Origin of the sequence: Pseudarthrobacter sulfonivorans (assembly GCF_031454915.1) — a bacterium.
Taxonomy (GTDB): Bacteria; Actinomycetota; Actinomycetes; order Actinomycetales; family Micrococcaceae; genus Arthrobacter; species Arthrobacter sulfonivorans_C.
Genome location: NZ_JAVDRS010000005.1, coordinates 114,191 through 344,876, shown reverse-complemented (window position 1 = coordinate 344,876; position 230,686 = coordinate 114,191). Strand labels below are relative to the sequence as shown.

Annotated in this window: 205 protein-coding genes and 1 tRNA gene (2 of these 206 cut by a window edge); 115 read left to right on the top strand and 91 right to left on the bottom strand. The window is 64.8% G+C overall.

Going from position 1 to position 230,686, the window contains the following annotated elements; genetic code table 11:
- A protein-coding gene (locus tag J2808_RS13965; RefSeq protein WP_309817595.1) for an APC family permease crosses the window boundary here: on the bottom strand, positions 1-1,907 show its 5' portion. 70 nt of this gene lie to the left of the window's left edge; only the first 1,907 of its 1,977 coding nucleotides appear in the window; it begins with the start codon at positions 1,905-1,907; its stop codon lies beyond the left edge, outside the window.
- A gap of 178 nt (positions 1,908-2,085) precedes the next feature.
- Between J2808_RS13965 and J2808_RS13960 the strand changes: the two genes are divergently transcribed.
- From J2808_RS13960 to J2808_RS13950, 3 genes are all read left to right on the top strand, one after another.
- Positions 2,086-4,041, top strand: coding sequence for a DUF4118 domain-containing protein (locus J2808_RS13960; RefSeq protein ID WP_309817592.1), 1,956 nt, complete (start codon positions 2,086-2,088; stop codon positions 4,039-4,041).
- Positions 4,038-4,739, top strand: a complete 702-nt coding sequence (locus J2808_RS13955) for a response regulator (RefSeq protein WP_309817590.1) — start codon at positions 4,038-4,040, stop codon at positions 4,737-4,739. Before J2808_RS13960 ends, J2808_RS13955 begins: the two co-directional genes overlap by 4 nt.
- A gap of 106 nt (positions 4,740-4,845) precedes the next feature.
- Positions 4,846-5,289: a VOC family protein gene (locus tag J2808_RS13950; RefSeq protein ID WP_309817587.1), complete on the top strand. Its 444-nt coding sequence runs from the start codon at positions 4,846-4,848 to the stop codon at positions 5,287-5,289.
- 1 nt (position 5,290) lies between these two features.
- Here J2808_RS13950 and J2808_RS13945 read toward each other — a convergent pair whose 3' ends face one another.
- From J2808_RS13945 to J2808_RS13920, 6 genes are all read right to left on the bottom strand, one after another.
- Positions 5,291-6,382 carry a class I SAM-dependent methyltransferase gene (locus J2808_RS13945; protein ID WP_309817586.1) on the bottom strand — a complete coding sequence of 364 codons (1,092 nt, stop codon included), beginning with the start codon at positions 6,380-6,382 and terminating at the stop codon, positions 5,291-5,293.
- Positions 6,383-6,598: 216 nt separating this feature from the next.
- Entirely contained in the window at positions 6,599-8,212 is a 1,614-nt protein-coding gene (locus J2808_RS13940; protein ID WP_309817583.1) for a LuxR C-terminal-related transcriptional regulator, read from the bottom strand.
- Between the two features lie 145 nt (positions 8,213-8,357).
- The gene (locus J2808_RS13935) at positions 8,358-9,122 is read right to left on the bottom strand and encodes a maleylpyruvate isomerase family mycothiol-dependent enzyme (protein ID WP_309817579.1); all 765 of its coding nucleotides are present in this window, start codon (positions 9,120-9,122) and stop codon (positions 8,358-8,360) included.
- On the bottom strand, positions 9,122-9,955 hold the full coding sequence (locus tag J2808_RS13930) for a fumarylacetoacetate hydrolase family protein (RefSeq protein WP_309817577.1): 834 nt from the start codon (positions 9,953-9,955) through the stop codon (positions 9,122-9,124). The genes J2808_RS13935 and J2808_RS13930 overlap by 1 nt, the downstream gene beginning before the upstream one ends.
- Positions 9,952-11,085 carry a cupin domain-containing protein gene (locus tag J2808_RS13925; RefSeq protein ID WP_309817574.1) on the bottom strand — a complete coding sequence of 378 codons (1,134 nt, stop codon included), beginning with the start codon at positions 11,083-11,085 and terminating at the stop codon, positions 9,952-9,954. The genes J2808_RS13930 and J2808_RS13925 overlap by 4 nt, the downstream gene beginning before the upstream one ends.
- 114 nt (positions 11,086-11,199) lie before the next feature.
- Positions 11,200-12,045 (bottom strand): IclR family transcriptional regulator, encoded by an 846-nt coding sequence (locus J2808_RS13920; protein ID WP_309817570.1) that lies wholly within the window; start codon positions 12,043-12,045, stop codon positions 11,200-11,202.
- Between the two features lie 48 nt (positions 12,046-12,093).
- On the opposite strand from J2808_RS13920, the gene J2808_RS13915 reads away from it, so the two are divergent.
- From J2808_RS13915 to J2808_RS13890, 6 genes are all read left to right on the top strand, one after another.
- Complete coding sequence (locus J2808_RS13915) at positions 12,094-13,431, top strand: MFS transporter (protein WP_309817568.1); 1,338 nt, start codon at positions 12,094-12,096, stop codon at positions 13,429-13,431.
- The gene (locus J2808_RS13910) at positions 13,424-14,674 is read left to right on the top strand and encodes an FAD-dependent oxidoreductase (protein WP_309817563.1); all 1,251 of its coding nucleotides are present in this window, start codon (positions 13,424-13,426) and stop codon (positions 14,672-14,674) included. Before J2808_RS13915 ends, J2808_RS13910 begins: the two co-directional genes overlap by 8 nt.
- Before the next feature lie 183 nt (positions 14,675-14,857).
- A complete protein-coding gene (locus tag J2808_RS13905; protein WP_309817560.1) occupies positions 14,858-15,367 on the top strand; it encodes an HAD domain-containing protein in 510 nt (169 codons plus the stop codon).
- A gap of 153 nt (positions 15,368-15,520) precedes the next feature.
- Complete coding sequence (locus J2808_RS13900) at positions 15,521-16,786, top strand: inorganic phosphate transporter (protein WP_309817557.1); 1,266 nt, start codon at positions 15,521-15,523, stop codon at positions 16,784-16,786.
- Complete coding sequence (locus tag J2808_RS13895; protein ID WP_309817555.1) at positions 16,783-17,004, top strand: hypothetical protein; 222 nt, start codon at positions 16,783-16,785, stop codon at positions 17,002-17,004. Before J2808_RS13900 ends, J2808_RS13895 begins: the two co-directional genes overlap by 4 nt.
- A 42-nt stretch (positions 17,005-17,046) precedes the next feature.
- On the top strand, positions 17,047-17,604 hold the full coding sequence (locus J2808_RS13890; RefSeq protein WP_309817553.1) for a dihydrofolate reductase family protein: 558 nt from the start codon (positions 17,047-17,049) through the stop codon (positions 17,602-17,604).
- 14 nt (positions 17,605-17,618) lie between these two features.
- Here the strand turns inward: J2808_RS13890 and J2808_RS13885 are convergent, their stop codons facing one another.
- Positions 17,619-18,098: a hotdog fold thioesterase gene (locus J2808_RS13885; RefSeq protein ID WP_309817550.1), complete on the bottom strand. Its 480-nt coding sequence runs from the start codon at positions 18,096-18,098 to the stop codon at positions 17,619-17,621.
- 196 nt (positions 18,099-18,294) lie between these two features.
- On the opposite strand from J2808_RS13885, the gene polA reads away from it, so the two are divergent.
- The 3 genes from polA (at position 18,295) to rpsA (ending at position 24,349) form a co-directional block, all read left to right on the top strand.
- On the top strand, positions 18,295-20,937 hold the full coding sequence (gene polA, locus J2808_RS13880) for a DNA polymerase I (RefSeq protein WP_397428058.1): 2,643 nt from the start codon (positions 18,295-18,297) through the stop codon (positions 20,935-20,937).
- Between the two features lie 302 nt (positions 20,938-21,239).
- A complete protein-coding gene (locus tag J2808_RS13875; RefSeq protein ID WP_309817658.1) occupies positions 21,240-22,529 on the top strand; it encodes a GNAT family N-acetyltransferase in 1,290 nt (429 codons plus the stop codon).
- A 344-nt stretch (positions 22,530-22,873) separates the two neighbouring features.
- Positions 22,874-24,349 carry a 30S ribosomal protein S1 gene (gene rpsA / locus J2808_RS13870; protein WP_305940977.1) on the top strand — a complete coding sequence of 492 codons (1,476 nt, stop codon included), beginning with the start codon at positions 22,874-22,876 and terminating at the stop codon, positions 24,347-24,349.
- A gap of 122 nt (positions 24,350-24,471) precedes the next feature.
- On the opposite strand, the gene J2808_RS13865 is transcribed toward rpsA, so the two are convergent.
- Both J2808_RS13865 and J2808_RS13860 read right to left on the bottom strand, forming a co-directional pair.
- Complete coding sequence (locus J2808_RS13865; RefSeq protein WP_309817546.1) at positions 24,472-24,984, bottom strand: GNAT family N-acetyltransferase; 513 nt, start codon at positions 24,982-24,984, stop codon at positions 24,472-24,474.
- Positions 24,968-25,657, bottom strand: coding sequence for an IMPACT family protein (locus J2808_RS13860; protein ID WP_309817544.1), 690 nt, complete (start codon positions 25,655-25,657; stop codon positions 24,968-24,970). Before J2808_RS13860 ends, J2808_RS13865 begins: the two co-directional genes overlap by 17 nt.
- Before the next feature lie 81 nt (positions 25,658-25,738).
- Here J2808_RS13860 and coaE point away from each other — a divergent pair, with 81 nt between their 5' ends.
- From coaE to J2808_RS13835, 5 genes are all read left to right on the top strand, one after another.
- Positions 25,739-26,974: a dephospho-CoA kinase gene (gene coaE / locus J2808_RS13855; RefSeq protein ID WP_309817542.1), complete on the top strand. Its 1,236-nt coding sequence runs from the start codon at positions 25,739-25,741 to the stop codon at positions 26,972-26,974.
- Positions 26,975-27,121: 147 nt separating this feature from the next.
- Complete coding sequence (locus J2808_RS13850; protein WP_309817540.1) at positions 27,122-27,934, top strand: hypothetical protein; 813 nt, start codon at positions 27,122-27,124, stop codon at positions 27,932-27,934.
- 44 nt (positions 27,935-27,978) lie between these two features.
- Positions 27,979-30,078, top strand: coding sequence for an excinuclease ABC subunit UvrB (gene uvrB, locus J2808_RS13845; RefSeq protein ID WP_309817538.1), 2,100 nt, complete (start codon positions 27,979-27,981; stop codon positions 30,076-30,078).
- Positions 30,079-30,298: 220 nt separating this feature from the next.
- A complete protein-coding gene (locus J2808_RS13840; RefSeq protein ID WP_309817536.1) occupies positions 30,299-31,327 on the top strand; it encodes a TerC family protein in 1,029 nt (342 codons plus the stop codon).
- Positions 31,328-31,434: 107 nt separating this feature from the next.
- Complete coding sequence (locus J2808_RS13835; protein ID WP_309817534.1) at positions 31,435-32,874, top strand: MFS transporter; 1,440 nt, start codon at positions 31,435-31,437, stop codon at positions 32,872-32,874.
- Here the strand turns inward: J2808_RS13835 and J2808_RS13830 are convergent.
- Genes J2808_RS13830 through J2808_RS13820 form a run of 3 tightly spaced genes read right to left on the bottom strand, consistent with a single transcriptional unit; the run spans position 32,848 to position 37,306 of the window.
- Positions 32,848-34,209, bottom strand: coding sequence for an alpha/beta fold hydrolase (locus tag J2808_RS13830; protein ID WP_309817532.1), 1,362 nt, complete (start codon positions 34,207-34,209; stop codon positions 32,848-32,850). The two genes, J2808_RS13835 and J2808_RS13830, sit on opposite strands and share 27 nt — an antisense overlap.
- Before the next feature lie 28 nt (positions 34,210-34,237).
- Entirely contained in the window at positions 34,238-34,738 is a 501-nt protein-coding gene (locus J2808_RS13825) for a GNAT family N-acetyltransferase (protein WP_309817530.1), read from the bottom strand.
- 21 nt (positions 34,739-34,759) lie between these two features.
- Positions 34,760-37,306, bottom strand: a complete 2,547-nt coding sequence (locus tag J2808_RS13820) for a DEAD/DEAH box helicase (RefSeq protein WP_309817528.1) — start codon at positions 37,304-37,306, stop codon at positions 34,760-34,762.
- A 97-nt stretch (positions 37,307-37,403) separates the two neighbouring features.
- On the opposite strand from J2808_RS13820, the gene J2808_RS13815 reads away from it, so the two are divergent.
- From J2808_RS13815 to J2808_RS13735, 17 genes are all read left to right on the top strand, one after another.
- Positions 37,404-38,189, top strand: a complete 786-nt coding sequence (locus tag J2808_RS13815) for a trans-aconitate 2-methyltransferase (protein WP_309817527.1) — start codon at positions 37,404-37,406, stop codon at positions 38,187-38,189.
- A 147-nt stretch (positions 38,190-38,336) separates the two neighbouring features.
- A complete protein-coding gene (locus tag J2808_RS13810; protein WP_309817525.1) occupies positions 38,337-40,082 on the top strand; it encodes an ABC transporter ATP-binding protein in 1,746 nt (581 codons plus the stop codon).
- On the top strand, positions 40,079-41,890 hold the full coding sequence (locus tag J2808_RS13805) for an ABC transporter ATP-binding protein (protein WP_309817524.1): 1,812 nt from the start codon (positions 40,079-40,081) through the stop codon (positions 41,888-41,890). The genes J2808_RS13810 and J2808_RS13805 overlap by 4 nt, the downstream gene beginning before the upstream one ends.
- Positions 41,887-42,267 carry a GntR family transcriptional regulator gene (locus tag J2808_RS13800; RefSeq protein WP_309817522.1) on the top strand — a complete coding sequence of 127 codons (381 nt, stop codon included), beginning with the start codon at positions 41,887-41,889 and terminating at the stop codon, positions 42,265-42,267. The genes J2808_RS13805 and J2808_RS13800 overlap by 4 nt, the downstream gene beginning before the upstream one ends.
- A gap of 46 nt (positions 42,268-42,313) precedes the next feature.
- A complete protein-coding gene (uvrA, locus tag J2808_RS13795) occupies positions 42,314-45,241 on the top strand; it encodes an excinuclease ABC subunit UvrA (protein ID WP_309817520.1) in 2,928 nt (975 codons plus the stop codon).
- 77 nt (positions 45,242-45,318) lie between these two features.
- Positions 45,319-46,032: an HAD hydrolase-like protein gene (locus J2808_RS13790; RefSeq protein ID WP_309817518.1), complete on the top strand. Its 714-nt coding sequence runs from the start codon at positions 45,319-45,321 to the stop codon at positions 46,030-46,032.
- Positions 46,019-46,687 carry a lysophospholipid acyltransferase family protein gene (locus J2808_RS13785; protein WP_309817516.1) on the top strand — a complete coding sequence of 223 codons (669 nt, stop codon included), beginning with the start codon at positions 46,019-46,021 and terminating at the stop codon, positions 46,685-46,687. Before J2808_RS13790 ends, J2808_RS13785 begins: the two co-directional genes overlap by 14 nt.
- Positions 46,688-46,706: 19 nt before the next feature.
- On the top strand, positions 46,707-48,713 hold the full coding sequence (uvrC, locus tag J2808_RS13780) for an excinuclease ABC subunit UvrC (protein WP_309817514.1): 2,007 nt from the start codon (positions 46,707-46,709) through the stop codon (positions 48,711-48,713).
- Positions 48,714-48,784: 71 nt separating this feature from the next.
- Positions 48,785-49,708 carry an RNase adapter RapZ gene (rapZ, locus tag J2808_RS13775; RefSeq protein WP_309817513.1) on the top strand — a complete coding sequence of 308 codons (924 nt, stop codon included), beginning with the start codon at positions 48,785-48,787 and terminating at the stop codon, positions 49,706-49,708.
- Positions 49,708-50,727: a gluconeogenesis factor YvcK family protein gene (locus J2808_RS13770; RefSeq protein WP_309817511.1), complete on the top strand. Its 1,020-nt coding sequence runs from the start codon at positions 49,708-49,710 to the stop codon at positions 50,725-50,727. Before rapZ ends, J2808_RS13770 begins: the two co-directional genes overlap by 1 nt.
- A gap of 9 nt (positions 50,728-50,736) precedes the next feature.
- Positions 50,737-51,717, top strand: a complete 981-nt coding sequence (gene whiA, locus J2808_RS13765) for a DNA-binding protein WhiA (protein ID WP_164199892.1) — start codon at positions 50,737-50,739, stop codon at positions 51,715-51,717.
- A 110-nt stretch (positions 51,718-51,827) separates the two neighbouring features.
- Positions 51,828-52,454 carry a superoxide dismutase gene (locus J2808_RS13760; RefSeq protein ID WP_309817505.1) on the top strand — a complete coding sequence of 209 codons (627 nt, stop codon included), beginning with the start codon at positions 51,828-51,830 and terminating at the stop codon, positions 52,452-52,454.
- Between the two features lie 263 nt (positions 52,455-52,717).
- On the top strand, positions 52,718-53,728 hold the full coding sequence (gene gap, locus J2808_RS13755) for a type I glyceraldehyde-3-phosphate dehydrogenase (RefSeq protein ID WP_309817502.1): 1,011 nt from the start codon (positions 52,718-52,720) through the stop codon (positions 53,726-53,728).
- Positions 53,729-53,738: 10 nt separating this feature from the next.
- Positions 53,739-54,965 carry a phosphoglycerate kinase gene (locus tag J2808_RS13750; protein ID WP_309817501.1) on the top strand — a complete coding sequence of 409 codons (1,227 nt, stop codon included), beginning with the start codon at positions 53,739-53,741 and terminating at the stop codon, positions 54,963-54,965.
- Between the two features lie 86 nt (positions 54,966-55,051).
- Positions 55,052-55,867, top strand: coding sequence for a triose-phosphate isomerase (gene tpiA / locus J2808_RS13745; RefSeq protein ID WP_309817497.1), 816 nt, complete (start codon positions 55,052-55,054; stop codon positions 55,865-55,867).
- A gap of 50 nt (positions 55,868-55,917) precedes the next feature.
- Positions 55,918-56,175 carry a preprotein translocase subunit SecG gene (gene secG, locus J2808_RS13740; protein WP_164199881.1) on the top strand — a complete coding sequence of 86 codons (258 nt, stop codon included), beginning with the start codon at positions 55,918-55,920 and terminating at the stop codon, positions 56,173-56,175.
- A 124-nt stretch (positions 56,176-56,299) separates the two neighbouring features.
- Positions 56,300-56,692 carry an RNA polymerase-binding protein RbpA gene (locus J2808_RS13735; RefSeq protein WP_309817493.1) on the top strand — a complete coding sequence of 131 codons (393 nt, stop codon included), beginning with the start codon at positions 56,300-56,302 and terminating at the stop codon, positions 56,690-56,692.
- Here J2808_RS13735 and pgl read toward each other — a convergent pair.
- The 6 genes from pgl to tkt are packed head-to-tail and all read right to left on the bottom strand — an operon-like array spanning position 56,645 to position 64,875.
- Positions 56,645-57,463 (bottom strand): 6-phosphogluconolactonase, encoded by an 819-nt coding sequence (pgl, locus tag J2808_RS13730; RefSeq protein WP_309817490.1) that lies wholly within the window; start codon positions 57,461-57,463, stop codon positions 56,645-56,647. The two genes, J2808_RS13735 and pgl, sit on opposite strands and share 48 nt — an antisense overlap.
- On the bottom strand, positions 57,453-58,394 hold the full coding sequence (locus J2808_RS13725; RefSeq protein WP_309817489.1) for a glucose-6-phosphate dehydrogenase assembly protein OpcA: 942 nt from the start codon (positions 58,392-58,394) through the stop codon (positions 57,453-57,455). Before J2808_RS13725 ends, pgl begins: the two co-directional genes overlap by 11 nt.
- Complete coding sequence (gene zwf, locus J2808_RS13720; RefSeq protein WP_309817486.1) at positions 58,391-59,962, bottom strand: glucose-6-phosphate dehydrogenase; 1,572 nt, start codon at positions 59,960-59,962, stop codon at positions 58,391-58,393. Before zwf ends, J2808_RS13725 begins: the two co-directional genes overlap by 4 nt.
- Before the next feature lie 15 nt (positions 59,963-59,977).
- Positions 59,978-61,612, bottom strand: coding sequence for a glucose-6-phosphate isomerase (locus J2808_RS13715; protein WP_309817483.1), 1,635 nt, complete (start codon positions 61,610-61,612; stop codon positions 59,978-59,980).
- Positions 61,613-61,618: 6 nt separating this feature from the next.
- Positions 61,619-62,734, bottom strand: coding sequence for a transaldolase (gene tal, locus J2808_RS13710; protein WP_309817481.1), 1,116 nt, complete (start codon positions 62,732-62,734; stop codon positions 61,619-61,621).
- A 23-nt stretch (positions 62,735-62,757) separates the two neighbouring features.
- Positions 62,758-64,875 (bottom strand): transketolase, encoded by a 2,118-nt coding sequence (gene tkt, locus J2808_RS13705; protein WP_309817655.1) that lies wholly within the window; start codon positions 64,873-64,875, stop codon positions 62,758-62,760.
- 515 nt (positions 64,876-65,390) lie between these two features.
- Between tkt and J2808_RS13700 the strand changes: the two genes are divergently transcribed.
- Together J2808_RS13700 and J2808_RS13695 are read left to right on the top strand one after the other, a co-directional pair.
- Complete coding sequence (locus J2808_RS13700) at positions 65,391-66,350, top strand: heme o synthase (RefSeq protein WP_309817479.1); 960 nt, start codon at positions 65,391-65,393, stop codon at positions 66,348-66,350.
- Between the two features lie 481 nt (positions 66,351-66,831).
- Positions 66,832-69,180, top strand: coding sequence for a bifunctional SulP family inorganic anion transporter/carbonic anhydrase (locus tag J2808_RS13695; protein ID WP_309817477.1), 2,349 nt, complete (start codon positions 66,832-66,834; stop codon positions 69,178-69,180).
- A gap of 55 nt (positions 69,181-69,235) precedes the next feature.
- On the opposite strand, the gene J2808_RS13690 is transcribed toward J2808_RS13695, so the two are convergent.
- The 3 genes from J2808_RS13690 to J2808_RS13680 are packed head-to-tail and all read right to left on the bottom strand — an operon-like array spanning position 69,236 to position 71,926.
- A complete protein-coding gene (locus tag J2808_RS13690) occupies positions 69,236-70,186 on the bottom strand; it encodes a COX15/CtaA family protein (protein WP_309817474.1) in 951 nt (316 codons plus the stop codon).
- A 7-nt stretch (positions 70,187-70,193) separates the two neighbouring features.
- A complete protein-coding gene (locus J2808_RS13685; RefSeq protein ID WP_309817472.1) occupies positions 70,194-70,964 on the bottom strand; it encodes an ABC transporter permease in 771 nt (256 codons plus the stop codon).
- The gene (locus tag J2808_RS13680; protein ID WP_309817469.1) at positions 70,961-71,926 is read right to left on the bottom strand and encodes an ABC transporter ATP-binding protein; all 966 of its coding nucleotides are present in this window, start codon (positions 71,924-71,926) and stop codon (positions 70,961-70,963) included. The genes J2808_RS13685 and J2808_RS13680 overlap by 4 nt, the downstream gene beginning before the upstream one ends.
- A gap of 118 nt (positions 71,927-72,044) precedes the next feature.
- Between J2808_RS13680 and J2808_RS13675 the strand changes: the two genes are divergently transcribed.
- The 6 genes from J2808_RS13675 to J2808_RS13650 all read left to right on the top strand — a co-directional run bounded on the left by J2808_RS13675 (position 72,045) and on the right by J2808_RS13650 (position 77,261).
- Positions 72,045-72,887 carry a helix-turn-helix transcriptional regulator gene (locus J2808_RS13675; RefSeq protein WP_309817465.1) on the top strand — a complete coding sequence of 281 codons (843 nt, stop codon included), beginning with the start codon at positions 72,045-72,047 and terminating at the stop codon, positions 72,885-72,887.
- The gene (sufB, locus tag J2808_RS13670; RefSeq protein ID WP_309817464.1) at positions 72,887-74,350 is read left to right on the top strand and encodes a Fe-S cluster assembly protein SufB; all 1,464 of its coding nucleotides are present in this window, start codon (positions 72,887-72,889) and stop codon (positions 74,348-74,350) included. The genes J2808_RS13675 and sufB overlap by 1 nt, the downstream gene beginning before the upstream one ends.
- Positions 74,351-74,352: 2 nt before the next feature.
- Positions 74,353-75,639, top strand: coding sequence for a Fe-S cluster assembly protein SufD (gene sufD / locus J2808_RS13665; protein WP_309817461.1), 1,287 nt, complete (start codon positions 74,353-74,355; stop codon positions 75,637-75,639).
- A 15-nt stretch (positions 75,640-75,654) separates the two neighbouring features.
- The gene (locus J2808_RS13660) at positions 75,655-76,014 is read left to right on the top strand and encodes a non-heme iron oxygenase ferredoxin subunit (protein WP_309817456.1); all 360 of its coding nucleotides are present in this window, start codon (positions 75,655-75,657) and stop codon (positions 76,012-76,014) included.
- A 113-nt stretch (positions 76,015-76,127) separates the two neighbouring features.
- Positions 76,128-76,916 (top strand): Fe-S cluster assembly ATPase SufC, encoded by a 789-nt coding sequence (gene sufC / locus J2808_RS13655; protein WP_309817454.1) that lies wholly within the window; start codon positions 76,128-76,130, stop codon positions 76,914-76,916.
- 12 nt (positions 76,917-76,928) lie between these two features.
- The gene (locus J2808_RS13650; RefSeq protein WP_309817448.1) at positions 76,929-77,261 is read left to right on the top strand and encodes a metal-sulfur cluster assembly factor; all 333 of its coding nucleotides are present in this window, start codon (positions 76,929-76,931) and stop codon (positions 77,259-77,261) included.
- 177 nt (positions 77,262-77,438) lie between these two features.
- Here J2808_RS13650 and ypfJ read toward each other — a convergent pair whose 3' ends face one another.
- A complete protein-coding gene (gene ypfJ, locus J2808_RS13645; protein ID WP_309817445.1) occupies positions 77,439-78,320 on the bottom strand; it encodes a KPN_02809 family neutral zinc metallopeptidase in 882 nt (293 codons plus the stop codon).
- 61 nt (positions 78,321-78,381) lie between these two features.
- Between ypfJ and J2808_RS13640 the strand changes: the two genes are divergently transcribed.
- Positions 78,382-79,785, top strand: a complete 1,404-nt coding sequence (locus J2808_RS13640; protein ID WP_309817443.1) for a class I adenylate-forming enzyme family protein — start codon at positions 78,382-78,384, stop codon at positions 79,783-79,785.
- The gene (locus J2808_RS13635; RefSeq protein WP_309817440.1) at positions 79,754-81,004 is read left to right on the top strand and encodes a thiolase family protein; all 1,251 of its coding nucleotides are present in this window, start codon (positions 79,754-79,756) and stop codon (positions 81,002-81,004) included. Before J2808_RS13640 ends, J2808_RS13635 begins: the two co-directional genes overlap by 32 nt.
- Before the next feature lie 28 nt (positions 81,005-81,032).
- Here the strand turns inward: J2808_RS13635 and J2808_RS13630 are convergent, their stop codons facing one another.
- The 3 genes from J2808_RS13630 to J2808_RS13620 are packed head-to-tail and all read right to left on the bottom strand — an operon-like array spanning position 81,033 to position 83,008.
- Complete coding sequence (locus J2808_RS13630) at positions 81,033-81,656, bottom strand: energy-coupling factor transporter transmembrane component T family protein (RefSeq protein WP_309817437.1); 624 nt, start codon at positions 81,654-81,656, stop codon at positions 81,033-81,035.
- The gene (locus J2808_RS13625; protein ID WP_309817434.1) at positions 81,653-82,369 is read right to left on the bottom strand and encodes an energy-coupling factor ABC transporter ATP-binding protein; all 717 of its coding nucleotides are present in this window, start codon (positions 82,367-82,369) and stop codon (positions 81,653-81,655) included. Before J2808_RS13625 ends, J2808_RS13630 begins: the two co-directional genes overlap by 4 nt.
- Positions 82,370-82,375: 6 nt before the next feature.
- A complete protein-coding gene (locus J2808_RS13620; RefSeq protein WP_309817431.1) occupies positions 82,376-83,008 on the bottom strand; it encodes a biotin transporter BioY in 633 nt (210 codons plus the stop codon).
- 271 nt (positions 83,009-83,279) lie between these two features.
- On the opposite strand from J2808_RS13620, the gene J2808_RS13615 reads away from it, so the two are divergent.
- Positions 83,280-84,878, top strand: coding sequence for an ABC-F family ATP-binding cassette domain-containing protein (locus tag J2808_RS13615; protein ID WP_309817428.1), 1,599 nt, complete (start codon positions 83,280-83,282; stop codon positions 84,876-84,878).
- On the opposite strand, the gene map is transcribed toward J2808_RS13615, so the two are convergent.
- Positions 84,875-85,654 carry a type I methionyl aminopeptidase gene (gene map / locus J2808_RS13610; protein WP_309817424.1) on the bottom strand — a complete coding sequence of 260 codons (780 nt, stop codon included), beginning with the start codon at positions 85,652-85,654 and terminating at the stop codon, positions 84,875-84,877. The genes J2808_RS13615 and map overlap by 4 nt on opposite strands.
- Positions 85,655-85,721: 67 nt before the next feature.
- On the opposite strand from map, the gene J2808_RS13605 reads away from it, so the two are divergent.
- Positions 85,722-86,024 (top strand): helix-turn-helix domain-containing protein, encoded by a 303-nt coding sequence (locus tag J2808_RS13605; protein WP_309817421.1) that lies wholly within the window; start codon positions 85,722-85,724, stop codon positions 86,022-86,024.
- 118 nt (positions 86,025-86,142) lie between these two features.
- Here J2808_RS13605 and J2808_RS13600 read toward each other — a convergent pair whose 3' ends face one another.
- Genes J2808_RS13600 through J2808_RS13590 form a run of 3 tightly spaced genes read right to left on the bottom strand, consistent with a single transcriptional unit; the run spans position 86,143 to position 87,743 of the window.
- On the bottom strand, positions 86,143-87,036 hold the full coding sequence (locus J2808_RS13600) for an SURF1 family cytochrome oxidase biogenesis protein (RefSeq protein ID WP_309817418.1): 894 nt from the start codon (positions 87,034-87,036) through the stop codon (positions 86,143-86,145).
- Positions 87,037-87,312: a hypothetical protein gene (locus J2808_RS13595; protein WP_309817415.1), complete on the bottom strand. Its 276-nt coding sequence runs from the start codon at positions 87,310-87,312 to the stop codon at positions 87,037-87,039. It lies immediately after the preceding gene.
- Positions 87,309-87,743, bottom strand: a complete 435-nt coding sequence (locus tag J2808_RS13590; protein ID WP_309817412.1) for a DUF3099 domain-containing protein — start codon at positions 87,741-87,743, stop codon at positions 87,309-87,311. Before J2808_RS13590 ends, J2808_RS13595 begins: the two co-directional genes overlap by 4 nt.
- 143 nt (positions 87,744-87,886) lie before the next feature.
- Between J2808_RS13590 and J2808_RS13585 the strand changes: the two genes are divergently transcribed.
- Positions 87,887-88,612 (top strand): beta-ketoacyl-ACP reductase, encoded by a 726-nt coding sequence (locus J2808_RS13585; RefSeq protein ID WP_309817409.1) that lies wholly within the window; start codon positions 87,887-87,889, stop codon positions 88,610-88,612.
- Positions 88,613-88,645: 33 nt separating this feature from the next.
- Here J2808_RS13585 and J2808_RS13580 read toward each other — a convergent pair whose 3' ends face one another.
- Entirely contained in the window at positions 88,646-89,017 is a 372-nt protein-coding gene (locus J2808_RS13580; RefSeq protein ID WP_309817405.1) for a DUF5655 domain-containing protein, read from the bottom strand.
- A gap of 148 nt (positions 89,018-89,165) precedes the next feature.
- Between J2808_RS13580 and J2808_RS13575 the strand changes: the two genes are divergently transcribed.
- Positions 89,166-89,918, top strand: coding sequence for an SDR family oxidoreductase (locus J2808_RS13575; protein ID WP_309817403.1), 753 nt, complete (start codon positions 89,166-89,168; stop codon positions 89,916-89,918).
- 78 nt (positions 89,919-89,996) lie between these two features.
- Here the strand turns inward: J2808_RS13575 and serB are convergent, their stop codons facing one another.
- Positions 89,997-90,890, bottom strand: a complete 894-nt coding sequence (gene serB, locus J2808_RS13570) for a phosphoserine phosphatase SerB (RefSeq protein WP_309817400.1) — start codon at positions 90,888-90,890, stop codon at positions 89,997-89,999.
- Between the two features lie 132 nt (positions 90,891-91,022).
- Between serB and J2808_RS13565 the strand changes: the two genes are divergently transcribed.
- The 5 genes from J2808_RS13565 to J2808_RS13545 all read left to right on the top strand — a co-directional run bounded on the left by J2808_RS13565 (position 91,023) and on the right by J2808_RS13545 (position 95,004).
- Entirely contained in the window at positions 91,023-91,808 is a 786-nt protein-coding gene (locus tag J2808_RS13565; protein ID WP_309817397.1) for an ABC transporter ATP-binding protein, read from the top strand.
- A 14-nt stretch (positions 91,809-91,822) separates the two neighbouring features.
- Positions 91,823-92,608, top strand: coding sequence for a sulfite exporter TauE/SafE family protein (locus J2808_RS13560; RefSeq protein ID WP_309817393.1), 786 nt, complete (start codon positions 91,823-91,825; stop codon positions 92,606-92,608).
- 7 nt (positions 92,609-92,615) lie between these two features.
- Positions 92,616-93,440 (top strand): TrmH family RNA methyltransferase, encoded by an 825-nt coding sequence (locus tag J2808_RS13555; protein ID WP_309817390.1) that lies wholly within the window; start codon positions 92,616-92,618, stop codon positions 93,438-93,440.
- Positions 93,441-93,561: 121 nt separating this feature from the next.
- The gene (locus J2808_RS13550; RefSeq protein WP_028267311.1) at positions 93,562-93,819 is read left to right on the top strand and encodes a type B 50S ribosomal protein L31; all 258 of its coding nucleotides are present in this window, start codon (positions 93,562-93,564) and stop codon (positions 93,817-93,819) included.
- Positions 93,820-93,912: 93 nt separating this feature from the next.
- On the top strand, positions 93,913-95,004 hold the full coding sequence (locus J2808_RS13545; protein WP_309817379.1) for a lipoate--protein ligase family protein: 1,092 nt from the start codon (positions 93,913-93,915) through the stop codon (positions 95,002-95,004).
- 100 nt (positions 95,005-95,104) lie between these two features.
- Here the strand turns inward: J2808_RS13545 and pepN are convergent, their stop codons facing one another.
- Together pepN and J2808_RS13535 are read right to left on the bottom strand one after the other, a co-directional pair.
- Positions 95,105-97,735, bottom strand: coding sequence for an aminopeptidase N (gene pepN, locus J2808_RS13540; protein ID WP_309817376.1), 2,631 nt, complete (start codon positions 97,733-97,735; stop codon positions 95,105-95,107).
- A 55-nt stretch (positions 97,736-97,790) separates the two neighbouring features.
- The gene (locus tag J2808_RS13535; RefSeq protein WP_309817373.1) at positions 97,791-98,759 is read right to left on the bottom strand and encodes a YeiH family protein; all 969 of its coding nucleotides are present in this window, start codon (positions 98,757-98,759) and stop codon (positions 97,791-97,793) included.
- A gap of 224 nt (positions 98,760-98,983) precedes the next feature.
- Between J2808_RS13535 and J2808_RS13530 the strand changes: the two genes are divergently transcribed.
- The 3 genes from J2808_RS13530 to J2808_RS13520 all read left to right on the top strand — a co-directional run bounded on the left by J2808_RS13530 (position 98,984) and on the right by J2808_RS13520 (position 102,390).
- Positions 98,984-100,540 (top strand): circularly permuted type 2 ATP-grasp protein, encoded by a 1,557-nt coding sequence (locus J2808_RS13530; protein WP_309817371.1) that lies wholly within the window; start codon positions 98,984-98,986, stop codon positions 100,538-100,540.
- A 75-nt stretch (positions 100,541-100,615) separates the two neighbouring features.
- Positions 100,616-101,542, top strand: a complete 927-nt coding sequence (locus J2808_RS13525; RefSeq protein WP_111909491.1) for an alpha-E domain-containing protein — start codon at positions 100,616-100,618, stop codon at positions 101,540-101,542.
- Complete coding sequence (locus J2808_RS13520) at positions 101,539-102,390, top strand: transglutaminase family protein (protein ID WP_309817370.1); 852 nt, start codon at positions 101,539-101,541, stop codon at positions 102,388-102,390. The genes J2808_RS13525 and J2808_RS13520 overlap by 4 nt, the downstream gene beginning before the upstream one ends.
- A gap of 18 nt (positions 102,391-102,408) precedes the next feature.
- Here J2808_RS13520 and J2808_RS13515 read toward each other — a convergent pair whose 3' ends face one another.
- The 3 genes from J2808_RS13515 to glgC are packed head-to-tail and all read right to left on the bottom strand — an operon-like array spanning position 102,409 to position 105,849.
- Positions 102,409-102,876 (bottom strand): pyridoxamine 5'-phosphate oxidase family protein, encoded by a 468-nt coding sequence (locus tag J2808_RS13515; RefSeq protein WP_309817368.1) that lies wholly within the window; start codon positions 102,874-102,876, stop codon positions 102,409-102,411.
- A 48-nt stretch (positions 102,877-102,924) separates the two neighbouring features.
- Positions 102,925-104,376, bottom strand: coding sequence for an SDR family NAD(P)-dependent oxidoreductase (locus J2808_RS13510; RefSeq protein WP_309817366.1), 1,452 nt, complete (start codon positions 104,374-104,376; stop codon positions 102,925-102,927).
- A gap of 60 nt (positions 104,377-104,436) precedes the next feature.
- The gene (gene glgC, locus J2808_RS13505) at positions 104,437-105,849 is read right to left on the bottom strand and encodes a glucose-1-phosphate adenylyltransferase (protein ID WP_309817363.1); all 1,413 of its coding nucleotides are present in this window, start codon (positions 105,847-105,849) and stop codon (positions 104,437-104,439) included.
- 102 nt (positions 105,850-105,951) lie between these two features.
- Here glgC and glgA point away from each other — a divergent pair, with 102 nt between their 5' ends.
- A complete protein-coding gene (gene glgA, locus J2808_RS13500) occupies positions 105,952-107,148 on the top strand; it encodes a glycogen synthase (protein WP_309817358.1) in 1,197 nt (398 codons plus the stop codon).
- A 179-nt stretch (positions 107,149-107,327) separates the two neighbouring features.
- Here glgA and J2808_RS13495 read toward each other — a convergent pair whose 3' ends face one another.
- Positions 107,328-109,475: an acyl-CoA dehydrogenase family protein gene (locus J2808_RS13495; protein ID WP_309817355.1), complete on the bottom strand. Its 2,148-nt coding sequence runs from the start codon at positions 109,473-109,475 to the stop codon at positions 107,328-107,330.
- 1 nt (position 109,476) lies between these two features.
- On the bottom strand, positions 109,477-110,247 hold the full coding sequence (locus tag J2808_RS13490) for a TetR/AcrR family transcriptional regulator (protein WP_309817352.1): 771 nt from the start codon (positions 110,245-110,247) through the stop codon (positions 109,477-109,479).
- Between J2808_RS13490 and J2808_RS13485 the strand changes: the two genes are divergently transcribed.
- The 3 genes from J2808_RS13485 to J2808_RS13475 are packed head-to-tail and all read left to right on the top strand — an operon-like array spanning position 110,246 to position 113,874.
- Entirely contained in the window at positions 110,246-111,613 is a 1,368-nt protein-coding gene (locus tag J2808_RS13485; protein ID WP_309817349.1) for an acetyl-CoA C-acetyltransferase, read from the top strand. The two genes, J2808_RS13490 and J2808_RS13485, sit on opposite strands and share 2 nt — an antisense overlap.
- 9 nt (positions 111,614-111,622) lie before the next feature.
- Entirely contained in the window at positions 111,623-112,963 is a 1,341-nt protein-coding gene (locus J2808_RS13480) for a 3-oxoacyl-ACP reductase (RefSeq protein ID WP_309817346.1), read from the top strand.
- Positions 112,960-113,874: a MaoC family dehydratase gene (locus J2808_RS13475; RefSeq protein ID WP_309817343.1), complete on the top strand. Its 915-nt coding sequence runs from the start codon at positions 112,960-112,962 to the stop codon at positions 113,872-113,874. The genes J2808_RS13480 and J2808_RS13475 overlap by 4 nt, the downstream gene beginning before the upstream one ends.
- Here the strand turns inward: J2808_RS13475 and J2808_RS13470 are convergent.
- The 4 genes from J2808_RS13470 to J2808_RS13455 form a co-directional block, all read right to left on the bottom strand.
- Positions 113,871-114,923, bottom strand: coding sequence for an FUSC family protein (locus tag J2808_RS13470; protein ID WP_309817652.1), 1,053 nt, complete (start codon positions 114,921-114,923; stop codon positions 113,871-113,873). The two genes, J2808_RS13475 and J2808_RS13470, sit on opposite strands and share 4 nt — an antisense overlap.
- A gap of 93 nt (positions 114,924-115,016) precedes the next feature.
- Positions 115,017-116,126 carry a serine hydrolase domain-containing protein gene (locus tag J2808_RS13465; RefSeq protein WP_309817340.1) on the bottom strand — a complete coding sequence of 370 codons (1,110 nt, stop codon included), beginning with the start codon at positions 116,124-116,126 and terminating at the stop codon, positions 115,017-115,019.
- A 17-nt stretch (positions 116,127-116,143) separates the two neighbouring features.
- Positions 116,144-117,238 (bottom strand): glutathione S-transferase family protein, encoded by a 1,095-nt coding sequence (locus J2808_RS13460; protein WP_309817649.1) that lies wholly within the window; start codon positions 117,236-117,238, stop codon positions 116,144-116,146.
- A gap of 55 nt (positions 117,239-117,293) precedes the next feature.
- Complete coding sequence (locus J2808_RS13455; RefSeq protein ID WP_309817338.1) at positions 117,294-118,037, bottom strand: M50 family metallopeptidase; 744 nt, start codon at positions 118,035-118,037, stop codon at positions 117,294-117,296.
- A gap of 112 nt (positions 118,038-118,149) precedes the next feature.
- Here J2808_RS13455 and J2808_RS13450 point away from each other — a divergent pair, with 112 nt between their 5' ends.
- Positions 118,150-118,614, top strand: coding sequence for a GatB/YqeY domain-containing protein (locus tag J2808_RS13450; protein WP_309817335.1), 465 nt, complete (start codon positions 118,150-118,152; stop codon positions 118,612-118,614).
- Positions 118,615-118,729: 115 nt separating this feature from the next.
- Here the strand turns inward: J2808_RS13450 and J2808_RS13445 are convergent, their stop codons facing one another.
- A complete protein-coding gene (locus J2808_RS13445; protein ID WP_056339942.1) occupies positions 118,730-119,032 on the bottom strand; it encodes a DUF4193 domain-containing protein in 303 nt (100 codons plus the stop codon).
- A gap of 714 nt (positions 119,033-119,746) precedes the next feature.
- Between J2808_RS13445 and J2808_RS13440 the strand changes: the two genes are divergently transcribed.
- Genes J2808_RS13440 through J2808_RS13420 form a run of 5 tightly spaced genes read left to right on the top strand, consistent with a single transcriptional unit; the run spans position 119,747 to position 125,611 of the window.
- Positions 119,747-121,348, top strand: coding sequence for a sugar ABC transporter ATP-binding protein (locus J2808_RS13440; protein WP_309817328.1), 1,602 nt, complete (start codon positions 119,747-119,749; stop codon positions 121,346-121,348).
- Complete coding sequence (locus J2808_RS13435; protein WP_309817325.1) at positions 121,345-122,382, top strand: ABC transporter permease; 1,038 nt, start codon at positions 121,345-121,347, stop codon at positions 122,380-122,382. Before J2808_RS13440 ends, J2808_RS13435 begins: the two co-directional genes overlap by 4 nt.
- Positions 122,379-123,491 carry an ABC transporter permease gene (locus J2808_RS13430; protein ID WP_309817322.1) on the top strand — a complete coding sequence of 371 codons (1,113 nt, stop codon included), beginning with the start codon at positions 122,379-122,381 and terminating at the stop codon, positions 123,489-123,491. Before J2808_RS13435 ends, J2808_RS13430 begins: the two co-directional genes overlap by 4 nt.
- The gene (locus tag J2808_RS13425) at positions 123,491-124,714 is read left to right on the top strand and encodes a substrate-binding domain-containing protein (RefSeq protein WP_309817319.1); all 1,224 of its coding nucleotides are present in this window, start codon (positions 123,491-123,493) and stop codon (positions 124,712-124,714) included. The genes J2808_RS13430 and J2808_RS13425 overlap by 1 nt, the downstream gene beginning before the upstream one ends.
- 48 nt (positions 124,715-124,762) lie before the next feature.
- Positions 124,763-125,611: a sugar phosphate isomerase/epimerase family protein gene (locus J2808_RS13420; RefSeq protein WP_309817316.1), complete on the top strand. Its 849-nt coding sequence runs from the start codon at positions 124,763-124,765 to the stop codon at positions 125,609-125,611.
- Positions 125,612-125,923: 312 nt separating this feature from the next.
- Here the strand turns inward: J2808_RS13420 and J2808_RS13415 are convergent.
- Positions 125,924-126,006 (bottom strand) — tRNA-Leu (locus tag J2808_RS13415).
- A gap of 172 nt (positions 126,007-126,178) precedes the next feature.
- Here J2808_RS13415 and J2808_RS13410 point away from each other — a divergent pair.
- Positions 126,179-127,483 carry a M20/M25/M40 family metallo-hydrolase gene (locus J2808_RS13410; protein WP_309817312.1) on the top strand — a complete coding sequence of 435 codons (1,305 nt, stop codon included), beginning with the start codon at positions 126,179-126,181 and terminating at the stop codon, positions 127,481-127,483.
- 12 nt (positions 127,484-127,495) lie between these two features.
- Complete coding sequence (locus J2808_RS13405) at positions 127,496-128,656, top strand: acyl-CoA dehydrogenase family protein (RefSeq protein WP_309817309.1); 1,161 nt, start codon at positions 127,496-127,498, stop codon at positions 128,654-128,656.
- A gap of 26 nt (positions 128,657-128,682) precedes the next feature.
- On the opposite strand, the gene J2808_RS13400 is transcribed toward J2808_RS13405, so the two are convergent.
- Positions 128,683-128,916 (bottom strand): DUF5703 family protein, encoded by a 234-nt coding sequence (locus J2808_RS13400; protein ID WP_309817306.1) that lies wholly within the window; start codon positions 128,914-128,916, stop codon positions 128,683-128,685.
- A 39-nt stretch (positions 128,917-128,955) separates the two neighbouring features.
- Here J2808_RS13400 and J2808_RS13395 point away from each other — a divergent pair, with 39 nt between their 5' ends.
- Entirely contained in the window at positions 128,956-129,222 is a 267-nt protein-coding gene (locus tag J2808_RS13395; protein ID WP_309817303.1) for a hypothetical protein, read from the top strand.
- Positions 129,223-129,251: 29 nt separating this feature from the next.
- On the opposite strand, the gene J2808_RS13390 is transcribed toward J2808_RS13395, so the two are convergent.
- Positions 129,252-130,187, bottom strand: coding sequence for an aldo/keto reductase (locus J2808_RS13390; protein WP_309817300.1), 936 nt, complete (start codon positions 130,185-130,187; stop codon positions 129,252-129,254).
- Between the two features lie 50 nt (positions 130,188-130,237).
- Here J2808_RS13390 and J2808_RS13385 point away from each other — a divergent pair, with 50 nt between their 5' ends.
- Both J2808_RS13385 and mshC read left to right on the top strand, forming a co-directional pair.
- Positions 130,238-131,071 (top strand): undecaprenyl-diphosphate phosphatase, encoded by an 834-nt coding sequence (locus J2808_RS13385; protein ID WP_309817298.1) that lies wholly within the window; start codon positions 130,238-130,240, stop codon positions 131,069-131,071.
- A gap of 15 nt (positions 131,072-131,086) precedes the next feature.
- A complete protein-coding gene (mshC, locus tag J2808_RS13380; protein ID WP_309817296.1) occupies positions 131,087-132,364 on the top strand; it encodes a cysteine--1-D-myo-inosityl 2-amino-2-deoxy-alpha-D-glucopyranoside ligase in 1,278 nt (425 codons plus the stop codon).
- A gap of 53 nt (positions 132,365-132,417) precedes the next feature.
- Here mshC and J2808_RS13375 read toward each other — a convergent pair whose 3' ends face one another.
- Positions 132,418-133,323: a PAC2 family protein gene (locus tag J2808_RS13375; RefSeq protein ID WP_309817294.1), complete on the bottom strand. Its 906-nt coding sequence runs from the start codon at positions 133,321-133,323 to the stop codon at positions 132,418-132,420.
- A 150-nt stretch (positions 133,324-133,473) separates the two neighbouring features.
- On the opposite strand from J2808_RS13375, the gene J2808_RS13370 reads away from it, so the two are divergent.
- From J2808_RS13370 to J2808_RS13285, 18 genes are all read left to right on the top strand, one after another.
- Positions 133,474-134,208 (top strand): HAD family hydrolase, encoded by a 735-nt coding sequence (locus J2808_RS13370; protein ID WP_397428052.1) that lies wholly within the window; start codon positions 133,474-133,476, stop codon positions 134,206-134,208.
- Positions 134,205-135,371 (top strand): site-2 protease family protein, encoded by a 1,167-nt coding sequence (locus J2808_RS13365; protein ID WP_309817292.1) that lies wholly within the window; start codon positions 134,205-134,207, stop codon positions 135,369-135,371. The genes J2808_RS13370 and J2808_RS13365 overlap by 4 nt, the downstream gene beginning before the upstream one ends.
- Positions 135,372-135,480: 109 nt before the next feature.
- A complete protein-coding gene (locus tag J2808_RS13360) occupies positions 135,481-136,542 on the top strand; it encodes a tRNA (adenine-N1)-methyltransferase (protein ID WP_309817288.1) in 1,062 nt (353 codons plus the stop codon).
- 83 nt (positions 136,543-136,625) lie between these two features.
- On the top strand, positions 136,626-138,377 hold the full coding sequence (gene arc / locus J2808_RS13355) for a proteasome ATPase (protein WP_309817286.1): 1,752 nt from the start codon (positions 136,626-136,628) through the stop codon (positions 138,375-138,377).
- Positions 138,374-140,050, top strand: coding sequence for a depupylase/deamidase Dop (dop, locus tag J2808_RS13350; protein WP_309817284.1), 1,677 nt, complete (start codon positions 138,374-138,376; stop codon positions 140,048-140,050). The genes arc and dop overlap by 4 nt, the downstream gene beginning before the upstream one ends.
- Before the next feature lie 85 nt (positions 140,051-140,135).
- A complete protein-coding gene (locus J2808_RS13345; RefSeq protein ID WP_309817643.1) occupies positions 140,136-140,339 on the top strand; it encodes a ubiquitin-like protein Pup in 204 nt (67 codons plus the stop codon).
- 80 nt (positions 140,340-140,419) lie between these two features.
- Entirely contained in the window at positions 140,420-141,241 is an 822-nt protein-coding gene (gene prcB / locus J2808_RS13340; protein WP_309817281.1) for a proteasome subunit beta, read from the top strand.
- Position 141,242: 1 nt separating this feature from the next.
- Complete coding sequence (gene prcA, locus J2808_RS13335; RefSeq protein WP_309817278.1) at positions 141,243-141,962, top strand: proteasome subunit alpha; 720 nt, start codon at positions 141,243-141,245, stop codon at positions 141,960-141,962.
- A 1-nt stretch (position 141,963) separates the two neighbouring features.
- Positions 141,964-143,328 carry a Pup--protein ligase gene (gene pafA / locus J2808_RS13330; RefSeq protein ID WP_309817275.1) on the top strand — a complete coding sequence of 455 codons (1,365 nt, stop codon included), beginning with the start codon at positions 141,964-141,966 and terminating at the stop codon, positions 143,326-143,328.
- Positions 143,329-143,438: 110 nt separating this feature from the next.
- Entirely contained in the window at positions 143,439-144,350 is a 912-nt protein-coding gene (locus J2808_RS13325; RefSeq protein WP_309817272.1) for an FKBP-type peptidyl-prolyl cis-trans isomerase, read from the top strand.
- A gap of 60 nt (positions 144,351-144,410) precedes the next feature.
- Positions 144,411-144,806, top strand: coding sequence for an FKBP-type peptidyl-prolyl cis-trans isomerase (locus J2808_RS13320; RefSeq protein WP_056340002.1), 396 nt, complete (start codon positions 144,411-144,413; stop codon positions 144,804-144,806).
- Positions 144,807-144,910: 104 nt separating this feature from the next.
- The gene (locus J2808_RS13315; RefSeq protein WP_309817270.1) at positions 144,911-146,911 is read left to right on the top strand and encodes a helix-turn-helix transcriptional regulator; all 2,001 of its coding nucleotides are present in this window, start codon (positions 144,911-144,913) and stop codon (positions 146,909-146,911) included.
- Between the two features lie 10 nt (positions 146,912-146,921).
- Positions 146,922-147,266, top strand: a complete 345-nt coding sequence (locus J2808_RS13310) for a hypothetical protein (RefSeq protein ID WP_309817267.1) — start codon at positions 146,922-146,924, stop codon at positions 147,264-147,266.
- Between the two features lie 32 nt (positions 147,267-147,298).
- Positions 147,299-147,589 (top strand): Sec-independent protein translocase subunit TatA, encoded by a 291-nt coding sequence (gene tatA, locus J2808_RS13305; protein ID WP_309817264.1) that lies wholly within the window; start codon positions 147,299-147,301, stop codon positions 147,587-147,589.
- Positions 147,590-147,637: 48 nt separating this feature from the next.
- Positions 147,638-148,432 carry a twin-arginine translocase subunit TatC gene (gene tatC / locus J2808_RS13300; protein ID WP_309817260.1) on the top strand — a complete coding sequence of 265 codons (795 nt, stop codon included), beginning with the start codon at positions 147,638-147,640 and terminating at the stop codon, positions 148,430-148,432.
- Positions 148,433-148,456: 24 nt separating this feature from the next.
- A complete protein-coding gene (locus J2808_RS13295) occupies positions 148,457-151,381 on the top strand; it encodes a DEAD/DEAH box helicase (protein WP_309817258.1) in 2,925 nt (974 codons plus the stop codon).
- 113 nt (positions 151,382-151,494) lie between these two features.
- Positions 151,495-153,153 carry an amidohydrolase gene (locus J2808_RS13290; RefSeq protein ID WP_309817255.1) on the top strand — a complete coding sequence of 553 codons (1,659 nt, stop codon included), beginning with the start codon at positions 151,495-151,497 and terminating at the stop codon, positions 153,151-153,153.
- 105 nt (positions 153,154-153,258) lie between these two features.
- Complete coding sequence (locus J2808_RS13285; RefSeq protein ID WP_309817252.1) at positions 153,259-154,002, top strand: polyprenol monophosphomannose synthase; 744 nt, start codon at positions 153,259-153,261, stop codon at positions 154,000-154,002.
- A gap of 130 nt (positions 154,003-154,132) precedes the next feature.
- On the opposite strand, the gene J2808_RS13280 is transcribed toward J2808_RS13285, so the two are convergent.
- The 4 genes from J2808_RS13280 to J2808_RS13265 all read right to left on the bottom strand — a co-directional run bounded on the left by J2808_RS13280 (position 154,133) and on the right by J2808_RS13265 (position 157,214).
- Positions 154,133-154,480: an RNA polymerase-binding protein RbpA gene (locus J2808_RS13280; RefSeq protein ID WP_003802221.1), complete on the bottom strand. Its 348-nt coding sequence runs from the start codon at positions 154,478-154,480 to the stop codon at positions 154,133-154,135.
- 283 nt (positions 154,481-154,763) lie between these two features.
- Positions 154,764-155,705 (bottom strand): SPFH domain-containing protein, encoded by a 942-nt coding sequence (locus J2808_RS13275; RefSeq protein ID WP_164199714.1) that lies wholly within the window; start codon positions 155,703-155,705, stop codon positions 154,764-154,766.
- A 54-nt stretch (positions 155,706-155,759) separates the two neighbouring features.
- Positions 155,760-156,224 (bottom strand): NfeD family protein, encoded by a 465-nt coding sequence (locus J2808_RS13270; RefSeq protein ID WP_309817228.1) that lies wholly within the window; start codon positions 156,222-156,224, stop codon positions 155,760-155,762.
- A 102-nt stretch (positions 156,225-156,326) separates the two neighbouring features.
- Positions 156,327-157,214, bottom strand: coding sequence for a putative RNA methyltransferase (locus J2808_RS13265; protein WP_309817225.1), 888 nt, complete (start codon positions 157,212-157,214; stop codon positions 156,327-156,329).
- A gap of 95 nt (positions 157,215-157,309) precedes the next feature.
- On the opposite strand from J2808_RS13265, the gene J2808_RS13260 reads away from it, so the two are divergent.
- Positions 157,310-159,292 (top strand): S9 family peptidase, encoded by a 1,983-nt coding sequence (locus J2808_RS13260; RefSeq protein ID WP_309817222.1) that lies wholly within the window; start codon positions 157,310-157,312, stop codon positions 159,290-159,292.
- Between the two features lie 12 nt (positions 159,293-159,304).
- Here J2808_RS13260 and J2808_RS13255 read toward each other — a convergent pair whose 3' ends face one another.
- Positions 159,305-159,970, bottom strand: a complete 666-nt coding sequence (locus J2808_RS13255) for a peptide deformylase (RefSeq protein WP_309817219.1) — start codon at positions 159,968-159,970, stop codon at positions 159,305-159,307.
- A 59-nt stretch (positions 159,971-160,029) separates the two neighbouring features.
- Between J2808_RS13255 and J2808_RS13250 the strand changes: the two genes are divergently transcribed.
- Entirely contained in the window at positions 160,030-160,449 is a 420-nt protein-coding gene (locus J2808_RS13250; RefSeq protein ID WP_309817216.1) for a nuclear transport factor 2 family protein, read from the top strand.
- A gap of 35 nt (positions 160,450-160,484) precedes the next feature.
- Here the strand turns inward: J2808_RS13250 and J2808_RS13245 are convergent, their stop codons facing one another.
- The 4 genes from J2808_RS13245 to J2808_RS13230 all read right to left on the bottom strand — a co-directional run bounded on the left by J2808_RS13245 (position 160,485) and on the right by J2808_RS13230 (position 164,452).
- Positions 160,485-161,627 carry an FAD-dependent oxidoreductase gene (locus tag J2808_RS13245; protein ID WP_309817214.1) on the bottom strand — a complete coding sequence of 381 codons (1,143 nt, stop codon included), beginning with the start codon at positions 161,625-161,627 and terminating at the stop codon, positions 160,485-160,487.
- A complete protein-coding gene (locus tag J2808_RS13240) occupies positions 161,620-162,312 on the bottom strand; it encodes a class I SAM-dependent methyltransferase (RefSeq protein ID WP_309817642.1) in 693 nt (230 codons plus the stop codon). Before J2808_RS13240 ends, J2808_RS13245 begins: the two co-directional genes overlap by 8 nt.
- Positions 162,313-162,325: 13 nt before the next feature.
- The gene (locus J2808_RS13235; protein ID WP_309817212.1) at positions 162,326-163,543 is read right to left on the bottom strand and encodes a type III polyketide synthase; all 1,218 of its coding nucleotides are present in this window, start codon (positions 163,541-163,543) and stop codon (positions 162,326-162,328) included.
- 213 nt (positions 163,544-163,756) lie between these two features.
- Positions 163,757-164,452, bottom strand: a complete 696-nt coding sequence (locus tag J2808_RS13230; protein WP_309817209.1) for a hypothetical protein — start codon at positions 164,450-164,452, stop codon at positions 163,757-163,759.
- 654 nt (positions 164,453-165,106) lie between these two features.
- On the opposite strand from J2808_RS13230, the gene J2808_RS13225 reads away from it, so the two are divergent.
- The 3 genes from J2808_RS13225 (at position 165,107) to J2808_RS13215 (ending at position 168,440) form a co-directional block, all read left to right on the top strand.
- On the top strand, positions 165,107-166,303 hold the full coding sequence (locus J2808_RS13225) for an acyltransferase family protein (RefSeq protein WP_309817207.1): 1,197 nt from the start codon (positions 165,107-165,109) through the stop codon (positions 166,301-166,303).
- 425 nt (positions 166,304-166,728) lie between these two features.
- Complete coding sequence (locus tag J2808_RS13220; RefSeq protein WP_309817203.1) at positions 166,729-167,826, top strand: ATP-binding protein; 1,098 nt, start codon at positions 166,729-166,731, stop codon at positions 167,824-167,826.
- Positions 167,827-168,200: 374 nt separating this feature from the next.
- Positions 168,201-168,440: a hypothetical protein gene (locus J2808_RS13215; protein WP_309817200.1), complete on the top strand. Its 240-nt coding sequence runs from the start codon at positions 168,201-168,203 to the stop codon at positions 168,438-168,440.
- 11 nt (positions 168,441-168,451) lie between these two features.
- Here J2808_RS13215 and J2808_RS13210 read toward each other — a convergent pair whose 3' ends face one another.
- The gene (locus J2808_RS13210) at positions 168,452-168,922 is read right to left on the bottom strand and encodes a VOC family protein (protein WP_309817198.1); all 471 of its coding nucleotides are present in this window, start codon (positions 168,920-168,922) and stop codon (positions 168,452-168,454) included.
- A gap of 129 nt (positions 168,923-169,051) precedes the next feature.
- Between J2808_RS13210 and J2808_RS13205 the strand changes: the two genes are divergently transcribed.
- Together J2808_RS13205 and J2808_RS13200 are read left to right on the top strand one after the other, a co-directional pair.
- Positions 169,052-169,450: a DUF3054 domain-containing protein gene (locus J2808_RS13205; protein ID WP_309817194.1), complete on the top strand. Its 399-nt coding sequence runs from the start codon at positions 169,052-169,054 to the stop codon at positions 169,448-169,450.
- 119 nt (positions 169,451-169,569) lie between these two features.
- The gene (locus tag J2808_RS13200) at positions 169,570-169,851 is read left to right on the top strand and encodes an Lrp/AsnC family transcriptional regulator (protein WP_056340053.1); all 282 of its coding nucleotides are present in this window, start codon (positions 169,570-169,572) and stop codon (positions 169,849-169,851) included.
- 73 nt (positions 169,852-169,924) lie between these two features.
- Here J2808_RS13200 and trpD read toward each other — a convergent pair whose 3' ends face one another.
- Positions 169,925-170,983, bottom strand: a complete 1,059-nt coding sequence (gene trpD / locus J2808_RS13195; RefSeq protein ID WP_309817182.1) for an anthranilate phosphoribosyltransferase — start codon at positions 170,981-170,983, stop codon at positions 169,925-169,927.
- Between the two features lie 147 nt (positions 170,984-171,130).
- On the opposite strand from trpD, the gene ctaE reads away from it, so the two are divergent.
- The 4 genes from ctaE to qcrB all read left to right on the top strand — a co-directional run bounded on the left by ctaE (position 171,131) and on the right by qcrB (position 175,471).
- Positions 171,131-171,769, top strand: a complete 639-nt coding sequence (ctaE, locus tag J2808_RS13190; protein WP_309817179.1) for an aa3-type cytochrome oxidase subunit III — start codon at positions 171,131-171,133, stop codon at positions 171,767-171,769.
- Between the two features lie 87 nt (positions 171,770-171,856).
- Complete coding sequence (qcrC, locus tag J2808_RS13185; RefSeq protein WP_309817176.1) at positions 171,857-172,645, top strand: cytochrome bc1 complex diheme cytochrome c subunit; 789 nt, start codon at positions 171,857-171,859, stop codon at positions 172,643-172,645.
- A 98-nt stretch (positions 172,646-172,743) separates the two neighbouring features.
- Positions 172,744-173,820 carry a cytochrome bc1 complex Rieske iron-sulfur subunit gene (gene qcrA, locus J2808_RS13180; RefSeq protein WP_309817173.1) on the top strand — a complete coding sequence of 359 codons (1,077 nt, stop codon included), beginning with the start codon at positions 172,744-172,746 and terminating at the stop codon, positions 173,818-173,820.
- Positions 173,798-175,471 carry a cytochrome bc1 complex cytochrome b subunit gene (gene qcrB, locus J2808_RS13175; protein WP_309817170.1) on the top strand — a complete coding sequence of 558 codons (1,674 nt, stop codon included), beginning with the start codon at positions 173,798-173,800 and terminating at the stop codon, positions 175,469-175,471. Before qcrA ends, qcrB begins: the two co-directional genes overlap by 23 nt.
- Positions 175,472-175,532: 61 nt before the next feature.
- Here qcrB and J2808_RS13170 read toward each other — a convergent pair whose 3' ends face one another.
- Positions 175,533-176,324, bottom strand: a complete 792-nt coding sequence (locus J2808_RS13170) for a GntR family transcriptional regulator (RefSeq protein WP_309817167.1) — start codon at positions 176,322-176,324, stop codon at positions 175,533-175,535.
- A 171-nt stretch (positions 176,325-176,495) separates the two neighbouring features.
- On the opposite strand from J2808_RS13170, the gene J2808_RS13165 reads away from it, so the two are divergent.
- Positions 176,496-176,789, top strand: a complete 294-nt coding sequence (locus J2808_RS13165; protein ID WP_309817165.1) for an HPr family phosphocarrier protein — start codon at positions 176,496-176,498, stop codon at positions 176,787-176,789.
- Between the two features lie 156 nt (positions 176,790-176,945).
- Here the strand turns inward: J2808_RS13165 and J2808_RS13160 are convergent, their stop codons facing one another.
- The 5 genes from J2808_RS13160 to J2808_RS13140 all read right to left on the bottom strand — a co-directional run bounded on the left by J2808_RS13160 (position 176,946) and on the right by J2808_RS13140 (position 182,166).
- Positions 176,946-177,347 carry a cytochrome c oxidase subunit 4 gene (locus J2808_RS13160; protein ID WP_309817163.1) on the bottom strand — a complete coding sequence of 134 codons (402 nt, stop codon included), beginning with the start codon at positions 177,345-177,347 and terminating at the stop codon, positions 176,946-176,948.
- A complete protein-coding gene (gene ctaD, locus J2808_RS13155) occupies positions 177,344-179,071 on the bottom strand; it encodes an aa3-type cytochrome oxidase subunit I (protein WP_309817160.1) in 1,728 nt (575 codons plus the stop codon). Before ctaD ends, J2808_RS13160 begins: the two co-directional genes overlap by 4 nt.
- Before the next feature lie 10 nt (positions 179,072-179,081).
- Entirely contained in the window at positions 179,082-179,954 is an 873-nt protein-coding gene (gene ctaC, locus J2808_RS13150; protein ID WP_309817158.1) for an aa3-type cytochrome oxidase subunit II, read from the bottom strand.
- 190 nt (positions 179,955-180,144) lie between these two features.
- Complete coding sequence (locus J2808_RS13145; protein WP_190988351.1) at positions 180,145-180,534, bottom strand: HesB/IscA family protein; 390 nt, start codon at positions 180,532-180,534, stop codon at positions 180,145-180,147.
- A gap of 186 nt (positions 180,535-180,720) precedes the next feature.
- Positions 180,721-182,166 (bottom strand): dipeptidase, encoded by a 1,446-nt coding sequence (locus J2808_RS13140; RefSeq protein ID WP_309817155.1) that lies wholly within the window; start codon positions 182,164-182,166, stop codon positions 180,721-180,723.
- 53 nt (positions 182,167-182,219) lie between these two features.
- Here J2808_RS13140 and J2808_RS13135 point away from each other — a divergent pair, with 53 nt between their 5' ends.
- Complete coding sequence (locus tag J2808_RS13135; protein WP_309817152.1) at positions 182,220-182,822, top strand: DUF3043 domain-containing protein; 603 nt, start codon at positions 182,220-182,222, stop codon at positions 182,820-182,822.
- Positions 182,823-182,940: 118 nt separating this feature from the next.
- On the opposite strand, the gene J2808_RS13130 is transcribed toward J2808_RS13135, so the two are convergent.
- Positions 182,941-184,011: a quinone-dependent dihydroorotate dehydrogenase gene (locus tag J2808_RS13130; protein ID WP_309817149.1), complete on the bottom strand. Its 1,071-nt coding sequence runs from the start codon at positions 184,009-184,011 to the stop codon at positions 182,941-182,943.
- 75 nt (positions 184,012-184,086) lie between these two features.
- Here J2808_RS13130 and J2808_RS13125 point away from each other — a divergent pair, with 75 nt between their 5' ends.
- Complete coding sequence (locus J2808_RS13125) at positions 184,087-185,130, top strand: alpha/beta hydrolase (RefSeq protein ID WP_309817147.1); 1,044 nt, start codon at positions 184,087-184,089, stop codon at positions 185,128-185,130.
- Here J2808_RS13125 and J2808_RS13120 read toward each other — a convergent pair.
- From J2808_RS13120 to leuA, 3 genes are all read right to left on the bottom strand, one after another.
- Positions 185,085-185,915 (bottom strand): isoprenyl transferase, encoded by an 831-nt coding sequence (locus J2808_RS13120; protein WP_309817144.1) that lies wholly within the window; start codon positions 185,913-185,915, stop codon positions 185,085-185,087. The two genes, J2808_RS13125 and J2808_RS13120, sit on opposite strands and share 46 nt — an antisense overlap.
- Positions 185,916-185,917: 2 nt before the next feature.
- A complete protein-coding gene (gene recO / locus J2808_RS13115; RefSeq protein WP_309817142.1) occupies positions 185,918-186,670 on the bottom strand; it encodes a DNA repair protein RecO in 753 nt (250 codons plus the stop codon).
- A gap of 85 nt (positions 186,671-186,755) precedes the next feature.
- The gene (leuA, locus tag J2808_RS13110) at positions 186,756-188,498 is read right to left on the bottom strand and encodes a 2-isopropylmalate synthase (RefSeq protein ID WP_309817139.1); all 1,743 of its coding nucleotides are present in this window, start codon (positions 188,496-188,498) and stop codon (positions 186,756-186,758) included.
- Positions 188,499-188,753: 255 nt separating this feature from the next.
- On the opposite strand from leuA, the gene J2808_RS13105 reads away from it, so the two are divergent.
- Positions 188,754-190,706: a M13 family metallopeptidase gene (locus tag J2808_RS13105; RefSeq protein WP_309817138.1), complete on the top strand. Its 1,953-nt coding sequence runs from the start codon at positions 188,754-188,756 to the stop codon at positions 190,704-190,706.
- Positions 190,707-190,769: 63 nt separating this feature from the next.
- Here the strand turns inward: J2808_RS13105 and J2808_RS13100 are convergent, their stop codons facing one another.
- The 5 genes from J2808_RS13100 to J2808_RS13080 form a co-directional block, all read right to left on the bottom strand.
- Entirely contained in the window at positions 190,770-192,344 is a 1,575-nt protein-coding gene (locus J2808_RS13100) for an LCP family protein (protein WP_309817135.1), read from the bottom strand.
- A gap of 96 nt (positions 192,345-192,440) precedes the next feature.
- Positions 192,441-193,415 carry a GTPase Era gene (gene era, locus J2808_RS13095; RefSeq protein WP_309817130.1) on the bottom strand — a complete coding sequence of 325 codons (975 nt, stop codon included), beginning with the start codon at positions 193,413-193,415 and terminating at the stop codon, positions 192,441-192,443.
- On the bottom strand, positions 193,399-194,730 hold the full coding sequence (locus J2808_RS13090) for a hemolysin family protein (RefSeq protein WP_309817128.1): 1,332 nt from the start codon (positions 194,728-194,730) through the stop codon (positions 193,399-193,401). Before J2808_RS13090 ends, era begins: the two co-directional genes overlap by 17 nt.
- The gene (ybeY, locus tag J2808_RS13085; RefSeq protein WP_309817126.1) at positions 194,727-195,200 is read right to left on the bottom strand and encodes an rRNA maturation RNase YbeY; all 474 of its coding nucleotides are present in this window, start codon (positions 195,198-195,200) and stop codon (positions 194,727-194,729) included. The genes J2808_RS13090 and ybeY overlap by 4 nt, the downstream gene beginning before the upstream one ends.
- Positions 195,197-196,282: a PhoH family protein gene (locus J2808_RS13080; protein WP_309817124.1), complete on the bottom strand. Its 1,086-nt coding sequence runs from the start codon at positions 196,280-196,282 to the stop codon at positions 195,197-195,199. The genes ybeY and J2808_RS13080 overlap by 4 nt, the downstream gene beginning before the upstream one ends.
- A 380-nt stretch (positions 196,283-196,662) precedes the next feature.
- On the opposite strand from J2808_RS13080, the gene J2808_RS13075 reads away from it, so the two are divergent.
- The gene (locus J2808_RS13075; RefSeq protein ID WP_309817639.1) at positions 196,663-197,616 is read left to right on the top strand and encodes a GerMN domain-containing protein; all 954 of its coding nucleotides are present in this window, start codon (positions 196,663-196,665) and stop codon (positions 197,614-197,616) included.
- A 3-nt stretch (positions 197,617-197,619) separates the two neighbouring features.
- On the opposite strand, the gene J2808_RS13070 is transcribed toward J2808_RS13075, so the two are convergent.
- The 3 genes from J2808_RS13070 to hrcA form a co-directional block, all read right to left on the bottom strand.
- A complete protein-coding gene (locus J2808_RS13070; protein WP_309817121.1) occupies positions 197,620-198,402 on the bottom strand; it encodes a 16S rRNA (uracil(1498)-N(3))-methyltransferase in 783 nt (260 codons plus the stop codon).
- 2 nt (positions 198,403-198,404) lie between these two features.
- On the bottom strand, positions 198,405-199,532 hold the full coding sequence (dnaJ, locus tag J2808_RS13065) for a molecular chaperone DnaJ (protein ID WP_309817118.1): 1,128 nt from the start codon (positions 199,530-199,532) through the stop codon (positions 198,405-198,407).
- A 73-nt stretch (positions 199,533-199,605) separates the two neighbouring features.
- On the bottom strand, positions 199,606-200,619 hold the full coding sequence (gene hrcA / locus J2808_RS13060) for a heat-inducible transcriptional repressor HrcA (RefSeq protein WP_309817116.1): 1,014 nt from the start codon (positions 200,617-200,619) through the stop codon (positions 199,606-199,608).
- A gap of 171 nt (positions 200,620-200,790) precedes the next feature.
- Between hrcA and J2808_RS13055 the strand changes: the two genes are divergently transcribed.
- Positions 200,791-201,639: a DUF3097 domain-containing protein gene (locus J2808_RS13055; protein ID WP_309817114.1), complete on the top strand. Its 849-nt coding sequence runs from the start codon at positions 200,791-200,793 to the stop codon at positions 201,637-201,639.
- A gap of 146 nt (positions 201,640-201,785) precedes the next feature.
- Positions 201,786-202,196: a DUF4870 domain-containing protein gene (locus J2808_RS13050; protein ID WP_309817113.1), complete on the top strand. Its 411-nt coding sequence runs from the start codon at positions 201,786-201,788 to the stop codon at positions 202,194-202,196.
- Positions 202,197-202,342: 146 nt separating this feature from the next.
- Here the strand turns inward: J2808_RS13050 and hemW are convergent, their stop codons facing one another.
- On the bottom strand, positions 202,343-203,572 hold the full coding sequence (hemW, locus tag J2808_RS13045; protein ID WP_309817110.1) for a radical SAM family heme chaperone HemW: 1,230 nt from the start codon (positions 203,570-203,572) through the stop codon (positions 202,343-202,345).
- Between the two features lie 36 nt (positions 203,573-203,608).
- Positions 203,609-205,462, bottom strand: a complete 1,854-nt coding sequence (lepA, locus tag J2808_RS13040) for a translation elongation factor 4 (protein ID WP_309817106.1) — start codon at positions 205,460-205,462, stop codon at positions 203,609-203,611.
- A 163-nt stretch (positions 205,463-205,625) separates the two neighbouring features.
- On the opposite strand from lepA, the gene J2808_RS13035 reads away from it, so the two are divergent.
- Together J2808_RS13035 and rpsT are read left to right on the top strand one after the other, a co-directional pair.
- A complete protein-coding gene (locus J2808_RS13035; RefSeq protein ID WP_309817103.1) occupies positions 205,626-206,171 on the top strand; it encodes a type II toxin-antitoxin system PemK/MazF family toxin in 546 nt (181 codons plus the stop codon).
- A gap of 169 nt (positions 206,172-206,340) precedes the next feature.
- Complete coding sequence (gene rpsT / locus J2808_RS13030) at positions 206,341-206,601, top strand: 30S ribosomal protein S20 (RefSeq protein ID WP_066437767.1); 261 nt, start codon at positions 206,341-206,343, stop codon at positions 206,599-206,601.
- A gap of 89 nt (positions 206,602-206,690) precedes the next feature.
- On the opposite strand, the gene holA is transcribed toward rpsT, so the two are convergent.
- The 3 genes from holA to J2808_RS13015 all read right to left on the bottom strand — a co-directional run bounded on the left by holA (position 206,691) and on the right by J2808_RS13015 (position 210,518).
- Positions 206,691-207,707: a DNA polymerase III subunit delta gene (holA, locus tag J2808_RS13025; RefSeq protein WP_309817097.1), complete on the bottom strand. Its 1,017-nt coding sequence runs from the start codon at positions 207,705-207,707 to the stop codon at positions 206,691-206,693.
- Positions 207,641-209,482, bottom strand: coding sequence for a ComEC/Rec2 family competence protein (locus tag J2808_RS13020; protein ID WP_309817095.1), 1,842 nt, complete (start codon positions 209,480-209,482; stop codon positions 207,641-207,643). Before J2808_RS13020 ends, holA begins: the two co-directional genes overlap by 67 nt.
- A 148-nt stretch (positions 209,483-209,630) precedes the next feature.
- A complete protein-coding gene (locus J2808_RS13015) occupies positions 209,631-210,518 on the bottom strand; it encodes a ComEA family DNA-binding protein (RefSeq protein ID WP_309817092.1) in 888 nt (295 codons plus the stop codon).
- A gap of 155 nt (positions 210,519-210,673) precedes the next feature.
- Here J2808_RS13015 and J2808_RS13010 point away from each other — a divergent pair, with 155 nt between their 5' ends.
- A complete protein-coding gene (locus J2808_RS13010) occupies positions 210,674-211,096 on the top strand; it encodes a YybH family protein (protein ID WP_309817089.1) in 423 nt (140 codons plus the stop codon).
- An 81-nt stretch (positions 211,097-211,177) separates the two neighbouring features.
- On the opposite strand, the gene J2808_RS13005 is transcribed toward J2808_RS13010, so the two are convergent.
- Together J2808_RS13005 and leuS are read right to left on the bottom strand one after the other, a co-directional pair.
- Positions 211,178-212,188, bottom strand: coding sequence for a DegV family protein (locus J2808_RS13005; RefSeq protein ID WP_309817086.1), 1,011 nt, complete (start codon positions 212,186-212,188; stop codon positions 211,178-211,180).
- 67 nt (positions 212,189-212,255) lie between these two features.
- Positions 212,256-214,787: a leucine--tRNA ligase gene (gene leuS / locus J2808_RS13000; protein ID WP_309817083.1), complete on the bottom strand. Its 2,532-nt coding sequence runs from the start codon at positions 214,785-214,787 to the stop codon at positions 212,256-212,258.
- Between the two features lie 328 nt (positions 214,788-215,115).
- On the opposite strand from leuS, the gene J2808_RS12995 reads away from it, so the two are divergent.
- Positions 215,116-217,401, top strand: a complete 2,286-nt coding sequence (locus tag J2808_RS12995; protein WP_309817080.1) for a PEP/pyruvate-binding domain-containing protein — start codon at positions 215,116-215,118, stop codon at positions 217,399-217,401.
- A 279-nt stretch (positions 217,402-217,680) separates the two neighbouring features.
- Here the strand turns inward: J2808_RS12995 and glpK are convergent, their stop codons facing one another.
- The 3 genes from glpK to J2808_RS12980 form a co-directional block, all read right to left on the bottom strand.
- Positions 217,681-219,195, bottom strand: a complete 1,515-nt coding sequence (gene glpK, locus J2808_RS12990) for a glycerol kinase GlpK (protein WP_309817077.1) — start codon at positions 219,193-219,195, stop codon at positions 217,681-217,683.
- Positions 219,196-219,237: 42 nt separating this feature from the next.
- Positions 219,238-219,987, bottom strand: coding sequence for an MIP/aquaporin family protein (locus J2808_RS12985; RefSeq protein WP_309817073.1), 750 nt, complete (start codon positions 219,985-219,987; stop codon positions 219,238-219,240).
- A gap of 94 nt (positions 219,988-220,081) precedes the next feature.
- Complete coding sequence (locus tag J2808_RS12980) at positions 220,082-221,857, bottom strand: glycerol-3-phosphate dehydrogenase/oxidase (RefSeq protein WP_309817637.1); 1,776 nt, start codon at positions 221,855-221,857, stop codon at positions 220,082-220,084.
- A gap of 161 nt (positions 221,858-222,018) precedes the next feature.
- Here J2808_RS12980 and J2808_RS12975 point away from each other — a divergent pair, with 161 nt between their 5' ends.
- The 4 genes from J2808_RS12975 to J2808_RS12960 are packed head-to-tail and all read left to right on the top strand — an operon-like array spanning position 222,019 to position 225,902.
- Positions 222,019-222,981, top strand: coding sequence for a sugar-binding transcriptional regulator (locus tag J2808_RS12975; RefSeq protein ID WP_309817071.1), 963 nt, complete (start codon positions 222,019-222,021; stop codon positions 222,979-222,981).
- Positions 222,982-223,003: 22 nt separating this feature from the next.
- Positions 223,004-223,873: an aldo/keto reductase gene (locus tag J2808_RS12970; protein ID WP_309817068.1), complete on the top strand. Its 870-nt coding sequence runs from the start codon at positions 223,004-223,006 to the stop codon at positions 223,871-223,873.
- A gap of 11 nt (positions 223,874-223,884) precedes the next feature.
- Positions 223,885-224,814 carry an alpha/beta fold hydrolase gene (locus J2808_RS12965; RefSeq protein ID WP_309817067.1) on the top strand — a complete coding sequence of 310 codons (930 nt, stop codon included), beginning with the start codon at positions 223,885-223,887 and terminating at the stop codon, positions 224,812-224,814.
- Positions 224,811-225,902 (top strand): glycosyltransferase family 4 protein, encoded by a 1,092-nt coding sequence (locus J2808_RS12960; protein WP_309817064.1) that lies wholly within the window; start codon positions 224,811-224,813, stop codon positions 225,900-225,902. Before J2808_RS12965 ends, J2808_RS12960 begins: the two co-directional genes overlap by 4 nt.
- On the opposite strand, the gene J2808_RS12955 is transcribed toward J2808_RS12960, so the two are convergent.
- From J2808_RS12955 to rpoZ, 4 genes are all read right to left on the bottom strand, one after another.
- Positions 225,899-228,043: a primosomal protein N' gene (locus J2808_RS12955; RefSeq protein ID WP_309817060.1), complete on the bottom strand. Its 2,145-nt coding sequence runs from the start codon at positions 228,041-228,043 to the stop codon at positions 225,899-225,901. The genes J2808_RS12960 and J2808_RS12955 overlap by 4 nt on opposite strands.
- An 11-nt stretch (positions 228,044-228,054) precedes the next feature.
- A complete protein-coding gene (gene metK / locus J2808_RS12950) occupies positions 228,055-229,290 on the bottom strand; it encodes a methionine adenosyltransferase (RefSeq protein ID WP_309817057.1) in 1,236 nt (411 codons plus the stop codon).
- Positions 229,291-229,368: 78 nt separating this feature from the next.
- Positions 229,369-230,616 (bottom strand): bifunctional phosphopantothenoylcysteine decarboxylase/phosphopantothenate--cysteine ligase CoaBC, encoded by a 1,248-nt coding sequence (gene coaBC, locus J2808_RS12945; protein ID WP_309817054.1) that lies wholly within the window; start codon positions 230,614-230,616, stop codon positions 229,369-229,371.
- Between the two features lie 31 nt (positions 230,617-230,647).
- A protein-coding gene (gene rpoZ, locus J2808_RS12940; protein ID WP_111907679.1) for a DNA-directed RNA polymerase subunit omega crosses the window boundary here: on the bottom strand, positions 230,648-230,686 show its end. Its footprint extends 222 nt past the window's final position; 39 of the gene's 261 nt are visible here — the last part of the coding sequence; its start codon lies beyond the right edge, outside the window — the gene reads right to left on this strand; the stop codon is at positions 230,648-230,650.

The window sequence follows — 230,686 nt, the reverse complement described above, 5'->3', positions numbered from 1 at the left end:
GGGGCAATCTCACCCTCGCCCAGCACCAGGAACCTCAGGAGGTTCACCGCGGGATTGCCCTCAGTCCACCGGAAGTAGACGTGCGGCATCAGTCCGGTCACGTCGCGGATGTGCAGGAGCACTGACGCGATGGTGTTGGGCACCACCGGGCCGTGCACTTCCAGCACGGCAAACCCGTGCCGCACCACGCCCCGGACTTCCAGTTCGGTCTCGAAGTTGGAGGAATCGTCCACCGTGACTTCCAGGAACAGCGTCTGGCAGTCGGCGGGGAAGTGGCTCGCCTCGGTGGCGGACGCCAGCTTCTGCCGGTAGGCCTCGGCTGACTGGCGCAGCGGTTCATGGGCAATGATGCCGATGGGCCCGGTCAGGTTCTCCGCCAAGAACTCCAGCGCCTGGGTATCGAGCCGCACGTGGGTGGCGTGGAGCTCGAAGGAACGCAGCACCCTCGAAAGCAGCGAGATGCTGACGATGCCCAGGATGAAGAAACCTGCAATCCGGATCCCTTCGGGACGCTCAATGATGTTGGTGACCGTGGTGTAGACAAAGAGCACGGAGATCACTCCGAAACCGAACGTCCGCTTCCGCTGCTGCAGCCGGCGGGCCGAGAGCGTCACGGCCACTGCCGCCGAGGTCATCAGCACCAGGACGCCGGTGGCGTACGCGCCGCCCTGGGCGTCGACGTCGGCCTCGAACAGCCAGGTGATCACGAAGCCTGTCAGCGTGAAGACCAGAACCAGGGGACGGACGGCCTTGGCCCACTCCGGTGCCATGCCGTAGCGCGGCAGGTACCGGGGAACAAGGTTCAGCAGGCCAGCCATCGCCGACGCCCCGGCGAACCACAGGATGGCGATGGTGCTCAGGTCATACACCGTTCCGAAGCCGGCACCCAGGTATTCATGGGCAAGGAACGCCAGTGCCCGCCCGTTCGCTTCCCCGCCCGGCAGGAACTCGTCCGCGGGGATCAGAACCACAGTGACAAAACTGCTCGTCACCAGGAACGAACTCATGATCACAGCAGCGGTGGTCAGCATCCGCCGCGTGCCCTGGATCCGCCCGGCCGGATTCTCCTCCGTGTCACCGGCACCGCCGCGGACCTGCGGCATGACCGCTACCCCGGTTTCAAAGCCGGAAAGTCCCAGCGCCAGCTTGGGGAAGACCAGCAGTGCGATGGCCACCGCCATCAGTGGATTCCCGTGTGAAGTGTTGAGCGTCTGCCACCAGTCACCCACAGCGACGGGGTGGGTGGCAGCCTCTCCGAGCGCCCTGGTGATGACCACTACATTGAGGGCCAAGTACAACACCACCAGCACCACGGCGACGCCGATGGCCTCCCTGAACCCGCGCAGGAAGACCGCGGCAAACAGTGCCAGGAGGACCAGGGTTACGGCCACCTCGTTGCCGTGCAGGACGTTCGGGGCAAACGGGTTCTCGATCAGGTGGGCTGTGGCGTCGGCGGCGGACAGCGTCATGGTGATCATGAAATCGGTGGCCGCGAAACCCAGCAGCACGAGCACCAGGATTTTTCCCCGCCAGCGGGGGAGCAGCCGTTCCAGCATGGCGATGGATCCCTCGCCGCGGTGGCTCTCGCCGGCAACCCGGCGATAGACCGGGAGGGCACCCAGCAGGGTCACCGCCACCAGTACCAGCGTGGCAAGGGGTGAGATGGCGCCGGCGGCGAGCGCCGCGATGGCGGGCTGGTAGCCGAGCGTGGAGAAGTAATCCACGCCCGTCAGGCACATCACCTGCCACCAGTGGTGCTTCTTCTCCCCGGCGGGAGCAGCGCCACCAGGACCCTGATGGGTGCCCTTGGCGTCCTCCAAGCCAAACATCAGCCAGCTAGCGAGGGCAGCCTTCCGCGTCGGACGAAGGGCCGAGGGATCGGCCGGCGGTCTGCTCATGGTGGTCATGAAAGCCTTTCAGTCCGCAGCACAGCACCGCGGGCACAGCCGAATCTAGTACCGGCCACCTGGTTTTGAGCCGCAGTCAGGCCGATCTTGACGCATCCTTAACGCCGGTATGGCAAGGAACACAGCGCCGTCTGCCGGACGGCGTAAAAGCGCCGGATCCGGGTGGGAGAATGGCCGCATGGCACGGGAACGGATAGTCATTGGCCTCGACGGCAGCCACGACGCAGAACTGCTCATCCGCCGCGCCACCCGCCTCCTGGAAAGGAACGGCGGCGGCGAGCTGATGGCTGTCCACATCCGCACCGCAGAGGGCGCTTCGGACGAGTCCCCCCAGGTCCTCGAAACCCAGCGGCGGCTGGTCCTCGAACTGGGCGGGACCTACCACACCGTCTCCGCGCCGGACCCCGCCCTGGCCCTCCTCGACTTCGCCCGCAAGTCCGGCGCAGCGCACCTTGTTGTGGGCCAGTCCCGCCGCAAGCCCCTTGCAGGACTCGTGTCCGGGCTGCTCGCCGGCGGCACGGTGGAGGCGCGCGTGGTCCGCGATGCCGGGGAGATTGATGTCCACGTGGTTCCCCGCCCCGATTCCGGGCGGACGCCAGCCCGCAGGCGGCCGGACCTTGGCCGGGCACGGGTGGGCATTGGCTTCGCGCTCGCCGCCGCCCTCCCGGTCCTGCTGCAGGTGCTGCTCGCCGCCTTCGACCACAGCGTTGCCACGGCCGTCCTCATCCAGCTCGCGGGCGCCGTGGCGGTGGCCCTGATGGGCGGGCTGTGGCCTGGCGTGGTGGGTGCGCTGTGGAGCAGCCTGCTGGTGAACTACTTCTCCACGCCGCCGCTGGGGGACTTGGCGATCCACGACCCGCAGGACCTCCTGTCCTTGGGCATCTTCGTGGGTGTGTCCGTGGCAGTCGCCGGGGTGGTGGACCGGTCCGCCCGCCGGTCCAAGGAAGCCGCCCGGTCCCACGCGGAGGCCGCGACCCTGGGGGATCTCGCTTTGGGTGCCTCCCGTTCCGAGGACACGCTTGAAGGAATCCTGGCGGAGGCGCTGGACGTGTTTGGTGCAACGGGCGCCGGTGTCTTCAGCAGCCGGGACAGTCAGGCGGCCGGTGACGCACCGTCGTCGGACTCTTCCACGGCACCCGGTCCGGCTGCCGACGGGCGGGTCTGGCGCTTGGTGGCCGGGGCCGGGGACACCACCGCGTGGTGGCCCGGCGCCACCGGCGCCCCCGGGACTGCGGAGCCGGTGGACGACGACACCCGCCTTGTGCTGTTCGGCCGGGAGGTGCCGGCCACGGAAAGCAGGCTGCTGGGTGCGTTCGCGGTCCACGTCAAGGCCCAGCTGGAACGCCGCCAGCTGGCCGTGAGCCGCCGGGAGATACTGCGGCTGGCGGAAGGGAACACCATGCGCACAGCCATCCTGCGGGCTGTCTCCCATGATCTGCGAACGCCGCTGGCCGGGATCAAGCTCGCGGCCGGTGGCTTGCTGCAGCGGACCGTGACGTATACAGCCGAGGAGGAGAGGGAGCTGTTGGAGACCATCGATGAGTGCACGGACCGCCTGGACCAGCTGGTGGGCAACCTGCTGGATATGTCGAGGATCACCGCCGATTCGGTGCGGCCGCTGCTCGGCCCCGTACGGTGGGGCGATGTTGTGGCTCCGGCCCTCCGCGGGCTCCCGGACGGTTCTGCCCGGGTGGAACTGCCCGCCAACATGCCCACCGTGGAGGCAGACCCTGTCCTGCTGGAGCGGGTCATCGCCAACATCGTCGAAAATGCCGTCAAATACGCTCCTGATTCCGGCATTACCATCACCGGCGCTTCCGACGGCATGGGCACAGCCACCCTGGACGGCTATCCTTCCGGTGAGCTGCGGATCATCGACCACGGCGCCGGCGTGCCCGCCCGGAAGGTGCTCGACATCTTCCAACCGTTCCAGCGGCTTCACGACAGGCCCCAGGCCACGGGGGTGGGACTGGGCCTGGCCGTCGCCGACGGCTTTGTCAAAGCCATGGGCGGCACGCTGGCTGCAGAGGAGACCCCCGGCGGCGGACTGACCATGGTGATCAGGCTGGCCCTTTCCACCGGCTCGCGGGGCGCGCGCCACGCCGCCGGCCAGTCACGGCGGGAGGCCGGGTGAGCGCGGATGCTCCGGCCGGCGCCCGCACACGTGTCCTCGTGGTTGACGACGACCCCCACCTGCTGAAGGCCCTCCGGATCACGCTCCAGGCCCACGGCTACGCCGTGGACACAGCGGCCGACGGCGGCACTGCCCTGCGTGCCGCATCCCACCGTCCGCCCGACGTGATGATCCTGGACCTCGGCCTGCCTGACCGGGACGGAGCAGACGTCCTGTGCGAACTCCGCCGGTGGAGCACCCTGCCGGTGCTGGTTCTGTCCGCGCGCCACGGCTCGTCGGACAAAGTCGATGCCCTCGACGCCGGCGCAGACGACTACATCACCAAGCCGTTCGGACTGGACGAGCTCCTGGCCCGGCTGCGGGCGCTCCTCCGCCGTGTGCCGGAGCCCGACTCCGCCCCCACCGTGGCCGCATCCTCCTTCACTGTCGACCTTGTACAGCGGCGTGTCACAAGGGATGGGGCGGTGGTCCGCCTGACGCCGACGGAGTGGAACATCCTGGAGCTGCTCGTTCGGAACCCCGGCCGGTTGGTCACCCAGCAGCAGCTGCTCCTCGACGTCTGGGGACCGGCCTACCAAACGGAGGCCAACTATCTGCGGGTGTACATGGCACAGTTGCGGCGGAAGCTCGAGGACCACCCTGGCAACCCCCGCCATCTCCTCACCGAACCCGGGATGGGGTACCGCTTCGTGCCGTGAACTGGGGGGAACCCGGGGCCGGCGACCCTATGAACCGGGCCTGAAGTGCGGCAGGATGTTGACTGTTCCATTCCGAAGCTGTTCCGTCCTGCAAGGAGAATCGGCCATGCCAACGACGCTCAACCCCTACCTTGGCTTCCGCGACAACGCCCGGGAGGCGATGACCTTCTACCATTCCGTCTTCGGCGGCGAACTGGCCCTCAGCACCTTCGGGGAGTTCCACGCCAGTGAAGATCCTTCCGAGGCGGACAAGATCATGCACGGCATGCTGACCACCACCAACGGCTTGGTCCTGATGGGGGCTGACACTCCCAACACCATGGACTACTCACCCGGCAGCACCATTTCGATCTCGCTCAGCGGCGATGACGAAGCCGAATTGCGCGGCTACTGGGACAAGCTTTCAGGCGACGGCGGCACAGTGGCCGTTCCGCTGGAGCCGGCGCCGTGGGGTGACGTCTTCGGCATGTGCACGGACCGGTTCGGGACGGCCTGGCTCGTGAACGTCAACGGCGCCGGCGAGGCTGCTGCGCCCGATTCCGCTACCTGAGTCAGGCGGTGTGCTTCCTGGCCACGAAGTAGGCGTTGAACGGATCCTCGGCCAGGTCCACCACCTGCACGTCGCCGAAGCCGGCTTCCCGGAGCATGGCCTCCGCCAACTGGACACCCCAGACGGTGCCCAGCGCGTCCCCTCCCTGGGCGAGTGAAACCGACATGCAGTGCGTCGTGGAGATCGCGTACAGGAAGGCCGCCCACGGCAGGTCGATGTTCTCCTCCAACCGGCTGGAGGCTTTCATGTCCACCATCAGGAACGTGCCTCCCGGCCGGAGGGCCTGCCAAATGTTGCGGAGGACAGCGGCGGGGTGGGCCTGGTCATGCACGGCATCGAAAACCGTCACCAGGTCAAAGCATTCGCCCTGGTCAAGGGTGGCCGCGTCACGCTGTTCGAAGCGCACGTTGGACAAGCCCAGCCGGTGCGCCTCCGCGCGCCCCACGGCCAGGGCTGCTTCGACAAAGTCGTAGCCAACGAAGCTGCTCCGCGGGAAGGCCTGCGCCATCAGGTTCACGGCGTGCCCGGCTCCGCACCCAATGTCGGCGACGTCAATGCCCGCCCGCAGGGCATCTATCCGGTCCGTCAGGGGAAGAATGAGCTCCACCAGTGAAGCGTCGTGAACGGAGCCGCTGTCCGCCGCCTGGATCTGGATGAAGTCCGGGTACTCGGCATAGTCCAGTCCGCCGCCGGTCCTGAACTTGCCCGCTATTTTGCCGGCCACTTCGCCCATCAGGGTGATGTATGTCAGCGTCCGCGCGATATTCTCCGCGCCCGGACCGCTGACGCTGGGGACGTACTCCCGGCGCAGGAAGTACGTCCGTGCGCCGGGAGCGTAGTCGATGAACTTGGCCGTAACCATGCCGCCGAGCCACTCACGGACATACCGCTCGTCCAGCCCGGCGGCGTCGGCGATCTGCTCGCTGCTCGCCGGGGGCAGCTGGGCCAGCGTGTCAAAGAGCCCGGTCTGATGGCCGATGCTGGCCAGGACGGCCGTGGAACCGTCGTTGAGGACGCCCAGCAGCCGTTGCGCCGCGGCCTCCACCGCTGCGCTGTCCGTGCTGACGTCAGCCTCTGCCTCGTATGTGGTCATGATTCTGCCTTTCCCCTCAATCCGCGCCGGTCCTTCCGGCTACCCTGACGTTATTCCCGGGGCCACGGCCGCCGCGTCGGGCAGGTGATGCATCTTGCACTGCCGGGATGGGGCGAATGATGTAGGCATACGGCCCTTCCGGTGCTGCGGGGGAGGCGAAAAAGTACGACGACGGCGGGCCAGCGGCGTGCCTTCGGTGCAGGACGGCGTCGTGCGCTATGCGAGTCCGTGGGCTCGTGCCCAGCCGGCGGCGGCGGTTCGTGACGTGACGCCGATCTTCATGAAAATGTTCGCGAGGTGGCGGCCCACGGTCTTTTCGCTGATGACCAGCGATTGGGCGATCTGGCGGTTGCTGGTCCCGCCGCAGACCAGTGCCAGGACTTCGGCTTCGCGTGCCGTAAGGCCGCCCGGCGCCTCGGCGTCGAGCCGCCTCACGTCGGGGACTGCCCCCAGCTGCCGGTAGATGGCCAACGCCGTGGCCCGGTCCGCTGTGGCCGCTTCCGCCTCTCCAAGTTGCATCCGGCACGACGCCGCCAGTTCGTGGAGCCGGGCCGTCCCGTACCGAGCCCGCTGCTCGCGGTAGATCCGGGCCGCGGCCTCGACTGCCGTCAAGGCATCCCGTGCCCTGCCTGCTGACAGCAGGACCAGCGCCTTGGCGTGGTGTGCCCAGGCACGCAGGCCGGGGGAGGCGAAGCGCACTGCAGTCTGTTCAAGTTCGGAGCAGTACGCTGCGGCACGATTCTGTTGACCGCTGGCGAGGGCCAGTTCAGTTGCGGGGAGCAGCAGCCTTACCCGCTCCAGCGGACTGGTTTCTGCCAGCGCGATTCGGAGCTGCTCCAGGGCCTCGTGGCGTTCCCCGGCGGCGTAGCGGAGCAGGGCTTCGCCGGGCTGGGGCTCCACGCCGGTCCCGCGGGAACGGGCGTACGCATCCCGTGCCCCTGCGGCGTCACCGCGGAGCCGCCGGATCTCACCCAGCTCATAGAAACCGGCGCCTGCCATCCAGCCGTGCGCTGTGGCCAGTTTGTCGCTCAGCGGCCCGATTTCGGCCAGGACGGCCTCCCATTTACCTTCGGTGCTGAGGAGCTGAAGTTCATGGACGCGGGTGACATGGGCGTAGACAAACGTAGTGGAGATACCGGCAGCCCACTGTTCCAGCGCGCGGGTCCAGGCGCGCATTCGGGCGAAGTCTCCCAGCGCGTGGCAAAGATGGACCACCGTGCAGTAGATGTCCCCGGCCCACTCCGGCGGTACCTGCCCTGCCAGGACCGGAAGCATCGCCTCATCGAATTCGTTGAAGCCGGCCTCGGTGCGCCCGTCGCGCACCAGGACAATGCCGGACAGAACCCGTGCGAAGCACCGCAGGGCAGGATCATCGAATCCGTGCGACAGGGCCTCCACCCCGCGGGCCGCCAGCGCTGCGGTCCCCTGGTCGGGCTCGAAGTCCAGGGACATGGACGCCTCCATGTACAGCAGGTAGCCATACTCCGGATCGTGTTCCCGGCCTGCCAGCATCCGGCGTGCACGGTTGAGCCAGCCTGAAGCGACGGCGAGGTCCCCGCGGGTGCTCCAGCGAAGCGACAGTTCAATCGCGGTCATGGCCGCCCCGGTGTGGTCGCCCTCCCCGGCAAGATGGCGGTAGAGCTCCTCGGACACCGCCAGCGATTCCGGCACGTTCCCCAGCCACCAGGCCGAACTGGCAAGAGCATCAAGGTCGCCCGTTGCGAGGTGGGAGTTGGCCCGGGCGGCGGCCAGGTTGCTGTTCGCCGCGGCCCAGTCCCGGCGGACGAAGGCTTCGCGCCCGGACGTCAAGAGTTCATCAAGTTCTGGCATGGCTGGGCTCCCGGAAGATTCATCCAGCGTACTGCCGGGAAGAACAACGCGGAACAGCGGCGGGATATCCCGCCGCTGTTCCGTTTTTCCTGGCTATTCGTGCTGTTGGGGCGACCCGAAGGTCACTGGCTCAGATCCAACCGGCTCAGATCCATTTGGGGGCTGCGGGTGTTTCGGCCAGCGGCGCTCCGTTGTGTGTTGCGGTGACGCCGTGGGTGCCTCGTCCGGTGGCCCATTGGACGAGGCCGGGCAGGGGCCCGCTGATGACCGTAGGGTCTTGGGTGGTGGTGTCGCCGAGCGTCTGGTCCGTGCCGGCGCCTGCACCGTCTACCTTGATGAGGAGTCCGGTGTCGGTGCCGCGGGTTTTCCACGCTCCGGTGATGTCGCGCAGGAGCCCTTCGAGGACGGGTTCGGGGATGTCGGCGAAGGTTGCTCCGTTGTCCAGGTCCACGGCGTGGGCCCAGACTTCGCGGCTGCGCATCCACACGGTTTCGGTGGCCGGGACTTCGCGGCCCTGGATGGTGCGGACCGTGTGGTGCCAGGCCTCTGCCGGGAGGTCCCGCCATTCGACGTTCAGGTGCACGGCGGAGTGGTCGAACAGGTTCCGCAGCGCGATCGGGGACAGGGTCGCCCCGAAGCTGATCTCGTGGTCCCGTACATCAGTGGACGCGTACATGGGTGTTTCCACCCCGGTGCCGGCCCATTCGATGAGCCGGGCGATGGCGCGGGCGTTGTAGCCGATGTGCGCGGCCACGTGCCGGCGGTTCCAGCCGGGCAGCAGCGAGGGTCCGTCGAGTTCGGCATCGGTGAGCTCGTTGAGCTTGCGGGCGAAGAACGCGGTCCCGCGGCGGGCCTGGAGCAGCGCGTCGAGCAGTTCCGGGTCCGTCGTCTGGTCCTGGCGGGCCACCATCAGGCTTCCTTGACCACGCGGTTGTTCAGCTGGCCCAGGCCCTCGATGGTGGTGACCAGGAGCTGGCCTTCCTGCAGGTAGCGCTTGGGGTCCTGGGCGTGGCCCACACCTCCCGGGGTGCCGGTGGCGATGACGTCGCCCGGGTTCAGGGTGATGATCGTGGAGATGTAGGAGACCAGGAACTCCGGCGTGAAGACGACGTCGCTGGTGGGCGTGGACTGCTGGACTTCACCATCGACGGCGGTGGTCATCAGTCCGCCGCTGAACTCATCCTTCGTGACCAGGGCCGGGCCGAACGGGGTGGACTTTTCCCACGTCTTGCCCTGGAGCCACTGGACGGTGCGGAACTGGTAGTCGCGCATGGACACATCGTTCAGGACCGCGTAGCCGGCGATGTGGTCCTTGGCGTCCGCTTCGCTGATGCGGCGGCCGGTCTTGCCGATGACGACGGCGAGTTCGGACTCCCAGTCCACGGTGTCGGATTCCTGCGGGAGGGCCAGGTCATCGTTGGGTCCGATAAGGGACTCGGCGTACTTGGCGAACAGGGTGGGGTACTCGGGGACTTCCCGGCCCATTTCCTTGATGTGGTTGCGGTAGTTGTGGCCCACGCAGATGATCTTGCCCGGCGCGGGAACCACGGCGTCGAGGTCTGCGCCCTCGAGCGGGTGGGTCGCACCGGAGGCTGCGGCGGCGATGGACTCCCACGCGGAGTCCTTCAGGAGCGCTCCGACGTCGGAGAACCCGTCGATCTCGGTGAGGGTGGTCCCGTCCTGGCGGACAGCCTTCGTTACAGTTGTTCCCTCATTCGAGAGGCGGAGTGTCAGGAGTTTCATGCGTTCTTGCGTCCTTCGGTGTAGGTGCGGTTGAAGTTCAGCCGTTCAAAGATAGGGGCGTCGCTGAAGCGGAACAAATCGAATTCGGTTCCGGCGTTCAGGGACCATTCCTGCCAGGACGGGACCACAAACAGGTCGCCCTTGGCCAGGGTCTTGACCTCGCCGTTCAGGACCACGGTGCCGGTGCCTTCGAAGACCTGCCAGACGCTGGAGCCCACCTCACGCAGCGGCTCGGTGGTGGCCCCGGCGCGGAGGCGGTGGAACTCGGCCCGGATGGTGGGCATCACATCCCCGCCCGTGGTGGGGTTCGAATACCGGACGGCGGCGTGGCCCTGGGAGACGGTGGCCGGGTGGCCCTCGTCCTCGAGCAGGAGCTGCTCACGCAGCGCCGCGTCGGTGTGTTCCCACCGGTACGCGGCGATGGGGGAGTTGACCGTGTCCTGGAGCCCCGAGAGCGGGCGCAGGCCCGGGTGGGCCCAGAGCCGCTCGGAGCGGGAAATGTCCGGGGTGGCTTCGTCAGTGACGCGTTCGGTGCCGAACTCGAAGAACCCGGCGTCGGCGTAGTGCACAAACGGGATGTCCAGGCCGTCGATCCAGGCCATCGGCTCATCGGTATCGTTGTGGTGGCCGTGGAAGTTCCAGCCCGGGGTCAGCAGGAAATCCCCGCGGGACATCCGGACCGGATCCCCGTTCACCACCGTCCACACACCCTCGCCCTCCACCACGAACCGGAACGCGTTCTGGGAGTGGCGGTGCTCCGGTGCCGTCTCGCGGCCACCGAGGTACTGGATCGCAGCCCACAGCGTCGGGGTGGCGTACGGGGTCCCGGCAAGTCCCGGGTTCGCCAGGGCGATGGCGCGGCGTTCGCCGCCACGCCCCACCGGCACCAGGTCACCGGCACGGGCGGCCAGCGGATACAGGTCGCTCCACCGCCACACATGCGGCACAGCCTTGGGAGAGGGAACCATCGGCATCAGATCCCCGATCTCCGTCCACAACGGAATCAGGTTCTCCGTCTCGAAGTCCGCGTACAGCTGCTCCAACTGCGCCGCCTCTTCAGGCGTCGGCTCCGGCAAAGCGTGGCTGGCGGCCACTGATTCGTGGGTCGTGTTCTCGGCGCTGATGGACACGTCGGCCTCCTTCAAGTTCAAAACGGTATTTCGGCGTAGTCAGACTCTACGGACGCGGCGTTGTGACCCCCAACATATTCTGCCAGCCAGAATTAAACTCAGCCTGATGTTGCCTCAGTCCGGATCAGCCGGATTGGCAGCAATGTCGATTTCCAGCTGCCGGCAGGTTTCGCGCAGGGCAGGGACGAGCCCGGCATCGAACACCTTTCGGAAGCGGGTGGCGGGCGTAGCCACGCTGAGAGCGCCGACAACGTGCCCGTGCCGGTTGTGCAGTGCCATCCCCAGGGCACTCACACCCTCTTCGGTGCCTTCAAAATTGGCGGCGAACCCGTTGGTCCGGATGCTCTCAAGCTCGCGCAGGAATGCCGGATAGTCGGACAGGGGAATAGTGTCGCCGCCGATTTCGGCGTTGTTGCTGCGGAAGAGCTGCTCAATCATGGGGGGCTCGAGCTCGGCGAGCATGACCTTGCCGCCGGACGTCTTATCGGCAGGCATCACCGTTCCCTGCCGGTCGCCTATCCGCAGCACATTACTGCCCTCTACCGTGGCCAGGAACCGCACTTTCGTACCCACTCGCACCATAAGGTTGACGGTCTCGTTGAGCCGGGCGGAGAGCAGCTCCATGTGCGGCTGGGCGAGCGAGCGGAGCAACCTGGTCCAGGACAGCCCAGCCGGACCCACGCCCATGGCAGGGCCGGGCACATAACGTCGGGTCTCATCCTGGATGGCAAAACCCCTGTACACCAGCATGGCCAGCAGGCGGTGGGCGGTGGACGGCGCTACCCCCAGCTCCTGGGCTGCATCCTTGAGCCGCAGCGTACCGCCGTCACGGAGAAGCTGCAGAAGCACAAGCGCATTGTCCACCGCCTCGATGGAGTAGGTAGGCCGCTTCTGGATGGGCTTCCGGGCCGGCTTGGACGACTGAGTGGCCGCTGGCCGCGGACTGGGATTATTCTGCACATCAGAATTGTATTGTGGTTCATCTTCGGCCGCCATGACAGTAGTGGGATGAATCACATACTTCCCGCTGCAGCGCCGCACCGGTCCTCGCCGGGGACTGCTGGCCCAGCTTCCGTTGACGGTCCCGTCACGCGGTTCTCCAAAGGCTCGGCTGCGGCCGTCCTCGTCTGCTGGCTTCTGGTGGTCTTCGATGGCTATGACCTCATCGTGTACGGCACCGTCCAGTCCTCGTTGATTGCCGAGACCGGCTGGGGCCTGACCAAGGCCACCGCCGGAACCATCGGGTCCATGGCCTTTGTCGGCATGATGATCGGGGCAATCTTCGCCGGCCGCATGGCGGACTCATGGGGCCGCCGCCGCACCATCCTTGGTTGCGCGATCGTCTTCTCAGTCTTCACCGTGCTGTGCGCGTTCGCCCCCAATGCAGCCATCTTCGGCGCCCTGCGGCTCCTTGCCGGCATCGGGCTCGGCGGCCTGGTGCCCTCCGCGAATGCACTGGTCGCAGAACTCGTCCCCGCCAAATGGCGGTCGATTATCGCCACCCTGATGATGTCCGGCGTCCCGATCGGCGGATCCATCGCCGCCCTTGTTGGCATCCAGCTCATCCCGGCGTTTGGCTGGGAATCGATGTTCCTTGTGGCTGTCCTGGCACTGCTCGTTGTGGTGCCGCTGGGACTCAAATACCTGCCGGAGACGCTGGCCCCTGTTACCTCCCAGGAAAAGGCTGCCCGCAAGGCCGCCGGCAAGGGCAAGGCGGGTGAAGAGCCGAGCGGGTTCTCGTCCCTGCTCCGTGCCCCCTACCTGGGCATCAGCCTGCTGTTCGCCGTGGCCACCATTGCCACGCTCTTTGCCTGGTACGGGCTGGGCACCTGGTTGCCCAACCTCATGCAGCTTGCCGGCTACAACCTGGGCTCTGCCCTGACCTTCGCCCTGGCACTGAACCTGGGTGCAGTGGCCGGTTCGGTCATCACCGCCTGGGCCGGGACCCGCTTCGGACCGGTGCCCACCGCCATCGCCGCGGCCGCCGTCGCCGCCGGTGCACTGATGGTCCTGGTCACCGGGCCGCCGGTCGCCATCGTCTACTTCATGCTGGTCCTTGCCGGAGTCGGCACGCACGGCACCCAGTGCCTCATCATCGCGGCCGTCGCGGGCCACTATCCCGGACACCTCCGGGGAACAGCGCTCGGCTGGGCGCTCGGGACGGGCCGCATCGGCGCCGTCGCCGCGCCCCAGGTGGGAGGCCTCCTGCTGGCCGCCGGATTCGGCGTCAATTCCAATTTCCTCGCCTTCGCCGGTGCAGCCGCCATCGCCGCGGTCCTGCTGGCCGCCGTCGGCCTCAAACTCAAGTCAAAACCCGCTGTCTCTGAAGGAGCAAACAATGTCTGAGCACGCCACATCCACTGATGTCCTCGTCATCGGAGGAGGAATGGCCGGACTGGCCGGAGCCCTCGCACTGCGTGAAAACGGCGCCAACGTCACCCTCGTGGAGCGGGCTCCGGAATTCGGTGAAGTGGGCGCAGGCCTGCAGATGGCCCCCAACGCCTCCCGCGTCCTTTCGCGCTGGGGCCTGCTGGAAAAGGCGCTGGAAATCGGTGTCCAGCCCAAGCACCTGGTCTTCCGCGACGCCGTCACCGGCGAGGAGCTCACCCGCCAGACGCTCGGCGGGGACTTCGCTGAGCGCTACGGCGCGCCCTACGTTGTTATCCACCGCAGCGACCTGCACCGCGTTCTGCTTGAGGGCTGCGAAGCGGCCGGCGTCAAGCTCGTCAACGATGTCATGGTCGAAAGCGTTGAAACCGTCAACGGCCGCGGCGTGGCGCACACCGCCGCCGGCGTCGACTACGAGGCAGACGTCATCATCGGCGCCGACGGACTCAAGTCCACCCTCCGTCCGCTCGTTGCCAGCGATGAGCCGGTGTCCTCGGCCTACGTCGCCTACCGGGGCACGGTCCCGATCACCGAAAACACGCCCAAGGCTGACCTTGAAGACGTCATTGTCTACCTCGGACCGGACTGTCACCTCGTGCAGTACCCGCTGCGCAAAGGTGAGCTGCTGAACACCGTAGCCGTCTTCAAATCGCCTTCCTTCGAACGCGGCGAAGAGCAGTACGGCGGCGTTGATGAGCTTGAGGCCGCGTACAAGGACTGCGTCCCGGCCGTCCAGGAAGCGCTGAAGAACCTGGCCACGGGTATCCGCTGGCCCATGTACGACCGCGACCCGATCGAGAACTGGGTCGCCGGCCGCATGGTGCTGATGGGCGACGCCGCCCACCCCATGCTTCAGTACCTGGCCCAGGGCGCCTGCCAGGCCCTTGAAGATGCTGCCGTCCTGCAGGATGCCACCAACGGCACCGTCTTCACGGCGGAAGGCATCAACCCCGAAGCCTGGGATGGTGCGATCAGGGAATTCAACACTGCCCGGGCTGGCCGTACAGCCCGCGTCCAGCGCACCGCCCGCGTCTGGGGCGAATCCTGGCACGTCTCAGGACTGGCCCGCATCCTCCGGAACCTGCTGTTCAAGAGCCGGAAAGACGGTGACTTCCAGTACAACGACTGGCTCTACGGCCAGGACCAGCCCGGAACTCCGGAGCGCAGGGTGGCTGCCCAGCCGGAGACGCTCTCTGTCTAGGACCCTCCCCGTCTGAGACCCTCTGTGTCTCAGGCCGGCCCAACTCTGAACCGGCTAAGGGGCCAGAGGTCCTTGAGGAGGGGCTGCACGCAATGCAACCATTGATGCGTGCAGCCCCTCCTCCATTTAGGACCCGGTCGTCTCAGACCTGGTCCGGGCCTGCCGGCCTGACGGAGGGCTCCTGTGCGAAACGTCACCCTGTATTTGGACGTCGACGGCGTGGTGTGCCCGTTTGGAGCGACCGGCAAGACGCCGTGGGGTTCCGGCTGGAACCTCGCGAACGCAGGCATGCTCGAAGTGGCCTACGCGGGGGAGTTGGTTGGCGGGCTGAACGGTCTGGCCCGTCTGCCCGGCATGCGCTGCGTGTGGCTGACCAGTTGGGAGGACATGGCTCCCCACTACCTCTGCCCCGCCATCGGCCTTGCGGGCGCCCGCTGGCCCTGGCTCACGGCGGCCGGTGCTGGCACGGGTGAAAGCTGGTGGAAGCTCACTGCCCTGCAGGAGGACATGGCCACCACCGCCCCGGACGGGATCGTGTGGCTTGATGACCAGCTCATGTATGAAGAGCAGGCCCAGGCGTGGGCCGGATTCCTGGGCGAGCGGATCCTGATGATCTCGCCCGATCCGCGCCGGGGAATCTCGCCCGCCGAACTGGCCGCCGTCAGCGCCTTTGTCACCCGACCGCTGTTTTGACCTCATCCGGGAGGCGCGTACGATCGATAAGGTTTCAAGCCGGTTCTGTTAACACCGCAGGTCATTCCCCGTGAACTTCACGTGAATTATGCTGTGCAGGGCAGGCGGGGGTAACGGAACTGCTGAACGTCGACTCTGCAGATTGGGCAACAGGTGGATATCACCTTTATGGTGGCGCTGGTCATCGCACTGGCACTATTTTTCGACTTCACAAACGGCTTCCATGACACTGCCAACGCGATGGCCACACCCATCGCCACCGGTGCCATCAAACCGAAGACCGCTGTGACGCTCGCTGCAATCCTTAACCTGGTGGGTGCCTTCCTTTCAACGGAAGTGGCCAAGACGGTTTCCGGCGGCATCATCCGGGAAGGTTCGGACGGTGTCCTGATCACTCCGGACATCATCTTCGCCGGCCTGATGGGCGCCATCCTGTGGAACATGATCACGTGGCTGAAAGGCCTGCCGTCGAGTTCTTCCCATGCGCTGTTCGGCGGCTTGATCGGCGCAGCCATTGCCGGCATCGGCTTCAACTCCGTGAATCTGGAGACCCTGCTTCAAAAGGTCATCCTGCCAGCCATCTTCGCCCCGCTCATTGCCGGGATTGTGGCCTATATCTGCACCAGGCTCGCCTATGCACTGACTGCCCGCCACGACCCCGAGACCGGCAGCAAGCTCACCCAGAAGCGCGGTGGATTCCGTACCGGCCAGATCTTCACCTCCAGCCTGGTGGCGCTGGCCCACGGCACCAATGACGCCCAGAAGACCATGGGCATCATCACACTCGTGCTGATCTCCGCCGGTACGCAGGCCCCGGGCTCCGGCCCCCAGTTCTGGGTCATCGCTGCGTGTGCCGTGGCCATCGCCGTGGGCACGTATGCCGGCGGATGGCGCATCATCCGGACCATGGGGTCGGGCCTGACCGAGGTCAAGCCGGCACAGGGCTTCGCCGCCGAGACGAGCACGGCGTCGGCCATCCTCGCCTCCTCCCACCTGGGCTTCGCGCTCTCCACCACGCAGGTGGCCTCCGGCTCCGTCATCGGGTCCGGCATGGGCCGCAGGGGCACCACAGTGCGCTGGAACATGGTGGGGAAAATCGCTTTGGGCTGGCTGTTCACCCTCCCTGCGGCCGGCATTGTGGGAGCGCTGACGGCGCTGCTCGTGAAGACCGGCGTGGTGGGCGTGGCGATTGCCGCCGTCGCCGGCACCGCGGCCGTCCTGTTTATGTTCTTCTATTCCCGCAAGTCCCATGTTGGCCACCACAACGCGGTGGAGGTCGAGGAAGCTGGGCAGACCGTCCGCTTCGCCAAGAAGAAAGCCCTCGCCCGGGCACGCGCCAGGGCAAAGGCCGAGGCGACAGCTACGTCCACAGCCACGTCCCCGGCCACGGCCGATGAGCAGAAAGATGCGCAGCGATGAAGTGGTTGGAACTCCTGACCGTAGGCGGCGCCACCCTGGTGGCGGCCGTGACCGTGGTTGTCCTGTACTCGCTCGGCGTGCGCCTCACTGCCATTGCCGGTGACGCCCAGCAGGCTTCACCCCGCGCAAAGCGCACGTTCGCCTACGTCTGCTTTGGCCTCTGCGGGGTGGCTGTGCTGTTCGGGCTGTACCTGATCATCCCGTATTTCAGTGCTTAATCGCCCGTAGCAAGTCAACACCGCCACGGTTACGCTGGGTCCATGTCCAGGTTCCAGTATTTTGTTGCAGCCTCCCTCGACGGCTTCATTGCCACAGCCAAGGACGACCTCGCGTGGCTGCTTGAATTCGACGGTTTCGAGGGCGGCAAGGAAAGCTACGAGTCCTTTATGGATGGCGTGGGCTGCATCGTCATGGGCGGGGAAACCTATGCCTGGCTGATGAAGCACGAGCCCGGCAAATGGCCCTACCCGTCCACGCCCTGCCATGTGTTCACCCGGCACGAGCACACAGCGCCAGCCGGTTCAGACATCACGTTCGTCCGCGGCCCGGTCCGGGAATTCATCCAGGACTTCAAGGACGCCGCCGGCGGAAAGAACGTGTGGGTGGTGGGCGGCGGCAACCTGGCCGCACAGTTCGCCGCTGCCGGTTACCTGGATGAACTCATCCTCTCGGTCATCCCGGTAGTGCTGGGTGACGGCAAGCGGCTGTTGCCGCTGGAAGGCCCGACGGCGCCGCTTGAGCTGACTGCCTCGCGCACCCTGGGCCGGGGGATCGTAGAGCTGCGCTACAACCTGAACCCTGCGGATACGGCCGGGTAACAGCCCCTCCTGGCCTAATCAGCCTTCTTGGCCGGCCCGTTGTCCCTCAGCATGTTCGTGATGCGGGCCGTGGACAGGCGCCTGCCCTTGTCATCGGTCATGACCACCTCATGCGTGGTCAGTGTCCCGCCCAGGTGGATCGCTATACAAGTACCGGTGACGGTACCTGTATCGATGGACCTGTGGTGGGTGGCGTTGACCTCGATGCCCACGGCATGCCTGCCGGTGCCGGCGTGCATGCCCGCGGCGAAGGATCCCAATGTTTCTGCCAGGACCACGTGGGCTCCGCCGTGCAGGATCCCGGCCACCTGGGTGTTGCCCTCCACCGGCATGGTGGCCACCGTCCGCTCGGGGCTCATCTCCAGGAAGTGGATGCCCATCTTGAGCACCAGGGCGCCGATTCCGTATCCGCTGAGCCACTCGTGCAGCCGTTCGGGGATACCTGCTGTGACTAATTCCTCAGTGAAGGGTCCGGGCGTGAAATTGTCCATCATGGCAACTAGGCTGGCACCTGTGAGTGAAACTACCAAACCGGCCCCTTTCCCCTCTGTTACTGCTGCGCTCGACGCAGATGCCGCCCTGCAGGACATCACTGTCCCGCCGTCGGTCGGGGGCCGGGTTTCCGCCACCGAGGCACCCGTCATCCCCATCACCGACCAGCCACGCCTGCTGGTGTTGGACGGGCACTCGATGGCGTTCCGGGCCTTTTTCGCCCTGCCAGCGGACAAGTTCTCCACGGCCAACGGCCAGCACACCAACGCGATTCACGGCTTTACGTCGATGCTGATCAACCTGATCAAGGAACAGAAGCCCACCCACATCGCGGTGGCCTTCGATGTCTCGGATGAGACCACCCACCGCAAGGCCGAGTACAGCGATTACAAGGGCGGCCGCAACGAGACTCCCCGTGAAATGAGCGGCCAGATCGACCTCATTGACAAGGTCATGCAGGCCTGGGGCATCAAGACCATCAAACTTCCGGGGTATGAGGCTGACGACATCCTGGCAACGCTCTCCGTGCTGGGGGAGAAAGCCGGCTACGAGGTCCTCCTTGTCACCGGCGACCGTGATGCCTTCCAGCTCATCACGGACAACGTGTTTGTGCTGTACCCACGGAAGGGCGTCAGCGACATTCCCCGGCTGGACGCGGCGGCCATCCAGGAAAAATACTTTGTCACGCCGCCGCAGTACTCGGACCTTGCTGCGCTGGTGGGCGAGACCGCTGACAACCTCCCCGGCATTCCGGGCGTCGGCCCGAAGACCGCAGCCAAGTGGATTAACCTCTACGGCGGGCTGGAGGGCGTCCTCGAACACATCGACGCCATCGGCGGGAAAGTGGGCGATGCCCTCCGCGAGAATGTCGAGGATGTTAAGCGCAACCGCCGGCTGAACCGGCTCCACACGGATCTGGAGCTGCCGGTCACGCTGGATGAACTGGCCGAACCGCGGCCGGATGAGGCAGCCTTGGAGCAGCTGTTCGACGAGCTTGAATTCAAGACGATCCGCACACGCCTTTTTGCCCTCTACGGCAGCGAGGAGTTGGAACCGGCAGAACGCGAGAGCATCGACACGCCTGAGTTCGTGACTCCCTCCAGTGCAGCGGAACTCAGTACCTTCCTGGCCGCCGGCACCGGGCAGCGCTCAGCGATTGCCGTCGACCTTGTGCCCGGCCGCATCGGCGAGGACGCCGCCGCGCTGGCCATCGTCCGTGACGGTGCAGCCGTGTACATTGACCTGGCCGCGCAGGACGCCGCCGCGGAGAACGTCCTGTCCGACTGGTTGCGGGACGAGGCCTGCCCGAAGGTCATGCACGGCTACAAGGCAGCCCTGAAGGCCCTCTCCAGCCGTGGCCTGGGGCTCGAAGGGGTTGTGGATGACACGTCCATCTCCGGGTACCTCATCCAGCCCGACCGCCGCACCTATGAGCTGGCCGAACTGGCACAGCACCACCTCAACATCAGCATCTCGGCCGAAACGTCCAAGGCGGGCCAGCTTGAGCTGGCGTTCGACGGCGACGACGCAGCTGCCGCGGGTGCCCTGGTGCAGGTGGCGGCAGTCGTCCAGGCCCTCAGCCGGCACTTCGAATCTGAACTGACCGAGCGCGAGGCAGCGGACCTGCTCACCACACTGGAGCTGCCCGTCAGCCGTGTGCTGGCCGATATGGAAACGGCCGGAATCGCCATCGACATGGCCCGCATGGACGAGCAACTCGCGGATCTGTCCAAGGTCATCGACAACGCCCAGGAGCTGGCTTTCGCGGCCATCGGCCACGAGGTCAACCTCGGTTCGCCCAAACAGCTGCAGACCGTCCTCTTCGAGGAACTCCAGCTGCCGAAAACCAAAAAGATCAAGTCCGGCTACACCACGGACGCGGCCTCGCTCAAGAACCTGCTGGAGAAAACCGGGCATGAGTTCCTGGTCCAGCTCATGGCGCACCGCGAGTCCTCCAAGCTGCGGCAGATGCTGGAGTCGCTCAAGAAGTCCGTTACGGAAGACGGCCGGATCCACACCACCTATGCGCAGAATGTTGCTGCGACCGGCCGGATCTCCTCCAACAACCCCAACCTGCAGAACATCCCCATCCGCAGCGAGGAAGGCCGGCGCGTCCGCGGCATCTTTGTGGTCAGCGAAGGGTATGACTGCCTGCTGTCTGCGGACTACTCGCAGATCGAAATGCGCATCATGGCCCACCTCTCGGGGGACGCCGGCCTGATCCAGGCTTACAAGGACGGCGAGGACCTCCACCGTTTTGTGGGCTCGAATATCTTCCACGTACCCACCGAAGAGGTCACCAGTGCCATGCGCTCCAAGGTCAAGGCCATGTCCTACGGCCTGGCCTACGGTTTGACCTCCTTCGGGCTTTCCAAGCAGCTGGAAATCTCCGTGGACGAGGCCAGGACGCTCATGAAGGACTACTTCGACCGTTTCGGTGCCGTCCGCGACTACCTCCGCGGCGTAGTGGACCAGGCCCGGGTCGACGGCTACACCGCCACGATCGAAGGCCGCCGCCGGTATCTGCCGGACCTCACCAGCACGGACCGGCAGCTGCGCGAGAACGCCGAACGCATCGCCCTCAACTCGCCCATCCAGGGATCAGCCGCGGACATCATCAAGCGGGCCATGCTGGGTGTGCACGCTGAGCTGGCCGCCCAGGGCCTCAAGTCGCGCATGCTCCTGCAGGTCCATGACGAACTGGTCCTGGAAGTCGCCACCGGCGAACGGGAAGCGGTGGAGAAGCTCGTCACCGAACAGATGGGGTCCGCAGCGGACCTCAGCGTTCCGCTGGATGTCCAGATCGGCGTCGGTCCCAGCTGGTACGACGCCGGCCACTAGGACCGGACGAGGCTGGGAGGCACGGGGTAGCGGGGGACGGGGCCGGGCGACGCTGCACCGGCTGCACCATGACTTCATGCCGGCCAACGGCTTTGGATTCGCCGGGCCGCACCACGAGATCTACCTCAGTGACGCCCGCAGGGTGGCCCCGGAAAAGCTCAAACCATCCTCCGCCAGCCCGTGTGGCGGCTCTGAGCTTTTTTGCGGGGCGTTTGCGCGGGGCGGCTTGAGGGGGGAGTGGTTGGCGTGTTGTTGCTGGCCAGGCGCCGGATTCATTGGTTAGGCTCGGCGGTGTGGCTGAACTGAGTGATGACTATGAAATCCGGCGCTTCGACGCGGCAGCCGAAGGGGAGCCGGGCTATCGCGAAGCGGAAACGTGGGTCAAAGCGGTCGCTTTCGGGTTCCATGAATCCACGCGGACGCCGGAACACGTCGCCACGTCCCTGGCGACCTACCGGGCAGACCACCGGGTTCTGACCGGCGCGTACCAGACGCGCGGTGTCGCGCCCGGGTCCCTTCCCGCCGACGTGCCGGTGGCCACTTTCGGCACCCTCCGCAAAACGCTGAACATCGGCTTTGGCCGGATGCTGGAAACCCAGTTGGTCACCGCCGTGACCGTGCGGACCTCACACCGGCGCCGCGGACTGCTGCGCCGGATGATGTCCGAGGACCTGGCCCTGGCGAAACGCGATGGCGTTGCGATGGCCGCCCTGACAGCATCCGAAGGATCCATCTACGGACGATTCGGCTATGGTGTGGCCAGCTTCGAGCGCACGGTAAAGGTGGATACTACCGCCCGGTTCAGCCTCAACCACCAGGCTGTCGGCAGTGTGGACATTGCCGATCCCAAGATTCTGCTGGAGATCGCGCCGGAAATTTTTGACCGCGTGCACCGCCTCACTCCAGGATCGATCGGCCGCCAGGAATGGTACCGCCAGCTGGCGTCAGGTTCCTTGGGACGGGACGGCAAAGAAGACCCCGCCGTCAAGGTGGCCCTGCACTATGGCCCCGACGGAATTGTGGACGGCTACGTCTCCTACAAATTCCTGGGCTGGGACGTCGAGCCCTACACCATGCATGTGGTGGACCTGGTCGCCTCCACGAACGAGTGCTATTTGGAGCTCTGGCAATTCCTGGCTGCCATCGACCTGGTGGAACGCATCACCTGGGAAGAGGCCCCTCTGGATGATCCCCTCACCTGGGCGCTTGCCGATCCGCGGTGCATCGACTCCTCGGACAGCAGGGATATGCTCTGGCTCCGTATCCTGGACGCAGTCGAGGCGCTGGAAGCGCGGCGATACCCGGTGGACGGCCGGCTGGTGCTGGAGGTCCTCGACCCGCTTGGCCTGGCGGCAGGGATTTACGCACTGGAAGTCAATGGCGGCGAGGCCGCCGTCGAACAGATTGAAACAGGGGAGAATCCGGACCTGACCCTGGATATCTCGGCACTGTCCTCGATCTATCTCGGCGCCGTATGCCCGGTGACGCTGGCGGCGGCAGGCAAGGTTCGCGAACACCACCAGGGGGCGGCACTGAGGGCCAGGCAGCTGTTCGCCGTGGAACGTGCCACGCACTGCCTAACCCACTTCTAGGCACCGTCCGGTGATTCCGCTGCACCGGCCCAAAGAGTATGGTGGCGATCATCACCCCGGACTGGCCAGGCTCTGGAGCGGGACGGCATCGATGGACTCCGCCGTCATGCCGCGGAGCAGCCGGCCTGAAACGGCCAGTGGGGCGGCGGCCCACGCTTTGACCCGTGTTGGCCGCTGCGACTAGACTGAAACGCGCGTGTACTACGTGCATGTTCTCTAAAATCCACAGAATCAGGATGACCCGGCGGATCCCCGTGATCTGCCGCGACCTGCGCATGCGTTCCATAACGCGGGTGCGGCGGTTGGCCTGACCGACTAACTATCCACAACGGAGCCCCTACTACATGACCATCACCTCCACCGAGAAGCCCGGTACCCCCGTAGTCGCGATTAACGACATCGGTACCGCTGAGGACTTCCTCGCAGCAGTCGACGCCACCATCAAGTACTTCAACGACGGAGACCTCGTCGAAGGTACCGTCGTCAAGGTCGACCGCGATGAAGTTCTGCTCGACATCGGTTACAAGACCGAAGGTGTCATCCCCTCCCGCGAGCTTTCCATCAAGCACGATGTTGATCCCGGAGACGTCGTCTCCGTTGGCGATCAGGTCGAAGCCCTGGTGCTCACCAAGGAAGACAAAGAAGGCCGCCTGATCCTCTCCAAGAAGCGCGCTCAGTACGAGCGTGCCTGGGGCGACATCGAGAAGGTCAAGGAAGAAGACGGTGTTGTCACCGGTACCGTCATCGAGGTTGTCAAGGGTGGTCTTATCCTCGACATCGGTCTGCGCGGCTTCCTGCCCGCATCCCTCGTCGAGATGCGCCGTGTGCGCGACCTTGCTCCGTACATCGGTCAGCAGATCGAAGCCAAGATCATCGAGCTGGACAAGAACCGCAACAACGTTGTGCTGTCCCGCCGTGCATGGCTCGAGCAGACCCAGTCCGAGGTCCGCTCCACGTTCCTCAACAAGCTGGAAAAGGGCCAGGTCCGTCCCGGCGTCGTTTCCTCCATCGTCAACTTCGGTGCATTCGTGGACCTGGGCGGCGTAGACGGCCTCGTTCACGTTTCGGAGCTGTCCTGGAAGCACATCGACCACCCGTCCGAGGTTGTCGAAGTTGGCCAGGAAGTCACCGTCGAGGTTCTCGAGGTCGACCTGGACCGCGAGCGCGTTTCCCTGTCGCTCAAGGCTACGCAGGAAGATCCGTGGCAGACCTTCGCCCGCACCCACGCCCTCGGCCAGGTTGTTCCGGGTAAGGTCACCAAGCTGGTTCCGTTCGGTGCGTTCGTCCGCGTCGAAGACGGCATCGAAGGCCTCGTTCACATCTCCGAGCTGGCTGTCCGCCACGTGGAGCTGGCTGAGCAGGTTGTCTCCGTTGGTGACGAGCTGTTCGTCAAGGTCATAGACATCGACCTCGAGCGCCGCCGCATCTCCCTCTCCCTCAAGCAGGCTAACGAGGGCGTTGACGCCGAGTCCACCGAATTCGATCCGGCTCTCTACGGCATGGCCGCTGAGTACGACGAAGAGGGCAACTACAAGTACCCGGAGGGCTTCGACCCGGAGTCCAACGAGTGGCTTGAAGGCTACGAGAACCAGCGCGCCGCCTGGGAGCAGCAGTACGCTGACGCCCAGACCCGCTGGGAAGCACACAAGAAGCAGGTTGCCCAGCACGCTGCCGACGACGCTGCAGCTGCAACGTCCGGTGACAGCGATTCCGGCACCACCAGCTACTCCTCCGAGCCCGCTGCAGCCGAGACCGGTGCAGGCACGCTTGCTTCGGACGAGGCTCTCGCCGCTCTGCGTGAGAAGCTGACCGGCAACTAGTTGCCATAGGCCCGGGTTTCCCGGGCCAACACAGCGGGCCCCTGCGAATGCAGGGGCCCGCTGTGTTTAACTCGAAATCCGGCTGGTTGGCAGGCAGCGCTCAAACGCGCGTTTCGGCGCGCCTATTGCGAGTCACATGAGAGTACGACGACGGCACTTACGGCGCCGCCGTCGTCGTAAGTCAGGGCCGCGCCCGCGCCAGTGAGGAGCCGCTGGGCACCCGCGTTACCGGCGGTAGTGTGGGCGACGATCCGCCGCAGCCCGGCGACCCGGGCCTCCGCCAGGACCAGTTTCAGGGCGGCGCCGCCCACGCCGCGGGCACGAAAGCTCCGACCCAGCCAGATGCCGGTCTCCGCCGCGTCGTGTTGAGCCGTGCGTTTCAGCCTGACCGAGCCGGCGGGGCTCCCGTCATACAGCACGGCCCAGCTTTTCTCGCCCGCCGGCCCGTCCAGGCCTGCGGCTGCTGCCCGGTGGTAGGCGCGGAACCAGCCGGTGCGTTCCGCATTCCAGCCAATTCCGTTGCCCAGCGGCGGCGTGACGTCGTCGGGGGAGGCGTCCTGCTGCGCGAGAGCCAGGAGCCGCTCGAGGATATGTTCGTTAATGTCCGCCAGCCGGACCTCAGGGGAGTGGGACATCGATCCACTCCGTCCCGCCAGCGATCAGCTCCACAGTGCCGGCGGTGAACGACAGCATGCGCTCCGTCGCGGCTGAGAGATCCGCCGGATCGTCCGGGATGGCCATGCGCAGGACAGTGTGCTGGTCGGTGTAACTCGTTTCCGCCATCACAAACCCCGCGGCCCGGAGATCGTTCTCCAGCCGGCCCGCCGCGGAATGGGGGACGGAAGCTTCGCAGATCCGCAGCCGGCGGCGCCGGACCAGCGTTGCGCGTTCGAGTGCAGCGGACACCGATTCCGAATAGGCGCGCACCAATCCACCGGCGCCCAGCAGAATGCCGCCGAAATAGCGCGCGACAATGGCGCTGACGTCGCTGAGGTCAGTCACCCCCGGTACGGTTTCCCGCTTGAGGATGGCCTCCAGCATGGGGAGGCCGGCCGTGCCTGACGGTTCGCCGTCATCATTGGACCGCTGGATGTCCCGGTCCGGTCCCAGGACAAAGGCCGAGCAGTGGTGGCGGGCGTCATGGAATTCGCGCCGCAACCCTGCCACGAGATCCCGGGCGGCTTCTTCGCTGTCGGCGCGGCGCAGCACGGTGATGAACCTGGACCGTTTGATTTCTAGCTCGTGCCGGAAGTCCGGGCCCGCCGCCAGCGTTGCGTAGGACGTGGTCCGGCTTTCTTGCTCTTGCACGGCCCAAGTCTAATCCCCACCGCCCCCCTGATTTCGCTGCGCTCACCCAGGGAACCGCACAGTGGGGATTAGGCTGATGGGGTGCTGAAAATCGGTTTGACGGGCGGCATCGCCTCAGGGAAGTCAGTGGTCGCCTCACGCCTGGCAGAGCTCGGTGCTGTCCTCGTGGACGCTGACGCGCTGGCCCGAAAGGTGGTTGAGCCGGGCACGCCCGGACTGGCCCGGCTGGTGGAGGCGTTCGGGGCCGACATGCTCGACGCCGGCGGCCGCCTTGATCGTGCCAGGCTGGGCGCCGTGGTCTTTGGCAATCCCACCCAGCTGGCTGCGCTCAATGGCATTGTCCATCCGCTGGTCCGCGAGGCAGCGGCCAGCATCATTGCCACGGCTCCGGATGGCGCGATTGTTGTCCAGGACATTCCGCTGCTGGTGGAGACGGGGCAGGGCAGCAAGTTCCATCTGGTGCTGGTGGTGGACGCGCCCGACGACGTCCGGATCGCCCGCATGCTCGAACACCGCGGCATGACGCGGGCGGAATCGGCGTCACGCATGGCAGCCCAGGCTGCGCGCACCGACCGCCTGGCCGCTGCGGACGTGGTTCTGGACAATGCCGGCTCCCTGGACGCTCTGCTGGCACAGGTGAACGGGCTCTGGGCCGACCGGCTGGTGCCGTTCGCGGCCAATCTACGCCGCGGCGTCAGGGCGGCCCGCACCGGCACAGCAGTCCTGTCGGTGCCGCAGGCGGATTGGCCGGCCCAGGCTGCGCGGCTCGGCTCCCGGATCCTGGCCGCAGCCCCCGACGACATCCTCGGCGTGGACCACATCGGCTCCACCGCCGTGCCCGGACTGGCCGCCAAAGACGTGATCGACCTCCAGGTCACGGTGTCCGATCTCGACGCGGCCGACCGCATCGCACCCGCGCTGGCGGCTGCCGGCTTCCCGGCCGTGCCCGGGGCCGGCTTCGACACCCCCAAACCGGCCGATCCGGACCCGGCCCAGTGGCAGAAACGCTTCCACGCCAACGCGGACCCCGGCCGCGCCGTGAACGTTCACCTCCGGCCAGCAGGATCGTCCGGCTGGCGCTACGCGCTGCTCTTCCGTGACTGGCTCAGGAACGACCCCCAAGCCGCTGCCTTGTATGAGGACCATAAACGCGCTCTGACCGAGCAGTTTGCCGGCACCAAAGGTACCCACGCCTACGCGGAGGCGAAGGAACCGTGGTTCACGGACGTCGCCTGGCCGCGCATGGACGGCTGGGCCGCGCGCACAGGCTGGCAGCCGCCGTCGTACCCGGTCTCAAATGACCAGGTTGATACCTAGGGCAGGGTCAATTTGAACTATCCAAACCACCCCGTCGTTACGGGGCCGATGACGGCACAGTTGACTAATTCAGACAGGCGCCTTAAATTAATCGATCGGCTCCGAGTTCAATTCAATTGAAGCTTCGAAGAGAATTGGGGGAAATTCATGGAATCCAAGATAGTAGTAGCTTCTCCAGCCAGGGCAGACGCTGAATCTGCAACTCTGGCCGGGCTTGTCTCCCAATGGGACAAGGCATACACAACGTCGGTGGCCAACGCAGCTGCCACCGAGACACCCCGCGGTGTCATGGATATTAATAACGTTTACAAGGCGCGCGTTGCGATACGTTTAGGAGTTTTGCTCGCTTCCGACGCCACACAAGGCGCGCCGAATCAGGCCGCAGCATGTAAGGCCGTCAAATCGGCCAAATCGACTTTTAGGCCCTATTTCCGTGCTGGCCAGTCCCTCCTGAAGGCAAACCTCGCGCACCAAAACGGGGTACCGACTTCGCAGGAAATTGGTATCGTACGAGGCGCCATAGCCGAAGCCAATGTGCGCGGTGATGAGACCCGTCCTGGCAAAGTAGCTCCGGTCCCTGTCGTCCCGAGGGTCGTGCCTCCGGTCCCTAGTGTCCCGGCCGAAGTACTTCCGGACAAGAAAGCGACGGTCATCGCCCGTACTGTAGTTGGAAAAACAGTCGCTTCCATTCCGCTGCCGCGAAGAGGCGGGCGGTCAAACTCGGAATACAACTGGGACGAATCCGCGACGCTCGCCCGCGAGAGTGGATTACCCGTTCTCGCGGCCAATCATGTGAGGGAATCACGTATCAAATCCGTCCGCCAATACGACCGTCCACCCTTTGTCTGCTCGGATGGGCGGATCAAGGTTCACATGCGCAACTCCATCCTCGAGAAGGATGGCGAGCGCTATGGCGACGTCTATTTCACGTGGCAGGACTCGGGGACTGTTCGCCGGTAACGGATCCCGGCCTGGCTGTCGGTCCCCGGTTGTAGATTAGATGCATGAGCCTTGCGCAGGAGATCAACCGTGTTGTAGCGCCTTTCGAGGTCATTAGCGAATTCCAGCCCGCCGGTGACCAGCCCGCTGCCATCGCCGAACTGACCGAACGCATTAAGAACGGCGAAAAGGACGTTGTCCTGCTCGGTGCCACGGGTACCGGCAAAAGCGCCACCACAGCCTGGCTCATCGAACAGGTCCAGCGCCCCACGCTGGTGATGGTCCAGAACAAGACACTCGCCGCCCAGCTGGCCAACGAATTCCGCGAACTCCTGCCCAACAACGCGGTGGAGTACTTCGTCTCCTACTACGACTACTACCAGCCTGAGGCGTACGTCGCGCAGACGGACACCTTCATCGAGAAGGACTCGTCCATCAATGAGGAGGTCGAACGGCTCCGCCACTCCGCCACCAACGCCCTGCTGACCCGCCGCGACGTCATCGTCGTTGCCACGGTGTCCTGTATCTACGGCCTGGGCACCCCGGAAGAGTACATCGCCGGCATGGTCACGCTCCGCAAGGGCGCGCAGATGAACCGGGATGACCTGCTCCGGAAGTTCGTCGCCATGCAGTACGCCCGCAACGACATGGACTTCCACCGCGGCACGTTCCGGGTCCGCGGCGACACCGTGGAAATCATCCCCATGTACGAGGAACTGGCCATCCGGATCGAATTCTTCGGCGACGAGATCGAGAACATCCATACCCTCCATCCGCTGACCGGCGAAATGATCCGGGACGAAGAGGAAATGTACGTCTTCCCGGCCTCCCACTACGTGGCCGGCCCCGAGCGGATGGCCCGGGCCATCAAGCGGATCGAGGACGAGCTCGCCGAGCGCCTGCAGGTCCTGGAAAGCCAGAACAAACTGGTGGAAGCCCAGCGGCTGCGGATGCGCACCACCTACGACCTCGAAATGATGCAGCAGATGGGGTTCTGCAACGGCATCGAAAACTACTCCTCGCACATTGACGGCCGCGCCCGCGGGACCGCTCCGCACTGCCTCATCGACTACTTCCCGGACGACTTCCTGCTGGTGATCGATGAATCCCACGTGACAGTGCCGCAGATCGGCGCCATGTACGAGGGCGATATGTCCCGCAAGCGGAACCTGGTGGACTTCGGCTTCCGCCTGCCCTCCGCGATGGACAACCGCCCGCTCAAATGGGATGAATTCCTCGACCGCGTCGGCCAGACCGTCTACCTGTCGGCCACCCCCGGCAAGTACGAACTCGGCAAGGCCGACGGCTTTGTCCAGCAGATCATCCGGCCCACCGGCCTGATCGATCCCGAAGTGGTGGTCAAGCCCACCAAAGGCCAGATCGACGACCTGCTGGACGAGATCAAAACCCGGACGGCGAAGAATGAACGCGTCCTGGTCACCACCCTCACCAAACGCATGGCGGAGGACCTCACCGACTACCTGCTGGGCCATGGCATCAAGGTGGAGTACCTGCACTCCGACGTCGACACCCTCCGCCGCGTTGAGCTGCTCCGCGAACTCCGAATGGGTGTTTTCGACGTCCTGGTGGGCATCAACCTGCTCCGCGAGGGCCTCGACCTGCCCGAAGTCTCGCTGGTAAGCATCCTGGATGCGGACAAGGAAGGCTTCCTGCGCTCCTCCACGTCGCTGATCCAGACCATCGGCCGTGCCGCCCGTAACGTGTCCGGCCAGGTTCACATGTACGCCGACCGCATCACCGACTCCATGGCCCACGCCATCGACGAAACCAACCGGCGCCGGGCCATCCAGGTGGCCTACAACACGGAGAAGGGCATCGATCCGCAGCCGTTGCGGAAGAAGATTGCTGACATTACCGATCAGCTGGCCAAGGAAGACGCGGACACCCAGGAGCTGCTGAACAACAACCGCCTGGCCAAGGGCGCCAAGCGTGGGAAATCGGCGGCCAAGGGCGCAGCGCAGGTTCGCAAGGACGGGCTGGCCGCTGCCCCGGCCGAAGACCTCGTGGGCCTCATCGAACAGCTCACCGAACAGATGCACGGCGCGGCTGCCGAGCTGCAGTTCGAGGTAGCCGCGAGGATCCGCGACGAGGTCAGCGAACTCAAGAAGGAACTTCGCCAGATGCAGGCAGCCGGCCACGCCTAGGAGACCGCGGGGCGGCGGCGCGCGGAGGACATGTACCGGAGTGCACGGGCGCCTGCTGTACAGTTAAGGTCACGTAGGGGAGTATCCCAAGCGCTACGATCGTCAACACGCCAGCCACAGTTGCCTGGCCGGGCGTAGCGGGTCGCCAATTCAGCACTAAGTGCACAAGCCGGCCGGAGAGACTTACAATGACCCTCTGTACCCTGCGAAAGGCTACCCTGTGCTCGAATTGCCCGTGTGGTTCGAGGTCGGCTCACTTGTCGTCCTCGGCCTGATCCTCCTGATTGACCTGTTGCTGGTCGTCCGCCGCCCCCACGAACCTTCCATGAAGGAAGCCGGACTGTGGGTGGCCTTCTACGTATCGCTCGCCCTGGTATTTGCCGGCGCTATGTTTGCCTTCACAGGCCCTGAATACGGCGGGCAGTTCGTCGCCGGCTGGGTGACGGAATACAGCCTGAGCATCGACAACCTCTTCGTCTTCATCATCATCATGGCCAGGTTCTCCGTGCCCCGGAAGTACCAGCAGGAAGTCCTGATGGTGGGCATCATCATCGCGCTGATCCTGCGCGGCATCTTCATCCTTCTCGGCGCCATCGTGATCGAGCAGTTCAGCTGGGTGTTCTACATCTTCGGCGCATTCCTGCTCTGGACTGCCTGGAAGCAGGCCCAGGACGAAGGCGAGGACGAAGAGGACAAAGAGAATCCGCTCATCGCCGGGATCCGCAAAATCATCCCCATGTCGGAGAAGTTCGACGGCGGCAAGCTCCGCACCACGGTGAACGGCAAGAAGGTCTTCACCCCCATGCTGGTTGTGTTCATCACCATCGGCATGACCGACCTCCTCTTCGCCGTTGACTCGATTCCCGCGATCTTCGGGCTGACGCAGAGCCCGTTCATCGTCTTCACCGCCAACCTGTTCGCCCTCATGGGCCTGCGCCAGCTGTACTTCCTGCTGGGTGGCCTCATGAACCGCCTCATCTACCTGAAGCACGCGCTGTCCTTCATCCTGGCGTTCATCGGCGTCAAGCTGGTGCTCCACGCGATGCACGTGAACGAACTGCCGTTCATCAACGGTGGCAACCACATCGAATGGGCACCGGAGATCCCGACCTTCGTCTCCCTGGCCGTCATCGTGGGCACCATCATCGTGGCCGTTGTTGCCAGCCTCTTGAGCTCCAAGGCAAAGACGGCCCACCTGGACCCCCGCCTCGAGGAAGACGCCAGGAAGAGCCTCAGCGAAACCGAGTAGGCGTTCTTACCCTGCATGTCCGAGCAGTCCCGGCCGCACGCGCGGCCGGGACTGCTCGCTTTATTTAACCCCTGTGGGAGCCGTCCGCCGAGGACTATGCTCGGACCATGGCCCGCACCCTTGTAACGGAAACCGGAGTGCGCCAGGTGCAGCGGCGCACCGTGGCACTGCTGAGCGCGGCCCAGGTCTTTGGCGGTATCGGAACGGGCGCCACTGTCTCCATCGGTTCGATCCTTGCCGTGGAGCTCTCAGGTTCAAGCGTGTGGGCAGGGGCGGTGGCCACCGTCATGACCCTGGGCGCCGCACTGGCAGCATTGCCCCTGGCTTCGCTGGCGGACCGCCGCGGCCGCCGCATCGGCCAGGTCACGGGGCTGTCCGCCGCGTTGGCAGGCACCGTGCTCATTGTGTTGTCGGTGGTGTCCGGCGTGTTCGTTCTGCTGGTGCTGGGAGCGGTGGGCATCGGCGTGGGCACCGCGGCCAGCCTGCAGGCACGCTTTGCGGCCGTCGACCTCGCGGACGATGAACACCGAGGGAGGGCGCTGTCCGCCGTGGTGTGGGCGGTGACGGTGGGCGCCGTGGCCGGGCCCAACCTGATTCAACCCGGCACGGTAGTGGGGCAGGCCCTCGGCCTGCCGCCCGTTGCCGGACCATTCGTGATCTCCGCAGCCGGACTCCTGGTGGCCATCGTCCTGCTCTTCGCCGGCCTCAGGCCCGACCCCCTTCTGTTCGCCCGCGAACTCGCCGCCCGGGACCTCGCCGCCCGGGAACCCGCCGCTGAGGACCATGTACCGGACGGGCCAACCGGCAGGCCGGCGGGCGGCGATGTACAGCGGACTCCGCCCATCGCAGCAAACAAGCAGGGCCCGCGTAACCCAGCCGGAGGATCACTCAAGCGCGGGCTGCGGGCCGTCCGCCAGTCCCGGCCGGCCATCCTGGCCCTGGCCGCCGTCGTCGGAGCCCACGCAGTGATGGTGGGCGTGATGTCCATGACCCCGCTGCATTTGCAGGAGCTGGTGGCTGGACCCGGCGCCCACGCCGGCCATGCCGCCTCCGGCGATGTGCTGGTGATCATTGGTTTCACCATTTCCCTTCACATTGCAGGCATGTTTGCCCTGTCCCCGGTCATGGGCTGGCTGACTGACAAGGTGGGCAGGACGGAGACCATCGTGATCGGCTTCGTTACACTGCTCGCCGCCGTCGCCGTCGCAGGGTTTGGCCAGCAGTCCACTGTGGCCGTGGCCGTCGGACTGGTACTGCTGGGGATGGGCTGGTCTGCGGCCACGATTTCCGGCTCCACCCTGCTGGCGGAAAGCGTCAGCCAGGAGTCCCGCGTGGTGGTCCAGGGCGTATCGGACACGCTGATGGGTGCCGCCGGGGCGGTGGGCGGGGCCACTTCCGGCCTGATCCTCAGCTGGGCCGGCTACCTGGGGCTGAACATAGCGGGCGGCCTGGTGGGAGCCGTGGTACTGGCCGCCGCGTTCGTTACCCTGATGGCCCGGCGGCGGAGCTCAGCCGCCGGTTCAGTTGGCGGCTCGGTTGGCAGCTGAACTGCCGGCCGAGCGCACCATCCCCAGCAGTCGGCCGAAAATGGCCTCGCCGTCGTCGGCTATTCCGTCATGGTGGAAGTCCGCCGTCTCCCATACCTGCAGCCCGCGGACGGAGGCGGCTGTTTCCATGGACAGGTCACGGTCCACGTAGATGTCGTCACTATAGACGGCGGCGGCAACCGGCACGCTGTTGGCGGCCAGTTGCACGCCGTCGTACAGCGGTTTCCAGTCGCTCTTGGCAGCCAGCAGATGTGCCACCTGCTGAAGCGGTTTCAATGCTGCATCCTGCTCGAAGTACCACGGATACACCATTTCGCCGGTCAGCAACAGCGGCACGGCATCCGGGCGGAATGCCGGGTATTCCGCCAGCACGCGCCACGCAGCCCAGTCGCTCGCCTGGCCTTGCCCGTAGATCGACTCATGCATCAGGGCATAGAGGGGGTTGGCCTGGCGGGACACGATTCCCTGAACCTGCTCCAGGAAGGCGTCGGAGAGCCTGCTCCCGCTCGGCGTCTCAATGAAAGCATCTTCGAGCAGGTAGTGCAGGCCGTCCACACGGGTGTTTCCGCCCAGGAACGCACCCACCATCTGGAACCGCTCCACAGTGAGCCGGCCGCCGTCGGGCAGGAACTCTTCGGTCTGCCGGAGGTGCGCCGCGATCCGCTCCACCGTCCGGCGGTCCTCCGGGTACCACGCGAAGTACTCGGTGTTGCGTGCCGCAACGCGCGTAAACGTGGCGCGGTAGACGTCGTCGGCATGGCCCGCGAGTGGCGCCAGGCCGCCGGTGATCAGGGCTTCCTTCACCCCTTCCGGGGCAAAGGAAAGGTACGTCAGGGCGCAGAACCCGCCATAGCTTTGCCCGTAGATGCTCCACGGGCCGGAGCCGAGGGCTGCCCGGATGAGTTCCGCGTCGGCCACGATGGAATCCGCACGGAAGTGCTCAAGGTACGCCGCCTGCGCTTCCGCCGTCCCCCTCGACGGGAGGGTGTTCCGGTCGATAGCCGTCGAGAGGCCGGTACCGCGCTGGTCCAGCATCAGGATCCGGAAGCTCCGGGCCGCAGCCTTGCTCCACCCGCCCAATGAAGCGAGCCTGTTGCCGCGGCCGCCAGGGCCGCCCTGGAGGAACAGCAGCCAGGGAAGCTTCTCGGCCTCGGCCTCGGTGTGATCTGACGAGACGTACTCGCGGGCGAACACGGTGACGGTGTCCGGCGCGGCGCCGTTATTGGTTGACGCGTGCGCGAAGTGGTCCAACGGCACCGTGAAGTAGTGCTCGGCGGTACGCATGCCACGGAATTCGTGGCGGGCCTTGACCAGGTGGGGGACGGGTTTTCGCATTCGTGTGGCGTCGGAGGATGGAGCCAGCTCAGGCACGGGCATCAGCGGGGACGTTGGTGCCAAAGCTCTCGAGCGCTTCCCCGGTCAGCCGGAACGTCGACCACCCGTCCATGGGGCGGGCTCCGAGGCTCCGATAAAAGTTGATGGACGGTTCATTCCAGTCCAGGACGCTCCATTCCACCCGGGCGTAGCCATTTTCGACGGCGGTGGCGGCCAGGTGCTTTAGGAGCGCTTTGCCGTGGCCTTCGCCGCGGGCGTGCGGGCTGACGTAGAGGTCCTCCAGGTAGATGCCGTGGACGCCTTCCCAGGTGGAGTAGTTCAGGAACCAGAGAGCAAACCCCTGGACCTCGCCCGCGGAGTTCTCGGCCATCGTGGCGAACACGCGCGGATTATCACCAAAAAGTACCTCGGCCAGCATTTCCGGGGTGTTGCGGACGGCTTCAGGTTCCTTCTCGTAGATGGCCAGCTCGTGGATCATCTGCAGGATGGCTGGGACGTCGTGCCGGGTGGCCGGGCGGATTACACTCATGGTTCGAGTTTACAAGGGGCCTTACAGCCTGTTGACGTCGGTGACCCGGACCACGGCCGTTCCGGTTTCGTCCGACGCCGCCAGGTCCACCTCCGCGGAGATGCCCCAGTCATGGTTGCGGGCCGGATCGTCGAAGATCTGCCGTACCTTCCAGAGGCCCGGTTCTTCGGTGATGATGAGCAGCCCGGGGCCTCGGGCATCCGGCCCGGTGCCGATGTCGTTGTGTTCATCGAAGTAGTCGTCCAGGACGTCTTCCCAGCGGTCGGCATCCCACCCTGTGCCGCCGTCGAGCTCTCCGAGTCCTTCCGCATTTTCGTCGGCGAACAGCTCCACCCGGCGGAACATTTCGTTGCGGACCATCACGCGGAAGGCCCGGATGTTGGACGTCAGCGACGGCGGCGGGGGAGGGGGAGCGTCGTGCGGCGTGGGTGCCGCGCCGGAAGTCAGCTCCTCCCATTCGTCCAGGAGGCTGGAGTCGACCTGCCGCACCAGTTCACCGAGCCAGGCGATGAGGTCCTCAAGGTCCTCCCGGAGCATGTCCTGCGGTACCGTCTGGCGAAGTGCCTTAAAGCAGTCGGCCAGGTAGCGCAGCACAATGCCTTCGGAGCGGGCGAGTCCGTAGAACTGGACAAACTCGCCAAAGTTCATGGCACGTTCGTACATGTCCCGGACCACAGACTTGGGTGCAAGTTCGAAGTCGCCCACCCAGGGCGCGGCCTTGCGGTAGACCTCGAACGCTTCGCCCAGGAGCTCCGCGAGCGGCTGCGGGTACGTTACCTCTTCCAGCATCGCCATCCGCTGGTCGTACTCGATGCCGTCCGCCTTCATCGCGGCAATCGCTTCCCCGCGGGCCTTCTTCTGCTGCGCGGAGAGGATCTGCCGGGGCTTTTCGAGGGTCGCCTCGATCACCGACACCACGTCCAGGGCATACGCCGGCGAATCCGGGTCGAGCAGCTCCAGCGCTGCCAGCGCAAACGGCGAGAGCGGCTGGTTCAGTGCAAAGTTGGCCTGCAGGTGGACCGTGAGCCGGACGGTCCTGCCGTCTGCCCCCTGCTCCGTCTCAGGAATCCGCTCCACCACCTCGGCGGCGAGGAGCTCGCGGTAGATTCCCAAGGCCCGTTTCATGAGGCGCAGCTGCGAGGACCGCGACTCGTGGTTCTCCGTCAGCAGCCGGCGTGCTGCCGTGAACGGGTCGCCGGGCCGCTCCATCAGGTTCATGAGCATGGAGTGCGTCACGCTGAAACTGGAGCCCAGGGGATCGGGCACGGATTCGACGAGCCGCTTGTAAGTGGGCTCGCCCCAGGAGACAAAGCCTTCAGGCGGCTTCTTCCTGACCACCTGGCGGAGCTTCTTCTGGTCGTCACCGAATTTGGCGGTGGCCTTGGCCATGGCCTTCACGTTTTCGGTGACGTGCTCCGGCGCCTGGACCACAACTGTCCCGGCGGTGTCGTAGCCCGCCCGGCCAGCCCGCCCGGCGATCTGGTGGAACTCCCGTGAGTTGAGCAGCCGGGTGCGTACGCCGTCGTACTTGCTCAGCGCCGTAAGCAGGACGGTACGGATGGGCACATTGATGCCCACACCCAAGGTGTCCGTTCCGCAGATCACCTTGAGCAGGCCCGCCTGCGCGAGTTGCTCCACCAGGCGCCGGTACTTTGGCAGCATTCCAGCGTGGTGGACACCGATGCCATGCCGGACCAGTCTGTTGAGGGTTTTGCCGAAGCCTGCGGCAAAACGGAAATTGGCGATCAGTTCCGCGATCTTGTCCTTTTCCTCACGCGTGCAGACGTTGATGCTCATCAGGGTCTGGGCGCGGTCAATGGCTTCGATCTGGCTGAAATGCACTACATAGACCGGGACCTGGCGGGTGGAGAGCAGCTCCTCAAGCGTCTCGTGGACCGGGGTTTCGTGGTAGTAGTAATGCAGCGGAATGGGGCGCTCTGCGGAACTGATGGTGGTTGTGGGGCGGCCGGTAAGTTCGGTGATTCCGTCCTCAAAGCGGCTGACGTCACCCAGCGTGGCCGACATCAGGAGGAACTGGGCCTGCGGCAGCTCCAGCAAGGGGACCTGCCACGCCCAGCCGCGCTGCGGGTCGGAGTAGAAGTGGAATTCGTCCATGACCACCGAGCCGAGGTCTGCGTCTTCGCCTTCGCGCAGGGCGATGTTCGCGAGGATTTCGGCCGTGCAGCAGATGATGGGCGCGTCCTGGTTGACGCCCGAATCGCCGGTGATCATGCCGACATTCTCGGCGCCGAAGATGTCACACAGCGCGAAGAACTTTTCGGAAACCAGAGCCTTGATGGGGGCCGTATAGTAGCTGCGCTGCCCCCGCGCCATGGCTTGAAAATGTGCCGCAATGGCTACCAGCGATTTACCGGACCCGGTGGGGGTGGCGAGGATGACGTTGGCGCCGGTTGCCAACTCCATGATGGCCTCGTCCTGGGCCGCGTACAGTTCCAGGCCCCGGCTTTCGGTCCACTCAAGGAACTGGGTGTAGAGAGTGTCCGGGTCGATGCCAGCGCCGGAAAGGGTCGAGGCGGACAGGACAGACAGCTGGTCAACGAGTTTCATTGATTTCCAGCTTAGTGCCCATTAGATGCCGCATAACCGGGCGGCGAGGGGTTAGGCTCGCGGTATTGCCAGACAGACCAGAGCACGGAGAAAAACTGTGAAGTGGGATCCCCTGAAATACGTCGAGTTCGGCGATTACCGCGACCGGCCATTTTTTGACCTTACGGGACGGATCCATACCGATCAGCCCCATCAGGTGGTGGACCTGGGCTGTGGTCCCGGGAACCTGACAGCGACGCTCGCCCAGAGGTGGCCGCAGGCGCAGGTCGTCGGGCTCGATTCGTCCGCCGAGATGCTGGCCAAGGCAGCAACGCAGGCCACCACGCACGCTGGCCTGAGTTTCAGCCTGGCCGATATTGCCGATTGGACGCCCCCGGCCGAAACGGACGTGGTGGTCACCAATGCCGCGCTGCAGTGGGTTCCAGGGCACCAGGAGCTGCTGGCCGGCTGGCTGGCAGCCCTCAAGCCTGGGGCCTGGTTCGGAATGCAGGTGCCCGGAAACTTCAACGCGCCGTCGCATGTCCTGATGCGGGAACTGGCCAGCTCGGCACGATGGTCGCCCCAGCTGGAAGGGGTGCTCCGTGGTGGGGAATCGGTGGGGGAGCCCGCAGATTACCTCCGCATCATGCTGGACGCGGGCTGCACCGCCGACGCATGGGAGACCACGTACCAACAGGTCCTCACCGGAACGGATCCGGTGTTGGACTGGGTGCGTGGCACGGCGTTGCGGCCTGTGCTGGCGGTTCTGTCAGATGGGGAGGGACCAGCCTTCGAGTCGGAGTACGCCGCTGCGCTGCGGGCAGCGTACCCGGGGACGCCCCACGGGACAGTTTTTCCGTTCCGGCGGATCTTTGCCGTAGCGCAAAAGCCACTGGCAACCTAAACTCCAGTCGATTGATGTTCTCTACGCAATCCGTATGGTTATGTGACTTCGAACGAAAACATGGCGCTCGCTACAAAGATGAAGCGGCTTCTGGGGTGGCTACAGGCCACAACCTCATCGGCTTCCCCAACTGATCCTGGAGGTGCGGTGCTTTTCGCCTTATTGACCCGGCTGCTGGCCGACCACAAGATCTCCGTTGCTGCCATCGCCGTCCTCCAGCTGGTGCAGACTGCAGGCATCCTGCTGCTGCCCACCATCAACGCTGCCATCATCGACGACGGCATCGTTGCCGGGAACACTCCGGCGATCTTCCGGCTTGGCGCCGAAATGGCCGTGGTGGCGGCAGTCCAGGCGGTGGCGGCCATCGCCGCCGGCTATCTCGGTGCCGTGGTGGCAATGGGGCTCGGCCATCAGTTGCGGGCGGAGATCTTTACAAAAATCCAGTCACTTTCTTCCCAAGAGGTGGCTGGCTTCGGCACGCAAAGCCTCGTCACCAGAGCCACCAACGACACACAACAGATCCAGTCCTTCGCAGTACTGGTGTTTACCATGCTCGTGGCGGCACCGGTCATGGCCGCAGGCGGTGTGGTTCTCGCCTGGCAGCAGGACATCGTGCTCTCGAGCGTTGTCATCATCATCATGCCCGTGCTCCTGCTCATCATGTACCTCATCGTCCGTCGCCTGGTACCCCTGTACCGGGAGGGCCAGGACCTGCTGGACCGAACCGGGGAGATCCTGCGAGAGCAGATTATCGGGGCGAACGTGATCCGTACGTTCGTCAGGAAGGGGCATGAAACCCGGCGCTTTGCCCGGGCAAACACGAGCCTGTCGGAAAACAACCTGCAGTCGTCACTGGTCGTTGCCGGGATGCTTCCGCTGATCATGATCGTGGTGAACCTGTCATCGGTGGCCATTGTGTGGTTCGGCGGGCACCGGGTGTATGAGGGTGACATGAAGATCGGGGCGCTTACTGCCTTTATTGCCTACATCATGCAGATTCTCCTGGCCATCATGATGGCCATGTACGTACTGATGACGGCACCGCGGGCCGCCGCCTGCGCCGAGCGGATCAGCGCCGTGCTCAACACACAGCCCTCTGTCCAGGACAATCACGGCGCCCACACGTCGGGCGAACACGCAGACCTCGAACGGGGCCGCGTCACGTTCATGGATGTCAGCTTCGCCTACCCGGGGGCCGAGACCCGCGTACTCGAAAACATCAGCTTTTCGGCCGCGCCCGGCACCACCGTCGCCGTCGTTGGATCAACGGGTAGCGGCAAGTCGACGCTCCTGAGCCTGCTGCCCCGTTTCCTTGACGCCACGGCCGGAGACATCACGATCGCCGGCAGGAATATCCGTGCGGTGCCGTTGGAGGTGCTCCGCCGCGCCATGGCCGTGGTCCCGCAGCGGTCCCACCTCTTCACCGGGACCATCGCCGAGAACCTGCGGATCGCTGCCCCGGACGTGAGCGAAAGCCAGCTGTGGGAGGCCCTCGAAACCGCCCAGGCCGCTTCGTTCGTCCGCGAGCTGCCCCTCGGCATGGCCACTGAAGTCGGACAGGGCGGCACGAACCTCTCCGGCGGCCAGCGCCAGCGTATCTGCATTGCACGCGCCCTGGTGAAGCGGGCTTCCATCTATCTCTTTGACGACAGTTTCTCCGCGCTTGACTTCGCCACGGAGAGCCGGCTCCGGGACTCCCTGTTGAGCGGTCTTGCCGATGCAGTGGTGATCGTCGTGGCGGAGCGGATCTCCACTGTCGCCGGAGCGGACCGGATCCTGGTGCTCGACGAGGGCCGGCTGGTAGCAGAGGGAACCCACATTCAACTGCTCGAGACTTCTGCCACGTACCGGGAAATTGCCGAGTCCCAATTGGCCCTGGAACACCTGCCATGACAACAGCGCTGTCAGGAGGTGCGGCGGAATCATTCTGGCCTCCAGCGCGCCGGCTGCTCAGCCTGCTGCACCCGTTCAGGTGGCGGATGCTGGGTGCCGTGGCGGCCACCTGTGGTTTTGCCGGCCTCAACGTCATGGCGCCGAACTACCTGGGAAAGGCCACGGATATTGTGGTCAGCGGGTTTTACAGCGGAGTGTTCGAGGGGCAGCGGCTGGGAAACCTCCTCGCCGCCGTCGTCGTGATGTACCTCGGCGCATCGGTCTTCAACTGGATCCAGGGAAAGCTGACGGCGAGCTCCGTCCACGGCCTGATGTACAGCCTCCGGGCCGCCGTGGAGGAAAAGCTGCACCGGCTTCCCTCCACCTACTTCCAGGAGAAGTCCAGGGGAGATGTCCTGAGCCGGGTCACCAATGACATCGACAACATCGCCCAGGCGCTCAGCCAGGTCCTGACACAGCTGATTATGTCCGTCCTGATGTTGTGTGGTGCGTTGGCCATGATGCTTTGGATTTCGCCGCTCTTGGCGGTAATTGCACTGATTTCCGTGCCGGTGTCCACGTTGGTGACAGTTCTGGTGGCGCGGAAATCCCAGGCGCAGTTCGCCCGTCAGTGGACTGAGACAGGCGAATTGAACGCCCATGTGGAGGAATTCATCACCGGGCATGAGGTGATCAAGGCCTTCGGTCACCAGGAGCAGGCGGCGGCGGTGTTCCGGGCCAGCAATGATCGCCTGGCGCGCGCCTCCGCGCGCGCCCAGTATTCTTCGGGCCTCGTCCAGCCACTGATGATCCTGATTGCCAACCTCAATTACATCGCGGTGGCTGTGGTAGGCGCCTTTCAGGTCACTTTGGGATCGATGACCATCGGCGGAATCCAGGCTTTCATCCAGTTCAGCAGGTTGTTCACGCAGCCTGTGAGCCAGATCGGCGGCATGCTCAACGTCATTCAGTCCTGCGCAGCCTCGGCGCGCCGTGTCTTTGAACTCCTGGATGCCGAGGAAATTCCAGCTGAACCGGAAGTGGCCCGCCATCGGGCGGGTCCGGACGGGCGGATAGTCTTCGACGATGTGACGTTTGGCTACGTGCGGAACGCCCCGGTAATCCGTGGACTTTCGCTGGCGGTGGAGCCGGGCCGCACCGTGGCGATTGTCGGCCACACCGGCGCGGGCAAGACCACGATTGTGAATCTCCTCATGCGTTTCTACGAACCTGACTCGGGACGGATCACCATCGGCGGAACCGACATCGCCGCCATCCCCCGGGACGCCCTGCGCGAACGCTTCGGGGTGGTGCTGCAGGATGCCTGGCTGTTTGCCGGCACCATCAGGGAGAACATCGAGTACGGCCGGCCGGGCGCCACGGACGCTGAGATTACTGCGGCCGCGGAGGCGAGCCACCTGGACCACTTTGTCCGGTCACTGCCCGCGGGCTACGACACCGTCCTGGACAGCGGGGGAGATCCACTCAGCCAGGGGCAACGCCAACTGATCGCCATCGCCCGTGCACAGCTCGCGGACCGCAGCGTGCTGATCCTGGATGAGGCCACAAGCTCAGTTGATTCGCGGACCGAAGTCCTTATCCGCCAAGCCATGGAAAGGTTGCGGCAGGGGAAAACGAGTTTTGTCATAGCTCACCGTTTGTCTACCGTCCGGGACGCTGATCTAATCTTGCTCATGGACAACGGACGCATCGCCGAGCAGGGAACCCACGGGAGCCTCCTGGCAGTTAATGGCCGCTACGCACAGCTCTATAAAGCGCAGTTCGCCGGCCGGACGGGCCGGACAGGAACGACGGAAGCCGGACGATGACCGCCGGCGCTCCCTTTCCTGGTACGTGGAAGCCCAACCAGGCCAGTACCGTGGCGCTCTTTGAGCAGCTGCGGCTGCAGGTGATCCGGCTCGCCGACAGCGGAGACCTTCCGCCCGGCACCAAGCTCCCCGCAGTCCGTACTCTGGCAGAACTCCTTGAGGTTGCTCCGCACACGGTGGCCCGGGCCTACAAGGAACTCGAAGCGGCCGGTGTAGTGGCTACCAAGGGCCGGAACGGCACAGTGGTCAGTGCGCGTGATATGCGGTCTGACGCCCTCTCTGTTGCTGCTTCCACGTACGCGGCAGTGGCCAAGGCTCAAGGCGCGACCTTTGCGGAGGCTGTCCAGCTGCTGGCGGCAGCCTACGACGCCCACTAGCCGGCCTGCATGGATATTCGAAGAAGTTTTCGATTAGCATTAGTGGGTGCCTAAAGCCGTAGCTGAAGAATCAGCAGTCGAGTCCATTCCTGTCACCGTTGCCCAGGCCCCCGCCACGCCTGCCCGTCCTGACCTTTCGCGCCTTGTGGTGAAGGGGGCGCGGGAGCATAACCTGCGCAACGTGGACCTGGACCTGCCCCGTGACGCCATGATCGTTTTTACCGGGCTGTCCGGATCCGGGAAATCATCACTGGCCTTCGACACTATTTTCGCCGAGGGCCAGCGGCGCTACGTTGAATCCCTGTCGGCCTACGCCCGGCAGTTCCTGGGGCAGGTGGACAAGCCGGACGTTGACTTCATTGAGGGCCTCTCGCCGGCCGTATCGATCGACCAGAAGTCCACCAGCAAGAACCCCCGCTCCACGGTGGGCACCATCACTGAAATCTATGACTACATGCGGCTGCTCTGGGCGCGCGTCGGCCGGCCGCACTGCCCCGTCTGCGGCGAAGTCGTCGCCAGGCAGACGCCCCAGCAGATTGTGGACCAACTGCTTGAGCTGGAAGACGGCACCCGCTTCCAGGTCCTGGCGCCTGTCGTCCGGGGACGCAAGGGCGAATTCGTTGACCTTTTCAAGGAACTGACGGCGAAGGGCTATTCCCGTGCCCGGGTGGACGGCGAACTGATCCAGCTCAGCGAACCACCCAAGCTGGGGAAGCAGTTTAAGCACACCATTGAGGTGGTGGTGGACCGGCTGGTGGTCAAGGAAGGCATCAGCCAGCGCCTCACCGATTCAGTCGAGACGGCACTGGGCCTCGCGGAGGGCCGTGTGCTGGCCGAGTTCGTGGACGTGGACGCCGACGCCCCCGGCCGGCTCCGGGCCTTTTCGGAGAACCTTGCCTGCCCCAACGAACATCCGCTGGCCATCGACGAGATCGAGCCGCGTTCCTTCTCCTTCAACAATCCCTTCGGCGCCTGCGCCGCCTGCAGCGGCATCGGCACGCGGCTGGAGGTTGACGAGGAACTCATCATCCCCAACCCCGAACTGTCGCTGGCCGAGGGAGCCATCGCGCCATGGTCCCTTGGTACCGCGACCACTGAGTACTGGAACCGCCTGCTTGAGGGCCTGGCAAAAGAACTCGGCTTCTCCATGGCAACGCCATGGGAAAAGCTCGGCAAGGACATCCGCCAGACCGTCCTGCACGGCAAGGACCACAAGGTAGTAGTCCAGTACAAGAACCGCTTCGGCCGCGAGCGGAAGTACAGCACCGGCTTCGAAGGTGCCATCCAGTATGTCCACCGGAAGCATGGTGAAACCGACTCCGAATGGGCCCGCGACCGCTACGAAGAGTACATGCGGCAGATCCCGTGCCCGGCCTGCAACGGTGCCCGGTTGAACCCCGCCTCCCTGTCAGTCCTGATCAACGGCAAGTCGATTGCCGATGTCGCCGCCATGCCCATGAGAGTCTGTGCGGACTTCCTGAACAACCTGGTCCTGACGGGCCGGGAAGCCCAGATCGCGCACCAGGTGCTCAAGGAAATCCAGGCCAGGCTCACCTTCCTGCTCGACGTCGGGTTGGAGTACCTGAACCTTGAACGGCCCTCCGCAACCCTGTCCGGCGGCGAAGCGCAGCGCATCCGGCTCGCCACCCAGATCGGTTCCGGCCTGGTGGGGGTCCTGTACGTCCTCGACGAGCCGTCCATCGGCCTGCACCAACGGGACAACCGCCGGCTCATTGAGACCCTGACCCGGCTCCGGGACATGGGGAACACACTCATCGTGGTGGAACATGACGAAGACACCATCCACGTGGCGGACTGGATTGTCGACATCGGCCCCGGCGCGGGCGAGCACGGCGGCCAGGTGGTGCATTCAGGGTCCTACAAAGAGCTTTTGGAGAACACCAACTCGCTGACCGGCGATTACCTGTCCGGCCGCAAAAAAATCGAAATCCCCAAGAAACGGCGCAAGTACGACAAGAAGCGTGAGCTGAAGGTTGTCGGCGCCCGGGAAAACAACCTGGTCAATGTCGACGCCGCCTTCCCGCTGGGACTCTTTACGGCTGTAACCGGAGTCAGTGGTTCCGGTAAGTCAACCCTGGTCAACGAGATCCTGTACAAGGTGCTGGCCAACAAGCTCAACGGTGCCAAGCAGGTTGCCGGCCGCCATAAGAGCATCCAGGGCCTGGAGCACCTGGACAAGGTGGTCCACGTGGACCAGAGCCCGATCGGTCGCACCCCGCGGTCCAACCCGGCCACCTACACCGGAGTCTTTGACAACATCCGCAAACTCTTCGCCGAAACCACCGAGGCGAAGGTCCGCGGCTACCTGCCCGGCCGGTTCTCGTTCAACGTCAAGGGCGGGCGCTGCGAAGCCTGCTCAGGCGACGGCACACTCAAGATCGAAATGAACTTCCTTCCGGACGTCTACGTGCCATGCGAGGTCTGCCACGGTGCGCGGTACAACCGGGAAACCCTGGAAGTCCACTACAAGGGCAAGACGATCGCCGACGTCCTGAACATGCCCATCGAGGAAGGGGCGGAGTTCTTTGCTGCCTTCTCGCCCATCGCCCGTCACCTGAACACCCTGGTGGACGTTGGCCTGGGCTATGTCCGGCTGGGACAGCCTGCAACCACGCTGTCCGGTGGCGAGGCCCAGCGAGTGAAGCTGGCGGCGGAACTGCAGAAGCGCTCAAACGGTCGCAGCGTCTATGTCCTCGATGAGCCCACCACGGGCCTGCACTTCGAGGACATCCGCAAGCTCCTGATGGTGCTGCAGGGGCTCGTGGACAAGGGGAACACCGTGATCACCATCGAGCACAACCTGGACGTCATCAAGAGTGCCGACTGGATCGTGGATCTTGGTCCGGATGGCGGTTCAGGCGGCGGCCAGGTGGTGGCTGCGGGCACGCCCGAACAGGTGGCGAAATCGACCACGAGCCACACGGCTTCCTTCCTCGCGGAGATTTTGGCTTAAGGGCCCGCCCACCTCCACGTATGCCGTGTCGGGCATGCGAGTTTCAGCCATGCGCGGTGTCGTGAGAAACTAAGCCGGTGACTCAAACAAAAGTGCCCGTGATCTTTGACCTGGACGGCACTCTTGTCGATCCGGCAGGCGGAATTACCGATGGAATCGCGGCGGCCCTGGTGGCCGCCGATCTCCCGGTTCCTGACCCCGACCTACTGGCCGCGATGATCGGCCCCAAGCTGAGCGACTCGTTGCTCAGTGTGGCCATGGTTCCGGCAGACAAGTTGGACGACGTCATCCGGCGCTACCGCCAGTACTACCTGGCTACCGGAATCGCCCAGAGCCGCCTGTACCCCGGGATCAAAGACGTGCTGGAAAGCTTTGCCGCGGAGGGCCGGCCTGTCGCTGTGGCCACCCAGAAGCCTGAAGGGCTGGCGCAGATTGTGCTGCAGCACCACGGCATCGCCGGCCTGTTCCAGTCGATCAGGGGATCCTCGGACAACGAATCAGCCACGGACGGTCCCATCGGCAAAGCCGGCATCATCGCCGCTGCCCTTGCGGACCTCTCCACCCAGCACGCTGTGATGGTGGGCGACCGCGCCCAGGACGTGGCCGGCGCCATCGCCAATGGGCTCGATTGCATCGGCGTAGCGTGGGGCTTTGCCCCCGACGGCGAACTTGACGACGCCGGTGCGGTATCCGTGGTGGAGGACACCACCGGCATGGTCACTGCCATCGAACGGCTCGAAGCCATCCACACCGCTGCGATGAGCGAGGTGCGTAACGATGGCGCTGTTTGAAGCGGTCCGCTGGACATTTCGCGGGCTCGTCGCTGGCACCTGCCGGCCCACCGTCGTCGGCCTTGAAAACGTTCCAAAAGAGGGGCCTTTCATTGTGGCCCCGAACCATCTTTCCTTCTTTGACAGCGTCATCGTCCAGGCACTGATGCCGCGGCCGGTGGCCTTCTTCGCCAAAGCCGAGTACTTCACCACCGGTGGCGTGAAGGGAAAGGTCATGAAATCCTTCTTTGAATCCGTGGGCTCCATCCCCGTGGAGCGCGGCGAGCAGGCAGCAAGCGTCCAGGCGCTCAAAACCCTCCTGGACATCCTGGAGGACGGCAAGGGCATCGGCATCTACCCTGAAGGCACACGGTCGCGGGACGGTATTCTCTACCGCGGCCGCACCGGCGTGGGCTGGCTTGCACTGGCAACCGGGGCTCCCGTGATCCCGGTTGGACTGATCGGGACGGAAAACCTTCAGCCCGCCGGTGAGAAGGGCTTCAAACCACATCACTTCACCATGAAAGTGGGGGAGCCGCTGTACTTCGACAAGACCGGCCCGGATCATTCGCTGCCCGCGCGGCGGCAGGTGACGGACCGCATTATGGACGCCATCGCCGAACTCAGCGGCCAGGAACGCTCCACCAGTTACAACCAGAGCAAGGCCACGGACTAAGCGTTAGTAGACTTAAGTAGTGGCAGATCCAACAACTTACAGGCCCCAGACGGGTGAGATTCCCACCAATCCAGGGGTGTACCGGTTCCGCGATCCCCACGGCCGGGTCATTTACGTCGGCAAAGCCAAGAGCCTCCGGTCCCGCCTGAATTCCTACTTCGCCAACCCCGCCGGCCTCCTGCCTAAAACCCATGCAATGGTCTACGCGGCCAGCAGCGTGGAGTGGACCGTGGTGGGCAGCGAACTTGAATCGCTGCAGCTTGAATACACCTGGATCAAGGAGTTCAAGCCGCGCTTCAACGTGGTTTTCCGGGATGACAAAACCTACCCCTACCTGGCCCTGACCATGAGCGAGAAGCTCCCCAGGGTCCAGGTCATGCGGGGGGACCGGCGCAAAGGCACGCGGTACTTCGGGCCCTACACCGCCGGCGCCATCCGGGAAACCATGGACACGCTCCTGCGGGTCTTCCCGGTCCGCAGCTGCAGCCCGGGCGTCCTCAAACGGGCCCAGGCCAGCGGCCGTCCCTGCCTCCTCGGCTACATCGACAAATGCTCCGCACCCTGTGTGGGCCGGGTGACTCCGGAAGAGCACCGTGCCCTGGCCGAGGACTTCTGTGCCTTTATGGGTGGCGAAGCCAAGCGCTTCATCTCCAAACTCGAAAAGCAGATGGCCGAAGCGGTGGCCACCCTCGATTACGAGCGCGCGGCGCGGCTCCGTGACGACATCTCGGCGCTGCGGAAAGTCTTTGAACGCAACGCCGTAGTTCTCGCCGAGGATACCGACGCTGATGTGTTCGCCTTGCACGAGGACGAGTTGGAGGCCGCAGTCCAGGTCTTCCATGTCAGGGGCGGCCGGGTCCGCGGGCAACGCGGCTGGGTTGTTGAAAAGGTGGAAGACTCCACCACCCCCGACCTGGTGGAGCATCTGCTTCAGCAGGTCTACGGGGAAGACGGCGACAGCCACGGCAGACTGCCCCGCGAAGTCCTTGTGCCTGTGGGACCCAGCAATGCGGCGGAGTTGACGGAATGGCTCGGCGGCCTGCGCGGTGCCAAAGTGGACATCAGGGTGCCGCAGCGAGGTGACAAGGCCGCGCTGATGTCCACTGTCCGGGAAAATGCCGAGCACGCACTGAAACTGCACAAGACCCGGAGGGCCGGAGACCTGACGGTCCGCTCGCAGGCACTCCAGGAGCTGCAGGAGGCACTGGACCTGCCGGTGCCGCTCCTGCGCATTGAGTGCTTCGACATCTCGCATGTCCAGGGCACCAACGTGGTGGCGTCCATGGTGGTGGTGGAGGACGGCCTGCCCAAGAAATCCGACTACCGGAAGTTCTCCGTCACCGGGGCAGCAGCGGCAGACGATACCGCTGCCATGCACGACGTCCTCACCCGCCGGTTCCGCTATTACCTGCAGGACAAGACGGCCCAGGTTGAAGCCGCCGCACTGGCGGGGCACCAGGCAGCCCTCAATGCGGCCGCCGATGCCGCGGTCCTGGACACCACCACGGCGGCGCCGCGGGCAAAATTTGCCTACCCCCCGAACCTCGTAGTGGTGGACGGCGGCCAGCCCCAGGTGAATGCCGCGGCGCGGGCCTTGGCGGAGCTCGGCATCGACGACGTGTACGTGGTGGGCCTGGCCAAACGCCTGGAGGAAGTCTGGCTTCCTGACAGCGACTTCCCGGTGATCCTGCCGCGGACGTCGCAGGGCCTCTACATGCTGCAGCGGATCCGCGACGAAGCTCACCGTTTCGCCATCACCTTCCACCGGCAGAAGCGCGGCAAGGCCATGACGCTCTCAGCCTTGGATGGAGTGCCGGGGCTGGGGGAGTCCAAGCGAAAGGCCCTTGTGGACCACTTCGGGTCCGTCAAGGGTGTGAAAGCTGCCACCGCTGTGGAGCTCACGGCCGCGAAGGGCATCGGCCCTTCCCTGGCCAGTGCCATCGTGGCCCACTTCAGCGGCGAGGAAGCGGCTGGTGGCAACGTTCCGGCCATCAATATGACCACCGGCGAAATAATTGAAACCTAGGTAGGGTAAGGAACGCAGGTTTCCGCCGACGCGGTTGCGTGCATGACACAGGACAGAACGGGGCGGAACGAATGGCAGATTCAACGGCGGAATCCGGGATGGAGCAGGACGGCATGACGCCGGTCAAGCCCCTCGAAGCGGAACTGCTGGTGGTCACAGGCATGTCTGGAGCGGGCCGCAGCACTGCCGCGGACGCACTGGAGGACCATGGCTGGTACGTCGTGGAAAATCTTCCGCCGCAGATGCTCGGAACCCTCGCCGAACTGGTCTCGCACGCGCCGCAGTCCATTCCGCGGCTGGCCGTTGTCATGGATGTGCGCAGCAAGGGCCTCTTTGCGGACATGCGGGCCACGCTCGGCGCACTGGCGGCCAGCGGCGTCACGTTCCGGGTGCTGTTCCTGGACGCCAACGACGACGTCCTCGTGCGCCGCTTCGAGCAGGGCCGCAGGCCCCACCCGCTCCAGGAAGGCGGCCGGATCCTCGACGGCATAGCAGCCGAGCGGGAGGTGCTGAAGGAGCTGCGGGACAGCTCCGACGTCGTACTCGATACCTCTGACTACAACGTCCACGGCCTGGCCACCGCAATCACAGAACTGTTCACCGAGACCGGCCCGGTGGCCCTCCGGCTCAACGTCATGAGTTTTGGCTTCAAGTACGGCCTGCCCGTTGACTCAAACTACGTCGCGGACGTCCGGTTCATCCCCAATCCGCACTGGGTGCCGCAGCTTCGCCCGCACACGGGCCTGGACAAGGACGTCAGTGATTACGTCCTTGAAGCCGAAGGCGTGAAGAACTTCGTGGACCGCTACGTGTTGGCCCTGGAGCCTGTCCTGGACGGGTACCGGCGCGAAAACAAGCATTACGCCACCATCGCCGTCGGCTGCACCGGCGGCAAGCACCGTTCGGTGGCGGTCGCAGTGGAGCTTTCCAAGAAACTGGCGCAGTACCCCCGCGTGACTGTCACCACCACCCACCGGGATCTGGGCCGCGAATAATGGGGATGCTCACCGGTCCGCTGCCGTTGGTACCGCTTTCCAGCGGAACGGCAAGCGGCCAGCAAGACAAGGGCCCTAACGTTGTGGCGCTCGGTGGCGGCCACGGCCTGTCGGCATCGTTGTCGGCCCTGCGGCTGCTCACCACCGAGCTGACCGCCATTGTCACAGTGGCGGACGACGGCGGGTCATCCGGGCGGCTGCGTGAAGAGTACGGTGTCCTCCCGCCCGGAGACCTCCGCATGGCGCTTTCCGCGCTGTGCGACGATACCGACTGGGGCCGCACCTGGCGCGACGTTATGCAGCACCGCTTCCAGCCGGGCAAAGGCCGCGGCGGCTCCCTCGACGACCACGCGACCGGCAACCTGCTCATCGTCACCCTCTGGGAACTGCTCGGTGACGCCGTGGCCGGGCTCAAGTGGGCCGGCGCCCTGCTGGGGGCACGGGGCCAGGTGCTGCCGATGTCCACCGTCCCGCTCACCATCGAGGGTGACATCCGCGTGACCTCACCCAGCGGTGAATCCGTGCTGCAGACGGTCCGCGGCCAGGCGCGCTGCGCCGTTGCCGGCTCGCTGGAACAGGTCCGGCTCCTGCCCGAACAGGCACCCGCGTGCACCGAGGCGCTGACGGCCATCGAGCTGGCCGACTGGATCATCCTGGGGCCCGGATCGTGGTACACGTCCGTGCTCCCGCACCTGTTGCTCCCGGAAATGCGCGCCGCCCTCAGCGCAACGGCCGCGAAACGCTGCCTCACCATGAACCTGGCCACCGATACCAAAGAGACCACAGGGATGTCGGCCGCTGACCACCTTCACGCCCTGCGCAGGTACGCACCGGACTTCAGCGTCGACGTCGTCCTGGCCGATCCCGCCTCGGTGCCGGACCTGCAGGAGTTCGAGAAAGCCGCGGAGATGATCGGTGCCGAGGTTGTGTTGGGTAAAGTGGGGGCGTCGGGCCGCCGACCCGTCCATGACCCCCTGCGTCTGGCAGCGGCGTACCACGACATTTTTGGGAACAGTTAGGAAGGTGCCATGGCACTGACATCATCAGTCAAAGAAGAACTGTCCCGTTTGGACATCAAGAAATCATCAGTACGCAAGGCTGAGGTTTCCACGATGCTCCGGTTCGCCGGCGGCCTGCACATCATCTCTGGCCGGATCGTCATCGAGGCGGAAGTCGACCTCGCGTCCACGGCACGCCGCCTGCGTGCGGCCATCGCCGAAGTGTATGGCCACCAAAGTGAAATCATCGTGGTGTCCGGCGGGGGACTGCGCCGCGGCAGCCGTTATGTGGTGCGGGTGGTCCGCGACGGCGAATCCCTGGCCCGCCAAACCGGCCTCCTGGACGGGCGCGGGCGTCCCGTGCGCGGCCTGCCCTCGGCGGTAGTCAACGGTTCTGCCGCTGACGCCGAGGCGGTGTGGCGCGGGGCTTTTCTCGCCCACGGTTCCCTCACAGAGCCGGGCCGTTCGTCCTCCATGGAGGTAACGTGCCCCGGTCCCGAGTCGGCGCTGGCCCTGGTCGGGGCGGCCCGTCGCCTCGGCATCCAGGCCAAGGCCCGGGAGGTCAGGGGAGTGGACCGCGTAGTCATCCGCGACGGCGACACCATCGCGGCACTCCTGACCCGCATGGGTGCCCATGATGCACTGATGGTCTGGGAGGAACGCCGGATGCGCAAGGAGGTTCGTGCCACTGCCAACAGGCTGGCCAACTTCGATGACGCCAACCTGCGGCGTTCGGCCCAGGCAGCGGTGGCAGCCGGCGCCAGAGTGGACCGTGCCCTGGAGATTTTGGGCGACGACGTCCCGGACCACCTCAAATACGCCGGCGAACTCCGGGTGGCCCACAAACAGGCCAGCCTGGACGAGCTGGGGCGCCTGGCTGATCCCGTCATGACCAAGGACGCCATCGCCGGCCGCATCCGCCGTCTGCTGGCCATGGCGGACAAACGTGCCATTGACCTCGGCATACCCGGCACGGATGCCAATGTGACGCCTGAAATGCTGGACGAGTAACGGCGTCCTAGAATCAGAGCGTTCACCCTGATCTTCCGGATGCCAGTCATCCGGATGCACAATCCGAGAGTTACAACCCGGACAGACCGTCCACGACATTGGAGGATTTTGTGACCGAGTACGTACTGCCAGAACTCAGCTACGACTATGCGGCGCTTGAGCCGCACATTTCGGCGCGGATCATGGAGCTGCACCACAGCAAGCACCATGCAGCCTACGTCGCTGGGGCCAACAACGCCCTCGCGCAGCTGGCCGAAGCCCGCGACAAGGGCGATTTCGCCAACATCAACCGCCTTTCCAAGGACCTCGCGTTCCACACCGGTGGCCACATCAACCACTCGGTGTTCTGGAACAACCTGTCCCCGGACGGCGGCGACAAGCCGGAGGGCGAACTGGCCGCAGCGATTGACGACGCTTTTGGTTCCTTCGACGCCTTCCGCGCCCAGTTCTCGGCGGCCGCCCTTGGCCTGCAGGGATCTGGCTGGGGCTTCCTGGCCTACGAGCCGATCGGTGGCAACCTGGTCATCGAGCAGCTCTACGATCAGCAGGGCAATGTAGCGCTGGGCACCACGCCGCTGCTCATGCTCGACATGTGGGAGCACGCGTTCTACCTGGACTATGTCAACGTCAAGGCCGACTACGTCAAGGCCTTCTGGAACATCGTCAACTGGGCCGACGTCGCCAAGCGCTTCGACGCTGCCCGCGCCAACGCGACGGGTCTCATTACCCTGCCGTAGTGACCCGCAGTAAATGAGCGTGTAACAAACCTCACATTTCGGCGTGATTTCGGCCGAATTGGGGAAGGTCCGCCCCCGCACTTGCGGGGGCGGACCAACTTAAACGTAAGATGGATCACGGAAGGCGGTTAGCCTTCAGCAACGAGGCTGGTCGCCCTCCGTTCTGTTAATCATCTCTGCCCAATGGCGTGCGGGATCTGTTAGTTGGCTTCAACGCCCGCTCAACTAGTTGTGCTTAATCAAGCACCAAGGAGACTGAAAAAGTGACGACCCGTATTGGTATCAACGGCTTCGGCCGCATCGGCCGCAACTACTTCCGCGCAGCACTCGCACAGGGCGCGGACCTCGAGATCGTGGCAGTCAACGACCTCACCAGCCCCGAGGCGCTGGCCCACCTGCTCAAGTACGACTCCGTCGGTGGTCGCCTGAAGGAAACCGTTGAGGTCAAGGACGGCAACATTGTTGTCGACGGCAATGTCATCAAGGTTCTCGCCGAACGCGATCCCGCAAACCTGCCCTGGGGCGAGCTTGGTGTCGACATCGTCATCGAGTCCACCGGTTTCTTCACCAAGGCAGCTGCCGCTCAGAAGCACATCGACGCCGGCGCCAAGAAGGTCCTGATCTCCGCTCCCGCTTCGGATGAAGACATCACCATCGTGATGGGTGTGAATGATGGCCTGTACGACAACGCGGCCCACAACATCATTTCCAACGCATCCTGCACCACCAACTGCCTCGGCCCGCTGGCCAAGGTCATCAACGACACGTTCGGTATCGAGCGTGGCCTGATGACCACCATCCACGCGTACACGGCAGACCAGAACCTGCAGGACGGCCCGCACAACGACCTCCGCCGCGCCCGCGCCGCTGCCATCAACATGGTCCCCACCTCCACCGGTGCAGCCAAGGCAATCGGCCTGGTGCTGCCCGAGCTCAAGGGCAAGCTCGACGGCTACGCCATCCGCGTCCCTGTTCCCACCGGCTCCGCCACGGACCTCACCGTCACCGTCTCCCGTGAGACCACCGTCGAGGAAGTCAACGCGGCACTGAAGAAAGCCGCCGAGTCCGACGAATTCCAGGGCATCCTGACCTACACCGATGCCCCGATCGTGTCCTCGGACATCGTGGGGGACCCGGCGTCCTCGATCTTCGACTCTGGCCTGACCAAGGTCATCGGCAACCAGGTCAAGGTTGTGTCCTGGTATGACAACGAATGGGGCTACTCCAACCGCCTCGTGGACCTGACGGAGCTCGTCGCAGCCAAGCTGGGCTAGGGTTAGACACATGACATTCCACACCCTCAACGAACTGATCGCTGAAGGTGTCCGCGGGCGGTACATTCTGGTTCGAAGTGACCTGAATGTGCCGCTCGACGGCTCTACAGTGACTGACGACGGCCGCATCAAGGCCTCACTGCCAGTGCTGACGAAGCTCACGGACGCCGGTGCCCGCGTGCTGGTAACAGCCCACCTCGGACGCCCCAAGGGCGCTCCCGAAGACAAATACTCCCTCAAGCCTGCTGCTGCCCGCCTCGCGGAGCTCGCTCCGTTCAGCGTCACCCTCGCGGGGGACACTGTGGGCAGCTCCGCCAAGGAACTCGCCGCCTCGTTGCAGGACGGCCAGGTGCTTGTGCTGGAGAACGTCCGCTTTGACGCTCGCGAAACCAGCAAGGACGACGCCGAACGCGGCGCCTTCGCGGACGAGCTCGTAGCCCTGACCGCAGGGAACGGCGCCTTCGTCGACGACGCTTTCGGTGCTGTGCACCGCAAGCACGCCAGCGTTTACGACGTCGCCACCCGGCTGCCGTCCTACCAGGGCGACCTGGTGCACACCGAGGTGGAGGTCCTGCGGAAGCTGACTGCCGACACTCAGCGGCCGTACGTGGTTGTGCTCGGTGGCTCCAAGGTTTCCGACAAGCTGGCGGTCATCGACAACCTGATCGGCAAGGCTGACACCATCCTGGTGGGCGGCGGGATGCTCTTCACGTTCCTGGCAGCTGAAGGCCATCGCGTGGCCGGCAGCCTCCTCGAAGAGGACCAAATCCCGGTGGTCCAGGACTACCTCAAGCGCGCGGCGGACGCCGGTACGGAGTTCATCGTGCCCACCGACGTTGTGGTGGCCAGCAAGTTCGCTGCGGACGCTGACCACGAAACGGTCCCCGCGGACGGCATCGAAGGAAGCAGCTTCGGCGCGCAGGGCATTGGCCTGGACATTGGCCCGGACTCGGCAGCCGCGTTCGCGGACCGGATTAAGGGCGCCAAAACGGTGTTCTGGAACGGGCCCATGGGCGTCTTCGAATTCGAAGCCTTCTCCGGCGGAACCCGTGCAGTGGCCAAGGCGCTCACCGAAGCTGAGGCGTTCACTGTTGTGGGCGGCGGAGACTCCGCGGCAGCAGTTCGAACCCTTGGCTTCGCGGATGACCAGTTCGGTCATATTTCCACCGGCGGCGGCGCCAGCCTGGAATATCTTGAAGGCAAGGAACTCCCGGGACTCAGCGTCCTGGACCGCTAGGAACCTGGACTGCCAAGTCCTCCGGCCGGCAGGGTGCCCGCGGGTACCCTGCCGGCCGCACACATATCAAGACTTTTGGAGAACACGTGACTACGTCTACGAACGGCGCCTTTGACCGCACGCCTCTCATTGCGGGCAACTGGAAGATGAACATGGACCATGTCCAGGGCATCACCCTGCTGCAGAAGCTGGCTTGGACCCTGTCCGACGCCAAGCACGACTACAGCCGTGTAGAGGTTGCAGTCTTTCCGCCATTCACCGACCTCCGCGGTGTGCAGACGCTGGTCCAGGGCGATGAACTCGACGTCGCCTATGGCGGCCAGGACCTGTCCCAGTTCGACTCCGGCGCCTACACCGGCGACATCTCCGGCCAGTTCCTGAACAAGCTGGGCTGCCGGTACGTGCTGGTGGGCCACAGCGAACGCCGCACCATCCACAACGAATCAGATGACGTCCTGAATGCCAAGGTGAAGGCCGCCTACAAGCATGGCGTCACCCCGGTGCTGTGCGTGGGCGAAGGGCTGGAAATCCGCCAGGCCGGAACACACGTCGAGCACACCCTGACCCAGCTCCGCGCCGACGTGGCCGGTCTTACCTCGGAGCAGGCGGCCGAGCTGGTAGTGGCCTACGAGCCCGTGTGGGCCATCGGCACCGGTGAAGTGGCAGGTCCGGAGGACGCCCAGGAAATGTGCGCCGCCATCCGGGCCGAACTCTCCACCATCTTTGGGGACGACGTTGCAGCGAAGATCCGTCTACTGTACGGCGGTTCAGTCAAGGCAAACAACGTTGCGGCGATCCTGGACGAACGGGACGTTGACGGCGTGTTGGTGGGCGGGGCCAGCCTTGATCCCGCTGAGTTTGCTAATATTGTCAGGTTCGAGAGTCACCTGCTGACGGATTAGTCCGTCTGCACCACCAGGCTCCCGCATTTCCAATCTTCTGAAAGGCCGTCGTGGACGTTCTTCATGTCATTCTGCAGATTCTCCTGGGCATTACCAGCCTTCTGCTGACGCTGCTCATCCTGCTTCATAAGGGACGGGGCGGCGGCCTGTCGGACATGTTCGGCGGCGGTATGAGCTCCGGCCTGAGTTCCTCGGGTGTTGCAGAGCGCAACCTGAACAGGTTCACCGTGGTGCTGGGCGTCACCTGGGGTGTCGTCATCATTGCCTTGGGCCTGCTGATGCGGTTCAGCGGGGCAGGCGACTCCTAGGGACTTCCAACTGATCGTGGCGCGGCACTGCCGCCACGGGGATCTCCGAACTAAACTGTGGCTGTTGGCTTCCAACAGCCACAGTTTCGTTTAAACAGTGTCGTTTAAGCAGCCAGGAGTCCCGATGGTACATAGCGCGTCAGCATTCCGTGGCACCCGGGTGGGTGTGACAGAAGGTGCCGGTCCCAAGAACCAGTCCGAGGCCTCGGGCGAAACAGTACCCCGGATCCGGGTGTCCTATTGGTGCGCCAAGGGCCATGAGACCCAGCTCGTTTTCCTTCGGCTGCCAGACGAACAGATTCCTGTCAGCTGGGATTGCCGGCGGTGTGGTTCCCCGGCGTCCAGGGACGGGCAGCAAGCCGCGCAGGACGGACCGCTCGAAGAGGGCTATAAGACCCACCTTGAATACGTTAAAGAGCGGCGCTCCGACCAGGACGCCGAAGACGTCCTGGCCGGAGCGCTGGAAAAACTACGCGCCGGCGGCGTCCTTCCGGACGAGCTGCTGCGGGACCCTTGAGGCGGCATTTTCGTCAATAAGCCACAACGTGCGGGAGGTACCGCGGGGCCCTGCAGCGGGCACCTGCACGGGGTTGGCGCCTGCCAGCGCCAGACCGACCGCGCCGGCCTTGTCTTCACCGGCCACCACCATCCATACCTCGGCAGCGGTGTTAATAGCGGGCAGGGTGAGGGAAATACGCTGCGGCGGCGGCTTGGGGGAGTTGCGCACACCCACCACGGTCCGTTCCTTCTCCCGGATACCGCCCTGTTCCGGGAACAGCGAAGCCACATGGGCATCGGGCCCTACACCCAGCAACACGACGTCCAGCCGAGGCAACTGACCCGCTTCGTCCGGCCGGTCATCTGACATGTCTGCAGCGTGTTCGGCCTGGGCTGCCTCCCGCAACCGCCGGGCGTAGTCCTCCGCGGCTTCTTCGGGAGTGTCAAAGTCGTCCGTGGACGCGGGCTGGTTGATCCTGGCCGGATCAACCGGGATGTGGGCGAGGAGGGCATCAAACGCCTGCCTGGTATTGCGGTCCGGATCATCGGAGCCCACGAACCGTTCGTCGCCCCACCAAAAGTTCACTTTCGACCAGTCGACGGCAGGCGCCGCCGGTGAGTCGGCAACAGCCTTCAGCGTACCGATGCCCACGGTACCGCCGGTCAGCACCACCGTGGCCTCACCGTGTTTATCCTGCACGTCCACCAGCTTGGTGATCAGGCGGGCCGCGATGGCGGCCATCAGGACGGACGAATCAGGGTGGATGCTTACTCTGGGCTCAACGCTCACTAGGTCGGACGCTCCTTAGATTGGTTCGTGGCAGTCCAATAGTAATCACTTCGCCGAAGACTTCGTCGGGGTCGAGGCGGCGGAGTTCTTCGGCGAGGCAGTCTTTGAGGCTGCGGCGTGGGAGGGAGATGCGTTGGGCTGGCTGGCCGGGTTGGGTGAGTTCGGCGATGGAGAGTCCTGGCCGGAAGAGCTGGACGTCGCCGCCGGGCCGGGTGAGCCGGACCCGGCGGATGCCGGTCCCGGCGGGGTCCGCGACGATGGTCACGGGGGCGTCCAGGGCCAGGGTCAGCCAGGCCGCGAGCAGGATGGTCGAGGGGGAGTCGGAGGCGCCTTCGACGGCGACGGCGGTGACGGGGGAGCCGTCTACCTGGTCCAGGACGGCCGCGAGCTGGATCCGCCAGTTCGTCAGCCGGGTCCAGGCGAGGTCGGTGTCGCCGGCCTTGTACGTGGTCCGGATGTTCTCCAGGGCCCGCTGGGGGTCCGGTTCGTTCGCGGAGTCGGTGATCCGGCGGTGCGCGATCCGGCCCACGGAGGTTTCGCAGGCGTTCTCGGGTGCCCCGTGCGGCCACCAGGCCACGATCGGGGCGTCCGGGAGCAGCAGGGCCGCGACCAGGGACTCGGACTCGTGGGCGAGTTCGCCGTAGCCGCGCAGCACGATGACTTCGGAGGCGCCGGCGTCCCCGCCGACCCGGATCTGCGCGTCGAGCCGGTCCGGGGCCTGGGCCCCGGCGTCGGCGAGGACGATGATCCGGCAGGGGTGTTCCCGGCTGGCCTCGTTCGCGGCCTCGATCGCTTCCTCCTCGAGCCCGGACCGGGTCACGACCACCAGGGTCAGGACCCGGCCCAGGGCGATCACGCCGCCCTGCTCGCGCAGGGACATGATCTTCTTGGAGATCTTCGAGGTGGTGGTGTCCGGCAAGTCAACAATCATGGCCTTCTCCAGGTTCGTCCGTCACGGGCCAGCAGCTCATCAGCGCTGGCGGGCCCCCAACTTCCCGGGGCGTAGGGTTCGGGCTGCCCGTCCAGGGACGCCCAGTAATCTTCGAACGGGTCCAGGATCTTCCAGGACAGTTCCACTTCCTCATGCCTCGGGAACAGCGGCGGCTCCCCCAGGAGCACGTCCAGGATCAGCCGCTCATACGCCTCCGGGGAGGACTCGGTGAAGGAATGCCCGTAGCCGAAGTCCATGGTCACGTCCCGGACTTCCATCTGCGTGCCCGGGACCTTGGACCCGAACCGGATCGTCGCCCCCTCATCGGGCTGGACCCGGATCACCACCGCGTTCTGGCCAAAGTCATCCTCGCCATGGTCACGGAACAACAGGTTCGGGGCGCGTTTGAACACCACCGCGATCTCCGTCACCCGCCGGCCCAAACGTTTGCCGGCCCGCAGGTAAAACGGCACCCCGGCCCAGCGGCGGGTATGGATATCCACCCGGATCGCGGCGAACGTTTCGGTCTTCGAATCCGCCGGGATCCCGTCCTCGTCCAGGTAACCCTGGACCTGTTCCCCGCCCTGCCAGCCGCCGGCGAACTGCCCCCGGGCCGAATGCGTCGACAAATCCTCCGGGAGCTTCACCGCGGCCAGGACCTTTTCCTTCTCCGCCCGCAAATCGTCCGCGTTGAAGGAGATCGGCTCCTCCATCGCCGTCAACGCCAGCAACTGCAACAGGTGGTTCTGGATCACATCCCGCGCCGCGCCCACACCGTCGTAATACCCCGCCCGGCCGCCGGTGCCGATGTCCTCGGCCATCGTGATCTGCACATGGTCCACGTAATTCGCGTTCCACAACGGCTCAAACAACTGGTTCGCGAACCGCAGCGCCAGGATGTTCTGCACCGTCTCCTTCCCCAGGTAATGATCGATCCGGAACACCGCGTCCGGCGGGAACACCGACTCGACAATGTCGTTCAGCTGCCGGGCCGAGTCCAGGTCATGACCGAACGGCTTCTCGATCACCACCCGCCGCCACTTATCCCCCTCAGCCTGCGCCAGGCCATGCTTGGACAGCTGCCGGCAGACCTGCTCGAACGCCTTCGGCGGGATCGAAAGATAAAACGCGTGGTTCCCCCGCGTGCCGCGGACCTCATCAAGCTCATCGATGACCCCGCCGAGCCGCTCGAACGCGTCATCATCATCGAACTCGCCCCGGACAAAACGGATACCCTCCGCGAGCTGGTTCCACACCGCCTCATCAAACGGGGTCCGCGCAGAGGCCTGCACCGACGCCTTCACCTCCGCGGCGAAATCCGCGTCCGACCACGCACGGCGGCCGAACCCCACCAACGCGAAACTCGGCGGCAACAACCCCCGGTTCGCCAGGTCATACACCGCCGGCATCAGCTTCTTCCGGGCAAGATCCCCCGTGACACCAAAGAGCACCAACGACGACGGCCCGGCAATCCGGTTCAGACGGCGGTCCCGCGGATCCCTGAGCGGATTACGCCCTGATCTGCTGGAACGCGTGGTGGAATTCCTGCCGTTTTCAGTTTCTGGCATGGTAGCGGTTGAGCCTTAGCTGTCGGAGAGGGATGCTGACCCGGCGGCAAGCGCTGCGAAGATACCCTGCAGCTGTGCAACGCCGGTGGCGCGGTCGGTAAGGTGCAGGCGCAGGACCGGGCGCCCGTGGCCGGCCAGGACCTGGGCGTCGCCGGCGGCCTGGGCGGAGATCAGTTCCCCAAACGTGAAGGGACGGTCCGGGATGGCCAGGTCTTCGGCGGGAGCCGCGGTGACTTGGAGGAACACGCCGATCGCGGGGCCACCCTTGTGGAACTGCCCGGTCGAGTGCAGGAAGCGCGGACCCCAGCCGAACGTGACCGGACGGCCGCTGGCGGCGGCGAGCTGGTCGCGGATGCCTTCCAGTTCAGCGAAGGCCAGCCGGTCAAAGTAGGCCTGGACACTGAGGTAGCTCTCGTCGTCGAGCGTTCCCAGGAGGGCGCCGATGGCTTCCTCGGCGGTGGCTGCACCGCGGAGCCAGTCACCGCCGCGGACCTCGATGGTGCCATCGGTAAAGGCAGCGGGCGTGGGTTCGGGCTGCGCGTCGAGCAGGCCGCGGGCGGCCACCTTCGCCGCTTCCACGTCAGGCTGATCGAACGGGTTGATCCCCAGCAAACGGCCAGCAACGGCCGTGGCGAACTCCCACACCATCATCTGCGTTGCGAGGCCGCCGGCGATCGCCACTTCATTCTCGCCGAGCTCGACGTCGGCGTCCGCTGCGACCAGCCGGACCACCAGGACATCGGCGGCACCCGAGGTGGTCTCGGGCGCGGCGGGGCCCGCCACGACCGGCAGGACCCCCGTGCCGGACTTGCCGGTGGATTCGGCGATGAGCTGTTCGGCCCAGTCCGCGAAGCCCACAATGCCGGAGCCGTCCTCGGCAATGACAATCTTGTTCCGCAGCGGGCTGGTTCCGCCCAGGGCTGTCCCGAGGGCCAGCCCGATGTTCTCCGCAGCGTCCTCGTTCAGGATCTCGGCGGCTTCCTCGGCCTCATCCAGGAACGCCTGGATATCAACACCGGCCAGGCCCGAAGGCACCAGGCCGAACGCGGTCAGGGCCGAGAAACGGCCGCCGACGTTCGGGTCCGCATTGAACACGGCCCGGTAACCGGCCTCACGGGACGCCTTATCCAGCGGGGACCCGGGATCGGTGACAATGATGATCCGGCTCTTCGCATCGATACCCGCCGCCGTGAAAGCGTGCTCGAAGATCCGCCGCTGGGAGTCGGTCTCCAGGGTGGAACCGGACTTGGAGGAAACCACAATCGCGGTTTCGGCCAGCCGGTCCGCGAGGGCAGCACGGACCTGATCGGGGTCCGTGCTGTCCAGCACAGTCAGCTCGACGCCAGCGGTGCCGGCGATGACCTCGGGAGCCAGCGAGGATCCGCCCATGCCGCACAGCACGATCCGGGTCACACCGTCAGCCTTCAGGGCATCACGGAGCTCAAGGATGCCGGGCACCAGGGCCTGCGAGACGCTGGCCGCCTCAACCCAGCCGAGGCGGACAGCAGACTCGGCCTCCGCGTCAGGACCCCACAAAGTGTGGTCCTTCGCGAAGATCCGGGTAGCAATACGGTCCGCCACAAGGACGGGCAGATGCTGCTCAAGTGCCTGCTGCGCGGCACCGGTGGCGTCGTAGCTGAGAGTGCTCATAGTGGGTTAGGAAGCCTTCCGTGCAGAGGCGAGGGCGCCTTCGACGTCGGCCAGCAGTTCCTTCCAGCTGGCCACGAACTTGTCGAGGCCTTCGGATTCCAGGAGCGCGACAACCTCGTTGTAGGAGACGCCGAGCGCCTCCAGTGCGTCCAGCGTGGCGTTGGCCTCGGTGTAAGTGCCGGTGATGGTGTCACCGGTGACCACGCCGTGGTCGAACGTGGCGTCGAGGGTCTTCTCGGGCATGGTGTTCACCACGCCCGGGGCGACGAGCTCGGTGACGTACAGGGTGTCGGGGTAGGCGGGGTCCTTGACGCCGGTGGAGGCCCACAGCGGGCGCTGGGGGAGTGCGCCGGCTTCGGCGAGGAGGGCCCAGCGTTCGGTGGAGAAGAGCTCTTCGTAGACCTGGTAGGCCAGGCGGGCGTTGGCCACACCCGCCTTGCCCTTGAGGGCCTTGGCTTCCTCGGTGCCGATGGCGTCGAGGCGCTTGTCGATTTCGGAGTCCACGCGGGAGACGAAGAACGACGCGACCGAGTGGATCTTGGACAGGTCGTGGCCGTTTTCCTTGGCCTGCTCCAGGCCAAGCTGGAAGGCGTTGATGACGGCGCGGTAGCGTTCGAGCGAGAAGATCAGGGTCACGTTGACGCTGATGCCCTCGGCGAGGGTAGCGGTGATCGCTTCGAGGCCTTCAAGGGTTGCCGGGATCTTGATGTGGACGTTGTCCTTGTTGACCTTCTTGTACAGGTGCTTGGCTTCGGCGATGGTGCCGGCCGTGTCCCAGGCGAGGCGCGGGTCAACTTCGATGGACACGCGGCCGTCAACACCGTTGGTCGCTGCTGCCACAGGGGCGAACAGGTCGCAGGCGTCGGCGACGTCGGTGGTGGTGATTTCGAAGATGGTCTCTTCGATGGTGGCGCCGGCGGCTGCCTGGGCTGCGATGGTGGCGTCGTAGTCCGTGCCGGAGGTAATGGCGGCGTGGAAGATGGACGGGTTGGTGGTCACACCAACCACGTTCTTCTCTTCGATCAGCTTGCGCAGCGTGCCGGTCTCGAGGCGGGTGCGGGAAAGGTCATCGAGCCAGATGGATACTCCGGCGTCGGAGAGCTGCTGTGTAGGGGTAGTCATGGTGTTATCTCCTGAATTCTGGGTTAGGCCTGCAGGCCAGCGAGGGAGTCCTTGGCGGCGGCGGCGACTGCCTCCGCGGTGATGCCGAACTCCTTGAAGAGGCGCTTGTAGTCAGCGGAAGCGCCGTAGTGTTCGAGGCTGACGGAGCGGCCGGCGTCGCCGACGAACTCCCTCCAGCCCAGTGCCAGGCCGGCTTCAACCGAAACGCGGGCCTTGACGGCGGCGGGAAGCACGGACTCGCGGTAGGCGGCGTCCTGCTTGTTGAACCACTCAACGCACGGCATCGAGATGACGCGGGCAGCGATGCCTTCAGCCTGGAGGGCTTCGCGGGCCTGGACGGCCAGCTGGACCTCGGAGCCGGTGCCGATCAGCAGCACATCGGCCGGAACGGTTGCGCCGTCCTTGGCCGCTTCGGCGAGGACGTAGCCGCCCTTGGCGACGCCGGCAACGGAACCGAACGTATCGCCGTCGGCCGCACCTTCACCACGCGCGTAGGTGGGGATGTTCTGGCGGGTCAGGACGATGCCTGCCGGGTTCTCGTGGTTCTCCAGCATGGTCTTCCACGCCACGGCGACCTCGTTCGCGTCACCGGGACGGACCACGTCCAGGCCCACAATGGCGCGCAGGGTGGCGAGCTGCTCCACCGGCTGGTGGGTGGGGCCGTCCTCGCCCAGGCCAATGGAGTCGTGCGTCCAGACGTACAGCGACGGGACACCCATCAGTGCACCGAGGCGGATGGCGGGGCGCTGGTAGTCGCTGAAGATCAGGAACGTGCCGGAGAACGCGCGGGTCCGGCCGTGCAGCGAGATGCCGTTCACGATCGAGGCCGCGGCGTGCTCACGGATGCCGAAGTGCAGGACGCGGCCGTAGGGGTTTCCGGACCAGGCATCTGTCTGCTTGGACGCGGGCACGAACGACGGCGAGCCTTCGATGGTGGTGTTGTTGGATTCGGCGAGGTCAGCCGAGCCGCCCCACAGTTCCGGCATGACCGGGCCGAGTGCATTGAGGACCTTGCCCGACGCTGCACGGGTGGAGACGTCCTTGCCGGCTTCGAACACCGGCAGGGCTGCATCCAGGCCGGCGGGCAGTTCCCGGGCCTCGATGCGCTGCAGGAGTGCTGCGCCTTCCCCGTTGGCCGCCTGCCAGGCGTTGAAGGACTCTTCCCATTCCTTGCGGGCCGCGGCGCCGCGGTCAACCACGGAGCGGGCGTGGGCCAGGACGTCCTGGTCCACCTCGAAGGACTTGGCCGGATCGAAGCCCAGCACGGACTTCAGGCCTGCAACCTCCTCGGCACCCAGGGCTGAACCGTGGATCTTGCCGGTGTTCTGCTTCTTCGGTGCCGGGTACCCGATGATGGTGCGCAGCGAGATGATGGACGGCTTGGACGTCTCGGCCTTCGCGGCGAGCAGGGCGGAGTAGAGTTCCTGGACGTCTTCGACGTATTCGCCGGTCTTGGTCCAGTCCACGCGCTGGGTGTGCCAGCCGTAGGCCTCGTAGCGCTTGAGCACGTCCTCGGTGAAGGAGATGTCGGTGTCGTCCTCGATGGAGATGTGGTTCTCGTCGTAGACCACCACGAGGTTGCCCAGTTCCTGGTGCCCGGCCAGCGAGGAAGCCTCAGCCGTGACACCTTCCTGGACGTCGCCGTCGGAGGCAATGACCCAGATGGTGTGATCGAACGGGGACGTGCCCTCGGCAGCATCGGCGTCGAACAGGCCGCGCATCCGGCGCTGGGAGTAAGCGAAGCCCACCGAGGAGGCCAGGCCCTGGCCCAGCGGGCCGGTGGTGATCTCCACACCCGCGGTGTGCTTGTACTCGGGGTGGCCCGGAGTGAGGGAATCCCAGGTGCGGAGCGCCTGAAGGTCCTTCAGTTCCAGGCCGTAGCCGGAGAGGAACAGCTGGATGTAAAGCGTCAGTGAGGTGTGGCCCGGTGACAGGATGAACCGGTCGCGTCCCAGCCAGTCCGGGTTACGCGGATCGTGGCGCATGAGCTTCTGAAAGAGAAGGTACGCGGCCGGGGCCAGGCTCATGGCCGTACCGGGGTGTCCGTTACCAACCTTCTCCACTGCATCCGCGGCCAGAACACGGGCGGTGTCCACCGCGCGCTGGTCCAAGCTGGTCCATGACAGTTCTTGCTCTTCCAAATGTGGCACGAAAACCGGGCCCCTCTCTGTGCTGACGGTGGGCAGTACACCGGATCCGGTCTGGGGACGCTGAGGTGCCCGCTGCGGTGTGTACCAGCCGTTCACCATCGAAACGTGGATCTATCACTCAGACACTGTCATCAGGAACGCGGTTTCCACCGCTTTCCGATTGCGTGCTGATCTGGTGACAGCTTAGCTCCATTCCACTCTTCGGTCAGCGCAAATCTCACCTTTTGGACGCAATTTCGCCTTATGTGAATGACTGTTCCGTGAGCTTGAGTTAATCTGCTCGAATTGGCCTGCGAGCAATCATCAGGGCCTATTGACGGGCCGTCTGTTACAAATGCGCACGGTATGATATTCGGAGGCCGACGCCGGGTAACCGTACCCCTCGGGGGTTTCGGGAGACTCAGGGCATTGCCGGGACCCCACGTCTGATGATCTTTGGCGGGTTGCCCGGACCAACGGCTTCAAGATCCAGCTGCACCGCCAGACAGAACTGCCAACCAGAACGGGTGACTGCCACCGTGAGCACAACCGATACGCCGCTTAACGCTTCCCCCTCCCGAGGGAGAGCCGGGCTGGCCCGCAAGGCCAAGGCGTATTTCGCCCTCACCAAACCGCGCGTGATTGAGCTGTTGCTCGTCAGTACGCTGCCCACCATGATTTACGCCGAGCGCGGGTTCCCGTCCGTCGGACTGATCCTGGCCACACTGGTGGGGGGCGCCTTCGCTGCCGGCAGCGCCGGGGCGTTCAACTGCTATCTCGACCGCGACATCGACAAATTGATGCACCGCACGGAGAACAGGCCGCTCGTCACCGGAGAGGTGACCCCTCGTGAGGCGCTGGTCTTTTCCTGGCTTCTCGGTGCCGCGGCCATCGCTATTCTCTGGTTCGGGGCAAACCCGCTGGCCGCGTGGCTCGGTTTCGCCGCGATTTTCTTCTATGTGGTCATCTACACGATCATCCTGAAGCGCCGCACCGCGCAGAACATCGTGTGGGGCGGTGCCGCGGGTTGCTTCCCGGTGGTGATTGCCTGGGCCGCCGTTACCAACACCGTGGAGATGCCGGCCATCATCCTGTTTATGGTGATTTTCCTGTGGACACCGCCGCACTACTGGCCGCTGTCCATGCGCTACGGCGAGGACTACCGCAATGCCAATGTGCCCATGCTCGGTGCCATTGCCGGCGCCAAGGTGGTCTCCGTCCAGGTGGTCCTCTACGCGTGGGCCATGGTGGCCTGCTCGCTGCTGATGGTTCCGGCCGGCGGTGCAGGCTGGGTATACACGGTGACGGCTGTCCTTGCCGGAGCATGGTTCCTTTATGAGTCGCATGCCCTGTACAGCCGGGCGCAGCGCGAAGACATTTCGGACAAGCGTGCCATGAAGGTCTTCCACGGCTCCATCAGCTACCTGACCTTGCTGTTCATCGCTCTGGCCGTTGATCCGTTCGTCGGGTCCGCCATCATCGGCTAACCCAGCCGCCAACACCCACCCCACACGCTCTCTCACTTAACGTGGGTTTGCGGCCATCCCTCTCTCGCTTGCTTCAGGACTGTCCCGCACCCTCCCTCGCCATGAAGGCGAGGGAGGGTTTTCTGTTTCTGCAGACGACGTCACGCGAGGCACTCCAATCACCGCAGGGACTGACAGAGCGTCCGGGCATTTGGCACATCAAATGAGAGTGCGTCCTGATGGGGAAGATTTCGGCCCGTCGTGGGCCGCGGCGCTTCCGCCTCGGCTGCCAGGCAGTCGGGCTGTTACGTGAGGCTGAAACGGGCGACGTCGGTGGCGTACCTTGAGGCGGCAAGCCACCCTCACGCCGGACTGCCGCGCTGGGCATAACGCGCACCCTCCTCTGGATGACAGAACTGTCATTTTTGTCACGTTAAGTGTCAAATGCCGTGATGCCATGGTTACGGTGGAATCGATACTTGCCGAAAGCAAAGGAAAATCCATGGCCCCCGGTCTCCCTAATATCCCGTCCCTCAATCACAGTCCGCCACCCCCCGGTTCGCCCCGCCCGGGCCGTTTTACGTTGCGGCGCCAAGCTTTCCTGGGTCATCTCGGCGCCGACCTTCCCGCCTCCCTCGTCGTGTTCCTGGTGGCGCTGCCGCTCTCCCTCGGCATCGCTGCGGCATCCGGCGCCCCGATCATGGCAGGGCTCATCGCCGCCGCCGTTGGGGGCCTGGTTGCCGGCAGCCTGGGCGGTTCGCCGCTGCAGGTCAGCGGCCCGGCAGCAGGACTGACCGTCATCGTGGCGGGGCTTGCGGAGCAGTTCGGCTGGCAGGCGACGTGCGCCATCACTGCAGCGGCCGGCGTCGTACAGGTGCTCCTGGGGGCAAGCCGTGTGGGCCGGTCCGCACTGGCCGTCTCACCCGTGGTGGTCAAGGCAATGCTGGCCGGCATCGGCATCACCATCATGCTCCAGCAGATCCACGTCCTCCTCGGATCGCAGCCGGCGGGCTCTGCAGGGGAGAACCTCGCGGCCCTGCCCGCTGCCATCACCAACCTGGAACTTCATGCTGCCCTGCTGGGCCTTACCGTCATCGCCATCCTGCTGGTGTGGAAGTACCTCCCCGCTGCCGTCCGGCGCATCCCCGGCCCGCTTGCCGCCGTCGTCGTCGGCACCGCACTGTCAGTAGCCCTGGCACCAGACGTTGAACGGATCTCCTTCAATGGATCAATTTTCGACGCCGTGGCGCTGCCGGAACTGCCGGACGGCAACTGGCAGGCCATCACCTTCGCCGTCATTTCCATGGCGCTGATTGCCAGCATCGAGTCACTGCTCTCCGCCGTGGCGGTGGACAAGATGCAGAACGGACCGCGCACCAACCTCAACAGGGAACTGGTGGGCCAGGGGGCCGCCAACATCGTGTCCGGGTCTCTCGGCGGACTGCCTGTCACGGGCGTCATAGTACGCAGCGCCACCAACGTGGAAGCGGGGGCGAGGACGCGCACCTCCGCCATCCTCCATGGCATCTGGATCCTTGTCTTTTCGGCACTCTTCGCCGGCCTCATCCAGCTCATCCCGCTGTCAGTCCTGGCCGGGCTGCTCATGGTGATTGGAGCCCGGCTGATAAAGATCGCCGACATCCACACCAGCCTGCGCACCGGCGACCTCCCGATCTATGCCGTCACCCTGTTGTGCGTGGTCTTCCTCAACCTGCTGGAAGGCGTCATCATCGGCCTTTCCCTCGCCGCCGCCAGCGTCCTCTGGCGGGTGCTGCGTGCGGAGGTGACGGCCCACGAACCGGCGACCCCTGGGGCTATCTGGCGGATCACCGTTGCCGGTTCGTGCAGCTTTTTTGCCCTGCCGCGGCTCAACCGGGTACTGCACGCCGTACCGGAAAGCCAGGATGTGGTGGTCGAGATGAACGCCGACTACCTTGACCACGCCTTCCGTGAGTCGCTGATTGCATGGCAACAGCAATACCAGGCCACGGGAGGGACGGTCAGCGTCGAGGAACACGGCAATACTCTCTTCCAGGACGCCGCGTCCCGTCCGCCCAAGCGTCAGGACGCCCGTGAGCTCCCCCTCCCGCCCCGGACGTCATGGCAGGGTGCCGCCGGGGGACCGGCGCCCGCTGAAGCCGGAACGACGTCCGGCGAGCAGGCCAGGAAGCCGCTCCGGTCCATCCTGGCGGGCATCAACAAGTACCACCGCCGGTTTGCCGATCAGGTCCGTCCGCTGGTGCAGGACCTGACAGACGTGCAGAACCCCGATACCTTGTTCGTTGCCTGCGTGGATTCCCGCGTCAACCCCAACCTGATTACCAGCAGCGGCCCCGGGGACCTGCTGACCCTGCGCAATATAGGCAACGTGGTGTGCCACGACGGGCAGGACGCCTCTATTGACTCGGTCCTGTCCTTTGCGGTGAATGCTTTGGATGTGGATTCGATCGTTATTTGCGGGCACTCGAACTGCGGTGCCATGAAAGCCCTGATCCAGGACGCCAACGGGGCCGGAGTGGCCGCTTTGGGCGCCGGGTTTGACGCCTGGCTCGATCACGCCCGTCCCAGCTACAAGGAGTTGCTTGGCAACCATCCGGTGGCCCGGGAAGCGGCCGACGCCGGGTACAGCCGCCTTGACCAGCTGGGCATGGTGAACGTGGCCGTGCAGCTGGCCAAGCTGGACCGCCACCCGGTAGTGGGCCCTGCCCTCACCGGCGGGACAGTCCAGGCTACGGGCTTGTTCTACGACATCGGCACGGCACGGGTAGTCCTGGTGACACCCGAGGGCATCGAGATCCTCGACCCGGCACACGCCGCAGGCGCGCTCCCTGCGGGGGTAGTAGCCGGTTAGCAGTCAACTGCAGATGCAGGGGGCGCCCCGCTGCATCTGCAGGAAGGAACGGCCGTTACCGCGTGGCGACCGGGCTGCTGCGCGCAAGATCCCAGGCGTTGGTTGCGGCGCTCATGAGCAGCGCTGCGGCAAGCATGTGGGCACCTACCAGCAGTGCTGGAATGCCGTTGTAGTACTGCGTGAAACCGATGACCGCCTGCAGCAGCGTGATGCCCAGCAGGAGGAGCGTGGCCGTCCGGTACGGGCCCTGGACACGGCGGGCGAAGACAATTACCAGCGCAAACAGGGTCCCTGCCGTGATCAGGTAAGCCGGTACGGCGTGAATGTGGGAAAACAGATCCCAGTCGAGACCGTTGCGCGGTGCGTTGGCGTCACCGGCGTGGGGACCGGAGCCTGTCACTACTACGCCAAGCATCACGGCGAGAGCTGAGAAGAGCGCGACGGCGGATGCTACCGGGCGCAGTACGCCCGGCAACGCGGGCAGCGCCGTGGAGGAGAAACGTCCGGTCCTGCCGTAGGCGCGGTTGACGAGCAGGGTGGCGATGACCACCAGTGCCATCGACACCAGGAAGTGCATGCCCACTACCCACGGATTGAGGTTGGTCAGCACGGTGATGCCGCCGATCACTGCCTGCGCCGGGATGCTGGCCAGCAGGCCCAGCGCCAGGAGGAACAAGTCCCGGCGCTCCCTGCGAAGGTTCCACAAGTACACCAGCATGAGCACTGCCACCGCTGCCAGGGCGAAGGTCAGGAGCCGGTTGCCGAACTCGATGAACCCGTGGATCCCCATCTCCGGGGTGTTGACCAGGGAAGTATCGGTACACCGCGGCCATGTGGGGCAGCCCAGGCCGGACGCGGTCAGCCGGACGGCGCCGCCGGTGACAATCAGCAAGGTCTGGCCAACGAGTGACGCCACAGCGAGGCGCCGCACGCGGGCATCGACCGTACGTGGCAGCCGCGACGTCAGGCGGCCGGCAAACTGGGGGAGGCGTGAAGCCGTGCTCACGGATATCTCAATTCCACTTGAACCAACGGATGGCTGCTGCGCCGGCAAGGACTGTCCAGATCAGCAGGATTAGGGCGGCACCGAAATTAACGGTGCCGAAGAGGAAGGCCTCGCGCAAGGCCTCGCCCAGTGCACCGGAGGGCAGGTAGTGCACAATTTCCTGGGCAGCGGCAGGCAGCCGGCCGGGGGGAATGACGATGCCGCCTAGAGCACCGAGCAGAATCCACAGCAGGTTGGTGATGGCCAGGGTGGCCTCGGGCCGGACGGTGCCGGCAACCAGCAGGCCCAACGCGGTGAAGGCTGCGGCGCCCAGGACCAGCAACGCCAGGCCGGGAAGCCAGCCGGCGGCCGGCGGGGTCCAGCCGAGGGGCAGGGCAATGGCTGTAACCACCAGGACCTGCAGCGACAGCACAGTCAGGACAGCCAGGACCTTGCCGGCGATGAGTCCGGGGCGGCCCAGCGGAGTGGTGGACAGGAAGCGGAGGACACCGTACCTGCGGTCAAATCCGGTGGCGATCCCTTGGCCGGTGAAGGCGGTGGACAGCGCGCAGAGCGCCAGAATGCCGGGGACGGCGATGTTGACCCGGCTGCCGCCGAGCCCGTCCAAGAGCGGTGTGACGGTCAGGCCTACCAGGGCGAGCAATGGCAGGACCACCGCAAGGATCAGTTGTTCGCCGTTCCTGAGCATGGCGCCCGCTTCGTACTTGCCTTGCAGCAGGATGCGGCGGATAAGAGTGGCGGGCGCCTGGCGTTCGGCGGCGGCCGGGGTGGCTGTCATCGGATGTCCTTTCCCGAAATATCCAGGAAGACGTCTTCAAGGCTGCGTGCTTCGAGGCTCAGCGAGCTGGGCATTACCCCGTGGGCTGCCCACCATGTGGCGAGTGAAGCCAGGTCCTGGGGCGTGAGCGGTCCGGTGGCGACGTAGCTTCCGGCCCGTGTCTCACTGACGGAGATGGCATCGGAAAGTACACCGTCGAGATTGAGCCCGGGTGGGGCTTCGAAGAGGAGGGTCCGGATGTGCTCGCCCGATTCCACGGCGGGGTCACGCTGGAGGAGTTGCGCCACCGTTCCTTCGGCGACGTTGCGTCCGGCGTCGATGATGTAGACGTAGTCGGCCAGCCGCTGCGCGTCATCCATCAGGTGCGTGGTGAGGAGGATTCCCATCCCGGCGTCCCGCAGCTCAGCGATCAACTCAAAGACCAGCTGGCGTGACTGGGGGTCCAATCCTGCGCTGGGCTCGTCCAGGAAGAGGACCTCTGGATTGCCGATGAGGGCGGCGGCGAGGGCCAGCCGCTGCTTCTGCCCGCCGGAGAGCCGGCGCACGGTGGTCCGGGCGAAGGTGTCGATGCCGAGCCGCTGGACGAGTTCGTCAACGGACCGGGGCCGTGCGTACATCCCTGCAATGTGGCGCAGGAGGGGGATGGGCCTGGCCGACGGCGGGAGCCCGCCATCCTGCAGCATCACACCGACGCGGGAGCGAAGGTCAGCCCCGGCACGGCCGGGATCCTGTCCAAGCAGTGAAATAGTTCCGCCGCTTCGTGCCTGCAGGCCCTGGGCACATTCAATGGTGGTGGTTTTCCCTGCACCGTTGGCTCCGAGGAGGGCGGTCACCTGACCGCGTTCGGCAATGAGTGAGACGCCGCTCACCACCCGGAGCATCTTTCCATCCAGGCTGGCCAGCGGACCAACATCCTTTATTAACCCGCTGATGGACAGAACCGGGGATTCGGGGGATCGCACCCCAGCATTCTACGGGATGTAGTACTGGCGTGAGGTTGCCGCCGCAACGCTCCGGGCGATCACGCAGGTCAGCCTCACCTTACTGGTACGGGGGACTAAATTACGACATGATTGTGTTGTGTATTCCATGACCAACGCTACTGTTGTGCCTTTTGCCGGGCACGGAGCGCCGCGCACCACCACGGACCGCGGCCACGTTGCCGTTTCGCCGGTGGCGGACCCTGACGAGCGTACCCGGGACCGCGTGCTGGGTGCCGTCCTGGAGCACGGTCCCATCAGCGCCGCGGAACTTGGCGATATGCTGGGCTTCACACCCGCAGCAGTCCGGCGGCATCTTGACCACCTGGACCGCAGTGGTGTCATCGAAGTCAAACGCGTAGCCAAGGCCGGTGCCGGCGCGGGACGCCCCGCACGCCGCTATGTTCTGAGCTCGCAGGGACAGTCCACGCTCGGCAACGACTACCTCGACATCGCCACCCTGGCGCTCAAGCAGCTCCAGGAAGTGGCGGGCGACGACGCCGTCCGCGCGTTCGCCGTCGAGCGCTTCGCTGACATGGAACGCCGGTACGCCCCCGAGATCGAGCAGGCCGGCACGGACATCACTGCCCGCGCACGGGCGTTGTCCGAGGCACTCAGCCGGGACGGGTTTGTGGCCTCGGCAGCCTCCATCGAGGCGAAGGCCCCGCTTCCGGCGGCATTGTCCAGCGTCCAGCTGTGCCAGGGGCACTGCCCCATCCAGCAGCTCGCCGCCCACTTTCCCGTTTTCTGCGACGTGGAGACCGAAGTGTTCTCCCGGCTGGTCGGCGTCGATGTACGCCGCCTGTCCACCCTGGCGCGCGGCGGGCACGTCTGCACCACCCACATACCCACAGGCCGGCTGGCTGCCGGGGGACCCCAAGTCCCGCAGGCAGCCCCCGCCGGCCTGAATGAAGTAACCAACCATCAGCAAGAAAGGCCGTGATGACGGACCAACTATCAGAGAAAGCGGTAGCCGAAGACACTGTGATCTCGGAGATTCTGGAAAAGAATCCCGAGCTCCACGGCATCGGCACGTACGAGTACGGCTGGTCCGACAAGAACGACGTCGGCGCCAACGCCCGCCGCGGCATCAACGACGAGGTTGTCCGGGACATTTCGGACAAAAAGAGCGAGCCCCAGTGGATGCTCGACCTTCGCCTCAAGGGCCTGAAGTACTTCGACCGCAAGCCCATGCCCACCTGGGGTGCAGACCTCTCTGGCATCGACTTCGACAACATCAAGTACTTCGTCCGCTCCACGGAGAAGCAGGCCGCGACGTGGGAAGACCTGCCCGAGGACATCCGGAACACCTACGAGAAGCTGGGCATCCCGGAAGCTGAGCGCAGCCGCCTGGTCTCCGGCGTGGCCGCACAGTACGAGTCCGAGGTGGTCTACCACCAGATCCGCGAGGACCTGGAACAGCAGGGCGTCATCTTCCTGGACACCGACACCGCGCTGCGTGAGCACCCGGAGATCTTCCAGGAATACTTCGGCACCGTCATTCCGGTGGGCGACAACAAGTTCGCCTCGCTGAACACGGCTGTCTGGTCCGGCGGCTCCTTTGTCTACGTCCCCAAGGGCGTCCACGTGGACATCCCGCTGCAGGCATACTTCCGCATCAACACCGAGAACATGGGCCAGTTCGAGCGGACCCTGATCATCGCGGATGAGGACTCCTACGTCCACTACATCGAAGGCTGCACCGCCCCGATCTACACGTCGGACTCGCTGCACTCCGCTGTGGTGGAAATCATCGTGAAGAAGGGCGCCCGCGTCCGCTACACCACCATCCAGAACTGGTCCACCAACGTGTACAACCTGGTGACCAAGCGTGCCATCTGCGAAGAGGGCGCCACCATGGAGTGGGTTGATGGCAACATCGGTTCCAAGGTCACCATGAAGTACCCGGCTGTCTACCTGGTGGGCGAGCACGCCAAGGGCGAGACGCTGTCCATCGCTTTTGCCGGTGCCGGCCAGCACCAGGACACGGGCTCGAAGATGGTGCACATCGCACCGAACACCAAGAGCTCCATCATTTCCAAGTCCGTGGCTCGTGGCGGCGGACGTGCCGCCTACCGCGGCCTGGTCCAGGTCCGTGAGGGCGCCAAGCACTCTGCCAACACTGTCCGCTGCGACGCGCTCCTGGTTGACACCATCAGCCGTTCGGACACGTACCCGTACATCGACATCCGCGAGGATGACGTGGTGATGGGCCATGAAGCAACTGTTTCCCGGGTCAGCGAAGAGCAGCTCTTCTACCTGATGTCCCGCGGCATGCGCGAAGACGAGGCCATGGCGATGATCGTCCGTGGCTTCATCGAGCCCATTGCCCGCGAACTCCCGATGGAGTACGCACTCGAGCTGAACCGCCTGATTGAACTGCAGATGGAAGGGTCCGTCGGATAACGATGACTGAAATCACTACTGAAAAGGCCCGCATCGGCGCGCCCTCGGCCCAGCCGTTTATCGACGGCTTCACGGAAGAGGGCGAAAGCCTGTCTCCGATCAACGCCGCCAATTCCAAGGCCCCGCTGGCCGGCGAGGCGGTCAAGAGCCACTCGCACGGCGGCGGCGTCGGCATCCCGGACAGCTCACGCGCCGGCCGGCTGACCTCCTACAACCTGGCGGACTTCAAACCCCTGACCGGGATGGAAGAGGACTGGCGGTTCACCCCGCTCAAGCGCCTTCGCGGCCTGCACAGCGACGTCCTCGCAGGTGCTGCCCCCGCCGTCACCGTCAGCGGCCCCGACCGTGTGACTGTGGAGACCGTGGCCCGCGATGACAAGCGCATCGGTTCCGCCGGGATCCCGGAGGACCGCGTGTCCGCCAACGCGTGGGAGAACTTCAGCGAAGCCACCGTTCTCACCATCCCGTCCGAGTTTGAAGCGGACTCCGAGATCACCGTCCTCATCACCGGCCAGGACACTGTGGCAGCCGCCCAGCACCTGGTGATTGTGGCGGAGAAGTTCTCCAAGTCCGTTGTGGTTCTGGACCACCAGGGTTCAGCCGTGGTGTCCGAGAACATCGAAATCGTTGTTGAAGACGGCGCCGACCTCACCGTTGTCTCGCTCCAGGAATGGAACGACGACGCCGTGCACGCCTCCTCGCAGCAGGCCAGGATCGGCCGCGACGCCAAGCTCAAGCACGTGGTTGTCAGCCTCGGCGGCGACCTTGTCCGCGTCACGCCGTCGGCCCGCTTCACCGCTCCCGGCGGCGAAGCGGAAATGTTCGGCCTGTACTTCGCCGACGCCGGCCAACACCTGGAGCAGCGCCTGTTCGTTGACCACGCAGTGGCCAACTGCACGTCCAACGTGCTGTACAAAGGCGCGCTGCAGGGCCGCAACGCCCACGCTGTTTGGGTAGGCGACGTCCTGATCCGCAAGGAAGCCGAAGGCACCGACAGCTACGAGGCCAACCGCAACCTGCTGCTCACGGACGGCGCCCGCGCCGACTCGGTGCCCAACCTCGAAATCGAGACCGGCCTGATCAAGGGAGCCGGCCATGCCAGCGCCACCGGACGTCTGGACGACGAGCACCTGTTCTACCTGATGGCCCGTGGCATCCCTGAGGATGCTGCCCGTCGCCTGGTGGTCCGTGGCTTCCTGCACGAGATCATCCAGCAGATCAAGGTACCGGCCCTCGAAGAGCGGCTGACCGAGGCTGTTGAGCGCGAACTCGCCGTGACGAACAACTAGGCGGCGGACCTACTGATGACTGACCAGCCAAAGGGCGAATTTGTCTGCAAGACGGATGAAATCCAGCTCAAGCAGGCGCTGCGGATCCTGATCGACGACTTCCCTGTCGCCATCGTCAAGGATTCGATGGGAGAAATCCACGCCATCGGGGACACCTGCTCGCACGCGGACATCTCCTTGTCCGAGGGCGAAGTGGAGGGGTGCATGATCGAATGCTGGGGCCACGGCTCCCAGTTCGACCTGCGCAGCGGCGAGCCGCTCCAGCTGCCCGCCTACGATCCCGTCCCGGTTTTCGCCGTCGAGATCCGCGGAGATGAGGTCTACGTGGACTTCACGAACGTCCTCAATGGAGCGGAAGCCCCGAACTTCAGCTAGCAGCATCAGCCGGACAGATCAGCCGGCAGCGGCAATACCAAGCAACAGAACCAAACTTCCAGACAAAGACCGCACCGCCGCCGAAGGGCCCGGTGCAGAGGAGAACAAGACTTATGTCTACTCTTGAGATCAAGGACCTGCACGTCAGCATTGACACGGAGCAGGGCACCAAAGAGATCCTGAAGGGCGTCAGCCTGACCATCAAGACCGGCCAGACCCACGCCATCATGGGCCCCAACGGTTCCGGCAAGTCCACCCTGGCGTCCACCATCGCCGGACACCCGCGCTACAACGTCACCAGCGGCACCATCACCCTCGACGGCGAAGACGTCCTGGCGATGAGCGTCGACCAGCGCGCCCGCGCCGGCGTCTTCCTGGCCATGCAGTACCCCGTGGAGGTCCCCGGTGTCAGCATGACCAACTTCCTGCGCACCGCGAAGACCGCGATCGATGGCGAAGCGCCCAAGCTGCGCACCTGGACCAAGGAAGTCAAGGACGCCATGGCCCAGCTCCGCATCGACGCCGACTTCGCCCAGCGCAACGTCAACGAAGGCTTCTCCGGCGGCGAGAAGAAGCGCGTGGAGATCCTCCAGCTTGAACTCTTCAAGCCGAAGTTCGCCATCCTGGATGAGACCGACTCCGGCCTGGACGTCGACGCCCTGAAGGTTGTCTCCGAAGGCGTCAACCGCGCCCATGCCGAAGGCAACATGGGTACGCTGCTCATCACGCACTACACGCGTATCCTGCGTTACATCAAGCCTGACTTCGTCCACGTGTTCGTTGACGGCCAGGTTGTTGAAGAAGGTGGCCCGGAACTGGCCGACCGCCTCGAAGAAGAAGGCTACGACCGTTACGCCACGGGCGCTGGCGCAGCCACCATCGCCGCTGCAGCACAGGCCTAGTAAGGACTTGCCATGACCGAAATCAAAGCGGCCCAGACGGGCCTCGAGGATATCGAAGAGGCACTGAAGGACGTCATCGACCCCGAGCTCGGTGTGAACATCGTTGACCTCGGGCTGCTGTATGGCCTGAAGTACTCCGACGACGACGGCGCCCTGCTGATCGACATGACCCTCACCACGGCAGCCTGCCCGCTCACCGACGTGATCGAGGAGCAGGTAGGCAAGGCCCTGGACGGTGTTGTGGACGACTGGCGCCTGAACTGGGTCTGGATGCCGCCGTGGGGTCCGGAACGGATCACCGACGACGGCAAGGACCAGATGCGGGCCCTCGGCTTCAACATCTGAGTCCCCACCGCCCCTGTTAGGGGTACGACGACGGCCGGTCACCTTCCCAAGGAAGGTGACCGGCCGTCGTCGTTCTTTGATCGATTGCTCCGTAGCTGTCGTTTTCAAGCCTCAGAACGACAGCTACGGAGCAATCGATGGAGCTTAAAGGGAACCGGTGGGGAGCAATCGATGGAGCTAGACCGAAGGCGCCGAGAACGTGTCGCACTGGTTGATGTCGCCGCTCTGGTAGCCGGTGTAGAACCACTTCTGGCGTTGCTCGCTGGAACCGTGCGTCCAGGCCTCGGGGGAGACTCGTCCGGTAGCTGCCTTCTGGATCCGGTCATCGCCCACCGCCGAGGCAGCTGACAGGGCATCGTTCAGGTCCTTCTGGGTGATCGCTTCCAGGAATGGCTTTCCGTCCGGCCCTGCCTGGGTTGAGGCATGCCGCACCCAGAGGCCGGCGTAGCAGTCGGCCTGGAGCTCCACCCGGACAGCACCGGATTCCGGTCCCTGCGGGTCCTGCTGGCCGCGGTCCAGGTAGCCGAGCACGTTCTGGATGTGGTGCCCGAATTCGTGCGCCACCACATACTCCTGGGCCAAGGGACCGCCGGACGAGCCGAAGCGGTCCACCAAATCCTGGAAGAAGCCGGGATCAAAATAGGCGGTCCTGTCCGTCGGGCAGTAGAAAGGGCCTACCGCGCTGGAGGCGGTACCGCACGAGGTGCTGACGGCGTTGTCGAAGATGACCGTCTCAGGACGCGGGTACTGCACGCCGTAGTCCTGAAGGTAGGCCGGCCAGAAAGCGTTGAGGCTGTTGACGGTCCCGGTGATCCGGCAGTCCAGCCGGGCGTCCGCGTCCGCACCGGTTTCGCACGCCGGCGCCGTGCCCTGGCTTTGGTCAGGAGTACCTGCCCCGCCGGTCAGGCCCTCCAGCAGTGCAGGGTTAATCCCGAACAGGGCTGCAATGAGCAGGATGAGCCCGCCCCCGATCCCGCCGCCGACTTTGGCGCCGCGGCCCATGCCGCGCCGGTCCTGCACCTGGGAGGGGTCCAACTGGACGTCGTCGTTGAAGCTCATGAAGTCACAATAGCCCTTGCCGGCACTGCCGAACCGGTGCCTGCCCGGTAAAGTTGGGACGATGCCTTTTCTCGACAAAATCCAGCAGTGGGCCGACGAGCGCCCCCACGACACCGCCGTCGTGGTTGCCGGCCGGCGTGTGCGCTGGGCCGAACTCCGGAACGCCGCCACGGCCACCGTTCCTGCCGCGGCAGCGGTCACCGTCCTGGCCGAAGCCAACTCCGTAGACTTCGCTGTCCGGTTCGCTGCCGCGGTTGCCGGGGAGCGGCAATGCGCCGTCCTGGATCCCGCCTGGCCGGAAGCCCTGCATCGGGAAATCAGGGCGCGGCTGGACGGGGCAGCCAAACCTGGCACCGTGGCTGCAGCGGATGCCCTGGCCGACGGCCCGCCGGAATCGACCTTCCTGATCGGCCTGACCTCCGGCACCACTTCCGTGCCCAAGGCCTTCACCCGGTCGAGGCAGTCCTGGCGAAAATCCTTCGACGCGTCCATCGAGTTCTTTGGCCTTCGCCAGGACGATGTAACCCTGGCACCCGGCCCGCTGGCGGCCAGCCTGAACCTCTATGCCCTGGCCGAGTGCCTGTATGCGGGCTCGGAGTTCCAGACCCTGGAAAGCTTCGACGTCGGCGACGTCCACGCAGCAATTACTCACGACGGCGTCACCCGCCTGGTGCTGGTGCCCACCATGCTGCGGTTGCTCAGTGAGCGGGGCCTCACCGGCGGCGTGGATGCCGCCGGCGTGCGGACCATCATCTGCGCCGGTTCCAAACTCGATGCCCGAACCTTGGAAGCTGCACGCCGGTGGGCACCGAACGCCACCATCTATGAATACTACGGCGCCTCCGAACTGAGCTTTGTGTCCGGCACCGGGCTGTCCGCCGGGGAGCTCGACGCCGGCGGTACCGGAATTGGCCGGGCGTTCCCAGGCGTCGAGGTCAGGATCCTCGACGACGAGGGAGCCGCACTGCCGGACGGCGAAGTGGGCAATATCTGCGTCCGCAGCGGCATGGTGAGCAATGGTTACCTTTGGGGCGATGACGGCCAAGCCCTGCGTTCCTTCGCCGGCTGGTTTACCGTGGGCGACCAGGGATACCTTGCCGACGGTGAGCTACACATCCTGGGCCGGCGCGCGGACATGATCCTCACCTCGGGGAAAAACGTTTACCCGCACGAGGTGGAGCTGGCGCTGGCTTCCGTCCCCGGCGTCGCGGCCGCCATTGCCGCGGGAATGCCTGACGACATCCGGGGCCAGCGTGTGGTGGCAGGAGTGGTTCCGGCCCATGGCGGAATCAGCGCCACCCAGCTGAAGGCCGGCCTCGAAAACATCCTGGCGCGCGATAAACGCCCCGTGCAGTATTTCTCCCTGACCGAACTGCCCACGACGGACCGCGGTAAGGTCAGCCGGAACATGCTCCTTGACTGGATCAGCGGGCATGACCATCGTGTCCGCCGCCTTGGCCTCTGAAACCGTCGGGTCTGAAAAGGTGAACGCTGAACCCCAAGGCGCTGAGCTGCTGCCCGCGGACCGGCAACCCGTGATCATCGCAGCCCGGCGCACCGCGGTCTGCCGGGCCAACGGGTCACTCAAGGACCTCCGGGCCCATCAGCTGCTCGCCCCTGTCCTGAAGCAGCTCCTGACCGACAGCCTCGTCTCCCCGGACGCCGTATCCGATGTAGTCATCGGCAATGCTGTTGGCGGCGGCGGGAACGTGGCCAGGCTGGCCCTGCTGGAGGCAGGGCTTCCCGTCAGCGTGCCAGGTCTGACTGTTGACCGGCAGTGCGGTTCAGGCCTCGACGCAATTGTGCTCGCGGCCAGGCTGGTGGCTGCCGGCGGGAACCCTGTGTACCTCGCCGGGGGAGTGGAAAGCATCAGTACCGCGCCGCTGCGGGCGCACCGGAACGACGACGGCGAACCGGGCTTTTTCGCGCGGGCCCAGTTTGTGCCGCACAGCTATGGCGACCCGGACATGGGGGTGGCTGCCGAGAACGTCGCTGCCCGCTTTGGGGTCAGCCGGTCCCGGCAGGATGCGCTTGCCCTGCGCAGCCACCAGCGCGCTTTGGCTGCTGCCGCGGCGGGCCATTTCAGTGGTGAAATCACCCCGCTGGAAACACCTGACGGAGCCGTCAGCGCGGACGACGGACCGCGCCGGGGACTCAACGCAACAGTCCTGACCCGGTTCCCGGCTGCTTTTGTGGACGGCGGGACGGTCACCGCCGGGAACTCCTGCTTCGACGCGGACGCCGCGTCCGCCGTCGTGATCACTTCCCTGCAGCGTGCCCGTGAACTCGGCGTGGCCGATGGGCTGCTGGTGCTGGCCACGGATACGGCGGGCGTTGACCCGGAGCTGCTCGGCATCGGCGCGGCGGTTGCCGCCGGACGGATGCTGGCGGCCCGGGAGATCCCAACGGCCAGCGTGGACCTGGTGGAGTTCAACGAAGCGTTCGCATCACAGACGCTGGCCTGCCTGGACCAACTGGACATCGATCCGGACCGGGTGAACGTGGACGGCGGAGCCCTGGCGCTGGGCCACGCCTACGGTGCCTCGGGTGCGGTGCTGGTGACCCGGCTGCTGGCGCAGGCGCGGCGTGCCGGGAAAGAGGGCTCGCTGGCGCTGGCCATGATCAGCATCGCCGGCGGCATGGGGACTGCCGCGCTGCTGCGCTACGAGGCCATTGGCAGCTGAGCCCGCCCGGTAACGGCGCCGGGGTTCCTCAGTCCTCTGCCTCGCCAAGTCCACGGGCCGCAAGTGCCTCGCCGGTCTGGCGCGCGTACGCCACCGTGGTGATAAAGACAGGCAGCACCAGCGCCCGCGGATTCCGTTCCAGCCCGCGGGCCCGGGCGGAATCCCGCACGTCGGCAAACGCCCCGGCGATGTACGGGATGCTCCGCAGCATCACGCCGATGGTCAGGGCGAAACGCTCAGGATCGGCACCGAAGCGGCGGAAGGGCATAGCCAGTGACACCACTCCGTCCAGCAGCCGCTGCATGGGGGTGGTGGCCGTCAACAGGGACGCCGCCACCACACACACCAGGATGTTCAGGACAATCCGGGCGGCCGTGGGTCCGCCAAGCTGCCACCACTGAAACAGGCCGATGACCAGGAGGACCACGAGCAGTGGCCGAATAGCGCCCAGGAGCCGGCGGGGACCGGCCCCGGTGAGCAGGTAGAGCCCGCACATCACGGCGAGGACTGCGGCGGAAACCAGCCAGTCCACCACCAGGAACGATGCCAGGCCGCAGCCCACCACCAGCAGGAATTTCAAGGCCAGCGGGGCCCGGTGGATGACCGAATGGCCGGGGACGTAGTTGGCGAGCAGGAAACCGTGCCCTCTCACGGCGCGGCCAGCCCGGTGGCGCACAGCGCCCGGTACATGTCGACGGCGGCCGCCGGGACGCCGTCAAACAGTACGCGCCCTGTTTCCACTACCAGAACCCGGTCCATTTCCAGGGCCAGGTCCAGGTCGTGGGTGGACATGATGATCTGCTGTTCGAGCCCGGACAGCGTGCGGCGAAGCAGTTCCCGGTTCCGCAGGTCCAGCAAGGTGGACGGCTCATCAAGCACCAGCACTGACGGGTCCACGGCCAGCACGGCGGCCAAAGCCATAAGCTGGCGTTCGCCGCCGGAGAGCTCATAGATGCTCTGGTCTGCCAGGCCCAGCAGCCCGAAGCGGTCCAGGGCGGCCTCGGCGAGGCGCCGGCGCTCTGTCCCGTTGCGGACAGAACGCCGGAGCGACAGTTCAACATCCTCGCGCCCCGTGGGCATGACCAGCTGCGACAGCGGATCGGTGAAGACGAACCCCACCTGCCTGCGGACGGCACGTACCGCACGGACGGTATCGGCGCCGTCCACCGTCACGGTGCCCGACGTTGGTTGGACCAGGCCGTTGATCAGCCGCAGCAGCGTTGATTTGCCGGAGCCGTTGGCCCCGATCACGCCAATGCGCCGTTCGGTCAGGTCCAGGCTGACATCGGCCAGCAGCGTCTTGGGCTCCGGGAGGCTGTCGACGGCAACCTTCACCGTGGCTTGCTGGAAGGAAATTGTTGCCATGGCTTCTTAGGCGCTGATCCGCTTGACCCTGCGGACCAGCAGGTCGGGGAAAGCGCGGTGCAGGGCAACGGCAATCACCGCGGCGAGAATGTTCTTGATGATGTCGCCGGGGTAGAAGACCAGGTCGGCAAGGAAAGCCTCGCCAATTGTCGCCTTCGAGTTAATTGCCATTCCCAAAACGCCGAGCGTGTGCACCAGGGAGATGCTGGTCACCGTCGCGGCGAGGAAGAACCACAGCGCACGGGCGCGTGATGTGCGGCGGATGACAATGGTGGCAAGCCAGCCCACCAGCGCCGCAGCGAGGGGGAAAGCGATGATGTAGCCAGCCGACGGGCCGGCCAGGATGCCGAGGCCGCTGCGGCCCTGGCTGAAGATCGGCAGTCCGGCAAGGCCCAGCAGGGTGTAAAGGCCGACCGCGGCGAAGCCGCGGGTGGGGCCAAGCATCAGCCCGGTGAGCATCACCGCGAGGGTCTGGAAGGTAATGGGGACGCCGAACACGTTGGCCGAAATGCCCGGGACCAGGGCGGCGCCGGCAACGAGGGCAGCGAACACGGCGATCAGGCCCAGATCGGTGGCGTTCCAGCGGGTGCGGGAGGGGGAGGAAAGGGGGCCGTTGACGGTGGTGCCAGTCTGGCTCATTGGGGGATCCTGTCGTGGTTGTACAAGCGAAGCATGGGGTAATCCTGACGTTACCGGCCGCCGTCGTTCGCTTTTTTGTAGGGGACCTACTAAGCGGGTGCCGGCAGGCTGAAGGCTGGGTACAAAGGGGCGCCACGAACGCCGCGGTTATGGTGCGAAGCTGGGGCCGGTAGACTTGTAAAGGCCGCTCTGTCCGGCCATTCTGCCCGGCTGCTCCAGACACCATCCGTTGAGCTGCGGCGTTTCCCTGTTGTGAAAGGCCTTACCTGCTGTGATTACTGTCCAGGATCTTGAACTGCGCGCCGGCGCCCGGCTCCTCATGGACCAGGTGAGCTTCCGCATCGACAAGGGCGACAAGATCGGCCTCGTGGGCCGTAACGGCGCAGGCAAGACCACCCTCACGCGTGTCCTCGCCGGCGAAGGCCTGCCGGCCGGCGGCAAGGTGACCCGCACCGGTGAGATCGGCTACCTCCCGCAGGATCCCCGCACCCCGGACATGGAACAGCTCGCCCGCGACCGCATCCTGGCGGCCCGAGGCCTGGACGTCGCAGTCGGCAAGCTCCGGAAAGCACACGACGAGATGGCCAGCGAAGACGCCGACGTCCAGCGCAAGGCCATGAACCGTTACGACCGGCTGGAATCCGAGTTCCTGGCCGCCGGCGGCTACTCGGCTGAGGCCGAAGCTGCAGCGATTTGCTCCAACCTGGCCCTGCCGGACCGGATCCTGAACCAGCCGCTGAAAACCCTGTCCGGCGGCCAGCGCCGCCGTGTTGAACTGGCCCGGATCCTCTACTCCGACGCCGAGACCATGCTTCTCGATGAGCCCACCAACCACCTTGATGCAGACTCCATCGCCTGGCTGCGCGAATTCCTCAAGAACCACCAGGGCGGCCTGATCGTGATCAGCCACGACACCGAACTGCTGGAAGCCACGGTCAACAAGGTCTTCCTGCTGGACGCCAACCGTGCGCAGATCGACTTCTACAACATGGACTGGAAGCGCTACCTCACCCAGCGCGAAACGGACGAGCGCGCCAGGAAGCGTGAACGAGCCAACGCCGAGAAGAAGGCCCAGGTCCTCTTCGACCAGGCCAACAAGATGCGCGCCAAGGCCACCAAGGCTGTTGCTGCGCAGAACATGGCCAAGCGGGCCGAGCGCCTGCTCAGTGGCCTGGAAGCCGTCCGCGAGAACGACCGTGTGGCCGCCCTGCGCTTCCCGGACCCCTCACCCTGCGGCAAGACCCCGCTCACTGCTGAAGGCCTGAGCAAGTCCTACGGTTCGCTCGAGATCTTCACGGACGTGGACCTCGCCATCGACCGCGGCTCCAAAGTGGTCATCCTGGGCCTCAACGGTGCCGGCAAGACCACGCTCCTGCGGATGCTCGCTGGCGTCGACAAGCCTGACACCGGTGAAGTTGTTGCCGGTCACGGCCTGAAGGTTGGCTACTACGCCCAGGAACACGACACCCTGGACGTCACCCGGACCGTGCTGGAGAACATGCGTTCCTCCGCCCCGGACATGAAGGACGCCGAAGTCCGCGGCATCCTCGGCTCGTTCCTGTTCTCCGGTGACGACGTCGAGAAGCCCGCCGGCGTCCTCTCCGGCGGTGAGAAGACCCGCCTGGCACTGGCCACCATCGTGGCGTCCAGCGCCAACGTGCTGCTCCTCGACGAGCCCACCAACAACCTGGACCCGGCCAGCCGCGCCGAGATCCTCGGCGCCCTGCGCAACTACAGCGGCGCCGTCGTCCTGGTCAGCCACGACGAGGGCGCAGTCGAAGCCCTCAACCCCGAGCGCGTTGTGCTTCTGCCTGACGGCGTCGAAGACCACTGGAACGAAGATTACCTGGACCTGATTACGCTGGCTTAGGCCTGCCCGCTGGGCAAGGTGAGGATTTCGGCGCCGTCGTTGGTGATGGCGATGGTGTGCTCGGTGTGCGCTGTCCGGCAGCCTGTTGCGCTCCGAAGCGTCCACCCGTCGGCGTCGGTGACGAGTTCGGCGGTGTCGGCCATGACCCATGGCTCCAGGGCCAGCAGCAGCCCGGGACGCAGTTTGTAGCCACGGCCTGGCCGTCCGGTGTTTGGAACGTGCGGATCCTGGTGCATCGTGGATCCGATGCCATGACCGCCGAACTGGACGTTGATCGGGTACCCCGCTTCGCTGAGGACCGAGCCGATGGCATGGGATATGTCGCCAATGCGGGCCCCGGGTCCGGCCGCGGCTATCCCTGCGCCCAAGGCGCGCTCGGTCGCGCTGATCATCGCGGCGCTCTCCGGCGGCTCCGAATCGCCCACGATGAAGCTGATGGCAGCGTCTGCGGCGACACCTCTCTTGGAGACAGCAAGGTCGAGTGTCAGCAGGTCGCCGTCGGCAAGCGAGTAGTCGCGTGGCAGTCCGTGGAGCACGGCATCGTTGACGCCCGTGCAGATGTAGTGTCCGAATGGCCCCCGGCCGAAGGATGGCGCGTAGTCGACGTAGCAGGATACCGCGCCAGCCTCGACGATCATGGTCTTTGCCCACCGGTCGATGTCCAGGAGGTTCGTGCCCACCGTGGCACGGCGCTTCAGGGCCTGCAGGATGTCAGCCACCACGACGCCAGTCTCTTTTGCCCGGGCCACTTCGGTGGGGTTCAGGATCTCGATCATGCTCCGCCTTTCTCACTCATCATCCAATAACTATACCGGCCATATTATCCCGGTTATGATTGGAGCCATGGTCAGATTGCCGCTCACAAACGCAGAAATAGAACTCGGACAGCGCCTTGGTGCGCTGTTGCGTCACGCCAGGGGAGAGCGTTCGATGCTCGAAATCGCACTCGATGCCCGTGTCTCACCTGAGACCCTCCGGAAAATCGAGACAGGACGCGTAGCCACGCCTGCCTTCCCGACCATCGCTGCCATCGCCGATGTCCTCGGGCTCTCCCTCGATACGGTGTGGGCCGAGATCAACCACCCCAAACGTGGCGTTGAACCAACCACTGCCGATCCGACCTCCCGTGAGCGCTTGGCCTCGTAAGTCAGGAACCCGCGATTGCGCCCGCGGCTCCGCTGCGTAAAAAGCCTGAACGGACTCTCAACGAATCCCCCACGTGACCTCACGCCACCGGCGCGGGCGCATTTCCAGACTCCACGCGTCAGTACCCCTGCGCGTCCAGCAGGGCATCTTCCTCTTCTTCGGAAGTGGCGTGCTTGCGTTTACGGGCAACCGGAGCACGACGGCGGGCTGCCGCGGCGGCGGAGTGCACGGGGCTGCCCGAATCCCGCGGCCCGTCCTCATCTTCAGTCTCATCTTCGGCGTCGATGGCGGCGTTGCGGGCCTGCTGCCGGGCGGCGTAGCCAAAGCCCACAAACATCAGCACACCGAATGCGAACCACTGCAGCGAATAGGACAGGTGCGTACCTTCCTCCGTGGCCGGCTTCGGGAACGGGAACGGCTTGTCCGCCGGGGCTGGGGACTCAGAAGCCAGCTGGCCGTAGGCGCCGGTGAGCACGGGGTACCCCAACTGGTTTGCATACGTGGGCAGGTCGATAGAGGCGAGCTGGCCGTCGGGGGCACCGCGGTCAAGCCGGGGCTCACTGTGCTTGAGCCGGACCACGGCCGTCACGGGTCCGGACGGGGGCGCCGGGATGGAATCAGGGCTGCCCGGGTTCTGGTTGCCGATCGGCAGCCAGCCGCGGTCAATCACCACTGTCTCGCCGGACTCGAGCCTGAACGGCACAACCACCTCATAACCAGGCTGCCCGTTCAGGGGACGGTTGCGGACGATCCGTTGGCCGGCGGCGTCGTACGTTCCCTGGAGCTCCACCTGCGTCCATTCCTTGGCGGGGTCCAATCCGGAGAAGTCTTCCCGGGCCTGGTCAAAGGAGATGGGCGTGGCCGAATAGTTGGTGAGGACGCGGTTGATCTCTGCGAGTGTTTCGGCGCGGCGGTCCATTTGCCACCGGCCAAGGAACACACAGGCGGCGGCGAAGATGGCGGCCAGTAGGAGGTAACCCATCCACTTGCTGGAAAAGAGGAAGCGGTACATTCAGCCGTCCTGCCCCACCGGCGCCTGGCCGGATTCGTGACCCGGAACCAGGACAACCGTTTCCTTCCACAGCCCGCGGGTCTGCAGGTAGTCCTCCAGCCAGTCACGGTGTTCCGCGCAGGCCAGCCAGATTTTGCGGCGCTCCGGGGTATGGATCTTGGGGTTGTTCCACAGCAGCTGCCACGAGGCTTCGGAGCGGCAGGCCTTCCGGGAGCACATGGCAGCTGTGGCCGGCGGGGGACCGGCGGTCCCTGCGGCCAGGTCGAAGATGTTCATGAAGCGCGCCGTTCCTGTCCATGCGTGGGTTCGTCGTCGTCATCAATCAGTTCGCCTTGAAGCACAGCCGACGGGTTTTCTTCCGGCTCCGGCGGCAAACCGGTGCTTTCCAGCTCAGCAAGCGGTGCGTAGTCGAGGAGCGAGTCGCTGTGGACTTCTGCCTGGTCGCCGCCATTGGCAATGACCACCGCAATCCAGGGGAGGAATACCGCGCCGGCAACCATGACGAGTTTGAACCAGCCGTCCACCACAAAAATGAGGATGAGGCAGACCATACGGATGCCCATGGCCAGCGCGTACTTCATCATGCGCCGGTGCATATCCTCAGAGTGTGCCGTCGCAGCGTCCGTGATGCTGTGGACCCCGGTATCGCCGGAGAACCGCTGAGGGTCTCCGGGCACGGAATGTCCAGCGTTGTTTTTAGGGGTCACGGCTGATTGATCACGCTCCAAAGGCTTGCCTCTATTCTTCCACCATCGGCAGAAGCACCCAAACGGAGGCTAAGATCGGAGGCAGTAAAAATCCCACCAGTCTCTACCGCGGTGCCTCCTGCCGCAGAATCCCGGAGCGTCTTATGTCTGAAGCAGCCACCCCCGCCCGCAGCGTCCTGATCACCGGAGGCAACCGTGGCATTGGCCTTGCCATCGCCGAGGCGTTCCTGGCCAACGGCGACAAAGTGGCCGTGACCTACCGGAGCGAGTCGAAGCTGCCGGCCGGGATCCTTGGCGTGAAGGCCGACGTCACCGACGAAGCATCAGTGGATGCGGCCTTTACCGAGGTGGAGGCCGTCCACGGCCCGGTAGAGGTCCTGGTGGCAAACGCCGGGATTACCAAGGACACCCTCCTGCTGCGCATGAGCGAGGACGACTTCACCTCCGTGATCGACACCAACCTCACCGGCGCCTTCCGCGTCATCAAGCGTGCGTCCAAGGGCATGATCCGGCTGCGAAAGGGCCGCGTGGTCCTGATCTCCTCAGTCTCCGGGCTGTACGGCGCCCCGGGCCAGATCAACTACTCCGCGTCCAAGGCCGGCCTGGTGGGTGTGGCCCGCTCGCTCACCAGGGAACTGGGTTCCCGCGGCATCACGGCCAATGTTGTGGCACCCGGCTTCATCAATACCGATATGACGGCCGAACTTCCCGAAGCCACCCAGAAGAACTACCTCGCCGGCATCCCGGCCGGACGATTTGCCGAGGCTTCGGAAGTAGCCAACGTGGTCCGCTGGATTGCCAGCGACGAGGCAGCCTACATTTCCGGTGCCGTCATCCCGGTCGACGGCGGCCTGGGAATGGGCCACTAGCCCTCAGTGCGGAACGGCCGGCCCGCCGGTCAGTCACGCAGCTGCGTCAAAAGCTTCGGCGATCCAACCGGCAATCTCGTCGTCCAGTTCGCTCACGCCGTACAGTTCGAGGTGGTGCATCCAGGTCCCGGGGGCCGTGTGCACCACGTCTTTGACCCTTGCCGAATGCAGTTGCCGGGGGAGGGCGATGGAAAGGACTGCCGGCACAGCTGTCTTCAGGTGTTGCCGGGGATTCCAGACCCAGGCGAAAGCGCGGCGGTGCCGGAAGGCCACCTGGCTGATGGTGGTGCGGACAGTGGCTTCTACCATCCCGGTGATAAAGTCCTGGGCTGCCAGGCACAGGTCCAGCCCCTCGGGCGAGTCATGGAAGAGGTCCTGCGGTGTGGACGGCGTGCCGGCTGCCATGCTGTGAGCTTATGCCCTGCAAGTGCGGTCAGACAGACTAGCCGTCCCCCGGTTCTTTGTGGGGGTCACACAAGCGAACTCGCGGCTTGCGCTGGCATGATGGAACGCAGACCCCAACAATTTAGACGTATCGAACAAAGGAGCCCCTGTGGGACTGCTGGAGAACAAGACAGCCATCGTGACCGGATCCTCCCGCGGGATCGGTGCCGAAGTGGCCAAGATCCTCGCCGGCGAGGGCGCCGCCATCGTCGTTAACTACCGCCAGAAGGCGCCGCGCGCCAACAAAGTAGTGGCGGGCATTGAAGCTGCCGGCGGCCGTGCCGTCGCGGTTGGGGCGGACCTGACCACACTCGAAGGCGTCCAGGCCCTGGCCAGCGCAGCCATGGAAAACTTCGGCTCGCTGGATGTGCTGGTGCTTAACGCGTCCGGCGGCATGGAGTCCGGCATGGAAGAGGACTACGCGCTGAAGCTGAACCGCGACGCGCAGGTCAACATGCTCAACGCTGCCGTCCCGCTGATGAAGGAGGGCTCCCGCGTGGTCTTCGTGACCAGCCACCAGGCGCACTTCATCAACACTGTGCCCACCATGCCGTCGTACGAGCCCGTAGCCCGCAGCAAGCGTGCCGGCGAGGACGCATTGCGTGAGCTCCTGCCGAACCTGGCAGAAAAGGGCATCTCACTGGTGGTCGTTTCGGGCGACATGATCGAGGGCACTGTCACGGCCACGCTCCTGGACCGTTCCAGCCCGGGCGCCATCGAAGCGCGCCGCGCCGAGGCCGGCAAGCTCTACTCCGTGGAGGAGTTCGCTGAGGTCGTGGCAAGCATGGCCACCGCCGACGTCAAGTCCGGCCACACCGAGTACGCAGGCGGCGCCGACTACTTCGGCAAGGGCGCCAACTAACTCACAGCATCCGCGGGTGGGGACTTCGCGGCAGTGTTCCTCTGAAATACTGCCGCGAAGTCCCTTTTCGTTTGTGTATCAGACGCCGGCGATGTGCCTGACGGCGTCGAGGTAGGGCATATTGATGGCGGAGTCCGCCACGGCACGCACGGCCGGTTTGGCATTGAACGCCACCCCAATCCCGGCGGCCCCGAGCATATCGAGGTCGTTGGCGCCGTCGCCCACAGCGATGGTGTGTTCCATCGGAATTCCTTCGGCGGCGGCCCATTCACGCAGGTACTTTTCCTTGGCGGCCCTGTCAATCACCGCACCTAGCACCTTGCCGGTCAGGGCGCCGTCGACAATTTCCAGCTCGTTGGCGAGCCAGTAGTCCAGGCCGAGGTCCTCGGCGATCGGGCGAAGGATCTGGTTGAAGCCGCCGGAGACCACCGCCACCACGTGGCCTGCGGCCTTGAACGCGGCCACCAGTTCCGCGGCGCCTTCGCTCAGTTTCACTTCATGCTGGACAGATTCGACGACGGCGGCGGGCAGCCCCGCGAGCACTGCCACCCGCGCGTGGAGGCTTTGCGCGAAGTCCAGTTCCCCGCGCATGGCCGCTTCCGTCACCGCAGCAACCTCTTCACGCTTGCCCGCATAGGCCGCGAGGAGTTCGATGACTTCCTGCTGGATCAGCGTTGAATCCACGTCCATGATCAGGAACTTCCGCGGGGCCTCACGCAGTCCCGCGGGAACGATGGCGGTATCCAGCCCGTCCCGGGCGGCCTCGCCTACGGCCCGGCGGAGGGCGGCGATGCCGGCAGCCGTGCCGTCGGAAACGGCCAGCCCGGCCGTGTGGACCTCAAACCTGTTGTCCCCGGTCCGGGATTCGGACTGGACCGTAGCGCCGTTGCCGGCCCACAGGGAGCGCAGGGCTCCGAGTTCGGAGTCGGTCAGTTTCGGGCCATAGCTGACCGCAGTTACGTTCGGAGTCATGGCTGCAATCTTAGCCAGCGCGGGGCGGACGCCCGAATTCGTTGCGCCTGGCACTGTCCGCTGATGAAGCCCGGAACTCCGGTGCTGCATCAGTTATCAGTCGGCCCGCATTTTGTCCTAGTGTCTACTCCTATGAGTGATGTTCTTGAAATGGCTTCCGTCAGCGTTGTCCGAGGTAAGAAGACCCTGTTGGACAAGGTGGACTGGCAGGTCAACGAAGGGGAACGCTGGGTCATCCTGGGACCCAACGGCGCCGGCAAGACCACTCTCCTGCAGGTCGCCGCGGCGCGGCTTCATCCCAGCAGCGGCACGGCCGGGATTCTTGATGAAACCATGGGCCGTGTCGACGTTTTCGAACTACGTCCCCGGATTGGCCTGTCGTCCGCGGCTCTGGCCAGCCATATTCCCGAGTCCGAGAACGTCCTGAACGTTGTGGTCACCGCAGCCTACGGCGTGACCGGGCGCTGGCGCGAGGGCTACGAGCGGCCAGACGAACGGCGGGCCTTCCGGCTGCTGAATGACTGGGGCATGGGTCCGCTGCTGAACCGGACTTTTGCCACCCTCTCCGAGGGTGAACGCAAGCGGGTCCAGATCGCCCGCGCCCTCATGACGGACCCCGAACTGCTGCTGCTTGATGAGCCCGCTGCCGGACTGGACCTGGGCGGCCGCGAGGAACTCGTCCATAAGCTCGGCGAACTCGCCAACGATGAAGGGTCCCCGGCCATGGTCCTGGTGACTCACCACCTTGAGGAAGTCCCGCCCGGGTTTACGCATGCCATGCTGCTGCGCGACGGCGGCGTGGTGGCCGCAGGCCCCATCAAGGACGTCCTCACTGACGAGCACCTGAGCAGCACTTTCGGCCTTTCCCTGGACGTGACCGAAAACGCCGGCCGGTACACGGCCACTGCACGCCGCTAACGCGGTCCGCCCCGGTGGAGCTTCTCAGCAGCATCCTTGTGTTTTTTGCCGGCCTGTGGGCCGGCACCATCAATGCCGTCGTGGGTTCCGGCACCCTGGTTACCTTCCCAGTCCTGATCGCCCTCGGCGTCGCCCCGGTAACCGCTTCCATCAGCAATGCCATGGGGCTGGTGGCAGGCAACGCCGCGGGTGCTTGGGGATACCGGAAGGAACTCAAAGGCCGGGGCCAGCAGCTGCTCAGGCTCCTGCCTGCCTCCCTGCTCGGTGGCATCAGCGGCGCTTGGCTCCTGCTGAACCTCCCGGAAACGGTGTTTCACTACGCTGCCCCGATCCTTATTGTGCTGGCACTGCTGATGGTGGTCTTCCAGCCGCGGCTCCAGCAGTGGGTGCGGGCCCGCGAGGAAAACCCCGAGCACGCCCTCAAGGACAAAAGCCACGGCATCCTTCTGATCGTGCTGGTGTACTTTGCCGGCATCTACGGCGGCTACTTCGTCGCAGCCCAGGGCATCCTCCTGGTAGGGATCCTGGGCGTATTCATGACCGGGACCATCCAGAACGCCAATGCCATGAAGAACATCCTGGTCCTGGGCGTAAACATTGTGGCCGCAGCCTCATACCTGCTGTTCGCGTTCGGGCGCATCAACTGGGCAGTAGTGGCCATCATCGCGGTCAGCTCACTGATCGGCGGCGTGATCGGTTCCAAAGTGGGCCGCAGGCTTTCACCGCCCGTTCTACGCGGCGTGATCTTTGCACTCGGCCTGGTGGCGCTGGGCTTCATGATCGCCAATCTGGTGAAATAATCACCCGGTGACAATCCACTACCTTGAATCGGCCGCAGACCCCCGCGTGTCCGATTACACACAGCTCACCGACGTCCACCTGCGCAAGCTCCGCGAACCGGTTGAGGGCATGTACATCGCCGAGTCCTCCCGGGTACTGCGCCGTGCGCTTGCCGCAGGCCACCAGCCGCGGTCGTTTTTCCTGGCGGAAAAGTGGCTGGCGGACCTGCAGGATGTCCTGGGCGCCCATCCTGACGTACCGGCTTTCGTTGGCAGCGCCGCCCTGCTCGAAGAGATCACCGGCTTCCACCTCCACCGCGGCGCAATGGCCGCGATGCAGCGGCCACTGCCGGTACCCCTTCACCAGCTCCTAGCCGAGGCGCGCCGCGTGGCAGTCCTGGAGGACATTGTGGACCACACCAACGTCGGCGCTATTTTCCGCTCAGCAGCCGCCCTGGACATTGATGCCGTGCTGATTTCGCCCCGCTGCGGCGATCCGCTCTACCGCCGAAGCGTCAGGGTCAGCATGGGCACGGTCTTCCAGGTTCCCTGGGCGCGCCTGGAGTCCTGGCCGCAGGACCTCGCAGTCCTCAAGGACCACGGCTTCACCGTGGCAGCGCTCGAACTCACGGACGATGCGGTGGACGTCGACCACCTCACCGCCCGCAATCCGGACCGGCTGGCCCTGGTGCTCGGCACCGAAGGCGCCGGAATGAGTGCCGAGACACTCGCCGCCGTCGACCTCGCCGTCAAGATCCCCATGCGCAACGGCGTGGACTCGCTCAACGTGGCTGCCGCCTCGGCCGTTGCGTTCTGGGAACTCCGGCCCCGCGGTTCGCAGGGTTCACGTTGATCCGCTATTATTAACAGCTGGCTGTCCTGCGTTTTCTGCCTCGAGCAGTGGAACGGACGCCAGCCATCCCATTCATACCTGGCAACTGGCAAAATCCAGTTGTGCGAACAAAGGTCCCATTATGAAGTCTGATATCCACCCGAAGTACGAAGCTGTTGTTTTCAACGACCTGGCTTCCGGCGTCAAGTTCCTGACCAAGTCCACCGTGTCTTCCAAGAAGACCATCGAGTGGGAAGACGGAAACACCTACCCGGTTATCGACGTCGAAATCTCCTCCGAGTCCCACCCGTTCTACACGGGCAAGCAGCGCATCATGGACTCTGCAGGCCGCGTCGAGCGCTTCAACGCTCGCTTCAAGGGCTTCGGCGGCAAGAAGTAATTCTCCGCAAGGTTCTTTGGAAAGCCCGCACCGGCTACGGTGCGGGTTTTTCGCGTTTCGGGGACAACTGCGGTGTGGGGCAGGATGGAACGCATGACGCTCACCCCAGGACCAGCTAAAGACCGCACCGGCCGCCGCCACGGCGAATATAAGGTTCCCGGCGGCAAGCTGGTTGTGGTTGACCTCGACATCGTGGACGGCGTTTTGGCGGACGTGTCCGTCAGCGGTGACTTCTTTCTCGAACCCGACGAAGCGCTGCCGGAGATCAACCGGGCTCTGACGGGACTTCCGGAAAGCACGACGGCGGCGGACTTGTCCGCGGCCGTCACCGCTTCACTTCCGCCGGACGCCGTCCTGTTCGGCTTTACGGCCGACGCCGTTGCGGTCACTGTCCGCCGCGCCCTGGCGCAGGCCACCTCCTGGGGCGACCACCATTGGAACATCATCGCCCCCACGGTGCTGCCCACACACGTCAACGTTGCCCTCGACGAGGTGCTCACCGAGGAGGTGGGCGCAGGCCGACGGAACCCCACGCTGCGGTTCTGGGACTGGGAAGAACCCTCCGTGGTGATCGGCAGCTTCCAGTCGGTCCGGAATGAACTGCATCCCGACGGCGTCGCCCGGCACGGCATCACGGTGGTCCGGAGGATCAGCGGCGGCGGAGCGATGTTTATGGAGGCCGGCAACTGCATCACCTACTCCCTCTACGTGCCGCAGACACTCGTGGACGGGATCAGCTTCGCGGACTCCTACGCCTTCCTGGACGCCTGGGTGATGGCCGCGCTGGAGAAGCTCGGCATTAGCGCCTTTTATGTGCCCCTGAACGACATCGCCACGGAGCAGGGCAAGATCGGCGGCGCCGCGCAGAAGCGCCTGGCCAATGGCGGCATGCTGCACCACGTCACCATGAGCTACGACATCGATGCCGACAAGATGGTGGAGGTCCTCCGCATCGGCAAGGAAAAGCTCTCGGACAAGGGCACCCGCAGCGCCAAGAAGCGCGTGGACCCGCTGCGACGCCAGACCGGACTGGCCCGCACTGACATCATCGCGGCCATGATGGAGGTCTTCACCGAACGGTACGCCGCCACTCCCTCGGAACTGACAGCTGCAGAACTGGCCGCCGCCCGCGAACGGGTGACCACCAAGTTCGGCACAGGGGAGTGGCTGCACCGCGTCCCCTAACCCATCGGTTGCTCCCCACCGGGCACCCTCGCCTCGCAAGCTCGGCCAGGGAACCCCGCCGGCGTGGGCCCAGAGTCGTTTTCAGGCGTCTAAACGTCCATTACGGAGCACTCGATGCGGCCTGGGCGGTGAGCGCCCGGAGCAGGTGGCTTCGCTGCTCCACGATGATCCTGCGCAGGGCCCGGGGTGCATCGGTGTTCGTACCCAGCCAGGCATCGGTGCGGAGAACCACCGCTTGCTCTTCCGGCCGGGTGCCATCCGCCGGCAGGTCCTGCGCCGACGGGTAGAGACCTTTGACGATCCGGCTGGCGATCTCGATGCTCCGGTTATCCCACACGTCGCGCAGGCACTCGAAATACGGTTCCACGTAAGGATCCAGGAGAGCAGCCGGTGCGGTGGTAAAACCGGCGATCGTGGCGCTGAGGAGTTGGTTGGACAGTTCCGTACCATGGACGGCGTCTTTCCAGGCGCCCGCCTTGACGTCGTGGTCCGGCCGGGCGGCGAGGGCCGTGGCGTGGCCTGCCCGGCCTGAGGCCGTGGTGTCCCGCGCCAGTTCGGCGTCCAGCTCGGCCACGGTGGCCTGGCCATTGGCCGCCAGCGCATGCCAGATGTTCCAGCGGAGCTCGGCGTCCACCGCCAGTCCTTCAACCTCTTCAGTGCCGTCCAGGAGGCCTCTGAGCCGCGGGAGGAGGGCGTCGTCGCGCCGGCTGACGGCAGCCACCGTCCGCGCCCAGGCGAGCTGGTGGTCGGAGCCCGGAACCGCCTTATCGAGCTGGGCATCGGCCGCGGCTAGGAATCGACGCCCCGCAGCCTCGCGTCGGGACACCGGGGTGTAGTGCTCGACGGCGGTGGAGGCGTTCTCGAGGATGTTCAGCAGCACGCCGATCCCGGTTTCCGACGGGCCGAACGCTGTGACGGCGTCCACGTAGCGGGTTGCGGGGGTTTCCGCGTCGCGGGCGGAGTTCCACAACGCTGTCCAACACAGGGCCCGTGCCATGGGGTCGGCGATCCGGTCCAGGGACGAGAGCACGGTAGCCTCGGACACCGGGTCCAGCCGGACCTTGGCATACGTGAGGTCTTCGTCGTTGAGAAGCAGCAGCTCGGGCTGCGGCTCGCCGGCGAGTTCCGTCACCTCGGTCCTGCTGCCCACAACGTCTGTCTCGATGCTGCCGGTCCGGACCAGGGCACCGGAGCCGTCGGTGTTGTACAGGCCTGCGCGGAGCCTGTGCGGCCGCAGTTCCTGCCGTCCGGTGACGGGGTCCAGCGCATCCTGGACGATCGTCACAGAGCCCATAACGCCGCCGTCGGCTGCTATGTCCAGCGACAGGGTTGAGATTCCGGAGGTCTGAAGCCATTGCGCCGCCCAGCCGGCCAGATCCCGGCCGGAAGACGCGCTCAGGGCGGCCAGCAGGTCCGCCAAGGTGGTGTTCCCATAGGCATGATCGCGGAAATATTGCCGCGAACCGGCGATGAACGCGTCAAACCCCACGTACGCCACCAGCTGCTTGAGCGCGGAGGCGCCCTTGGCGTAAGTGATGCCGTCGAAGTTCTGCTTGGCGGCCTCAAGGTCGGGGATGTCCGCAACGATCGGGTGGGTGGTGGGCAACTGGTCCTGGACGTAGGCCCAGCCCTTGCGCTTGTTCGCGAAGCTCACCCAGGCGGTCTCCCATGCCGTGGCCCGGTCAACGCCCAGGGTGCCCATGTAGTCGGCGAACGATTCCTTCAGCCACAGGTCGTCCCACCACTGCATGGTGACCAGGTCACCGAACCACATGTGCGCCATTTCGTGCATCAGCGTGTTCGCGCGTGCCTGGTACTGGGCATCGGTGGCCCGGGACGTGAAGACGTAGCTTTCGGTGAAGGTGACGAGTCCCGGGTTTTCCATGGCGCCCAGGTTGTATTCGGGCACAAAAGCCTGATCGTACTTTCCCCAGGGGTAAGGCAGGCCAAAGAGCCTGTTGAAGAAGTCCAGTCCGCTCTTGGTCAGGCCGAAGAGCTCCGCGGCATCGAAGGAATCCGCCATGGATGCCCGGCAGTAGAGTGCCAGCGGCACTTCCAGCTGCGTGCCGTCGTCGAGCGTTGCGCTCCAGTGGTCCTGGGCCTTGAAGTAGGGTCCGGCGAGCACGGTGGTGATGTAGGTGGACATTGGCTTGGTACTGGCGAAGTCCCAGCGGCTGGTGTCAGGATCGCCGGTCAGCCGGGTCCGGGCGGCCTCGACCCCGTTGGAAGCGACCTCCCAGCCCGACGGCGCCATCACATGGAACGTGAATTCGGCCTTGAGGTCGGGCTGCTCGAAGTTGGCGAACACGCGCCGGGCATCGGCGGGCTCGTACTGGGTGTAGAGGTAGCACTGGCCGTCGGCCGGGTCCACGAAGCGGTGCATGCCTTCACCGGAACGGCTGTAGAGGGAAGTGCCGGTAACGGTGACCTGGTTCTCCGCCAGCAGGTTGTCCAGCCGGATGCGGGATCCGTCCACAACGTCCGCCACCGGCAGCTCCTCGCCGTTGAGGACCACGCTGTGGACCTCGCTGCAGATGAAATCCAGGAATGTGGACGCTGTCTGCCCCTGGCCGGGCTCCGCAGCCGAGAAGCTGATGACGCTGCGGCTGGCGTACCCCGCCACGTCCGGATCCGCGGCCTGCCTCACGTCCAGGGAGACGTCGTAGCTGTGCGTGGTGATCAGGGCTGAACGTTGCGCGGCTTCGCTGCGCTGCAGATTCTCATGTGGCACCCGGCTATCTAATCACGGGATCCCGGCAACGGATCACGGCGGGATCCCGGCTGGCTCAGGGCTGGGCGGTGATCACCAAAGCCGCGGCCAGGCCCAGCAGCGCGATGAGCAGCCAGGCCGCCAGCGCCGCCAGCAGCGCCCGGGCACCGGTGTACAGGAGCGTCCGGATCCGCACGGCCGATCCGAGCCCGAACAGTGCCGCGCCCAGCAGCACGTCCTGGAGCCCCGCGCCGGCCTCGAGCCAGCCGGTGGAAAGCCAGCCGGTGGACCGGAGCGCCACCATGGCCACGAACCCGATCACAAACAGGGGGATCACGGGCGGCAGTGACTGCTGGTCCGGAACGCTGCTGGCACGGTGGTGCAGGCCGGCCACCGCCACCACCGGGGCCAGCAGCAGCACGCGCGTGAGTTTGACGACGACGGCGATTCCCAGTGCCGCGGTGCCTGCGGTCTGCGCCGTGGCCACCACCTGGCCGACGTCGTGCACCGAGGCGCCCGTCCATGCGCCGAAAGCCAGGGGGCTCAGCTGCAGTGGATGCATCAGGAGCGGCAGCAGGCCGATCGCCAGGGTGCCGCACAGCGTCACCAGCGCCACGGGCAGGACTGTGTCCACGTGCCGGATGCGGCGCACTGCCGCCATGGCGCCGATGGCGGACGCCCCGCAGATCGAAAACCCGGTAGCCACCAGGAGCGCTGTCTCACGCGGCAACCGGAACAGGCGCACCAGCAGGTAGGTGCCACCGAAACTCAGCAGCACTACTCCGGTGATCAGGGCCATGGCCAGCCAGCCCAGGCCCAGGATGTCCATGATGCTCACCTTGAGGCCCAGCAGGATGATGCCGCCCCGCATCAGGTGCTTTCCCGCGAAGTCCAGTCCCGGCCGCGCCCGGCCAGCGATCCACACCGCCGTGCCGGGAAGGTTCGCGGCAAGCAGGCCCAAAGCCACCGCAACCGTCATGGCAGGAAGGACGGGCACAACGGCATGCACGGCAAAGGCCACCGCCAGCGCTACAGCGGCCGTCACAAGGCCCGGAACGAGCCTGTCGGCATCCCGCGGCCGCCAGCGGCGGGGTCCACGACGCGGGCCACCGTTCCCTCCGGTTCGGCTGCTCCCTGCGTTAGTCTTCTCTGGCACTCACCTACCTTGCCGGATGCCGCGCGGATTCAACGAACCGGCGGCGGCCTCGCAACACGCCACAATGGGTGGCAGTAATGAATTCGAAACAAAAAGATGGTTGGCTAAAGGACATGTCAGACCTATTCCAGGATTACTCCGTGGCCGCCGGGCGGACCGGCGCCTACGACGAGATGTTCGCCCCCGGCCAGGAAGCCCGCGAGTCGTACGGCCAGGTGGCCGATGCCCTTAGCAAGCTCTCCCTCGCTGACGTCAGCGCCCGGGCGGACTCCATGGCAAGGACGTTCCTGGACCGCGGTGTGACCTTCGACTTCGCGGGGGAGGAGCGGCCGTTTCCGCTCGACATCGTTCCGCGCGTTATCCCTGCTGATGAGTGGACCGTGCTGGAAAAGGGCGTGGCGCAGCGCGTCCGGGCCCTGGAAGCCTTCCTCAACGATGTCTACGACAAGATGAACGTGGTGGCCGACGGCGTGATCCCACGCCAGCTCGTTACCACCAGCGCCCACTTCCACCGCCAGGTGCACGGCTTCGAGCCCGCAGGCGGTGTCCGTGTGCACATCTCCGGCATCGACGTGGTGCGTGACGCAGCAGGCACTTTCCGCGTCTTGGAAGACAATGTGCGGGTGCCGTCCGGTGTCAGCTACGTCTTGGAAAACCGGCGCGCCATGGCCAAGGGCCTGCCTGAAGCATTTGGCCAGCAGCTCATCCGGCCCGTGGAAGAATACCCGCGCCGGCTGCTGTCGGCGCTGCGCAAAACGGCGCCCGCCGGCGTCGACGATCCCACGGTAGTGGTCCTGACCCCGGGTGTCTTCAACAGCGCCTACTTTGAGCACACCCTGCTGGCCGGCCTGATGGGCGTGGAGCTCGTGGAGGGTCGCGACCTCATCTGCCGCGGCAACCGCGTCTACATGCGCACCACAGCCGGCGAACAGCGCGTGGACGTGATCTACAAACGGATCGACGACGAATTCCTGGACCCGCTGCAGTTCCGCTCGGACTCCATGCTCGGCTGCCCCGGCCTGGTCAACGCCGCCCGCGCCGGCGGCGTGACCATCGCCAATGCCGTGGGCAACGGCGTGGCGGATGACAAGCTCGTCTACAGCTATGTTCCGGACCTCATCCGCTACTACCTCAGCGAAGAACCCATCATCGCGAACGTGGACACCTTCCGTCTTGAGGAAAAGGATGCCCGGGAGTATGTCCTGGACAACATTGCCGAGCTCGTGGTCAAGCCTGTGGACGGGTCCGGCGGCAAAGGCCTGGTGATCGGGCCGGACGCCTCCAAGGATGAACTGGAAGCCCTGCGGCAGCGGGTCATTGCGGACCCCCGCGGCTGGATTGCCCAGCCTGTCCTGCAGCTTTCCACTGTCCCCACCTTGGGCGGGGACAAGTTCGGCCCCCGCCACGTGGACCTTCGCCCCTTCGCAGTGAACGACGGCGACGACGTCTGGGTTCTGCCCGGCGGGCTCACCAGGGTGGCGCTCAAGGAGGGCTCCCTGATTGTTAATTCCAGCCAGGGCGGTGGCTCAAAGGACACCTGGGTGCTGGCAGACTCACCCCAGGTGCCCGTGGAGACAGTCCCGCGGCCCTCGATTTCCATCCGCGAGCGGGTTTCCGTCTGGCCAGTGGAAAGCAACTGGCGCGACCGCCAGTCGGAGCAGCAGCAGTGAGCCGGGCTGTGGAACCGGCACAATTGTTCACGGGTTCATCCCCACAGATTTCAGACGTGCAGGAGGTCACCGCGAATGCTTAGCCGTATTGCTGAGTCCCTTTTTTGGATCGGACGCTATGTAGAGCGGGCCGACGGTACAGCACGCATCCTGGACGTGCATTTGGAGCGCCTCAACCACCTCCCCATGGACGAACGCCGCCGGGTGGCCCAGGAGCTGCTCGCCGTCATGGGTGCCCGTCCGCAGAGCGAGGACTTCGGCCTGCCCGAACTCCTGCACGCGCTGGCTTACGACAAGACCAGCGCCACGTCCATCGCGGGATCCCTCGGCGCGGCACGCGAGAACGCACGCCGTGCCCGCGAGACCGTGTCCTCGGGCCTGTGGGAAAGCCTGAACACCACTTACTACGGGCTGAGCCAGCACCGCAAGGACGTGGTGGGGACGTACCGGTTCTGCAACTGGACGCTGGAGCGGACGGCCATGGTCAGCGGCCTGGCCGACACCACCGTGAGCCACGACGAAAGCTGGTTGTTCCTGGTACTGGGCCGTTCCCTGGAGCGTGCCGACATGACCGCCCGGATGCTTTCCACCCGGGATGTCCTCTCCGCCGGAATGTCCTGGGTCAACATGCTGCGCTGCGCCGGCGCCTACGAGTCCTTCCTGCGGACCCGGCGGGCCGCCTTCGGAGACCAGCACGCCGCCGAGTTCCTCCTGCTGGACCGGCTTTTTCCACGGTCCATCGTCTACGCGCTGCGTGACGCTGACGAGTGCCTCGCCAAGCTGGATCCGTCCGCGCAGCGCGTGGGATTCATCAACGACGCCCGCCGGATCGTGGGCCAGGCCCGCACCTTCCTTGAGTTCCACCGGACCGACGATCTGATGTCCGAACTGCCCGAGCACATGGAACGCGTACAGAAGGCTGTAGCCCAGGCCTCGGACGCCATTTCCCGTAAATATTTCAATCAGGCGGACGAGCTGGCCTGGGTGGGAGAAGTTTCATGACCCGGCTAAATATCATCCACACCACGGCCTACAAGTACAACAAGCGCGTCACGCTGTCCTATAACGAGGCCCGCGTGACCCCGCTGACGGATCCCCAGCAGGTGGTCCTGGAATCGGTACTCAAGGTCTCGCCGTCGCAGGCGGCTGTGAGCAACTACCGGGATTATTGGGGCACCAGGGTCACTGCCTTTGACATGCAGATGCCGCACGAGCACCTCGAGGTCATTTCCAACAGCACCGTTGAAGTGCACCGGGCCGAAAAGATCCCAGCTGACGCCGACATCGTCGGCTGGGACGTACTGTCCTCTGACGAATCGCTGAACACTTTCAGCGATTGGCTGCCGCAGTCGCAGCTCAGCCGCCCGGGCGACGAAGTGCTGGGTATCATTCCCGGTGTGGTGGCGGGCAAGAACCCGCATGAGGCTGCCATGGCGGTCTTTGAGTGGATGCGCGGGGAGATGACGTACATGTCCGGCTCCACAGCGGTCACCACCAACGCCGAGGAAGCCTGGGGCCAGCGGCAAGGCGTCTGCCAGGACCTTGCGCACCTTGCCATTGGTGCGCTGCGCAGCTGCGGCATCCCCGCCCGGTACGTTTCGGGCTACCTGCATCCGCGGTCGACGGCGGACATCGGCGAGACCGTTGCCGGCCAGTCGCACGCGTGGCTGGAGTTCTGGGACGGGGACTGGCGGAGCTGGGACCCCACCAACCACAAACCCGCGGGCGACTTCCATGTCACCGTGGCAAGGGGCCGTGACTACCGCGACGTGCCGCCGCTGAAGGGCATTTTGTCCGGCGGCGGGGGATCCGCGCTGAGCGTGAGCGTGGAGATCACCCGGCTCGCCTAGGCTGCGTGCCCGCCGGAGTCACTCCGGGGCGGCCTTGGCGGCCCCGCTCAGCTGGGTCCACCACGTCATCGGAGCGGTGACTTTGAACCGGCGTCCCGTCAGCGTGTCAGGGCTGACGCGGACGAACGTGTCTTTCTTGCCGGCCTGCCAGGGGAACAGATAGAGGGCAGCAGTATCAAGGACCCCCTCGGTGCCTTTGATTTCCTTAGCGGGCCCCTTGAGCACCACGCTCCAGGCGAGGCCGCTGGCGGCGTCCACGCCGTCGGCTTCCAACGCCACGGCGGCACCTCCGGAGGCGCCGGCCAGCTTTGTTCCCTGGCCGGTGCGAAAGACGACTGTTCCGCCGTCCACGGTGTAATTGATGGGGAAAATGTCCGGGTGCCCGTCCACGAGGACCGCAAGCCTGCCCACGGAGACCGTCCGCAGGAGTTCCCAGCACTCGTGGTGTTCCAGATTATGTACGCCGGTAATTGATTCGCTGCTCATGACGCGAGCCTACGCTGTACCGCCCCGGCCAGCACAGTGTCCTTCTGCCTACCAGGGGCTGGGCTTGTAATCCTTCAGGAAAACACCGTACTGGTCCTCGCCGTTCTCGCCCATCACGATCGGATCGTAGACCCTGGCGGCACCGTCCACCAGGTCCAGCGGAGCATGGAAACCTTCGTCCATCAGGCGGACCTTGGTGAAGTGCGGGCGCTCATCGGTGATCCAGCCGGTGTCCACAGCCGTCATCAGGATGCCGTCAGCGTCCAACATTTCCTGGGCGCTGGTCCGGGTCATCATGTTCAGGGCAGCCTTGGCCATGTTGGTGTGGGGGTGGCCGGGTCCCTTGTAGGCCCGGGAGAACTGTCCTTCCATGGCGGAGACGTTCACGATGTATTTCCGGTGTGCCGTGGAACGCTTCATGGCGTCCCGGAGCCGGCTGACCAGCAGGAAGGGTGCCGTGACGTTGCAGAGCTGGACTTCGAGCATTTCCAGCGGATCCACTTCGTCCACCACCTGCGTCCAGCTGTTGATGGTGGCCAGATCCGGGACCAGCCCGCCGGCGTCGATCGCTGTTCCTGAAGCGATTCGCTCCAAGGAGGCCGAACCCGTGGAGAGTGCCAGCGAGGTGATGGCGTCGCCGGCCAGCACGGGATGATCGGTGACGGTGCTGGTGAGGGCCAGGGGGTGCTTGTCGTGGGCATGGCCGAATGTCAGCAGCTCCGGGCCACCGTTGGCGGGCTCCAGTTCGGCCGGCAGGGTTTCGTCCTCTGCGTCCACCAGCGGCTTGTAGGCGTTGCCGGAACGGCGGACTGTCTGGGCAGCGTTGTTGATGATGATGTCCAGAGGGCCGGCAGCATTCAGTGAATCCGTCAGGGCCATCACCTGTGACGGGTCGCGCAGGTCGATGCCGACGATCCGGAGCCGGTGCAGCCAGTCGCTGCTGTCTTCCATGGCAGCGAAACGGCGTGCAGCGTCCTTGGGGAACCTGGTGGTGATGGTGGTGTGGGCGCCGTCCCGGAGCAGGCGAAGGGCAATGTACATGCCAATCTTCGCCCGACCGCCCGTGAGCAGCGCCCGCCGGCCCGTGAGGTCCGTGCGGGCGTCACGCTTGCTGTGGCTGAAGGCGGCGCATTCCGGGCAGAGCTGGTGGTAGAAGGCATCCACCTGTGTGTAGTGCCGCTTACAGATATAGCAGGGCCGGGACCGGATGAGGTGTCCGGCAATCTTGCCTGTGGCGGAGGTCTCCAGTTTGTTGCCGCGCGTTTCGTCGTCAATGCGGTCCGGCGCCGCTGTGGCCGTCTGGGCAATAACTGCCCGGTCGGCTTCTGAGATGAGGTCCCGCTTGGTGACGCGGCGGTGGCGCTTGACTGCCTTGAACATTTTTCCGGTCGCACGGCGTACCGAGACATAGTCCGGGTGTTCCTCGTCGTAGACGTGGATGGTGTTCAAAACCTTGAGGCAGGCCTGGATTTCCTCAGGCGTCAGATCGGGGGAGCTCATTGCCCCCATTTTACAGCCTGCAAGGAGCCCGGACCGACGGCACCGGGCTCCTGTTGGACGCTACGCCTTGGTTGACTGGCCTGGGACTGTGACGCCGACGGCGGCGGCGTGGACCTCGGCGACCTTTTCCGCCGATTCCCTCAACTCTGTCCATGTTTCCGTGGCGGCCCGTACTGCGTCCGGCACAAGGATGAGGTTGGCGGCCGACAGGGCGCGCTCGGCCTCCTCAGGCTCGGGGACCATTTGCCCTTTCGACAGCACGGTAATGCCTGACTCAGTGACCTTAAAGCCGCGGGCGCGGTCAAGGTCAGCATCGAGGCCGATTGCGGCCCCCGCCGGGACCTTGACGTTTTTGTCGATGATGGCGCGCTTGACGACGGCACCCTCACCGATGTTGACCTTGTCCATCAGCACGGAGTCGAGCACTCGGCTGGACCTGCCGACAAATACGTCGTTGGAGAGCACCGAACCCTCCACGATGCCGCCGGAGATCACGCACCCGCTTGCCACGATGGAATCCAATGCCGAGCCGACTGTATTGCCCTCGCCGCGGACGAACTTAGCGGGCGGGGAAATGCTTTGCCGCGTGTAGATGGGCCATTCCGAGTTGTACAGATTAAAGATCGGCACAGGCGAGATGAGGTCTATGTGTGCGTCGTAGAACGAGTCGATGGTGCCAACGTCGCGCCAGTAGGTGCGGTCACGTTCGGTGGAGCCGGGGATGTCATTGAGGGTGAAGTCGTAGACCCCCGCCTCACCCTGGTTAACGAAGTAGGGGATGATGTCCCCGCCCATGTCGTGCTTGGTGTCAAGCCGTTCAGCGTCAACGTGCAGGGCATCCACCAACGCGTCGGCGTCGAACACGTAGTTGCCCATGGAGGCCAGGAACTGGGTGGGGTCCGCTGCGAGGCCGGGTGTGGTGGCAGGCTTCTCCACGAACGCGGCAATCTTCTGCGGATCCGTCTGGTCCACTTCGATGACACCGAACTGGTTCGCCATGTTCAGCGGCTGGCGAACCGCGGCCACGGTGGCCTTGGCTCCGCTGAGGACGTGCTGCTCCACCATCTGGGCAAAGTCCATGCGGTAGACGTGGTCCGCGCCAACAACGACGACGATGTCGGGGTTGGCGTCGTGGATCAGGTTCAGGGACTGGTAAATGGCATTGGCGCTGCCCAGGAACCAGCTCTTGCCCACGCGCTGCTGCGCCGGGACGGAGGCAACGTAGTTGCCGAGCTGCGTGGACATCCGCCACGTTTCGGAAATGTGGCGGTCAAGGCTGTGGGATTTGTATTGGGTGAGCACCACGATTTGTAAGTAGCGCGAATTCACCAGGTTGGAAAGCGCAAAGTCGATCAGGCGGTAACTGCCTGCAAAAGGCACAGCAGGCTTGGCCCGGTCGGCCGTCAATGGCATAAGCCGGTTTCCCTCGCCGCCTGCAAGGACAATGGCCAGGACTTTTTTGTTCAACGGCATTATGGTCGCTCCTGTACGCCTTCGTAACTCCCCAAAACAGTCCGGCATGCCCGGACTACTTCACACTAGAACAGATACTGCGGAAGGACTACCTTGGGTAACGTGCGAATAGACATTGTGACTAAAGAATTCCCGCCGGAGATTTACGGTGGCGCCGGAGTCCACGTAGCCGAGTTGAGCAGGGTGCTTAGTAAGCACGTTGACCTGCAGGTTCGTGCCTTCGGGGCGCCCCGCGACGCTGACTACCACGGTGCCGGGGTGACTTCCTATGCCGTGCCCGAGGATCTGGGGTCAGCAAACGCGGCCGTCCAGACGCTCGGCGTCGATCTGCGGATCGTGCCGGACATCGAGGGAGCCGATCTGGTCCACTCGCATACCTGGTACGCGAACATGGCGGGGCACCTGGCGTCACTGCTGCACGGCATCCCGCACGTCCTCAGCGCGCACAGCCTGGAGCCGCTGCGGCCGTGGAAGGCCGAGCAGCTTGGCGGCGGCTACGCGCTGTCCTCCTGGGTGGAGAAGACCGCCTATGAAGCAGCGGCTGCCATCATCGCCGTCTCGGAGGGTATGCGCCAGGACATCCTGCGCAGCTACCCGGACGTTGACCCTGCCAAGGTCAAGGTGGTCCACAACGGCATCGACGTTGAGCTCTGGCAGCGCGATGAAGGCGAAGACGCAGTGCGGGCGCTCGGCATCGACCCGCAGAAGCCAAGCGTGGTCTTCGTCGGCCGGAACACACGGCAGAAGGGCGTTCCGTACCTGCTGCGGGCTGCCGCCAAGCTGCCTGCCGACGTCCAGCTGGTCCTGTGCCTGGGCGCCGCGGACACTCCTGAACTCGCCGCCGAAACAGCCCGCCTCATTGAGGAGCTGCAGCAGCAGCGGACCGGCGTGATCCTCATCGAGCGGATGCTGCCGCGCCACGAACTCATCCAGGTCCTCAGCCACGCAACCGCGTTCGCGTGCCCGTCGATCTACGAGCCGCTCGGCATCGTGAACCTCGAAGCCATGGCCTGCGGTGCAGCCGTTGTGGCCAGCGCTACCGGTGGTATCCCGGAAGTGGTCCAGCATGGTGAGACTGGCCTGTTGGTTGACCTGGAGCAGGTCACCGATGGTACCGGGACGCCGCTTGACCCGGAGAAGTTCGTGACCGAGTTTGCCGCCGCCCTGACTGAAGTGGTGTCCGATCCTGAGCGGGCGCGTGCCATGGGGCAGGCGGGCCGCCGCCGCGCGGAGGAGCACTTCTCCTGGGAGTCCATCACGGAGACAACCCTTGAGGTCTACCGCTCGGTGCTCTCCTGACACCGGACCGGTACTAGCAAACGCTAAACACTACGACGACGCCGCTCCCCACCAAAGGGGAGCGGCGCCGTCGTACATGCGCAATCCCGGATCCAACGCGGGGTCACTTATCGCCCATCCCTGGGCCTCGGAGGGGCTTGAAGTGACTCCGCGTTGCCGTCTAAGGCGGGTCCGGGCGGTCAGCGCTGCGCAGGGCGCAAGGCAGCTGCCGAGCGTGCCAGCAGCACCTTCTCGTCGACGGGAGCGTCGCCGCTGGCCCGCTGCGCCCTGACGTAGGCGCGGGCTTCATCCTGCCGCGTTTTTTCGGCGCCGGTGGCGATAGCGGCCCGCACATGCTCATCGCCGTAGCCGAAGGCGTCAACCAGGTCCAGGGCGTGGGGCCGGATCTTGACCAGGAGCCGGTTGATGTAGTCACCCACGGTACGCGCCCGCTGCATGGAGAGCCGGCCGTTCATGAGGTACCAGGACAGGTTGTTTTCAATCAGCGACAGGCCAAAGAGGTCACGAAGCCAGGTCAGCACCACTTTTGTGCCGGGGTCGCGGACCTCAGCCAGCGCTTCCGTGAAGGCCTCCCACTGCAGGAGTTCTGCGTGCGCCTGGGCTGCGTCGATCAGCTCGTTCTGGTGCTGATTGAAGAGGGCCGCGCCTTTTTCGAGCGGAAGCCTGCTGGCGCCCTTCAGGGCTGCGCCGACATCCGCCACCATGGTCTGGACCCGGTCCGTGAGGAGCTGCCGCTGCCCCTCCTCGTCGCGGAGGGCAATGGCTGCCTTTTGGACCGAGCCGGTATCGGCCACAAACTGCGCCACCTGCCGCAGCCCCGTCCGGTGGATCGCCACGCCTGTTGCCTGGGCTACTACGTAACGGGCCAGTACCCCGAAATCAACGTTCCTGAACTCCTTGGCGTAGTCGGCCAGGAGCCGCTTCGCCACCAGCTGGAGCAGGACGGTGTTGTCGCCCTCAAACGTGACGTAGACATCCATGTCCGCGCGCAGGGAGGCGAAGCGGTTCTCGATCAGGAAGCCCGCACCGCCGCAGGCCTCGCGGCATTCCTGCAGGGTGTCCAGGGCATGCCAGGTGCTGAGGGGCTTCAGTGCGGCCGCGAGGGTCTCGAGGTCCTGGCGGTCCTCGTCGGTGTCGTGGGCGCCGGAGAAGACGTCGTCGAACTTCTGGAGCAGTTTCTCGTGGGCGAAGCCCGCGGCGTAGGTGGTGGCCAGGCGTGTGAAGAGGCGGCGCTGGTGCCGCTGGTAGTCCAGGAGGACTTCTTCGTCCGTGTGGGACGACGCGTTGAACTGGCGGCGTTCGGTGGCGTAGCGGATGGCGGCGGTCAGGGCAATTTTTGACGCTGCTACGGCCGCTCCATCGAGTGACACGCGGCCTTGGACGAGGGTTCCCAGCATGGTGAAAAAGCGGCGGCCGGGGCTGGGGATGGACGATGCATAAGTGCCGTCGGCCGCCACATCGCCGTAGCGGTTAAGGAGGTTCGTCCGGGGAATGCGGACGTGATCGAAGTGCAGCCGGCCATTGTCTATACCGTTGAGGCCGCCCTTGACGCCGTCGTCCTCGCCGCCGATGCCGGGCAGGAATTCCTTGGTTTGGGGATCCCGGAGGTCAACGTAGAACGCGTGTACGCCGTGGTTGACGCCCTTGGTCACGAGCTGGGCGAAAACCACGGCGCCCAAGCCGTCGATTGCTGCGTTGCCGATGTAGTCCTTCCACGCTGCCCGGAACGGTGTGTGGATCACAAATTCCTGGGTTTCGACGTCGAACATCGCGGTGGTGGCGATGCTGGCAACGTCCGAGCCATGGCCGGTCTCCGTCATGGCGAAGCAGCCGGGGATCTCCAGGTTCATGATGCCCGGCAGCCACTTGGCATGGTGTTCGGCTGTGCCAAGGTGCATCACGGCCGAGCCAAAAAGCCCCCACTGGACGCCGGCCTTGATCTGCAGGGACGGGTCTGCCGTGACCAGCTCCTCGAAGCCTGCCACGTTTCCGCCGTGGTCATCGGCGCCACCCAGGGCCGCCGGGAAGGCACGGTGCACGGCGCCGTGGTCCACAAGGTACTTCAGCTGCCCGAACGCCCGGGTGCGGTGCTCGGTATGCGTCAGGCCTTCGGTCTTATGCAGTTCCGGGTGGCCCGCCAGGGCGCGCGCGTGCCTGCGCGCGTCTGCCCACTTGCCGAGGAGCTGCTCACCGAGGGCCGCGACGTCGACGGCGGGCCGCGGGTTGGCCGCGCCTGTTGCAGCTGGGTTCGCTGCGGCTGACTTGGTGATGCCCGTGTTCGTTGGGGCTATGCCGATACCGCCCGGGCGGTCAACTACTTCAGTCATGTCAATGTCCTTCGTTGGTTCTGACAGTTGATTCTGAGAGCTCAGGCGCGATTCCCACGCAGAGCCAGGAAGTGATCTGTTGTGCCATGGCTTCCTGGTCCGGCTTCGACGCCGAATCCGGGGTGCTGAGCCACTGTTCGCCGGCGTTCCTTACCAGTCCGATGGCTGCGGTGGGCCAGTAACCGATCACTGCTTCCCGCCCGTCGCCCAGGTGGGCCCGCATGGGAGCAGCGATCATCTCGGCGATGGAATCAAAAAAGTGTCCCAGCGCCCCGGAGATCGCGGCCGGCCCGTGCGTGCTGTCCGCGTCCACCGGCGCATAGCGGGTGACGAAGCTGTAGACGTTGGGGCTTGTTTCCGCCATCTGGAGGTAGGCCGAGATCATCGCCAGCAGGCCTTCCCTGGGGGTCTGGGCGCCCTGGACTGCTTCGCGGATCTTGCGCTGCATCTGACTGAGGACAACTTCCCCGACGGCCTGCTGCAGGCCGGCTTTATCACCGAAGTAGCGGTAGAAAACTGACTTCGAGGTGCCCGCCGCTGCTGCGATCTCCTCCATGGAGGCATCGCTGCCCAGGGCGTGGACCGCCCGCCGTGCGGACTTGATGAGCTCCCGGCGGCGCTCCTCCCGGTGGGTCTGCCAACGAGCCGAGCGGCCGTCGGCATTTCCGCCCGCTGCCGGCACCGGGAGTTCTGGGGGATGGTTGTTCACGATACCCAGCGTATCAGGTACGCTGGGTATCGGTAACCGTCGCAGATCAGAGGAGACACCCATGTCCGTCAACGGACAGTCCGCAACCGGACCCCATGAATTCACCAGCCCCGCGGCATCCGGCACATCGCGTCCGGTGCGCCGGGCCGTGATCGTCGGCGGTAACAGGATCCCCTTTGCCCGTTCCGGCGGGGCGTACACCAAGTCCTCCAACCAGGACATGCTGACTGCTGCGCTTGACGGTCTGATTGCCAGGTTCGGCCTCCAGGATGAGCGGATCGGAGAGGTGGCCGCCGGCGCGGTGCTGAAGCACTCCCGGGATTTCAACCTCACCCGCGAGGCGGTCCTCGGGTCAGCACTATCGGCCGAGACTCCCGCCTACGACCTCCAGCAGGCGTGCGCCACCGGCCTGGAGACGGTTCTTGGCCTGGCCAACAAGATCAAGCTGGGCCAGATCGATTCGGCCATTGCCGGCGGTGTGGACTCGGCGTCGGATGCCCCCATTGCTGTCAGTGAAGGCCTGCGCGAGATACTCCTGGACCTTAACCGCGCAAAGTCCCTTCCGCAGCGGCTGCAGGTACTCAGCCGGCTGCGGCCCAAGGACCTTGCCCCCGACGCACCAAGTACCGGTGAACCACGTACCGGCCTGTCCATGGGGGAGCACCAGGCCCTCACCACGGCCCAATGGAACATTTCGCGTGAGGCGCAGGACGAACTGGCTTTCAACAGCCACCGCAACCTGGCCGCAGCTTACGATGCCGGTTTCTTCGATGACCTCCTGACCCCATACCGGGGGCTCGCCAAGGACTCGAACCTGAGGCCGGACACCACCCTGGAAAAGCTGGCAACACTTAAGCCCGTCTTCGGCAAGAATCTCGGCGCCGAGGCCACCATGACCGCGGGCAACTCCACGCCCCTGACCGACGGGGCGTCCACCGTCCTGCTGGCATCAGCGGAATGGGCCGAAGCACATGACCTGCCCATGCTCGCAACCGTGGTGGATGGCGAGGCCGCCGCTGTGGACTTCGTCCACGGCAAGGACGGCCTGCTGATGGCGCCCGCCTTCGCAGTGCCGCGGCTGTTGGCCCGCAACGGACTGACGCTGGACGACTTCGACTTCTTTGAGATCCACGAGGCGTTCGCCGGGACTGTCCTGAGCACCTTGGCCGCGTGGGAAGACGAGGAATTCGGCCGCACCCGGCTGGGGCTGGACGAGGCCTTCGGCAGCATCGACCGCACCAAGCTGAACGTTAACGGCTCATCCCTGGCCGCGGGCCATCCGTTTGCAGCCACCGGCGGGCGAATCGTCGTGTCCCTCGCCAAGATGCTGCAGGCCAAGGGCACCGTCGACGGACGGCCTGCACGCGGACTCATTTCCATCTGCGCCGCAGGCGGCCAGGGCGTCGTAGCAATTCTCGAAGCAGCGTAGGAGCACCGGATGACAGACTCATACACCCGCCTGGTCAGCCAGGGCCTGGGCAAGGATCTTGCCAAACGGCTGGGCCTTCCCCAGCCTGCGGTATTACGCCGCTACACTCCGGGCCAGGCTTTGGTGACCGGGCCCGTCCTGGTGCAGGGAAGCACGGCTGGCGCCGACGAACTGGCCGCCACACTGCTTTCCTGGAACCTGGACGTGCGCCGGCACGCCGTTCCCCGCGAAAAGCTCGGTGCCATCATCCTGGTCCTCGACGGCCTCACCACGCCGGAAGACTTAGAAAAGCCTGTGCTCTCCGCTGCGTCCTCCCTGCGGGATCTAGGCCCGAGCGCCCGGTTCATCAGCATCTCCCGCCCGGCCGCAGAAGCCGGAAGTCCAGCCGTGGCCGCGGCACGGCAAGGAGTGGACGGCTTCGTGCGGTCCTTGGCCAAGGAGCTTCGGGCCGGCGCGACGGCAAACGGCATCCTCCTGTCCAGCACCGTCGGGACCACCAGTCCGAGTGCCCTGGCGGCACTGCGTTTCTTCCTGTCCGGCCGGTCGGCATTCGTTGACGGCCAGTTCCTGACGGTCAGCACGGCGGAGGGCACGATGCCCGCCGACGTTCAAAAGCCGCTGGCCGGCAAGGTGGCCGTGGTTACCGGTGCTGCCAGAGGCATCGGCGCGGCCATTACCCGGACCCTCCACCGGGACGGGGCCACCCTGATACTGGTTGACGTCCCGGCTGCGGGGGACCACCTGGCCGCAGTCGCCAATGAGGTCCACGGCACGGCCCTGCAGCTGGACATTAGCCGGACGGACGCAGGCCAGCGGATCCTTGGGCATGCGGTGCAGCGGCACGGACACCTGGACATCCTGGTTCACAACGCCGGCATCACCAGGGACAAGCTCCTGGCCAACATGGACCACGCGCGCTGGAACTCTGTGCTCAACATCAACATAGCCGCACAGCTCAGGATTAACGACGCCCTGCTGGCCTCGGAACATTTCCGCAATGCACCCCGAATCGTCTCGGTAGCGTCCACCAGCGGAATTGCCGGCAACCGCGGCCAGACGAATTATGCCGCGTCCAAGGGCGGAGTCATGGGGATGGTCCGGGCCACGGCACCCCTGCTGGCCGCCCGGGGAGGCACTATCAACGCCGTGGCGCCCGGCTTCATTGAAACCGAAATGACGGCTCGGATCCCCTTCGCCGTCCGGGAAGTGGGCCGGCGGCTTAACGCCCTGCAGCAGGGCGGCCTGCCGTCCGACGTTGCCGAAGCCATCGCGTTCCTCGCCAGCGATGCCGCGGGCGGCATCAACGGGGACATCCTGCGCGTCTGCGGACAGAACCTGGTGGGAGCGTGAGTGCCAGGCAACCGGTCATCCTGGGTGAGATGCCCTCGCTCTCCAAGCTGTACATCAATGCGGCCGCCCAGGCAGCGCGCCGCCGCGTGATGGGGGCCCACGCTGGCTCCACCCTGCCAACCACCGGGCACGAGGTGCGCGGCATCAGGGCCGACGTCGGCAATCTCACTGCCTACCAACACCTCATCGGGCTGACGGCCAGGGACACCCTCCCTGCTGGCTACCTTCACGCACTCTCATTTCCCCTTGCCATCAGCGTGATGAACCGCGACGATTTTCCGTTGCCGCTGCTGGGCATGATCCACCTGAGCAACTACGTTGAGCAGCGCTCTCCGGTACTCTTCACGGAGCTCCTCGACATTGAAGCCCGGGTGGAGAACCTCCGCGGTCACCGGGCGGGAACCCAGTTGGACGTCGTCGCCGAGATCCGTGGCGCAGGGACGCCGGATGTCCGCTGGACGGGCCGGTCCACCTACCTGGCAAAAGGGGTGTTCCTGCCGGGCATCGACAAAGCTTCCCCCAACACCAACGGCCAGTCCGACTTCACACCGCCGGACCCAAGGGCCGTCTGGCACCTGGGGGTGGACACGGGACGCGCATACGCCGCCGTGTCGGGTGACTTCAACCCGATCCACCTGAGCGTCCTTTCGGCCAGGGCGCTGGGGATGCGCCGCTCCATCGCCCACGGGATGTACCTGGCGTCCAGGGCGCTTGCGGACGTCGGGCCGGTGAAGGGCGAGTCATTCGCTTGGACCGTGACGTTTGAGACACCGGTGTTCCTGCCGGGCCGGGTGGCATTGGAAATCACCACTGATGAGCAGCCGGGCGGAGGCTGGCATCGGTCCGACTACGTGGCGTGGAACCCCCGCTCCGGCCGCAAACACTTCAGCGGCTCGGTATCACCACTCTAGGACGCCGGGCGCACGGCCCTGAGAATACGGTGGAGGCTCAGAAGGATGGACTCGGACGCTGCCACAACGGCATCGTCCTCGTTCCGCTGGGACGCTACGGCCACACAGGCCTCCACCGCGGACTTCGCCGCAGCGAACAGGCGCCGCTGCTCTGGCTCGTTATCACCATGGAACGAGGCCAGCAGCTCGCCCGTGGCGTTCAGTGCAACGGCCAGCGGCCCACTGTCCTGAAGTGGCACCATGTAAGGAACGTCATCCGCCCAGATGACATCCGAAAGGACCTCGGTCATGTCCTGGATGTGGAAGGTGACCCGCTCGAGGTCGCGCAGGTTCCGGTAGTCAAGATCCACATCCCGCGGATGCAACCGCCTCCGCGGGTTGGCACGCCGGCTTGCATCCGCTTCCTGGACAAGCTGACGGACCGTCCGGGCCGCCTCTGACAGCTCATCCGAGCGGCGGGACCAGTCCTCGTGCTCCGGCGGCCACTTTTCCGTCAGCGCCGCTCCCATGTCAGTCAGCTGCTTGCCCAGTGCCAGCCGGAGGTCATCCAGGCTGTTGGCCGCCGCGCTGAAGTGCAGGGGCGGGAAGATCAGGAAGTTGACTGCAATCCCGACCGCGACGCCGGCTCCCATCTGGATCAGGTAACCAAAGGAAAAGTCGTCCGGATTGCTTCCGCCCACCAGCAGGACCAGCAGCGCCGCCGTCGGGATCCAATCACTGCCTGAGCCGATCCTGGGGAGTCCGCCGAGCAGGATCCCCAACCCCATAAAGACCGCGACAGCCAACGGTGAGGGATCAGTGATGCTGACGAGCGCAAACGCGAGCCCGATGCCGAGGGCGAGGCCTATCAGTGCCTGGAGTCCCTGCCGGACGGATCCGGCCACGTTGTGGTACATGGAAACCAGTGCACCCAGCGGAGCGTAGTACGGATATTCTGCCGCGGGCCCTGGCATGAGGGGCGCTATGGCAAAGGCCAGCCCGGCCGCGAGGGCCGCCTTGGCCGCCAGCAGCAGGCGCTGGAGCGTGAAGGCGGCGGCGACACCGGACACGGCGTTCTTTAGCAGGCGGGAGCCTTTGGCACGCGGGCGCCCCGGCTGTGTGTGAGTGTCACCCATCCCGCCCACGTTAGGTGCCGCAGTGCTCTAGGACAAGGCGGCTGCCGCCCGCCGGACCTCGGCTGCCAGCCGGTGTGCCCTGCCGGACGTCCGGCCGTCCTCCGCCCGCTGCGGGATGTAGCCAAAACTGAGGCCGTAGGCGGGGTCTGCGAAACCGAGGGCAGCGTTGGCCCCCTCGTGGCCAAACGCACAGTGGCTGCCGAAATTCCGCGACGGGTGGGGCTTCATAAACACCACGGCAAAGGCATTGTCCAGGCCGGAGCTTCGGTCCAGGCCCCACACCTGTTCCTGGGACATCACTCGGACGGTCTCACGAGTAAGGAATGGCGCGCCGCCGTCGACGCCGGTTGTCGCCGCAGCATAGAGCCGGGCCAGTCCCTCTGCGGTTCCCACGCCACCGGCGGCGCTCATGCCTGCGGCCCGCACGGTCTGCTGGTTGGGAAGTTCCATGATGGACCCTACGGCAGCATTCCCATTGAGTCCTTCGAGGCTCAACGGATCCAGCCACGCTTGGCCGGGATCGACGTCGTAGAGCACGTCCCGGTACCGGGAATCCAGCTCCGCCGGCAGGCCCAGGAAGAAGTCAACGCCGTAAGCCGTGCGGATGCGGTGTTCAAAAAGGCTCTGCAGTCTGGCTCCCGCGACCCGCCGGCAGAGTTCCTCCATGATGATTCCGATGGTGAGCGCGTGGTACCCGAAGCAGCTGCCGGGGCGCCACAACGGCCTCGCCCGGGCCAACCTCGCCGCCGCCCCCGGTGTGGTGAATTCGTCGAAAGCGAAACCGCCCTCAAGACCCACCAGTCCCGCCTGGTGGGACAGTGCCTCACGGACCAGGAGCCGGTCCTTGCCATGAACACCGAATTCGGGCCAGTAGTGTGCCACCGTCCTATCAAGGTCGAGCAGCCCCTCCTGGACGAGTAGGGAAATGACCAGGGCAGCGGCTCCCTTGGTGACCGAATATGCGCCGGTGATGGAATCAGCTGTGGTGTGTGGGCCGCCATGCAGGTCCACCACTTTCACGCCGTGCCGGTATGCCGACACCTGGGCGCTGTACTCCGGATCGGCGGCCAGGAAGGCATCGCACAGATCCAGGACTGACTCGAAACCTGGCGCTGCCAAGCCGTGAAAATTCTGCATGGACGTAGCCTAACTGGTCAGAAAGCGCTTTCCGACGCGGTGTCGGCGCCGTGTCCGGGAGAGACCCCTTCGCCGGCGCGCACAGGGCCTGGGGGAGTGCCGTCACCGAATGGCCTGCCGCCCAGCGATTCCCGCCCATGGGGCTCCAGCCAGCCAGCCAGATCCGGTCCCTGCGGCACAATCCTGGTTGGGTTGATGTCCTCATGAACGATGTAATAGTGCTGCTTGATCTGCACAAAGTCGATCGTGTCACCGAAGCCCGGGGTCTGGAACAGGTCACGCGCGTAGCCCCAGAGGGCCGGCAATTCGCTGAGCTTCTGCCGGTTGCACTTGAAATGACCATGGTAGACGGCGTCGAACCGGGCCAACGTGGTGAACAGGCGGACATCAGCCTCGGTGATGGTATCGCCAACGAGGTAGCGCTGAACGGCGAGGCGTTCCTCAAGCCAGTCCAACGCGGTCCACAGCCGCGTGTAGGCGGAGTTGTAGGCCTCCTGTGAGCCTGCAAACCCGCAGCGGTAGACGCCGTTGTTAACCTCGGTGAACACGCGCTTGTTGACGGCATCTATCTCCTGCCGGAGGTGTACGGGATAAAGGTCCGGGGCTCCGGGCCGGTGGAACTGCGTCCATTCAGTGGCAAAGTCCAACGTGATCTGGGGAAAGTTGTTGGTGACAACTTCGCCGCTGGGTACGTCCACGATGGCCGGCACCGTGATGCCGCGGGGGTAACCCGGAAAGCGCCTCAAGTAGGCGCTCTGGATGCGCTCGATGCCCAGGACGGGATCCACACCTCCCGGATCCAGGTCAAAGGTCCAGGACCTTACGTCGTGGGTGGGCCCTGGCTGGCCGAGGGAAATGGCTTCCTCCAGCCCCAGGAGCCGGCGCACAATCACCGTCCGGTTCGCCCACGGGCACGCCCGCGCCGCGATCAGCCGGTAGCGGCCGGCCTCCACCGGCCACCCCGGCTCACCGCTATCGCCTGGGCGTCCATCACGGGTAATCCGGTCCTCGATGTAGTTTGTGTCCCGGTTGAACTCTGCGCCGCCAGTAACGTAAGCACCCCTGGTGGTGTGGGCGTCGGTACGCGCAAAGGTGCCATCCGTGCTGTTCATGGATGCGGTGGTGGCAGGCGGACTGCCCGCTGAATCCTGGCTCATGCGGACAAGCCTAGGCTCCCGCAGCCAGAATTGAAGAGATGGGCTGCCACGCCACCACCCAGCAGCCGGCCACAACAGCAAGAAAAAGCGCGATCCAGACGCCGGACGGGACGGACGTTGCGCGGTACAGGATATAGGCGTCGGAACTGGCCAGCCGGTCCCGGCGCCGCAGGTGGACGTTGGTGAGTTTGCCAAGGTCCCTGACAGCTGCAACCAGGAGGGCCACGCCCAGACTGATGGCCACGTGGCCGGTGAAGCCGCTCGGAACAGTAAGGACCAGCAGCAGGCCGCCTGAGATCGCGGCACCCGTGATGAGGACGCCGGCGAGATTCCTCATGAAAAGGAGCGAAGCTACGAGGATGAGCGTTCCGGTAGCCAGGGCCGCTGGACCCCAGCCGCCGAAACCGGAGGTGACCAGGGCGGCCCCCGTCAGGGCTGGAACCGGATAGCCCCAGAATCCCGACCACACGGCGGCGAGCCGTCCCCGGCTGTAACTGGTGGTGGTGCCGGAATGGTCCAGCCGCAGCTTGATTCCGCCCAGGCGTTGTCCGCTGATGACGGCGGCGAAGGCGTGGCCCAGTTCGTGGGTTGCGGTGGCGAGGAGTCCGAAGTACTTCCACGTGGCCCGGGGGATTGAGAGGGCAGTTGCCACGGCGAAGACCACAGCCAGTTCTATCAGCGTGACGTTGGGAACGGCAGCCCTGCTGAAGACGTCCATGACCCGCTGCCACAGTTGCTCGGAAACCAAATTCATTCCGCTCCCGAAAGGGAGTAGTTATTGTCAGCCATAGGCCTCTACGGTACTAGAGGGATGGTTCACCATTGTCCGGATGCCTTCCGGCGCTGAACGAAACGAGGAACACACTGTGAGCAGTTTGAAGGAACGTCTGCACGCTGACGTGGTGGCGCACATGAAGGAGCGGAATAAGACCGCGCTGACTACGGTGCGCAACGTGCTGGGTGAGATCGAAACCCGGGAAAAGTCGGGCAAAACGCCCGTTGAGCTCGATGATGCCCAGGTGACTTCGCTGCTGCAGAAAGAGGCAGCCAAGCGACGGGACACGGCAAAGATCTACACCGACGCCGGTGAAGCTGAGCGGGCGGCGGCCGAAATCGCGGAGGCAGAGGTCATTGAGGCTTATCTGCCCCGTGCGCTCACGTCCGCGGAAGTCGAGGCGATCGTTGACGAGACTATTGCCGGGCTCCGGTCCGAAGGCGTGGAACCCGGCCTGCGTCAACTGGGTGCCGTCATGAAGCCTGTCACGGCGAAAGTTGCCGGACGCTTCGACGGCAAGGCGGTCAGCGAGATCGTGCGCAGCCGTCTGAGCTAAATCCGAACCTCAACACCGCGGAACAGGAAAGGCACGCCTACTGAATGTGGGCGTGCCTTGATTTCCTGCCGACGGAGATAGCAGCCGGCCCGGGTAATTCTTTGGTGCTCTGGAGTCAGCCTTCGCAGTCCGTGCAGTAGCTGTGGCCGTCTTTCTGGCGTGCAATCTGCGAGCGGTGCCGGACCAGGAAGCAGGAGTAGCAGGTGAATTCGTCCTCGGCCTGGGGGATAACCTGCACAACCAGTTCCTCGGCAACGAATTCGCCGCCGGGGACGCCGGCGCCATCCAGTCCGTCGGCCTCATCAAGCTCGAGCACGACGCTGCGGGCGTCCGGTGCATTGGCGGACTGCAGTGCCTCGAGCGAGTTGTCCTGCGACTCCTTGACATCGGAGCGAAGTTCATCGTAATCGGTTGCCACTTAGGTGTATCTCTTTTCTTTGGTTCGTCTGTCGCGTATGCAACGTACAGCATCCGGCCCATATTCCCCAATAGGCTGGCGGAAAAATTTTGTCCGTGGCGCCGCAGGCGGATATACAGAGACCCCGACGGCCAGGATTCCAGGAGTTTGCCCGTTGTGTGCGGAGGGGGACTCAAAAACCCCCACCTCGGCGAGTTGCCTGGGCCACGAATGCTTGGAATCCAGGCTTTTAGTACCGGGCGTGCCACTGGTGAACCATAAGAGTACGCCAATTCACCCGCGGCCGCCCACGCCAGTGGGCGGTTGGAACGTTGCTAAGAGGGTCAGGTTGGACACATTTTCACGGCGGCCTTGAACGAACAAACACACGTGCCAGCCCAATCAACGTATAGAGCCCCTGAACGCGGGAGTGGCCCTGGCCGCGCAGTTGATCTGGCCATGTCCAGTGCTGCCAGGCCGGTCAGGCTGCCGGACCACGGACTTGAGCTCCTCAAGGGTGAGTTCACGGCGTTCCCCCAACGCCATCAGTGCAGCACACCCGTGCCCGGGGCGATCTTGGGTGCCGAGTGCATCCAATCCTCATGCCGCAACCTTGGCCTCCGGAAACGTCGCCGCCACAGCCACAAAGCCCAGCCAAATAGTCTGGTAGTAAGCAATCATTTATCCCTTGACGGAACAGAACCCGCCCTGTAACAGTTAGTCGTGGGCGGATCGATGGAGAACCACGAGCGGACTGGCGCGGCGTCAATCCCCGGCGGGCTCCCTCACAGTTCCGCGGCCCCGCCGCCACTCCTGGAAGTCCGTGGACTGACCAAAAGTTTCTTCGGCATTCCCGTGCTGGAAGACGCCCACCTTACCCTTCACCGGGGCCAGGTACACGGGCTTGTGGGTGAAAACGGCGCCGGGAAGTCCACCCTGATGAAAGTGCTTGCGGGGGTCTACCAGCCGGACGCGGGAACGGTGCTTCTGGACGGCCAGGAAGTCACTTTCAGCCACCCTACGAAGGCCCACGAAGCCGGGCTGTCGTCGGTATTCCAGGAGTTTAATCTCCTTCCCGACCGGACGGTGGCCGAGAACATCTACCTGGGCCGGGAGCCCCGCCGCGGAATCCTCGTAAACAAGGCACTGATGAACGTGAGGACGGGGGAGCTGCTGCAGTCGCTCGGGATCACCGCCATCCGGCCCACCACGCAGGTGCGGAGCCTGACCGTAGCTGAGCAGCAGGTAGTGGAGATTGCGAAGGCGGTCAGCTACGACGCCCGGATCGTCTCCATGGACGAGCCCACCGCCGCGCTGGCCGGCGCCGAAGTTGAGCTCCTCTACCAGATCGTGTCCCGCCTGCGGGAACGTGGAACGGCCATCCTCTATGTCTCCCACCGGCTTCGGGAGCTCTTCGATCTGTGCGACGTCATCACCGTCCTAAAGGACGGCCGCGTGGTCAGCACCGGCCCCGCCTCAGAACTCGACGATGCACGGTTGGTCCGGCTGATGGTGGGCCGGCCTATTTCAGCCTTCTTCCCGGACAAGCTGCCCCGGACTGACAGCGACGCTGAAGGCAGAGGCGTTGAAGGCGCTGACGTCACCGCAAAACCGATCCTCGAACTGCAGGATGCCGGAAACGGCCAACTGGACGGAATCAGCTTCAGCGTTCGGCCGGGTGAGATTGTGGGGCTGGCCGGCCTCCAGGGCGCCGGCCGGACTGAATTGCTTCACGCCATTTTCGGCGCCGCCCCCTTCAGCCGCGGCAGCATGAAAGTGGAGGGCCGGGAGCTTTTGCCCAGGTCGCCAAGGGAGGGGGTCCGGGCACGCATGGCCCTCATCACGGAAGACCGCAAGGCTGAGGGCCTGAGCCTGAACCAGTCCATCCTCAATAACGCGCTGACCGTCATCAGGTCAGTTTTCCCGCGCCGCACAAGAGCGGTCAAAACCGAGGTCCCCGGCGTGTTTTCCACCCTGGAGGTCGTGGCCCGGGACTTGGACCAGGAGGTGCAGTACCTCTCCGGCGGAAACCAGCAGAAAGTGGTCCTTGCCAAGTGGCTGGCCATCCGCCCCCGCCTGGTCTTGCTGGATGAACCCACGCGCGGAATAGATGTGGGAGCCAAAGTGGCGGTGTACCGGTTGATGCGCAAGCTGGCAGCCGAAGGCAAGGCCATCCTGATGGTCTCCAGCGAACTGCCGGAAGTCATCGGCATGTCCGACCGGATCCTTGTTATGCGCGACGGGCGTCTCGCCGGCGAGCTTCCTGCCGGAACGTCCGAGGAAGCCGTCCTGCAGCTGGGGACGGGCGCCAGGACTGCATCTGGAGGAGGGACATGAAACAGCGTGGCAGCTTCATCGATCGCCTGTCCTCCACACAGATCGTCTACCTGGTGGCGTTGCTGACGCTGATCGTTGGTACCGTGCTCGTCAGCACGATCGGGCGGAATTTCTTCAGCCAGGGCAATATCTCCAGCATCCTGACCGGAACCAGTGTCCTGGGTTTCATCGCAATAGGACAGACGCTGGTCATCCTGGCCGGCAGCCTGGATCTCTCGGTTCCCTATGTCGCCAGCCTGGCGAGCCTTATCGCCGCCGGTGTCATGGCCAACAACCCGGGGAACGTCCTGCCCGGCGTCCTGCTCACGTTGGGTGCCGCGGCGGTCATCGGCCTGGCGAACGGGCTGATCGTGGCCCGCCTCAATGTGCACGGGTTCATTGCCACGCTGGGCATGGGCCTGATCATCAGCGGCTACCTCGCCACCAATTTCAAAGGCAGCTTCGGCCAGACCCCGCTTTCGTTCCGCCTGATCGGGGCGACGGGCCTGGGGCCTGTTCCCATCTCGACCATCATCATGCTGGCCTGCGCGGGCCTGGCCATGCTGCTGCTCCACCGCACCCGCATGGGCCACCACCTCTACGCCGTCGGCGGTGACATTTCCGTGGCCCGGACCTCGGGAATCCGGGTCGATTTGCCGGTCATCACGGCTCATGTGATCTGTTCGCTGCTGGCAGGAATGGCGGGGCTGCTCCTCGCCAGCCGGCTGGGCGTGGGCAGCCCGACGGTGGGTTCCCAGGGCGGCTACGATCTGCTCTCCATCGCAGCAGTCGTCCTCGGCGGCACGCTGCTGGCCGGCGGCAAAGGGACTATCACCGGCACCCTCGGCGGCGTCCTCATCTTCGCCATGCTGGACAACATCATGTCGGTCATGCAGATCAATCCCTTCCTCAAGGACGTGGTCAGGGGCCTGGTGATTGTCCTCGCCGTCGCCGTGTATGCCCGCCGCAGGATCGTCAACAGACCGGAGCGCTTCAGCTCGAAGGGCTCCGCGGAAGCGCCTGCCGCACAGGCTGCACCGACGGAGGGGCCATGAGCACGGCACTGCCCTCCGGGCGCAGCTCAGTCCTCCGGCAGAACCGCGCCAGCCGTTCCCAGCGGCTCCTGCGAGCTGTGCGCACCCCCGGCGGCGCCGTTTTCATCCTGTTGATCAGCCTCTTGGCGGCCATCATCGTGCTGAACCCCTCCTTCGGGGAGCCGGGCTCCTTCGTCCGGTTTATCGGCAGGACGGCCCCGATCGCCATCGCCGCCGTCGGCCAATACTTCGTCATTATCAGCGGCGAATTCGACTTGTCGATGGGATCAGTGGTGACCATGCAGGTCATCGTTGCCGGCAACCTCATCCGGCAGGACGATTCCAGGGTGATTCCGGTCCTGATCCTGATGTTTGTGCTGGGTGCCTTCATCGGACTCGTGAACGGACTGATCTCAACGCTGCTGAAGGTTCCCAGCTTCATTGTGACGCTGGGCATGATGCTGGCCTTGCTCGGTCTGGTCCTCTACTGGACCGGCGGCGCGGCCCAGGGAAACCCGGCGGACAGCTTCCGCCAGATAGGGCGCGGCGGGATCCAGGATGTCCCCGTCCTGGACATCATTCCCTACCCTGTCATCATCCTGACAGCGGTGGCCATCCTGGCGTACGTCCTGATGCGCCGCCCGTTCGGCCGCATGCTCATCGCGGTCGGTGACAATCCAAGGGCTGCTGAGCTGGCCGGCTCCCGCGTCTGGTGGGTGCGGACGAGGGCGTTCATCATCTCGTCACTATCGGCCACCGTGGCCGGCGTCCTGCTCGTGGGCTACGCGGGAGTACATCCGTCGGTGGGGCGGGGCTACGAGTTCACGGCGATCACCGCCGTCGTCCTCGGTGGGGTAGTGCTGGGAGGCGGACGCGGCTGGGTTCTGTCTGCGGCGGCCGGAGCGTTCGCCCTCGAGGCGCTGTTCACCCTCCTGAACTTCATGGGCGTCCAGGCGACCTGGCGGGACACGGTCCAAGGGGTAATCATCATCATCGCTGTGGCAGCAGCGTCCAAGTCATGGCAGCGCAAGCGCAAGGGAGCCACTTCCGCTGCCCACGACGAACGGCACCGGCTAAGCGCAGCAGCCATGCCCCACGAGGGCACCGAACAAGGAGGAGATCGAGTCTGATGCGCCAACACTCTATTCGCGCGATCGCACTTGGGGCAGCATTGCCGCTGGTGGTGCTGACTGCCTGTACCACCACGGATCCGTCGGTTACCGAAACGACGGCACCTGGTACCGGCTCACCGGCAGAAACCAGTCCGGCGAGCCAGGAATGGTTTGACCAGGCTCTCTACGATGGGCAGTTTAAGCAACGCTCGGCGGCCTTCGAAGGGAACGCGGAGCAGCCCTACCTGCAGTACATTGCCGGCGATATGACGGACACCGCAAAGTTCGTCTCATCCGGGGCGCACAAGGTCTGCTTCGCCAATGCCTCCATCTCGAACCCGTGGCGCCAGACCGGCTGGATCACCATGAACCAGCAACTCAAGGTCCTGCAGGACTCGGGGGTCATTTCCGAGATGGAAACCCGGGATGCCAAGGACAACGACAACACGCAGATCGCGGACATTGACTACTTCATCGACGAGGGAAACTGTGATGCGTTCGTCATCTCACCCAACTCCACAGCGGCGCTGACGCAGGCCGTGGAACGCGCCTGCCAGACCGGCAAACCTGTGGTGGTGTTTGACCGCGGCGTCGAAACCGACTGCGCAACCACGTTCATCCACCCGATCGGCGGCTTTGCCTGGGGTATAGATACCGCCACGTTCCTGACCGACAGGCTGAAGTCCGGCGACAAGGTGGTGGCCCTGCGCATCCTTCCCGGTGTGGACGTACTGGAACACCGCTGGGCGGCGGCAAAGAAGATCTTTGAAGAGAAGGGAATCCAGGCCAAGGACTACTTCACCGGAGCGGACCCCACCGAGATCAAGAAAATCATCTCCGATGAACTGGCCACCGGCGACGTCCGGGGTGTCTGGATGGACGCCGGAGACGGTGCGGTGGCTGCCCTCGAGGCTTTCGAGGATGCAGGCAAGGACCTGCCGGTGATGACCGGCGAGGATGAGATGAGTTTCCTGACCAAGTGGAAGGAAACCGGAATCGATGCCATGGCTCCCGTCTACTCCAACTTCCAGTGGCGGACCCCGCTGCTGGCCCTGGAAAAGATCTTCAAGGGTGAGCAGGTCCCGGCCGAATGGGTTCTCCCGCAGAAGCCCATCCTCGCGGACGAACTGGACACGTGGCTGCAGCGCAACCAGGGGATGCCCGGCGGGCACTACGCCAAGTTCGGCGGCGAAAACCTCCCCGGCTACCCGGAAGTCTGGCAGAAGCGGCAAATGCCCTGACACTGCACTTCGCGCAGCGTGGAAGGAAGCGGCGTTGGAAGGAGCAGCGTGAAGCGTCTCATCGGGGTCAGCACGTGGGTCTGGGAGTCTCCGTTGACCGACGCCAATCTGGGCGGACACCTGGCGAGGATCGCCGCGATAGGGTTCGACGCCGTCGAACTGCCGCTGGAAAACGCCGGCGACTTCACGCCCGCTGCGGTGCGCGAGTCCCTGGAGTCCACGGGGCTTGCACCGTTTATTGTCGGTGCCATGGCGCCGGGCCGGGATCTCGTGGCCGCGGCCCCGGCCTCCGTGGAAAGGACCCAGGCCTACCTCATGGCCTGCGTCACCATGGCCAGCAGCATCGGTTCGCCCACTGTCTGTGGTCCTTTCTACGCCCAGACCGGCCGGGTCTGGCGGATGTCGCCTGGGCAGCGGCGGGAAGCCTACGCCGAGCTGCGCCAAAATCTGCAGCCGGTGGCTGACCGGGCCCGGGAAGCGGGCGTCGTCCTTGGCATCGAACCGCTCAACCGGTACGAGACATCGCTGATCAACACGGTAGATCAGGCGCTCGAGGCGCTGGGACCGTTGCTGGGCAACGGCGTCGGCCTTGCTCTGGACAGCTACCACCTTCACATCGAGGAGCGTTCGCTGGCCGCCGCAGTTCGCGCCGCCGGAGAACACGTGGTTCACGTGCAGGTTTGCGGGAACGACCGCGGCGCCCCCGGCGGGGACCAGACCGACTGGGAAGGCTTCCTGCAGGCCTTGGACGAGGTGGGCTACAGCGGACCGTTGAACATTGAAAGTTTCACTGCGGATAATGCCGCGATTGCCGTTGCGGCCTCAATCTGGCGGCCGCTGGCCCCGAGCCAGGACGAGTTGGCCGCCAGAGGTCTCGCTTTCCTGCGCGGCGTGTGACCGCACTGCGGTGTAAGAAACGTACTGAAGGGCACGCAAGGCTGCTCACAAGAGTTTTTGGCATCGCGGACGCCATCCGGCCAGCACTGTCGAAAGGAAGATTGCCTCATCCTCGGAGGCCATCCGCTGCGTCATATTTCTTGGAGCCGGGGCCCACCCACCTGACGAGGTGATCGAAGCCACAAACTGCACTCTGCGTCGATCCCATTGCAGGTGCCGCATTTCGACACCCGGGGGAGTGATGGTGCCGCCCGCGTAAGTGAGGACAGAAAAAAACCCCTGGAATCCGTGGATTCCAGGGGTTTTCCCTTGTGCGCGGAGGGGGACTTGAACCCCCACCCCCTTTCGAGGACTAGCACCTCAAGCTAGCGCGTCTGCCATTCCGCCACCCGCGCAGGTGGTAATTCGGTGACCGTTTCCGCTTTTCAGCGTTTCGGTAATCTCCGAAGCAGCGAGAAAAACTCTAACACGAACTTTCCGGAAACATCGAATCGGGGCTGATGGGTAGGCTGAAGGCACACGAAACCGCCTCCGGTTCGCGCCCGTCCCACTGCCCAAGGAGTATCCATGTCTGACATCCGTGCCGAGGATGAAGTTGTCCGGATCTGCCAGGAGCTCATCCGGATAGACACATCGAACTTCGGTGATGGGTCCGGGCCGGGGGAGCGCGCGGCTGCCGAGTACACGGCGGGGCTGATCGAGGAAGTGGGCCTCGCGGCAGAAATCTTTGAATCCGCGCCCGGCCGCGCCAGCGTGGTCACCCGGATGGAAGGCCAGGACCCCTCCGCCAGCGCGCTGGTGGTGCACGGTCACCTGGATGTCGTTCCGGCTTTGCGCGAACAGTGGTCCGTGGATCCCTTCGGCGCAGAGCTCAAGGACGGACTCATCTGGGGCCGCGGCGCAGTGGACATGAAGGATATGGATGCCATGATCCTTTCGGTCATGCGGGATTTGGCCAGGTCTGGACGGAAGCCCAAGCGCGACATCGTCTTCGCCTTCTTCGCCGATGAGGAGGCCGGCGGCGAATACGGCGCCCGCTACGCCGTTGACAAGCGGCCGGAGCTTTTCGAGGGCGCCACTGAAGCCATCTCCGAAGTGGGCGGGTTCTCGGCAACCATCGGCGGGCAGCGCACGTACCTTCTGCAGACGGCGGAGAAAGGCATCTCCTGGCTTCGCCTCGTCGCCCACGGCCGGGCAGGCCACGGCTCCCAGATCAACACTGACAACGCCGTGACGCGCCTGGCGGCGGCCGTGACCCGGATCGGCGAGTACAAGTGGCCCATTGAGCTCACTCCCACAACGCGGCAGTTCCTGGACGGTGTGACCGAACTCACCGGCGTCGAATTCGATCCGGACAACCCGGACCGCCTGCTTGACCAGCTCGGCACGGTGGCCCGGTTTGTCGGGGCTACCCTGCAGAACACCACCAACCCCACGCTGCTGAAGGGTGGCTACAAGCACAACGTCATCCCCGAATCGGCTGAGGCCCTGGTGGACTGCCGCACTCTCCCTGGCCAGGAGGAGCAGGTCCTGGAAATCGTGCGGGACCTCGCAGGCGCCGGCGTTGACGTGAGCTATGTGCACAACGACGTCTCACTGGAAGTGCCCTTCGCCGGGAACCTGGTGGACTCCATGATCGATGCGCTGCACTCCGAGGACCCCGGCGCGAAGGTCCTCCCGTATACGCTCTCCGGCGGTACGGACAACAAGTCCCTGAGCAGGCTGGGTATTACCGGTTACGGTTTCGCACCGCTCACGTTGCCTGACGACCTCGACTTCACCGGAATGTTCCACGGCGTCGATGAACGCGTCCCCGTGGACTCCCTGAAGTTCGGCGCCCGGGTCCTCAACACCCTCCTCACCAACTACTGAGCCGCGAAGGACATGACACCCGAAGAAGTCCTTCCCGACCAGCTGCTGGAGGACATTCGCAGCCGCGCCGCCCGATATGACCGGGAAAATGCGTTCTTCACTGAGGACCTTGAAGAGTTGACCGCCGCCGGCTATCTAAAACTCTTCGTTCCAACGTCCGACGGCGGTCTGGGACTGGGGCTTGAGGCGGCAGCTCAGTGCCAGCGCAGGCTGGCAACGGCTGCCCCGGCCACTGCCCTGGCCATCAACATGCACCTGGTCTGGACCGGCGTCGCGCAGGTCCTGGCGGCCCGGGGCGACGTATCACTGGACTTTGTGCTGCAGGATGCTGGCCGGGGCGAAATCTTTGCCTTCGGCAATTCCGAAGCCGGCAACGATTCGGTCCTCTTCGATTCGAAAACGGCAGCCGTCCCGTTGCCGGGCGGAGGCTACAGCTTCACCGGCACAAAGATCTTCACCAGCCTTTCACCGGCGTGGACCCGGCTTGGCATTTTCGGCAAGGACAGCCAGGCGAGGGAAGGCGACGGTGAACTTGTCCACGGATTCATCGACCGGGAGACTCCGGGCTATACCGTCCTGGACGACTGGGACACCCTGGGTATGCGTGCCAGCCAGTCGAACACCACGGTCCTGGACGGCGTTGAGGTCCCCGCGGACCGGATCTTCCGCAAGTTGCCTGTCGGCCCCAACGCCGATCCGCTGATCTTCGCCATCTTTGCCTGCTTTGAGTCGTTGCTGGCTGCGGTGTACACCGGCATCGGCGAGCGTGCCTTGGTCCTGGGCGTGGAGGCCGTGCAACGCCGGACATCATTCAAGAACGCCGGCCGAAGCTACGCACAGGATCCGGACATCCGGTGGAAGGTGGCCGAGGCCGCGATGGGCATGGACAGCCTCTACCCTCACCTGCTGGAGGTAACCCGCGACGTCGATGCCCTCGCCGAGCACGGGTCCCAGTGGCTCCCCAAGCTCGTTGGCCTGAAAGTGAACGCGACGGAAACAGCACGCCGTGTTGTGGACCTGGCCATCAGGGTCAGCGGCGGTTCCAGCTACTTTCGCGGTTCCGAGCTTGAGCGCCTGTACCGGGACGTCCTTGCAGGCATGTTCCACCCATCAGATGATGAGTCGGCGCACAACACAGTGGCGAACGCCTGGCTGGGGCCGCTGGAAACCTAGGCGGTCCTCCGCTGGCCTCCGCACGCCTAGACGGTCCGCTGGACCTGCATGACCCGCCGGCGAAGCCAGAAGCGCCGGCCGCCGCCCAGATACAGCACGCTGCGCTCCAGTTCCCATTTGCCGTACTCCGAGTGTTCCACGAGCCGGCGCCTGGCTTCAGGCAGTGAATCGTCGGGACTGACCGTCAGTACGAGGTACTCGTACTGCTTGATAAAGTCCCGTTCGCGCTGGACCGAGCTGGTGAGAAAATGTTCCTTCATTGCTCTCCATTTTCGTCCTTTTCCGGCTAACGTGAAGTCATGAGCATCGATCCGCGTGTCGCGCTTCAGTCCTTGACAACCGCCTTGGAAGAACACCTTATAGCAGCATCCAACCGGCGCGACGATGGGGATCCCGCAGTCGAAGCCGCTTTTTTCGCGGTCGCAGATGCCTTCGAGGTGTATGAAGACGCGCTCTACGAGGCTTACAGCGAGGTCACGCCCCTTCAGGTCTTTGACGACGAAGAGGACGAAGACGAGGAAGCCGGCGTCGATGACGACGAGGACCTCGAAATCGTCCAGGACTGACGCAACCAGACCTAAAAGTTCCCGCAGGATCAGGCGTGCTCGGACACATCTTCCAGCGCCCGCGCGATCTCCGGGGGCAGCCGGGTCAGCTGGGCAGCAAGGATCTCCTTCGCCTGAACCGGTGTCCTGGGGCCCACGATTGCGGTGGCCACACCATGCTGCGCCAGCAGCCAGCTCAGCGAAACATCCAGCGGCGTTCGGCCCAGGCCCTTGGCGGCCATCGACACGGCTTCCACAACACTGGAAGGCTGGTGCTCCAAATACGGCTCAACATAGGGGGCGGAATCTGTGCGCGCTGCCCGGGAATCAGCGGGGATACTGCTGCGGTACTTGCCGGTCAGCACGCCGCGGCCCAGAGGTGCCCAGGCCATGAGTCCCAGACCTGCGTCTTCGACGGCGGGGACCAGTTCGGCTTCTGGTTTCCGCTGGAGCAGCGAGTACTCGGCTTGTGCAGCCACGAGCGGAAATCCGGCTACTGCTGCTGCCTTCGCGCTCTGCCAGCCATTGAAGTTGGCTATGCCCGCATAACGGGCGCGGCCGCTGCGGACAGCGAATTCGAGGGCCGACAGCGTTTCATCCAGGGGGACATTGCCGTCCCACGACTGGGCAAACCAGACGTCCACATAGTCAGTGCCAAGCCTCGCCAGGCTGGCGTCCAGGCTGCTCAGCATCGCATTGCGCGACGTGTCTACAGATCGCCGGCCGTCCGACGTCGATGTCCCCGCCTTGGTGGAGATGCAGACTTCGGTGCGGGAGACGACGTCGCCTAACAGGGACCCGATCATCGCTTCCGCGCGGCCATCAGAGTAAGAGGCGGCCGTGTCGATGAGTTTTCCGCCGCCGTCGACAAATGTGCGCAAGATCTCCGAGGCATCCTGTTCATCAGTTTCGCTGGCCCAGGACATGGTGCCGAGGGAGAGGGCGGAGACTCGCAATCCACTGTTGCCGACGTAACGCTGCTGCATAGCTGCAAGCTTACGGGGAATCAACAGGGCGCATGACGTAGTGTCTTAGCGTGAACTGGATTGAGGCGGCCCTGCTCGGGCTAATACAGGGTCTGACCGAATTTCTACCGATTTCATCAAGCGCGCACCTGCGGATTGTGGGACAGTTCCTCCCCAACGCGGCTGATCCAGGGGCGGCGTTTACGGCCATCACCCAGCTCGGTACCGAAACGGCTGTGGTGGTGTACTTCTGGCGGGACATTGTCCGCATCGTCAAGGCCTGGGCGGGCTCGCTGACTGGCAAAGTCTCCCGGCAGGATCCCGACGCGCGCATGGGCTGGCTGGTGATTCTTGGCAGCCTGCCCATCGTCGCGCTGGGCCTGCTGTTCCAGGACCAGATTGAATCAGTGCTGCGCAGCCTGTGGATCGTCGCCACCATGCTGATCGTTTTTGGCCTCATCCTGGCCGTGGCGGACACCGTCGGGAAACAGGAACGCGAGCTCTCCCAGCTCACCTACAAACACGGCATCCTGTACGGATTCGCCCAGGCGTTGGCGCTCATCCCCGGCGTCTCACGGTCGGGCGGCACCATCACGGCCGGGCTCCTGATGGGCTACACCCGGGAAGCGGCGGCCCGCTACTCTTTCCTCCTCGCCATCCCGGCAGTATTCGGCAGCGGCCTGTACCAGCTGTACAAGGTGGTCTCCAAAGACGGCATCACCGGACCGTACGGCCTTCCGGAAACAGCACTGGCCACCGTCATCGCCCTCGTGGTGGGCTACGTGATCATTGGCTGGTTCCTCAAATTCATCTCCACGCGCAGCTACCGGCTCTTCGTCTGGTACCGGATCCTCCTGGGCCTCGCCCTCTATCTGCTGCTCGGTTTCAATGTCATCGACGCCTAGAAGTAGGCTTGGGCTGTGAAATCCTGGACTTCCCGCCCTGTCCCCGTGCTGCCCGGCGCCATGCCGGCCATCCGTTTGTTCGACACCGCCGAGGGACGCGAAACCAACCTCCCCGCCAGTGGTGAGCAGTCGATGTACGTCTGTGGCATCACTCCCTATGACGCCACGCACATGGGCCACGCAGCCAGCTATGTGGCATTCGACCTGCTGAACAGGGCCTGGCGCGACGCCGGCCACAAAGTCTCTTACGTCCAGAACGTCACAGACGTTGACGACCCCCTGCTGGAGCGAGCCACGGCCACCGGTGTTGATTGGCGGGACCTGGCGGCAAGCCAGATTGAACTTTTCCAGGCAGACATGGAAGCCTTGAACGTCGTCGCGCCGGACCACTACGTCGGCGCTGTTGAGTCTGTGGACCTGATTGTTCCGGCCATTGAGCGCCTGATCCGCGAAGGCCTGGCCTACCGCGTTGCCGGTACGGACGGGGAGCCCGACGGCGATGTCTACTACGACGTCGAAGCCGCCGGCAAACAATCGGTAAACCCTGACGCCTGGACTCTAGGGGCGATTTCGCGCCTCGGGGAAGCCGACATGCTTGAGCTGTTCGCCGAACGCGGGGGCGATCCGGGCAGGGCGGGCAAGCGGCAGGCGCTGGACCCCCTGCTATGGCGCGTGGCCCGGGACGGCGAGCCCAGCTGGCCCGGCGGAGAGCTGGGCCAGGGCAGGCCCGGGTGGCACATCGAATGCACGGTCATCGCCCAGCAGTACCTTCCCGCGCCCTTCACCGTGCAGGGTGGGGGCTCCGACCTCATCTTCCCGCACCACGAGATGGGCGCCGGCCACGCCTATTCGCTGGCCGGTGTCCCGCTGGCGCACCACTACGCCCACGCCGGCATGGTGGGCCTTGACGGTGAGAAGATGAGCAAGTCCAAGGGCAACCTGGTCCTCGTATCCAGACTGCGGGCAGACGGTGAAGAGCCGGCCGCCATCCGGCTGGCCATTCTGGCTCACCACTACCGCTCAGACTGGTCATGGACGCCGGAGGGGTTCGCGGAGGCGAAGGAGAGGCTCGCCGCCTGGCGCCGTGCCCTGCCCGTCGCACCTGCCGGATCCGCGGCAGGCGTGATCGGAGAGATGAGGTCAGCACTGGCCTCGGATCTGAACGCGCCGGCAGCGCTGGACGCTGTGGACCGCTGGGCCGCCACGGCGACCGCGGCCGCGGAAGCGGGCAGCCCGCAGGATGAAGCCCTGGTAAGTGACGCCGTCGAGGCGCTGCTCGGCGTCGTTCTCTAGCAAACTGGCCCGTCCGCCCGCTATTCAACCGTGGGCGGACGCAGCCATCGGGCTTAGTTTTTGTCGCGTCCCCGGCGCTTCAGGTAGCGCTCAAACTCCCGCGCGATGGACTCCCCGCTGGCCTCCGGAAGGTCAGCGGTGTCCTTTGCTTCCTCAAGCTGGCGGACATACGCGGCGATTTCCGGATCCTCGGTAGCCAACTCATCCACGCCGCGCTCCCAGGCCGCCGATTCTTCCGCCAGTTCGTGGGTGTCCAACGGGACCTGGAGCAGCTCTTCCACCCGGTGCAGGAGGGCCAGCTGCGCCTTCGGCGACGGGGCCTGGGCCACGTAGTGGGGGACTGCGGCCCACAGGGAAACCGTGGGGATCCCGGCCAGCAGCGCTACCTCCGACAGCACACCAACAATGCCCACGGGACCTTCGTACTGGGACGGTTCCAGGTTCAGGCGTTCCCGCAACGGGGCGTCATCGGAGGACGTGCTCACCGGGATGGGCCGGCTGTGCGGGACATCCGCCAGCAGCGCCCCCACGAGAATCACGTAATCCACCTTGAGCGCTTCCGCATGGACCAGCAGCTCCGCAGTGTAGGCCCGCCACTTGTACGACGGTTCAGTGCCTTGGACGAAAATGACGTCAATGTTTGAATCCGGCGCGCTGGCTTTGTAGATCCGCGTGGAAGGCCATTTAATCTTGCGTTCACCCGAGGCGGTCCTCCGGACTGTGGGACGGGTGAACTGGAAATCGTAGTACTCGTCGGCGTCGATGGACGCGACTTTCTTGCCGCCCCACACCTTGTTGAGATAGCGCAACGACTCGCTGGCTGCTTCTCCGGCATCGTTCCAGCCCTCAAAAGCTGCCAACATCACAGTGATGCGCTCCCCATCGGCCACCGGCAGCAGGAACTGCTCCTGTTCAGGCCCGGCACCCGGTTCCGTGGTGTCTCCGTCGAAGCTATTCATTTCTTCACCCTACGTCCAAGAACCGGGCCGATGCATTGAATGCAGCGCCAAAAAGTGTCTCCAGGCCGCCTCCGTGCCTGCAGCCCGGCGGATATTCGCCAAGGGCGTACCCCACGGCTGGCGCTCAGGCTCGCCCCGTAGACTGAAAGCATGCGACCCTCACCTTCAGTTTCCCCGCTCCGTGCTGTTCTTTGGGACATGGACGGCACCATCGTGGATACGGAGCCGTATTGGATCGCCGCGGAGCGTTCCCTCGTGGAAGCCCATGGCGGCACGTGGTCACACGAACAAGCCACGCAGCTCGTTGGGCAGGCCCTGACCTTTTCAGCCGGAATCCTGCAGAAGGCCGGCGTCCGGATGGATACCAGGCAAATCATCGACACCTTGACCGCGCAGGTCATCCAGAGCATCCAGCGTTCTGTCCCGTGGCGTCCGGGCGCCAGGGAACTCCTCGATGACCTGCACCGTGCCGGCGTGCGTTGTGCGCTGGTCACCATGTCAGAAGGACCCCTGGCCCGCGAAATCGTGGCGAGCCTGCCCAAGCCCTACTTCGAATTCCTCGTCACCGGGGACACAGTGACCCAGGGCAAGCCCCACCCGGAGGCGTACCTCAAAGCGGTGGAACTGCTCCAGGAAGCAGATCCGGGACTCACCATCGACCACTGCGTCGCGCTGGAAGATTCCGCGCCGGGAGTAGCAGCGGCGGTGGCATCCGGGGTCGCCACGGTGGCCATTCCCCACATTGTCCCGCTGCCGGAAGACCCCAGGCACACCACGTGGGATTCACTTTCGGGCCGCACGGTTTCTGAGCTGGAAGCAATCGCGGCCGGAAGCATGGCCACTGCGGCAGGCTTGTCGGCGCCGAGGCCCGGGGGCTCGTCGTGAGTGAAACGCCGGCCCCTGCGCGCCGCGAAGGAATCCGCCTCGGGCGGATCGCCGGAATCCCCATCATCCTGGCGTACTCCTGGTTTGTGATTGCAGCCTTTACTGTCATCGTCTACGGTCCGGTGCTGTTGGAACGCAATCCCGCCTTCGGAATCACCGCCTACTACGTGGCGTTCGCCTACGCGCTGCTGCTGCTCATTTCGGTCCTGGTCCACGAGTTGGCGCACGCCCTCACCGCCAAGGTCTACGGCTGGCCCACCCAGAAAATCGTGCTGAACCTCTGGGGTGGCCACACCCAGTTTGAAAACTTCACCGCGACGCCGGCCCGGTCCGTCGTCGTGGCGCTGGCCGGCCCGGCAGCCAACCTGGTCCTTGCCGGCGGAGCGTGGCTGGTCCTGTCCGGCGTCAGCATGGGCATTGTGGCGGATACGCTGACCAACATCTTTATGTGGGCCAATTTTGTCATCGGCATTTTCAACGTCCTGCCCGGACTGCCGCTGGACGGCGGGCGGATTGTTGAATCGGCCGTGTGGAAGGCCACCGGCAGCCAGGCCAAAGGCACGGTGGCCGCCGGCTGGGCTGGCCGCGTCATCGTGGTGGGGCTTGGCCTGTGGTTCATTGCCATGCCGCTGCTGGCCGGCGCAGCACCGGACTTGAGCCTCCTGATGATCACCGTCCTTGTTGGCGGGTTCCTCTGGATGGGGGCCAGCGCCGCCATTAAGCAGGGAACCATGCGCGGCAGGCTGCACCTGGTGAGCGCAACCGCACTGGCTGCTCCCGCCGTCGGAATTCCGGCAACCGCAACCGTTGCCGACATCCGCCGCCTGTCAACGAATGGGACTCCGGCGGTTGTGGTGTGCGGGCCGGAGGGACGTCCGCAGGGTGTTGTGGACACCCGTGCCCTCGCCGCGGTGCCTGAGCACGCTGCAGATTCCACACCCGCAACAGCCGTGTCCTACGCACTGGCGGCAGGCGCGTACGTACCTGAATGGTCCCAGGGACAGGAACTGATCCAGTATCTCTCCCAGCTGGAGGGCCACGAATATGCCGTGGTGGACCACAACGGCACCGTGACCGGCCTCCTTTCACAAAACGCTGTAGTTGTAGCCATTACCGGCAAGGCAGTCCGGTCAAATAAGCACCCGCAGGGTCAAAGCCGGTAGAGTTACGTGCCGGCCGTGCACTGCCGCCGCGTGGTGGACCCCGTGCATGCACGCACCTGGCGTACTTTTTGATGCGTTGCCCACAGTCTTACAAGAGCGAGGAAATTTCATGAGCAGCGAATCTGCCGCCGCAACCGCAGCACCGTCCACAACCGGTGTTGCCGCCAACGGCGTCCAGCCGGTGGGGGCTGCCCGCCGCCGCGGACCTTTCCGCGAAGGGGAGCGGGTCCAGCTGACCGACGAGCGCGGCCGCATGAACACCATCACGCTTGAAAGCGGCGGCGCCTTCCACACCCACCGCGGTTTCCTGAACCATGACGAAATCATTGGCCAAGCCGATGGCTCTGTTGTGGTGAACAATGTTGGCCAGCAGTATCAGACGCTTCGCCCGCTGCTCTCGGACTTTGTCCTTTCCATGCCCCGCGGCGCCGCGGTGGTTTACCCGAAGGACGCCGGCCAGATTGTCACCATGGCCGACATCTTCCCCGGCGCCAGGGTGGTCGAAGCCGGTGTGGGTTCCGGCGCCTTGTCCATCTCGCTGCTCCGGGCCGTGGGCGACAACGGCTACCTGCACTCCTTTGAACGCCGCGAGGAATTTGCCGACATTGCCCGCGGCAATGTGGAGACCATCTTTGGTGGCCCGCACCCGGCCTGGAAAATTTCGCTGGGTGACTTCCAGGAGGAAGTAGTCCGCAACGAGGCTCCCGGCTCCGTGGACCGCGTGGTCCTGGACATGCTCGCGCCCTGGGAGTGCCTGGACGCCGTGGCCACTGTGCTTGCACCCGGTGGTGTCTGGATCAACTACGTGGCCACGGTCACCCAGTTGTCCCGGACTGCCGAAGCCATCCGGGCTGACGGCCGCTTCACCGAACCCGACGCTTGGGAGTCCATGGTCCGCGGCTGGCACCTTGAAGGCCTGGCGGTGCGCCCGGATCACCGGATGGTGGCCCACACCGGATTCCTCCTGGTCACCCGCCGGCTTGCCGACGGCGTTACGGGTATCTCGGTCAAGCGCCGCCCCTCGAAGACGGACTTCAACGAGGAAGATGTCAATGCGTGGACACCCGGGGCGGTTGGCGAGCGGTCTGTCTCCGACAAGAAACTCCGCAGGGCCGCCCGCGATGCCATCGCCGGCACCAACGTCAAGGACGCACCGGAGATCACGAACTAGTCCACATTTCGGGAGTCTCCAGCAGTACCTGCCAACTTGGGGCTAAGGTCTTAAGAAGAAGAGCAGGAAGGGGCTGATGCATCATGGAGACGCCGAATCAGGACTCCGGACGTACACCGGCGGAGCAGTCCGCCGCCAATGAACTGTCTGTCGCGGACCGGCAGGTCAACGTCCTCCGGGACAAACTCAGGCACATTGATCGCCAGCTTGCCGCCGCAACGCAGAACAACGCCAAGCTGGTCAGCATGCTGGAAGCGGCGAAAGCCGAGATACTGCGCCTGAAAAACGCCTTGGACCAGGAGGGCCAGCCTCCATACAGCTTCGGCACCATCCTGCAGCTCAATCCCCGGCGCCTGCCGTCGGCAGGCAACAGCGGGCAGGCCGCCACCGAGGAATCAGCTGATATTTTCAACGCGGGCCGGAAAATGCGCGTGGGGATCAGCCCGCTGGTTAACATCAACCAGCTGGCTGTCGGCCAGGAGGTTCTGCTCAACGAGGCCTTGCTGATTGTTGCCGGCCTCGGGTATGAGCGCGCCGGCGAGCTCGCGACCCTCAAGGAAATGCTGGGAACGGACCGCGCACTGGTGGTGGGCCGGGCCGATGAGGAACGGGTTATCCGGCTCTCCGGCGCACTGCTCACCGAAAAGCTCCGGGTTGGGGACGCGCTGTCCATCGACTCACGCACCGGTTACGCCCTGGAAAAAGTGCCCCGCTCCGAGGTGGAAAACCTGGTCCTCGAAGAAGTCCCTGACATCACTTATGAGGACATTGGCGGCCTTGGCCCCCAGATCGAGCAGATCCGCGATGCCGTGGAACTGCCGTTCCTCCACCCGGACCTCTACCGTGAACATGGCCTGAAGGCCCCGAAGGGCATTCTGCTTTACGGCCCCCCTGGCTGCGGCAAAACCCTGATCGCCAAGGCTGTTGCGAACTCGCTCGCCGCGCGGGCGGCTGAACGGTCCGGCAATATCGACCTGAAAAGCTACTTCCTCAACATCAAGGGCCCCGAGCTCCTGGACAAGTACGTGGGGGAGACGGAACGCCATATCCGCCTGATCTTTTCCCGGGCCCGGGAAAAAGCCTCGGACGGCAGCCCGGTAGTGGTGTTCTTTGATGAGATGGATTCGCTGTTCCGGACGCGCGGCACGGGGATCTCCTCCGACGTCGAGACCACCATCGTGCCCCAGCTCCTAAGCGAGATCGACGGCGTGGAGCGGCTGGACAATGTCATAGTCATTGGTGCATCCAACCGTGAAGACATGATTGACCCTGCCATCCTCCGCCCCGGCCGGCTTGACGTGAAGGTCAAGATCCATCGCCCCGATGCCGAGGCCGCGGCGGATATCTTCAACAAATACATCACCACTGACCTGCCGTTCCACGAGTCGGATCTCGCAGAACACAACGGCGACGTCCAGGCCACGGTGGACGCCATGGTCCAGCGCACGGTCGAAGCCATGTACTCCACGGAGAAGTCGAACGAGTACCTGGAAGTCACGTACGCCAATGGTGATACCGAGATGCTCTACTTCAAGGACTTCAACTCCGGCGCCGTGGTCCAGAATGTTGTGGACCGGGCCAAGAAGTACGCCATCAAGGACCTCCTGACCCTGCACCAGAAGGGCCTCCGGATCGAGCACCTGCTTCGGGCCGTGGTGGATGAATTCCGCGAACACGAGGATATGCCGAACACCACCAACCCGGACGACTGGGCACGGATCTCCGGTAAGAAGGGCGAGCGGATCACCTACATCCGCACCATCGTCCAGGGCAAGGCAGGACAGGAACCCGGCAAGTCCATCGAAACGATGCCCAGCACGGGACAATACCTATGACGGCTGCGCCCGAACGCCCCTCCTACGGGGAGTCGCTGCCCGTCGGCGGGGCCATGCGTGTGATGGGGGCGGAAACGGAGTACGGCATCCACGCCCCGTCCGCACCGGGGGCCAATGCCACCATGATGTCCGCCCGTGTTGTCCAGGCATACGCCCAGGTGACGCGGCAGCGGGCCGCGGGTGGCGCGGAGACCCGGTGGGACTACACGGACGAGGAGCCCCTGCACGACGCCCGTGGCTGGACGTTGGAACGCGCCTCTGCCCACCCCAGCCAGCTCACGGACCAGCCGCCGGTGCTTGACGCGGAGGCAGTGGCCTTGGCGTACGGCCGCGAGGACCTTGAACTGGACGGCGAGGATGAGGCCGGCAGCCTGCTGATGAACATGGTCCTCGGAAACGGCGCCCGCCTCTACGTGGACCACGCCCACCCCGAATACTCCAGCGCGGAAGTGACCAATCCCCGTGATGCGGTGACCTGGGATGCTGCCGGAGACCTCGTGGCGCTGGCAGCGGTGCGCCGCCTGGCAGCGGATCCAGAACTGCCGCCGGTCAATCTCTACAAAAACAACACGGACAACAAGTCCGTCTCGTATGGCTCGCACGAGAACTACCTCATGCCGCGCTCGGTGCCCTTCGGGGACATTGTGCGGGGACTGACACCGTTTTTCGTCACGCGCCAGATCATGTGTGGAGCCGGGCGGGTTGGCCTGGGACAGGACAGTTCCACGCCGGGGTTCCAGATAAGCCAGCGCGCCGACTTCTTCGAAGCCGAAGTGGGCCTGGAAACCACCATCCGCCGGCCCATCATCAATACCCGTGATGAACCCCATGCCACGGCCGACAAATACCGCCGTTTGCATGTCATCATCGGGGACGCGAACCTTAGCCAGTCCTCGAACTACCTCAAGTTCGGCACCACGGCGCTGGTCCTGAGCCTTATAGAGGCGGGTCTGGCGCCCAAGGTAGAGGTCCACGAGCCAGTCTCGGCCTTGCAGGCGATCAGCCACGACACTTCGCTGACGGCCAAAATCAGGCTGTTGGACGGCCGCCGGGTGACAGCCCTGGATCTGCAGTGGATGTACCACGAGGCGGCCGCCAAGCTCGCGCAGGACACCGGCGTTGCGGATGCCGTGGACGGGGACGGCCACACCCACGAGGTCCTCGAACGCTGGGCCGCCACCCTGACACAGCTCGATTCCGACAGGAGTGCAGCGGCAACCTCCGTGGAGTGGCTGGCGAAGCTCTCCCTCCTGGAGGGTTACCGCGACCGGGACAACCTGGCCTGGAATGACGCAAGGCTTGGCCTGGTGGACCTCCAGTGGGCCGACATCCGCCCGGAGAAGGGGTTGTACTACCGTTTCCTGGCCAGGAACCGCATGCAGCGGATTGTCGAGGACTCGGCGATCTCCGCAGCGGTGACCGAACCGCCGTCGGACACTCGGGCCTTCTTCCGCGGACGCTGCATCAGCAGCTTCGGCAAGGACGTGGTGGGGGCCAGCTGGGACTCGGTGATCTTCGATGTCCCGGGCTACGGCCGGCTGCAGCGCGTGCCCACCCGGGAGCCCCTTCGTGGCACCAAAGCCCTCACCGGAGGGCTCTTCGCCCGCCACCGTACGGCCGGACCGTTCCTCGCTGAACTGCTCGGGCACAACACCCCTCCGCCTGCGGCGTAAACCGCGCCAGCAGGCGTTTGGCGTGGCAATATGGGCGTATCAGCAGATCCGCCCGGATCCGATGATTCCCGAAGGAGAGATCACCATGGCAGGCCAGGAACAGCAGCAGCCACAATCGCGCGACAGCCAGGTCGAGGAAGACATCCCGGAGGCGCCTCCGGCAGCCCCGGAAGCCCAGGCATCGGACGCCACGCAGGGCGTCGATGACCTCCTGGACGAAATTGACGGCGTCCTCGAATCCAACGCTGAGGAGTTCGTCCGCGCCTTCGTCCAAAAGGGCGGCCAGTAACCCGGAGCCGGATGGTGGCGGACGCCGCACCGGCCGGAAGCTGTACCGACGTAGAAGGACCACGTTCAAGGAGTTCACCAGTGCAGGAATCAACCGCCAACCAGGTAGCCGGCAACGCGACGTCGTCATTTACCGAGCATCTGCAGCGGGACCGCCCGGACCTGCTTCCGTACAACCGCTCACTGCCGGCGGCGACGGCGGGTGCCACCCCGCTCCAGGTGCCGCATGCAACCACCATCGTGGCGATGAGCTACGGCGGAGGCGTGCTGATGGCGGGTGACCGGCGGGCCACCATGGGCAACATGATTGCCAGCCGGCACATCGAAAAGGTCTTCCCGGCGGACAGGTACTCGGTGCTGGGCATCGCCGGCACGGCCGGAATAGCCATTGACCTGACGCGGCTCTTCCAGGTGGAGCTGGAGCACTACGAAAAGATTGAAGGCACGCTCCTGAGCCTTGACGGCAAGGCGAACCGGCTCGGTGCCATGATCCGCGGGAACCTGCCCATGGCCCTGCAGGGCCTGGCGGTGGTTCCCCTTTTTGCCGGTTTCGACACCACTGCCGGCGTGGGCCGCCTGTTCTCCTACGACGTCACCGGCGGCCGGTACGAGGAACGCGAGCATCACACCGTTGGCTCCGGCTCGGTTTTCGCCCGCGGCGCACTGAAAAAACTCTGGCGGCCCGGCCTGACCGAAGCCGAGGCGGTCTCCGTTGCTGTGGAAGCGCTCTACGACGCGGCCGACGACGACTCCGCCACCGGGGGTCCGGATCCGGTCCGCCAGTTGTGGCCCGTGGTCTATACGGTGAACCGGGACGGCGCCAGGCGCATCCCTGAATCCGAGCTGGCAGCCGTGGCGGGCCGCATCATCGAAGTCCGCTCCGCCGAGCGACGGGAGGCCTGAGATGACGCAGCAGTTCTATGTCTCGCCTGAACAACTGATGAAGGACCGTGCGGACTTCGCACGGAAGGGCATCGCCCGCGGCAGATCAGTGGTTGTTATCAGCTGCCAGGACGGGATTGCCCTCGTGGCTGAAAATCCGTCGCCTTCCCTGCACAAGATCGGTGAGATCTACGACAAGATCGCCTTCGCGGCCGTCGGCAAGTACAACGAATTTGAAAGCCTGCGCCAGGCCGGCGTCCGGTACGCGGATGTCCGCGGCTACTCCTATGACCGTGAAGACGTCACCGCCCGGGGCCTCGCGAGCGTCTATGCGCAAAGCCTCGGCGCGGTTTTCACCGCCGAACAGAAACCATTTGAAGTGGAACTTGCTGTGGCCGAGGTGGGCCCCACGCCGGAACAGGACCACCTGTACCGGCTGACGTTCGACGGGTCGATCGCTGACGAGCACGGCTTCATTGTGATGGGCGGCCAGGCAGAGCGGGTCTCGTCCGTTATTGCCGAGGGCTGGCGTTCGTCGCTGCGGTTCGCCGACGCTGTCCGGCTGGCCATCAGCAGCCTGGCTGGCAGCACTGAGCAGGGCGAAGCGGACGCAACCCTTCCGGCCAAGGCCGTGGAGGTTGCCGTCCTGGACAGGCAGTCGGAGACCGCCAGGGGTTTCCGCCGGGCCTTCCGGCGACTGAACGACGCCGACATCACGGCGCTGCTTGCGGAGGAGGACTGAGATGGACAAGAGGATCTTCGGTATTGAGACCGAATTCGGTATCTCGTATTCGAGCCCCGATTCACGGCCGCTGGCGCCTGAGGAGGTGGCGCGGTACCTGTTCCGCAAAGTAGTCAGCTGGGGCAGATCGTCCAACGTGTTCCTGACCAACGGTTCGCGGCTGTATCTCGACGTCGGCTCACACCCGGAATACGCCACCGCGGAGTGTGATGACCTGGCCCAACTCGTGGCCCACGACCGCGCCGGCGAGTTGATCCTGGACGACCTCGTGGATGAGGCGCAGGCGCGGCTTGCCGCAGAGGGGTTCAACGGAACCGTCTACCTGTTCAAGAACAACACCGATTCCGCCGGGAACTCCTATGGCAGCCACGAGAACTACCTGATCCCGCGCCGGGGCGAGTTCTCCCGGCTTGCGGAGATCCTGATCCCGTTCCTCGTCACGCGCCAGCTGATTGCCGGCGCCGGCAAAATCCTGAAGACACCGCACGGCGCAACGTATGCCTTTTCGCAGCGGGCAGACCACATCTGGGAAGGCGTCTCGTCCGCCACCACACGGTCCCGTCCCATCATCAACACCAGGGATGAACCGCACGCCGATGCGGAATTTTTCCGCCGCCTCCACGTCATTGTGGGCGACTCCAACATGTCCGAAACCACCGCCCTGCTCAAGGTGGGCACCGTGGACCTCATTCTCCGCATGATTGAGGCCGGGGTGATCATGCGTGACATGCGGATGGAAAACCCCATCCGGAGCATCCGCGAGATCTCCCATGACCTCAGCGGCCGGGCGCTGGTCCGGCTCGCCAACGGCCGCCAGCTCACTGCACTGGAGATCCAGCAGGAATACCTGACCAAGGTCACCGCCTTTGTCCAGGAGCACGGCGCCCACAACCCCCATGTTCCGCTCATCCTTGACCTCTGGGAGCGGACCCTGAAGGCCATCGAAAGCGGAAACACCAGCACCATCGACACGGAAATCGACTGGGCCATCAAGAAAAAACTGATGGACAACTACCGGGAGCGGCACGGCTTGGGCCTGGATGCACCACGGATCGCCCAGCTTGACCTGACGTACCACGACATTTCGCGGACGCGTGGACTGTATTACCTGCTGCAGGCCAGGGGTGCGGTGCGGCGCGTCGTGGAGGACACTGTCATCAAGGACGCCGTGGATGCACCGCCGCAAACCACCCGCGCGAAGCTGAGGGGCGACTTCGTCCGGCGGGCACAGGAACTGGGCAGGGACTACACGGTGGACTGGGTGCACCTCAAGCTGAACGACCGTGCCCACCAGACCATCCTGTGCAAGGATCCGTTCCGCAGTGTCGATGACCGCGTGGATGCCCTGCTGGGCTCCATGGGCTGACGTTCAGGTTCAGGGGCTATCCTTGATGGGGCTATTCATTGGCCCTGCAGCGGTGCCGGGCATTTTTGTCCGGTATCGCGTCCACCCTGCCCCAACGAAAGTTCTCTTACGTGCGCCGACTCCTAGCAATCCTTATCCCCGGCCTGCTGCTGCTCACCGCTTGCGGCGGTTCGCCCGCGGCACCGGAACCCACCAGTCAGTCCGCCGGTGACACTGCCAAGTTCGACTCCCTGAAACTGACGGAAAACGGGGACAAAAAGGCTCCGGGCGTTGAATTCACCAAGCCGCTTGAAGTCACTGAGCCCACCATCAAGGTGGTCACGGAAGGCGACGGCGATCGGGTGAAAGCGAACCAGATTGCCAACATCTCCATTCTCGCCGTGAACGGAACCGACGGCTCCACACTGGAGGATACCTTCGCCGGCGAACCCGAGCCGCTCGAGCTCAACGAGGACCTCAAAACCGGAAGCGCCGTCATCTACAACGCTTTTGTCGGGGCGAAACTTGGTTCTACGCTGGCCCTTGCCGTACCCGGCCAGGCTGGTGCGGAAGGCGCAGCAGCCCAGCCCACACAGCTCCTGCTGATCAAGCTGCTTTCCGCGACGGACGTCACGCCGCCGCTTGAAAAGCCGGAAGGCGAGACCGTCACCCCGCCTGCCGGACTGCCAACCGTCAAGGAAAATGACCAGGGCGTTCCGGAGATCTCCATCGAAGGCGCGGCGGCACCCACGGCCCTCGTGGCCCAGGACCTCATCAAGGGCAAGGGCCCGGAAGTGAAGGCTACGGACACTGTGGTGGTCAACTACGTCCTGTACTCCTTCAAAGACAAAAAGCAGCTGGAGTCCAGCTTCACCGGTGAGCCCCTGACCAGTCCGCTGAGCGGACTCATCAAGGGCTGGCAGGAAGGACTGGCCGGCAAGACGGTCGGCTCCAGGGTGCTCTTGTCCATCCCGGCAGACAAGGCCTATGGCGCCGAAAAGGGCGACCTGGTGTTCGTCGTTGATATCCTCGGTGTCAGGTAAGTAATCCACGCCTGGGCATTCGTGCCACGTAACCCATCCCAACCAACGTCAGGAGCAACCATGTCATTTGGTCAGCGCGATTTCGACCGCCAGAAGCCGGAGATTGACTTCCCGCAAGGCGATGTTCCCACCGAACTGGTCATCACCGACCTCATTGAAGGCGACGGCGCCGAGGCTAAGAAGGGCGACACCGTGTCGACCCACTACGTCGGCGTGGCCTGGTCCACCGGCGAAGAATTCGATGCTTCCTGGGGCCGCGGCGCGCCGCTGGACTTCCGGGTCGGCGTCGGCCAGGTCATCCAGGGCTGGGACCAGGGCCTGCTGGGCATGAAGGTGGGCGGCCGCCGTCGCCTCGAGATTCCCTCCGAGCTGGCGTATGGATCCCGCGGCGCCGGTGGAGCGATCGGCCCCAACGAGGCACTGATCTTTGTGGTGGACCTCGTCGGCGTACGCTGACCGGAACACCGTAAGACCGGAAAGCGCGGTAACAATCAGGAGCTGTTTCCCTGTTGTTGCCGCGCTTTCGGCTTTCCACGAAGGAATTTAGTAACGTAGCCAGAGTGTCCGTCTCACGTACTGAACGCCTGCTGAACCTTCTGATAGCCCTCCTGAACACCAAATACGGCCTGCGCCGCGCAGAGCTGCGGGTGAAGGTCTACCATGACACCTCCGGCAACGACGTGGCGTTCGGCCGGATGTTTGAGCGCGACAAAAATGACCTCCGGCAGTTCGGCTTCGATGTCGAAACGGTCACCGACCATGGCTGGAGCGAAGATGACCCGGCCACGACGCGTTACCGCATCGGCAAGGAATCGAACCGCCTGCCCGATGTCCAGCTCAGCCCGGGGGAGTGGACAGTCCTCCTCCTGGCATCCCAGCTCTGGGAGCGGGCCGCGCTGGGAACCGCTGCAGCCAACGCCCTACGCAAGCTCCAGGCCTCCGGAACCCTGTCCGACGTCGAACTTCCGGTCGGCGTGCAGCCGCGGATCAGGCCAGCCGGCCAGGCGTTCGATGACGTGGTGGCGGCCATGCATGCCCAGCACCCGGTCAGTTTCCGCTATCTGGCGGGCACCACGGGCAAGGAAGAGCAGCGGACGGTGGAACCCTGGGGCCTCGGGAGCCGGTTTGGCCAGTGGTACCTCACCGGTTACGACCGATCACGCCACGCGCCGCGCCATTTCCGGCTTTCCCGGTTCACCGGTGCCGTCACCATCCTGGACAAGGAAACGTACTCGCCGCCGGCAGACTTCAACATCCGCGAGGAACTGGACCGGCTTCCTGAACTTCCACTACGGACCGCCGTGGTGGACGTACGGAAGGGCCGCCTTCTTGGGCTGAGGCGGCGGGCGAATCTGGTGCCCGTGTTCGGCCCAGAAGCGGGTACTGCGGAAACGCCCGACGACGGCGACGAACGGCTGCACGTGCAGTTCCGGGACACCGAGGTGCTTGCCGAGGAGCTTGCCTCCTACGGTCCCGACGCCGTGGCCCGTGAGCCCGAAGAACTCGTGACAGCCGTACGGCACCGCCTGCGCAAGGCTGGGGCCGTTAGCGCGGCCCCGGTTCCTGACTACCGGTTCGACGAGACACCGCGCGGCCGGTCCGTCCGCAAGCGCACCTCCGAGGACCAGCTCAAGCGCATGCTGCAGCTGGTGCCGTTCCTGGTCCACAACCAGGGCCTGCACATCCACGACGTCGCAGCACGCTTCGGGATCACACCGGAGGAACTGGAGAGTGACCTCCGGATCCTCATCTGTTCCGGCCTGCCTGAGGGCTATCCTGATGACCTTCTGGACATCCACTGGGAGGAAGGCCACGTCTACATCACCCAGGATCTGGACCTCACCCGGCCGGTCCGCTTCACCGTGGATGAGGCCTGTGCGCTGCTGACCGGCCTGGAGACGTTGAATGGGCTGCCTGAACTTGCCGAGGGTGGTGCATTGGAGTCCGTGACGCTCAAACTGATGGCGGCGGCCGGCCAGGAGGGGCTGCGGGCCGCATCGCTGGCGGGTCCGGAGGTGGGCCCCGCGGATTCGGCGGTCCTGGACGCTGTCCGCGTAGCCATCCGGGACCGCTCGCAGCTGCGGCTGGTGTATTTTTCCACCCAACGCGACCAGGTCTCCGAGCGGGACGTCGATCCGCTCCGCCTGTACTCGCTGGACAACACCTGGTATTTCGAGGCCTACTGCCACTCCGCCCAGGGCCTGCGGAACTTCAGGCTGGACCGGGTCCAGGAGATTGCGCCGAACGGAAGACCCGCATCCACACAAGTCCGGCCGGAAGAAGGGTTTCCGGCCAAACTGTTCACACCGAACGACGACGACACCACCGTCCTGGTGCAGCTCACCAGGCAGGGGGCGGGACTGGCCGACGACTACTACGCCGAACGGGCGGCACCCCTGCCCGACGGCGGCCTGGTGGCCGAGATCCGGTTCGGCAGCACCACCTGGCTGCCCATGTTCGTGACACAGCACGGCGGGGCAGCACGGATCCTGGAACCCTTGGAGCTTGCCGCCGCGGCGCGGAGTTGGATCGAGGCGGCCCTGGCCCGCTACGGCGACTAGACTCGTCAGCATGCCTTGGTGGTCCTGGATCCTGATCTGGATAGCGCTCGTTGCGTTGTCCCTGCTCTTTTATGTCCTCCTGGGCATCCGCCTGTACCGCCAGGCCATGGCCGCACTGAAGGACCTTGGCGACGCCGGTGCGAAACTTGGACACCTGGCACCGGCCATGGCCGGCGAGCTACAGCGTGCCACGGCCGATCAGCCGGGTGCCGCTGTTTTTGCCTCGCCTGCCCGGATGCGACATGATTACCACGCATCCAAGTCATCCCGCCGGGAGGACCGCCGCCAGAGGCGGGTACAGCGCAAGCACAATCGGGGCCAGCCCCAGTCGCTTCGCGATCTGGATCTCAGTTAGACGTAGGATGTTGTAAGAGGAAAGGAATTCCCGTGGGAAGACTCTTTGATGGCCCGTGGCCAATTGTCATTATCATCGTCGTTGCGCTGCTTCTTTTTGCTGCGCCGAAACTCCCTGCCATGGCCCGCAGCCTTGGCCAGTCCATGCGGATCATCAAATCCGAGGTCAAGGAGATGAAGAACGACGGCAAGACTGAATCCACCGACGACGCCTCGGGGCCGGTGGAAGGCAAGATCGTTAACCACCCGCAGGCGAAGCCTGGACCGACTCAGCCCGGTGAGCCGACTGACGGCACTGACGTTCCGCCGTCGACCCGCGCGTAACGCACAGTGGCACTGACGCGGGGCCGCAAATCCAACCCTGAGGGGCGGATGGCTCTTTGGGACCACCTCAAAGAGCTCAAGAACCGGCTGATCAAATCGGCAATTGCTGTGCTGCTCGCTGCCGTGGGCGGCTGGTTCCTGTACGACCCCGTGGTAGGGAGCCTGTCGGCTCCACTGATTTCCATTGCCCAGGAAACGGGCCGCACGGCCGTCCTGAACTTTGCGACCATCGCGGATCCGTTCGCATTCAAGATCCAAATCGCCATCCAGATCGGGCTCGTGATTTCGAGCCCTGTGTGGATCTACCAAGTGTGGGCATTTATCACCCCCGGCCTGACCAGGAAGGAACGCGGCTACACACTCGGCTTTATGGCCGCCGCCGTTCCCCTGTTCCTTGCCGGAGTCTATGTTGCCTGGCTGGTTTTCCCCACGGTGGTCCGGGCGCTGCTCCAGTTCACCCCCCAGACCGGCGCCAACAACATCTCCGCCACCGACTACCTCACGTTCGCCACGCAGATGCTTCTGATCCTCGGCATTTCCTTCCTGGTGCCCGTGATTCTCGTCGGCATCAACATGGCTGGGGTTGTGCGGGGCCGGACCATTCTCAAAGCCTGGCGGATCATCGTTTTCCTGGTCTTCGTCCTGGCCGCCCTGGCCGCTCCGGGCACAGACGCGCTGTCCATGTTCCTGCTGGCCGCGCCCCTGCTGGTCCTGTTTTTCGCCGCCATCGGGCTCTGCATCTTCAACGACAAGCGCAGGGACAAACGGGCGGTTAAACGGGCCGCCGAGACGGACGCAACAGCCGATATTGCCACCCCTGGCAGTGAACTGAAAAACCTGTAGCGCGCAGCGCACTAGGCTTGAAGCATGTCCTCCATTTCCGGGCCGCTCTCGCCCTCTGAAAGTTACCGGGCCAGCGCGGAACGCACAGCTGAGGCGCGAACGTACCTTGGCGGGTTTGTCCGCACCCTCGATTTTGAACTTGATGAATTCCAACGGCTCGCCTGCCGATCCCTGCAGGACGGCAAGGGCGTGCTGGTGGCCGCCCCTACCGGCGCCGGCAAAACCATCGTGGGGGAGTTTGCCATTTACCTTGCGTTGGAGCGGCATCTCAAGGCCTTCTACACCACGCCCATCAAGGCGCTGAGCAACCAGAAGTTCACGGAACTCGCAGAAAAATACGGGGCGGAAAACGTCGGGCTCCTGACGGGTGACACCAGCATCAATGGGGACGCCCCGATAGTGGTCATGACCACCGAGGTCCTGCGGAACATGCTCTACGCCGACTCCGCCACGCTGGATGACCTTGGCTTTGTGGTCATGGACGAGGTCCACTACCTCGCTGACCGGTTCCGCGGGGCCGTGTGGGAGGAAGTGATCATCCACCTCCCCAGCGAAGTCCAGGTGGTTTCGCTCAGTGCCACTGTTTCAAACGCTGAAGAGTTCGGCGCGTGGCTGGACACCGTGCGCGGCGACACGGACATCATCGTTTCCGAACACCGGCCGGTGCCCCTCTGGCAGCACGTTATGGTGGGCCGGGAAATCGTGGACCTGTTCGCCGGGGAAACCACGTTCGACGAAATCGCGCCGCCGGCCGATGCCGAAACCGGAGCACCCCTGCCAGTCCGCGAAGAGCTGGACCCGGCAGGGAATACCGCCATCGGGGATGGCGCCGCGGGCCGGGGGTTCGAGGTCAACCCGGATCTGCTGGCGATGGCCCGCAGCGAAAGCCAGGAGAGCTTCCGTGGGCGGTTCGGCCATGGCGGGCGGAGTCAGCGCCGGCAGCACAAGCAACGGTCGGATGCGCGTCCCCCACAGGGAGCCCAGCCCGGCGCCGTCCGGAAGGCCAGCCGCCCCCAGGTGATCGCCAGCCTGGACCGGCAGGACCTGCTGCCCGCCATCACGTTTATCTTCTCCCGTGCAGGCTGCGACGCCGCCGTGGCCCAGTGCGTCTCTTCGGGGCTCTGGCTGACCACGGAGAAGGAGCAGCGCATCATCGCCCAGCGCGTTGACGAAGCAGGGCAGGACATCCCTCCTGAGGACCTGGACATCCTGGGCTTCTGGACGTGGCGGGATGGCCTGCTGCGGGGTTTCGCCGCCCATCACGCAGGCATGCTGCCCACCTTCAAGGAGGTGGTGGAGAAACTCTTCGTGGAGGGCCTGGTCAAGGCTGTCTTCGCCACCGAAACCCTCGCCCTGGGCGTGAACATGCCTGCCCGCTCCGTGGTCCTGGAGAAACTGGACAAATTCAATGGCGAAGCCCACGTAGACATCACGGCTGGGGAATACACGCAACTGACCGGACGGGCCGGCCGCCGTGGCATCGACGTCGAAGGCCATGCGGTAGTTCTCTGGCAGCCGGGCACGGATCCGACGGCGGTAGCCGGCCTCGCCTCGCGCCGGACCTATCCGCTGAATTCAAGTTTCCGGCCCACGTACAACATGAGCATCAACCTGCTGGCACAGTTTGGCCGGGCCCGTGCGAGGGAGATTCTCGAATCCTCGTTTGCGCAGTTCCAGGCGGACCGGTCCGTTGTAGGCCTAGCCAAGCAGGTGCGAAGCCGGGAAGAGTCCCTTGCGGGCTACGCGAAATCCATGACCTGCCACTTGGGCGACTTCACCGAATATGCCCGGTTGCGCCGTGAGCTGTCCGACGCGGAAAATATCACCTCACGCACCAAGTCCCGGGCACGGAAGTCCCTGAACGAAGACTCCCTGGCCCGGCTGATGCCCGGAGACGTGGTGGACGTCCCGGGAGGGCGGGCGCCAGGGCTGGCCGTTGTCCTGAGTTCGGACCACAGCGGCCGGGAGCCACGCCCTGCCGTCCTCACGCTGGATAACCAGCTCCGGCGGATCGGCACCGAAGACCTGGAAGGCCCTATCGCGCCCGTGACGCGGATCCGGATTCCGAAGTCGTTCAACGCCAAGGTCCCCAAGTCCCGGCGCGACCTCGCCTCGTCGGCCCGGAATGCCCTGCGGGAAAACCGTCCGCCGTCGCCTGGCCGCACCACGGACTTTGGTCTCGGAAGTGTGATGCCCAACCAGGAAAAACGGATCACGGAGCTCCGCCGGGCACTCCGCGCACACCCGTGCCACGGCTGCAGCGAACGTGAAGACCACGCACGCTGGTCAGAGCGCTGGTGGAAGCTGCGCCGCGAAACGGACGCGCTGGTACGCCAGATCCAAGGCCGGACCAACACGATTGCCAAGACCTTCGACCGCGTCTGCGACGTCCTGTCGGCCTACGGCTACCTGGAGGGCGGAGCCGATGGCCGCCTGTCCATCAGTGCCGACGGCCAGCGGCTCCGCCGGATCTATGGCGAGAAGGACCTGCTGATTTCACAGTCACTGCGTTTGGGCGCTTTCAGTGACCTTGACGCCGTCGAAGTTGCGGCCCTGGCGAGTGTCCTCGTCTACCAGGCCAAGCGCGAGGACAGGGGCCTCCGCCCTCGGATGCCGAGCATAGCGCTGGAAACCTCAGTGGATCTGGTGGTCCGTGAATGGTCAGCCCTGGAGGACGTCGAAGAGCAGAACAAGCTGCCACTGACCGGCGAACCCGAACTGGGACTCGTCTGGCCCATGTACAAGTGGGCCAAGGGACGGCACCTGCAGGATGTTCTGAACGGGACTGACCTGGCAGCCGGCGACTTTGTCCGCTGGGTCAAGCAGGTCATTGACCTTCTGGACCAGCTGGCCAAGATTCCCGGGCTGGAGCCACGCCTGGCACGGCTTTGCTCGGAGGCTATTGCGCTGATCCGGCGGGGCGTAGTCGCCTACTCCTCAGTCCTTTGAAGCAGCTGTCCTCTGGCTAAGCCGCCCAGGGCCGAACCACGCCTCAGCCGTCCTCCGATGTACCGGAAGCTACTGCTGTCCATCCTTACCCCTACCCCAGGAGCTTCGCCCCGATGACCACTGAACGTTCCACCGTGCCCACTCCGCTCGAGCGGAAAGTGGTCCTGTACCGTAACGGCTCGGTGTATTCGGCCGCCGATCCGTTGGCCACCGCGATGGTGGTGGACGGCGACACTGTTGCCTGGGTGGGGTCCGAACAGGCGGCATCGTCGATTGCCGATTCGTCCATGGAAATTATCGACCTTCGCGGTGCCCTTGTGGCGCCGGGATTTGTTGACTCGCATGTGCACCTCACGGAGACCGGCATTGCGCTGGATTCCCTGCAACTGGGCGGCGTGCGGTCCGGCCGGCAGCTGCTGGACGCCGTGGCAGCGTTCCAGGGCGACGGACCGGTGCTGGGTCACGGCTGGGATGAGACCACGTGGGAAGACGCTGCCCTGCCGGGCGCCGATGAACTCGAGCGCGCCGCCGGCGGGAGGCGCGTGTTCTTGTCCAGGGTGGATGCGCATTCGGCTTTGGTGTCCGCCTCGCTGGCAGCCGACGCAGGGCTTGCCGGGCTGGACGGCTATACGTCCGGGGCACAGGTTTCGCGGGCCGCGCATACGGCGGCCCGCCGGGAGGCGCGCCGTCTTCCGGACGCCAGCCTCCGGGCGTACCAGCAGCGCGCCCTCACCGAGGCAGCCGAAAACGGCTATGTGGCGCTGGCGGAGATGGCTGCGCCACATATCGGGGGTGTCGACGATCTTCGGCTTGCCGCCGCGTGGAACACCGCACCCGGTGAGGCCGCCGTCCCGGAGGTGCTGCCCTACTGGGGCGAACTGGCCACCTCGGAGGAGCATGCCCGGCAGCTGCTGGACGGTCTTGGTGTCCCCGTGCGGGGGCTCGCCGGGGACCTGAACATCGACGGTTCCCTTGGCTCCCGGACTGCGGCGCTGAGATCCGGCTACAGCGACGAGGCAGGGGAGCGGGGCAGCCTGTACCTCACGGCCACGGAGGCAGGCGCCCACCTGGCCGCCTGCTCGCTGCTTGGCATCCAGGGCGGATTCCACGTCATCGGCGACGCCGGGCTCGACGCCGCCCTCGAGGCTCTGGAGCTCGCCGCTGCGGAAGTAGGCGAGCAGCGGATCCGCGCAGTTGGCCACCGGTTTGAGCATGTGGAGGTAGCGGATGCCAGCGCGATAGAGCAGCTGGCCCGGTACTCCGTTACCGTCAGCACCCAGCCCCGTTTCGACGCCGTATGGGGGAGCAACGGTGGAATGTACCAGCAGCGTCTCGGTGACCGCAGCCGGTCCATGAATGCGTTTGCCTCGTTCTACTCGGCGGGCGTTCCCATCTGCTTCGGCAGCGACAGCCCGGTCACGCCGCTGCGGCCCTGGTCGAGTGTGCGTGCCTGCCTGGAACACCACAACCACGACGAACGGATCTCGGCACGCGCAGCGTTCCTGGGCCACACCCGGGCAGGCTGGCGCGCAGCCAAGTACCACAACCCGATGGCCGGCCAGCTGGTTCCCGGTGCTCCTGCCAGTTTCGCCGTCTGGGACGTTGAGGAACTGATGGTCCAGGTCGCGGACGGACGGGTGCAGTCCTGGAGTACGGATCCGCGAGCCCGCACGCCCCTGCTTCCGGCGCTGGACACCGGCGCGGACCCGGTTTGCCTGCAGACCGTCCGGGACGGCCTGGAGCTCTTTTCCAGTCCGGCGCTGCGTTCCTGATCGGACGCGCAGATCAGCGCCCTATAATAGATAGTTGCGCCTGCCAGCCAGCGACTTCGCTGGTGGTCAGCCGCTCCGACCGCTCCCGTCCAGGAAAGGCCCTTTGTGCGCGTCCTCACCATTATTCCGACCTACAACGAGCTGGAATCGCTGCCCAAGACCCTCCAGCGCCTGCGGGCAGCCGTACCCGCCTCGGACGTTCTGGTGGTGGACGACAACAGCCCCGACGGCACCGGGCACCTGGCGGATAACATTGCTGCCGAGGATTCACAGGTCCACGTCCTGCATCGCAAGGGCAAGGAGGGCCTTGGCGCCGCCTACATCGCCGGGTTCAAGTGGGGCCTGGCGGCAGGTTACGACGTCCTGGTGGAAATGGATGCCGATGGTTCCCACCAGCCGGAACAGCTGCCGCAGCTGCTTGAAGCCGTGGAGCAGGGCGCCGATCTGGCCATGGGTTCCCGCTGGGTGCCGGGAGGCAGTGTGGTCAACTGGCCACTGTACCGGCAGGCGATTTCACGCGTTGGCAGCACGTACGCGCGGCTGATGCTGGGCCTGAAGATCAAAGACGTCACCGGCGGCTACCGCGCCTTCCGGAGGTCCACGCTGGAGAAACTGAACCTTGATCAGGTGGATTCAGTGGGCTATGGCTTCCAGGTGGACCTGGCGTGGCGTGTCGCCAAGATGGGCCTCCGGATCGAGGAGCGCCCCATTACGTTCGTCGAGCGTGAGCTGGGGGCATCCAAGATGAGCGGCAACATTGTCGTTGAGGCCATGATCAATGTGACCAGATGGGGCCTGCAGGCGCGCTGGAACAAGCTCACGGGCAAGGAAGCACCGGCCCAGGGGTAACACCTACCGGCCGGAAGCGCATCTGAGTAAAACAAAGGGCCGGCCCGGCAACGTGGATTACGTTGCCGGGCCGGCCCTTTGTTTGTCGTTCAGTGGGCCTCAGTCAGGTGAGGCTGTGACCGCCAATGGATCAGGCGCTGCGCCGTTCACCGCGGCGTTCGCGCAGGATGGTCAGCCGGTCCTCAAGGATCTGCTCCAGCTCCGGGAGGGAACGGCGCTCAAGGAGCATGTCCCAGTGGGTACGGACAGCCTTTTCGTTACTGGTGTCAGGACGTTCGCCATCAACCAGGAGCGCTTCCTTGCCGGTCTTCGAGACCCAGACCGGAGGAATTTCAGCCTCTGAAGAGAAGGTGACGAAAACCTGCTCGCCGTCCTCGCACCGGTATTCGACACGCTGACGCGGAGCCGGCTCCACGCCGGACTCGGTCTCCATGCTCTGCGCGCCAAGGCGCATACCCCGCAGGCTGCGATCGCTCATGTTTTCTCCCTCTGGTCGGTTCGCGGAGCAAGGCCCCACGCCATCCGGTGCGACATAACCGCACCGGACTACTGTGTGCACTGTGCTGCATCATAAGATTCAACGCATTGCGAAGCGTTCTTGTTCCAGCGGATCTGGTCCGACCGGACAAACACTCTATTATACCGGTGCGCGCTCTCAGTGCCAAACGCCAACAAACGCCAACGGCAACCGAAGCCGTACCCAACGGCAGGAGGCCGCACCGCCGGGTGTGGCGGTGCGGCCTCCTGCGGGCTGATCCAGGTTAGGGCTGTTTGGCGGGTTCCTCATCAAAGAGACCGCCGCCGGCCCGCGGATCGGGATTGGTGCCGCCGAGTGCGTTGCCGATGCCCTTGAGGGCTTCCCCGACTTCACTGGGAATGATCCACAGCTTGTTGGAGGAGCCTTCGGCCAGCTTGGGCAGCGTCTGCAGGTACTGGTAGGCCAGCAACTTCTGATCGGGATTTCCCTTGTGGATTGCATCAAAGACCTTTTGGATGGCCTGCGCCTCACCGTCCGCACGAAGGATGGCTGCCTTGGCGTCGCCTTCTGCCGCGAGGATCGACGCCTGCCGCTGGCCTTCGGCCGTCAGGATGGCTGACTGCTTGGTGCCTTCTGCGGTGAGGATGGCTGCGCGGCGGTCACGCTCGGCCCGCATCTGCTTCTCCATGGAGTCCTGGATCGAGTGGGGCGGATCGATAGCCTTCAGCTCGACGCGCGAGACACGGATTCCCCACCGGCCGGTGGCCTCATCCAGGACGCCGCGAAGCTGACCGTTGATCTGGTCGCGGGAGGTCAGGGCCTCTTCAAGGTTTAAGCCACCAACCACGTTACGCAGGGTGGTAGTGGTGAGCTGTTCCACGGCCTGGATGTAGTTGGCAATTTCGTAGGTGGCCGCACGCGGATCGGTGACCTGGAAGTAGACCACGGTGTCAATGGAGACCACCAGGTTGTCTTCGGTAATAACCGGCTGCGGCGGGAACGAAACAACCTGTTCCCTGAGGTCAAGGAGCGGCAGGAGCCGGTCCACAAACGGAATCAGGATGGTGAGTCCCGGATTGAGCGTGCGCTGGTACTTACCCAGGCGTTCAACGACGCCGGCCCTCGCCTGCGGAATAATCCGCACCGAGCGGACAAGAACAATTATCACGAACACGATCAGGACCACCAGCACAATAGCCAAGGCGACTCCTCCTGCGTTATCCATACATCTCCTTAACCCCAATTATTAGGCTGTATCCAACACTCTTGGTGACGCTAACTACGACGGGTCTGCTTGCTCCTGCGGCGCGGACACAACGGCGGTGGCGCCGTCAATAGCGGAGACTACTGCCTTCTGGCCGGCAGGCAACACAGCGCCGGCGGACCGGGCACTCCACACATCGCCGCCGATTTTGACCAGGCCGCCAGTGGAGCTGACTGCTTCCATGACCAGTGCCTGCTCGCCAATCAGGCGGTCCACGTTGGTGCGCTGTTCGGCGGGTCCCTTTTTCAGGTGGCTGAGGGCAACCGGGCGGACAAAAGCGATCATCAGCAGGGACACCACGCAGAAAACCACAATCTGCAGCCACAGGTCAGCGCCGGCAAAATCCGCAACAATCGCGGCGAGCGTTCCGCCGCCGAGCATGATGAAGAACAGGTCAAGGGTAATCATCTCGATCACCGCGAACGCGAGGAAAGCCGTGAGCCACAAAGCCCACCAGTTTTCACCGAGCCATTCAAACATTCCGTCCCCCTTGACCATCCGGTAGCTGTCTATTTATCCTAGTCCGCCCGAAAGCCGGGCGGCAGGTCGCCGGCGGAGGGGGCCGCGAACGTGGCCAAGTCGTTACGCGGAAAGCCGTAGCGGGCGGAAGACAGTGATCCTGAACAGGGCCTCCACCTCCGGGGACAGCTCCGAAATGTTCAGTTTGGCGGCAATTGCTGCCCGGTCCAGATGATGCCCCGCCGGGCCCATAAAAGCCAGGTCAGCCATTTGCCCTGGCGTCAGCGTCATCCGGATGTCAATGTCCCGGGTTGATTCAGGCACGAAGTGGCCCGCAAGGGACTCCGCCAGCCTGGCGTCCTTCTCGTCTTCTATCGCCAGCATCCCGGTTTGGGCTGCCAGGGACGCCAGATGCCCTGGACGCGGTGTGACCACCACCAGCCGGCCCTCCGGGCGGAGGACCCGGGCGAATTCTGCGGCGTTGCGGGGCGCGAAGATGACTGTCACGACGTCGACGGCGGCGTCCGCCACCGGGAGCGGCCGCCATACGTCGCAGGCGAGGTTAACGGCTTCCGGGTTGAGTCGGGCGGCTCGCCGCAAAGCGAATTTGGAGATGTCGAGCGCGACGGCGGTGCAGTGGTCAGTGACCTGCCTTACGTCGTCGAGCACTATGCGGAGGTAGTGGCCGGTACCTGTTCCCGAGTCGAGGACAGTGAAGGGCGTTCCGGGGCGAACCCTTGCGATGACAGCGTCTGAGACAGCATCCGCCAGGGGACGGTAGAGTCCGGCGTCCAGGAAATTGAAGCGGGATGCCACCATGTCCGCAGAGTCAGCTTCGAAGACTGTTCCCTTGCCGACCAGCAGATTGAAGTACCCCTGCTTGGCCGCGTCAAAGCTGTGCCCGGCGCCGCATGCCAGGGCACGGCGGGCCGTCCCGCCGGTACTGGCAGGGACTCTCAGCTGGTCGCCGCACAGGGGGCAGCGCAACGGAGGGGGAGTGGAAGACGGCATAGGCACTATCTTAGGGCGGCGCCCACGGCTGCCCCCGCGCAGGAGCGGGGCGTTGCTGTTCGTCTGCGGTGGGGCCGCACGTTAGGCTCACGTGGGTGAAGCCTGAACACCTCCTGCTGCTCAATTCCGTCTCGCCGCCCACAGTCCACCCGGACGGCAGCCGCGCTGTGGTGTCGGTGACCAGCCCGGACTTCGACACCAATGCCTACGCAGGTCAGCTGTGGACTGTTCCGCTGGACCAGGAAAAGCTGCCGCGACGGATCACCAGGGGCTTCCGGGACACGTCTCCGGCGTTCTCGCCCGACGGACTGGTGCTGGCCTTCCTCCGGGCCGACGCGCCGTCGAAGAAATCGCAGCTGTGCGTTGTGGAGGCCGACGGCGGCGAGCCGCAGGTCATCACGGACAGGCTTTTGGGAGTAGAGACTTTCTCGTGGTCCCCGGACTCGCACCGGATCGTCTTCAGCTCCCGCGAGCCCGAGGCCGGACGGTACGGCACGGCGGAAGGCACCGCGGCCGAAGCAGAAGAACCACGGCTTATTTCGACGTACCAGTACAGGATTAACGGCGAGGGCTACACCCGCGACAAACCCCGGCAACTGTTCGTGGTGGAGGTTCCCGAGCTCGGTGGCGAGCCTTCGGCGCCGCTGCCGGAGGCCGGGCAGCTAACGCGGCTCGCCACGGATGCCGGCAGCGGGACCTTCAGTGCTGACGGGTCTGCCGTGTACTTTGCTGCGGCGCCTCCGGACAGCGACGACGGACTGGCCTCGCGAATCTACCGGGTGCCCGCCACGGGTGGCGCGCCTGTGGCCTTCGATCTGGCGACGGCAGCACCGCAGTCGGTGCTGGAGGTCCGCGAATCCAGGGACGGCCGGTGGCTCTTCTACATTGCCCGGGAGCTCGGCTCGTCGGGCAGGGACTTTGTAGCGCGCAACGCCGTGCTGTTCTGCGTACCCGCAGGGGGTGGCGAACCGCTTCCGTTGACGGACCCGGAGATGATGGATGTTGCCGTCCCGGGCAGCCGGATTGAACTTCGCGGCTCGGACCGTGCCTTGGTCCTGAATAACGCGCAAGGCACGGTTGAACTCCTGGAACTGGGAGCCACCGGTGGTCATGCACTCCTGGTTCATGGGGACAAGGCTGTGACCGGCGCGGCCTGGGCCGGCGGTTCGCTCTTCGTGTCCTTCGCCGACGCGTCCACCCACGGGGACCTCGCAGTGCTCGACGACGGCCAGCTTCGTATCCTGACGGACTACTCGGCCTTGCTGAGGACTCAAACCGACATCGTTGTGCCGCAGGAAGTGACTTTTGACGCGCCCGACGGCTATCCGGTCCATGGCTGGCTGCTCCGGCCAGCCGGCAAGGGACCGCACCCTGTCCTGCTGAACATCCACGGTGGTCCGTACACCCAGTTCACCGTCGCGTTGCTCGACGAGGCCCAGGTCTACGTCGCAGCCGGGTATGCCGTGCTGATGTGCAACCCCCGCGGCTCCGCCGGCTACGGCCGGGACCACGGACTTGCCATCAAAGGCCGGTTTGGCACCGACGACATGCAGGATGTCCTGGCGTTTCTTGACGGCGCCCTGGAAAAATTCCCCGCGCTCGACGCGGGGCGCCTGGGCATCATGGGCGGCTCGTACGGCGGCTACCTCACTGCCTGGACCATCGCACACCACCATAGATTCAAGGCAGCCATCGTGGAGCGGGGATTCCTGGATCCGGTCAGCTTCGAGGGCTCGGCCGATATCGGTTGGTACTTCGGCGGCGAATATCTGGGTGACTCAGCGGATGTCCTCGCCGCCCAAAGCCCCCTCGGTCAGGCAGCCATGGTGCAGACACCAACCCTGGTGATCCATAGCGAAAACGATCTCCGCTGCCCGCTTGAACAGGGCCAGCGCTACTACACGGCCTTGAAAAGGGAGGGAGTGGAAGCCAGGCTGCTGATCTTCCCCGGCGAAGACCACGAACTCTCCCGGTCCGGACGGCCTCGGCACCGCCGGCAGCGGTTCGAGCACATCCTGCACTGGTGGGCGCGGTTCCTTCCGACGGCCGCGAATCCCGCGGACACTCCACACGCGTAACCGGCCGGGACCTCAGGGATATTCGGACAGGAAGCCCAAGGCGGCACGTGCCTTGGCGATACCCGGCTCGGCCCAGTTGGTAGCGTATTCCGCGTTGCTGGTCAGGGACCGCAGCTCGGCACGGTCAACGTAGAGGGTGCCGAGCAGATGATCGGTTTCGTGCTGCACTATCCGTGCCTGCCAGCCCTCGAATTCCTGCTCCCTGCCCAGGCCGCCGGGCGTTTCGAACTGGAGCCGCACACGTTCGTAGCGCACCACCACGGCCTGGAGGCCGCTGAGTGAGAGGCAACCCTCAAAGAACGCCGCGGTTTCTCCGCCGACGGGCGTGTAGCGCGGATTGAGGACGGCCAGGAAATCCAGGGGTGTGCGGTGCCGCACCGCAGCCGCTTCCGGATCGACGTCGAACTTGTCCTCGAGGACCGCCAACTGGAGCGGGATCCCAATCTGGGGCGCGGCGAGTCCCACACCGGGTGCCTCATGCATCACTCGGCGCATGAGCGCTATCAGCTGTTCGAGTTCGACGGCGGTGATCTGGCCGTCAAAGGCGGCGGCATGTTGCCGGAGCACGGGATGCCCGGCCTGCGCGATGGGTGGCAAAGCATCTGCGGCGAGGATCTCCTGCACCCTTTCCCGCAGGTGCGCAGGCGTGAACGGGGTAGGCGGCGAGACAACGGTCATGGGGAAAGCCTAACGGCGGAAGAACGGCGGTGTCGGCCCGGTCGGATAGTGTCGATCCCATGGCAGAACAGATTTCCTCGGATCCCATCGCACTGGAACGCGTCCTGGATTTTGTCCGGACGCTCGAGGCCGGAGGCGGCGGCGAAGCCATCAGGCCCTTCCTCGCAGCGGATTTCCGCCTGTTCGAGGCGCCACACCTGCTCGCTCCGGAAGGGTCCACCCGAAGTCTGGAACAGGTGCTTGCCGGCGCCGACCAAAGCGGCGAGGTGGTGGCCCACCAGAAGTTCGACATCCGGCGCACAACCTGTGAAGGTGGCCGCGTTGTGCTCGAGGCCGACTGGTCGGCAACGGTACTGATGGATTTGAAGTACTGGGACGCCGGTGAGACCATCCGCGCCCGGACGTCATCCGTCTTCGAGGTCCGCGACGGCCAGATTGTCAGCCAGGACAGCTACGACTGCTATTTCCGAAACCCCTGAGCCATTAACACGCTTCCGGCAGATTCCCGTCGCCGTCACTGCATAGTGAACCGCCGGGCCACCAGCCTGTTCGCGGATGGAACTGCTGCCACCGCGCCCATGGCCAGATTCCGGAAGCCCAGAAACGCCGGAGCCAAGGGCCGCCCCAACGACATGTTGACCTCGGCCTGCCGGCGCGCCAGGAGGGCGGCCTTCCGGCGCCCAGCGTCATACTCCTGGAGGCGCCGGCCTACCGCCGTGCCAGCCAAGGATGCACAGATGATCGGCGCCAACTCCGCGGCATCGAGCCAGCCGAGGTTCATGCCCTGACCGCCAATGGGACTGATCTCGTGGGCAGCGTCGCCGATGAGCACGGCACGTCCCGCCACCAGCCTGCGGGCCATCGTTGACTTGGGGCTGAAGGCGCTCAGCATGCTGTTGGTGGCCGGATCAGGCCTGACACCGGTGCGCTGATGGACCAGCTGCGACAGCTCCGCGGCATCCACATTCGGGGCAGGGCTGCCCATCCTGACTACCCAGCGCCGGAGGTCTCCCGGGAGCGGGAAAGATTCCACGATCCCACCGGTTTCGAGATACAGCACGGCTTCCTGGCTGTGGTCGCCGTCTGCTGCGAAGTCACCCATTACGTAGTGGTCTGGATAGGACTTCGAGAGCACGTGGATACCCAGCAGGCTGCGCAGCTGTGACCGGGCACCGTCAGCGGCGACAAGAAGGCGTGCGGTGATCCGGCTGCCGCCACCCTCCACTTCAGGGGCCGCGACCGCAACGGTAACTGCGCCGCCGTCGTCCGCCACATGCGTTACCCGGGCTCCCCGGCGCAGGGCGGAGCCGTCCAGTTCGTGCACCCGCTGTTCCAGCAGGGACTCGGTGGTGGACTGGGGGAGGGACAGGACAAACGGAAAGCGGTCTGAAACGGTGGCGAACGACATCGACCCAACCGTCGCGCCGCGGCTGATCGCAGTTCCGCTTCGGATCGGCACGCCCGCACGCACCATGGCCCCGCCCACGCCTACCTGGTCCAGAACCGCAAGGGCCGGAGGGTGAATTCCGATCGCCCGCGAGTGATTTTTCCGGCGAACGCGCTGTTCCAGAACCCGGACCTCCACGCCTTCCTGAAGGAGCAACGCGGCGAGGTACAGGCCCACCGGTCCGCCGCCCGCGATCACCACGTCAATCATCAGACTGGACCGGGCGATGTACGAGGACCTGGTGGAAGAGCGCGTGCCGTTGCACATACCAGTCCGGGGGAGTCATGGCGGCGAGCTCGGAGGGGGTATAGCTGCGCCGGATGGAGACCAGACCGTCGGGACGGATGAAGGAACCGCGGAACGGCAGGGCTGCCAGCGAGAACAGGCCGTAGGCCGCCAGGCTTCGGCGCAGGTCATTGTGCAGGCAAAGCTGCCGTGCCAGGGACTGCGAGTCTGCCAGGAGCCTGGTAACGGCCGCCGGCTGCAGGTGATGGATGACATGGTTGGAAATGACGACGTCGAAACGGAGGCCTCCGCGGACCAGCTCGCTGCTGTCGGCCTGCACAAACCTGATGCTTGGGTGGTGGGGTCGGCGGGCTGCAAAGTCGTAGGCCCTGGCGTCAGGGTCGGTGCCGGTGATTTCGAGCAGCAGTTTGTCCCGGCGGGACCACTTCACAAGCAGCTTTGCCAGGTCTCCTCCGCCGCTGCCGATGTCCAGGGCAGTGGTCACGGTGGCTGGGGAAAGCAGCGGCCGCAGTTCCTGGACATACAGCTGCCGCCAGCCGGAAAAGAGCCTGTTGACCAGTCCGAACTGCTGATAGGTCCGTTCCAGCTTCAGCGGATCGCAGTCCGGCGCGTCCATCAGTTCGACCGCATCCGCGGCCCGCCGCCGCATCAGCAACACTGGTTCAGGCCCGGGACGGGGCCGCCGCCCGGCCTGGCAGCCGTTCCCCGGACCGGACGCTTCCGGGTTCAATGTCGGATACGGGCCCGCCAGCTTGGCGGAGTTTGGTGAAGAGCCCGGTTTCCACGGTGAGTCCGGGGCCGAAGGCCATGGAGCAGATACGTTCGTCGCCGTCCACCGGCGGCTGCTCCAGAATGTGTTTGAGGACAAACAGGACGGTGGCACTGCTCATGTTGCCGAACTTCCGCAGCGTTTCCCGTGCGGGCACCAACTGCTGGTCGGTGAGTTCGAGCCGCGTTTGAACCTTGTCCAGGATGCTCCGGCCGCCGGGGTGAATGGCCCAGTGGCGGATGTCGCGGTAGGGGAGTCCGTGCAGCGACAGGTCCCGGGACAGGAGCGGCTCGAGGGCGCCGATGATGTGGTCATCGATGATGTGCGGCACGTAGTTGCCCAGGACCATCTCGAAACCGTGATCGCCGATGTTCCACGCCATGGATTCTTCGCCCACCGGCGTCAGCACCGTCTCGAAGTGGTCCAACTGGAGCAGCGCCGGAGCATCCGGAGCGATCCGGGCCGTGACGACGGCGGCGGCGGCGCCGTCCGCGAACAGCGCCGACCCCATGATGGTGTCCGGGTCGTTGGACGTCCGCACATGGAGGGAGCAGAGTTCAGCGCAAACCACCAACACAACAGCCTGCGGATCCGCCTCACAGAACGCCTTGGCTGCCCGCAACGCCGGGAAGGCCGCATAGCAGCCCATAAATCCAAGGTGGTACCGCTGGACAGCAGGGTCAAGTCCCAGGGCGCGGACCAGCTTGTAATCGGGGCCCGGGTTGAAGAACCCTGTGCAGGAGACCGTGATGACATGCGTTATGTCACGTAGCGTGAGATCCGGGCAGGCGTCCAGGGCAGCCTGCGCGGACTCGATGAAGAGCTTCGTGGCCTGCTCGGCGAAGATCTCGTTCCGCACCTTTGTAGTGGGATTCAGCAGAAGGCCCGTGGCCGAATCAAAAAACTGTGGATCGTCCGCACGGAACTCCATGGTCATTTCATCGACCGCCGTGTGGCGCGTGTCTATGGCCGCTGAATCGAAACATGTGTTCACCAGCCTTGAGCCCAGCCTGGTCAGCCCGGGCTGAGCTGCGAAAACATCCCGGGCTTCGGCCTGGATCAGCACAGTCGGAGGGACAGCAGTTTCCAGTGAGCGCAAGTAGACCGTCATTGGTTCATTCTTGGCGAGCACTTGAGATAAGACAATGGCAGGGCTTGCCGGAAGCCAGTTGTTGTGAGGCCGGCGCCTTACGCAGACGAAAGCGGAGGCCAACGCATTGCGCCAGCCTCCGCAGGGGCCTTCGGGTGAGTCCCGTGACCAGGTCCGGACGACCAAGTGCTTCAGGAGCGTCTCGTCACCCAGCCTCCTGCCCGGATCCGCATGTCAATCCGAATGGTTTTTGCGGTTCTCCTTGACGCTCCGGTGGCACGTGCCGCCCTGGGAATCGTTGCAGTCGTCGCTATCGTCTTCGACGTTGAAGTCGCGGCGGGCATTCGCGTCGTCGCTCCGCGTTCCGGCCGGCGAATCCACGTCCTCACCGGTGGCGGGGCAATGGCCCGGGTCGCCGGTGACCGGGTCCTCGTCAGTGCCCGCACCCGTGACATTCTTGTGCTGTTCCCCGTGGCCGACGGCTTCCGGGCCGACTGGTTGGTTGTCGTGCCGCGTGTGCACAGTCGCGTCAGCAGCGTTGTCGGTCTGCCCACCGGACAACACCGGCAGCAGGGGAGCCGTGGCCGGCTTCAGTGCCAGTTTCGGAGCCACAGCGCGTGCCGCGGCGGCAACCGGGTTTCGGCCCGCCGCCTGCACCCTTGCGGCCGTCTTCCTGGCTGCCACAAAGGCCGCCCCGGCCGCCCCGGCCTCCCCGGCCTTTCTGGCAGCCGCAGCAGCCGCGGCGCGCTGGGTGGTTCCGACCTCGTCGGATGAAATGTCATACCCGGCGATGAAGCTGGCTTCAGGCCCGGTGTTGGGCGGACCCGACGGCTGTGTAGGTGAGTTTGTGGCACCGGTCACGGCGCCACACGCCGAGGTGGCGAGCAGGACCGTGAGCATGCCGGCGGCCAGCAGACTTCTTTTGCGCATGGAAAATAAAGCCTCTTCATGGGAGTGCGGAACGGCCAGGCTAAGGAAATGTGTCCTGCCCGGAGTTGGTCACGGTTGTCGGAGCACAAGGCGTTGCCGCCTGGCAATATCACACGCAAAAGCGTTCAGGACGCTCCAGTAGGCGTGTGCGTCAACCGGTGACCTAAACGTTACATTGACCAGCATGAAAGAGACCAATTGACGGCGCGTCGCCAGTGTTGGGCGTGAAATCCCGCGGCGTGCCGGGCATTTGGCGTCGACGTCGTTGATTAATATCCGGACGTGCCGAACCTGCGCCTGACCTAGGGAAACATGCAGTTGCGCTGAACGCGTTGCGTACGGAATTGCAACCAAGGTCCTGCATGACGAACCGAACGTCATCTTCAGCAGCGGGCCGCTGGAACGCCGCTGTTTGCCCCTCTCCAGGGCTTGGAACTTAACGCCGATAATCTACATTATGTAAAGTAGATCGTGATTGCTGCATCTGATGCACGATCCCCCTCAGGCGTTCACGTAACCCCTACCGCCGCTGATATTAGGTAGCCGGACCCGGTCTCTTCGGACGCAGCCGCTGATAATGTCGGGTGCGGGTTGACGGTAGCGTCTCCTGCCCCCGCCGTTCAGGGCTGCGGGCAACAGCAAAGGGACCAGTTGATGGAGAACACGGCAGTCAGTACAAATCCCGCACCTGCGGCCGCCGCATTGGGCCGGGTTGGCACCCCGAACCATGTCACCCCGGTCCCTCCGGTGCCAGGGCATTCCGGACGCGACCGCTACCTGGACCTGCTGCGTGCGATCGCCCTGGTCCGGGTTGTCGCCTACCATACTTTCTCAAACGCAGCCTGGCTGAGTCTGGTCTTCCCTTCCATGGGTGTTATGTTCGCCCTCGCGGGAGCCCTGATGGCGCGTTCCCTCGAGCGGCCTGCCCTGGGCGTCCTGAAAAGCCGGACCCGGCGCCTGTTGCTGCCCCTGTGGGTCTACAGCGCCACGGTTTTGTTTCTCATTCTCTGGCAAGGCTGGAGCCCGGACCAGGACGAGGGCCGCTCCTGGTCCGAAATCGTATTGTGGTTCATCCCGCTCGGTGACCCGCCCTACCCGGAAAGCATAGGTTCTGACGAAGGCCTGGTTGATAGCGCGTGGGCCGCAGATGCTGGAGTCATCCTCTGGTACATCCGTGCGTACTTCTGGTTTATGCTTTTGTCTCCGCTGCTGCTCGCGGCATTCCGCCGGCTGCCGTGGATTACGCTGGCAGCGCCTCTGGGAATCATGGTGCCACTCGCCGCCGGTTGGGTGACGCTGCCCGACTGGGCGGACAGTGGCGTCGGCGACTTCGCCACCTACGGCTCCTGCTGGATTCTCGGCTTCGCCCACTACTTCGGCCTGCTGCGCAGCGTCCCGCGATGGATCGTGTTCTCAGCCGGACCGGTGATCATGGCCCTCGGCTTCCTCTGGGCCGCACCCGAACTAGTCGACGAGGGCTGGGACCTGAACAATATTGGCGGGGCAGATGGCCTGTGGGCCTTCGGGTTCTGCGCGATGCTCCTGCGGATCTCGCCATCATGGAAGTCGCTGCCCAGGCCGATCAGGCTCCTCGATAAGCCAGTCACCCTCATTAACAACCGGGCAGTCACCGTTTACCTCTGGCATACCCTGCTGCTGGCGGTCAGCGTGGCAATCATCAGCAGGCTCTCCGACAATGAGGTGATTCGCGCCGCCATACCCTGGCTGCTGGACAGCGAGTGGACCCGGTTCGGCGGCGTCTGGCTGCTCCTTGCCATCGTTTTTCTCACTATCGGCTGGACCGAGGACGTGGCCGCTAAACGGACTCCGCGGCTCTGGCCGGACAGGTAACGAAGCAGAAGTGGACGACGGCGGGAGGTCCCGCCGTCGCCGCTTTCCGCCTTTGGCCTTCCGGATCCCGAGATTTGGCCTCGGCGTCTAGAGCGACGGCTTAGTGCTGAGAAGCAAGTCATCCAGCTCCTCGCGAGCCGGAATCACGACACGAGATGCCTCGGCTCCGTCAGCTGAGGATGTGCTGGAATGAATATGCACGGTTACCAGAAGTGTCAGACGGCGCCGCTGACAGCACGCCCCGGTTGAAATCTGCGAGTAGGTCGATGTGATGGTGCATGTCACCAGCGGTGCATCTGACACCTGATCCTGCTGGGAAGCTGCAGGAGGAGTGGAATGCACTCCCCCAAACTCACAAAACTCATATAAACTCACGTTGTCCACGCAAACTCACAAAACTCATACGAACTCACAGGAGCCGGTCGATGGAGAACCCCTTTCGCCCCTCGGCCGGGGCGACGCCACCGGAAATCCTGGGTAGGGCCGGCGTGCTTGATGAGTTCGAGTACGGTCTCCGGCTGGGATCCGGTGCCCCTGGCTTGTTGACCATTTTCACCGGGGCCCGCGGGATCGGCAAGACTGTCATGATCGGCGCCGCACACGACATCGCCCGCGAAAAGGGCTGGGCCGTCGTTTCCGAGACCGCCACTGCAGGTTTCATGGGCCGGATCGGCGAGTCCATGCGTCAGCTCGCCGAAGAGCTTGGCGCCGGGCCGGCGAACCGCCGGATCACTGCGATCGCGGCCGCGGGTTTCAGTATCACCACCCAGCTCCCGCCCGAACGCCAGGTGGCATGGCGGACACTGGGTGCGGACCTCCTCAGAATTCTGGATGAACGCGGCAACGGACTCGTCATTACGGTGGACGAGATCCATGCCGCCGACCGCAGCGAACTCGCCCAGCTGGCCGCCAGCGTCCAGCACTTCATCCAGGACCGGCTGCCCATCGGCCTGGTCTTCGCGGGGCTGCCCGCCGCCGTGTCCGACCTGCTCAACGAAGGAGTGGCAACATTCCTCCGCCGGGCCGACAAGATCGATCTCCACGCCGCAGCCGTCCGGGAAGTCGAGGAGTCTTTCGCGGGTACCTTCGCCGAGGCAGCCTTCGCGGTCTCCCCCGACCTTGTCCGCCGGGCAGCAGAGGCCACGGGAGGATACCCGTTCCTCATCCAACTTGTCGGCTACTTCCTCTGGAAGGAAGCTGAAATCAACCAGGGCCTCCTCACTGCGGAAACAGTCGAACGCGCCATCGAGGCGGCAAACCGCCGCAATGGACGCACCGTCATCGAAGCAGCCCTCGCCGCTGCCTCCCCCAAGGACCTTGACTTCCTTCATGCCATGGCAGAGGACGACGGACCTTCTGTTGCCGGGGACATCGGCCGACGCATCGGAGCCAGGACAAATCTCGTCGCCAACTACCGCTCGAGACTGCTGGCGGCCGGCCTCATCGAACCTACCGCCCATGGAATGGTGGACTTCGCAATCCCAGGCCTCCGTCAACACCTTCGGGCACAATCCCGGCCCTGACGCCATGGCTCAACGGAGCCCTGCAAGCAGTTACGGGCGAACAAGGAAGACCGCCGATTCTTGGAACACCGTCAGGCTGACGGTGTTGCACTGCATGGCCTTCGTCGCCGGCATCCTCAGGGACGCAACCGCCGCTGTCGCGACCTGAGCAAGCACTCCGCGCTCAAGCAGTGAGCCCTTCACCCACGGCAAGTAGCCCACCAGAAAAAGTTGAGTACTGCCTACGCGTGTAAGGACCATCCACGGCTCTTAGTGTCGTCTTATGGCGGCACGCTGGGTACGTCTGCTTCCCAGCACCATTGGGCAGTCAGTGTCGATCTTTCCGCGGACCGGAGATAGCGGCATTGTTCAGTTCCTGGCTCTTAGGACGTCATATGCTGCAATCCCTCAGCCCACAATCCTTCATCCCCCAGGCACGGAAGCACGCGCTGGACGAAGCCCCCGGAAGGCCTGTGATTATGCTCAGGCCAGCTCCCGTCAGGGTACGCTCCAGCATTGGAAGTGCCATCGCCTATACAGTCACGCACGTCTTGGTTGAGTGGGACGCCGATGGACAGTACAACGTCCGGTGGGAGGCCAGCTGGCTGGTGCGGAGGGTCGAGCAAAGCGCCTGAGGTTGTCTGTATCAGCCGTCGTAGGCCAGTTGAAGGGCTGCGATATCAAGCTTCTGCATCCTGAGCATTGCCTGCATTGCGCGCTGGGCACCTTCCCGGTCCGGACCGCCGATCAGAGAGCCCAGCAGGGCCGGCACAATCTGCCAGGACACGCCATAACGGTCCTTCAACCAGCCACACTGGCTCTCGGACCCGCCATCAGTCAGCGCTGACCAGTAACGGTCCACTTCCTCCTGGTCCGCACAGTCGACAACAAAAGAGACGGCTTCGGTGAAGTTAGCCGGTGCTCCCCCATTGAGCGCAAGAAACTTGCTCCCCGCGATCTCAAACTCGACGGTGATGACTTGACCTGCCGGACCAGGGCCGCCCTCCGCGTAACGCGATACGTCCAGAATCCTGGAGTCATCGAAAACTGATGCGTAGAACTCGGCTGCGTCTTCAGCTTCGTTCTCAAACCATAAGCACGTTGAAATTTTCTCCACGGGGTGCTCCCTTCCGGCTTGAGCCTAGTCCGGAGCTCCATCCGGGACAACGGCCTGCGACGGGTGCCGTCTCCCCGCCCCGGGGCTTCCCTTCGCCGCCCCGGGGCGCCCCGCGCTAGGCTCGAAGCCATGACTTCCCCGATCCATCAGCCATCCGCTTCCGGTGGCACACGCACTGTTATTGCCGCAGCGCTGTTCGACGCCGTCCTGATCCTGGCCTTCGCCGCGATCGGGAGGGACACACACCAGCGGGGTGACGTGGTCACCGGCGTCTTCCTCACCGCTTGGCCTTTCCTCGCCGGGGCTGCCCTGGGATGGCTGGCGGCCCGGGCATGGCGGCGTCCGCTGTCCCTACGGTCCGGCCTGGCAATCTGGCTCGGAGCCGTTGCGGGCGGCATGGTTCTGCGTGCCATGACTGGCCAGACAGTGGTGCTGGCCTTCGTCATTGTGGCCCTCTTGAGCCTCGGGCTGTTTCTGGTTGGTTACCGGGCGCTTCTGGCGCTGGCCGGCAGGCTAAGGAAGTCCTGACGCCACAGGGACGTGCGTTGCGTTTCACGCCTCCCGTGCGGGGGCCATGTAATAGGCTGGCATCACCATTGAGTCCTGCCGGGCACCGCTACGGCCAACTGATCCGGAAGGATTGACAAGTGATCACCGCATTCGTTCTGATCAAGACTGACGCCGCACGCATCCCGGAAACCGCTGAGGAGATTTCCGCGATTCCAGGGATCAGCGAGGTCTATTCCGTGACGGGGGAATGGGACCTGATCGCCGTTGCCCGTGTTGCACGGCACGAGGATCTGGCCGATGTCATTGCCGACAAACTCTCCAAGGTCCCCGCTGTTGTCCACACCACCACCCACATCGCTTTCCGTGCTTACTCCCAGCACGATCTCGATGCTGCCTTTGCACTGGGTTTCGAGCAGTAGCACGTCCCTGGACCAAACAATTGGCGGGCCCGGCTAATCAGCCGGGCCCGCCATATTTTGACCAACCGGTGTATCACGGCCGGGTCAGGGAGACCCACTTTTCCAGGACCGCCGCGGCGGCACCCGAATCGATCGAGTCAGCAGCCCGGCCCACGGCCGAACGCATGCGGTCCAGGAACGGCCCCTCCGCCGTCGCATCGAATGCGACCAGTCCGGCGGCAGCATTGAGCAGTACGGCGTCGCGCGCGGCTCCGGTCTTTCCGGCAAGGACATCACGCACGACGGCGGCGTTCGCCTTGGCGTCCCCGCCACGGAGTTCCTCCACAGTTGCTGGACGGATGCCAAGGTCGGCCGGTGAAAAGTTCAGTTCGGTGACAGCGCCACCACGGATCTCCCAGACAGTGGAGGGGCCCGTCGTGGTCAGTTCGTCCAACCCGTCGTTGCCGCGGAAGACCAGCCCGCGGCTCCCCCGCTGCGCCAGAACGCCGGCCACCAGCGGAGCCATCCGGGCATTGGCCACGCCCACGGCTGAGGCCTGAACCAGTGCCGGATTGGTCAAGGGTCCCAAGAAGTTGAATGCCGTGGGAATTGCCAGCTCCCGCCTGGGCACCGCCGTGTGGCGGAAGGACGGATGGAACACCTGCGCGAAGCAAAAGGTGATCCCCGCCTCCCCCGCATTGCGGGCAACCTGCTCTACAGGAAGGTCGAGCCGGACTCCAAGGGCCTCAAGTACGTCAGCCGAGCCGGAAGACGACGACGCTGCCCGGTTGCCGTGCTTGACGACCTTCGCTCCCGCGCCGGCTGCCACCAAGGCCGCCATGGTGGAGATATTGACTGTGTTGAGCTGGTCACCGCCAGTGCCCACGATGTCGAGCTTCTCGCCAGGAATACTGATGGGTGTCGCGTGGCGCAGCATCGCCTCCACCAGCCCCGAAATTTCGTTAACTGTCTCACCCTTGGAGCTGAGGGCCACGAGGAATCCAGCTATCTGTGAGGGCGTCGCCTCCCCGGACATGATTCTGTCCATTGCCCAAGCGGTGCTTTCCGCTGTGAGATCGGTGCCGTTGATGAGCGCTGAAATGAGCCGGGGCCATGTGTTGCTGTCCGCCGGCGCGGTTGCCTGAGAAGTCACCTCCTGATGCTATCGACCCACCCAACCCCTGACCAATGTGAACGGCTCCAGGAACTTTTCCCGGTGATTTCGCGTCTTTGTAGAAAAAGTCCCCCGAAAAGGCGGTTCGCGTTGGGAAGTACGGACTTTTATAGACATAATGTCTATGTGACATCTGCGACCCATGCCCCCAGTACCCCGGCGCACCCCACGCTGAACCGCCCCAATATGGTTTCCGTCGGAACCGTTGTTTGGCTGTCCAGCGAGTTGATGTTCTTCGCCGGTCTCTTTGCCATGTACTTCACACTGCGCTCCACGAGCGGACAGATGTGGGCCGAAGAGACAGCCAAGCTCAACTTCCCCTTTGCGCTCGTTAACACCATCGTCCTTGTGGCCAGTTCGTTTACTTGCCAGATGGGCGTCTTCGCCGCCGAACGGCTGCAGCCCCGCAAGACGGGCGGACGCTTCCAGCTCTCCCGCTGGGGCATGAACGAATGGTTCACCCTGACCTTCATCATGGGTGCATTCTTCGTCGCGGGCCAGACCACGGAATACGCCATGCTTGTGTCAGAGCACGTATCGCTCTCATCCAATGCCTATGGCTCGGCCTTCTACATCACCACCGGCTTCCACGGCCTGCACGTTATCGGCGGCCTCGTAGCTTTCCTCTTCATCATCGGACGCTCGTTCGCTGCGAAGAAGTTTGGCCACTTTGAGGCAACCTCGGCCATTGTCACCTCCTACTACTGGCACTTTGTGGATGTTGTCTGGATCGGCCTCTTCCTGGTCATCTACGTACTGAAGTAGTCAAGCTTTGATTCCTTTTCTACAAGAGGCAGAATTTCAAGAAGCGGCTCACGGAGCCGGCGCAGGATCGAATAAAGGAACCACCACGTGAAGGCTCTCTCGCAAAAGCGGCGTCACCCACTAGCAGTCATAGCGCTGCTCCTGATGGGGCTACTCGTCACTGGTGGGCTCTATGCCGTTGCCACCAACGTCAACGAGGCCAAGGCATCCACCACCAGCTACAGCGCAAGTGACACCGCCGAAGGCGAAAAGCTCTTCGAAGCCAACTGCGCCACCTGCCATGGAATGGGCGCCAGCGGCTCTCAGGATGGCCCCGCGTTGGTGGGTGTTGGTGCAGCCGCAGTTGACTTCCAGGTCGGAACCGGCCGCATGCCGATGCAGATGAACGGACCCCAGGCTTACAAGAAGCCCGCCCAGTTCAACGACGAGCAGACCCACCAGCTCGCAGGTTACGTCGCTTCCCTGGGAGCAGGCCCGGCAATTCCTGAAGAAGGCCTGCTGGACGAAAAGGGTGATGCTGCCGCGGGTGGCGAGCTCTTCCGCGTGAACTGCGCCATGTGCCACAACGCAGCTGCCGCCGGCGGTGCGTTGACCCGTGGCAAGTTCGCTCCTGCCCTTGCCGACGTTTCGGGCAAGCACATCTACGAGGCCATGGTCACGGGCCCGCAGAACATGCCCGTCTTCAGTGACGCGAACGTAACGCCCGAAGGCAAGCGCGACATCATCACCTTCCTGAAGCAGATCGAAGCCAACGGCTCGCCCGGTGGCGCGGACCTGGGCTCACTAGGCCCGGTTGCTGAAGGCCTCTTCGTCTGGATCGCCGGACTTGGAGTCATTATCGCCTTCACGATCTGGCTGACGTCCCGAACGTCCTAGGACAACGGGACCCTTAAGAACTTCTGCTGCCCAGTCAGCAGTTTGAAATTGAAAACTAACCCGGCAGACGCCGGGACGAGAGAAGGATGAGGCGAATTATGGGCAACCATAGTGACGGCAGTCCGAACCACTCGGGCACCGTAGCTACGGCTGGTCAGAATGAGGTGGAGAAATTCCAGGATCCTGGACTTCCTCCGCATCGTTTGCGCCTGGCTGACACGGACCCGAAGGCAGCCAAACGGGCAGAACGGCAGGTAGCTGTACTTTTCGGCATCTCCGTTGTTGGCACCCTGATCTTCCTGGTGGCGTACTTCGCCATCGATTTGGGCGAAGGCGCAGGGGCAGGCATTGCCACGATCCGCCTGCAGAACGCCCTCCTGGGGCTTGGCACAGCCTTTGCCATGCTTGGCATCGGCACTGGCATTGTGCATTGGGCCAAGGCCCTCATGCCGGACCACGAAGTCTCGGAGGAGCGCCACGCGATCCGCACCGAAGACGACCGCCAGGCCGCGGTGCGCATCGTGGACGACATTGTGGAGGAGACCGGCATCAAGCGCCGCCCGCTCATCCGCAACACCCTGCTCGGCGCCGTTGCCTTGGCACCTCTGCCCGCCATCGCGGTATTTGGTGACCTTGGCCCCCGCCCGGACAACAAACTGGCCCACACCATGTGGGCTCCCCAGGAAGGCAAGCTCAAGCGCCTCACCCGGGACCCTGACGGTACGCCCATCAAGGCCTCCGATGTCACCCTGGGCTCAGCCTTCCACGTCATTCCGGAAGGCCTGAACGAACTGCACGAGGGCAAGCTCAACGAAAAGGCCAAGGCTGTTGTGCTCCTCATGCGTCTCGATCCTGCGTCCCTGAAGCCTTCCGCAGGACGAGAGGACTGGAGCTACAACGGCATCGTTGCCTACTCCAAGATCTGCACCCACGTCGGTTGCCCTGTTGCCCTTTACGAGCAGCAGACGCACCACCTGCTGTGCCCGTGCCACCAGTCCACCTTCGACCTCACGCAAGAGTGCAAGGTGATCTTTGGCCCGGCCAGCCGGCCCCTCCCCCAGCTGCCCATCGCAGTGGACAACGAGGGCTACCTGGTCGCAACCAGCGACTTCAAAGAACCTGTAGGACCGAGTTACTGGGAGCGTGATGAGCATGAGCGCAGCATCAACAGCTGAAGCCCCCGCCTTCGTAGCCAAGACCAAGACCGGACGCATCACTGATTTCGTTGACGCCCGGGTCGGCGGTTCCGGTATCCTCCGCGAGTTTGGGCGCAAAGTCTTCCCCGACCACTGGTCGTTTATGTTCGGTGAAGTGGCACTCTACTCATTCGTCATTCTGCTGCTGTCAGGCACCTTCCTGACCTTCTGGTTCGATCCGTCCATGGCTGAGACCCACTACGCGGGTTCCTATGTGCCGTTGAAGAACGTGGAAATGTCGGTAGCGTACAGCTCTTCGCTGAACATCTCCTTCGACATCCGTGGCGGGCTCTTCATGCGCCAGGTGCACCACTGGTCAGCACTGCTGTTTGTGGCTTCCATTGCCGTGCACATGTTGCGTGTCTTCTTCACCGGAGCCTTCCGCAAACCGCGTGAAATGAACTGGGTTGTTGGCAGCGTCCTCCTGATCCTCGCCATGGCAGCCGGTTTCACCGGTTACTCCCTCCCCGATGACCTGCTCTCCGGCAACGGCCTGCGCATCATCGACGGCGTTATCAAGGCCATTCCCGTGGTGGGCACGTATATCTCGTTCTTCCTCTTTGGCGGCGAGTTCCCCGGCACCGCAGTCATCGGCCGCCTGTACATGCTCCACATCCTGCTTGTGCCCGCGCTGATCCTGCTGATGATCGTGCTCCACCTCTTTATGGTGGTTGTGCACAAGCACACCCAGTACCCCGGTCCGGGCCGCAACGACGGTAACGTCGTCGGCTACCCGCTGGGCCCGGTATACGCGGCGAAGGCAGGCGGCTTCTTCTTCATCGTCTTCGGTGTCGTCGCCCTCATGGCGGCCTTCTTCACGATCAACCCGATCTGGAACTACGGCCCGTATGATCCCTCCCCCGTATCCGCCGGTACCCAGCCCGACTGGTACATCGGCTTTGTTGACGGCGCACTCCGCCTGATGCCGGGTGTTATCGGAGACTTCCACTTCGAGTACGTCATCTTCGGCTACACCCTGACGCTGAACGTCCTCCTCCCGGCCCTGGTGCCGGCCGGAATCCTGTTCACTGTGATGTTCATGTACCCGTGGATCGAAAGCTGGATCACCAAGGACACCCGTGAACACCACGTTCTGGACCGTCCGCGGAACGCACCGACACGCACCGCTATCGGTGTGGCTGGCTTTGTCTGGTACAGCGTCATGTGGGCAGCTGCCGGCTCTGACCTCATCGCCACGCACTTCCACGTCTCCCTGAACGATGTGACGTACTGGCTCCGGGCACTGTTCTTCGTTGGTCCGGTCATCGCGTACATCGTCACCAAGCGTGTAGCGCTGGCCCTCCAGCGCAAGGATCGCGAGATCGCACTGCATGGCCGTGAGACTGGCCGCATCGTGCGTCTGCCGCATGGCGAATTCATCGAAGTGCATGCACCCCTCGACGAGTACAAGCGCTACAAGCTGGTGGGCTTCGAGTCGCCCGCGCCGCTGCCTGCGATCCCCAACGAGCACGGCATCGTGACCCGCAAGGAAAAGCAGCGCGCGTTTCTCTCCAGGTGGTTCTTCGAGGACCGCGTGGCTCCTGCTACGCCTGCCGAGCTGGAGGCCGCTCACGGCCACCACGCCCCTGCAGTGGAAGCGGCAGAGGGAAGCAAGAGCCTCAGCCACTGACAGCAGTTCAGTTTCAACGGGAAAGGCCCGGTCCATTGGACCGGGCCTTTCCCGTTTTTGGCTAATTGCTGCGGTACCCGGAGGAATGGTTCCGTGCGGTGCGTACTCCCGGCCGCTGGAGGGGAACCCACAGCTTGTAGCGGTCCGCCCGGTAGTACGAAACGGAGTAGTCAACCATGGCCCGCGCCACGAATGCGTGCCGTTGAATCTTCAGCAGGGGTGTGCCTACGTCGACGTTCAAGAGGCGCGCTGTGGAAGGTGACGCCGCGGTAGCTTCAATCATGTCCTCACCCCACTCCATCACCAGGCCGAACTGCTCGCTCAGCACGTTGTAAAGCGACGTTGGTGGCTCGCCGTCCAGCAGCCCGGGGACGCGCTGCGCAGGGATAAAGTTCTCGTCCACGCTCATGGGCTCACCATCGGCCAGCAACAACCGCCGAAACCGGACCAAGGGCGTCCCCTCCTCCACCTGCAGTTCACGGGCCAGGAAGGCACTGGCGCCGATCTGTTCAAAGCTGAGTACTTTAGCAGCCGGGACCATGCCACGGCGTTGCATCTCCTCGCTGTAGGACGTCAGTTTAACCTGGAGGTCCAGTTTCGGCTTGCGGACGAAGGTGCCGAGGCCAACCACACGTTCGATGACTTCCTCGCCGACGAGGGCGTCAATGGCCTGCCGGACTGTCATACGGGCCAGCCCGAACCGGAGGGCGAGATCCCGTTCGGACGGCAAGGCGGACCCTGGTGGACAGGATTCACTGATGTAGGCCCGCAGGATCTCCCGGAGCTGGATGTAGATGGCTACGCCGCTGCTGCGGTCAATGTTCCCGCGGATGCCCTCGGCCCTAGCGGCCACGGAATGCCATCCCTGCTTTGATATTCACCCTTCAATCTTAAGCCAACCCGAGGCAGGTCTAGACCAGCACGCGATCATCCGCTCTGTTTAGCGGCACGGACAATGGGACAGCTATATTGGATTGGAAATTTCAGGAATGACGGTGGGGGCCGTCCGGATAAAGGAGACCCTTTGCCAATGCACAAGGCCGTGGTTTCGGCTTCGATCGGATTGCATGCCCGTCCGGCGGCGGAATTCGTCAGGGCGGTGACAGCCACAGGGCTTGCTGTCACCATCCGGAAGGCGGGAATCCAGGGCGTGGACGCCAGATCGTTGCTTGAGGTGATGACGGCCGATTTTCCGTTCGGGTGCGAAGTGGAGCTGGCTGTCCCGGACAGTGCCCTGAGCGGGCCCTCCGGGCAGGTAGCAGCTGCTGAGGCCCTTCAGATGCTTGCGGCACTTCTCGAGTCGCAGGGGGCGGCGTAGGCCCTCCCACGGGATAAGACGCGAGGGGCGGCGCCCTACGTCGCGGCCCCGCCCAGGCCGACTCGCACGGCAACAAAGAAGGCGTTGTGCCTCACCCGGAGGTGAGGCACAACGCCTTTACTATTTTGGCTGGTCCGGAGACCGGCTCAGGGGAACCTAGTGTGCGTGGTCGCCACGGCTGTACTCGAAGACCCAGCCCACAAGCGCAACCACCGCGAGGCCGGCGGCGATGAAGACAATCCACCAGCCGACTGCCAGGCCGAGGAATCCACCTGCGCAGGAAAGACCAAGCACCAGCGGCCACCAGCTCCACGGGCTGAAGTGCCCCTGTTCGCCGGCGCCTTCGTGGATCTCGGCGTCATTGCGGTCTTCGGGACGTGGCCCGACGCGCTTGGCGGTAAAGCCGAGGTAGCCGCCGATCATTCCGGAGAGGCCACCCACCAGGAGGACCCCGAGGATTCCGACCCATTCACTCCAGTTGGTCAGGAAACCGTAGATCACGGAGACCGGTACGAAGAAGAAGACTCCGGCTCCAAATATCCATGCTTCGATTTTCACTTGGCGGTGTCCTTCTGGTCAGCGTTACCGAGCACTGCCGCTGCAGCAGACGGCGACTCAACGGTGTGTACCTGTGAAAGCTCCGGGTGGTGGAGGTCCAGGGCGGGACGCTCTGAACGGATCCGGGGCAGCGAGGTGAAGTTGTGGCGCGGCGGCGGGCAGGAGGTGGCCCATTCGAGCGAGGCGCCGAAGCCCCACGGGTCATCTACCTCAACGCGCTCCGCGCTGCGCCACGTGATGTAGACGTTCCAGAAGAACGGGATCAGTGAGGCGCCGAGGACAAACGAGGCAATGGTGGAGAACTGGTTCATCCAGGTGAAGTTGTCCTCCACCAGGTAGTCGGCGTAGCGGCGGGGCATGCCCTCAACACCGAGCCAGTGCTGGATGAGGAACGTGCCGTGGAAGCCCAGGAACAGCAGCCAGAAGTGGATCTTGCCGAGGCGTTCGTTGAGCATCTTGCCCGTCCACTTCGGCCACCAGAAGTAGAACCCGGCGAACATCGCGAACACCACGGTGCCGAACACCACGTAGTGGAAGTGCGCCACCACGAAGTACGAGTCGGAGACGTGGAAGTCCAGCGGCGGGGAGGCCAGGATGATGCCGGTCAGGCCGCCGAAGAGGAACGTGACCAGGAAGCCGATGCTCCACAGCATTGGGGTCTCAAAGGTCAGCGACCCGCGCCACATGGTGCCGATCCAGTTGAAGAACTTCACACCCGTGGGTACCGCGATAAGCATGGTCATAAACGCGAAGAACGGCAGCAGCACCGAACCGGTGACGTACATGTGGTGGGCCCACACGGTCACGGACAGGGCGGCGATGGCGATGGTTGCGTAGACCAGGCCCTTGTAGCCGAAGATCGGCTTGCGGCTGAAGACCGGGAAGATCTCCGAGACGATGCCAAAGAACGGCAGCGCAATAATGTAGACCTCCGGGTGGCCGAAGAACCAGAACAGGTGCTGCCACAGGACCGCACCGCCATTCTCCGGGTCGAAGATGTGGGCGCCGAAGCGGCGGTCCGCACCGAGGGCGAAGAGCGCTGCAGCAAGGGGCGGGAAGGCCATCAGTACCAGGATGGAGGTGACGAGCGCGTTCCAGGTGAAGATGGGCATGCGCCACATGGTCATGCCGGGAGCACGCATGCAGATGATGGTGGTGATGAAGTTGACCGCACCCAGGATGGTACCGAAACCGGACAGCGCCAGGCCGAAGACCCACAGGTCACCGCCGATGCCGGGGCTGAACGTGGTGTTTGACAGCGGGGCGTACGCGAACCAGCCAAAGGACGCCGCACCCTGCGGGGTGATGAAGCCTGAGACGGCGATGGTGGAGCCGAAGAGGAAGAACCAGAAGGCCAGGGCATTCAGCCGCGGGAAGGCGACGTCAGGTGCACCGATCTGCAGGGGCATGATCACGTTCGTGAAGCCCGCGAAGAGCGGGGTGGCGAACATCAGCAGCATCACGGTGCCGTGCATCGTGAACATCTGGTTGTACTGCTCTTTGGTCTGCAGGATCTGCATGCCGGGCTCGAACAGTTCGGCACGGATCAGCAGCGCCATCACGCCGCCCAGGCAGAAGAACACAAACGACGCGATCAGGTACATGTACCCGATGGTCTTGTGGTCAGTGGAGGTGATCCAGTTGACGACGATGCGCCCCTTGGATTTAGGAACTACGGGAGCCTGAAGGGTCTCCACAGGTGCGGACTGAGTGTAAGTAGCCACGTCGCTCCCCTTACTTAATTTCGTTCAGGTTGGGGTTACGGTCGTACTCTTTACCGATGAGTCCCGTGTTGCCTGCAGCCTTGAGCTTGTCCATGTGAGCCTGGAATTCGGCTTCGGAGACAACTTTGACGCGGAACAGCATCTCGGAGTGGTACTCGCCGCAGAGTTCTGCGCACTTACCGTCGTAGGTTCCCTCTTTAGTGGGGGTGAACCGGATGTAGTTGGTCTTGCCGGGGATCATGTCGCGCTTCTGGAGGAAAGCAGGAACCCAGAAAGAGTGGATGACGTCGCGCGAGTTGAGCTCAAGATCAACGGACTTTCCAACCGGCAAGTAAAGCGTCGGAAGAGCTTCCTTGTCGATGGTGTTACCGGTCAGGTGAGCCTGGACCCCGGCTTCGTAGACGTCTTCTTCGATGACGTTGCCGGACTTGTAGTTAAAGTCCCAGGCCCACTGCTTGCCGCGGACGTCAACAACGACGTCGGCCGGCTGTGAGCGGTCATCGATGGCCCGCTGGTCGCGGTCGGTGAAGTAGAAGAACACCAGGACCATGAAAACCGGGATGGTCAGGTAGAACACCTCGAGCGGGAGGTTGAAGCTGATCTGCTTCGGGAACCCCACGGTCCCCTTGCGGCGGCGGTAGGCAACAAGGCACCAGACGATCAAGCCCCACGTAATGATGCCCACAACAAGGGCGGCAATCCATGAGTTGACCCAGAGGTCCATGATCCGGTCAGTGTGATTGGTGGTGCCACGCTCGGTGGGCAGCCACCCCCTCGATACCTCTGGCGAACATCCAGTCAAAACCAACGCGCCGGCGACTGCCAAGCCTGAGATCGATGTGATCGTTTTGCGTCGGCTGCCGGTTCGGTTCTGCGAACTCACAGACGGCCCTTCCTACTTGTTGCTGCTGTTGCCCGGCTGCCTCAATAGCCTTCCGGGCACACTAAAAGTTTTACTACTCGGTGTAGAGCTTACCGCTCCGCCGGGCGTTTCGCCCACATGTCGGCGCCGTGCCTCCGTGCCGTTTTTAGCGGACCGGAGGCGGGCGCCGACATCGGGCGAAAGAACCGGGTCAGTGGAAGGAATCACCACATGCGCAGGAGCCCCCGGCATTGGGATTATCGATGGTGAAACCCTGCTTCGAGATGGTGTCTTCGAAATCGATGCTGGCCCCGCTGAGGTAGGGCACGCTCATCTTGTCCACCACAACTTCAACGCCGTCATAGTCACGGACGGCGTCTCCGTCCAGGAGGCGCTCATCGAAGTAGAGCTGGTAGATGAGGCCAGAGCAGCCGCCGGGCTGAACGGCAACGCGGAGGCGGAGGTCGGTCCGGCCCTCCTGCTCCAGGAGGCTGCGGACCTTGCCTGCAGCGACGTCGGTCAGTTTGACCTCGTGCGCGGCGAGTTCGTCGCTGGCAGCGGCTGCGGTCTCGGTGGTGTTCTCGTTGGTTGCGGTGCTCATTTGGCCTACCTTAGGACGGTCCTGGCGGCCCCGCTTCAGCGGTGCCTGCCCCTACGGATACGGTACGGGCTATAGCTACATGCTACTTCGGTCAGACGTGTAGCTCTAACTCCAGATGTAACCATGGATGCACGGCGATTTGTTCCCACCGTATGTTCGCAGGTGGCAGCCAGCGGGGTGGACTGCTCAGCCGAGCCCGTCGGCGCTAAGCTGTGCCAGGAGCAGGGCCTCGGCAAGTATGGCGTTCTTGAAGTCGCCGATGTGGAGTGACTCGTTGGCGCTGTGGGCCCGTGAATCAGGATCCTCAACCCCCGTCACGAGGATCTGGACATCCGGATAGACCTCCATCAGGTCCGCAATAAAGGGAATCGATCCCCCGATACCCATTTCCACCGCCGGAACGCCCCAGGCCTCTCCCAACGCCCACATGGCAAGCTTCGCCGCCGTGGACGACGTATCGGCGAGGAAAGAATTACCGCTCTCCCCCGGCGTGAAGACAACCTTGGCGCCAAAGGGGGCATTGGCCTCGACATGCCGACGCACAGCCTCCATAGCCGCCGCGGGAACCTGGCCGGGAGCCAGGCGCAGGCTGAACTTGGCGCGCGCCCGCGGCAGGAGGGTATTCGATGCCACATCAACGGCCGGGGCATCGAACCCGATGATGGACAGCGCCGGCTTGGTCCACAGACGGGCTGCGATGCTGCCTGTGCCGGCCAGTTGGACGCCGTCGAGCATGGAGGAATCCGCCCGGTACTCCGCCTCGGTGAGGTCCACGCCGACGTTGTCGTAGGCGACCAGGCCTTCGATGGCCACGTTGCCCTCGGCATCATGGAGCGTCGCAATCAGCCGGGACAGCAGGGTCGGAGCATCCAGCACCGGACCGCCGAACATGCCCGAGTGGACGGCATGTTCAAGTACCTGGACTTCGATGGTGCCGTCCACGAGGCCACGCAGGCTCGTGGTCAGTGCCGGTATCCCCACTTTCCAGTTGCTGGAGTCGGCAACAACAATCACGTCTGCGCTGAGCAGTTGGCGGTGCGCTTCGAGGAAGGTGCGGAACGTCGGAGAACCGGCTTCCTCCTCGCCTTCGAAGAAGAATGTCACGCCCAGGCCGAATTTACTGCCGAGCACTTCGGCCGCTGCGGTGTAAGCAGCCACATGGGCCATGATTCCGGCTTTGTCGTCAGCGGCGCCGCGCCCGTACAGCCTGCCATTGCGTTCGACGGCGGTGAACGGCTCAGATTCCCACAGCGCCGGGTCCCCGGGCGGCTGGACGTCGTGGTGGGCGTACAGGAGGATGGTGGGCTTGCCTTCGGCCGCCTGGCGCCGTGCTACGACGGCGGGTCCTCCCGGGGTGCCATCGTCCTTTTGGCTGCGGAGGACCTGGACATCCTCGAGTCCGGCCGCGCGCAGCAGTTCGGCCACGGCAGCGGCGCTTGCATCCAATGGGGCAGGATCGAAACTCGGCCAGGCGATGCCTGGGATGGCCACAAGTTCACTGAGCCGCTCGAGCGTGTCTTCGAAAGACCGGTCAACGGACAGCCGCAGTCCATCGGCATCCGTGGTTCCTGCAGAGCGGGCGGAGCGGGGTGTGCCGACATGGTCTGGAGTTGCCGCTGAAGTGGGTGTCATGGCGAACACACTACCCGCGCCGGATCCCGCGGACTGCAAGGTATTCTGTTCAGGTGTTCGGACGTAAAAAGGAAGCGCCAACGGCGCAGGAATCAATAGACCAGCAGGCCGCTGAAGCGGCAGCCCGGCAGGATGCCGCGTTGGGCAAGGGTGCACCCACTCCCAAACGCAAAGCCCAGGAAGCGGCCCGCAAACGGCCCCTGGTGCCGGAAGATCGGAAGGCGTCCAAGGCCGCTGAGCGCCAGGCGATCCAGGACCAGCGGGCCAAAATGCGCCAGGCCCTGGACACCGGTGACGAGAAATTCCTGCCCTTGCGTGACAAAGGTCCGCAGAAGCGTTTCGCCCGCGACTACGTGGACGCTCGTTTCAGCCTGGGCGAGTACCTTATGTTCGGCGCCCTCGTATTTGTCATTATTTCCCTGATCGTGCCGGCTTCCAGCGAGCAGATGGTTTACGTCCTGGGCGGCTTCTGGGTGATGTTCCTGGCCGTCTTTGTGGACGTGTTCATTCTGTCCCGGCAGCTCCGCAAGAAGCTGACCGCCAAGTTCGGCGAAATTGAGCGCGGCACCGTCTGGTACGGCTCGATGCGTTCGATGCAGTTCAGGAAACTTCGGCTGCCGAAGCCCCTCGTGAAGCGCGGCCAGTACCCCTCCTGATGGACCGGTCCTGACATACCCGCTCCTGGCGTGCCAATTAGGCTCGTCCCGGCGCACTCCAGACGTGAAAAATCCCCGGCGGACGGACCGCCGGGGATTTTTTCGCGTCTGAAAGCCGTCAGCGCCGGCGGCTCTTGGCCAGGTCGCGGTTAATCCGTGCTGCCCAGAAGGGCCCCTCATAGAGGAAGGCGGTGTAGCCCTGGACCAGGGTTGCCCCCGCATCCAGCCGTTCCTGGACGTCCTTCGCCGTTTCGACTCCGCCAACGGCCACCAGGGTGATCGCGCCCCCGGTTGCTTCCTTCAGCCGACGAAGAACTTCCAGTGACCTCTGCTTCAGCGGTGCCCCGGACAGGCCCCCGGCACCGCATTCCTCCACCTTTTCTGCCGGCGACCCCAGGCCCGAGCGTGCGATGGTGGTGTTGGTGGCGATGATACCGTCCAGCTTCAGGTCCAGCGCCAGCCGCGCGACGTCGTCGATATCTTCATCGCTCAAATCCGGGGCGATCTTGACGAGGAGCGGGACGTGCCGCCCGGCAGCTTTGTCCGCCTCCTCCCCCACCGCGGCCAGCAGCGGCCGGAGCGTCTGGACATCCTGCAGGAGGCGGAGCCCGGGCGTGTTGGGCGAGCTGACATTAACCACAAGGTAGTCGGCGGCCGGGGCGAGGCTCCGGGCGCTGATGAGGTAGTCCGCCACGGCGTCGTCGAGTCCTACTACTTTGCTCTTGCCGATGTTCACCCCAATCACCGGGCGGACGTTGGGGTGCTTGCGCTGGAGTGCGGCACGCGCTGCCTTGAGGCGGGGTTCGACGGCGGCCGCGCCATCGTTGTTGAAGCCCATCCGGTTGATCACAGCACGGTCTTCGATCAGCCTGAAGAGGCGCGGCTTCTCATTACCAGGCTGCGCCTGGCCGGTGATGGTGCCTACTTCGACGTGGCCGAACCCGAGTTCAGTGAGGGCTTCGATACCAAGCGCCTCCTTGTCGAACCCGGCGGCAAGACCGAACGGGGATGGGAACGTCACACCAAAGGCCGAGGTCTGCAACGACGGCGCAGGTGCCGTGAAGCGCTGGAGGAACCGCCCGGCGCCCGAGGTGTGGGCGAGCTTGATTCCTCTGAATCCGATCTTGTGGGCGCGTTCGGCGTCCATCCATGAAAAGGCCAGTTTGAAGAATGTCGGATATACGCGCATGGGTCTAGTTTTCCGTCTGTGGCGGTCCAGACCAAACCGGACCGCCACAGTGTGTTGCCCGGCTACCATAAAGCCATGGACTGGCGGCCGGACATCCTCGGTGCAGGCTTTGAAGCCTGCACGTTCGAGGCTGCGGGTGCCGACGGCGTCCGGCGGACTGCGACGCTGGTGCGGTTCCGTGACGGCACGGGTGAGCGCGGATACCCGGTCCGGCCCGGCACCGGGCATACGCCGCAACGGGCAGTGCTGTTCCTGCATGGGTGGAGCGACTACTTCTTCAACGTTGACCTTGCACGCTTCTGGGCGGGCAACGGGTACGCGTTCTACGCCTTGGACATGCACAATCACGGCCGCAGCCTGCGGCCCGGGACGCCCGGCGGCTATGTGGCCAACCTGGCGGACTACGACGCCGAAATAGACCAGGCCATCGCCATCATCCATGGCGGCACAGAAGGCACAGAAGGCACAGAAGGCACAGAACAATTGGACCTGACCCTTATGGGCCATTCCACGGGCGGATTGGTGGCGGCCCTCTGGGTCAGTAACCACCCGGGATCAGTTTCGCATCTGATACTGAACAGCCCTTGGCTGGAGATGCATGGCAGTGCACTGGTCCGCCATGCCGCCTCCACGATGGTGGGACCCGTTGCACGCTTCCGCCCAGAGGCAGTCCTGCGCCTGCCCGAGCGGGGATTTTATTGGCGGACCATCAGCAACGCCGCCGACGGCGAGTGGGCTGTGGACGACAAATTTCGGCCGCCGATGGCTTTCCCTCTCCGGGCCGGATGGCTGAGTGCCATCCTTGCCGGCCAGGCCAAGGTGGCGCGGGGGCTCGGCATCGACATACCCATCCTGGTGATGCTCTCCCGGGGCAGCGCCAATGGGCCGTTCTGGTCCGAGGAAATGCGCCGCTCCGACGCCGTGCTGGACGTCAACATCATCGCGCTCCGGGCACTGACGCTGGGGCGCAGTGTCACCGTGGAACGGATTGACGGCGCACTCCACGACGTCTTTCTTTCACCCGCCGCAGTCCGGAAGGACGCTTACGCGCGGCTGGCTCGGTGGCTGCGCGGTTACGGTGCCGCCGATCCCGGCGCAGCGTCCACGGCGCCGCCATAGCGCCGGTCTCTTTGGGCGTAGATTTCCACGGCTTCCCAAAGTGTCCGGCGGTCAACATCGGGCCACAGCGTGTCCATAAAAACGAACTCAGCGTAGGCCGACTGCCAGAGCAGAAAGTTGGAGAGCCGCTGTTCCCCCGAGCTCCGGAGGAACAGGTCAACATCGGGCAGGTCCGGTTCGTCCAGGAACTTCTGGATGGTCTTCTCGGTGATGGCCCCAGGCTTAAGGCGGCCCGCCGCCACCTCCGCGGCGATAGCCGACACCGCGTCCGTAATCTCCGCCCGGCCGCCGTAATTAACACACATGGTCAAATTGCAGGTGCTGTTGCCGACGGTGAATTCCTCGGCCTCTTCGAGCTCGCGGATGACCGATCCCCACAACTTGGGGCGGCGGCCTGACCAGCGTACACGGACGCCCCAGTCATCCAACTGGTTCCGCTGCCGGCGTAGCACATCCTTGTTAAAACCCATGAGGAAGCGGATCTCTTCCGGTGAGCGGCGCCAGTTCTCGGTGGAGAAGGCATAAACACTCACGTATTCGATGCCGAGTTCAATGGCGCCGGCCATCACGTCCAGCAGGGCGGGCTCACCTGCCTTGTGGCCCTCGATCCGAGGGAGTCCGCGCTGGTTGGCCCAGCGCCCGTTACCGTCCATCACAATGGCCACATGGCGGGGGATGAACTCGGCGGGGATTGCCGGCGCCACCGCGCCGGATGGATGTGGATACGGCGCAACTACGGGGGTGGTCCGTTTCCTCGACGGGCTGTTCTTTTTTCCCAAGGCCACTGTCAGCCACGCTCCACATGTTTGAGTGATTTCAGGACACGCTCAAGGTGCCATTGCAGGTATGCGGCCACCAACCCGGCAGCTTCCCGGCGGTGCGGCACATCGGAACCGTCCGCCGTCGTCCAGTCCCCTGTCAGCAGGGCGACCAGGAGAGTGACGGTTTCCGCGGCCGGGGCAGGTGAGCCGGGTGGCCGGCAGTCTGCGCAGACCATGCCGCCGAGGGGAGCCGAAAATGCCGTGTGGGGTCCGGGCCTGCCGCAGCGGGCGCAGCCCGTGAAGCTCGGCGCCCACCCGCCGGTAGCGAGGGCCCGCAGCAAGTACGAATCCAGGATCAGCCCCGGTGCGTGGTCACCCCTGCTGAGGGAGGCCAATGCCCCCACCAGAAGGTTGTACTGGGCGGTGCCCGCTTCGCCGTCAACGTCGGTCAGCTTCTCGGCTGTTTCCGTCATGGCCGCGGCGACGGTGTAGCGGCCGTAGTCCGCCGCGATGTCGCCGCCATAGGAGCCTTTGGCAACGGCCTGGGTGACGATGTCCAGGGTCTTCCCGGAAACCAGCTGCAGGTCAGCCACCATAAACGGCTCCAGCCGGGCGCCGAATTTGCTGCTGGTCCGCCGCACGCCCTTGGCGACTGCCCGGATCTGGCCGTGGTGCTTGGTCAGGAGCGTGATGATGCGGTCGGCCTCACCCAGTTTGTGGGTTCGGAGCACCACGGCGTCATCACGGTAAGACCGCGCAGCAAAGGATTGTTGGACCACGGTTAATCTTCGCACTGTGTTCCGGAATGCCGGCCATGCCGGTGCGTTGCGCGCCGTGATTTCCGGCGCGCAACGCTATTCCGGATCAGGCGCGGGAATCCCGGATGGCGCGGTTCACCGCGGAAATGACCGCTTTCAGCGAGGACGTGCTGGTGTTGGCATCCATGCCGACACCCCACAGGACCCGCTCCCCCACCGCGCACTCGACGTACGCGGCGGCCGTGGCGCTTCCGCCTTCGGAGAGTGCATGCTCGGAGTAGTCCAGGACCCTGACGTCCACACCGTCGTCGTGCAGGATGCTCAGCAACGCCGCGATCGGACCGTTTCCAGTGCCGGTGCGGCGGACCTGGACGCCGTCCACGGTGAGGGAGGCATGCAGGGTGGTCAGCCCGCCGTCGTCATCGGTTTCGGTGCTGAAGGAGCCCAGGGAATAGCGGCCCCACTGGCCGTCCGCCTCACTGGAAGGCAGGTACTCATCCTGGAAAATCTGCCACAGCTGCGATCCCGTGACCTCTCCGCCTACGGTGTCGGTGCGCTTCTGAATCACGCCGGAGAATTCGATCTGGGCGCGGCGCGGCAGGTCCAGGCTGTGCTCGTTCTTGAGCAGGTAGGCAACGCCTCCCTTGCCGGACTGCGAGTTGACCCGGATAACGGCCTCGTAGCTGCGGCCCAGGTCCTTCGGGTCAACGGGCAGGTACGGAACGGCCCACGTGAAGTCGGCGACGTCCTTGCCGGCGGCCGCCGCATCCCGCTCCAGCGCCTCGAAGCCCTTCTTGATGGCGTCCTGGTGCGAGCCGGAAAAAGCAGTGAACACGAGGTCTCCGCCGTACGGCGTGCGCTCGGCGACCGGCAGCTGGTTGCAGTACTCCACCGTGCGCCGGATCTCGTCAATGTCCGAGAAATCAATCATGGGATCAATGCCCTGGACGAACATGTTCAGGCCCAGGGTGACCAGGTCCACGTTGCCGGTCCGCTCGCCGTTGCCGAACAGGCAGCCCTCGATGCGGTCCGCGCCGGCCAGGTAACCCAGTTCGGCCGCCGCCACACCCGTACCGCGGTCATTGTGCGGGTGCAGGGAGAGAATGATGCCTTCGCGGGGGTGCAGATGGCGGTGCATCCATTCGATTGAATCGGCGTAAACGTTTGGGGTGGCCATTTCCACCGTGGCGGGCAGGTTGATGATGACCTGGCGGTCAGCGGAGGCTTCAAACACATCAGCAATGGCGTTGCAGACCCGGACGGCGTATTCCAGTTCGGTCCCGGTGAATGACTCCGGGGAGTATTCATACGTGATGTGTGTGTCGACGAGCGTTTCCTCGTACTTTTTGCACAGGCGGGCGCCCTGGAGTGCAATGTCCAGAATCCCGTCCTCATCCTGGTTGAACACCACGCGGCGCTGCAGGACAGACGTGGAGTTGTACAGGTGGACGATGGCCTGCTTGGCGCCGACCAGCGATTCGTAGGTCCGCTCGATCAGCTGCTCGCGGGCCTGTGTGAGGACCTGGATGGTGACATCGTCCGGGATGTGGTTGCCTTCGATGAGCTGGCGGACGAAGTCGAAGTCGGTCTGCGACGCCGACGGGAAGCCGACCTCGATTTCCTTGTAGCCCATGCGGACCAGCAGGTCGAACATCTTCATCTTGCGTGCCGGGCTCATGGGATCAATCAGGGCCTGGTTGCCGTCACGCAAATCCACTGCGCACCAGCGCGGGGCCTTGGTGATGACCTTGTCGGGCCAGGTGCGGTCAGGCATTTCAACGGTGATCTGGTCCTGGAACGGCAGGTACCGGTGGGCGGGCATTCCAGAGGGCTTCTGTGCGTTTTGCATTACTATCGGGGCCTTTTCTGTGGTTCATATCTGAAAGGGTGGCCGGGCAACACAAACTCCGCGACGAGGATGGGCCTTGCGCTAGATCGCGTCTGAGGCCTCGCCGCGGCAGCTAAGAAGAAGCAGTTCTGCGCGCACCATTTGAGAGTAACACGGGTGCGTAAGATGAAGGAGCAACACCTCCAGCAACGTCCACCATGCAGACGCGCAGCCGGTGCCAGCGCAGGCTGCGGCACGTCACACGAAGGAGCTTCTGTGCCCATCTCGGGGATCGATCTGTCCAACATTGACCACACCGTCAGGCCGCAGGATGACCTGTACCAGCACGTAAACGGGTCCTGGCTCAAGGCCACTGAAATTCCGGATGACCGGCCACTCGAGGGAACATTCACGGCGTTGCGCGACGGAGCGGAAATAGCTGTCCGGGACATCATCGAGGAAGCTGCCGCAAAGGGCGAAGCGGCCAGCGGGATAGAACGCAAAGTGGGCGACCTCTACAACAGCTTCATGGACGAAGCCACTGTTGAGGCCAAGGGCATGGATCCCATCCGGGGCCGGCTCGCCGAGGTATTTGCCACCACCACGGCCTCCGAACTGGTGGCCCTGGCCGGCAGGCTCTTCCGGTCTGACGTGTCCGGACTTTTCTACATTTACCCCGCCCCGGACGCCGGCAACCCTGACCGTGTCCTGCTCTACACCGGGCAGGGCGGCCTTGGATTGCCCGACGAGTCCTATTACCGCGAAGAAAAGTTTGCCCCCATGGTCGCCGCATACCGGGACCACGTCCGGACCATGTTCAGCCTGGCCGGGATTGGGGACGCCGAGTCAGCGGCGGGCCGCGTGGTGGACCTCGAAACGAGCCTTGCTTCCCATCATTGGGACAATGTCACACTGCGGGATCCGCAGAAGACCTACAACCTCAAATCCGCCGAAGAAGCAGCCGCCCTCTTCCCCCTCCTGGGCACCTGGTTCGACGCAGCCGGGATCGATGCCGCCAAGCGAAGCGAAATTGTCGTCAGCACGCCTGACTTTTTCAGCGGTGCAGCGGCACTGCTGGACGCCGAGCCGCTGCCGGCCTGGCAGGAATGGCTTGCCCTGCGGATCATCAACGCCGCGGCGCCTTATCTTTCGGCCGAATTCGTGGATGCCAGCTTTGCCTTCTACGGCACCACCATCAGCGGCACGCCCCGGAACAAAGACCGCTGGAAGCGGGCAGTCGCCGTCGTTGAAGGTGGCCTTGGCGAAGCGGTAGGCCAGATCTACGTGTCCAAGCATTTCCCCGAGTCGCACAAGGCACGCATGCAGACCTTGGTGGCCAACCTGATCGAGGCCTACAGGCAGAGCATCACCGGCCTGGACTGGATGGGTGAGGACACCAAGGCTGAAGCGCTGCGGAAGCTGGAGGCTTTCCGTGCCAAAATCGGCTACCCCGACAAGTGGATCGACTACTCGGCTGTCGAGATCGATCCCACCGATCTCCTGGGCAACGTGGAGCGGGCCCACAACGCTGACGTGGACCGCCACCTCGATGAGGTGGGGAAGCCCGTGGACCTCAACAAATGGCTCATGACCCCGCAGACGGTGAATGCCTATTACCACCCGATGCTGAATGAGATCGTGTTCCCCGCTGCCATCCTGCAGCCGCCGTTCTTCACGGCCGACGCCGACGACGCCGTGAACTACGGCGGAATTGGCGCAGTCATCGGTCACGAGATCGGCCATGGGTTTGACGATCAGGGTTCACAGTTCGACGGCGGCGGCGCCCTGCGGAACTGGTGGACGGAGGATGACCGCAAGGCGTTTGAAGAACTCACCGCCAAGCTGGTGGCGCAGTACGATGCCCTGTCCCCCTACGCCGCCCCCGGTCACAACGTCAACGGCAAACTGACCCTCGGGGAAAACATCGGCGATCTTGGCGGCCTGACCATCGCCTACAAGGCCTACCTGCTGAGCCTCGACGGCAAGGAACCCGAGGTGCTGGACGGGCTGACGGGACAGCAGCGCTTCTTCGCCTCCTGGGCCGCCGGTTGGCGCCAAGTGATCCGGGCCGAAGAAGCCATCCGCAGGCTCGCCACAGATCCCCACTCCCCCAACGAGTTCCGGACCAACGCCATCGCCAAGAACCTCGATGCATTCCATGAGGCCTTTGGCGTAACTGACCAGGATGGAATGTGGATGCCGCAGGAAGCACGCGTCAGCATCTGGTAATCGGACGGCAAACGAAAGAGGCGGGGCCCGTTGGCCCCGCCTCTTTTGTGCGCTCCGCTGAGATCAGCCCTGAACAATCAGGGCTGGATTCGCCTGCTGGCAAAGGCTATCGCTGGCAGTCTGGTTGACGATGTCCTTCGGCAGGGCAACGGCACCGTAGGTGGCACCGGACGTGAAGTCGGTCCCCAGGTAGGCCTGAACGCCCACGACGCCGGGTGCCAGTTGTACCTGCGCGGCCGGAATTTTCAGCAGTGCGGCCACATCAGCCGCGACGTCGGCGAAGTCCGTCCCGTAGTACACCACGCTCTGCGTCACCGGGGTGGCCTCGAACTGGCCGGTTTGCGTGAAGCCACCGGTCACAAGTGCCTGCACGATTTCCTGTTCGCGTCCCGGGACGCCGCTGCCGTTGGCCACGGTGACAGGCTGGAGTGCCTTGTCATAGGGCGGCAGTGGCGGCACTGTTTTTGTGGGAGCCGCTGACGGGGTTGTGGTTTCTGACGGTTTCGGCGACGGCGTGGCCGGCGCGGTGGGATCAGTGAGGTCAATGTCCTTCTGGAGGGCCGTGAACAGCTGGGACCCGGCCGGTTCGGCAATCTCCAGCCGGTTGGGGTCTGAAGCTGCCGGCGTAGTGGGCACCGCCACGAACGCCACCTTCCCGATGTCAATGTCTTTCAGCCGGTTGCCAATGGTCAGCAGCGACGGTACGGAGGCGAGTCCGTCATCCACGGTGAGGTTCTGGGTCACTGTGTCTGCAATGTTCAGCATTTTTGCCGGATTGGACAGGGTGCCGTCGTCTTTGATCTTCCGTGTGAGGGAGGACAGGAAACCCTGCTGGGCCTTGATCCGGCCGAGATCGCCGCCGTCGGCAAAGGCGTGCCGGGTCCGCAGGAAGGCAAGGGCCATTTCCCCCTTAACGGCAGATGTTCCCGCCGGGAGGCGGAGACGGGAATCGGGATCGTAGACGGCGTCACTGATGCAGACCTCGACGCCGCCCACGGTGTTGGAGAGTTCCTTGACAGCGTTGAAGTCGGCCATCATGAAGTGATCGATCTCGAGGCCCGTGAGTTTGTTGACCGTATCCACGGCGCAGCCAATGCCGGCCTCCGCCATGGCCTCGTTGATCATCACACCGCTGCGGGCCGGATACGATGTCCCGGTTTTTTTGTCGGTGCACTTCGGGATGTCCACCAACAGGTCCCGGGGGAAACTGATGACGCTGACACGTTTGTTATCAGCAGAGATGTCCATCAGCATCATGACGTCGGACTTGCCGTACCCTTTGGAGTCCTCCACTGCGCCGTATTTGGCGTTCTTACCGTCCCTCGTGTCCGAGCCCAGGATGAGGATTTGCATCCTGCCCGTTGCATCGTCAGACGCGTTGGCTGTGCCATCCCCGGCGCTCAGCGGTGCCGTGGTGATGTTCGACTGCAGGCGGAAGTACCAGTAACCGGCAAAGCCGAGGCCGCCAAGCAGCACCACCGTCAGGACGGCAGTGGTCACTTTCAGCCACACAGGCATCCGGCGCTGCCCCCCGAGGTGCCGGGCAACGCCGACGGCGCCCGCATCCGCGTGCCGGGATACCGGTCCCCCCGAAGACGCGTCCGCTCCGGACTCGCGATTGTCGCGGGTTCGCCCCATGTGATGTACCTTCCTCGAAAAATTCAATCCGGCCTATTTTAGTTGCCCATTCTGGGAACTTCCCGGTGACCGGCCGGAGCAGGGCGTTGCGCCGCGTCAGAAACCCAGCTTGACCAACTGCTTGGGGTCCCGCTGCCAGTCCTTGGCCACCTTCACATGCAGGTCGAGGTAGATGCGGGCGCCCAGCAGCGCTTCGATCCCTTTGCGTGCATTGGTGCCGACTTCACGGAGCCGGGCGCCGCCCTTGCCGATGATGATGGCCTTCTGGGAAGGACGTTCCACAAAGAGATTGACGCGCACATCAAGGAACGGCCGGTCTTCGGGCCGGCCTTCACGCGGAACAATTTCATCGACGACGACAGCCAGGGAGTGCGGCAATTCATCGCGGACGCCTTCGAGGGCGGCCTCGCGGATAAGTTCGGCGATCATCACTGCCTCCGGTTCGTCCGTGAGGTGCCCGTCCGGGTACAACGGAGGCGACGGCGGCATGTGGCTGATCAGGACGTCGGCAAGGGTTTCAACCTGGAAGCCGTCGGCCGCAGAGACGGGAACGATGTCCTTCCAGCCGTCCTCGCCAAAGACTTCCCGGCCAAGCGCAGCAACGGCGAGGAGCTGTTCGGTGAGGGCCTGGCGGTCCACCAGGTCTGCCTTGGTCACAACGGCGATGACGGGCTTGCTCCCCACCTGGGCGAGCTGGGCGGCGATGAATTTGTCGCCGGGGCCGATCTTCTCGTTGGCCGGCAGGCAGAAGCCGATGGCGTCGACCTCGGCCAGGGTGTCCGCCACCAGATCGTTGAGCCGTTTGCCCAGCAGTGTGCGGGGCCTGTGCAGGCCCGGGGTGTCCACCAGGATCAGCTGGGCGTCCTCGCGGTGGACGATGCCCCGGATGGTGTGCCGCGTCGTCTGCGGCTTGGCAGAGGTGATGGCCACCTTCTGTCCCACCAGGGCGTTGGTCAGGGTTGACTTGCCCGCATTGGGGCGCCCCACCAGGACCGAAAACCCGGCCCGGTAGCCGCCGTAGTCCGGCGTGTCGGAACCTTGGTTGGCCGGGCGGTTATTTTTCTTGCTCACGTGGAACTCCCTGCTGGGTTGCTTCCGCCTCGTCGAAGAGGTCTTCAAGGTCAGTGTCTACTTTTGGTACAGCTGCCGCAATGATGTGGCTGACCCGGTTGCGCCGGCCTTCAAGCCTTTCAGCGCGCAGCGAGATGCCGTCCACTTCCACGTGGCTGCCAACGATGGGCACGCGGCCGAGGGCCTTGGCCAGGAGCCCGCCCACGGTGTCCACCTCGTCGTCGTCGAGCTCGATGTCAAAAAGTTCACCGAGGTCATCAATGCTCATCCGTGCGCTGACGCGGAAGGAACCGCCGCCCAGGGCCACGGCTTCGGCGCTTTCGGTGTCATACTCGTCCACGATTTCGCCGACGATTTCCTCGATGAGGTCCTCAAGCGTCACAAGGCCCGCCGTGCCGCCGTATTCGTCGATGACGATGGCCACATGCGTTGATTCCTTCTGCAACTCCCGCAGAAGGTCACTTACTGGTTTGGATTCCGGAACGTACCGGACTTCGCGGGCGAGTGCCTCGACAAGCGGCTGTTCGTCGTCCGGTCCCAGCTCGTGCAGCGTGGCGGCGACGTCCTTCAGGTAAACGATTCCGAGGATCTGGTCCGTGTTGTCCCGGATCACGGGGATCCGGGAATAGCCCGACCGCAGGAACAACGACATGGCACGCCGGAGGCTGGAGCCGGCGTCGATGCTGAGGATGTCCGTCCTGGGGACCATAACGGCCCGCACCAACGTATCGCCGAAATCGAAGACGGACTGGATCATTTCCGCTTCGGTGTCTTCAATCATGTCCGATTCGGAGGCGCGGTCCACGAGTTCGCGGAATTCCTGTTCACTGAAGAACGCGTCATCGCCGGCTGGTGCGCCCGGTGCGGCAGCACTGCCGAGCGCCACGAGCCATCCCGGGATAGGGCCAAGGATCCAGGTAAGGAACCGGATGAGGGGTGCGGTGTAGCGGACAACAGCTGCCGAATGGAGCCTGCCGATCTGGCGCGGTGAGACCCCTACGATCACGAATCCGAGCAGGGCCATGATTCCGGTGGCGGCCAGGCCGGCGAGCCACACGTTGTCCAGCAGGCTGTGCAGCAGGACGGCCACGGCCACGGCCGACGCCATCTCGAACCAGATCCGCCAGAAGCGCAAGGCCCTGATGTGTGCCACCGGCTGGGCAAGTATGCGGCTCATGGCATTGCCCCGGCTTTTTAGGAGCGCGTCTTCCGCGTCGTGCCGGGGCAGGAAAGTAAATGCGGCGTCGGCCGCCGTCAGGAGTGCAGCGATACCGAGGAACACCAAGGCCATGCCAACAAGGAGCAGAGGCGTCACTGCGTAGTCTCGGCGGGTGCATCTTTGCCGGTGAATCCGGAAAGCAGCTGGCGCTGGAGGCCAAACATCTCTTCTTTTTCCTCAGGCTCAGCATGGTCGTAGCCCAGCAGATGGAGGATTCCGTGGGTGGTCAGGAGCAGCATCTCATCCTGCAGGGCGTGTCCGGCGTTGTCAGCCTGGACCTGCGCAACCTGGGGGCACACGGCAATATCCCCGAGCATCCCTTGAGGCGTCGGCCGGTCCGGCGTGCCAGGAGTCAATTCGTCCATAGGGACCGAGAGCACGTCAGTGGATCCGGGCTCATCCATCAGTTCAATGTGGAGCTTCTCCATGGCAGGTTCGTCCACCAGCAGAATGGAAAGCTCAGCCTGGGGGTGGATATACAGCTGCTCAAAAATGTAGCGGGACAGGGCGACGAGCCCGGCTTCATCTACCTGGATGCCTGATTCGTTGTTTACTTCGATGCTCATGCGTGCTCCGCCCGCTTTTCCCGGCTGACCGAGTGTTTGACCTTATTCCGCTGAACATCATCCCAAAGGCTGTAGGCCCGGACGATGTCACCCACCAGGCGGTGGCGGACTACGTCCGTGGAATCCAGGACGGTGAAATTGACGTCCTCGAGACCCTGCAGGATCTCCTCCACAATTCGCAGCCCCGAACGGGTGCCGAACGGGAGGTCAACCTGGGTGACGTCCCCGGTGACCACCATCTTCGATCCGAAGCCCAGCCGGGTCAGGAACATCTTCATCTGTTCAGGCGTGGTGTTCTGCGCCTCGTCCAGGATGATGAATGCGTCGTTCAGGGTCCGCCCGCGCATATATGCCAGGGGCGCAACCTCGATGGTGCCGGCGGCCATCAGGCGCGGGATCGATTCCGGATCCATCATGTCGTGGAGAGCGTCGTACAACGGGCGCAGGTAGGGGTCGATTTTGTCGCTGAGCGTGCCGGGCAGGAAGCCCAGCCGCTCGCCGGCTTCCACGGCAGGCCGGGTCAGGATGATCCGGCTGACTTCCTTCTGCTGCAGCGCCTGGACGGCCTTGGCCACGGCCAGGTAGGTCTTGCCCGTGCCGGCCGGGCCAATCCCGAAGATCACGGTGTTGGCGTCTATGGCGTCAACATAGTTCTTCTGGTTCAGTGTCTTGGGCCGGATCGTCTTTCCCCGGCTCGACAGGATGTCGTGGGTGAGGACATCCACGGGATTCTGCAGTGACTGGCTGCGGAGCAACGCGACGAGCTGCTGCAGCACCGCAGGGCTGATGACCGTGCCACGGGCCACGAGACCGCGCACTTCGTGCAGCAGCCGCATGATCCGGGGCACTTCGTTGGCGGGGCCGCTGATGGAAAGTTCGTTTCCGCGGACATGGAAGTTAACGGCCGGGAACTGTTCTTCTATGTACCGCAGGGCCTCATCATGGCTGCCGAGGGATTGGACCATCTGATCGGAGTTGTCAAAGAGAACCACCTCCGTCCGGACACCGGGAAGTGAGTGGGGGAATTCTCCGGCGGCGCGGTCGGTGTTCAGCCGGCGCTTTCCGTTTGTTGATTCAGTCATGGTGCTGGCCCGCGGGCCCGTGGTCTCCTCCAGTTCGAAACTTAGATACCGCCGGATGCTGCGTGGGCGGGCTTTTGCCGAGCACGCCGGAGCCAGCGGATTCCTTCTATCTTACGCCAGCAGCTCCCTCACGGCGGCGTCGGGAGGCGCCCGCCGGCAGGCACCGTGCAGGCGCTTTACAAGCGGCGGCAGGCGCGGCGCCGACGTCATTAGATATCAACTTCATATCGGGCTCATATCGTTCCCGTTGCAGTTTGGGCGCTACGGACGGATTGGGCACCTTTGGTGTGCAGCATTATGCAATGCTTGAAATCCAGGCCGCCCGGGGACCGGCTCACGAGGCCAAGGCCTCACCATTTCAGCCAGGAAAGGCCACCAGAGTGCCGGAAACACCCACCCCCCGCACAGCCGGACGCGCCTCACGGCTCTTCCGCGCCCGGGGCGTCCTGGGTCTCCTGCCAGCCCTCCTCCTGCTGACCGGCTGCATTGCCGATGCCGGCCCCGAACCCACCCTGACGGCAAATTCCGGCACTGACGCCACCGGCTCGGCCGGCGTGCCCTCCACCAGCGCTCCCCTGGAGACCACGCAGTCGTCGAACAAGGCCCCCGTGTACTGGATTGGCCGCAGCGACGGCAACGCTTTCCTCTACCGGGAGTTCCGGGACGTCCCGGAACAGGAGAACCCTGTGACGCGTGCACTGCGGGCCATGATGTCCGATAAGCCGCTGGACCCCGATTTCTTCACTCCGTGGCAGAGTCCCACGAAGCTGGCAACGTCGATCTCCGGAAAGAACGTCATCACTGTCGATGTCTCCGAGGATGCCTTCAACAGCAATGTCGACGCCGAGATGGCTGTCCGGGCCGTCCAGCAGTTGGTCTTTACCGCCACCGCAGCGGCGGCCAGTTCGGGCCTGATCGACTCCGGGCAGCAGATTCAGGTCCGCGTCCTCGTGGACAGCCACACGGACTATGTTGCCTTTGACCACATCCAGCTGGGTGCTCCGATGTCACGCGCCGCCGGCATGGTGGCGCCTGTGTGGATCATTGATCCACAGGAGGGTACAGACATTGCCGGCGGCAGTGTCAAGATCACTGGCCGCAGCACCGTTCCGGGCGGCAAGCTCCGCTGGCAGATCCTTCGGACCGCCGGGAACGGGGACAAGACCCCGTACCTGACCGGCGAGACCACGGCCGGGACAGACGCCGCCCAGTCCGGCGTGTTCACCCTGGCCCTGAGCCTCTCCTCCGGCAGCTATGAGCTCCGTGTGTCCCAAACGGACGGCGGCACCGGCGAAGAACCAAACGCGGACACACGGAACTTCAACGTCAGCTAGCCCTCAGGGTTGCGGGATGCTCCAGCGTCCCAACACATCGCTGGCCAGCACAACGGCTGCAGGTCCCGCTGTGGATGACCGCAGGACATGGTGTCCAAGGAGGGCCGTCACAGCACCGGCATCGCACAGCCGGGTCACTTCGCGGGGACTGATTCCGCCCTCCGGGCCAACGATGAGCAGGATTTCCCGGACGCCCGCCAGCGGCTCTGTGGCGTGCCACGCCTCCAGCACTGCACGGAGTGGCCGGACCGCGTCTTCGTGGAGGATCACCGCGAGGTCCGCTGCCGCCACGGCGGCAACCAGGCCCGGGGTCTCGACGGCGGCGCGCACCTCCGGGATCCAGGCGCGCCGCGCCTGCTTGGCGGCTGCCGTGACCACGGACTGCCATTTGGCATGGGCCTTGGCGGCGCGCTCACCCTTCCAGCGCACAATCGAACGTTCCGACTGCCAGGGCACAACGGCGTCGATCCCTAATTCCGTGGCGGTTTCCACCGCGAGTTCATCGCGGTCGCCTTTGGCCAGGGCCTGGACCAGGACCAGCCGGATGTCAGGCTGTTGTTCCACAGCCAGTTCGGCACATTCGACGGTGAGTTCGGCCGGCGATGCCGCGACGACCGTTCCGGTGAGCCGCTTTCCGGCCCCGTCCGCAATGTCGACGCGTTCACCCGGGGCCAGTCGTTTAACCGTGACGGCATGGCGGGCCTCAGGACCGCTAAGGGTGTAGCGGGCCCCAGGAAACAGCTGGTCCAGAGAGCCGGCGCCGCTGAAGAAGACGGGGTTGCTCACCGCTACAGGTTACCGAGCCGGTCCCGCAGCTTGGCGAAGACGCCGCCGCTGGCCGTGAGCTTTCCCTCGGTGAACTGTTCCCCGCGCAACTTGGCCAGCTGCCGGAGGAGGTCCTCCTGCGCTGGGTCCAGCTTCGCCGGCGTCTCTACCTGCAGGTGGACCATCAGGTCCCCGCGGCCGTAGCCCCGCAGGTGGGTGACGCCCAGCCCGCGGAGCGTGATGACCTCGCCCGCCTGGGTTCCTGCCTTGACGTCGATCTCCTGAAGCCCGTCAAAGGTTTCCAGCGACACTTCGGTGCCCAGGGCAGCTGCCGTCATCGGAATGTGGAGCGTCGCGTGCAGGTCATCACCGTCACGGACATAGGTGGGGTCATTGTTGACCCGGATCTCGACGTACAGGTCGCCGGAGGGCCCGCCGGCCGGACCCGCCTCCCCTTGCCCGGACAGCTGGATGCGCGTACCCGTTGCGACGCCGGCAGGCACCTTAATGGTGAGTGACCGGCGGCTGCGGATGCGGCCCTGGCCGCTGCACTCGTTGCAGGGATCCTTGATAACCGTCCCAAAACCTTCGCAGCTGCCGCACGGGGCCGCCGTCATGACCTGGCCCAGAATGGAGCGCACAGCGCGCTGGACCTGGCCGCTGCCGCCGCAGATATCGCAGCGTTCGGGGTGGCTGCCTTCGCGGCAGCATGAGCCGTTGCAGGTGGGGCAGGTGACAGCGGTGTCCACTTCAAGTTTCCGGTTGACACCGAACACGGCATCGCGGAGTTCGATCCGTACGCTGATGAGGGCATCCTGGCCGCGGCGGACCCGGGACGCGGGCCCGGACGTTCCGCCGGCGCCAAAGAACGTGTCGAAGATGTCCTGGAAGGCGAAGCCCTGGCCGGCGTATCCGCCGCCACCGAAGCCGTTGTCGGTGCCGTTCTCATTGCCTGTGGTGTCATAAACGCGGCGCTTCTGGGGGTCCGAAAGTACCTCGTAGGCGTGGGTCACGGCCTTGAAGCGGTCCGACGCATCGTCCCCGGGGTTAACGTCCGGGTGAAGGGTGCGGGCCAGCTTGCGGTAGGCCTTCTTGATCTCTTCTCCGGTGGCTTCCGGCGAGACTCCGAGGACGTCGTAGTGGCTGCTCAAAGTTCGTATCTCTTCCCTGTTGTACTGCCGGCAGCCATGCTGCCGGGACTGCTCTTCGTGCCTGGACCGGCGGTTACGGACCCAGAATTCTTGACAGATAACGGGCTACTGCCCTGACCGCGGCCATGGTGGTGGGATAGTCCATCCGGGTGGGACCCAGGACACCGACCTTGGCTGTGCTGTCCGGTCCGTAGGCAGTGGCCACCACTGAGGCTTCGGCGAGCCCGTCGTAGGGGTTTTCCCGGCCGATACTCACCGTCACACCACGCGGGTCCTGCGCCATGTCACTGAGCAGGCGAAGCAAGACCACCTGTTCTTCCAGGGCTTCGAGCACCGGACCGATACTGAGGGGGAAATCCACGTTGGACCTGGCCAGGTTCGCGGTCCCGGCCATCACCATGCGGTCCTCGCGGCTGCTGTGGGCGAGCGTTTCCAGCCCGTGAGCCAGCGCCTGGGCAGCTGCACGCTGGCCAGGGGCGACGGAGAAAACCACACCCGGCAGCGACTGGCCCAGCCGGCTCAGCGGCGTGCCGGCCAGCGAGCTGAGGAAGTGCGTCCGCAGGGCGGCGATGGCGTCCTCACCCAGGTCCTGGCCGACGTCGATCACCCGCTGTTCCACCTTGCCTGTGGTGGCGATGAGCACCAGCAAGACCTGACGGGGCGCGAGGAGAACAAATTCAATGTGGCGGATGGTGGCCCGGCTCAGATGCGGGTACTGCACCACGGCCACCTGATTGGTCAGCTGAGACAGCAGCCGGACAGTCCTGTCCAGGACGTCGTCGAGATCATCCGAGCCCTCCAGCAGAGACTGGATGGCCTTGCGTTCCGCCGGCGAGAGCGGCTTGACTGCGGAAATCTGGTCCACAAACAGCCGGTAGCCCTTGTCCGTAGGGATCCGGCCTGCGCTGGTGTGCGGAGCGGTGATCAGGCCTTCGTCTTCCAGGGCCGCCATGTCGTTGCGGATGGTTGCGCTGGACACGCCCAAGTGGTGGCGTTCAACCAGGGCCTTGGAACCCACGGGCTCGCGGGAGTGCACGTAGTCCTCCACGATGGCACGCAGTACTTCCAGTTTGCGCGGCTCGCTCACACTCCACCTCCATCCATGGTTGCGCCATAATCATCACGGCAAAGCTCGGCCTCGTTAGCACTCGACATGCCTAAGTGCTAACAGTCTAATATGACTCACCCCGTTGTTAGCATTGGTACCGCTCCGGGCGAACATTCCGGGGCAGGATCTAGCGCAAGGCGGAAGCAATCCATGCATTACCAGAACTGGGGTCCGCAGGAGATCACCGCGCCCATCCGGAATGAACTCCCCGAGGTTCCAGTGGAACGCGGCATGGTCCTCGAAGACGCCCAGTCCGGCTGGGTGGGAGCGGTGACCCGGGTGGAGAAGTCCGGCGGCATGCACGTGGTTGCCCTTGAGGACCGGCGGGGCAAGTCACGTTCTTTCAAGCTTGGGTTCGGTTTCCTTTTGGAAGGCCGGCCCATCAGGCTGATGCCCCCGGCGCCCAGGCAGAACCCCGCCGTACCTGCCGGCCGCACAGCGTCCGGCTCAGTCCGGGTGGCCGGCCAGCGTGCCCAGGTGGCGAAGGCGAGCAGGATCTGGGTGGAGGGAAAGCACGACGCCGAACTCGTGGAAAAGGTCTGGGGTGACGATCTTCGGGTGGAGGGCATCGTCGTCGAGCCTTTGCACGGCATCGATGACCTTGCCGGGGCGGTGGCCGCGTTCGGCCCCGGTCCCGGGCGACGGTTGGGCGTCCTGGTGGACCACCTGGTGCCGGACTCCAAAGAGTGGCGCATCGCGGCAGGGGTGATGGCTTCCCCCGGCGCCGCCGGTAACGTGCTGATCGTCGGACACCCTTACGTCGATGTGTGGCAGGCCATCCGGCCGGCGGTACTCGGCATTGACCAGTGGCCTGTGGTGCCCCGCGGACAGGACTGGAAAACCGGCATCCTGGCAGCATTCGGCTGGCCGCACTCGACCAAAGAGGACATCGGCCTTGGCTGGCAGAAGCTGCTGGGTGCTGTCCGCAGCTACGCAGATCTGGAAGCGTCACTGCTCGGGCGCGTGGAGGAAGTCATCGACTTCCTGACGGCGCCGTAGCTGCAGCGGGACCTGTCCGGCCGAATACCCGCCGCCGACCGCAGCATTTGGCAGCCGAACCAGTATTCTTGGTACTGCGGAGGCTGTGACTGCAGTAAACCGGCATTCTCCAAACCAGCACCATTGCACTTTCGAAGGAAGAAACCGTGGCACAAAACGCACGCGAGCACCGGGACGACCAAGGCCGTTCCGAGTATCAGGGCGTTCCTGCAAATGCGTTGCCCCTCACGGCCAGCGAAGACCGTCAATGGGCCACGCTGGCACACTTTGGCGGGATCCTCGGCTGTGTACCGTCCCTGCTGATCTACCTGATCTTCCGTGAACGCGGGCCGTTCACCGCGCAGGAGTCGAAGGAAGCGCTGAACTTCAGCCTGCCGCCTACCGTCGCGGCCCTGGTGGCTAACATCCTGGTGTTCATTCCGGTGGTAGGGAACATTTTTGCCGTCATCGCTACCCTGATCTGGATTGCCCTGACCTGTTTCTCGGTGGCCGCCGGCATCCACGTCAACAAGGGACAGCCGCACCGGTACCAGTTCAACCTGCGCTGGATTAAGTAAGCCACCCAAACGGCAACGCGGGGTCACTACCCGCCCGATGATCGCACTGTATTGGGCCGGGAGTGACCCGTCCCCACCCGCACCTTAACCTCGCAAGTCCGCACCGGCTCCCTGCGGGCGTGGGCCCAGGTTGGTGGCTCTAAGCGTTAGTCCGGCAGGATCCTTCGGACCACGGCGTCGGCCAGCAGGCGGCCCTTCAGGGTGAGAATCAACTTTCCAGCGAAGGCAGCCGGTGCCTCCACGAGGCCCTCGGCAATCAGACCGGCCACCGCATGGCGGCCCGACTCCCCCAGCGATGGGATGGCCAGACCCGAAACGAGCCGGGCCTCAAGCATCACGCGCTCCATGTCCCGGGTTTCGGCGTCGAGCGTTTCGCGCCCGGCAGCCGGCGACAGCCCCTGCGCAAGCCGCCCGGCATAGGCAGTGGGATGCTTGACGTTCCACCAGCGCACACCACCAACGTGCGAATGCGCACCGGGGCCGATGCCCCACCAGTCATCCCCGCGCCAGTAGGCGAGATTGTGCCGGCAGGCCTGCTCCGGCGTCCGGGACCAGTTGCTGACCTCGTACCAGCTGAGTCCTGCTTCGCCGATCAGCTGGTCCGCGAGTTCGTACTTGTCGGCGTGGTCATCGTCGTCGATCCCCGGGACTTCGCCCCGCCGGATCTGCGCGGCCAGCTTGGTGCCATCCTCCACGATCAGCGCATAGGCGCTGATATGGTCCGGCTCGTAGGACAACGCGGTCTCCAGGGAGTACCGCCAGTCGTCCAGTGACTCGCCCGGCGTTCCGTAGATCAGATCCAGGCTCACGGCCAGTCCGGCCTCGCGCGCCCACTGCACCACCTGCGGCACGCGGCTGGGTGTGTGCGTGCGGTCCAGGACCTTGAGCACACGCGGCACGGCTGACTGCATACCGAAGGAAACGCGCGTGAAGCCTGCGTTCTTCAGCAGCGCAAGGGATGCGGGCGTAACGGAATCGGGGTTCGCTTCGGTGGTGACTTCGGCGCCGTCCTCCAGTCCCCACTCTCCGATGGCAGCACTCAGGATCCGCGCGAGGTCTTCGGCCGGGAGCAGCGTGGGCGTACCGCCACCGAAGAACACTGTGCTCAATGGCCTGGCGGGGAGCCTCGAGTCCGTGAGGACCCCGGCGGCAAGCCTGACTTCGGAGATGGCAGTGTCCGCGTAGGCGTCCTGGGACGCGCCGCCACCCAGTTCGGTGGCCGTGTAGGTGTTGAAATCGCAGTATCCGCAGCGGACAGCACAGAACGGGATGTGCACGTACAACCCGAAGTTCCGGACCACCGCACCTTCCGCCGCTTGGGCGGGCAGCAGGCCATCCGACGGCGCCGGGTCGCCAAGGGGAAGAACGCTAGGCATTGCGTGGGCCTCGCGAGGTTGGGGCCACTGTCATCACTACTTCTTGGCCTTGTCCTTGGACTCGTCCGTGGTCAGCGCAGCGATGAAGGCCTCCTGGGGAACCTCCACACGGCCCACCATCTTCATGCGCTTCTTGCCTTCCTTCTGCTTTTCCAGAAGTTTGCGCTTACGGGAGATGTCACCGCCGTAGCACTTGGCCAGGACGTCCTTGCGGATGGCCCGGATGCTTTCGCGGGCGATGATGCGCGAGCCGATCGCGGCCTGGATGGGCACCTCGAACTGCTGCCTCGGAATAAGCTCACGCAGCTTGGTGGTCATCATCACGCCGTAGGAGTAGGCCTTGTCACGGTGCGTGATGGCAGAGAAGGCATCCACCTGTTCGCCCTGGAGCATGATGTCCACCTTGACCAGGTCAGCCACCTGCTCGCCATCGGCCTTCCAGTCCAGCGAGCCGTAGCCGCGGGTCTTGGATTTAAGGATGTCGAAGAAGTCGAAGACGATTTCGGCCAGCGGGAGGCGGTACCGGATTTCCACCCGGTCCTCGGACAGGTAGTCCATACCGCCCATGACGCCGCGCCGGCTCTGGCAGAGCTCCATGATGGCGCCCACAAATTCGTTCGGCGCCAGGATGGTGGCGGACACCATCGGCTCGCGGACTTCGGCGATCTTGCCGGAGGGGTACTCGCTGGGGTTGGTCACATGGACCACCTTCTTGTCCTCCAGCGTGACCTCGTACTCCACGTTGGGGGCGGTGGAGATGAGGTCAAGGTTGTATTCGCGCTCAAGGCGTTCGCGGGTGATTTCGAGGTGGAGCAGGCCCAGGAAGCCTACGCGGAAGCCGAAGCCCAGCGCCGCCGACGTTTCGGGCTCGTACACCAGTGCGGCGTCGTTGAGCATCAGCTTCTCGAGCGCATCGCGGAGCACCGGGTAGTCTGTGCCGTCCAGCGGATACAGGCCGGAGAAGACCATGGGCTTGGCATCGGCGTAGCCGGGCAGGGATTCAGCGGCCGGCTTGGCAAGGTTGGTGACGGTATCGCCGACCTTGGACAGGCGCACGTCCTTAACACCGGTGATGAGGTAACCCACCTCTCCCACGCCCAGGCCCTTGGAGGGGGTGGGTTCCGGGGAGCTCACACCGATCTCGAGGAGTTCGTGGGTGGCGCGGGTGGACATCATCTGGATGCGTTCACGTGGGTGGAGCATGCCGTCCACCACACGGACGTAGGTGACCACGCCGCGGTAGGTGTCATAGACCGAATCGAAAATCATGGCGCGTGCAGGGGCGTCCGGGTTGCCCACAGGGGCAGGCAGGTCGCGGACGATCTTGTCCAGCAGAACTTCGACGCCCATGCCGGTCTTGCCGGAGACGCGGAGAACGTCTTCGGGGTCGCCACCGATCAGGCTGGCCAGCTCTGCGGCGTATTTTTCGGGCTGTGCTGCCGGAAGGTCGATCTTGTTCAGGACCGGGATGATGGTGAGGTTGTTCTCCATCGCCAGGTACAGGTTGGCGAGGGTCTGTGCCTCGATGCCCTGGGCTGCGTCCACCAGCAGGATTGCGCCCTCGCAGGCAGCCAGGGAGCGGGAAACCTCATAGGTAAAGTCCACGTGGCCGGGGGTGTCAATCATGTTCAGCGCGTAGCTGGTGCCCTCAAGTTCCCACGGCATCCGGACGGCCTGTGACTTGATGGTGATGCCGCGTTCGCGCTCAATATCCATGCGGTCCAGATACTGGGCCTTCATGTCGCGGGACTGAACCACGCCGGTGAACTGCAGCATGCGGTCTGCCAAGGTGGATTTACCGTGGTCAATGTGCGCGATGATGCAGAAATTCCGGATGATGGCCGGATCTGTCGCGGCAGGCACCGGGGCGGTGCGGGCCATGGGAGACACGCAGGGTCCTTACTGTTGGCAGTGACGCGGCCCGTGCCAGGGCGCACTCAAAGCACCCTGCGGACAGGCCGCACATTTGGAACCTCCAGTGTCCCACGTCCGGGCGCAACGCACTGCATCCAGCGGCAAACATGCGCTGCTGTCCGGCGATATTGTTTTCCCCATGCCTATCAACTTCCGCTCACTGGCCAACGCCGTCCGGACATCAGTCAGGGTCCTGCAAAAATTGCGCTCGGGCGCTGCCGGCCCTGCAGGACAGAATGCTCCGGCCTCTGCGCGCCAGACGCCTGTCCGGGCGGTACGGCCCAATGGGTATCCCGGGGACTTCCAGGGTGTTTCGGCCATTCGCTACGCTCCACAGCCCGACGGCAGCCCCGATCCGGGTGAGATCGTGTGGGCCTGGGTGCCCTATGAAGAGGATCACAACCGGGGCAAGGACCGGCCGGTTCTGCTGGTCGGCAAGAACGGCGGGTATCTGCTGGCCCTGATGCTGACGAGCAGGGACCACGACCATGACGGCCGGCGTTCCGACGACTACGTGGACATTGGCACCGGCAGCTGGGACCGGCAGCAGCGGCCCAGCGAAGCGAACCTCAGCCGGATCCTGCAGATCACCCCGGACGCCATCCGGCGCGAAGGTGCAGTCCTGGACCGGCAGCACTTCGATCTGGTGGCTGCGGGGCTGCGCCGGCGACACAGCTGGAAATAGCCTTCCTAAATGGCCAGCCACCAGGGGTTCTGCTATTCTTTATAGCTGTGTGTCCGTGCAGGTCGACGGCCACTCATGGTTGGTCGCCATAGGTATCCCCACGCCGCTCAGTCAATGGCCAATCTGAAAGCCCTCTAGACCATTTCCGCATTAAAAAGAGAGTTCACACGTGGCTAATATCAAGTCCCAGAAGAAGCGCATCCTCACCAACGAGAAGGCCCGCCTGCGCAACAACGCAGTCAAGTCTGAGCTGAAGACGGCCATCCGCGCTGTCAACACCGCCGTTGAGTCCACCGACAAGGATGCAGCTGCTGCTGCCCTGCTTACCGCCAGCCGCAAGCTGGACAAGGCTGTCAGCAAGGGTGTTCTGCACAAGAACAACGCAGCAAACCGCAAGTCGGCGATCTCCAAGAAGGTCAACGCACTGTAAGGTTTCCAGTTCACCAGAACTGATGATTGAGGCCGGCACCCAATGGGTGCCGGCCTCAACTCTTAAGACCAGATCGCCTTAGCCCCGCGTTAGTGCCGCTGCACGGAGGTGGCGATGACCGTCACCGCATGTTCAACGGCGTAGACCGGATCACGCGAGAGTCCCTTCACCTGGGCATCGGCTTCGGCCGTGGCCTGGATGGCGCGGACCAGGCCATCTGGCGTCCAGCGGCGAACATCTCGCTGGGCCTGCTCCACCAGCCAGGGCTGCATACCCAGGTCCCTGGCGATTTGCGCTGAGGATCCCTGCGCACCGGCCACCTTTGCCACCGTCCGCAGCTTGGCTGCCAGCGCCGCAACCAAGGGAACCGGATCAGCTCCGGTGGCCAGGGCGTGCCGGAGCGTGGACAGCGCCACCGGGCCGTTGCCGGCCATCGCCGCATCGGCCACCTTGAATGCCGTGGCTTCGATCCGACCACCGTAATAACGGTCCACCAGCTCCGGGGTCACCGCTCCCGTGGCATCCGCGATCAGCTGGCTGCAGGCCGCCGCGAGTTCCGAAAGGTTGGCGCCGACGGCGTTGACCAGCGACTGCACTCCGTCAGAGGTGATCTTCCGGCCTGCGGCCCTGAACTCTGAGGCCACAAACGCCGCCTTGTCCGCGTCCTTTTTCAGTGGCTGGCAGTCGACCACCGGCCAGCCACCGGCTTTGATGGCGTCGAGGAGTTTCTTGCCCCGGACTCCCCCGGCATGGCGCAGGACCAGGACTGCGTCAGGCTCAGGGTGCGCCACGTAGGCGAGGGCATCGGCGAGAAAGGCATCGTTCATGCTTTCAACGCCCTCCACCTCGATCAGTTTGCGCTCACCGAAGAGCGAGGGGCTGACGTTCATGGCAAGCGCGCCCGGCTCATAGCTGCCCGCCGCCAGGCGGCTTACTTCAACGTCGGGGAACGCCGCCCGCACCTGTGAGCGGAGGTGGTCCATGGCGCGGATGCCGAGGTACTCCTCGGGTCCGCCCACCAGGACAACCCCCGCGGGGGTTACGTCCCGCCAGGAGGCAACATTCGACGCCGTCGTTTTGGTTCGTGTGGTTTGGGCAGCCGCCATGGTGGATTCCTCCCGGAAATTCTGGTGCAGTGTCTAAGCCTGCCACGGCCGGCGCCCGCCTCCAAGCCGCGGACACCGCAGCGCCTGGCTGGACGCGGGAAACGCGCGGGAAGCGGGGAACGCTTCCCACCGGTCACTACGTTCCTCTCTGCGAACTCCAGCAGCACCACCGTCCGGGCATGCAGAGCGAACACCAACCGCACCAGCTGACGCGGTCGGACGGCCGCCCAGACGCCGGCAAGAGTCAGCACGGACAGCAGCACCATCGTGACGAGACCAAACGGCCCTTCGGGCCAGGGCAAGGACGCTCCGGGCAGGCCCGCCGCCGTCCTGGCAATCCCCGCCACACCTGCACTGAATGTTCCTGCGACGGCGATCAGGGCGGTGGCCAGCCAGGGCAGCCACAACACCAGGGGCACGGCAGCCGTCCCCAGAAGGGTCACCGGTGCCACTAGCGGCGCGGCCACCATATTCGCGAGCAGGGAGTACGTGGAGAACTGCGGCTGCAGCAGCACAATGACGGGGCCACACAGCAGCTGGGCCGAGAGCGGCACGGCCCAGGCTGCCGCCGCCCAGCGCGGAACAACCGCGGGAGTCCATTCCATCATCGGAGGGCCCAGGACGATGATCCCCAGCGTTGCCAGGACCGACAGCAGAAAACCGAAGCTGGCCGCCAGGCCCGGGTCGATCAGCAGGAGGCCAATCACGGCGAGGCAAAGGAAGCTCAGGCCGCGTCCTACCCGCCCGCCAGCCAGCGAGGCGATGGCGATCGAACCCATCAACGCCGCGCGAAGCACACTGGCATCAGGGCCAACCAGCACCACGAACATCCCCAGCCCGGCCAGCGCCAGTCCCGCCGCCGGGAGCCTGGGGAGCCGGAGGCTCCGGGCCGCGACCAGCAGGGCGCCCAGGACCAGGCTGCAGTTGGCTCCGCTGACGGCGGTCAGGTGGGTCATGCCCACCGTCTTCATGGCAGCATTGAGGCCTTCGTCCAGCGCCGACGTATCACCGGTGACCATGCCAGGGAGGAGACCGCGGGGATCGGGCGCCAGGAACGAGGCTGCGGCGACATAACGGCCCCTCAGCTCCTTGGCCACCACCTGCCAGATTGGGCCCGCATCAGAATCGGCAGCGGCACTGGCATCCCCTGCGGCAACAGCGCCCGGCGCCATCGACGCCGCCAGGATGGCCGCTTCCTGTTGGGCCGGCTCGGGTGACCTCAGCTTGCCGGCGGTCCGGACCATTTGCCCCGGGACAACGTTGTTCCAGCCGCGGCCGCCCATCACCACGAGCTCGGCCCGCGTGCGGATAACATTGCCGCTGACCGTCATTTCCTCGGTCCGGGCCGGGACCGACCACCGTTCAGGCGTCCCTGCCTGTCCCGGCAGCGTCAGGGCGCGCGGGGAACCCGTAATCTCCAGGACCGCAACCACCGACTTTCCGGAAGCGACCGCTTCCGCGAGTGGTCCGTCGTGCCGCTGCGAAGAGGGGACCGCTGAGTGCGCGGCTGCCGCTGCTGCCAGCATCAGGGCCACAGCAGTGGTGGTCAGGAAGCTCCTGCGGCGGGCCCAGGGCTTCCTGGCGCGTGCAGACATGGCCAGGAGGACGACTGCCAGGACCAGCAAGATGCTGCACAGCAACGCCAGCATCCCGGGGGTGAGCCAGACTCCGGCCACGGCGGTGCCCCAGACAAGCAGTGCAGGCAGCCCCAGCCGGACGTCGGTGCGCCGGCGTGGAGCATCAGCAGGAGCGGTCGATTCTTCTTCACCTCTCAACTTCTTCCGGACATGATCCGCCAGCCTGGCAGTCTCCCGGCGAACGGCCGGCCGTTGCACCGCTGACCGCTGAACCGTCGGCTCGCACACGGCCGGTCCTTCAACTGCCGAGTCGACAAAGCGGCTCCACGGACTCCGTTGAACCATCTCAGATACCCACCAGCGGAAGCAGTGTTTCGAGCATTTTGGGCCCCACGCCATCGACGGCGTCGAGTTCCTCAACGGACTTGAACAGGCCGTGCTCCTTCCGCCAGTCCACGATCCGCTGGGCCAGTACGGGCCCCACTTTGGGCAAGGCGTCGAGTTCTTCGACGCCTGCCGTATTGAGGTTGACTTTGGCCCCACCGGCGGCGGAGCCACCGCCAGGATCCGCCGCCGCGGCCCCCGCTGCGCCGCCGCCGGAGTCCGCCGGGACGTCTTCACCCGGCAGCGGTACATAAAGCTTCTGCCCGTCCACCAGCACCGCGGCAAGGTTGAGCCGGTTCAGGTCTGCTGAGGGCGTGCCGCCGCCTGCCTCCGCGAGGGCCTGGTGCACCCTGCTGCCGGCGGGCAACTGCACCACTCCGGGAACGGCCACGGCACCGGCCACATGGATGATGACCGTACCGGCCTGAGTACTCTCCCCGGGCACTTCAGGCGGCCCTGCGCGGTCTGTTTCCTGTCCCGGCGTTTCCCCATCGACGGAGGGCCCGCTTTCCTGGTCCGACACCTCACTGAGTGGCAGCACCTGGGGCTGACCGGCGGCCACCTGCGTCCAGAACCATGCGCCGCCCACCACCGCGAGGGCCGCGATCAGCAGGGCCACGGGCAGGCCAACCCGCCACCTGAGTGCCGGCCCAACCCCTCCCGTGCCGGCCACGTCCGCGCCATCGGATTTGGGAACAGGACCCGCGCTCACAACCTGAGAGCCGCCGTCGTACTCAAAAGCCTTCCCGCCACCGTCGGTCAGAAGCCCCGTGCCGTCCCCCAGCGTGGACTGCAGCCGGTCCCGGGCATGCCGGGACCCTTGGCGTGTTCCAGCGTCCCGGCGTGACATGCACTCAACGCTAGGGACACCAAGCCGCCTGTGACAGGCCACGACTCTCCTATGTGGAAAGCGGCTCCGGCTCCACGGGAGGCCTGTGACGGGCTGGGCATGAGCCGCTAAGATTCGCTTACCTGAGGCGCCCCTATGAGTCAGAAGGTGGGAACATGCAGCTCGACGAGGTCATCGACCAGTTTCATCAAGCCTTAAATCAGTTTGCTAAAGGCGACCCAGCACCCGCCAAGGCCATTTTCTCCCACAGCAGAGATGTCTCCCTTGCAAATCCCTGGGGACCTCCGGTCGTGGGTTGGGAGCGGGTATCAGAGGCCCTCGATTCAGCCGCAGCCCGATTCAAAGATGGACGCGTCACGGCTTTTGATGCACTCACCAAGCACGTCACTACCGATCTCGCGTGCTTCCTGGACATAGAACACTGGCAGGCCAAGGTCGGAGGAGGTGACAAAGTATCGCCATTTGAGCTCCGAGTAACGAGCATTTATCGCCTCGAAGGCATCACGTGGGCGCTCGTGCACCGCCATGCCGACCCGATCACCACCCCGCAGGCCCCGGACGCCGTCTTACGAAAATGACCGGGAATCACGCGATCCGGGCCAACAGCGATTGCCCCAACGAAGGGGAAGCATCGCCTCCAGTGACAGGGCGGGTCGGGTCTATGTGGAAATCGCGGGGAGCTCCGGCTCCACGGGAGGCGGGGCGCTTTCCCCCACGATGACCGCCAGCACACCCAGTCCCGCGTGGGCGGCCAGGACCGCGGGCAGGGAACTAATCTGAGCTGCCGGACAGCCGGGGAGGGCAGCTGCAAGTCTGGCCGCCAACCCTTCAGCCTCCCCCTGATTCCCGAAATGGTGGACGGCAAGGCGGACCAGCCCATCGGGACGGGACGCGGCGTCGGCTGCGACGATCTCCTCGAGCCGGGCGATGGCTTTGGCTGCGGACCTGACCTTTTCCAGCGGAACGATCTTGCCGCCGTCCACTGCGAGGATGGGTTTGATGGCGAACATCGTCCCCAGCAGCGAGGCGGCGGCCCCGATCCGTCCGCCCCGGCGCAGCTGCTCGAGGCTGGGAACATAGAAGTAGACCTTGGTCCGCGCCAGCTCCTCCGTCGCTGCCGCGCTGACCGCAGCGGCCTCCAGTCCCGCAGCCGCGGCGGTGACGGCGCTCTGGACGCCCATCCCCAGCGCCATGCCCACCGTCCCGGAGTCGAGGACCTCCACCGGTATGTTCACGCGGCCCGCCGCGAGCCGGGCAGCATCGGCTGTGCCGGATAGGCCGCCGGAAATGTGGATGCAGACAACGGCCTCGTACCCCCGGCGCTCGGCGGCGAGGAAGGCCTGTTCAAACTGGCCAGGTGACGGGCGGGAGGTCTTGACTGATTTGCCGCTGGCCAGGGCCAGTGCGATCGTTTCGGTAATGTCGTCTTCGCCCTCGCCGTAGATTTCTTCGCCCACCATCACGGGCATCGGAATCACGGTCAGCAGGCCTTCAGAGGCACACGCGGCCACCCAGTCTGCCGGCAGCGCGGACGCGGAATCGGTCACCACGGCAGTGCGGACCACGACGACGGCGGCCGCCTCCGTCGGGGCGCCCGGGCGCGCCGCGGGGCGGAGGGCAGCGAGCCGCTCCCGGAGCCAGAGCCATGCGGCGGCGTCACGGTCGGGCAAGAGGCCTCCTGGTTTCAGGCCGGCCGCCGGGTGGATCCGGCGGCCGGTGCGCAGCCCTTGCCTGGTATTAGGCCGGGACGATGTTCACCAGTTTAGGCGCCCGCACGATCACCGTGCGGATGCCGCGGCCGTCCATGGCGCGCTGCACGTTTTCGCTGGCCAGGGCCAGTTCGCGCAGTTCATCCTCGCTGATGTCCGGGGAGACCTCGAGCCGGTCCCGGACCTTGCCCTGGACCTGGACCACAGCGGTGACGGTCTCCTGGACCAGCAGCGCTTCGTCGTGGGCGGGCCAGCCGGCGTTCGCCACCGAGGCGGGATGGCCCAGGACGTTCCACATGTCCTCCGCTGTGTACGGCGCGAACAGGCTGAGGATCACGGAGACTGCCTCCGCCGCCTCGCGCACGGCGGGATCGGCCCCGCCGGCACCGGCGGCTGCGTCGATGGTTTTGCGGGTCGCGTTGACCAGCTCCATCAGCTTGGCGACCACCACGTTGAACTTGTTGTTGTCCAGCAGCGCGGCGGCGTCGGCGATGGTGCGGTGTGTGACGGACCGCAGCGCACGGTCACCGGACGCGGCGTCAACACCGGGCTCGCTGGTGACATCCTGCGCCAGGCGCCAGGCGCGGGCCAGGAATTTCGCGGATCCCGACGGCGAAACGTCCGCCCAGTCCACGTCGTCTTCCGGCGGGGAGGCGAAGATCATGGTCAGGCGGACAGCGTCCACACCGTACTTGTCCAGCTGCTCGCCGAGGTCCACGCCGTTGCCCAGCGACTTGCTCATGGCCTTGCCACCGTTGAGGACCTGGCCCTGGTTGAGCAGCGCGCTGAAGGGCTCGTCGGCCTCGAGCATGCCGAGGTCGTGGATGACCTTCGTGAAGAACCGGGCATACAGCAGGTGCAGGATGGCGTGCTCCACGCCGCCGACGTATTGGCCGACCGGCATCCACTCGTTGATTTTCGCCGGGTCAAAGGGACCGTCGGTGAACTGCGGCGAGACGAACCGCAGGAAGTACCAGGACGAATCCACGAAGGTGTCCATGGTGTCAGTGTCACGCTTCGCCGGTCCGTGGCAGTTGGGGCAGTCCACGTTGACCCAGGCTTCGGCGGCAGCCAGCGGTGACGTGCCCTTCGGGGACAGGTCCTCGCCGCGCAGGTCTGCCGGCAGGGTCACAGGCAGCTGCTCATCCGGAACGGGAACTTCCCCGCAGGCGGGGCAGTGAATGATGGGGATGGGGGTCCCCCAGAACCGCTGGCGGCTCAGGAGCCAGTCACGGAGGCGGAAGTTGACGAACTTTTCGCCCGTGCCCTGCTTCTCCAGCATCTCGATGGCAGCGGGGATGGCCTCCGTCTTCGGCAGTCCGTCCAGAACACCCGAGTTGATCAGAGTCCCCTCCCCTGCCGTGGCCTTGCCGGAAACGGCGGGATCATCCTCGCCGGTATCCAGCACGGCGCGGACGGGCAGGTCGAACGTCTTGGCGAAGTCGAGGTCACGCTGGTCGTGCGCCGGGACGGCCATGATGGCGCCGGTGCCGTAGTCGGCCAGGACATAGTCCGCGGCCCAGACCGGCAGCTTCTCCCCATTCAGGGGGTTGACCGCGAAACGGCCGGTGAAGACACCGGTCTTTTCACGTTCGGTGGACTGGCGTTCGATTTCAGTGAGCGCCTTGACCTGTTCGCGGTACGCGTCCAGGGCGGCTGCGTGCTCATCCGTGACGAGTTCGACGGCGATCGGCGCGTCTGCTGCGACCACGAAGAACGTGGCGCCGTACAGGGTGTCCGGGCGGGTGGTGAAGACTGTGACGTCCTTGGCGGGCTTGCCGCCGTCGGCCTCGATCACAAAGTTGACGTGCGCGCCTTCCGAGCGGCCGATCCAGTTCTTCTGCATGGCCAAAACACGCTCGGGCCAGTGGCCGCGCAGTTCGTCCATGTCGTCGAGCAGCCGGTCGGCGTACTCAGTGATCTTGAAGTACCACTGGTTCAGGGACTTCTTGGTGACAGGAGTGCCGCAGCGTTCGCAGGCACCGTTGACAACCTGTTCGTTGGCCAGAACGGTCTGGTCCTTGGGGCACCAGTTGACCGGCGAATCCTTGCGGTACGCCAGGCCACGCTCGTAGAAGCGCTTGAACAGCCACTGGGTCCAGCGGTAGTACTCGGGGTCCGAGGTGTGCACTCGCCGGGACCAGTCAGCAGAGATGGCGTAGCGCTTGAAGGACGCCGCCTGGGTCTCGATGTTGGCGTACGTCCACTCGCTGGGGTGGGCGTTTCGTTTGATGGCGGCGTTCTCCGCGGGCAGGCCGAAGGAGTCCCAGCCGATCGGGTGCAGGACGTCGTAGCCCTGCTGCCGCAGGTAGCGAGCCACAACGTCGCCCATCGCAAACGCCTCGGCGTGGCCCATGTGGAGGTCGCCCGAGGGGTAGGGGAACATGTCCAGCACGTAACGGCGCTCGCGGGAACCGTCGTCCACGGGGGTGAAGACCTTGAGGTCTTCCCACACCTGCGGCCACTTGGCCTCCATCGCCGCGAAGCTGTAGGCACCCTCCTCGGGTGTATCCGCCGCCACTGCTGCTGTTCCGGTCTCTGTCTCCGGCTGAACGCTCACTGCTGCCCTCTTCTGTTCTGTTGCGGCATCTGTGCTGCCCCAACGGTCTGATCCCTTCTGCTGCCGGCCCGGGAAACTTGCCCGGACACACAAAAGCCCCTCTCCATGGAGGGGCGGCCGCTCGGCATTCCGGTTGTTTCCGGATACCGGGCGGCTAGCTAAGCAGAAGGATCGCACGCATAGGAATACTTTAGCGCACCACGGAGGAGCCTCGCCGTGAAAATGACCTAGGCTGCGCAGTCCCGGCGCGAATAGACTGAAGCCCGCACGAACCTGCTGCCGGCGTTTACAACTGACGGCACAACAACTGACCGGACCGGTGACACTGGTGGGCGACGACATCCTGCTTCCCCCTCTTGGCTCCCCGGCGGCCCGGAGCCGGGAGACTGTTGGCAGCAAGGCAGCGGCGTTGTCCAGCCTTTCGGCCGCTGGCTTCCCGGTTCCCGGTGGCTTCGTGGTGACAAAGGCCGCTCTTGGGCTGCTGTCCGGCCAGTCCTCCAGTGCGGCGGCGGAAAGCCTTAAGGCTGCTGCCCGGGCAGCCGGCCCCGGCCCTTACGCGGTCCGGTCATCAGCCGCCGCCGAGGACCTGCCGGTCGCCTCCTTTGCCGGGATGTACGAGAGTTACCTCAATGTGGCTCCAGCCGATCTTCCCGCAGCCGTGCAGCGCTGTTTCGACTCGGCCAACGCCGACCGGATCCGGGCCTATGAATCGGCCATCACTGCCGGATCCGGCGGCAGTAAATCGAGTATTGGTGCTGACGCCATGGCGGTCCTCGTCCAGCAGATGGTGGATCCGGCGGCCGCCGGCGTGGCCTTCACTGCCAACCCGCTAACAGGTGACCGGACTGAAACCGTCATCTCGGCCGTCCCTGGCCTGGCTGAAGAGCTCGTCTCCGGCGTGGAGACCGGCGAGGAATGGATCGCCCGCGCAGGAAGTCCCGCTCTGGCCCGCGGCGCCGGGGGCGTCCTCTCCGTGGAAAGCGCGACGGCGGTGGCGAACGCCGCGGCCCGGGTCGCCGGGCATTTCGGTTGCCCCCAGGACATTGAGTGGGCAGTGGACCACGGGGGCACGGTATTCATCCTGCAAGCCCGGCCCATGACCGCACTCCCAGACCCCGTCAGCTGGGCGCCGCCCGGAAAAGGCTCCTGGCTCAGGAATTTCCGTCTGGGCGAATGGCTGCCCGAGCCTGTGACGCCGTTGTTTATGGACTGGGTGATCCCGAAGCTGGACGAGGCCTACAACGAGGCGGTCCGCAGGTCGGCAGGGATTGATGTGCCCATGGGCTATGCGCAAGTTAACGGTTGGTACTACGTGTCCCCGCCGACTCCGCTGGCTCTTCCGCATCTGTTGTTCGGCAGCGAACGCCGGGCCGTGCCTTACTTCTTCAATTCCGTAGTGCGGCCAATATTCGACCCTGCAGGGGCAGACAGGTCTGTCTTGCGTGCGCTCGAGCGGGAGTGGCGCACGGAGTGCCTGCCGGAGTATCGGCACTTGGCCGATACTCCGCCCACCGTCACGGCAACGGCCACGGTGCCGGAGTTAATGGACCTGGTGGACCACGTGGCGCACAGAGCGGGGCAATATCTCTGGTTCTTCGCGGCCACCGGCGGCGCTGCCTGGAAAATGGAGATGGCACTGGCCAGGTTTTGGCGCCGGCATGTGGCCAGTGCGCTCGCGGCCAAGGCGATACCGGGTTCCCCCGAAGCGATGGGCTACCAGGCCCTCCTGGGCGGCCTGTCCCCCACCCTGCCTGCCCAGGTCCCCTATGCCGTCTACAGCATCGACTGGTACCACCCGACGGCGGGTGAACAATTCCCTTTGCACGTCCAGGTCACACAGGCCGAAGCACAGCAAGCGCTCCCATCGGTTGCCGCTGACCGGCGACGGGCTGCCGAAGCTGCGTGCCGTGCGGTGCTGAAGGGAACCCGCCGGCTGAAAAAGTTTGATGCCATCCTGCGCCTCGCCCAGCGCTATGCACTGCTCCGCGAGGAGCAGGTCCGCGACTTCACCCTGGGCTGGCCGCTGCTGCGCCGCTGCGCCGCTGAACTGGGCGTCCGCCTCCATAACAGCGGCATCATTGCGGCGCCCGAAGACATCTACTTCCTCACACTGGACGCCCTCCGCGATGACGGGAAGCCGCTGCAGGCCGCCGTGGACCGGCGCCGCACGGAGTGGCTCCGGCAGCGGAAGCTGGCCGCCCCGCTCGCGCTGGGGAAAATGCCGCCGCTGCTGGGCAATGCCTTCGATCGCATGGCAGACTCTGCCCGCAGCACCAGGAACCTGCCGGCCGGTGCCTTGGTAGGACACCCGGCCAGTCCGGGCCGGGCACAGGGGCGGGTGCGGGTGGTGGACGGGCCCGAGGACTTCGCCCGATTCCTGCCCGGCGAGGTCCTGGTGGCCAAAGCCACGGCGCCGGCATGGACCCCGCTTTTCGCGGACGCCGCCGCAGTTGTGACCGACGGCGGCAACCTGGCTGCCCACGCGTCCCTGGTAGCCCGCGAATACGGCATCCCCGCAGTAGTAAGCACAGGCAACGCCACCCACATCCTCCGAACAGGCCAGATGGTGACTGTAGACGGCAACGCCGGAGTAGTAATAACCCACGACGACTGAGGCGTGGTCACCAACAGATAGGCCAACGTCTCCCGCCAGACCGTCCCCAACTGCTCCCAATGAGAACTGAAGCAAGTCAGCCACGACGCTGGGAGGCTCCGTACCCTCAGAGCAAGGGAGGCGGCCCCTCGCCCGGGTGTGGTGGGCACCCGTGGGGGCCCACAGCTGCGAGGGCCCCGTCACGAGCTTGCGAGTGTATGGGAGCAGCTGGGGACGGGCGGGGCAGGGGCCGCCTTCCTTGCGAAGGTGAGACCGCGGGCTTTTTGTGGCTCGGCTGAGCTACTTCACGTCCTCGTCCACCCAATCCATGGACTTCGTGACGGCCTTCTTCCACAGGCGCATCTGGCGGTCCTGCTCCGGCTGGTCCAGCTGCGGTTCCCAGCGCTTGTCTTCAGACCAGTTGGCCGACAGTTCGCCGAGGTCCTTCCAGAACCCGACGGCGAGTCCCGCAGCGTAGGCTGCACCCAGCGCCGTGGTTTCCACCACCTTGGGCCGGATCACCGGAACGCCGAGGATGTCTGCCTGGAACTGCATCAGCGCATCATTTGCCACCATGCCGCCGTCGACCTTCAACTCGGTGAGCGGCACACCGGAGTCCGCGTTCACGGCGTCCAGCACCTCGCGGGTCTGGAACGCCGTGGACTCCAGGGCAGCGCGGGCGATGTGGTTCTTGTTGACGAACCGCGTGAGGCCCACGATGGCACCGCGGGCATCCGAACGCCAGTATGGGGCGAAGAGCCCGGAGAATGCCGGAACGATGTACACACCACCGTTGTCCTCGACCGAAGCCGCGAGGGTCTCCACCTCCGGGGCGCTGCTGATGAGGCCCAGGTTGTCGCGCAGCCACTGGATCAGGGAACCGGTGACCGCGATGGAGCCTTCCAGCGCATAGTGCGTCGGGGCGTCACCGAGCTTGTATCCCACGGTGGTCAGCAGGCCGTTCTTCGAGTGGATGATCTCTTCGCCCGTGTTGAAGATCAGGAAGCAACCGGTGCCGTACGTGTTTTTGGCTTCACCGGCCTCGAACGCCGCCTGGCCGAACGTGGCCGCCTGCTGGTCACCGAGGATGCCGGCTACCGGAACTTCGCGCAGCAACTGGGAGGTGTGCACCGCGCCATAAACCTCGGACGAGGACTTGATGGCCGGCATCATGCTCAGCGGGACTCCAAAGATGCCCAGGATCTCCTCATCCCAGCTCAGCGTGTCGAGGTCCATAAACATGGTGCGGGAGGCGTTGGTGACGTCGGTGACGTGCACTCCGCCATCCACCCCTCCGGTCAGGTTCCAAAGGACCCACGAGTCCGTATTGCCAAAGACCAGGTCACCGGCCTCGGCCTTGGCGCGGGCACCATCGACATTGTCCAGGATCCATTTGATCTTGGTGCCGGAAAAATACGTGGCCAGCGGAAGGCCTACCTTCTGCTTGAACCGTTCCGGGCCGCCGTCCTTCGACAGCTCATCCACGATGCTTTGCGTGCGGGTGTCCTGCCAGACGATGGCGTTGTATACGGCCTCGCCCGTGGTCTTGTCCCACACCACTGCCGTTTCACGCTGGTTGGTGATGCCGACGGCGGCGATGTCGTGGCGGGTCAGGTTCGCCTTGGAGAGGGCGGAGCCGATGACCTCGCGGGTGTTGTTCCAGATCTCGGCCGGGTTGTGCTCCACCCACCCCGCCTGCGGAAAGATCTGTTCGTGCTCCATCTGGCCGGAGGAGACGATGTTGCCGCTGTGGTCAAAGATGATGGCGCGGGAACTGGTGGTGCCCTGGTCAATGGCGATTACATACTGGTTCATGTTGACGTCCTTGTCTGTATGCAGGGTTTGGTTGCTGAACGGTCAGGCGGCGACTGTGATGATGATGGGAGCAAGTTTGGCAACAATCCCGCCCAGGGCTCCACCCACCAGCGGTCCCACTACGGGAATCCACGAGTAGCTCCAGTCGCTGGTTCCCTTGCCCCTGATGGGAAGCAGCGCGTGGGCAATGCGGGGACCCAGGTCGCGGGCTGGGTTAATCGCGTAGCCCGTGGGACCGCCCAGGGAAACGCCGATGCCCACAACAAGGAGGGCGACAGCCAGCGGGCCCAGCCCGGAGGGGGTTCCGCCCAAAGTGAGGATCACGAACACAAGCACGAAAGTGCCGATGATCTCGGTGACCAGGTTCCACGGGGTGGAGCGGATGGCGGGACCGGTGGAGAAGACAGCCAGCTTGCTGGCGACTTCCGTCTCGGCGTCGAAGTGCTGCTTATAGGCTGCCCAGCAAACCACCGCGCCAAGGAACGCGCCCAGCATTTCGCCGCCGAAGTAGGTCAGCGTGGAGGCTACATCGATGGGCACGCCGGGTGCATATTCTGCTTTGCCGTTCACCAGGAGGCCCAGGGTCACGGCGGGATTGAGGTGGGCGCCTGACTTTGCGGCAACGAAAACACCGCAGAAGACGGCGATGCCCCATCCCCAAGTGACCATCAGGAACCCGCCGCTGTTACCTTTTGTGCCCTTCAGGGCTACGTTGGCCACGACACCGCAGCCCAGCAGGGTGAGCATCGCAGTTCCGAACACTTCGGAAAGAAAAACTATTCCAAGAGACATCATTGACTCCTTTTATTTTCAATTTTCGGTCCCTCGCGGGTTGAAGGACCGTTGTACCGGAGCGCTTTGACGCTCCGGCGGCAGCCTGGCCTGCCTAGGCCACCAGGCTGTGGACCTTTACACGGTGGTAACGCTCCAGCACCTCCTGGGCGTGGTGGATCTCGCGGGACTGTGCTGCAGCGTCCCAGCCCAGCGGACCGGCGAGTACCTCACAGACCTCGTTCAGCAGCTCGCCTGTGACCAGCCCCCGGAAGGCGAGAGCAGTCCGGCGGATGAGGACATCCACGAGGTGCCCGATCTGCTCGTGTCCGGCCATGTACTCCAGTTCGCGGACGCTGAGTTCGCGGGTTGAGGCCAGCATCCTGTCAGGCCCGCCATCGAGGTAGCTGATGACGTCCTCCGCCCGTGTGCCATAGCGGGTCAGCAGGACAGCGGTACGGGCAGCATCACGGTTGTCCGATACGTGCGTCTTGATCCATTTCTGGATCCCTTCGTCGTCGGCGGGGAAGCCGGCACCGCCGCCGATGGGGAGCTTCGCCGTCGATACCTTCCGTTCCACGCCGAGCTCGGCAAGCACGTTGTCCGTCATGTGCTCAGCCAGCGCACGGAAAGTAGTCCATTTGCCGCCCACCAGGCTGAAGACGACGGCGCCGGGGGCGCTTGCCTGCCGTTCAATCCGGTAATCCCTGGAGACGAATCCGGGCTGGGTGGCATCATGCCGCGGCAGCGGGCGCACACCGGAAAACGTGTACACGATCTGGCTGCGATCAACCGGAATGTCAGGGAAGACATGGCCGATCAGCTCAAGGAAGTACTCGATCTCCCCGTCCGTGCACACCGCATCCTGGGCCATGTCGGCGTCCACGTCGGTCGTTCCTACCAGGACCCTGTCCCCCATGGGGTAGATCAGGACAATCCGGCCGTCGGTGTGTTCGAAAAAAATCTCCCGGCCTTTGCAGGCGTCAAGAAGCTCCGGGTGGTCCAGCACGATGTGGGATCCCTTGGTGCCGCCCATAAAGGCCGACGCCGCCCCCATGGCCTGGTTGGTCAGGTCAACCCAGGCGCCGGTGGTGTTGACGATGACATCGGCGGTGAAGTCAAAGAGCTCGCCGGTGAGTTCGTCGCGGAGCCGGACGGTACTGCCCGCAGCCGGACTGCCGCTCCCGGACGGCACGCCGGCGGTCATCGACTGGAGCGACACATAATTGCTAGCCCGAGCTGTGTCGCTCCAGGAGCCGCCGCTGACCAAGCCGGCCTTTTCGCCGTCCTGGAGCACGTCGAGGGTGAGGCGCTCGGGATTATGAACCGAGGCATCAAAGTACGTGGCCGTGTACTTGATGCCGGGGTGCAGGCGGGGAAGTTCCTCAAGGGCCCGCTGACGGCCCCGGAACTGGTGGCGCGGCACCGTGCCGCCGTCACGGGAGAACGAGTCATACAGGCCCAGGCCGAGTTTGATCAGGAAGGCGCCGCGTTCCTTGGGTTTACCCTGCTGCTTGTGGGTCAGGAACCGCAACGGTGCGGCCAGGACCCCGGAGAAGGTGCTGAAGATGGGGATGGTGGTCTGGAGCGGCTTGACGTAGTGGGGTGCGATCCGCAGGAGGCGGTTACGCTCTACCACCGATTCCCGGACCAGGCGGAACTCGCCGTTTTCCAGGTAGCGGATGCCACCGTGGATCATGTGTGAGGATGCGCCGCTGGCACCCTGGCAGTAGTCGCCGCGTTCCACGAGGGCAACATCCACGCCCTGCAGTGCGAGGTCCCGGAACGTGCCGACACCGTTGATCCCGCCGCCGATGATCAGCACTTTGGCCTGTGGCCGCTCCCGGAGCGCCTGCAGCTTAGCCCGTGCATTTATGGCCGGGGAAGGCATGGCGCCGCCGTGGCCGAATAGGTTCCTGGGTCCCAAAAAATGCTCCTTGGGTTTAGTCCTTGGGGCTACCATCGCAGGTCAGCCGCCCTTCTTCAACTATTGTTTGGACTAATGGAAAATGGAGTCAAGCTCTATGCACAAACGTGCAGATTGGATGCGGAATGACGCTCTCCCGCCACTCGGACGCGCTTCGGGCTGCACAGATGTACTACCTTCAGGACCTGACTATGGACGCGATCGCGCGGGAACTCCGGACGTCCCGGTCCACTGTTTCCAGGCTTCTTTCCGCAGCCCGCGATACGGGACTGGTCCAGATCCAGATTCGCAATCCGCTGGACACCGGCCCTGAACTGGAAGGCATCATCCGGCGGGAGTACAACGTGGATGTACACGTTGTACCGGTGCTCGAATCCCTCAACGAGGCCGAAACCCTGGACCGGGTCGCCCTGCAGGCAGCGCGCACTATCGGCCCCCTGGTGGACTCCAACGCGATTATCGGAGTTGCCTGGGGGTCGACGCTCAGCGCCGTCAGCAGGCACCTGACACGCAAGATCACCCACGACACGGTGGTGGTCCAGCTGAACGGCGCCGGAAACATGCACACCACTGGCATTACATACGCCAGTGACATCATGCGCCGCTTTGGCAGTGCCTACGGCGCCCGGGTGGAGCAATTCCCCGTGCCCGCCTTTTTTGACCACGCCGCCACCAAGACCGCTATGTGGAATGAGCGCAGCGTGCAGCGCATCCTTGCCCTGCAGGCGCGCATGAGCATCGCCATTTTCGGCGTTGGATCCGTTGAAGCCGATTACCCCAGCCATGTCTACGCCGGGGGCTACCTGGACGAAAACGACCTCAAAGTGCTGGCCCATTCAGACGTGGTGGGCGATGTTGCCACCGTCTTCTTCCGGCGGGACGGCTCCTCGAACGGAATCACGCTCAATGAACGTTCAACGGGTCCGGCGCTCTCGCAGCTGCGCCAGGTCCGGCGTCGGATCTGCGTTGTGTCCGGAGCCTCAAAGATCAACGGGCTGCGGGGTGCCCTCACCGCGGGCCTCGCCACGGACCTGATCCTGGATGAAGCCACCGCGCGCCGATTGGTGGGCTTTGGCGGCGTCTTGTAGCCGAATGGGTAGAGTCAGTCCTATGAAATCCTCACCCCGCCTCAGTCTTAACAACGGCGTGCTGATCGACCAGTTGGGCTTTGGGCTGTACAAGGTTCCGCCCTCGGAGGCGTCATCACTGGTGGCAATGGCACTGGGCTCTGGCTACCGCCACCTCGACACTGCCGCGATGTATGGCAATGAGGCAGGCGTGGCACGCGGCTTAGGTGCCGCGGTTGATTCCGACGGCGGGAGCGGAGGTTCCGGCGAGTCCTCGCCCGGGCTCCGGCGTGAGGACGTCTTTATCACCACGAAGGTCTGGAACGATGACCACGGGTACGACGCAACACTTCGAGCCTTTGACACCTCCATGATCAACCTGGGCCTCGACTACGTGGACATGTACCTGATCCATTGGCCCTGCGCGCGGCGGGGTCTCTTCGCCGAAACGTACAAGGCCATGGAAACGCTCTACCGCGAAGGGAAGGTCCGGGCGATAGGTGTGTGCAACTTCCAGCCGGCGCACCTAGACCGCCTGCTCGAGACCGCTGAAGTAGTTCCGGCGGTCAACCAGATTGAACTGCACCCCTGGCTCCAGCAGGCGGAACTCCGGGAAAAGCACCACAGGCTGGGAATCCTGACGGAGGCCTGGAGCCCGCTGGGCCGCGGACACGTGCTGGCTGATCCGGTGGTGCTTGCCCTGGCAGCAGAGCATGGCCGGACCCCTGCCCAGATCATCCTCCGCTGGCATATCCAACTGGGCAATGTGGCGATCCCCAAGGCAAGCTCCGAGGCCAGGATCCGGGAAAACCTGGACGTGTTCGGCTTCAACCTGTCGGACCGCGACCTCACAGCCCTGGCGGAGCTTGAGCGCGGGCAGCGCACCGGCTCTCATCCCGACAACGTCAACTAGGACCGAGGGTCATGAAGACAACCGCCCACCAGCCATCAGACGCGCAGTCCTACTTCAGCGCCGGGCTGGCAGCCCGCACGCAGGCCGCCGAAATCGAACTCAACGGCAGCTCCGTGGCGTACTGGACGTACGAACCGGTCCAGGCCACCGCCGACACCCGCACCATCCTGGTCATCCACGGCTTCCGTGGCGACCACCACGGTCTGCTGCGGGTGGCGGACCAGCTGCCGGAAATGCGCATCATCATGCCTGACCTCCCAGGTTTTGGCAGCTCCGCTGCGTTCGCGGAGGGCAAGCATTCGGTGGAACAGTACGGTGCTTTTATCAGTGCGTTCATGGCTGCGTTGGGCCTCGGACCGGACACCGTCCTGCTGGGGCACTCGTTCGGCTCGATCATCGCCGCCCATTTTGTGGCCGCCCATCCCGGGACTGTCACGCCGCTGATCCTCATCAATCCCATCGCCACGCCCGCGCTGGAAGGCCCCAAGGGCATCATGACGAAGCTCGCCGTGCTCTATTACCGGCTGGCCGCGCGTCTTCCCCGCATGCTGGGCCTGGCGCTGCTGCGCAGTTCGCTGATTGTCCGGGTCATGAGCGAGGCCATGGCCAAGACCGCCGATAAGGACCTGCGCCGTTTCATCCACGGCCAGCACAACTCCTACTTCAGTGCCTTTGCAAACCGGGACAGCCTGCTCGAGTCGTTCACGGCGTCCGTGAGCGGCCATGTGGCCGAAGTCGCGGGGAAGCTGACCCTGCCGGTCCTGTTGGTCGCCGGCGAAAAAGATGAGATTGCCACCCTCCCGGACCAGCGCCACCTTGCCACGCTCCTCCCGGACGGGGTCCTCAAAGTCATTCCCGGCGTCGGCCACCTCATTCACTACGAGACGCCCGGTCCGGCCGCCGGTTTCATCCGCAGCTTCCTGAAGGACCACCCCGCGTGAAGATTGTCATTGATGCCCGTTTCACCAGGACGGACCACCACGACGGCATCAGCCGCTATGGTGCCAGCCTGATCGCAGCGACGGCGGAGGTAGCCGACGTTTCCATGCTTATCAGTGATATCCGGCAGCTTGCCCTGCTTCCGGATGTTCCGTACACGCTGATCAACAGTCCGCTGTCCCCGCTGGAGCTTTTTGTGGCCCGGAAAATCAACCCGCTCGGCGCGGATGTGGTGGTCTGCCCCATGCAGACCATGGGCAGCTGGGGACGCGACTATGGCCTGGTCCTGACCCTGCACGACCTCATCTACTACGAGCACCCCGCTCCGCCGGGATTCCTGCCCCTGCCGGTGCGTGTCCTGTGGCGGCTCTACCACAAGGCCTTCTGGCCGCAGCGCCTCCTCCTGAACCGGGCGGACATCGTTGCCACCATCAGCAGGACCACTGAGGCGCTGATGGCCAAATACCGGCTGACCAGGCGGCCGGTGCGGATCATCAGCAACGCCCCGCAGCCGGCGCAGGAACCGCGGGATCCTGCCGCCGGGGCGGACCATTCGCTGGTGTACATGGGCTCGTTCATGCCGTACAAGAACGTGGAGGCCATGGTGGCCGGCATGTCAGAGCTGCCGGACTTCACCCTGCATCTGCTGAGCAGGATTACCCCTGAACGCCGGGCTGAACTGGAAATCATGGTTCCCGCGGGCGCCAAGGTGGTCTTCCACAACGGTGTCACCGATGACGAGTATGCTGACCTGCTCAAGCGCGCCACCGCGTTGGTGAGCCTCTCCCGCGCCGAAGGGTACGGGCTGCCGCTGGTGGAGGCCATGTCGTTGGGCACCCCGGTGATTGCCAGCGACATTCCGATTTTCCGGGAAGTCGGCGGCGATGCCGCGTCGTATGTGGAACCCGACTCCGCCACGGACTTTGCCTCGGCCGTGAAGAAGCTCCGGGATGAGGAGCACTGGCAGGATGTGTCGCGCCGCTCCGTGGCCCGCGCGGCGGAATTCAGCTGGGACGAGTCGGCCCGGCAGCTGGTTGACGTCGCCCACGACATCGTGGCCACCCGCTCGCGCGGCAAGCGTCCACGCTAAAGGACGTCCACGCCGTCGAGCCTGACCTGCACGGGATCCTCGCTCCGCTTTGCGGCGGCGGCAGCCTTTGTGGCGCGCAATGCGCGCGTCACCGTGCCGGCCTGCCCGTAGGGGAAGAACAGGAGGGTCCGGACGTCATCGCCCTGCAGAGCGGCAGCAGGGCCCACGAGCACCACCGGTGCCGGGCCTGCGGTCCGCAGCGTCACGTCCGACGTAGCCAGCTGGTTTTGCACCGCCGCAGTGTAATGGACGACGGCGGCCCGCGGGCCAGTCACTGAGGCAATCCTGACAGCGGGCGGCAGCTTGAGTTCCATCCGGAGTTCCAGCTCCCGCCTGGCGTACCCGGCCGGGTCCCACCGCAGCAGCGCACCAACGGCAGCGCTTTCGGTCGCCGTAATGACCACCAGGCCGCCGTCGGACGCCGGCCTGACCAGCGCTGCAGCATTGAACCAGCGGCGTACGGTGTCCTCGCCGGCCCGCAGGTTCTCCCGGCGCAGCAGCGAGTCGCCGTCGAGCAGCAGTGCAGCGGCGTAGCCGCCCTCGGCAACGGGCTCGGCCCCGACGGTGGCCACCACCAAGGCCTGGGCACCGCCCACTTCGGCCTTGACGTGGTCGCCGGAGGACGTGATGACAGGTTTTCCTGGGAACGCACGGCCCAACTCCTCGGCTGTCCGCAGGACACCGGTGGCGCCTTTGCGGAGCCTCCGCCCCGAGCAGTGGGGGCACTGCCAGTCCGGGGCCGGCGTTGAGCACCAACGGCATTGCGGGATGGCCGCGCTGCCGGTGGCGCCCGCCAGGGCAAGGGGCCCTTGGCATGACCGGCAGCGCGACGGCTCCCGGCAGGTCTCACATACGAGCGACGGCGCGTAGCCGGCGCGGGCCACCTGGACCAAAACGGGCCCACGTTCCAGCCCGTCCTTGGCCGCCCGCCACGCGGCACCGGGAAGCCGCGCCACCAGGGCCAGGGGGTCGCGCTCCTGCTCGAAACTGTCGGCGGTGTTCAGGACTCGGGGCACTGCCCGTCGCGCGAACGCCCGCTCCGCCTCAACGGGCATGGCCCAGCCGGCCTCCACCAGCCGCTGGAGTTCCGTGCTCCTGGCAATGCCGGCCATGAGGCAGGCGGTGCCTTCCTGGTCCGCGCGCAGCAACAGCACGTCGCGGGTATGGGCGTACGGGGCACGCTGTTCGGTGTGGAGGTCATCGCCGTCGTCCCAGCAGGCAACCAGGCCGAGGTCCCGGACCGGGGCAAACGCTGCGGACCGCGTGCCGATGGCTACGCGTGCGGTCCCGGCCAGGAGGCGCAGGAAATTCCGGTACCGGGGCGTGGGCCCGTCGTCGGCCGTCAGGCGGGCGATATCCTCGGCGGGCAGCACCGCCAGGAGAGCCTTTTCGAGTTGGTCCAGGTCGCGGTAGTCCGGCACCACCACCACGGCGCCGCGGCCGGAGGCCCGGACTGCTGCCACGGCGGTTGCCAACAGGTGCGGCCATGCTGCCGGGCCGAATCCCTGGAGGGGGTTGAAGACCGCCCGCGGAGAACCGCCGTCCTGCAGGTGGCGGACAAAGGCGGGCCCGTTGCGGTAGCCTGCCCAGCCGGCCGCGGGCGGGGAGACGGCCTCGACGGCGGGTGAACCGACTTCTGCCGGCGCGCCCGGCCCGGCCGCCATGGACCCAGCTGCCTCCGGACCAGCATGAGCGTGGAAGTCCTTCTCCAGCCGTGCCATGCGTGGCGGCACGGCAACGCGCAGCACGTCACTGACAGTACCGGCGTACCGGGCGGCTACGGCGTTCACGAGGTCCCGCACGGCGGGCGTGAGGACGGCGACCGGGGAGATCACTTTGTGCAGGGGCACCAGGGTGTGGCCGGCGTCGGACTCTGCGGTGCGTTCAATAATGAACCCGTTGAGTTCCTGCCCGTTGAACCGGACCTTGACGCGGACGCCTGCCTGGGCGGCGTCGTCGAGATCGGCGGGGACGCTGTAATCAAAGGGCCGGTCCAGGTGGGGCAACGGCGTCTCCACGATGACCCTGGCAACCGGCAAGTGCCCGGCCAGCGGCGGTCCGGCCAGCCTGGCGTTGGCCGGAAACCCCTGCAGCAGCGACGGCTGGGCTAAGCCGGGAAGGGCAGTCTCACGCGAGGCCATGACGGGGCCGCCTACGCGTTGAAGAAGGCCTTCAGGTCGTCCACGCGGTCAAGGCGCTCCCACGTGAAATCGGGATCGTCGCGGCCGAAGTGGCCGTGCGCAGCAGTCTTGGCGTAGATAGGACGCTTGAGGTCCAGGGCGTCGATGATGGCGCGCGGGCGGAGGTCGAAGATCTCGGCGATGGCGGCGCTGATCTGCGCCGGGTCCACCGTTTCCGTGCCGAAGGTCTCCACGTACGTGCCCACCGGGCGGGCCTGGCCGATGGCATAGGCGATCTGGATCTCTGCCCTCTTGGCAAGCCCTGCAGCCACCACGTTCTTGGCTACCCAGCGCATGGCGTAGGCCGCGGACCGGTCCACCTTGGACGGGTCCTTGCCCGAGAAGGCACCGCCGCCGTGGCGGGCCATGCCGCCGTAGGTGTCCACGATGATCTTGCGGCCGGTCAGGCCGGCATCGCCCACGGGCCCACCAATGACAAACTCGCCGGCGGGGTTGAGGATGTTGGCGGCCCGGGAGATGTCCAGGTTGGCGGCCGACAGGACCGGCGCGATCACGAAGGAGGCGAGATCGGCGCGCAGCCGGTCCAGGCTGGTGCCTTCTGCGTGCTGGCTCGAAATGACCACGGTCTCAACGGAAACCGGCACGTCTTTGTCATACCCCACGGTGACCTGGGTCTTGCCGTCGGGGCGGAGGTAGGACAGTTCCCCGGACTTACGGACTTCGGTGAGGCGTTCCGAGAGGCGGTGCGCCAGCCAGATCGGCGTGGGCATGTACGAGGGGGTTTCATCGCTGGCGTACCCGAACATCAGGCCCTGGTCGCCGGCACCCTGAAGGTCGTAGTCGTCCTCCTGGCGGCCTTCGCGGGCTTCCAGCGAGTTGAAGACGCCTCCGGCGATGTCGTTGGACTGCTGGCCGATGGACACGGACACACCGCAGCGGGCGCCATCGAAGCCGTTGGCCGAGGAGTCGTAGCCGATGCCCAGGATAGTCTCGCGGACAATCTGCGGAATTTCGACGTAGGCGTCGGTGGTGACCTCACCGGCAACGTGGACCAGGCCGGTGGTGGCCATGGTCTCGACGGCGACGCGGGACTCCGGATCGGCGGCAAGCAGGGCGTCCAGGATGGCGTCACTGATCTGGTCGCAGATCTTGTCCGGGTGGCCTTCGGTCACGGACTCGGACGTGAAGAGCCGGAGGGCGGAGGGCGTGGCCCCGTGGGTGTGGGGAATGTGCAGCGGTAAAGTCACTCAACTACCTTACTGGTTAGGAATCGGACGTCCGGCCGCGTGTGTCCCCGTGCTAAGGAAACGTTTGCAGGGTTTCGGTCAGAGGCGGGGTGAAACGTGGCTCAGCTCCTGGCCGACGCGTGCGATCACGGCGGCTGAGACCTGTGTCTTGGAGCCGGCCGCCAGTTGTGGTTCGGCGCCGGAGCGGGCAAGGATGACAACCGAATTCGTGTCCTGCCCAAAGACCTTGTCCGTTCCCACGTGGTTGACCACCAGGAGGTCACAGCCCTTGCGCTTCAGCTTTGCCTCTGCGTAGGCCAGGACGTCCCCCTGGCCGTCGCCGGTTTCCGCCGCAAAGCCCACAATTAGCTGGTTGCCGCGGGCTGCCTTGTTTTCCGGAGCGTTGCGCGCCTCAACCAGCTCGTGCAGGATGTCCGGGTTGCGGACCAGGGTGATGACCGGGTCCGCTGTGTTGTCGCGTTTTTTTATTTTTGTGCCGGAGATCTCCGCGGGGCGGAAGTCGGCCACCGCGGCAGCCATGATGACGACGTCGGAATCGGCGGCCGCTGCCAGCGCGGCTTCGCGCAGCTGCAGGGCAGTCTCGACGGTGACTACGTCGACGCCGGCCGGGGCCGGGACGTCCATGTGGGCGGCAATCAGCCGGACGGTGGCACCGGCGTTGCGGGCCGCCACAGCCAGCGCGACGCCCTGCTTCCCGGAGGACCGGTTGCCGAGGAACCGCACGGGATCCAGGGGTTCCCTGGTGCCGCCGGCGCTGATGGTGACGGTCCGGCCAGCCAGCGGAAGCTGGTAGTCGGACTGGCCCTGGGCAAGGGCCATGGCGGCGTCAAAGATGGCTTCGGGTTCCGGCAGGCGGCCCGGACCGGAGTCGGTGCCGGTGAGCCGGCCGCTGGCCGGTTCCAGCACGGCGGCTCCCCTGCTCCGCAGGGTCTCAACGTTGGCACGGGTGGCGGCGTGCTGCCACATTTCGGTGTGCATGGCCGGCGCGAAAAGAAGTGGTCCGCTGGCCATCAGCAGCGTGTTGGTGAGGAGGTCACTGGCCTGCCCGGTAGCGGCGCGCGCCAGCAGATCCGCAGTGGCCGGTGCCACCACGATCAGGTCCGCTTCGTGGCCCAGCCTGACATGGTTGACCTGGTGGACATCGTCGAAAACGCTGTTGCTGACCGGGTTGCCTGAAAGGGCCTCCCAGGTTGCTACACCCACAAAGCGGGTGGCCGCCTCGGTAGGAATCACCGTGACGTTGTGGCCGGCTTCAGTAAAAAGCCGGAGGAGCGATGCGACCTTGTAGGCCGCAATCCCTCCCCCGACTCCGAGGACTATGCGCACGTGACCTCCGTCAACAGGCAGTCAGTAGAACTTACTCTGCAGGTTCGATCGGCGTGGAAACGAGCTTGCC

Excerpts from the sequence above, each read along its gene's own strand:
- J2808_RS13960 (WP_309817592.1), top strand. The coding sequence starts at position 2,086 with ATGGCACGGGAACGGATAGTCATTGGCCTCGACGGCAGCCACGACGCA.
- J2808_RS13950 (WP_309817587.1), top strand. The coding sequence starts at position 4,846 with ATGCCAACGACGCTCAACCCCTACCTTGGCTTCCGCGACAACGCCCGG.
- J2808_RS13945 (WP_309817586.1), bottom strand. The coding sequence starts at position 6,382 with ATGACCACATACGAGGCAGAGGCTGACGTCAGCACGGACAGCGCAGCG.
- J2808_RS13940 (WP_309817583.1), bottom strand. The coding sequence starts at position 8,212 with ATGCCAGAACTTGATGAACTCTTGACGTCCGGGCGCGAAGCCTTCGTC.
- J2808_RS13935 (WP_309817579.1), bottom strand. The coding sequence starts at position 9,122 with ATGGTGGCCCGCCAGGACCAGACGACGGACCCGGAACTGCTCGACGCG.
- J2808_RS13930 (WP_309817577.1), bottom strand. The coding sequence starts at position 9,955 with ATGAAACTCCTGACACTCCGCCTCTCGAATGAGGGAACAACTGTAACG.
- J2808_RS13915 (WP_309817568.1), top strand. The coding sequence starts at position 12,094 with ATGAATCACATACTTCCCGCTGCAGCGCCGCACCGGTCCTCGCCGGGG.
- J2808_RS13910 (WP_309817563.1), top strand. The coding sequence starts at position 13,424 with ATGTCTGAGCACGCCACATCCACTGATGTCCTCGTCATCGGAGGAGGA.
- J2808_RS13895 (WP_309817555.1), top strand. The coding sequence starts at position 16,783 with ATGAAGTGGTTGGAACTCCTGACCGTAGGCGGCGCCACCCTGGTGGCG.
- J2808_RS13890 (WP_309817553.1), top strand. The coding sequence starts at position 17,047 with ATGTCCAGGTTCCAGTATTTTGTTGCAGCCTCCCTCGACGGCTTCATT.
- J2808_RS13885 (WP_309817550.1), bottom strand. The coding sequence starts at position 18,098 with ATGATGGACAATTTCACGCCCGGACCCTTCACTGAGGAATTAGTCACA.
- polA (WP_397428058.1), top strand. The coding sequence starts at position 18,295 with ATGGCGTTCCGGGCCTTTTTCGCCCTGCCAGCGGACAAGTTCTCCACG.
- rpsA (WP_305940977.1), top strand. The coding sequence starts at position 22,874 with ATGACCATCACCTCCACCGAGAAGCCCGGTACCCCCGTAGTCGCGATT.
- J2808_RS13865 (WP_309817546.1), bottom strand. The coding sequence starts at position 24,984 with ATGTCCCACTCCCCTGAGGTCCGGCTGGCGGACATTAACGAACATATC.
- J2808_RS13850 (WP_309817540.1), top strand. The coding sequence starts at position 27,122 with ATGGAATCCAAGATAGTAGTAGCTTCTCCAGCCAGGGCAGACGCTGAA.
- uvrB (WP_309817538.1), top strand. The coding sequence starts at position 27,979 with ATGAGCCTTGCGCAGGAGATCAACCGTGTTGTAGCGCCTTTCGAGGTC.
- J2808_RS13835 (WP_309817534.1), top strand. The coding sequence starts at position 31,435 with ATGGCCCGCACCCTTGTAACGGAAACCGGAGTGCGCCAGGTGCAGCGG.
- J2808_RS13830 (WP_309817532.1), bottom strand. The coding sequence starts at position 34,209 with ATGCGAAAACCCGTCCCCCACCTGGTCAAGGCCCGCCACGAATTCCGT.
- J2808_RS13825 (WP_309817530.1), bottom strand. The coding sequence starts at position 34,738 with ATGAGTGTAATCCGCCCGGCCACCCGGCACGACGTCCCAGCCATCCTG.
- J2808_RS13820 (WP_309817528.1), bottom strand. The coding sequence starts at position 37,306 with ATGAAACTCGTTGACCAGCTGTCTGTCCTGTCCGCCTCGACCCTTTCC.
- J2808_RS13805 (WP_309817524.1), top strand. The coding sequence starts at position 40,079 with ATGACAACAGCGCTGTCAGGAGGTGCGGCGGAATCATTCTGGCCTCCA.
- J2808_RS13800 (WP_309817522.1), top strand. The coding sequence starts at position 41,887 with ATGACCGCCGGCGCTCCCTTTCCTGGTACGTGGAAGCCCAACCAGGCC.
- J2808_RS13785 (WP_309817516.1), top strand. The coding sequence starts at position 46,019 with ATGGCGCTGTTTGAAGCGGTCCGCTGGACATTTCGCGGGCTCGTCGCT.
- rapZ (WP_309817513.1), top strand. The coding sequence starts at position 48,785 with ATGGCAGATTCAACGGCGGAATCCGGGATGGAGCAGGACGGCATGACG.
- J2808_RS13770 (WP_309817511.1), top strand. The coding sequence starts at position 49,708 with ATGGGGATGCTCACCGGTCCGCTGCCGTTGGTACCGCTTTCCAGCGGA.
- whiA (WP_164199892.1), top strand. The coding sequence starts at position 50,737 with ATGGCACTGACATCATCAGTCAAAGAAGAACTGTCCCGTTTGGACATC.
- J2808_RS13750 (WP_309817501.1), top strand. The coding sequence starts at position 53,739 with ATGACATTCCACACCCTCAACGAACTGATCGCTGAAGGTGTCCGCGGG.
- J2808_RS13735 (WP_309817493.1), top strand. The coding sequence starts at position 56,300 with ATGGTACATAGCGCGTCAGCATTCCGTGGCACCCGGGTGGGTGTGACA.
- J2808_RS13725 (WP_309817489.1), bottom strand. The coding sequence starts at position 58,394 with ATGATTGTTGACTTGCCGGACACCACCACCTCGAAGATCTCCAAGAAG.
- zwf (WP_309817486.1), bottom strand. The coding sequence starts at position 59,962 with ATGCCAGAAACTGAAAACGGCAGGAATTCCACCACGCGTTCCAGCAGA.
- J2808_RS13715 (WP_309817483.1), bottom strand. The coding sequence starts at position 61,612 with ATGAGCACTCTCAGCTACGACGCCACCGGTGCCGCGCAGCAGGCACTT.
- tal (WP_309817481.1), bottom strand. The coding sequence starts at position 62,734 with ATGACTACCCCTACACAGCAGCTCTCCGACGCCGGAGTATCCATCTGG.
- J2808_RS13695 (WP_309817477.1), top strand. The coding sequence starts at position 66,832 with ATGGCCCCCGGTCTCCCTAATATCCCGTCCCTCAATCACAGTCCGCCA.
- J2808_RS13685 (WP_309817472.1), bottom strand. The coding sequence starts at position 70,964 with ATGACAGCCACCCCGGCCGCCGCCGAACGCCAGGCGCCCGCCACTCTT.
- sufB (WP_309817464.1), top strand. The coding sequence starts at position 72,887 with ATGACGGACCAACTATCAGAGAAAGCGGTAGCCGAAGACACTGTGATC.
- sufD (WP_309817461.1), top strand. The coding sequence starts at position 74,353 with ATGACTGAAATCACTACTGAAAAGGCCCGCATCGGCGCGCCCTCGGCC.
- J2808_RS13660 (WP_309817456.1), top strand. The coding sequence starts at position 75,655 with ATGACTGACCAGCCAAAGGGCGAATTTGTCTGCAAGACGGATGAAATC.
- sufC (WP_309817454.1), top strand. The coding sequence starts at position 76,128 with ATGTCTACTCTTGAGATCAAGGACCTGCACGTCAGCATTGACACGGAG.
- J2808_RS13650 (WP_309817448.1), top strand. The coding sequence starts at position 76,929 with ATGACCGAAATCAAAGCGGCCCAGACGGGCCTCGAGGATATCGAAGAG.
- ypfJ (WP_309817445.1), bottom strand. The coding sequence starts at position 78,320 with ATGAGCTTCAACGACGACGTCCAGTTGGACCCCTCCCAGGTGCAGGAC.
- J2808_RS13640 (WP_309817443.1), top strand. The coding sequence starts at position 78,382 with ATGCCTTTTCTCGACAAAATCCAGCAGTGGGCCGACGAGCGCCCCCAC.
- J2808_RS13635 (WP_309817440.1), top strand. The coding sequence starts at position 79,754 with ATGACCATCGTGTCCGCCGCCTTGGCCTCTGAAACCGTCGGGTCTGAA.
- J2808_RS13625 (WP_309817434.1), bottom strand. The coding sequence starts at position 82,369 with ATGGCAACAATTTCCTTCCAGCAAGCCACGGTGAAGGTTGCCGTCGAC.
- J2808_RS13620 (WP_309817431.1), bottom strand. The coding sequence starts at position 83,008 with ATGAGCCAGACTGGCACCACCGTCAACGGCCCCCTTTCCTCCCCCTCC.
- map (WP_309817424.1), bottom strand. The coding sequence starts at position 85,654 with ATGATCGAGATCCTGAACCCCACCGAAGTGGCCCGGGCAAAAGAGACT.
- J2808_RS13605 (WP_309817421.1), top strand. The coding sequence starts at position 85,722 with ATGGTCAGATTGCCGCTCACAAACGCAGAAATAGAACTCGGACAGCGC.
- J2808_RS13600 (WP_309817418.1), bottom strand. The coding sequence starts at position 87,036 with ATGTACCGCTTCCTCTTTTCCAGCAAGTGGATGGGTTACCTCCTACTG.
- J2808_RS13595 (WP_309817415.1), bottom strand. The coding sequence starts at position 87,312 with ATGAACATCTTCGACCTGGCCGCAGGGACCGCCGGTCCCCCGCCGGCC.
- J2808_RS13585 (WP_309817409.1), top strand. The coding sequence starts at position 87,887 with ATGTCTGAAGCAGCCACCCCCGCCCGCAGCGTCCTGATCACCGGAGGC.
- J2808_RS13580 (WP_309817405.1), bottom strand. The coding sequence starts at position 89,017 with ATGGCAGCCGGCACGCCGTCCACACCGCAGGACCTCTTCCATGACTCG.
- serB (WP_309817400.1), bottom strand. The coding sequence starts at position 90,890 with ATGACTCCGAACGTAACTGCGGTCAGCTATGGCCCGAAACTGACCGAC.
- J2808_RS13565 (WP_309817397.1), top strand. The coding sequence starts at position 91,023 with ATGAGTGATGTTCTTGAAATGGCTTCCGTCAGCGTTGTCCGAGGTAAG.
- J2808_RS13550 (WP_028267311.1), top strand. The coding sequence starts at position 93,562 with ATGAAGTCTGATATCCACCCGAAGTACGAAGCTGTTGTTTTCAACGAC.
- J2808_RS13545 (WP_309817379.1), top strand. The coding sequence starts at position 93,913 with ATGACGCTCACCCCAGGACCAGCTAAAGACCGCACCGGCCGCCGCCAC.
- J2808_RS13530 (WP_309817371.1), top strand. The coding sequence starts at position 98,984 with ATGTCAGACCTATTCCAGGATTACTCCGTGGCCGCCGGGCGGACCGGC.
- J2808_RS13525 (WP_111909491.1), top strand. The coding sequence starts at position 100,616 with ATGCTTAGCCGTATTGCTGAGTCCCTTTTTTGGATCGGACGCTATGTA.
- J2808_RS13520 (WP_309817370.1), top strand. The coding sequence starts at position 101,539 with ATGACCCGGCTAAATATCATCCACACCACGGCCTACAAGTACAACAAG.
- J2808_RS13515 (WP_309817368.1), bottom strand. The coding sequence starts at position 102,876 with ATGAGCAGCGAATCAATTACCGGCGTACATAATCTGGAACACCACGAG.
- J2808_RS13510 (WP_309817366.1), bottom strand. The coding sequence starts at position 104,376 with ATGAGCTCCCCCGATCTGACGCCTGAGGAAATCCAGGCCTGCCTCAAG.
- glgC (WP_309817363.1), bottom strand. The coding sequence starts at position 105,849 with ATGCCGTTGAACAAAAAAGTCCTGGCCATTGTCCTTGCAGGCGGCGAG.
- J2808_RS13495 (WP_309817355.1), bottom strand. The coding sequence starts at position 109,475 with ATGACTGAAGTAGTTGACCGCCCGGGCGGTATCGGCATAGCCCCAACG.
- J2808_RS13485 (WP_309817349.1), top strand. The coding sequence starts at position 110,246 with ATGTCCGTCAACGGACAGTCCGCAACCGGACCCCATGAATTCACCAGC.
- J2808_RS13490 (WP_309817352.1), bottom strand. The coding sequence starts at position 110,247 with ATGGGTGTCTCCTCTGATCTGCGACGGTTACCGATACCCAGCGTACCT.
- J2808_RS13480 (WP_309817346.1), top strand. The coding sequence starts at position 111,623 with ATGACAGACTCATACACCCGCCTGGTCAGCCAGGGCCTGGGCAAGGAT.
- J2808_RS13465 (WP_309817340.1), bottom strand. The coding sequence starts at position 116,126 with ATGCAGAATTTTCACGGCTTGGCAGCGCCAGGTTTCGAGTCAGTCCTG.
- J2808_RS13460 (WP_309817649.1), bottom strand. The coding sequence starts at position 117,238 with ATGAACAGCACGGATGGCACCTTTGCGCGTACCGACGCCCACACCACC.
- J2808_RS13455 (WP_309817338.1), bottom strand. The coding sequence starts at position 118,037 with ATGAATTTGGTTTCCGAGCAACTGTGGCAGCGGGTCATGGACGTCTTC.
- J2808_RS13440 (WP_309817328.1), top strand. The coding sequence starts at position 119,747 with ATGGAGAACCACGAGCGGACTGGCGCGGCGTCAATCCCCGGCGGGCTC.
- J2808_RS13435 (WP_309817325.1), top strand. The coding sequence starts at position 121,345 with ATGAAACAGCGTGGCAGCTTCATCGATCGCCTGTCCTCCACACAGATC.
- J2808_RS13430 (WP_309817322.1), top strand. The coding sequence starts at position 122,379 with ATGAGCACGGCACTGCCCTCCGGGCGCAGCTCAGTCCTCCGGCAGAAC.
- J2808_RS13425 (WP_309817319.1), top strand. The coding sequence starts at position 123,491 with ATGCGCCAACACTCTATTCGCGCGATCGCACTTGGGGCAGCATTGCCG.
- J2808_RS13410 (WP_309817312.1), top strand. The coding sequence starts at position 126,179 with ATGTCTGACATCCGTGCCGAGGATGAAGTTGTCCGGATCTGCCAGGAG.
- J2808_RS13405 (WP_309817309.1), top strand. The coding sequence starts at position 127,496 with ATGACACCCGAAGAAGTCCTTCCCGACCAGCTGCTGGAGGACATTCGC.
- J2808_RS13400 (WP_309817306.1), bottom strand. The coding sequence starts at position 128,916 with ATGAAGGAACATTTTCTCACCAGCTCGGTCCAGCGCGAACGGGACTTT.
- J2808_RS13395 (WP_309817303.1), top strand. The coding sequence starts at position 128,956 with ATGAGCATCGATCCGCGTGTCGCGCTTCAGTCCTTGACAACCGCCTTG.
- J2808_RS13390 (WP_309817300.1), bottom strand. The coding sequence starts at position 130,187 with ATGCAGCAGCGTTACGTCGGCAACAGTGGATTGCGAGTCTCCGCCCTC.
- J2808_RS13375 (WP_309817294.1), bottom strand. The coding sequence starts at position 133,323 with ATGAATAGCTTCGACGGAGACACCACGGAACCGGGTGCCGGGCCTGAA.
- J2808_RS13370 (WP_397428052.1), top strand. The coding sequence starts at position 133,474 with ATGCGACCCTCACCTTCAGTTTCCCCGCTCCGTGCTGTTCTTTGGGAC.
- J2808_RS13360 (WP_309817288.1), top strand. The coding sequence starts at position 135,481 with ATGAGCAGCGAATCTGCCGCCGCAACCGCAGCACCGTCCACAACCGGT.
- arc (WP_309817286.1), top strand. The coding sequence starts at position 136,626 with ATGGAGACGCCGAATCAGGACTCCGGACGTACACCGGCGGAGCAGTCC.
- dop (WP_309817284.1), top strand. The coding sequence starts at position 138,374 with ATGACGGCTGCGCCCGAACGCCCCTCCTACGGGGAGTCGCTGCCCGTC.
- J2808_RS13345 (WP_309817643.1), top strand. The coding sequence starts at position 140,136 with ATGGCAGGCCAGGAACAGCAGCAGCCACAATCGCGCGACAGCCAGGTC.
- prcA (WP_309817278.1), top strand. The coding sequence starts at position 141,243 with ATGACGCAGCAGTTCTATGTCTCGCCTGAACAACTGATGAAGGACCGT.
- pafA (WP_309817275.1), top strand. The coding sequence starts at position 141,964 with ATGGACAAGAGGATCTTCGGTATTGAGACCGAATTCGGTATCTCGTAT.
- J2808_RS13320 (WP_056340002.1), top strand. The coding sequence starts at position 144,411 with ATGTCATTTGGTCAGCGCGATTTCGACCGCCAGAAGCCGGAGATTGAC.
- J2808_RS13310 (WP_309817267.1), top strand. The coding sequence starts at position 146,922 with ATGCCTTGGTGGTCCTGGATCCTGATCTGGATAGCGCTCGTTGCGTTG.
- tatC (WP_309817260.1), top strand. The coding sequence starts at position 147,638 with ATGGCTCTTTGGGACCACCTCAAAGAGCTCAAGAACCGGCTGATCAAA.
- J2808_RS13295 (WP_309817258.1), top strand. The coding sequence starts at position 148,457 with ATGTCCTCCATTTCCGGGCCGCTCTCGCCCTCTGAAAGTTACCGGGCC.
- J2808_RS13290 (WP_309817255.1), top strand. The coding sequence starts at position 151,495 with ATGACCACTGAACGTTCCACCGTGCCCACTCCGCTCGAGCGGAAAGTG.
- J2808_RS13280 (WP_003802221.1), bottom strand. The coding sequence starts at position 154,480 with ATGAGCGATCGCAGCCTGCGGGGTATGCGCCTTGGCGCGCAGAGCATG.
- J2808_RS13275 (WP_164199714.1), bottom strand. The coding sequence starts at position 155,705 with ATGGATAACGCAGGAGGAGTCGCCTTGGCTATTGTGCTGGTGGTCCTG.
- J2808_RS13270 (WP_309817228.1), bottom strand. The coding sequence starts at position 156,224 with ATGTTTGAATGGCTCGGTGAAAACTGGTGGGCTTTGTGGCTCACGGCT.
- J2808_RS13265 (WP_309817225.1), bottom strand. The coding sequence starts at position 157,214 with ATGCCGTCTTCCACTCCCCCTCCGTTGCGCTGCCCCCTGTGCGGCGAC.
- J2808_RS13255 (WP_309817219.1), bottom strand. The coding sequence starts at position 159,970 with ATGACCGTTGTCTCGCCGCCTACCCCGTTCACGCCTGCGCACCTGCGG.
- J2808_RS13250 (WP_309817216.1), top strand. The coding sequence starts at position 160,030 with ATGGCAGAACAGATTTCCTCGGATCCCATCGCACTGGAACGCGTCCTG.
- J2808_RS13245 (WP_309817214.1), bottom strand. The coding sequence starts at position 161,627 with ATGATTGACGTGGTGATCGCGGGCGGCGGACCGGTGGGCCTGTACCTC.
- J2808_RS13240 (WP_309817642.1), bottom strand. The coding sequence starts at position 162,312 with ATGCGGCGGCGGGCCGCGGATGCGGTCGAACTGATGGACGCGCCGGAC.
- J2808_RS13235 (WP_309817212.1), bottom strand. The coding sequence starts at position 163,543 with ATGACGGTCTACTTGCGCTCACTGGAAACTGCTGTCCCTCCGACTGTG.
- J2808_RS13230 (WP_309817209.1), bottom strand. The coding sequence starts at position 164,452 with ATGCGCAAAAGAAGTCTGCTGGCCGCCGGCATGCTCACGGTCCTGCTC.
- J2808_RS13225 (WP_309817207.1), top strand. The coding sequence starts at position 165,107 with ATGGAGAACACGGCAGTCAGTACAAATCCCGCACCTGCGGCCGCCGCA.
- J2808_RS13220 (WP_309817203.1), top strand. The coding sequence starts at position 166,729 with ATGGAGAACCCCTTTCGCCCCTCGGCCGGGGCGACGCCACCGGAAATC.
- J2808_RS13215 (WP_309817200.1), top strand. The coding sequence starts at position 168,201 with ATGCTGCAATCCCTCAGCCCACAATCCTTCATCCCCCAGGCACGGAAG.
- J2808_RS13205 (WP_309817194.1), top strand. The coding sequence starts at position 169,052 with ATGACTTCCCCGATCCATCAGCCATCCGCTTCCGGTGGCACACGCACT.
- qcrA (WP_309817173.1), top strand. The coding sequence starts at position 172,744 with ATGGGCAACCATAGTGACGGCAGTCCGAACCACTCGGGCACCGTAGCT.
- qcrB (WP_309817170.1), top strand. The coding sequence starts at position 173,798 with ATGAGCGCAGCATCAACAGCTGAAGCCCCCGCCTTCGTAGCCAAGACC.
- J2808_RS13145 (WP_190988351.1), bottom strand. The coding sequence starts at position 180,534 with ATGAGCACCGCAACCAACGAGAACACCACCGAGACCGCAGCCGCTGCC.
- J2808_RS13140 (WP_309817155.1), bottom strand. The coding sequence starts at position 182,166 with ATGACACCCACTTCAGCGGCAACTCCAGACCATGTCGGCACACCCCGC.
- J2808_RS13130 (WP_309817149.1), bottom strand. The coding sequence starts at position 184,011 with ATGCGCGTATATCCGACATTCTTCAAACTGGCCTTTTCATGGATGGAC.
- J2808_RS13125 (WP_309817147.1), top strand. The coding sequence starts at position 184,087 with ATGGACTGGCGGCCGGACATCCTCGGTGCAGGCTTTGAAGCCTGCACG.
- leuA (WP_309817139.1), bottom strand. The coding sequence starts at position 188,498 with ATGCAAAACGCACAGAAGCCCTCTGGAATGCCCGCCCACCGGTACCTG.
- J2808_RS13100 (WP_309817135.1), bottom strand. The coding sequence starts at position 192,344 with ATGGGGCGAACCCGCGACAATCGCGAGTCCGGAGCGGACGCGTCTTCG.
- ybeY (WP_309817126.1), bottom strand. The coding sequence starts at position 195,200 with ATGAGCATCGAAGTAAACAACGAATCAGGCATCCAGGTAGATGAAGCC.
- J2808_RS13080 (WP_309817124.1), bottom strand. The coding sequence starts at position 196,282 with ATGACTGAATCAACAAACGGAAAGCGCCGGCTGAACACCGACCGCGCC.
- J2808_RS13055 (WP_309817114.1), top strand. The coding sequence starts at position 200,791 with ATGCATTACCAGAACTGGGGTCCGCAGGAGATCACCGCGCCCATCCGG.
- hemW (WP_309817110.1), bottom strand. The coding sequence starts at position 203,572 with ATGCCTAGCGTTCTTCCCCTTGGCGACCCGGCGCCGTCGGATGGCCTG.
- J2808_RS13035 (WP_309817103.1), top strand. The coding sequence starts at position 205,626 with ATGCCTATCAACTTCCGCTCACTGGCCAACGCCGTCCGGACATCAGTC.
- holA (WP_309817097.1), bottom strand. The coding sequence starts at position 207,707 with ATGGCGGCTGCCCAAACCACACGAACCAAAACGACGGCGTCGAATGTT.
- J2808_RS13015 (WP_309817092.1), bottom strand. The coding sequence starts at position 210,518 with ATGTCACGCCGGGACGCTGGAACACGCCAAGGGTCCCGGCATGCCCGG.
- J2808_RS13010 (WP_309817089.1), top strand. The coding sequence starts at position 210,674 with ATGCAGCTCGACGAGGTCATCGACCAGTTTCATCAAGCCTTAAATCAG.
- glpK (WP_309817077.1), bottom strand. The coding sequence starts at position 219,195 with ATGAACCAGTATGTAATCGCCATTGACCAGGGCACCACCAGTTCCCGC.
- J2808_RS12985 (WP_309817073.1), bottom strand. The coding sequence starts at position 219,987 with ATGTCTCTTGGAATAGTTTTTCTTTCCGAAGTGTTCGGAACTGCGATG.
- J2808_RS12980 (WP_309817637.1), bottom strand. The coding sequence starts at position 221,857 with ATGCCTTCCCCGGCCATAAATGCACGGGCTAAGCTGCAGGCGCTCCGG.
- J2808_RS12975 (WP_309817071.1), top strand. The coding sequence starts at position 222,019 with ATGACGCTCTCCCGCCACTCGGACGCGCTTCGGGCTGCACAGATGTAC.
- J2808_RS12970 (WP_309817068.1), top strand. The coding sequence starts at position 223,004 with ATGAAATCCTCACCCCGCCTCAGTCTTAACAACGGCGTGCTGATCGAC.
- J2808_RS12965 (WP_309817067.1), top strand. The coding sequence starts at position 223,885 with ATGAAGACAACCGCCCACCAGCCATCAGACGCGCAGTCCTACTTCAGC.
- J2808_RS12955 (WP_309817060.1), bottom strand. The coding sequence starts at position 228,043 with ATGGCCTCGCGTGAGACTGCCCTTCCCGGCTTAGCCCAGCCGTCGCTG.